This window comes from Reichenbachiella ulvae (assembly GCF_025833875.1).
Classification (GTDB): Bacteria; Bacteroidota; Bacteroidia; order Cytophagales; family Cyclobacteriaceae; genus Reichenbachiella; species Reichenbachiella ulvae.
This window is the reverse complement of sequence record NZ_JAOYOD010000001.1, coordinates 1,499,461-1,730,146: the sequence shown is the minus strand read 5'-3', so window position 1 is coordinate 1,730,146 and position 230,686 is coordinate 1,499,461. Positions and strand designations below refer to the sequence as shown.

Annotated in this window: 186 protein-coding genes, 1 tRNA gene, 1 pseudogene, 1 CRISPR repeat array and 1 riboswitch (2 of these 190 running past the window's edge); of the genes and pseudogenes, 118 read left to right on the top strand and 70 right to left on the bottom strand. The window is 41.8% G+C overall.

All coding sequences use genetic code 11. The features are described from left to right. Both N7U62_RS06990 and N7U62_RS06985 read right to left on the bottom strand, forming a co-directional pair. Positions 1 to 820 carry the 5' portion of a hypothetical protein gene (locus N7U62_RS06990; protein ID WP_264137191.1) on the bottom strand. The gene continues 32 nt to the left of window position 1, outside the view, so 820 of the gene's 852 nt are visible here — the first part of the coding sequence; the start codon lies at positions 818 to 820; the stop codon falls past the left edge of the window. 34 nt (positions 821 to 854) lie between these two features. Then, positions 855 to 1,733, bottom strand: coding sequence for a DUF58 domain-containing protein (locus N7U62_RS06985; RefSeq protein WP_264137190.1), 879 nt, complete (start codon positions 1,731 to 1,733; stop codon positions 855 to 857). A 47-nt stretch (positions 1,734 to 1,780) separates the two neighbouring features. On the opposite strand from N7U62_RS06985, the gene N7U62_RS06980 reads away from it, so the two are divergent. The 7 genes from N7U62_RS06980 (at position 1,781) to N7U62_RS06950 (ending at position 8,566) form a co-directional block, all read left to right on the top strand. After that, positions 1,781 to 2,344, top strand: a complete 564-nt coding sequence (locus N7U62_RS06980; RefSeq protein ID WP_264137189.1) for a DUF4296 domain-containing protein — start codon at positions 1,781 to 1,783, stop codon at positions 2,342 to 2,344. A 23-nt stretch (positions 2,345 to 2,367) separates the two neighbouring features. Then, positions 2,368 to 4,761, top strand: coding sequence for an endonuclease MutS2 (locus tag N7U62_RS06975; protein ID WP_264137188.1), 2,394 nt, complete (start codon positions 2,368 to 2,370; stop codon positions 4,759 to 4,761). Then, positions 4,754 to 4,984, top strand: coding sequence for a cytochrome b5 domain-containing protein (locus N7U62_RS06970; protein ID WP_264137187.1), 231 nt, complete (start codon positions 4,754 to 4,756; stop codon positions 4,982 to 4,984). The genes N7U62_RS06975 and N7U62_RS06970 overlap by 8 nt, the downstream gene beginning before the upstream one ends. Positions 4,985 to 5,067: 83 nt before the next feature. Further along, positions 5,068 to 5,913, top strand: coding sequence for an N-acetylglucosamine kinase (locus tag N7U62_RS06965; RefSeq protein ID WP_264137186.1), 846 nt, complete (start codon positions 5,068 to 5,070; stop codon positions 5,911 to 5,913). A 99-nt stretch (positions 5,914 to 6,012) separates the two neighbouring features. Beyond that, the gene (murQ, locus tag N7U62_RS06960) at positions 6,013 to 6,816 is read left to right on the top strand and encodes an N-acetylmuramic acid 6-phosphate etherase (RefSeq protein WP_264137185.1); all 804 of its coding nucleotides are present in this window, start codon (positions 6,013 to 6,015) and stop codon (positions 6,814 to 6,816) included. Positions 6,817 to 6,819: 3 nt separating this feature from the next. Continuing rightward, positions 6,820 to 7,389, top strand: coding sequence for a hypothetical protein (locus N7U62_RS06955; RefSeq protein WP_264137184.1), 570 nt, complete (start codon positions 6,820 to 6,822; stop codon positions 7,387 to 7,389). 286 nt (positions 7,390 to 7,675) lie between these two features. Beyond that, positions 7,676 to 8,566 (top strand): hypothetical protein, encoded by an 891-nt coding sequence (locus N7U62_RS06950; protein ID WP_264137183.1) that lies wholly within the window; start codon positions 7,676 to 7,678, stop codon positions 8,564 to 8,566. Positions 8,567 to 9,102: 536 nt separating this feature from the next. On the opposite strand, the gene N7U62_RS06945 is transcribed toward N7U62_RS06950, so the two are convergent. Then, on the bottom strand, positions 9,103 to 10,698 hold the full coding sequence (locus N7U62_RS06945; RefSeq protein WP_264137182.1) for an inorganic phosphate transporter: 1,596 nt from the start codon (positions 10,696 to 10,698) through the stop codon (positions 9,103 to 9,105). Between the two features lie 146 nt (positions 10,699 to 10,844). On the opposite strand from N7U62_RS06945, the gene N7U62_RS06940 reads away from it, so the two are divergent. Both N7U62_RS06940 and N7U62_RS06935 read left to right on the top strand, forming a co-directional pair. Beyond that, on the top strand, positions 10,845 to 11,738 hold the full coding sequence (locus tag N7U62_RS06940) for an RluA family pseudouridine synthase (RefSeq protein ID WP_264137181.1): 894 nt from the start codon (positions 10,845 to 10,847) through the stop codon (positions 11,736 to 11,738). Between the two features lie 217 nt (positions 11,739 to 11,955). After that, a complete protein-coding gene (locus N7U62_RS06935; protein WP_264137180.1) occupies positions 11,956 to 13,806 on the top strand; it encodes a T9SS type A sorting domain-containing protein in 1,851 nt (616 codons plus the stop codon). Between the two features lie 67 nt (positions 13,807 to 13,873). Here N7U62_RS06935 and N7U62_RS06930 read toward each other — a convergent pair whose 3' ends face one another. After that, positions 13,874 to 14,770 (bottom strand): NHL repeat-containing protein, encoded by an 897-nt coding sequence (locus N7U62_RS06930; protein WP_264137179.1) that lies wholly within the window; start codon positions 14,768 to 14,770, stop codon positions 13,874 to 13,876. Between the two features lie 159 nt (positions 14,771 to 14,929). On the opposite strand from N7U62_RS06930, the gene N7U62_RS06925 reads away from it, so the two are divergent. Both N7U62_RS06925 and N7U62_RS06920 read left to right on the top strand, forming a co-directional pair. Next, positions 14,930 to 19,201 (top strand): PAS domain S-box protein, encoded by a 4,272-nt coding sequence (locus N7U62_RS06925; protein WP_264137177.1) that lies wholly within the window; start codon positions 14,930 to 14,932, stop codon positions 19,199 to 19,201. 127 nt (positions 19,202 to 19,328) lie between these two features. Beyond that, entirely contained in the window at positions 19,329 to 20,327 is a 999-nt protein-coding gene (locus tag N7U62_RS06920) for a PAS domain-containing sensor histidine kinase family protein (protein ID WP_264137176.1), read from the top strand. Between the two features lie 5 nt (positions 20,328 to 20,332). Here the strand turns inward: N7U62_RS06920 and N7U62_RS06915 are convergent, their stop codons facing one another. Then, positions 20,333 to 20,968: a response regulator transcription factor gene (locus tag N7U62_RS06915; protein ID WP_264137175.1), complete on the bottom strand. Its 636-nt coding sequence runs from the start codon at positions 20,966 to 20,968 to the stop codon at positions 20,333 to 20,335. Positions 20,969 to 21,176: 208 nt separating this feature from the next. On the opposite strand from N7U62_RS06915, the gene N7U62_RS06910 reads away from it, so the two are divergent. The 12 genes from N7U62_RS06910 (at position 21,177) to N7U62_RS06855 (ending at position 31,581) form a co-directional block, all read left to right on the top strand. Then, the gene (locus N7U62_RS06910) at positions 21,177 to 21,554 is read left to right on the top strand and encodes a response regulator (protein WP_264137174.1); all 378 of its coding nucleotides are present in this window, start codon (positions 21,177 to 21,179) and stop codon (positions 21,552 to 21,554) included. Between the two features lie 149 nt (positions 21,555 to 21,703). After that, the gene (locus tag N7U62_RS06905) at positions 21,704 to 22,069 is read left to right on the top strand and encodes an STAS domain-containing protein (protein ID WP_264137173.1); all 366 of its coding nucleotides are present in this window, start codon (positions 21,704 to 21,706) and stop codon (positions 22,067 to 22,069) included. A 6-nt stretch (positions 22,070 to 22,075) separates the two neighbouring features. Then, complete coding sequence (locus N7U62_RS06900) at positions 22,076 to 22,450, top strand: response regulator (RefSeq protein WP_264137172.1); 375 nt, start codon at positions 22,076 to 22,078, stop codon at positions 22,448 to 22,450. Further along, positions 22,450 to 24,489, top strand: a complete 2,040-nt coding sequence (locus N7U62_RS06895; RefSeq protein WP_264137171.1) for a chemotaxis protein CheA — start codon at positions 22,450 to 22,452, stop codon at positions 24,487 to 24,489. Before N7U62_RS06900 ends, N7U62_RS06895 begins: the two co-directional genes overlap by 1 nt. Before the next feature lie 2 nt (positions 24,490 to 24,491). After that, complete coding sequence (locus tag N7U62_RS06890; RefSeq protein WP_264137170.1) at positions 24,492 to 25,022, top strand: chemotaxis protein CheW; 531 nt, start codon at positions 24,492 to 24,494, stop codon at positions 25,020 to 25,022. A gap of 3 nt (positions 25,023 to 25,025) precedes the next feature. Then, positions 25,026 to 25,586 (top strand): chemotaxis protein CheW, encoded by a 561-nt coding sequence (locus N7U62_RS06885; RefSeq protein WP_264137169.1) that lies wholly within the window; start codon positions 25,026 to 25,028, stop codon positions 25,584 to 25,586. Positions 25,587 to 25,621: 35 nt separating this feature from the next. Beyond that, complete coding sequence (locus tag N7U62_RS06880) at positions 25,622 to 27,649, top strand: methyl-accepting chemotaxis protein (RefSeq protein WP_264137168.1); 2,028 nt, start codon at positions 25,622 to 25,624, stop codon at positions 27,647 to 27,649. Positions 27,650 to 27,663: 14 nt separating this feature from the next. Then, positions 27,664 to 28,539, top strand: a complete 876-nt coding sequence (locus N7U62_RS06875) for a CheR family methyltransferase (protein ID WP_264137167.1) — start codon at positions 27,664 to 27,666, stop codon at positions 28,537 to 28,539. Next, on the top strand, positions 28,536 to 29,426 hold the full coding sequence (locus tag N7U62_RS06870; protein ID WP_264137166.1) for a sensor histidine kinase: 891 nt from the start codon (positions 28,536 to 28,538) through the stop codon (positions 29,424 to 29,426). Before N7U62_RS06875 ends, N7U62_RS06870 begins: the two co-directional genes overlap by 4 nt. A 137-nt stretch (positions 29,427 to 29,563) precedes the next feature. Then, on the top strand, positions 29,564 to 29,899 hold the full coding sequence (locus N7U62_RS06865) for a chemotaxis protein CheD (protein WP_264137165.1): 336 nt from the start codon (positions 29,564 to 29,566) through the stop codon (positions 29,897 to 29,899). Further along, on the top strand, positions 29,896 to 30,963 hold the full coding sequence (locus tag N7U62_RS06860) for a protein-glutamate methylesterase/protein-glutamine glutaminase (protein WP_264137164.1): 1,068 nt from the start codon (positions 29,896 to 29,898) through the stop codon (positions 30,961 to 30,963). The genes N7U62_RS06865 and N7U62_RS06860 overlap by 4 nt, the downstream gene beginning before the upstream one ends. A 12-nt stretch (positions 30,964 to 30,975) precedes the next feature. Then, complete coding sequence (locus N7U62_RS06855; protein ID WP_264137163.1) at positions 30,976 to 31,581, top strand: hypothetical protein; 606 nt, start codon at positions 30,976 to 30,978, stop codon at positions 31,579 to 31,581. 73 nt (positions 31,582 to 31,654) lie between these two features. On the opposite strand, the gene N7U62_RS06850 is transcribed toward N7U62_RS06855, so the two are convergent. After that, positions 31,655 to 34,147, bottom strand: a complete 2,493-nt coding sequence (locus N7U62_RS06850) for a DUF5686 and carboxypeptidase regulatory-like domain-containing protein (RefSeq protein ID WP_264137162.1) — start codon at positions 34,145 to 34,147, stop codon at positions 31,655 to 31,657. A 443-nt stretch (positions 34,148 to 34,590) separates the two neighbouring features. Here N7U62_RS06850 and N7U62_RS06845 point away from each other — a divergent pair, with 443 nt between their 5' ends. Together N7U62_RS06845 and N7U62_RS06840 are read left to right on the top strand one after the other, a co-directional pair. Further along, positions 34,591 to 35,208, top strand: coding sequence for an adenylate/guanylate cyclase domain-containing protein (locus N7U62_RS06845; protein WP_264137161.1), 618 nt, complete (start codon positions 34,591 to 34,593; stop codon positions 35,206 to 35,208). Between the two features lie 75 nt (positions 35,209 to 35,283). Next, complete coding sequence (locus tag N7U62_RS06840; RefSeq protein WP_264137159.1) at positions 35,284 to 36,924, top strand: tetratricopeptide repeat protein; 1,641 nt, start codon at positions 35,284 to 35,286, stop codon at positions 36,922 to 36,924. Between the two features lie 2 nt (positions 36,925 to 36,926). On the opposite strand, the gene N7U62_RS06835 is transcribed toward N7U62_RS06840, so the two are convergent. After that, positions 36,927 to 38,228, bottom strand: a complete 1,302-nt coding sequence (locus tag N7U62_RS06835) for a T9SS type A sorting domain-containing protein (RefSeq protein WP_264137158.1) — start codon at positions 38,226 to 38,228, stop codon at positions 36,927 to 36,929. A gap of 92 nt (positions 38,229 to 38,320) precedes the next feature. On the opposite strand from N7U62_RS06835, the gene N7U62_RS06830 reads away from it, so the two are divergent. After that, complete coding sequence (locus tag N7U62_RS06830; RefSeq protein ID WP_264137156.1) at positions 38,321 to 38,449, top strand: hypothetical protein; 129 nt, start codon at positions 38,321 to 38,323, stop codon at positions 38,447 to 38,449. Positions 38,450 to 38,873: 424 nt separating this feature from the next. After that, a CRISPR array of direct repeats spans positions 38,874 to 40,095; the repeat unit is 37 nt; unit sequence GTTGTGATTGGCTAACAGATTGGTATCTTGTACAGCC. 106 nt (positions 40,096 to 40,201) lie between these two features. Here N7U62_RS06830 and cas2 read toward each other — a convergent pair. The 10 genes from cas2 to N7U62_RS06780 all read right to left on the bottom strand — a co-directional run bounded on the left by cas2 (position 40,202) and on the right by N7U62_RS06780 (position 53,719). After that, a complete protein-coding gene (gene cas2 / locus N7U62_RS06825) occupies positions 40,202 to 40,540 on the bottom strand; it encodes a CRISPR-associated endonuclease Cas2 (RefSeq protein ID WP_264137155.1) in 339 nt (112 codons plus the stop codon). After that, on the bottom strand, positions 40,522 to 41,439 hold the full coding sequence (cas1, locus tag N7U62_RS06820; RefSeq protein WP_264137154.1) for a type II CRISPR-associated endonuclease Cas1: 918 nt from the start codon (positions 41,437 to 41,439) through the stop codon (positions 40,522 to 40,524). The genes cas2 and cas1 overlap by 19 nt, the downstream gene beginning before the upstream one ends. 69 nt (positions 41,440 to 41,508) lie before the next feature. Beyond that, a complete protein-coding gene (locus N7U62_RS06815) occupies positions 41,509 to 42,114 on the bottom strand; it encodes a hypothetical protein (RefSeq protein ID WP_264137153.1) in 606 nt (201 codons plus the stop codon). Between the two features lie 70 nt (positions 42,115 to 42,184). Then, entirely contained in the window at positions 42,185 to 46,888 is a 4,704-nt protein-coding gene (gene cas9, locus N7U62_RS06810; RefSeq protein WP_264137151.1) for a type II CRISPR RNA-guided endonuclease Cas9, read from the bottom strand. Between the two features lie 730 nt (positions 46,889 to 47,618). Continuing rightward, the gene (locus N7U62_RS06805) at positions 47,619 to 48,317 is read right to left on the bottom strand and encodes a DNA-binding domain-containing protein (RefSeq protein ID WP_264137150.1); all 699 of its coding nucleotides are present in this window, start codon (positions 48,315 to 48,317) and stop codon (positions 47,619 to 47,621) included. A gap of 269 nt (positions 48,318 to 48,586) precedes the next feature. Further along, complete coding sequence (locus N7U62_RS06800; protein ID WP_264137149.1) at positions 48,587 to 49,783, bottom strand: Nramp family divalent metal transporter; 1,197 nt, start codon at positions 49,781 to 49,783, stop codon at positions 48,587 to 48,589. 412 nt (positions 49,784 to 50,195) lie between these two features. Beyond that, positions 50,196 to 50,268: transfer RNA gene (locus N7U62_RS06795), tRNA-Thr, on the bottom strand. 132 nt (positions 50,269 to 50,400) lie between these two features. Further along, positions 50,401 to 52,515 (bottom strand): DUF349 domain-containing protein, encoded by a 2,115-nt coding sequence (locus tag N7U62_RS06790; protein WP_264137147.1) that lies wholly within the window; start codon positions 52,513 to 52,515, stop codon positions 50,401 to 50,403. Between the two features lie 39 nt (positions 52,516 to 52,554). Then, positions 52,555 to 53,133: a YqgE/AlgH family protein gene (locus N7U62_RS06785; protein ID WP_264137146.1), complete on the bottom strand. Its 579-nt coding sequence runs from the start codon at positions 53,131 to 53,133 to the stop codon at positions 52,555 to 52,557. A gap of 1 nt (position 53,134) precedes the next feature. Further along, positions 53,135 to 53,719, bottom strand: a complete 585-nt coding sequence (locus tag N7U62_RS06780) for a MiaE family protein (protein WP_264137145.1) — start codon at positions 53,717 to 53,719, stop codon at positions 53,135 to 53,137. Positions 53,720 to 53,826: 107 nt separating this feature from the next. On the opposite strand from N7U62_RS06780, the gene pdxH reads away from it, so the two are divergent. Then, positions 53,827 to 54,471 (top strand): pyridoxamine 5'-phosphate oxidase, encoded by a 645-nt coding sequence (gene pdxH, locus N7U62_RS06775; protein WP_264137144.1) that lies wholly within the window; start codon positions 53,827 to 53,829, stop codon positions 54,469 to 54,471. A 143-nt stretch (positions 54,472 to 54,614) separates the two neighbouring features. Then, on the top strand, positions 54,615 to 55,856 hold the full coding sequence (locus N7U62_RS06770; RefSeq protein ID WP_264137142.1) for a glycosyltransferase family 2 protein: 1,242 nt from the start codon (positions 54,615 to 54,617) through the stop codon (positions 55,854 to 55,856). A 158-nt stretch (positions 55,857 to 56,014) separates the two neighbouring features. Here N7U62_RS06770 and N7U62_RS06765 read toward each other — a convergent pair whose 3' ends face one another. Beyond that, positions 56,015 to 56,611, bottom strand: coding sequence for a tetratricopeptide repeat protein (locus tag N7U62_RS06765; RefSeq protein WP_264137141.1), 597 nt, complete (start codon positions 56,609 to 56,611; stop codon positions 56,015 to 56,017). 331 nt (positions 56,612 to 56,942) lie between these two features. Here N7U62_RS06765 and N7U62_RS06760 point away from each other — a divergent pair, with 331 nt between their 5' ends. From N7U62_RS06760 to N7U62_RS06730, 8 genes are all read left to right on the top strand, one after another. Further along, entirely contained in the window at positions 56,943 to 57,788 is an 846-nt protein-coding gene (locus N7U62_RS06760) for a prephenate dehydratase (RefSeq protein WP_264137140.1), read from the top strand. After that, positions 57,769 to 58,926, top strand: a complete 1,158-nt coding sequence (locus tag N7U62_RS06755) for a pyridoxal phosphate-dependent aminotransferase (protein WP_264137139.1) — start codon at positions 57,769 to 57,771, stop codon at positions 58,924 to 58,926. Before N7U62_RS06760 ends, N7U62_RS06755 begins: the two co-directional genes overlap by 20 nt. After that, a complete protein-coding gene (locus N7U62_RS23105) occupies positions 58,923 to 59,447 on the top strand; it encodes a prephenate dehydrogenase/arogenate dehydrogenase family protein (RefSeq protein ID WP_318840649.1) in 525 nt (174 codons plus the stop codon). The genes N7U62_RS06755 and N7U62_RS23105 overlap by 4 nt, the downstream gene beginning before the upstream one ends. Further along, entirely contained in the window at positions 59,422 to 59,817 is a 396-nt protein-coding gene (locus N7U62_RS23100; protein ID WP_318840648.1) for a prephenate dehydrogenase dimerization domain-containing protein, read from the top strand. The genes N7U62_RS23105 and N7U62_RS23100 overlap by 26 nt, the downstream gene beginning before the upstream one ends. Positions 59,818 to 59,861: 44 nt before the next feature. Then, on the top strand, positions 59,862 to 60,947 hold the full coding sequence (locus tag N7U62_RS06745) for a chorismate mutase (protein WP_318840647.1): 1,086 nt from the start codon (positions 59,862 to 59,864) through the stop codon (positions 60,945 to 60,947). 146 nt (positions 60,948 to 61,093) lie between these two features. Beyond that, on the top strand, positions 61,094 to 61,459 hold the full coding sequence (locus N7U62_RS06740; RefSeq protein WP_264140459.1) for a hypothetical protein: 366 nt from the start codon (positions 61,094 to 61,096) through the stop codon (positions 61,457 to 61,459). 93 nt (positions 61,460 to 61,552) lie between these two features. Beyond that, entirely contained in the window at positions 61,553 to 62,299 is a 747-nt protein-coding gene (locus N7U62_RS06735; protein WP_264137137.1) for an acyl-[acyl-carrier-protein] thioesterase, read from the top strand. 81 nt (positions 62,300 to 62,380) lie between these two features. Next, on the top strand, positions 62,381 to 62,899 hold the full coding sequence (locus tag N7U62_RS06730; RefSeq protein ID WP_264137135.1) for a hypothetical protein: 519 nt from the start codon (positions 62,381 to 62,383) through the stop codon (positions 62,897 to 62,899). On the opposite strand, the gene N7U62_RS06725 is transcribed toward N7U62_RS06730, so the two are convergent. Next, positions 62,896 to 65,196, bottom strand: a complete 2,301-nt coding sequence (locus N7U62_RS06725; protein ID WP_264137134.1) for a patatin-like phospholipase family protein — start codon at positions 65,194 to 65,196, stop codon at positions 62,896 to 62,898. The two genes, N7U62_RS06730 and N7U62_RS06725, sit on opposite strands and share 4 nt — an antisense overlap. Before the next feature lie 106 nt (positions 65,197 to 65,302). On the opposite strand from N7U62_RS06725, the gene N7U62_RS06720 reads away from it, so the two are divergent. The 7 genes from N7U62_RS06720 to ilvC all read left to right on the top strand — a co-directional run bounded on the left by N7U62_RS06720 (position 65,303) and on the right by ilvC (position 77,756). After that, positions 65,303 to 66,097, top strand: a complete 795-nt coding sequence (locus N7U62_RS06720; RefSeq protein WP_264137132.1) for an alpha/beta fold hydrolase — start codon at positions 65,303 to 65,305, stop codon at positions 66,095 to 66,097. Between the two features lie 70 nt (positions 66,098 to 66,167). Further along, on the top strand, positions 66,168 to 67,883 hold the full coding sequence (locus tag N7U62_RS06715) for a DEAD/DEAH box helicase (RefSeq protein ID WP_264137131.1): 1,716 nt from the start codon (positions 66,168 to 66,170) through the stop codon (positions 67,881 to 67,883). 211 nt (positions 67,884 to 68,094) lie between these two features. Further along, on the top strand, positions 68,095 to 71,349 hold the full coding sequence (locus N7U62_RS06710) for a tetratricopeptide repeat protein (protein ID WP_264137130.1): 3,255 nt from the start codon (positions 68,095 to 68,097) through the stop codon (positions 71,347 to 71,349). A 1-nt stretch (position 71,350) separates the two neighbouring features. Then, positions 71,351 to 73,303, top strand: a complete 1,953-nt coding sequence (locus tag N7U62_RS06705) for a transglutaminase-like domain-containing protein (protein ID WP_264137129.1) — start codon at positions 71,351 to 71,353, stop codon at positions 73,301 to 73,303. Positions 73,304 to 73,306: 3 nt separating this feature from the next. Further along, the gene (locus tag N7U62_RS06700; protein WP_264137128.1) at positions 73,307 to 75,247 is read left to right on the top strand and encodes a DUF3857 domain-containing protein; all 1,941 of its coding nucleotides are present in this window, start codon (positions 73,307 to 73,309) and stop codon (positions 75,245 to 75,247) included. A 52-nt stretch (positions 75,248 to 75,299) separates the two neighbouring features. Continuing rightward, positions 75,300 to 76,184 carry an AraC family transcriptional regulator gene (locus N7U62_RS06695; RefSeq protein ID WP_264137127.1) on the top strand — a complete coding sequence of 295 codons (885 nt, stop codon included), beginning with the start codon at positions 75,300 to 75,302 and terminating at the stop codon, positions 76,182 to 76,184. Between the two features lie 90 nt (positions 76,185 to 76,274). Next, positions 76,275 to 77,756, top strand: coding sequence for a ketol-acid reductoisomerase (gene ilvC / locus N7U62_RS06690; protein ID WP_264137126.1), 1,482 nt, complete (start codon positions 76,275 to 76,277; stop codon positions 77,754 to 77,756). A gap of 38 nt (positions 77,757 to 77,794) precedes the next feature. Here the strand turns inward: ilvC and N7U62_RS06685 are convergent, their stop codons facing one another. The 3 genes from N7U62_RS06685 to N7U62_RS06675 all read right to left on the bottom strand — a co-directional run bounded on the left by N7U62_RS06685 (position 77,795) and on the right by N7U62_RS06675 (position 82,157). Continuing rightward, the gene (locus tag N7U62_RS06685) at positions 77,795 to 78,862 is read right to left on the bottom strand and encodes a patatin-like phospholipase family protein (protein ID WP_264137125.1); all 1,068 of its coding nucleotides are present in this window, start codon (positions 78,860 to 78,862) and stop codon (positions 77,795 to 77,797) included. 84 nt (positions 78,863 to 78,946) lie between these two features. Beyond that, positions 78,947 to 80,542: a phytoene desaturase family protein gene (locus tag N7U62_RS06680; RefSeq protein ID WP_264137124.1), complete on the bottom strand. Its 1,596-nt coding sequence runs from the start codon at positions 80,540 to 80,542 to the stop codon at positions 78,947 to 78,949. Positions 80,543 to 80,660: 118 nt separating this feature from the next. Continuing rightward, a complete protein-coding gene (locus N7U62_RS06675) occupies positions 80,661 to 82,157 on the bottom strand; it encodes an SMP-30/gluconolactonase/LRE family protein (protein ID WP_264137123.1) in 1,497 nt (498 codons plus the stop codon). A gap of 168 nt (positions 82,158 to 82,325) precedes the next feature. Here N7U62_RS06675 and N7U62_RS06670 point away from each other — a divergent pair, with 168 nt between their 5' ends. Both N7U62_RS06670 and N7U62_RS06665 read left to right on the top strand, forming a co-directional pair. Further along, complete coding sequence (locus N7U62_RS06670) at positions 82,326 to 83,852, top strand: peptide MFS transporter (RefSeq protein WP_264137122.1); 1,527 nt, start codon at positions 82,326 to 82,328, stop codon at positions 83,850 to 83,852. Between the two features lie 54 nt (positions 83,853 to 83,906). Next, positions 83,907 to 85,097, top strand: coding sequence for a lipase family protein (locus tag N7U62_RS06665; RefSeq protein WP_264137121.1), 1,191 nt, complete (start codon positions 83,907 to 83,909; stop codon positions 85,095 to 85,097). A 2-nt stretch (positions 85,098 to 85,099) separates the two neighbouring features. On the opposite strand, the gene hrpB is transcribed toward N7U62_RS06665, so the two are convergent. The 4 genes from hrpB to N7U62_RS06645 form a co-directional block, all read right to left on the bottom strand. Continuing rightward, entirely contained in the window at positions 85,100 to 87,583 is a 2,484-nt protein-coding gene (hrpB, locus tag N7U62_RS06660) for an ATP-dependent helicase HrpB (protein ID WP_264137120.1), read from the bottom strand. Between the two features lie 99 nt (positions 87,584 to 87,682). Then, positions 87,683 to 89,536, bottom strand: coding sequence for a carboxypeptidase-like regulatory domain-containing protein (locus N7U62_RS06655; RefSeq protein WP_264137119.1), 1,854 nt, complete (start codon positions 89,534 to 89,536; stop codon positions 87,683 to 87,685). Next, positions 89,499 to 90,527 carry a FecR family protein gene (locus N7U62_RS06650; RefSeq protein WP_264137118.1) on the bottom strand — a complete coding sequence of 343 codons (1,029 nt, stop codon included), beginning with the start codon at positions 90,525 to 90,527 and terminating at the stop codon, positions 89,499 to 89,501. Before N7U62_RS06650 ends, N7U62_RS06655 begins: the two co-directional genes overlap by 38 nt. 27 nt (positions 90,528 to 90,554) lie before the next feature. Further along, positions 90,555 to 91,133 (bottom strand): RNA polymerase sigma-70 factor, encoded by a 579-nt coding sequence (locus N7U62_RS06645; protein WP_264137117.1) that lies wholly within the window; start codon positions 91,131 to 91,133, stop codon positions 90,555 to 90,557. Positions 91,134 to 91,434: 301 nt separating this feature from the next. On the opposite strand from N7U62_RS06645, the gene N7U62_RS06640 reads away from it, so the two are divergent. Continuing rightward, entirely contained in the window at positions 91,435 to 93,984 is a 2,550-nt protein-coding gene (locus tag N7U62_RS06640) for a DUF5686 and carboxypeptidase-like regulatory domain-containing protein (protein ID WP_264137116.1), read from the top strand. Here the strand turns inward: N7U62_RS06640 and N7U62_RS06635 are convergent. Continuing rightward, positions 93,981 to 94,685 (bottom strand): META domain-containing protein, encoded by a 705-nt coding sequence (locus N7U62_RS06635; protein ID WP_264137115.1) that lies wholly within the window; start codon positions 94,683 to 94,685, stop codon positions 93,981 to 93,983. The two genes, N7U62_RS06640 and N7U62_RS06635, sit on opposite strands and share 4 nt — an antisense overlap. Before the next feature lie 170 nt (positions 94,686 to 94,855). On the opposite strand from N7U62_RS06635, the gene N7U62_RS06630 reads away from it, so the two are divergent. The 5 genes from N7U62_RS06630 to N7U62_RS06610 are packed head-to-tail and all read left to right on the top strand — an operon-like array spanning position 94,856 to position 102,484. Next, positions 94,856 to 95,419 carry a copper resistance protein NlpE gene (locus N7U62_RS06630; protein ID WP_264137114.1) on the top strand — a complete coding sequence of 188 codons (564 nt, stop codon included), beginning with the start codon at positions 94,856 to 94,858 and terminating at the stop codon, positions 95,417 to 95,419. Between the two features lie 49 nt (positions 95,420 to 95,468). Then, entirely contained in the window at positions 95,469 to 98,741 is a 3,273-nt protein-coding gene (locus N7U62_RS06625; RefSeq protein WP_264137113.1) for a SusC/RagA family TonB-linked outer membrane protein, read from the top strand. Further along, complete coding sequence (locus N7U62_RS06620) at positions 98,738 to 100,231, top strand: RagB/SusD family nutrient uptake outer membrane protein (RefSeq protein WP_264137112.1); 1,494 nt, start codon at positions 98,738 to 98,740, stop codon at positions 100,229 to 100,231. The genes N7U62_RS06625 and N7U62_RS06620 overlap by 4 nt, the downstream gene beginning before the upstream one ends. Before the next feature lies 1 nt (position 100,232). After that, a complete protein-coding gene (locus N7U62_RS06615; RefSeq protein WP_264137111.1) occupies positions 100,233 to 101,093 on the top strand; it encodes a substrate import-associated zinc metallohydrolase lipoprotein in 861 nt (286 codons plus the stop codon). Next, on the top strand, positions 101,090 to 102,484 hold the full coding sequence (locus N7U62_RS06610) for a DUF4302 domain-containing protein (RefSeq protein WP_264137110.1): 1,395 nt from the start codon (positions 101,090 to 101,092) through the stop codon (positions 102,482 to 102,484). Before N7U62_RS06615 ends, N7U62_RS06610 begins: the two co-directional genes overlap by 4 nt. A 59-nt stretch (positions 102,485 to 102,543) precedes the next feature. On the opposite strand, the gene N7U62_RS06605 is transcribed toward N7U62_RS06610, so the two are convergent. From N7U62_RS06605 to alaS, 3 genes are read right to left on the bottom strand one after another with little or no spacing between them, the layout of a single operon-like run. Next, positions 102,544 to 103,644, bottom strand: coding sequence for a peroxiredoxin family protein (locus tag N7U62_RS06605; protein WP_264137109.1), 1,101 nt, complete (start codon positions 103,642 to 103,644; stop codon positions 102,544 to 102,546). Between the two features lie 40 nt (positions 103,645 to 103,684). Then, a complete protein-coding gene (gene gatB / locus N7U62_RS06600) occupies positions 103,685 to 105,139 on the bottom strand; it encodes an Asp-tRNA(Asn)/Glu-tRNA(Gln) amidotransferase subunit GatB (RefSeq protein WP_264137108.1) in 1,455 nt (484 codons plus the stop codon). Between the two features lie 3 nt (positions 105,140 to 105,142). Further along, positions 105,143 to 107,779 carry an alanine--tRNA ligase gene (gene alaS / locus N7U62_RS06595; protein ID WP_264137107.1) on the bottom strand — a complete coding sequence of 879 codons (2,637 nt, stop codon included), beginning with the start codon at positions 107,777 to 107,779 and terminating at the stop codon, positions 105,143 to 105,145. Positions 107,780 to 107,936: 157 nt separating this feature from the next. Between alaS and N7U62_RS06590 the strand changes: the two genes are divergently transcribed. From N7U62_RS06590 to dprA, 4 genes are all read left to right on the top strand, one after another. After that, on the top strand, positions 107,937 to 108,920 hold the full coding sequence (locus N7U62_RS06590; RefSeq protein ID WP_264137106.1) for a M23 family metallopeptidase: 984 nt from the start codon (positions 107,937 to 107,939) through the stop codon (positions 108,918 to 108,920). A 120-nt stretch (positions 108,921 to 109,040) separates the two neighbouring features. Beyond that, on the top strand, positions 109,041 to 110,231 hold the full coding sequence (locus N7U62_RS06585) for a CapA family protein (protein ID WP_264137105.1): 1,191 nt from the start codon (positions 109,041 to 109,043) through the stop codon (positions 110,229 to 110,231). Positions 110,232 to 110,236: 5 nt separating this feature from the next. Further along, positions 110,237 to 110,581: a MerR family transcriptional regulator gene (locus N7U62_RS06580; RefSeq protein ID WP_264137104.1), complete on the top strand. Its 345-nt coding sequence runs from the start codon at positions 110,237 to 110,239 to the stop codon at positions 110,579 to 110,581. Positions 110,582 to 110,633: 52 nt separating this feature from the next. After that, on the top strand, positions 110,634 to 111,767 hold the full coding sequence (gene dprA, locus N7U62_RS06575) for a DNA-processing protein DprA (RefSeq protein WP_264137103.1): 1,134 nt from the start codon (positions 110,634 to 110,636) through the stop codon (positions 111,765 to 111,767). On the opposite strand, the gene N7U62_RS06570 is transcribed toward dprA, so the two are convergent. The 5 genes from N7U62_RS06570 to N7U62_RS06550 form a co-directional block, all read right to left on the bottom strand. Then, positions 111,768 to 112,619: a hydroxymethylglutaryl-CoA lyase gene (locus N7U62_RS06570; protein WP_264137102.1), complete on the bottom strand. Its 852-nt coding sequence runs from the start codon at positions 112,617 to 112,619 to the stop codon at positions 111,768 to 111,770. A gap of 112 nt (positions 112,620 to 112,731) precedes the next feature. Continuing rightward, complete coding sequence (metF, locus tag N7U62_RS06565; RefSeq protein ID WP_264137101.1) at positions 112,732 to 113,688, bottom strand: methylenetetrahydrofolate reductase [NAD(P)H]; 957 nt, start codon at positions 113,686 to 113,688, stop codon at positions 112,732 to 112,734. A gap of 41 nt (positions 113,689 to 113,729) precedes the next feature. After that, positions 113,730 to 114,095 carry a four helix bundle protein gene (locus tag N7U62_RS06560; RefSeq protein ID WP_264137100.1) on the bottom strand — a complete coding sequence of 122 codons (366 nt, stop codon included), beginning with the start codon at positions 114,093 to 114,095 and terminating at the stop codon, positions 113,730 to 113,732. A 97-nt stretch (positions 114,096 to 114,192) separates the two neighbouring features. After that, complete coding sequence (gene metH / locus N7U62_RS06555; protein ID WP_404818014.1) at positions 114,193 to 116,919, bottom strand: methionine synthase; 2,727 nt, start codon at positions 116,917 to 116,919, stop codon at positions 114,193 to 114,195. Between the two features lie 85 nt (positions 116,920 to 117,004). Continuing rightward, the gene (locus tag N7U62_RS06550) at positions 117,005 to 118,024 is read right to left on the bottom strand and encodes a homocysteine S-methyltransferase family protein (protein ID WP_318840645.1); all 1,020 of its coding nucleotides are present in this window, start codon (positions 118,022 to 118,024) and stop codon (positions 117,005 to 117,007) included. 40 nt (positions 118,025 to 118,064) lie between these two features. Then, positions 118,065 to 118,186, bottom strand: a riboswitch (SAM riboswitch). A 337-nt stretch (positions 118,187 to 118,523) separates the two neighbouring features. Here N7U62_RS06550 and hemA point away from each other — a divergent pair. The 9 genes from hemA to N7U62_RS06505 all read left to right on the top strand — a co-directional run bounded on the left by hemA (position 118,524) and on the right by N7U62_RS06505 (position 127,997). Further along, on the top strand, positions 118,524 to 119,780 hold the full coding sequence (gene hemA, locus N7U62_RS06545; RefSeq protein WP_264137099.1) for a glutamyl-tRNA reductase: 1,257 nt from the start codon (positions 118,524 to 118,526) through the stop codon (positions 119,778 to 119,780). Positions 119,781 to 119,791: 11 nt separating this feature from the next. Next, positions 119,792 to 120,256 carry a globin family protein gene (locus N7U62_RS06540; protein WP_264137098.1) on the top strand — a complete coding sequence of 155 codons (465 nt, stop codon included), beginning with the start codon at positions 119,792 to 119,794 and terminating at the stop codon, positions 120,254 to 120,256. 49 nt (positions 120,257 to 120,305) lie between these two features. Next, entirely contained in the window at positions 120,306 to 121,136 is an 831-nt protein-coding gene (locus N7U62_RS06535) for a c-type heme family protein (protein WP_264137097.1), read from the top strand. A 62-nt stretch (positions 121,137 to 121,198) separates the two neighbouring features. Further along, positions 121,199 to 121,675, top strand: a complete 477-nt coding sequence (locus tag N7U62_RS06530; protein WP_264137096.1) for a hypothetical protein — start codon at positions 121,199 to 121,201, stop codon at positions 121,673 to 121,675. Positions 121,676 to 121,692: 17 nt separating this feature from the next. Beyond that, positions 121,693 to 122,751: a ferredoxin--NADP reductase gene (locus tag N7U62_RS06525; protein WP_264137095.1), complete on the top strand. Its 1,059-nt coding sequence runs from the start codon at positions 121,693 to 121,695 to the stop codon at positions 122,749 to 122,751. Further along, positions 122,751 to 125,336 (top strand): cytochrome c biogenesis protein CcsA, encoded by a 2,586-nt coding sequence (ccsA, locus tag N7U62_RS06520; protein WP_264137094.1) that lies wholly within the window; start codon positions 122,751 to 122,753, stop codon positions 125,334 to 125,336. The genes N7U62_RS06525 and ccsA overlap by 1 nt, the downstream gene beginning before the upstream one ends. Next, positions 125,333 to 126,043 (top strand): cytochrome c3 family protein, encoded by a 711-nt coding sequence (locus tag N7U62_RS06515; protein ID WP_264137093.1) that lies wholly within the window; start codon positions 125,333 to 125,335, stop codon positions 126,041 to 126,043. The genes ccsA and N7U62_RS06515 overlap by 4 nt, the downstream gene beginning before the upstream one ends. A 211-nt stretch (positions 126,044 to 126,254) precedes the next feature. Next, on the top strand, positions 126,255 to 126,719 hold the full coding sequence (locus tag N7U62_RS06510) for a globin family protein (RefSeq protein WP_264137092.1): 465 nt from the start codon (positions 126,255 to 126,257) through the stop codon (positions 126,717 to 126,719). Positions 126,720 to 126,935: 216 nt separating this feature from the next. Beyond that, on the top strand, positions 126,936 to 127,997 hold the full coding sequence (locus N7U62_RS06505; RefSeq protein ID WP_264137091.1) for a ferredoxin--NADP reductase: 1,062 nt from the start codon (positions 126,936 to 126,938) through the stop codon (positions 127,995 to 127,997). Here N7U62_RS06505 and N7U62_RS06500 read toward each other — a convergent pair. From N7U62_RS06500 to N7U62_RS06490, 3 genes are read right to left on the bottom strand one after another with little or no spacing between them, the layout of a single operon-like run. After that, positions 127,994 to 128,692: an SIMPL domain-containing protein gene (locus tag N7U62_RS06500; protein ID WP_264137090.1), complete on the bottom strand. Its 699-nt coding sequence runs from the start codon at positions 128,690 to 128,692 to the stop codon at positions 127,994 to 127,996. The two genes, N7U62_RS06505 and N7U62_RS06500, sit on opposite strands and share 4 nt — an antisense overlap. A 46-nt stretch (positions 128,693 to 128,738) precedes the next feature. Beyond that, positions 128,739 to 129,542: a DUF2705 family protein gene (locus N7U62_RS06495; protein ID WP_264137089.1), complete on the bottom strand. Its 804-nt coding sequence runs from the start codon at positions 129,540 to 129,542 to the stop codon at positions 128,739 to 128,741. Beyond that, entirely contained in the window at positions 129,535 to 130,428 is an 894-nt protein-coding gene (locus N7U62_RS06490; protein WP_264137088.1) for an ABC transporter ATP-binding protein, read from the bottom strand. The genes N7U62_RS06495 and N7U62_RS06490 overlap by 8 nt, the downstream gene beginning before the upstream one ends. A gap of 131 nt (positions 130,429 to 130,559) precedes the next feature. On the opposite strand from N7U62_RS06490, the gene N7U62_RS06485 reads away from it, so the two are divergent. The 4 genes from N7U62_RS06485 (at position 130,560) to N7U62_RS06470 (ending at position 135,492) form a co-directional block, all read left to right on the top strand. Beyond that, positions 130,560 to 132,269, top strand: a complete 1,710-nt coding sequence (locus tag N7U62_RS06485) for a DUF1800 domain-containing protein (protein WP_264137087.1) — start codon at positions 130,560 to 130,562, stop codon at positions 132,267 to 132,269. 4 nt (positions 132,270 to 132,273) lie between these two features. Then, positions 132,274 to 133,830, top strand: coding sequence for a DUF1501 domain-containing protein (locus tag N7U62_RS06480; RefSeq protein ID WP_264137086.1), 1,557 nt, complete (start codon positions 132,274 to 132,276; stop codon positions 133,828 to 133,830). 23 nt (positions 133,831 to 133,853) lie between these two features. Continuing rightward, on the top strand, positions 133,854 to 134,555 hold the full coding sequence (locus tag N7U62_RS06475) for a DsbA family protein (RefSeq protein ID WP_264137085.1): 702 nt from the start codon (positions 133,854 to 133,856) through the stop codon (positions 134,553 to 134,555). 91 nt (positions 134,556 to 134,646) lie between these two features. Beyond that, positions 134,647 to 135,492, top strand: a complete 846-nt coding sequence (locus N7U62_RS06470) for a mechanosensitive ion channel family protein (RefSeq protein WP_264137084.1) — start codon at positions 134,647 to 134,649, stop codon at positions 135,490 to 135,492. A gap of 138 nt (positions 135,493 to 135,630) precedes the next feature. On the opposite strand, the gene N7U62_RS06465 is transcribed toward N7U62_RS06470, so the two are convergent. Both N7U62_RS06465 and N7U62_RS23215 read right to left on the bottom strand, forming a co-directional pair. Then, complete coding sequence (locus N7U62_RS06465) at positions 135,631 to 135,960, bottom strand: hypothetical protein (protein WP_264137083.1); 330 nt, start codon at positions 135,958 to 135,960, stop codon at positions 135,631 to 135,633. A 223-nt stretch (positions 135,961 to 136,183) separates the two neighbouring features. After that, positions 136,184 to 137,277: pseudogene (locus N7U62_RS23215) on the bottom strand (ISAs1 family transposase). A 642-nt stretch (positions 137,278 to 137,919) separates the two neighbouring features. Between N7U62_RS23215 and N7U62_RS06450 the strand changes: the two are divergent. The 23 genes from N7U62_RS06450 (at position 137,920) to N7U62_RS06340 (ending at position 165,853) form a co-directional block, all read left to right on the top strand. Beyond that, positions 137,920 to 139,866: a phage tail family protein gene (locus tag N7U62_RS06450; RefSeq protein WP_264137082.1), complete on the top strand. Its 1,947-nt coding sequence runs from the start codon at positions 137,920 to 137,922 to the stop codon at positions 139,864 to 139,866. Then, positions 139,859 to 140,911 (top strand): hypothetical protein, encoded by a 1,053-nt coding sequence (locus tag N7U62_RS06445; protein ID WP_264137081.1) that lies wholly within the window; start codon positions 139,859 to 139,861, stop codon positions 140,909 to 140,911. The genes N7U62_RS06450 and N7U62_RS06445 overlap by 8 nt, the downstream gene beginning before the upstream one ends. Before the next feature lie 41 nt (positions 140,912 to 140,952). Next, on the top strand, positions 140,953 to 142,143 hold the full coding sequence (locus N7U62_RS06440; RefSeq protein WP_264137080.1) for a BamA/TamA family outer membrane protein: 1,191 nt from the start codon (positions 140,953 to 140,955) through the stop codon (positions 142,141 to 142,143). Positions 142,144 to 142,164: 21 nt separating this feature from the next. Then, a complete protein-coding gene (locus tag N7U62_RS06435; RefSeq protein ID WP_264137079.1) occupies positions 142,165 to 143,406 on the top strand; it encodes a BamA/TamA family outer membrane protein in 1,242 nt (413 codons plus the stop codon). 331 nt (positions 143,407 to 143,737) lie between these two features. Further along, a complete protein-coding gene (locus N7U62_RS06430) occupies positions 143,738 to 145,303 on the top strand; it encodes a M20 family peptidase (RefSeq protein WP_264137078.1) in 1,566 nt (521 codons plus the stop codon). Positions 145,304 to 145,465: 162 nt separating this feature from the next. Then, positions 145,466 to 146,542 carry a BamA/TamA family outer membrane protein gene (locus tag N7U62_RS06425; protein ID WP_264137077.1) on the top strand — a complete coding sequence of 359 codons (1,077 nt, stop codon included), beginning with the start codon at positions 145,466 to 145,468 and terminating at the stop codon, positions 146,540 to 146,542. A 20-nt stretch (positions 146,543 to 146,562) separates the two neighbouring features. Further along, positions 146,563 to 147,885: a metal-dependent hydrolase family protein gene (locus N7U62_RS06420; RefSeq protein WP_264137076.1), complete on the top strand. Its 1,323-nt coding sequence runs from the start codon at positions 146,563 to 146,565 to the stop codon at positions 147,883 to 147,885. 107 nt (positions 147,886 to 147,992) lie between these two features. Beyond that, complete coding sequence (locus N7U62_RS06415; protein WP_264137075.1) at positions 147,993 to 149,324, top strand: metal-dependent hydrolase family protein; 1,332 nt, start codon at positions 147,993 to 147,995, stop codon at positions 149,322 to 149,324. A 99-nt stretch (positions 149,325 to 149,423) separates the two neighbouring features. After that, positions 149,424 to 150,758, top strand: coding sequence for a metal-dependent hydrolase family protein (locus N7U62_RS06410; RefSeq protein WP_264137074.1), 1,335 nt, complete (start codon positions 149,424 to 149,426; stop codon positions 150,756 to 150,758). Positions 150,759 to 150,765: 7 nt separating this feature from the next. Further along, entirely contained in the window at positions 150,766 to 151,737 is a 972-nt protein-coding gene (gene bla, locus N7U62_RS06405) for a class A beta-lactamase (RefSeq protein ID WP_264137073.1), read from the top strand. Between the two features lie 55 nt (positions 151,738 to 151,792). After that, positions 151,793 to 153,433, top strand: coding sequence for an amidohydrolase family protein (locus N7U62_RS06400; RefSeq protein ID WP_264137072.1), 1,641 nt, complete (start codon positions 151,793 to 151,795; stop codon positions 153,431 to 153,433). Between the two features lie 23 nt (positions 153,434 to 153,456). Further along, positions 153,457 to 155,058 carry an amidohydrolase family protein gene (locus N7U62_RS06395; protein ID WP_264137071.1) on the top strand — a complete coding sequence of 534 codons (1,602 nt, stop codon included), beginning with the start codon at positions 153,457 to 153,459 and terminating at the stop codon, positions 155,056 to 155,058. A gap of 82 nt (positions 155,059 to 155,140) precedes the next feature. Next, positions 155,141 to 155,674 carry an HdeD family acid-resistance protein gene (locus N7U62_RS06390; protein ID WP_264137070.1) on the top strand — a complete coding sequence of 178 codons (534 nt, stop codon included), beginning with the start codon at positions 155,141 to 155,143 and terminating at the stop codon, positions 155,672 to 155,674. A 44-nt stretch (positions 155,675 to 155,718) separates the two neighbouring features. Next, positions 155,719 to 156,027: a DUF5335 family protein gene (locus N7U62_RS06385; RefSeq protein ID WP_264137069.1), complete on the top strand. Its 309-nt coding sequence runs from the start codon at positions 155,719 to 155,721 to the stop codon at positions 156,025 to 156,027. Positions 156,028 to 156,319: 292 nt separating this feature from the next. Continuing rightward, positions 156,320 to 157,579, top strand: a complete 1,260-nt coding sequence (locus N7U62_RS06380; RefSeq protein WP_264137068.1) for a DcaP family trimeric outer membrane transporter — start codon at positions 156,320 to 156,322, stop codon at positions 157,577 to 157,579. Positions 157,580 to 157,587: 8 nt separating this feature from the next. Further along, complete coding sequence (locus tag N7U62_RS06375) at positions 157,588 to 158,370, top strand: hypothetical protein (protein WP_264137067.1); 783 nt, start codon at positions 157,588 to 157,590, stop codon at positions 158,368 to 158,370. A 24-nt stretch (positions 158,371 to 158,394) separates the two neighbouring features. Continuing rightward, positions 158,395 to 159,243: a hypothetical protein gene (locus tag N7U62_RS06370; protein ID WP_264137066.1), complete on the top strand. Its 849-nt coding sequence runs from the start codon at positions 158,395 to 158,397 to the stop codon at positions 159,241 to 159,243. Positions 159,244 to 159,271: 28 nt separating this feature from the next. Then, positions 159,272 to 160,147, top strand: coding sequence for a hypothetical protein (locus N7U62_RS06365; RefSeq protein ID WP_264137065.1), 876 nt, complete (start codon positions 159,272 to 159,274; stop codon positions 160,145 to 160,147). A gap of 30 nt (positions 160,148 to 160,177) precedes the next feature. Beyond that, positions 160,178 to 161,410, top strand: coding sequence for a DcaP family trimeric outer membrane transporter (locus N7U62_RS06360; protein ID WP_264137064.1), 1,233 nt, complete (start codon positions 160,178 to 160,180; stop codon positions 161,408 to 161,410). 9 nt (positions 161,411 to 161,419) lie between these two features. Then, on the top strand, positions 161,420 to 162,196 hold the full coding sequence (locus N7U62_RS06355; protein WP_264137063.1) for a hypothetical protein: 777 nt from the start codon (positions 161,420 to 161,422) through the stop codon (positions 162,194 to 162,196). An 11-nt stretch (positions 162,197 to 162,207) separates the two neighbouring features. After that, entirely contained in the window at positions 162,208 to 163,287 is a 1,080-nt protein-coding gene (locus N7U62_RS06350; RefSeq protein WP_264137062.1) for a PCMD domain-containing protein, read from the top strand. Between the two features lie 11 nt (positions 163,288 to 163,298). Continuing rightward, a complete protein-coding gene (gene cls, locus N7U62_RS06345; protein ID WP_264137061.1) occupies positions 163,299 to 164,741 on the top strand; it encodes a cardiolipin synthase in 1,443 nt (480 codons plus the stop codon). 380 nt (positions 164,742 to 165,121) lie between these two features. Continuing rightward, the gene (locus N7U62_RS06340; RefSeq protein WP_264137060.1) at positions 165,122 to 165,853 is read left to right on the top strand and encodes an acetolactate decarboxylase; all 732 of its coding nucleotides are present in this window, start codon (positions 165,122 to 165,124) and stop codon (positions 165,851 to 165,853) included. A 1,105-nt stretch (positions 165,854 to 166,958) separates the two neighbouring features. On the opposite strand, the gene N7U62_RS06335 is transcribed toward N7U62_RS06340, so the two are convergent. Beyond that, a complete protein-coding gene (locus N7U62_RS06335) occupies positions 166,959 to 168,968 on the bottom strand; it encodes a dipeptidyl-peptidase 3 family protein (RefSeq protein ID WP_264137059.1) in 2,010 nt (669 codons plus the stop codon). A gap of 116 nt (positions 168,969 to 169,084) precedes the next feature. Continuing rightward, a complete protein-coding gene (locus tag N7U62_RS06330; RefSeq protein WP_264137058.1) occupies positions 169,085 to 169,708 on the bottom strand; it encodes a deoxynucleoside kinase in 624 nt (207 codons plus the stop codon). Between the two features lie 127 nt (positions 169,709 to 169,835). Here N7U62_RS06330 and N7U62_RS06325 point away from each other — a divergent pair, with 127 nt between their 5' ends. From N7U62_RS06325 to N7U62_RS06315, 3 genes are read left to right on the top strand one after another with little or no spacing between them, the layout of a single operon-like run. Continuing rightward, the gene (locus N7U62_RS06325; protein ID WP_264137057.1) at positions 169,836 to 170,477 is read left to right on the top strand and encodes an O-methyltransferase; all 642 of its coding nucleotides are present in this window, start codon (positions 169,836 to 169,838) and stop codon (positions 170,475 to 170,477) included. Further along, the gene (locus tag N7U62_RS06320; RefSeq protein ID WP_264137056.1) at positions 170,474 to 172,408 is read left to right on the top strand and encodes a LysM peptidoglycan-binding domain-containing protein; all 1,935 of its coding nucleotides are present in this window, start codon (positions 170,474 to 170,476) and stop codon (positions 172,406 to 172,408) included. Before N7U62_RS06325 ends, N7U62_RS06320 begins: the two co-directional genes overlap by 4 nt. 9 nt (positions 172,409 to 172,417) lie before the next feature. Continuing rightward, positions 172,418 to 172,816, top strand: a complete 399-nt coding sequence (locus N7U62_RS06315) for a response regulator (RefSeq protein WP_264137055.1) — start codon at positions 172,418 to 172,420, stop codon at positions 172,814 to 172,816. A gap of 185 nt (positions 172,817 to 173,001) precedes the next feature. Here N7U62_RS06315 and N7U62_RS06310 read toward each other — a convergent pair whose 3' ends face one another. Together N7U62_RS06310 and dnaX are read right to left on the bottom strand one after the other, a co-directional pair. Next, positions 173,002 to 173,277 (bottom strand): DUF8493 domain-containing protein, encoded by a 276-nt coding sequence (locus N7U62_RS06310; RefSeq protein WP_507173535.1) that lies wholly within the window; start codon positions 173,275 to 173,277, stop codon positions 173,002 to 173,004. 287 nt (positions 173,278 to 173,564) lie between these two features. After that, positions 173,565 to 174,683: a DNA polymerase III subunit gamma/tau gene (gene dnaX, locus N7U62_RS06305; protein WP_264137053.1), complete on the bottom strand. Its 1,119-nt coding sequence runs from the start codon at positions 174,681 to 174,683 to the stop codon at positions 173,565 to 173,567. Between the two features lie 203 nt (positions 174,684 to 174,886). On the opposite strand from dnaX, the gene N7U62_RS06300 reads away from it, so the two are divergent. From N7U62_RS06300 to lhgD, 4 genes are all read left to right on the top strand, one after another. Continuing rightward, the gene (locus N7U62_RS06300) at positions 174,887 to 175,177 is read left to right on the top strand and encodes a hypothetical protein (RefSeq protein ID WP_264137052.1); all 291 of its coding nucleotides are present in this window, start codon (positions 174,887 to 174,889) and stop codon (positions 175,175 to 175,177) included. Positions 175,178 to 175,348: 171 nt separating this feature from the next. Then, on the top strand, positions 175,349 to 176,353 hold the full coding sequence (locus N7U62_RS06295; RefSeq protein ID WP_264137051.1) for a hypothetical protein: 1,005 nt from the start codon (positions 175,349 to 175,351) through the stop codon (positions 176,351 to 176,353). A 58-nt stretch (positions 176,354 to 176,411) separates the two neighbouring features. Continuing rightward, positions 176,412 to 179,006 (top strand): CHAT domain-containing protein, encoded by a 2,595-nt coding sequence (locus N7U62_RS06290; RefSeq protein ID WP_264137050.1) that lies wholly within the window; start codon positions 176,412 to 176,414, stop codon positions 179,004 to 179,006. Positions 179,007 to 179,087: 81 nt separating this feature from the next. Continuing rightward, a complete protein-coding gene (lhgD, locus tag N7U62_RS06285; protein WP_264137049.1) occupies positions 179,088 to 180,284 on the top strand; it encodes an L-2-hydroxyglutarate dehydrogenase in 1,197 nt (398 codons plus the stop codon). Between the two features lie 5 nt (positions 180,285 to 180,289). On the opposite strand, the gene N7U62_RS06280 is transcribed toward lhgD, so the two are convergent. Further along, complete coding sequence (locus tag N7U62_RS06280) at positions 180,290 to 182,224, bottom strand: tetratricopeptide repeat-containing sensor histidine kinase (RefSeq protein ID WP_264137048.1); 1,935 nt, start codon at positions 182,222 to 182,224, stop codon at positions 180,290 to 180,292. Between the two features lie 189 nt (positions 182,225 to 182,413). Between N7U62_RS06280 and N7U62_RS06275 the strand changes: the two genes are divergently transcribed. Both N7U62_RS06275 and N7U62_RS06270 read left to right on the top strand, forming a co-directional pair. After that, positions 182,414 to 183,829: an aminotransferase class V-fold PLP-dependent enzyme gene (locus tag N7U62_RS06275; protein ID WP_264137047.1), complete on the top strand. Its 1,416-nt coding sequence runs from the start codon at positions 182,414 to 182,416 to the stop codon at positions 183,827 to 183,829. A 165-nt stretch (positions 183,830 to 183,994) separates the two neighbouring features. Continuing rightward, entirely contained in the window at positions 183,995 to 185,671 is a 1,677-nt protein-coding gene (locus N7U62_RS06270) for an OprO/OprP family phosphate-selective porin (RefSeq protein WP_264137046.1), read from the top strand. 11 nt (positions 185,672 to 185,682) lie between these two features. Here the strand turns inward: N7U62_RS06270 and N7U62_RS06265 are convergent, their stop codons facing one another. From N7U62_RS06265 to N7U62_RS06205, 12 genes are all read right to left on the bottom strand, one after another. After that, positions 185,683 to 186,387, bottom strand: a complete 705-nt coding sequence (locus N7U62_RS06265) for a sulfite exporter TauE/SafE family protein (RefSeq protein ID WP_264137045.1) — start codon at positions 186,385 to 186,387, stop codon at positions 185,683 to 185,685. Next, complete coding sequence (locus N7U62_RS06260; protein ID WP_264137044.1) at positions 186,387 to 186,815, bottom strand: FixH family protein; 429 nt, start codon at positions 186,813 to 186,815, stop codon at positions 186,387 to 186,389. The genes N7U62_RS06265 and N7U62_RS06260 overlap by 1 nt, the downstream gene beginning before the upstream one ends. A 63-nt stretch (positions 186,816 to 186,878) precedes the next feature. Next, the gene (ccoG, locus tag N7U62_RS06255; RefSeq protein ID WP_264137043.1) at positions 186,879 to 188,294 is read right to left on the bottom strand and encodes a cytochrome c oxidase accessory protein CcoG; all 1,416 of its coding nucleotides are present in this window, start codon (positions 188,292 to 188,294) and stop codon (positions 186,879 to 186,881) included. A gap of 4 nt (positions 188,295 to 188,298) precedes the next feature. Further along, the gene (locus N7U62_RS06250; RefSeq protein WP_264137042.1) at positions 188,299 to 189,219 is read right to left on the bottom strand and encodes a cbb3-type cytochrome c oxidase N-terminal domain-containing protein; all 921 of its coding nucleotides are present in this window, start codon (positions 189,217 to 189,219) and stop codon (positions 188,299 to 188,301) included. A 184-nt stretch (positions 189,220 to 189,403) separates the two neighbouring features. Beyond that, positions 189,404 to 191,521 carry a cytochrome-c oxidase, cbb3-type subunit I gene (gene ccoN, locus N7U62_RS06240; RefSeq protein ID WP_264137040.1) on the bottom strand — a complete coding sequence of 706 codons (2,118 nt, stop codon included), beginning with the start codon at positions 191,519 to 191,521 and terminating at the stop codon, positions 189,404 to 189,406. A gap of 178 nt (positions 191,522 to 191,699) precedes the next feature. After that, a complete protein-coding gene (locus N7U62_RS06235; protein ID WP_264137039.1) occupies positions 191,700 to 191,879 on the bottom strand; it encodes a PLD nuclease N-terminal domain-containing protein in 180 nt (59 codons plus the stop codon). 18 nt (positions 191,880 to 191,897) lie between these two features. Further along, entirely contained in the window at positions 191,898 to 192,728 is an 831-nt protein-coding gene (locus tag N7U62_RS06230; RefSeq protein WP_264137038.1) for a universal stress protein, read from the bottom strand. A gap of 34 nt (positions 192,729 to 192,762) precedes the next feature. Next, complete coding sequence (locus N7U62_RS06225; RefSeq protein WP_264137037.1) at positions 192,763 to 193,626, bottom strand: universal stress protein; 864 nt, start codon at positions 193,624 to 193,626, stop codon at positions 192,763 to 192,765. Between the two features lie 119 nt (positions 193,627 to 193,745). Further along, positions 193,746 to 195,104, bottom strand: a complete 1,359-nt coding sequence (gene hemN, locus N7U62_RS06220) for an oxygen-independent coproporphyrinogen III oxidase (RefSeq protein ID WP_264137036.1) — start codon at positions 195,102 to 195,104, stop codon at positions 193,746 to 193,748. 125 nt (positions 195,105 to 195,229) lie between these two features. After that, positions 195,230 to 195,385: a cbb3-type cytochrome oxidase assembly protein CcoS gene (ccoS, locus tag N7U62_RS06215; RefSeq protein WP_264137035.1), complete on the bottom strand. Its 156-nt coding sequence runs from the start codon at positions 195,383 to 195,385 to the stop codon at positions 195,230 to 195,232. Continuing rightward, entirely contained in the window at positions 195,382 to 197,757 is a 2,376-nt protein-coding gene (locus N7U62_RS06210; RefSeq protein ID WP_264137034.1) for a heavy metal translocating P-type ATPase, read from the bottom strand. The genes ccoS and N7U62_RS06210 overlap by 4 nt, the downstream gene beginning before the upstream one ends. A 38-nt stretch (positions 197,758 to 197,795) precedes the next feature. Beyond that, a complete protein-coding gene (locus tag N7U62_RS06205) occupies positions 197,796 to 198,422 on the bottom strand; it encodes a universal stress protein (protein WP_264137033.1) in 627 nt (208 codons plus the stop codon). 137 nt (positions 198,423 to 198,559) lie between these two features. Between N7U62_RS06205 and N7U62_RS06200 the strand changes: the two genes are divergently transcribed. The 3 genes from N7U62_RS06200 to bcp are packed head-to-tail and all read left to right on the top strand — an operon-like array spanning position 198,560 to position 201,320. After that, positions 198,560 to 199,807 carry a PAS domain-containing sensor histidine kinase gene (locus N7U62_RS06200; protein ID WP_264137032.1) on the top strand — a complete coding sequence of 416 codons (1,248 nt, stop codon included), beginning with the start codon at positions 198,560 to 198,562 and terminating at the stop codon, positions 199,805 to 199,807. Between the two features lie 3 nt (positions 199,808 to 199,810). Further along, positions 199,811 to 200,869: a response regulator gene (locus N7U62_RS06195; RefSeq protein ID WP_264137031.1), complete on the top strand. Its 1,059-nt coding sequence runs from the start codon at positions 199,811 to 199,813 to the stop codon at positions 200,867 to 200,869. A 1-nt stretch (position 200,870) separates the two neighbouring features. Continuing rightward, positions 200,871 to 201,320: a thioredoxin-dependent thiol peroxidase gene (gene bcp, locus N7U62_RS06190; RefSeq protein ID WP_264137030.1), complete on the top strand. Its 450-nt coding sequence runs from the start codon at positions 200,871 to 200,873 to the stop codon at positions 201,318 to 201,320. A 49-nt stretch (positions 201,321 to 201,369) separates the two neighbouring features. Here bcp and N7U62_RS06185 read toward each other — a convergent pair whose 3' ends face one another. Then, the gene (locus tag N7U62_RS06185) at positions 201,370 to 201,981 is read right to left on the bottom strand and encodes a DUF4136 domain-containing protein (protein ID WP_264137029.1); all 612 of its coding nucleotides are present in this window, start codon (positions 201,979 to 201,981) and stop codon (positions 201,370 to 201,372) included. Positions 201,982 to 202,132: 151 nt separating this feature from the next. Here N7U62_RS06185 and N7U62_RS06180 point away from each other — a divergent pair, with 151 nt between their 5' ends. Both N7U62_RS06180 and nspC read left to right on the top strand, forming a co-directional pair. Continuing rightward, complete coding sequence (locus N7U62_RS06180; protein ID WP_264137028.1) at positions 202,133 to 203,338, top strand: saccharopine dehydrogenase family protein; 1,206 nt, start codon at positions 202,133 to 202,135, stop codon at positions 203,336 to 203,338. Further along, the gene (nspC, locus tag N7U62_RS06175) at positions 203,338 to 204,471 is read left to right on the top strand and encodes a carboxynorspermidine decarboxylase (protein ID WP_264137027.1); all 1,134 of its coding nucleotides are present in this window, start codon (positions 203,338 to 203,340) and stop codon (positions 204,469 to 204,471) included. Before N7U62_RS06180 ends, nspC begins: the two co-directional genes overlap by 1 nt. On the opposite strand, the gene N7U62_RS06170 is transcribed toward nspC, so the two are convergent. Together N7U62_RS06170 and N7U62_RS06165 are read right to left on the bottom strand one after the other, a co-directional pair. After that, positions 204,472 to 206,307 (bottom strand): T9SS type A sorting domain-containing protein, encoded by a 1,836-nt coding sequence (locus N7U62_RS06170; RefSeq protein ID WP_264137026.1) that lies wholly within the window; start codon positions 206,305 to 206,307, stop codon positions 204,472 to 204,474. Between the two features lie 4 nt (positions 206,308 to 206,311). Then, positions 206,312 to 207,187, bottom strand: coding sequence for a PASTA domain-containing protein (locus N7U62_RS06165; RefSeq protein WP_264137025.1), 876 nt, complete (start codon positions 207,185 to 207,187; stop codon positions 206,312 to 206,314). 221 nt (positions 207,188 to 207,408) lie between these two features. On the opposite strand from N7U62_RS06165, the gene ddlA reads away from it, so the two are divergent. Beyond that, positions 207,409 to 208,497, top strand: a complete 1,089-nt coding sequence (ddlA, locus tag N7U62_RS06160) for a D-alanine--D-alanine ligase (protein WP_264137024.1) — start codon at positions 207,409 to 207,411, stop codon at positions 208,495 to 208,497. Here ddlA and N7U62_RS06155 read toward each other — a convergent pair. From N7U62_RS06155 to N7U62_RS06145, 3 genes are all read right to left on the bottom strand, one after another. Then, a complete protein-coding gene (locus N7U62_RS06155; RefSeq protein ID WP_264137023.1) occupies positions 208,490 to 211,495 on the bottom strand; it encodes a T9SS-dependent choice-of-anchor J family protein in 3,006 nt (1,001 codons plus the stop codon). The genes ddlA and N7U62_RS06155 overlap by 8 nt on opposite strands. 70 nt (positions 211,496 to 211,565) lie before the next feature. Further along, on the bottom strand, positions 211,566 to 211,829 hold the full coding sequence (locus N7U62_RS06150; RefSeq protein ID WP_264137022.1) for a NifU family protein: 264 nt from the start codon (positions 211,827 to 211,829) through the stop codon (positions 211,566 to 211,568). 22 nt (positions 211,830 to 211,851) lie between these two features. Next, entirely contained in the window at positions 211,852 to 212,940 is a 1,089-nt protein-coding gene (locus N7U62_RS06145; RefSeq protein WP_264137021.1) for an Mrp/NBP35 family ATP-binding protein, read from the bottom strand. Positions 212,941 to 213,066: 126 nt separating this feature from the next. Here N7U62_RS06145 and dnaG point away from each other — a divergent pair, with 126 nt between their 5' ends. From dnaG to N7U62_RS06130, 3 genes are read left to right on the top strand one after another with little or no spacing between them, the layout of a single operon-like run. Further along, positions 213,067 to 215,061, top strand: coding sequence for a DNA primase (gene dnaG / locus N7U62_RS06140; RefSeq protein WP_264137020.1), 1,995 nt, complete (start codon positions 213,067 to 213,069; stop codon positions 215,059 to 215,061). A gap of 2 nt (positions 215,062 to 215,063) precedes the next feature. Next, a complete protein-coding gene (locus N7U62_RS06135) occupies positions 215,064 to 216,266 on the top strand; it encodes a bifunctional 3,4-dihydroxy-2-butanone-4-phosphate synthase/GTP cyclohydrolase II (RefSeq protein WP_264137019.1) in 1,203 nt (400 codons plus the stop codon). Next, positions 216,263 to 216,871, top strand: coding sequence for a hypothetical protein (locus tag N7U62_RS06130; protein ID WP_264137018.1), 609 nt, complete (start codon positions 216,263 to 216,265; stop codon positions 216,869 to 216,871). The genes N7U62_RS06135 and N7U62_RS06130 overlap by 4 nt, the downstream gene beginning before the upstream one ends. A 297-nt stretch (positions 216,872 to 217,168) precedes the next feature. On the opposite strand, the gene N7U62_RS06125 is transcribed toward N7U62_RS06130, so the two are convergent. Genes N7U62_RS06125 through N7U62_RS06115 form a run of 3 tightly spaced genes read right to left on the bottom strand, consistent with a single transcriptional unit; the run spans position 217,169 to position 219,515 of the window. Beyond that, entirely contained in the window at positions 217,169 to 217,771 is a 603-nt protein-coding gene (locus N7U62_RS06125; RefSeq protein ID WP_264137017.1) for a bifunctional nuclease family protein, read from the bottom strand. A gap of 6 nt (positions 217,772 to 217,777) precedes the next feature. Next, positions 217,778 to 218,734: an electron transfer flavoprotein subunit alpha/FixB family protein gene (locus tag N7U62_RS06120; RefSeq protein ID WP_264137016.1), complete on the bottom strand. Its 957-nt coding sequence runs from the start codon at positions 218,732 to 218,734 to the stop codon at positions 217,778 to 217,780. Between the two features lie 43 nt (positions 218,735 to 218,777). Then, positions 218,778 to 219,515 (bottom strand): electron transfer flavoprotein subunit beta/FixA family protein, encoded by a 738-nt coding sequence (locus tag N7U62_RS06115; RefSeq protein WP_264137015.1) that lies wholly within the window; start codon positions 219,513 to 219,515, stop codon positions 218,778 to 218,780. Positions 219,516 to 219,839: 324 nt separating this feature from the next. Here N7U62_RS06115 and N7U62_RS06110 point away from each other — a divergent pair, with 324 nt between their 5' ends. After that, the gene (locus N7U62_RS06110; protein ID WP_264137014.1) at positions 219,840 to 221,093 is read left to right on the top strand and encodes a PAS domain-containing sensor histidine kinase; all 1,254 of its coding nucleotides are present in this window, start codon (positions 219,840 to 219,842) and stop codon (positions 221,091 to 221,093) included. Here the strand turns inward: N7U62_RS06110 and N7U62_RS06105 are convergent. Both N7U62_RS06105 and N7U62_RS06100 read right to left on the bottom strand, forming a co-directional pair. Further along, complete coding sequence (locus N7U62_RS06105) at positions 221,090 to 221,680, bottom strand: DinB family protein (RefSeq protein WP_264137013.1); 591 nt, start codon at positions 221,678 to 221,680, stop codon at positions 221,090 to 221,092. The genes N7U62_RS06110 and N7U62_RS06105 overlap by 4 nt on opposite strands. A gap of 87 nt (positions 221,681 to 221,767) precedes the next feature. Continuing rightward, on the bottom strand, positions 221,768 to 222,322 hold the full coding sequence (locus N7U62_RS06100) for a BLUF domain-containing protein (RefSeq protein ID WP_264137012.1): 555 nt from the start codon (positions 222,320 to 222,322) through the stop codon (positions 221,768 to 221,770). Positions 222,323 to 222,515: 193 nt separating this feature from the next. Here N7U62_RS06100 and N7U62_RS06095 point away from each other — a divergent pair, with 193 nt between their 5' ends. From N7U62_RS06095 to N7U62_RS06085, 3 genes are read left to right on the top strand one after another with little or no spacing between them, the layout of a single operon-like run. Continuing rightward, positions 222,516 to 223,118 carry an RNA polymerase sigma factor gene (locus N7U62_RS06095; RefSeq protein WP_264137011.1) on the top strand — a complete coding sequence of 201 codons (603 nt, stop codon included), beginning with the start codon at positions 222,516 to 222,518 and terminating at the stop codon, positions 223,116 to 223,118. Then, positions 223,108 to 223,932: an anti-sigma factor family protein gene (locus N7U62_RS06090; protein ID WP_264137010.1), complete on the top strand. Its 825-nt coding sequence runs from the start codon at positions 223,108 to 223,110 to the stop codon at positions 223,930 to 223,932. Before N7U62_RS06095 ends, N7U62_RS06090 begins: the two co-directional genes overlap by 11 nt. A gap of 2 nt (positions 223,933 to 223,934) precedes the next feature. Continuing rightward, positions 223,935 to 225,329 (top strand): hypothetical protein, encoded by a 1,395-nt coding sequence (locus N7U62_RS06085; RefSeq protein WP_264137009.1) that lies wholly within the window; start codon positions 223,935 to 223,937, stop codon positions 225,327 to 225,329. Positions 225,330 to 225,379: 50 nt separating this feature from the next. On the opposite strand, the gene N7U62_RS06080 is transcribed toward N7U62_RS06085, so the two are convergent. Continuing rightward, the gene (locus tag N7U62_RS06080) at positions 225,380 to 225,643 is read right to left on the bottom strand and encodes a hypothetical protein (RefSeq protein ID WP_264137008.1); all 264 of its coding nucleotides are present in this window, start codon (positions 225,641 to 225,643) and stop codon (positions 225,380 to 225,382) included. A gap of 236 nt (positions 225,644 to 225,879) precedes the next feature. On the opposite strand from N7U62_RS06080, the gene N7U62_RS06075 reads away from it, so the two are divergent. Then, positions 225,880 to 226,464 carry a DUF2911 domain-containing protein gene (locus N7U62_RS06075; RefSeq protein ID WP_264137007.1) on the top strand — a complete coding sequence of 195 codons (585 nt, stop codon included), beginning with the start codon at positions 225,880 to 225,882 and terminating at the stop codon, positions 226,462 to 226,464. Here N7U62_RS06075 and mtaB read toward each other — a convergent pair whose 3' ends face one another. Further along, the gene (mtaB, locus tag N7U62_RS06070) at positions 226,465 to 227,778 is read right to left on the bottom strand and encodes a tRNA (N(6)-L-threonylcarbamoyladenosine(37)-C(2))-methylthiotransferase MtaB (protein ID WP_264137006.1); all 1,314 of its coding nucleotides are present in this window, start codon (positions 227,776 to 227,778) and stop codon (positions 226,465 to 226,467) included. Positions 227,779 to 227,892: 114 nt separating this feature from the next. Here mtaB and N7U62_RS06065 point away from each other — a divergent pair, with 114 nt between their 5' ends. The 4 genes from N7U62_RS06065 to rpsF form a co-directional block, all read left to right on the top strand. After that, positions 227,893 to 228,579 carry a head GIN domain-containing protein gene (locus N7U62_RS06065; RefSeq protein ID WP_264137005.1) on the top strand — a complete coding sequence of 229 codons (687 nt, stop codon included), beginning with the start codon at positions 227,893 to 227,895 and terminating at the stop codon, positions 228,577 to 228,579. Positions 228,580 to 228,688: 109 nt separating this feature from the next. After that, complete coding sequence (surE, locus tag N7U62_RS06060) at positions 228,689 to 229,459, top strand: 5'/3'-nucleotidase SurE (protein WP_264137004.1); 771 nt, start codon at positions 228,689 to 228,691, stop codon at positions 229,457 to 229,459. Positions 229,460 to 229,569: 110 nt separating this feature from the next. Beyond that, complete coding sequence (locus tag N7U62_RS06055) at positions 229,570 to 230,373, top strand: hypothetical protein (protein WP_264137003.1); 804 nt, start codon at positions 229,570 to 229,572, stop codon at positions 230,371 to 230,373. Positions 230,374 to 230,576: 203 nt separating this feature from the next. After that, positions 230,577 to 230,686, top strand: the beginning of a protein-coding gene (gene rpsF / locus N7U62_RS06050) for a 30S ribosomal protein S6 (RefSeq protein WP_264137002.1). 247 nt of this gene lie beyond the right edge of the window; the window shows 110 of its 357 coding nt (coding positions 1-110); it begins with the start codon at positions 230,577 to 230,579; the stop codon falls past the right edge of the window.

Below are 230,686 nucleotides of genomic sequence, written 5' to 3'. Positions count from 1 at the left end.
CGAAACGCTCTGTTGTGAAATGACTCAAGGAATCAAGATTTCTATAAATATCCTCCACGGTCAAACGACCATAAATCGCTGAATCTATTTTTTGAAGTACGCCTTTTAGTCCATCACCATATCCTGCTGCTACGATTTCTTTGGAAGTATATTTAGTAAATGGCCTGTTTTCCATTCTTTCCATGAATTGCTTCCATAGTAAAACCATTGCCTCTATCGCATGGGTGTTGTCTTGATTGGCTTTTACTTTTTGAACACCTTCTTCGAACTGCATCATGAACTTCTTATAATCTCGGTTGAGCTGATACAGCTTGTATCTCGCAATGATTTGGGAGCCGAAGAAATAATACACAGCGACTAAAATGACAATGAGTAATGCTACTCCAATCGAGATATACCAGTAATTGATCGAGTATTCCAGCTCTTTGAATGCCAGGTTTTGTTTGAGGATGATACTGTCAGGAACGTTTTGGATTAATTCTTTAAAAATGATCGAATCCATATTGGATAGAATTTCAATGCTATCCTTTCCTTTGACCACATAGACCGGTAATTGCAATTTCTGAACAGGGTCGATTTCGAAACTACTCAAAGTGTAGGTGATACTGTCGATCGCCAAAGTGCTGTCGCTTCGAGTAGGTGCATAGCTTTTCCTACTAAACTCGAATGGGGAGTAATTAAAGTTGGAATCAGGCAATACTACTTGCCAGTCTTTGGGATAGGCGATACTGATAGTGTATTCGATTTCTTCACCCAATTTCATGCTGTCTTGCACAAAGAATCCCTTGGGTTGGATATTTTGTGCATGAAGTGATGCCATCAGGCATGATGATATGAGAATGAACAATGCTCTTTTAACCACTTTTTCTCGCTTTGTTTCTGACTTTAAATAGTTTGATGAGCTTTGGTACATAGTCTTCGTCTGTGCGCACTTTTAGGTAGTTAGCTTCATTCTTAATGCAGAATTGCTCCAATGCGCTTTGTTTTTCTCCATAGGTTTGATTGAGTACATTTCTGAATTCGCTCGAGGAGGTGTTCCTCCAGAGTGTCTTTCCAGACTCTTTGTCCTTGATAGGAATGATGCCCAAGTTAGGGAAAGTAGTTTCTCTGATGTCTGAAATATGAATCACCACCAAATCATGTTTTCTGGAGAGCCCTTTGAGGTCATGTTCGTAATTTTCATCGATAAAGTCGGAGATCAAAATCACAATACTTTTTCGCTTCAATAGATCTAAAGTGAAGCGAAAGGCTTTACCCAAATCTGTTTTCTTTGATTCAGGTTGAAGTCTAAATATTTCGTTGACCAGATTAAAGGAGTGCTTCATACCCTTGCCTGGCTTTACATATTTTTCCTTCTGATCCGAAAAACAAATCAATCCTACCTGACTGTTTTCCTTGATGGCTGACATGGAGAGCAATGCGCAGATTTCTTTGCTCACATCCATTTTTTGCTGGCCTTTGGCACCAATCTCCTGCGAGGCACTTACATCCAATATGAAGAAAATGTTCTGTTCCTTCTCTTCTTTAAAGGTTTTGACGAAGGTACCGTGACCTTTGGCCGAAACGTTCCAGTCGATCGTACGTACATCATCTCCATACTGGTAAGCGCGCACATCGTCGTATTCCAGTCCGGATCCTTTGAAGATGGAATGAAAGTCACCTTGCATATGGGAATTTAAGGCCTTCCTAATCCTGATCTCGTATTTCCTAAGCTTCTTGAGGATGTCCTTCATTCATTGTACTTTTGGGGGCTTAAAATTAGTAGAATCTGAAAATTTACATGAGACACAAAATTATTTTTTCGCTGGCAGTGCTAACATTAACATTTCTTAACGCTTGCAAGCGAGACAAGGGTGAAAATGTGATCTCAAAATCGACCATGTCGGAGATTTTGGTAGAGCAGCACGTACTGGAATCAAAGGTGCTTTTACTCAAATTGAGAACTGACTCCATGACCAAAGTCTATAATACCCTGGAAAAGGAGATATTTGATAAGCATGGAATCGATAAAGCTCAATACGAAGAGAGCTATCAATACTACATGACCCAACCTGAAGTGATGGACAAAATCTACGAGATCGTAGTGGATAGCCTGAATGTACTGGATCAGCAAGCGACACTTGACGAGGAGGAGGAGAAGCGACGTGAAAGAGAAGAAAAGGCGGCAAAGAAAAACAAGCCAGACAAAGTATTGGATTCATTGGGTCAAGAGTCTGACAAGGATTCGCTGCACTTGCAGTCCGCTATGGATTCGATCAAAATGTCTCGTGTTCGACCTCTGGACCGTAGGGATTCTTTGAGAAAAGAAGAGTTGAAAAAAATAGCGCCCGGTCCTACTAATTAATAACCCATCTAGAGCAAGTAATATTGAATCTATATCCACAAGAAATAGAGGTCAAACTCAGTTTTGACAAGGTTAAGGAAATTATCAGCGAAAACTGTCTGGGGCCTCTTGGAGAAGAGTTTGTTGACAAACTAAACTTCAGTACCAGAACAGATCGGGTCAACGAATGGTTGAGCCAGACGCGTGAGTTTATGTCCATTCTCACCAGTTCTGCGGGCTTTCCTGCAGCCTCTTACGAGGATGTTTCTCCCTTTCTGAAGCAGGCAGAAGTGCCCGGTAGCTTTTTGGATACTGAGCAACTTCATGAAATCAAGGCTGTGATACAGACCCTGGGCAATATCAATCTTTTCTTCAAAGAGAACGGTGACGACTACCCTGTGCTATTCTGGAGGTTGGGGCATATCGAGGTGGATGCACATCTGCTAAGGGCGCTGGAATCTAAGATAGACGAAAAGGGAGAACTTAGAGATGACGCCAGTCCTGAATTGATGCGTATTCGTTCGGCGATTTCTAAATGTCAGACTCGCGCCAGAACGGCAGTGAACAAGATATTGAAATCAGCTGGAGGGCATGGTTATACTCCTGAGGGTGCGACGCTGACCATACGTGACGGACGTTTGGTGATTCCTGTATTGGCTGAGCACAAGCGACATGTAAAGGGTTTCGTGCATGACGAATCTGCCACGGGCCAGACTGTCTACCTGGAACCTGCCGAGGCTTTGGAAATCAACAACGAACTGCGTGAGCTCAAATATGCAGAACGCAGGGAGATCATCAGAATCCTCACTGAGCTGACCGATTTGGTTCGGCTGAATCAGGAGGATATTGCTAGAGGGCTTAGAATGCTTGGGGTTTTGGACTTCATTCAGGCAAAGGCTCGATTTGGGATAGCGTTTGATTGCGTTTGCCCAGAGGTGGGGAAGAAGCAAAATATCGAATGGAAGCAGGCACGTCACCCAATACTAGAACAAGCACTGAAAGAGCAAGGACGACAGATCAAGGCGCTGGATATCTTGCTTACCCCATCTGATCATATCCTACTTGTGTCAGGACCTAATGCAGGAGGTAAATCGGTTTGTTTGAAGACCATTGGGTTGATCCAATATATGGTGCAGTGCGGTGTGCCGGTATCAGTGAGTGAGGAATCTAAGTTCGGTATGTTTCATTCCATCTTTATAGATATCGGGGATGAACAGTCGATCGAAAACGACCTGAGTACATACAGCTCGCATTTGACCAATATGAAATTTTTCCTCGAAAACACGAATGGCAAAACACTGTTCCTGATCGATGAATTTGGGACAGGTACCGAACCGCAGTTTGGTGGCGCGATTGCTGAGGTGGTATTGATGGAGCTGTGTCAGTCGAGAGCTTTTGGGGCGATTACCACTCACTATGGCAACTTGAAGAAGCTGGCAGATAAGACCAAAGGGATCGTCAATGCGGCCATGAAATATGATGTAAAGAAGTTGGAGCCTCTGTACGAACTGGAGATTGGAAAACCGGGTAGTTCATTTGCTTTGGAGATAGCAGGCAAGATTGGTCTGGACAAGCAGATGCTGGAAAGAGCCAAGAAAAAAGCTGGCGTTTCTCATGTGCAGTTTGACCGGATGCTGAGTGAATTGGAATCTGAGAAGAATCAAATTGACAAGCTGAAGAAGGAAGTAGAGGCCAAGGACAAGCGATTGAGTGATGCAATCAAAGACTATCAAGACCTGAAGAAGTTTCTGGACAAGAAGAAGAATGAGGTGCTGAAAGAAGCGAAGCAAGAAGCTGCTCGTGTGATCGAAGCGTCCAATAAGAAGGTAGAGTCTACTATCAAGCAAATCCAGGAAGCCAAAGCAGATAAAAAGCGAGTCCAGCAGGCACGTGAGCAACTAACGCAGCACAAGGAAAAGCTTTCTAAGGAAAGTGTAAAGCCGGAAGAAAAGCTTGTCAAAGCTGTTGATCAAAACATCGAAGTAGGAGATAAGGTGAAGATCCTTAGTTCGGGTGCTGCAGGAGAGGTGGTTTCTATCAAGGGAAATCAGGTAGAGCTGACTTTGGGTGGTTTGACCTCCCGTGTGAAGTTGAAAGACATCGAGAAGATTTCGAGCAAGCAATTTAAGAAGTCGACTGAAGATCGCGTAAAGCAGATGACCGGCATAGATTTGAATTCGAAAATGGCCAATTTTAATATGACGCTGGACATCAGAGGTGTGCGTGCCGAAGAGGCGATTGGGAAAGTAGAAAACTACATCGATGAGGCATTGCTTTTGGGCTATCCAGAAGTAAAGATCCTGCATGGTAAAGGGCATGGCGTGCTAAGAGATTTAGTGAGGAATGTCCTCAGGGAAAATCCAAAAGTGCTTCGGGCTACTGACGAACATATCGAAAGGGGCGGAGCAGGAATTACCGTGGTTAGTTTAGATGAATAAGCCGTACACCAAACAACAACTGGCACTACGAAATGGCCAGGACCGAGACGAAATATGGGTGGCTTATCAGGGCAAAATCTATGATGTAGGCAGCTCCCGTCTATGGAGAGATGGCAAGCACTACGAGCATTGGGCAGGTCAGGACCTAACAGAAGAATTGAGCGATGCTCCACATACCGCCAAGGTTTTTGACAAGTTTGAGGTGGTAGGAGAGTTGGTGTGAGTTGAAAGTCGAAAGTTTATTAAGTTGAAAGTTCCCAATAGATACTTCAGCCCTTATAAAATGATAATATCTACTTTTACCACATGAAACTAATAGCAGATAGTGGATCGACTAAAACCGCCTGGAGATTGATTGACGATACGGGTAAGATATTTCAGGCCAATTCCGTAGGTATCAATCCCTACTACATGAAGAAGGAAGAAATCCAAAAAGCCGTGTCTGATGGTTTGGTGGATTACAAAGATCACCCGATTACATCGATTCACTTTTACGGGTCAGGCTGCTCCTCTGACAACAACAAAACCTTGATTTCTGATGCTTTGCTGGGATTGTATCCAGAGGCCACTGTCGAAGTAGATCATGATCTAATGGCGGCCGCTCGGGCGCTTTGTGGTCACCAACCTGGGATCGCCTGCATCTTAGGTACTGGCTCCAATTCCTGCCAGTACGACGGCAACTCCATTACAGAAAATGTGACCTCACTGGGCTATCTTTTGGGTGATGAGGGGAGCGGGAATATGCTGGGACGGATGCTGATCAAACGCTATTTTAAACATCAACTGCCAGATGATTTGAAAGCAAAGTTTGATGAGAAATATCATCTCACTCGTAGCGAATTGCTTGAGAACATTTACCGAAGCGACATGCCTATCCGCTTCCTCTCGAGCTTTTCTAAATTCATTTTTGATCATATCAAGCACCCTTATTTTTATCAGATGGTGTACGATTGTTTTGAAGAATTCTTTGACGAGAATGTCTGTCAGTATAGCGAGCATCAGTCACTACCGATTCATTTTACGGGGTCTGTGGCTTTCTACTATGGACATATTTTGAGACAAGTAGCTATGGATAAGGGGCTGACAATGGGTTTGATAACAGAAGATCCTGTGGCTGGATTGGCGCTTTACCATAAAAATGACTGGTTGTAACCTTGAATGGGATCAAAAAATCGCAGGAATTCATGAGCAACTTTACCCTCCCAAACCCTAAGATTTATTAATCTTGTCGACTGAATTAAATTATTGCGCATGACGACCACCGAATCTAACTCTAACTATGACAATCTCCATACCATGGGGACCGAAGAACTTCTGACATCTATGAATGAGGAGGATCAAAGCGTTCCTTTAGCGGTGGCTCGTTCGATTGATCAAATAACCCCTCTGGTTGAAGAAATTACCGAAAGTATGAAGCAGTGTGGTCGATTGTTCTACATAGGAGCAGGGACCAGTGGACGTCTGGGTGTGGTAGACGCCTCCGAAATACCACCCACCTATGGATTGCCTCAAAATAGAGTGATAGGTATCATTGCAGGTGGAGATAGAGCCATTAGACAATCCGTGGAGCAGGCCGAAGATGACCCAAATCAAGCTTGGGAAGATATGAAGGTGTTCGGTGCCCGCGCGGGTGATACCGTCATTGGGATAGCGGCTTCAGGTCGTACCCCTTATGTTTTAGGAGGATTGAAAAAGGCCAATCAAAACGGCTTGAACACCGGATGCATCGTTTGCAATGAAGGCTCGATGATTGCAGCTGAAGCCACCTATCCTGTAGAAGTAGTCGTAGGACCCGAATTTGTGACAGGTAGTACGCGTATGAAAGCAGGTACGGCCACTAAACTTGTCTTGAATATGATATCGACCGCAGTAATGATCAAGCTGGGTCATGTCAAGGGCAACAAAATGGTGGATATGCAACTGAGCAATGCGAAACTCATAGATCGAGCCATTCGTATGTTGATGTCGGAGATACCTGTGGACAGGTCAGAGGCTGAGCAGATGATTCATCAATATGGATCTGTGCGAAACGCCATCGATCATTACAAAGCTTAGTTTATGCACGATATAGAGCCCTACTACGGTTGGCTGAAATATTACGATTCTTCTCGAGATGAATATTCACCCTTTCATGGCAAAGAGTACAATTATGATATGTATTCTGAGACCATATATGGCTACTACATAGCACCTAGCTGGGATTTTATCGGCTCAGAGACCCTCTACATCAAGATTCTTTTTTTAGACTATGACGCGGGCTATGCGGTGATTGAATTTCTGGGTGAATGGAATGATGCGATCAACAACGACGTGATGCATCTCAAAAGAAACATCATTGACGAATTGCTGGGAGTAGACATCAATAAGTTTATCCTGATAGGAGAGAATATCCTTAATTTTCACGGTTCGGACGATAGCTACTACGAGGAGTGGTTCGAAGATGTAGAGGAAGGCTGGGTCACGGCCCTGGGATTCCGGGATTTTGTGCTGGACGAAATGAATCAATACAACATTGATACCTATATCAACTCAGGAGGCAATCTAGAGGTCATCAACTGGAGAACCATGAAGCCCCAAATGTTTTGCCAGCTGGTGGATGGTCTGATTCAGAAGCGGTTGGGGATGTGAGATAAATAATTTGTAAGCTAGATGGCTTGTCGATCTAGTAATCAGGTTACTCAGAGTAACCTGATTACTTCTTAGAAGAATCAGCCCTGTGCTGGGATGTTTACTATTGATACATTAGTTTGGCTTTACCAAGCAGGTGAGCAGCCTGCTTCCCGCAGCAATCTATTTGAGAATGAGAAACGTTTTATTAAACGTTTAAAAACTCTTGCAAACGGGTATAAAGTGCACTAAACATAAGGTAAATAAAGTGCGTTGTTTATTTTCGGTTGTTGAACTAATTGACAGCATGAGAGCAAATTCACGAATAGATATTTTAGGGTCTCCGTTATTCCTCTTAGGACTAGCCATTCTTATACTGAACGATTTCGTTCTCAAGTACGAATATTCGAACGTGCTAACAGGAAAACTATCCGACTTTACAGGGCTTTTCATCTTTCCAATCTTCTTTTCTGCATTGTTTCCAAAATATGCCAGAATCATTTATGGATTGACTATTTTAATATTTGGTTATTGGAACTCTTCCATATCTCAGGGGCTAATAAACCTTCTTAACAACTCTGGAATTCACGTTGGTCGAACTGTGGATCCAACTGATTTCCTTGCTTTTTCAGTTTTACCATTCTCGTTCATATATTTCAAGAACCAAATCACTCACCTAGAAAGCAGAATTATAACTCCGATCGGAACTATAATTGGAGCAGTTGCCATTTTCTCATTTGTCGCGACAACTCTGCCTAAACAGGGAGCTGAACTGGAATTTGGCTCTAATAAGACATTTGCACTTGAAATGGATAAAACAGAGTTTTTCGGAAAACTTCGACCGGGATATCTATTAAGCGATACAATTGAACTCAATCTTGTCGATTCCATATTCTATTTGTACTACTATGTTCCTGATATCAGATCCGATATGTTGGTGCTTGCGAACATCACTGAGCAGGATGATAAAACGATAGTGCGACTAGACAGTTTTTTAACCAGTTCGGTAACAGGGAGCCTCTTTTATGGTGTGGAAGAAGACGATCTAAGAGCAGTTGAGAATGTTGATAAATCTGAACATGAAGAATTCTTCAAGAAGTATTTCATTGGTCAACTTTTGAAACCTACCAATGAATCGAGAGGACTTTACTATAACAACAAAAACATTTACGATGAAATCCAAAGGATGTACGAATAACTACTTCCCACAGGTACTAAAAATTTATAGGCTAATGAGCTACTTACAAAGTGCATTAGAAACAGATACTTTTAAGGACATTAATAAATGCTAAGCCTACGGATTTTAGCTAGGCTTTATAGAGAATGAAGAATCCCCGCTCTTTTAAGTCTTAGCGCAGCGTGACTTGAAAGTATCGATGAGAGCAAGTCTCCAGACTTGAATGAAAAAGGATATTACCCACGATAAAGAATGCAGCCTTCATTGGCATTGGTTGGTTCCAGATCAGACTTCTCGTCGCATGGGAAGATTGTCATCTTCCTCTGCTCTGTCGAAGTGACGAGGATTTTATTAATCCGCCCTGCCTTAGACTTCACGGTCACCGTGAATGGATTAACCCGTCCCACAATCTCGGCCATGGTAACGGCCCAATCATTCTCGTCCTCGTTTAGAGAGAACCCTGCGTGGATGTGCCTGTTATAGCGTTAGCAACGCGATTATCCATAAAGATCAAACCCCTATTATCATTGACTATTTCCTATTTACGATTAACTATCTCATCCATTAACTATTCCCTGTTCAGGCTCGTTTTCTACCTCTTGTTGCTGTCTGCTGTGGTGTCTGTACGACAGGAATAGGATCGCTGCTACCAGCAGGATCACGATCGTCAGTCCAGCCAGATCCCATGAGAAGATCAGGGTAGCAAAGAAAGCAGAGATCGAAAAGGCGATGATGGCAGTCATAAACCAACCTCCGATTACGTTCAGCACGCCTGCCACCCGATGAGCCGCGGTACCATTGCCCCAGGCTTTGTCGGCCAATGAAGTACCCATGGCCACCATAAAGGAAACATAAGTCGTAGATAGTGGCATCTTGTAGGAGGTGGCTATGGCAATGAGCATACTGGCGATGGTCAGATTGACCGAGGCGCGTACCATATCGAAAGAAGCGCCTTTGGCTTCATTCTTCAGGTTGTTGCGATCATAGTTCTTTTTGATCTTATGTTTCATCTTCTCTGGTAGCAGAGCAAATACATAGTTGATCAATTTTTGGTTCAGGTTCACGAAGGTTCTGGCCAGCCAGTTGGGTTTGAATCTCTCATTACCTTCTTCTTGTCTCGATAGGTTGATTTCGGTAGCAGTTACCGTTCTGGCTTTTTTAGATTTCCACAAGGTGATGATCATCACGGCAGCTGCCAGCACTAGTATGATCATAGGGGTAGGGACCTTGCCACCCAATGCATCCATCATGAAGCTGTCGGCCCCTATACCTGATCCTTTCCAGGCCATGAAAGATTGAAATCCTGCAATGGGTACACCGATGAAGTTGACCAGGTCGTTGGAGGCAAATGCCAGAGCCAGGGAGAATGTTCCCACGAATACCAGGACCTTTAGGATGTTAATTTTTGTATACTTCTGAAGGCCGAATGACAAGGCCGTCCAGAATATCAAGTTGGCAATGACCAACCAGTAGTTGTTGGCCTGTACCCAGTTGTTGAAATCGTTGTTGAAGAAAACTGAACCCTTCAATCCTTTGATGATGATGAAGTAGCTGAGTATCGTCATAGCGATGCCTGTCCACCAGGGACCTACGCTATTCAACCTTTCCTTGTATCTAAAGCTGAACATCAATCGGGAGATGAACTGCGCAATCACCCCTGCGCTGAAGGCTACAAATATGGAAAGGAAAATACCTGATATGATCAATATGGCCTTGCTGGTATTGATATAATTGACCAACTCGGAGAGTGACTCTCCTGTTTGGATCAAATGGAAGGTAGAAACAGCTACTGCTGCACCCAACAACTCGAATACTATCGAAACTGTAGTAGAGGTAGGCATGCCCAGGGTATTGAACAAATCCAGTAGCAGGATGTCGGTCAACATCACCGCCAAAAAGATGACCATGACATGTGCAAAGGTGAAGAGCTCGGGATTGAAAATACCTTTACGGGCGACTTCCATCATTCCGGACGAGAATAGTACACCAAATAAAATACCTAAGCTAGCGACTCCCATGATGAGCCACCTTTTGCCTACTTTGGAGCCTATGGCGGAGTTAAGAAAATTTACTGCATCGTTGCTTACGCCTACTACTAGATCGGATGCTGCCAGTGCAAATAGAATGACAACAAAAAGAAAATAAATGTCCATGATTCTTGCTGCTTAATAATGCAAAGGACGTCATCATTATTAGAATTTAAAGACTTTCAATAGTTATGTAATTGTTAAGTTTTTTACCTCAGCGTTAAGGCGATCAGCTATATTTGACTAGTTCAGAGTTTTATTAGTTTTGCGGCATGCAGGAATATTACGAGCTGGGTAAAAAGGAAAAGCCGCAATTCTTGAATCGTTTGGCACCTAAAGTCTTCGAATGGGTAGTCTCCAAGGCCAAAGCGAAAAAGGCTATAGCATCTGGTGCAATCCTGGTCAATGGCAAACCAGTGGCCTATGATGCAAAAGTGTATCCGGGAGACAAGATCAGCTTCAACCTCAATGACGGGGCTGTGATCAATAGAACCTCAGCTAAAGTATTCGAACAAAAGATAGAAGTCGCTTACGAGGATCAGCACCTCGCCGTACTCAACAAGCCGGGAGGCTTGTCAGTCAATGGCAACCAATACAAAACGCTGGAGAATACACTACCTTTCAATCTCCAACTAAGTAAGGAACCAGATGCCCTGGATCAGATGCGGCCCCTGCATCGTTTGGATGGGCCTACTTGTGGATTAGTTATGGTAGCCAAGACCGAACGAGCTCAGGTATTGATGGGTAGGCAGTTTCAGGAAAAGAAGATTCGAAAACGCTATCAGGCGGTCATTGTAGGGAAGCTAGAGCCCTCTAAAGGCACAGTTGATTTGCCTGTGGATGGTAAGAAAAGCCTGAGTGAATATGAAACTGTGAAAACAGGCAAGTCCTTGAAATATGGAGACTTAAGCTTGGTTCATCTCTATCCTGTGACAGGTCGAACGCACCAGTTGCGCATACACATGTCCGAAATGGGCTGTCCCATAGTAGGAGACAAGTTCTATTCCAAAGGTATTGAGGTGCTAAATGGAAAAGGTCTCATGCTGTGCTCAGATCAGCTGGTTTTTTCTCACCCTATCTCAAAAAAGCAGATCACAGTCCAGATCGATGTGCCTAATAAGTTCAATACCTATATGAAGCGAGAGGATAGGAGGGCTCTCGATTGATTGGGTTAATTCTATGGTGCTAAAGTTTTTTAGGAAGCGGCATGTTAAATTGATTAGGTTTATCATTGAAATTAAGGTAGTTCGGTCAATAAATATTAATATTGTATAAGAAATGAGGTTCGTTTCGTGATAGTTGTCATGTTAGGTCTCTTTCATCCAGCTTACCTAATAATCAACCCTTACAAGCCTACCTTCTTAACTTGGTGTGCCTAAACTTATGAAAAGAATTATCCCTACCGTTCTTGCGCTGATGATTGCGCATGTGTCTGTTTCTCAAACAACTATTAATGGATTTGCAAAAGTTACAGGTATTTCTGGTACGGTCGTGTCAGTATCTGATGTAGATGAGACTTCTGATTCCTTTGAAGTGGGGAATGAATTAATTTTGATGCAAATGCAGGATGATGTTATCGGATTAAATACTGCCGATGATGCATCTTTTGGGGATTTGGGTGATATTGGTAGTGCAGGTCTTTATGAATTAGCCACAATTTCTTCGGTGGACCGATCTTCTGGCTTAGTGTCAATAACCCTTGATGAGGCCCCAACCAATACTTATACGGTTTCATCTAATACCTCTGTTCAAGTTATTACTCTTCCGAGCTACGCAAATTTTTCAACCTCTTCAGATTTAACTACAAAAGCTTGGGACGGAAATGTAGGTGGCGTTTTTGCGATTGATGTAGAGAATACACTCACCCTTGCTCATAGCATAGATGTGAGTGAATTGGGATTTCGAGGTGGAGGACAAAATACTGTGGGTACAGATGGTACATGTAATTCGACAACTTATGCTACAAGTTCCACTGTAGATTTTAGCGAAAAAGGTGAAGGTATTTACAAGTCCACTAATTCCGCTTATAACAATGGTAGAGGGAAAATACTAAATGGTGGTGGTGGTGCCAATGTCCATAATGGCGGTGGTGGAGGCGGTGGTAACTACACTGCAGGAGGAAATGGTGGAGATGGAGTAGGTGCAAGCTGTGAAGCAGAAGGTTTAGGAGGTATTGATTTAAGTGATAATATAAGTTCTTCTCGCATCTTTATGGGAGGAGGTGGAGGAGGTGGCCATCAGAATGATACCAATGGAAGCGATGGTGCAAATGGTGGTGGAATCATTTTAATAAGAGCAGGTGAAATTTTGATCAATGCGAGTTGTGGAGGGTTAAGTATTAGTGCCAATGGGGGTAGTTCCTCTGATGCAGGAAATGATGGAGTTGGAGGTAGCGGGGCAGGAGGGGCTATTGTATTTTCAGTGGATACCTGGTCTTTAGGGTGTGATTTAACACTTCAAGCCAATGGTGGTAATGGTGGTAATGTTGGCTCAACCACTGCGCATGGTGGTGGTGGTGGTGGTGGAAAGGGTGTCATTTTCATGAATGGATCTGCTCCTGTATCCAATTTTACCACGGAAGTCAATCAAGGTACCGGGGGGTTAAATGATTCTGATTTTGAAGATGGAAGCGCCGATTCAGGGAATACTACACCAAGTAATGTAGATGCTGACCCAACAGGTATGGTTATGGTGAGTTCCAGCCCGTTACCGGTAGAATTGAAGTATTGGGATTTTGAATTGTCTGATGATAAGGTAATACTCAATTGGGCTACCTCAGTCGAGATAAATAATGAATATTTCACTTTGGAAAAATCCTTGGATGGAAAAAAATGGACGGTTTTGACAATGATAGCTGGAGCTGGAAACTCTAATGAATTAATTCGATATGATTACATTGATTTTAACCCTGGTTTGGAAAATTATTATAGATTGTCTCAAACAGATTACGATGGTGACACAGAGTCTTTTGAGGTATTAAAAGTGACTAATAGTTTGAATCATGAAAATGTAATAGTATATCCAAACCCTAGTAAGGGGGTATTGAAATTAGCTATACATCCACAGAATTACAGTTTGAGTTTAGTCGACCTTACAGGAAAATCATTTGAGATTACTTCTTATTGGAAAGGAAATGAGTTGATTGTAGATACTCATGAAGCCCCTAATGGGATTTATTTCCTTGAATTGGTATTGAATTCTGGAAAGCAGCGGTTCAAGCTTTTGATAGAATAATAGATATTGAAACAAAAGAATGGCTCAAAATAGATTTATATTCTGTTTTGAACCATTCCTTCTAGTATCATTTCAATTGATAGGCAACCACAGAATTAGCAAAAAAGGTAGGTACCAAGAGCATATTCTTATCTTCTAAATACCAAATATCCGCAGCACTGATATTATCAGCCTTTGTATCGGATAGCAATGTTTTGCTGCCATCTGAAGTCACGTAATAGACTTCACCAGGCCAGGACGAAACGAGAAAATCTTCTCCCACTGGCATCACTCCATCTCCACTCATGATTGAGTCTGTGAGAACGGTTAGTTCTTTGGTTAAATAATCTATCTCCATAAAATCGCCTCCACCAAAGGATGCCGTATAGATACTTCCATCACGGAATAATAGTCCATTAGGACCTTTTAGGTCCGCATTTTCCAGATAAGTAGAGGCTTCACCCTCTTTAATGGCGATGATCTTATTAGTACCCGAATCTGAGATCAGCACCGTGCTATCTTCAGCTATGGTGATATCATTGAGAAAGGCCGCACCTTCGACTGGATAGCGATTGATGATTTCGGCTGAAGTAATATCGATCTCAACCACCTCATTAATGTTACTCACAAATAGGCTGTTACCTAAAATACCCATTCCTTTTGGAGCAGATATTCCTTCTACCCATTTTAGGTTAATGATCTCACCGTTCACAGGAGAAATCTGAGAAATGAAGCCGTCATTGTCCAGACTATCCGGAGGCGTGCCATTGATGCATGATACAAATAGTATGTCTAATTCAGGGTGATAGATCACGGCTTCTGCAGTCGTTAAAACTGTGTCCGATTCCCATAGTTTACTAAGAGTAGGGGATTCGAATACTTCTTCTGCTTCAGTGTTTTCGATGGTTTCAGAATCGGCTTTCGGCTTTTGCTGACAAGCTATTCCTAAGAGCAAGATGATGCTCAGGTAGATTATGTTTTTCATAGTAATGGTTTTGATGTTTGTACTAAGGTATGAAATCGAAATTGAGAAAAAAAGTGCTTTTCATTGAGGCTTTGAGGTCTTGTCAGGATTTGAATTGTCGCAATGACTTTTATTTCTTCTAACTATGTACTACTTTAATAGACGGTCATATTTAGCAGCATGAAGGATCTTATCAAAACACAAACCTCACTTATTGATCTATTACCAGATATATGGTTTAGGATCAAGGATGGTGTGTTGATTGAAGCCAGTGACAAACTGGAAAGTGAGTTAGGAATTGTCTATTCCGGAATCGAAAACCCTAGTCTAGGAGATTTAATATCCAATAATCAGGATTATGAATTATTGATTCAAGAGGTGTTTGAAAAAGGGAAAGTGCCTGTTCGTCTGATTGAAGCCAGAGATGGTTTTGGGAATTTTAAAACATTTTCAGTCAGTGCATCAAGGGTAGCACCTGAGAATTCACCAAGTGGTGAAGTTGAAATAGTGGGTACGATCAGAGATGTTACTGAAGAATGGATTGAAATCAGGCAGGAAAAGAATGATTTCCTGAATTTTGTCGACGTAGTGAATTCCACTTTGGATGGAATGGCTATCATCAATATTGAAACTGGGAAGATTGTAGATGCCAACAAGGTGGCGCTTGATTTGGCTGGATATTCCTTAGGTGAGGTGAAAAGTATTCCCTTGACCATGCTGGTCTCAGCTGATAAAGAAGAAATGGATTTCTTTATCGATAACCTCAGGCAAAGAGGCGATTTACGTTTCAACAGACGTTTGCTACACAGGTCGGGAGATGTGGTAGACCTCGAAGTGTCTGCCCGAATGATGCAACTGGGAGATGGCCAGTTTTTTCAATGCAATATTCGGGATATCACTTTGAAGAAACGCCTATATAAACTAGGACAGTTGAGGGGTGAAGTACTGCGAATGAAGGAGACTGGGAAGGGGCCCGAACAGATCATCTCCAAGCTTTGTCAGCAATTAGAGAAAATATGTCACAGGGCGGGATTTGCCTATATTTCTTTTAACCCTGAATTGAAATGGACTTTTGCCAAGGAATCTAACATCCCTAAGGAGTTTCAGAAGAAACTAATCAAGCAAATCAAGAATCATCCAGAGCTTACGCTTTTGTTGAAAAAACAAGTGTTCAATGCAGATATCAAGTTCTTTCTAGAGAAAATGAAGCTCGAAAGTACTATGTCCTTTCAGGCTAGCAGGTGGAGCCTCTTTGCCGTATATAAGGGATCCATGCAAGATGGTACTTTGGTTGTTTTTGATCAATCCAGAAATGAAATATTAGATGAAGAAATAGAAAATCTGGGGCAGTTGGCTCATATTTTGGGCAATGCGTTTTATAAAATCGAGCAAGAGGAAAGGTTAATAACCAGCGAACATCGATATAGGGAATTGGTGGATCATTCGCCTATGGGGATTGGTGTCTATCAAAACAAGAAAATTGTTTTCGCTAATCATGAATTTTATAACCTACTCGGTTTCTCTCCTAGAATGGAAGTGGGTGCGTCGGAGCTGATGGATATAGTCGCTCATAGTGATTTTCAGGGGGTCATGGGGTTGGTCAATACAATAAATGATGCAGGGCAAATCCCGATCACGGAAGTAGTTTTATACAAATACAATACTGGTGAAGAAATCACTCTTATGATTCAGGGTACGATAGTTTCCTATCAGGATGAAGAAGCCATTCAGTTTGTGTTTTATGACATTACTCAGCGAAAAGAAGTAGAGAAACAGCTCAAAGAAAGCCAGGAGAAATTTGAATTGGCGGCAGAAGGTTCGGAGGCAGGTATCGTGGATCACTACGATCTCAAAAACGGCTATATGTGGTGGTCGCCTAAAGTTTATGAGCTATTGGGCTATGAAAACAACGAAATTCTTTCGAATGCCCATGTGATCCGAGAGTTAATGCACCCTGAAGATTTGCCAAAGCTCACAAAGGCATTGAATAAAAATATATTTGCTCATAAGCTTGAATACCGTTTAAGGACTAAATCTGGAAAGTATAAATGGTTTTTGGGGAGTGCAAAGGCTCAGGTCAATAAAGAAGGGCACCCTATCAGGTTGGTTGGGACTATAATAGATATTGACCAACGAAAGAGAGCCGAGCAAAAATTAAGAGATAGAGAACGCCTTTTGCATGCCACTGGTTTGGTGGCCAAAGTAGGAGGTTGGCAGTTGGAGAAGAAGCGAAAGAAATTGACATGGACGGATCAAACCTATTTCATTTATGGTATACCATCCAAGGAAAAAATCACCCTTCGAAAGCTTTTGGATTTTTATTCTGAGAATGATAGAAACAAAATCAATCAGGCCATTAAGAATTGTTTTAAAGGGGAGCCTTTTGAATTGACCTGTCGATTAAAATCCCGCTCCGGTAAGCTTCTATGGGTAGATTTTTCAGGAATGCCGGTGTATGAAAACGGGGAGATTGTCAAGTTGATCGGTGCGCAGAGAGATTTGACTCATTACATCCATCAGATTGAGGGAATTCGAGAGAATGAAAGAAAGTTACGTAATGCCAATCAATTAGCAGGATTAGGTAACTGGGAATGGAATTTGGAGACCGATACTTACTATTTGTCAGAGCAGCTCTATTCAATCATAGGATTGGAAAAAACACTCAGACCGACCATAGATATGATCAACGATGTGATGCATTCAGACTCCAAAGAGTCCTTTGCAGAATTGATTCAAAGTGCTTTGGCTGGTGAACCCTCTGAAAAAGCCGAGTTGATGATTATCCAAAAAAATACGGGTAAAGTAAAGCATATTTCAGTTCGTGCGATCACCGAACGTGATGAGAAGGGGAAGGTGATGAAGATGCTGGGTACAGTTTTAGATATCTCTGATCGCAAACGTATGGAGCTGGATAGAGAGAGAAGGAATCTTTATAGCAACGTGATTCTGGAGATGAATGCTGTCGGCTTAACTGCTAAGAATGATTGGCAGTTGACCAATGAATATTGTCAGGCCTTAGTCATGCAGATCGGTTTTGATTGGGTATGGATTGCAGACCAGGGCAATGTGAGCAAGGGAGAATTCAATCCTCTAGCGCATCAGTTCAGCTTAAAAGCTACAAGTTGTTTAGATATTGAAGTGGTGGTACAGGCAGAAGATGCTAGTGCTACCATGAAGGTGTTTGAGTCTGGAAAGATGTATACGCTTGAGAATATTTCATCGGCTAAAGGTTTGAAGGATTGGAAGGATAATATGTCTGCTTTTGGTTTTCAATCTTTTATTTCCATACCCTATGTACAAGATGGGAAATTGAAAGGAGCTGTGAATCTATATAGTTTGGATAAAGTCGAAATGGACGATTCTTTGAAAAGGTTCCTGAGTAACCTGATCCATGATTATGGTAATGGACTTTATGCACTTGAATTGAAGCGAAATCGAGATGAGTTGAATGAGTTTAACAAGCTATTGCTCGATTCACTAGAAGTAGTCTCAGTGAGCTATGATGCCTACAATGGTAAAACTGCCGTTTTTGGAGATACGAAAAATTTGATTGGATACGATGAAAGCACCTTTCAGGAAATGCTGCTGAAAGGCCAGGAACTGATCCACCCCAATGACTGGGAAAATGTAAAATACCAATTAGAAAAGACCAAAGATGGAGGAGGTACTTATGATATTGAATTTAGAATAAGAAGACCTGAAGACAATAAGATTATCTGGCTCAACTCCATTGGTCGTGTTTTTTGGCAGCAGAATTTTATCAGAAAGATCGTTGGAATTTTAATCAACACGAACGAACGTAAGCAGGCCGAATTAGATAACGTGAGAGCACAGATCACAGTCCGAGACAATGAAAGGATTAGAATTGCCAGGTCTATCCATGATAGTTTAGGTCAAACCTTGACGATTGCGAGTATGAGTTTGGATGCGTTATCTGCAGAGGTTCCTAAAATGTCAGAAGATCGCCAGGAGTTATACAAGGACGCCTATGACCAACTCAATGAGGCCATTGAAGAGGCTCGCTCCATTTCTCATAACCTTATGCCGTCTCTTTTGATGGACTTTGGTTTAGTTAAGTCAATCCGTTCTGATGTTACCAAGTTAAATAGATCAGGTAAGATCAAATTTGAATTCAATTATGATGATGAATGTCTGCGCAGGTATGAGCAAGATGTTGAGGTAAATATTTACAACATATTTCGTGAAGCTGTCACCAACATTTTGAAGCATTCTAAAGCTTCTGAAGTGAACATTCAATTAAATGAGGCAGATGGAGTTTTAGGCTTCTTCATAGGAGATAATGGTATCGGGTATGACAAGAGTAAAGTCAAAAGAAAGGATGGGTTAGGATTGGGAAGTATTGAAAGTAGGGCTATTGGCTTAGGTGCGGATATATATATGGATGGTTCTGATGGCAGTAGCATTCAGATCTTTCTAGATTTAGAACAGTGATTTTTTCGATTCACCTGAAAATCTCTTATTCGAAACTCAGTATTTCCGCCTATTGAACTGGAGTGATGGCTGCTCTAGTTTTGCATTATAGGTTTTGGGTTACCAATTAATCCATAACTATCTATATATGCAACGACCTAAAAACGATACTCAGTTACCTGAATGGATTGAGAAATCTACCCATTTAATGGCTTTGGTTTTTGACCAGGAGGGGAGAGTTATGCGGTTCAACAACAGTTGCAAAGACAACTACAGTTTATTAGAGTCTCCCGAATTAAAAAGAGTATTGGTATTCAGTCCTAACAGCAGAGAATTAAGACTGGATATTATAGCTCATTTATCTCCCGAAAATAGCCAGGAGTTGAGTTTTTGGATGGAGAGCACTGATGCTTGTCTTTCTTTAGGTAGGGGGTGGGAAGTGAGCCCATTGACTGATAGGTCTGAAGACAAATTTATTGCGATTAAAGCTTTGACTCAAGTTCAGACTGAATTGGACAATGAAGCTTCTTCAGTTCAGCTCCCAGTCCAAAAGATGAAGGGGTTTTTATTTGATTATACACTTGCACCAGACGGTGAAACAAGCTTTTCGATTATTTCCTTCGGTGCTGGCAGTATCTTAAAACGAAAGAATAATCAGGTAGACTTACCAGAATTACTCAACTGGATTCATCCAATGGATATTGAGGGAATGAAAGAATCATTCTTTGAGTCTGGCGTTTCTTTAAAACCCTGGGAATATACTTTTCGCTATTTTCTATCATCCACGGATTTGCAGTGGGCTCAAGGTTTCGCCTACCCTAGAAAGAAAAGGGATGGTGGTGTGCACTGGCATGGATTTATCTATGACGTAACCGAACGAGTAGAGTTTGAGTCCAGGCTGATCAAACAGCAAAAGGAATTAGAAGAAATAGCCTTTCTGCAAGCGCATGAGTTTCGAAGACCAGTAGCCAATATGCTTGGTTTGTTTGATTTGGTCGAAATGGAATTAAGAAAGGATAAACCTTGCTTCGATCAGTTCGAAAGCCTCCTGGGATTGATGAAAATTTCAGTAAAAGAGGCGGATGAAGTGATTGCCAAAATAGTTCAGAGAACTGCCCAATCCACAGGCTTAGAAAGACCTATTTAAAGGTCTTACACTAGATTCTTTTCGATCGCCATTTTTACCAACTGCGCACTGTTTGTCACATTCAGTTTTTTCATGATGTTCCTTCGGTGCGAGTCGATCGTTCTAATACTTAAAAACAATTTTTCGGCAATTTCCTTATTGGTGGCCCCTTCGACCAGCTCTTTGAGGATTTCTTTTTCTCTTTTAGTAAGCCAGGATTTTAAACTCTTACCCGGGCTTCTTTTCTTGATCAACGAAGCGCCTAGGATATCCACAACCTCAGGAGTATAGAACAATTCACCTCTTGAGATCTTTTCTATTGCAGCCACTAGCTGTTCGGCTTTGGTGTTTTTGGGTAAGTAACCCAGAGCGCCTTCCTCGAAAGACACCAATATATACTCTTCATCATTGTGAGTAGATAATACCAAAATATTCGTGTCTGGAAATTTCTTTTTGACCAATGGGATTAATTCCAAACCAGTAAGTCCAGGCATGGTTATATCAGTGACCAACACCTGCGGCCTCAATTCATTGATAAGCTCCAGTGCTTGATCTCCCGAATTGGCTTCTCCTACTACATCTATACTTCCACTTTCCTCCAACAGGAGCTTTAAACCTTTTCTGACCACACTGTGGTCGTCTGCGAGAACTACGCTTATCATGCCTATAATTTAGTGTAATGGTTAAGTTTTGATGATTGGAAATTAAATATAGTCTAAGCCCACCAAAGTGACAAAACAATCTTTAGGAGTCCTATGAGAACTTTCTAAGTCTTTTTGCTTAGAAATAAATGACAAAAACTCAGGATTGCCTCTGAGAGCTCCTCTCCCTACTTTTGAATTATAGTTTTTCGCACAAAATAACAGAACCATGAAGACCGTATTGATAGTAGATGATTCAGCGTACATGAGAGCCCTAATTAAAATGGCATTGACCGAGCAGGGATTTGACGTAGTAGGTGAGGCAGAGGAAGGTGCTAAGGCACTTGAGCTCGCAAGATCTTTAAAACCAGATTTAATCACATTGGACAATATCTTACCCGACATGTTCGGAATAGAGATTCTTCAAAAATTGGTTTCAGAAAAGAATGAAGCAAAAGTAATTATGATTAGTGCTGTAGGACAGGATAGAATCATCAACAAGGTGAAGAAAATGGGAGCATGCGGATATATCGTGAAGCCATTCGAACCTGAAGTATTGATTGAAACTGTTTCTCAAGTGAAGGAACAAGCGGCAATGAGCGCATAATTGATGCGCTCAACGGGCAAGTCCCATTAAAATCCAAACCATGTATAGCCTACCTACCAAAACCATAGGAGAAGTCCTTCTCCACCGACAGGTAAACTGGCTTTCATGGGATCATAAAGAAATATCATTTGATCAATAAAGAATTAGCCATGACAGCAAAGCTAGAAGCCATAGATACTCCTGATACGGACACTCAAAGCAACTTTAAAGTGCAATTAGAGCCATTAGGCAATGGACAGGAAGGTGTCCATATCTATTTGGAAGGCCTATTGACTATAGAAAATGTAGTTGACATCCATCGCAAAGCAGAGCTGGCTCTTACTGAATATACCAAAGTGAATATTGGTTTAAGAAATGTAGAGGAAATCGATTTGTCAGTGGTTCAGCTATTTTTCTACCTACAAATTCTAGCCGAAGAGGGCGGAAATCAATTGAGCTTTGAACACGATATGACAGATGGTGTAGATGAACTTGTTCATGTATCAGGACTATCTGTATACCCAACTAACGACTAAACACAGATGAAAAAAATTATTCTCATAGTAGACGATTCAGAGAGTATCAGAGAATTGGTTTCAGTTACACTGAAGGGAGAGGGATATGAGGTGTATAAAGGTGTAAATGGCCTGGATGGTCTGGAGCAACTTAAAAAAATCGAGGACAGGGTTTCTTTGATCATCACGGATCTATTCATGCCAGAGATGGATGGGGTAGGTCTGGTCAAGGAAGTGAGAAAGATGGATCAGTATAAGTACACGCCGATATTGATGCTGACCACAGAGTCCCATATCGAAAAGAAATTAGTGGCTAAGAAAGAAGGAGTGACCGGTTGGATTGAGAAGCCATTTGATCAAAATAGATTGTTGAAGATTGTACAAAAAGTGATCAGAAAGTAATGAAAGAGAAAGACCTAATACAACTGAGAAAAATCTTCATGGATGAAGCTACTGAGCTTTTTGAGAAGATCGAAAAAAATCTATTGGAGGCAGAGCAGGCACCCGAAGACGAGAATTTGATTGCTGCTTTGTTTCGTTCTATACACACGCTCAAAGGCAGTAGTGGTATGATCGGCTCCAAAAAAGTGACGGATTTCATCCATAATCTGGAAAACATCTTTGACAAAGTAAGGTCAGGGATGATGCCATTGACCGCAGAGATCATCGATTGTACTTTGAAGTGCATGGATCATGTCAAAGTGTTGATCATGAATCCTGACTTACCGGATCCAAAGGACAAAGAAAACGACAAGGTTTTGTCTGCGAAGATAGATGAGTTGCTAGTAGGTGGCTCTAAGTGGGGAAGTAATGCTCCGAAAAAAGCGAAAAAAGCCAAACCTGGACAACATACTTACCATGTATACTTTAAGCCAGGAGAAGAGTTTTTGAAGGATGGTTCTAATCCATTTTTACTGATAGAAGAGCTAACAGAAATAGGAGATACCGCGGTTTATGCTTATATTAACATAGACTCTCCTGACTCTTACGATCCTACCAAATGCTATACTTCTTGGCAGGTATTGTTGGCTACTGACGAACCCATGAGTAACATTCAAGAGGTGTTCATTTTTACTCAGCAAGAAGACGTCAAGGAGATCAAGCATGTTTGTGAAGGGAATATTCTTGAAAATGAAGCTTTTCAGGCTTTACTTCCAGCCATGCATAGTGGAGAAGACTTTAGCTATTCGAGAGTAATGGAACTGTTAGATGAACTACATGCAGAACCAACAGCCACCGCCAAAGCTGCACCAGCAGCTAAAGGAGAGAAGGGTGATGCCATTTCGAGCATCCGTGTTGCTTCCAACAAATTAGACGAATTGATGAACCATGTGAGTGAATTGATCACTACACAAGCGGCTCTTTCATTATACGCCAAAAACAATTTTGACCCAAATTTAGAGGCGATTTCGGACGAGATGGAAAAACTCGCTCGACAATTGAGGGATATAGCGTTTGACATGACTCTGTTGGAAATCGAGAATTTGTTTACTCGATTCCACAGATCTGTCAGAGATATTTCTGCTCAGCTTGACAAGTCTGTCAACTTCATCACCGAAGGTGGAGATACAGAGTTGGACAAAACTATAATCGAAAACCTGGCCGATCCATTGATGCATTTGATCCGAAACAGTTTGGATCATGGTATCGAAACCAAGGAAATCAGAGCACAACGAGGCAAACCTGAAAAGGGAACTATCAAACTGAGTTCATACTACTCAGGCACCAAGGTGTATGTGCAGATTGAGGACGATGGTAAAGGAATCGATACAGAAAAAATTCGTCAGAAGGCAATCAAGAATGGCTTGATAGACCAGGCAGACGAGTTGTCCCAAAAGGAATTATTGAATTTGATCTTCGTACCAGGATTCTCAATGGCTAAGGATGTAACGGATCTTTCGGGCAGAGGAGTAGGAATGGATGTGGTGAAAAAGAACGTGTTGGACTTGAGGGGAGACATCAGTGTGGAAAGCACCTTAGGAGAAGGTACGAAGATTATTATCGGTTTGCCGTTGACCCTGTCTGTGATAGATGGACTGCAGGTGAAGGTGGATGCTACTGATTATGTGATTCCACTTTCTAGTGTAGAGAAGTGTTTCGAAATGAAACGCAGCGAAGTGGTTAACGATTTCAACTCGGTGGTGTCTTTGGATGGGAAACAGTTCCCTTACATAGACCTGAGAAGGGAGTTTAAACTTTCGGAAGAAACTTCACCAGAAACCAACAGTGTGATACTTGTCAAAGATCATGACAAGGAAGTCGGATTTTGTGTAGATGAGATCGTAGGGGAGTACCAGGCTGTATTGAAGCCCGTCGGCAAGTATTACAGAAATCAGGAGTTTGTCTCAGGAGCGACGATTCTGGGAGATGGCAAGATTGCTTTGGTTCTGGATACCAACAATTTGATTTCGAAGAAAAACGGAAACCTAAAACTAGCTTAATCATGAGTAGTCTATTAGATGTTGAAGTAAAAGAAACGATTGATCAAAAGACATTTTTGACTTTCGATTTGGACAAAGAGACCTTTGCTGTAGAGGTAGAAAAGGTGGTTGAGATTCAGGAACTGACTAACATCACGCCCATACCTAATGCACCTAAGCATATGGCTGGAGTTCAAAACCTAAGAGGTAAAATCTTGCCATTGATCGATACTAAAGTGAAGTTCGGTTTAGATCCTATCAAAGAAACAGTTGATACCTGTATTGTGGTGATCGAGATGGAAGTAGAGGGTGAAAAAACCTTGGTAGGTACGCTGGTAGATGCAGTACAAGAGGTAGTCACGGTGCCTTCTGCTGAAATTCAAAGCTCTCCTAGTATTGACGCCAAGTTTGATTTGGACTTTGTCTCAGGGATGTTCAAAAAAGGTGATAAGTTCATCATGCTACTCAACCTTGATAAAACTTTTGCCCTTGACGAAGGGGATGCTGCCGATAACAAAGAGAATCAATCACACGCCAAATCTAAAAAGTCATAAAAGATGGAAACCAAGATAGATACACAGATACCAGAAAACGTACTGAGCTTTATCCTTGACAAAGAGCTTTTTGCTGTTAATGTGACTAAGGTGATAGAGATCATCGAAGTGCCCAAAATCTCTAAGATTCCAAGGTCTCCACTTTATATGACAGGAGTGATCAATGTGAGAAACCATATGGTGCCATTGGTAGATACCAGAGTAAAGCTAGGTATGAAGCCAACCGAATTTACTGTAGATACTTGCGTGATTGTGGTAGAGATCAATGCGGCTGGCCAGAGACTGGCAGTAGGAGTATTGGTAGATGAGGTGCAGGAAGTAATAGGGCTGAGAGCTGATGAAGTAAAGCCTGCTCCAAAATTTGAATCCAATGAATATGAAAAGTTCATACTTGGGATGTTCTCTTCTGACGAGCATTTCGCTATGATTTTGGATTTGGATCAAGTGTTCTCGCTCCATGAAATCATCGCACTGGAATCGGCCATTCATCCAGAAGACAAAACAAAAAAAGAAGAAACAACTAAAACTCAAGCTAAGCCTAAGAAATCGACTAAGAAGAAATAGTTGAAACTAAGCTGCAAACTAAAAAATAATAAATCATGAGATTGACCATAAAACTAAAACTGATAATCTATGCCGTCATGATGTTTTCCGTATTGGGAATCGTTTTGAGTCTGTTCTTTAGCTCAATATCGAAATACGAGGAATTGACTGATGTAAATGACCGAGTAAATGATATTTGGGTCAGTACTTTGGAGATGAGACGTGCAGAAAAGGATTTTTTACTCAGAGAGAGCAAAAATCCAGATTTCTACGAAAGTGGCCAAAGTAAAAATATCGATAAGTATCACAAAAAACTGGCAGAGGTAAAGTCTCTTTTGGATGGGTTAGAATCTAATGACGTCATTATTGAAAACGGCTATGTAGCTAAAATCAAAGATCTAAGAAGTTATTTCGGAGAATATGATTCAAAGTTTTCTGGATTAGTGAATGGAACTCGAGAAAGAGGTTTCCAGGACTGGGGTTTGATTGGTGATATGAGAAAAGCCATCAAAACAATGGAGGCCGAAATGTCAGATTGGAGAAACCTTACTAATATTTTGATGTTGAGACGTCATGAAAAGGATTATCTCCTCAGAGCTGATTTGAAATATCGAGACAAGTTGGTAAGTCTGGTTGATCAAATGATAGGAGAGGCTGAAGCACAGCATATAGAATACCTCGAAAACTACAAAAAGACTTTTTTGAATGTGATCGATATGGACAAACTTATTGGTTATAGCGAAAACGAAGGTTTAAGAGCAGAGCTTAGGGCTGCTGTTCACAAGGTAGAGCCAGCAGTTTCTTCCTTGATTGTAGACCTTTCCAAGGTAGTAGAGGCTGAAAAGGAACAGGCTATAAATTTGGTTTTAATAGTGGTGATCATTGGTCTATTTGCATCGGCTCTTACTGCATTAATTGTTATTAGAGCTATCAATAAATCTGTTCAAGTTGCTACTGATGCAATAGGCAAGGTGTCGCAAGGTGATCTCAATGTGAAAATCGAAAAATATTCGGATGACGAATTGGGAGACTTGCTTGATAATTTTGGTAAGATGACGACCAAATTGAAGCATATTATCGCCGCTGTTAAAGAAGGTACCAAATCCATGACTACTGCAAGTATGGAGGTGAATAAGACAACTCAGTTGATGGCCGAAGGCTCCTCTGAGCAGGCAGGTTCTGCAGAAGAGATTTCAGCATCAGTAGAAGAAATGGCTGCTAACATCGAACAGAGCACTAAGAATGCACAGGAGACAGAGCGAATGGCTGTATCAGGTGTAGAGAGACTGAATGAGAGCAATGAAGCTGTGAAGAAAACAGTTAACTCAATGAAAGTAATTACTGACAAGATTTCCATCATAGGAGAGATCTCTCGTCAGACTAACTTGTTGGCACTAAATGCTGCAGTAGAGGCTGCAAGAGCAGGTGAGCATGGTAAGGGCTTTGCAGTAGTGGCAGCTGAAATCAGACGCTTGGCCGAAAGAAGTCAATTGGCTGCCAATGAAATAGATCAGGTGTCTCTAGGTAGTGTAAATACCGCGACTGAGTCTGGTGAAATGCTGGAAAAAGTGTTGCCAGAGATTCAGGCCACAGCCAAACTGGTGCGTGAAATTGCTAATAGTAGTGTGGAACAAAATAACGGTGCAGAACAAATAAATAATGCTGTTCAAACACTAAATGATGTGGCTCAGCAAAACGCTTCTAGCATAGAGGAGCTAGCTGCCAATGCAGAGGAATTAAATAGCCTTGCAGATCAATTGACTGATATGATTTCTTTCTTTCAAGTAGATGAAGAGATAGATGGAGCTAGTACTGTAAGTTTTACAGCTGAGAATAAATCAGGCAAAAAAGACAACAGTGCTAAACTGGAGGATTGGGTCAAACACCAGGAAAGTAAAGTCGATAAGAAAGAGGCTCCTAAGACCGAACCTAAGGTAACTACAAAACCAGTGACTTCTACAGAGAAGAAGCCTACAGTAGCTCGTCCTGTTAGAGTCAATGAAGAAAAGAGGAAAATTAAAGGGATTGAATTGGATCTTGGAAGTACATCTGGTGCTTCAGATTCAGATTTTGAGAGTTTTTAAATCCTTAATAACCAATGAAATCACCTAATTTAAATACAGAAGTGAATCAATCTTTGATGCGTAAGGCGTTGAGCCAGTCGGAGTTTAAAAAATTGAGCTCATTCATTACTAGCAATTACGGAATCAAACTACCGGATCATAAGAAAGTGATGGTAGAAGGTAGATTGCAAAAGCGACTAAAGGAGTTGAATCTTAACACATTTGCCGAGTATATCGATATGGTGCTCTGCGATGAAGAGACAGACGAAGTAGTCAAAATGATCAATGCCGTCTCTACCAACAAAACGGATTTTTTCAGAGAGTCTGCTCACTTCGATTTTATGAATTTGCGCGTATTGCCTGAGTTGTTTGCTGAAAAAAGATCTACAGAGATTAAAATTTGGAGCTCGGCAGCCTCTACAGGAGAAGAAATTTATACCATCGCGATAGTGATGGAAGAATACATGAAAAAGCATGGGTTGAGTCACCGAAACTATACCGTATCCGGGACAGATATATCAGTAGATGCTTTGAGAACAGCAATTGATGGTGTTTATAACAATAGCCGTATCATCAATTTGCCGCAGCAAATGAAGAAAGACTATTTTCTTCGAAGCAAGGATCCCAAAAAGCCACTTGTAAGAGTTAAGCCAGAATTGAGAGCCAAAACAAAGTTTGGTAGACTTAATCTAATGGATGAGGACTACAAAATGGAAGACAGTTATGACATCATATTTTGTCGAAATGTCTTAATCTATTTTGATCGTCCCAATCAGGAAAAGGTAATCGCGAGATTAGTAAAGAAGTTGCGCCCTGGAGGATACCTCTTTGTCGGACACTCAGAATCGCTTTTTAGAAATCACGATGATCTTAAGTTAATCAAACCTACTATTTACCAAAAATCACTATGAGTCAGCTTACAGACGAACAACTGCTGGAGGAACTCCAGATCAGAATTGAAGAAAAGAATCGATTGCTTTCTGAGCAGAAACAATTCATGTCTGACCTAAAAACAGTCAATGATAAGCTATTGCAATCCGAAGAATTGAAATCTCATTTCCTATCCAATATTAAGAATGAGATCAATAACCCGATGACTTCTATCATAGGATTGTTGAGGGTAAACCTGGCTACTGATACTGAAATGGAATCCAGAATGAGGAATACTCAACTGGTATATAAAGAGGCTTCTGCCTTGAATTTTCAACTCCAAAACCTGTTCATGGCTGCTGAGTTGGAAGCTGGAGAGGCTAGAATGTCCAAGAGTAAGTTTACTTGTGTTGAGGTGATTGGTGAGGCTGTGTCGATGGTTCAAAGTCAGCTTGGCGATGTGAAAATTGCTTGCGTGGTTGATGCGGATATTAACGAATCGATGGTGTCGGATAGAGGTAAGCTTCTTGTAATTTTATCCAATCTGATATCCAATGCTCATAAATTTTGTGATGCTAACAATGGCCAGGTCAATGTTGATCTGACTAAGAATAGTGATGGACAGTTGGTTTTTAGTGTTTCGGACAATGGTGTAGGTATATCCGAAGAGGATCTGGGCGATATCTATGACAGATTTAATCAACTGGATGCCGGTACCACTAAGAATTACGGTGGACATGGCCTAGGCTTGTCAGTCGTTCATGCATTGGTTGATCTATTGGATGGATCACTCAAGATACATTCTCAACCTGGAAAGGGTACAGAGGTTACTGTGTCATTGCCCGCTGTTTTGGAATCTCAGGATGAAGAGATTTATGAAGAGGATGACTTTGAACTGTTTTTGGATTCTGACGAGCAGAGCTTTTGAATGCCGTAGATAAAATAGCGAAACACTTTTTGTATCCTTCCAATCTATTTGTGGCAGGGCAGCAGACCGAGGTTACCACAGTGTTAGGTTCATGTATTGCTGTTTGTCTGTATGATTCTAAAAGGCAGATAGGTGGCATGAATCATTACATGCTTCCCTTTTGGAATGGAAATGGTTTGGCTACAGCTAAGTTTGGCAATATCGCTATAGAGAAGCTCATCAAAGAAATGCACCGCAAAAACTGCAAGACTGAAAATATGGTAGCCAAGATTTTTGGAGGGGCAAATCAGGTGGACTTTACAGCTAGAATAGGAGATAGGAATACAGTAGTGGCCAAGGACCTTTTGAAGGAGCATGGCATCAGACTGGTAGCCGAGAGTACCGGAGGACAAAGAGGAAGAAAGATCATCTTTGATACCCAAAGTGGAATTGTCAAAATGCGCTTTGTAGGGCAAGATAAGGAGAAGAAGTGAGCAGCAAAATAAAGATATTAATCATAGATGATTCGCGCTCTGTGCAGAAGATGATGGAATTTGTCTTCTCACAAAGCAGCGATATCGAAGTGGTAGGTGCTGCACATGATGCCTATGAGGCAGTAGAGATATTGCGAGAGGTAAAGCCTAATGTGATATTGTTGGATGTTAGAATGCCTCGAATGGATGGGTTGACTTTTTTGAAGAAGTTGATGAATCAGCATCCTATTCCAACCATAGTATTTTCATCGCTCATAACGAAGAATCCAGAAATAGGCGTGAGAGCGCTTGAATATGGTGCAGTGGCAGTAATGGATAAACCTGTCATTGACTTTCAAAACTTGAAATCAACCATGCTTCAGGAAAAAGAATTGATCGATATGGTCAGGACTTTTGGAAATGAAAATCTGCCAAAGCGTTCAGAGTTGTTGGTTGATAGACCAAAGAAGTTGGTACCCATTGCAGTTGGTGCCAATGAGAAAATAGATACTGTCATTTGTATTGGGGCATCAGCAGGTGGGACTCAAGCCATGAAAGAAGTATTGCTTCAACTCCCGGTTAATTTCCCTCCCATATTGGTAGTTCAGCATATGCCAGTAGAATTTACGGGGCAGTATGCTCAGTACTTGAACGACACTTGTGCCATCCATGTAAAAGAGGCGGAGAACAATGAAATGGTAACTGCTGGTACAGTATACATCGCTCCAGGGGATCAACATCTGACGATGGTCAAGGCAGGAAATGGTTATAGAATCAAGTTGTTAGGAGGACCAAAGGTCTCTGGACATATTCCTTCAGTGGATGTTCTGTTCGACTCTGCCGCCAATCAGTTGGGGGAGAAAGCCATAGGCTTGATTATGACTGGAATGGGAAAAGATGGGGCGGAAGGGCTCTTAAAGATGAAAATAAACGGCGCCTATACCTTGGCCCAAAATGAGGCCAGTTGTGTCGTGTTTGGGATGCCTAAGGAGGCCATAGCATTAGGAGCAGCGGACAGGGTTTGTTCGTTGAAAGATATACCGCTGGTATTACATGATTTAGCAAAAAAGAAACACAGGAAATAAACAAGTAAGGTTATGATACTAGAATTAGAACAAAAGGAGCAGCTAGTGGCTGCAAAATTGATCAATGATGGGCTAAGCTGTGCCTCTGGTACATTGACGAGTCTATTGAAAACTCCAATTTCAATCAACAAAGTAGATTTTGGAGCAGATTCCATTCAGAAATCTCCTCGATTGAACTCGAGTGACAAAAATGCCCAACTGCATGTTTTGCGCACTGCCTTGATCGGTGAGTTGCAAGGCGTTTGTCATTTGATCTTTACTGAAGATGAGATTGAAAAAATCAATCAGGTATGCTTACCTCCCGGCCTGCAAAATGGTAGTGAAGAACAAAAGAAGATCTTAAGAGATGGTTTTTTAACCGAGTTGGATAACATAGTGTCTGCAGCAGTAGTGACGCAGTTTTCCAATTATCTGGACGTAGATCTTTTTGGACATGTGCCTAGCGTAGATGTCATGCCTCAAAATGAGATGAAAAGCTACTTGGAAAAGGAAGCCGCTGAGTTTGGAAATGTGGTTTATTTCAAAGCCAATTTTGAAGGGAAAGAATTAGATATTGCTCCTGATTTTACATGGATGTTTCAAGATCAGTTTTTAGATAAAATTAAAAGCACACTATAGGTTAGTATCATAACCTTGTTGTTTCTTGATGAGTATGGAATCGATGATTTGAGCTTTTCGATTCCATACCTTATCAAAACCCAAAGCCCAATCGTATGCCATGTGATTGGAAATTGCCTCTGTCAAATGAGGTGAAGTAGTCAGCGCGGAATAATTTGAATATATGCTCTATTCCGACTCCTAATTCTAGGTAGCTGTCTACCTTGTCTGTATGGAGATAATGTAGAGAAACTACCGATTGTACTTTTGATTTTCGAATCAAGGGCAGTTTATTGATGATGAACCCATTAAAGTGGTGAATGTAGTGTCCTTCCAGCCAATAGTCGTTGGTGCTATAATTGTAGTAATCCAGTAACTGGAAGTAATCATCATCAAAGTTGGCCAATATGGAGGCATTCGTGTTGAAGTGATTGAAATCCATGAATTTCAAATTTTTGTTATTCAGAAATGTCCCGCCCCCCATTATATATTCACTTCTACCGATCAACCCAAAGGGTAATTCATCCTCTATTTTTAATGATACTTTATCAAAATCAATGTCCGAACCTAGTATGTTCAAACCTTTACTGTATTTGATGTTCAGTTTTGGGTACTTGTTTTCTGCTATGATTTTCTTGTAAGGAGTAGTGATGTATTTCTGACCAAAACGAATGGAAGTGCTCAATTCAAAAAAAAGGGATTGATGACTCGTGAATGCGGTCGATCCATAGATGTTTTCGGGTACATTGGAACTGAACTCTCTCGTGTCTTGATAGAAGAAGGAGTAATCAATTTGATTGCTGAGTGGGCTTCTTTGAGAATAGACCAACTGTGGTCGAATAAAAAATCCATTGATGATTTCTTGCTGATATTCGAGTCCAACGAAAGTTCTTTCATAGGCCTTCATATAGTTCCTTCTATTCAATAAAGTTTCCATTGAGTTGATAAAAGGAGGGATTCCGTTTGAATTGAATTGTCGAATAAAATGCCCCGCTCCAATGGTGAAAGCCTGAAACTTTTGATGATTGAGCTTTTGCTCATAGAATGCTTGGCCGTAGAGTCGTTCGGAGGAGAAGCCATATCTAATCTCAGGAGTGAAATGGTTCTTCACGTTGTGGTCATCGTATCGGGTTAATCGGGTTCTTAAGTTGACCACCAATCCTTCTATTGTATTGTATTGCAAAGTTCGAATTAAGGATGGAAAGGAAAGGTAGAATTGAGATTGGCTATTTTCATATCTATATCCGGTGTAAAGCACCTTTCCTAAGGTCAACTCATTGGTAATTGCATCCATCGAATCTTTGTAAGCCTTGCTCTGTTTAAAAACCTCGATACTGTCCTTCTTTTGATAGTCTAGTCTCTCGATTTTTGTCAGAGGGACAGGTCTGACTTTGGACCAATATTCATCATCCCTTTCATTGGCTCCAACTTCAATTTTCAAGATTTCATTTTTAAAATCTCTAGGCTCAAGGTCGATGCTCTTAGCAGATTTTCGATCTGAGTAAGTCGATTTATTGTCATCCGCCTCCTTGCTCTGATCATTTTTAATTGCTTTGATGTATTTAGGGTTAAGTTCCACTTGATAGTCAGAGTAGTTGGCATTGAAATACCCAGAACCTTTGAAGCCAAAAGTGTTTAGATGAAATTGGAAATTCTGTGATAGCATCACCCAAACACTATCCCTGATCGGAGCATGAACTTGCTTGACGGTAAGAATGTCCAGAAACTCCAGTTGATGTTCTTTTGTTAAGGTCAATTCCAGTTTTGAAACGCGCCACAGATCCTCGATGATATAAAGGTAACCACTGAAAGTAGGGTCGTTGGCTCTTCGGGGAATGACTTTGATTTTATTTATCAAGAAATCTCCTTCCTGAACGACTCCCATTAGTTGGTAGTCATAAAAGAAAAAGGCGTTGTTGGCCAATGGAGAAACATATCCCCGCTCATTGATCTCCTCTACTTTGAATAAGTTGTCATAGATGGAAAAAAGTGTTTCTGAGGCCTGGTTGAAGCTGAATGATCCTTGATTGCCACTAACCTTTGAAGAAATCATCCGCTCTGATACATGATTGGGTTGGTGAAATTGTAATTCAGACACAGATTCTGAAAGGTAAACGATGCCTGTATCCAACGGGATATTTACACCTAATATGCGATTTGGCTTTGTGTCGAGTCTTTGAAGTCCCTTCATGTAGACTTGACACTTATAGGCTGTTATTTCTTCCTGAAACCGTTTTTTTGAGCGTATGGTGCTTCTGACTATTTCATAGGCGGGATTTTCGTTCTCTGCATTAACCACCACTTCTTCTAAGCGGAGGGTTTCTGGTTGCATGACAACATTAAGAATTGTTTCGGAATCCGTGATCTGAAGATTTCTTACTTCCTTTTTATAGCCTACATATTGAAATACAATGGTGTAATTACCAGGTTTCAACTGCAGGGTGTATTTCCCTTCTATATTACTGGTTGTCCCTATGGTAGTGCCTGCGATATAAAGGGAGGCGTAGGGGAGTGCTTCATCGTCCTGATTGGTAATAGTACCACTAATAGTTCCTGCTGAAGCAATCTGGCTAATGATTAATGCCACGAGAATAAACGGGATGCCTTTTTTTGCTAAATACAAGGAAATAGGAATAATTGAATTTTAAAGATTGAAGATAGGATTTTCTAATAGAATGGAGAATCAGGAGAGAGAAAAACTTTTATTGAACCCTTAATTGTGAATTACTCTAGGGATTAGAAAATAAATTTGTCTATTGAATCAGTACAGCTTGATTTTAAACTTCTTCAACAATCGGAGTAGAAGCGATCAGATGAATTCTTCAACACCAAGGTCAATGCCTTTAGAATACAGTTTAGAGCATTGACAAATAATGTATGATTCTTCCTGTTTGGACTATTCAAAATTTATGAGTGAATTTACCAATCCCCAGAAATACAGAATGGTCCTTAATAATCCCTCTCATCTTATTCGCTTTTTCAATCAAGACTTATATTTGAATAAGTTGAACCTGAACTAAGTAACAAAGAATGGATAAGTATATACAGCAAATCCTCCCGGAGAAATTCTACAAGAAATGGAAAGAAGGGAAGAGTGATCTGGTAGAGCGTCATGAAGAGCTGGCCATACTTTACGGTGATTTGGTGGGGTTTACTGTGCTGTCAAGAGAATTGGCACCTGGACATACGATGCAAATCCTGAATGACCTGATAGACTTGCTGGACGAAGCAGCTGAGCGGCATCAGATTGTCAGAGTTTCTACAGTGGGGCACCACTATATGGCCATGTCTTATGCAGAGTCCTCACATGAGAATGTCAAACGATTGCTGCAATTTGGTCTGGAGATACGGGAGATTGTAAGACGGTACGCCAAAGATCATAGTGTGGCTCTGGCTCAGGCATCTGCCGTTTGTGTTGGGGGAGCATTTGAAGGGGTCGTGGGACGAAAACAGATGAAATATGATGTCTGGGGAGAGGCGGTGAATACGGCCCATTTCATGAGCGAGTATGCTGAGTCAGGCGAATTGCTAATCAGTGCCTCAGTTACCGAAAGGGTGGGAGGAGACTACCTAATCGAGGAAAAAGCAGATGTCAAAGAACTAGCAGGCTTGAAGGTTTGGAACGTGCTCTCAAGCGTTTCAGAGTGATTTTGCCGGGTCAGGCTTTGACTCTTCGCCTCAAAATCCACTATCTTAGTTTTTCGATTATATGTAAGTAACCTAATGAACCTGACCAAACCAGCAATATCTCTTTTGACACTGGGCCTTTTGATTTGCTCCAGTACTTATGCCCAATTGTATGATTCTATCCAGTCGCTCTACCAGGCTGAGAAATATGAAGAGCTGATCCAACTCACAGATTCCCTGATAGCTGTACAGGAGGATTTCAATCATCGCCCTGAGATCTATGCTATGCGGGCGGATGCTTATTATTATATAGGAGAGTTGGAGTTGAGTTTGAAAGATTATCTCAATACGCTGCAATACGCCGACCAGTCGGATATTCAATATCAGTCTTTGGTTCAGGAGACCCATAGCTACATCGGGTTTTGCTATCGCGAGTTTCATTTTTACGAGCGGGCACTCCCGCACTTCCAGAGATCTCTCGAAATGGCTCAGGATCTAAATGACACGGTAGAGATAGCGACCAGTTATTATAATCTAGGATCAGTATTTCGCGATCTGGGACAGCTGGATCAATCGCTGACTATGCTCCAAAAAGCCTATCAGATCGATGTGGCTAGAAAAGATACCTCTGCCCTGGGCTTTGATCTGACGCTGATGACCAGTCTGGAGGTAGAGCTGGGTGATTTGGACAAGGCGCTGGCCTATGCCAAAGAATCACTGGAACTGCTGAGAGAAGAAGGAGGAAATGCCAACTCCAAAGCCATTCGGTACAAGTTGATCGGCCTGGTGTTTACTGAAAAGCAGCAATACGACAGTGCGCAGGCATACCTGGAGGAGGCCATGGTGCTCTTTCAGGATGCCAGAGATTCGCTGCGGCATATGGATACGCAACTGGCACTCGCTGAATTAGATCTGAAGCAGGGACGGTATGATCAGGCCAGTCAGACAATACAGCAATTGCAGCAAGAACTGGATATGAACCAATCGGCCGATCGACTGGCCAAATCCAATCTGATTTTGGCGGAAGCTTACATCAAGCAGAACTTTTATGTGCTGGCTCAAAACGTGTTGGAAAACAACCTAATCCTTTGCCAAGAGGCTGAGCTAATGGCTGAAGCCAGAGATAGCTACGAGCTATTGGCGGAGCTGTACGAGCAGCAGGGCAAGGAGCGCATGGTACTGATGACGAAGGAAAAGATGCTGGATCTGAGGGATTCGATTACGGCGATCAACAACCGAGAAGAACTCAGGAAAATGGAACTCATCTATCAGTTTGATCAGATGGAGCACGAGAATGAACTGTTGAAATTACAGAACGAAAAGGCTCAGCTAGAATTGGAGGCCCGGCAACAGCGCATCACGCTGCTTACGATTATTCTGGTACTGAGCATTTTGTCCTCCATAGCGATCATTGCAGGATTGATTTCTCGTTTCAGGATGAAAAAGAAACTGCTGCAGGCCGAAATCAACGAGCTGCGGATGCAAATCAGGGTGGTACTGAAAGGCGATACTTCAGCACTTGATCTGCAGGCCCTCAACGAAAAGCTCAATCGCTCCCTGTCCGAAAGGGAAATTGAAATACTACAACATGCCATCAGTGACCTGAGCAACACCGCGATTGCTGACAAGGTCTGTGTCTCTGTCAATACCGTGAAATATCACCTAAAAAACATCTACGATAAGCTAGGTGTGTCCAATCGCAAAGAGGCCATGGAGTTTGTGGTGAATACCAAATAAAGCTAATCCTTAATCAAGCGTAGCGTTTCTCCTGTCTGTGTCTGCAGGAGGTAAATGCCAGTCGGTAAATGAGCCAAAGAGAGACTGTTCTTTGGTTCTCTCACTGTCATCACTTTTTGTCCCAAAACTGAGGAGATAGTCACGGGGAAATCACTGTCTGTAGCGATCAGATTAATGGACTGCTGGGCAGGGTTGGGGTAGAGTTGGATTGAATGAGTTTCTGTTATTGGACTATTCAATACTGTCTTGCTTTTGGCCATCCAGGGGTCCGAATCGTAGTGATCGAAACTGCTGTTGGCGTTGGGATCTTCTGTCACCACGACAAAGCTGAGATCGCCCTGACGACTCAGAGTAGGCTCGCCGATACCTGCGGCGGTTCCTGAGCTGATCACCAACTCTGGTGTGGCCCAGCTGTCCCAGCCCTCTCCATTTTTGATAGATCGAAAGATCGCCAGTTTGCCATCGCTGTGGTAGGCGGCATAGTACAGATGCCAAGTGCTGCCTTGCTGGTGAAGGAAGGGCTGATGTTCGCGCTCGGCACTGTTGATGCTGCTGAGGTTGCTGGGGTCTGACCAGCTGCTGCCATTGTCTGTGCTCTGGCTGTACCAGATGTCTATGTCGCCTTCACCACCGGGTCGGTTGTCACTGTCGAAGAAAAGGATCAGCTCCTGGTCACTCAAGCGAATCAAGTGCGGATTGTCTTCGTTGTAGGTGCTGTTGATAGGTGAGGGGAGAGCTGTGCCGATTCCTGTAGGGTTGCTGTCGCTGGTTTCCATGATCCAGATGTCCTGATTGTTGCCCTCACTGTCGTTGCTGGTGAAGAGCATGTATTCTACCTGACCGCTGAGATCCACTGCAGGAGTGGGTGCTCCCTCGCTGTAGAAGTTGCGGGTCATATTAGACAAGGTCCAGCTCTCAAAGGGATCAGAAAGGGAGGCGCGTTCACTGATCAGTACATCAGAGTGCAGCCATTCGTTTGCCCCGATGGGATTCGTACTCAGGTCCATACCAAAGTCTGGCGCGCCACGATCATAATCTGCGCTGAAATCGTTGGGTAGGCTGCCATTGAGGGCAAAGGAGAGAAAGTCGAGCGGTACATAGGTGCAGTAGAGGGTCAATCCATCTGCCGATAGATGTAGACCATCCTCCCAACCCAAGGTCGCGAGAGGTAGCGCCTGCGGTGACTCAAAACTACTGGCATCCGCCACTACTGGTACTGCATTGGATTTGATGCTGGCCCAATCCTGAGCGGAGAGGCAAGTAGGTAAGAGAGAAATTAGGAGTAGGAAAGTGGATTTTTTCATCAGGTAAGCTTTCGAATGATATTGTGGAATAAGTTAGTGTTAAAAATGAGCTTTATATTAGGGATATCCAAATTAGAATTAGTTGTAAGTATATGAAACCAATAAAGAAACCCATCGCAAAGATCCCTGAAGATTTGAAGATCATAGGTGGACGTGTAAGAAAGCAAGACCTGAACCAGAGAAGGGTCAGAGCTTTCGAAAAGGCAGAAAGGGAAAGCTAGATTTTAGTACTTAGTATCTAGTAGTTAGAGGAGTTTCCAATAAGCGTTAGGTTCATCAACATTCAACCAGTCTACCAACAGGAAAGCTTTTAACTTTTCACTTTCAACTATCTAAGGTGGGCTAACAAATCGACGCAGGAGATTCGCGAGGGGATGTGCGGCATTCTTGAGAAGTACATAGTATAGAGTACAAAGTACCTGGTAGCTAGACGGCTTGGGTTTCTCATAAGTGATGGGCTCATGAACTTTCAACCAGACTAACGACAGGCAGGCTTTCAACTTTTCACTTTCAGACTTTTCACTATCTTAGGTGGGCTAACAAATCGACGCAGGAGATTCGCGAGGGGATGTGCGGCATGCTTGTGCGTATGAGCAAATTGGTATCTTGTACAGCTTATCAAGCTTCTTGATGATAATTGTTCGTGTTGTGATTGGCTAACAGATTGGTATCTTGTACAGCATGTGCCTTGATTTTCTTTTGTCCAAGTCAGTTGTGATTGGCTAACAGATTGGTATCTTGTACAGCAGACATCTTTCTACAGTACACCATCACTGAGTTGTGATTGGCTAACAGATTGGTATCTTGTACAGCAGACAAGAACAAGCACGAAGACTATGATCCGTTGTGATTGGCTAACAGATTGGTATCTTGTACAGCTGGGGCCAGCTGTATGTGCAGGTGCATAAGGTTGTGATTGGCTAACAGATTGGTATCTTGTACAGCAACATTCAGACACTTATCGAGAACCTTGATGTTGTGATTGGCTAACAGATTGGTATCTTGTACAGCCAGCCATTCCTTCTGGTTCATCAGGATAGAGTTGTGATTGGCTAACAGATTGGTATCTTGTACAGCCTGAAGGGGCAGACCTTCGGGAGGCAACCCGTTGTGATTGGCTAACAGATTGGTATCTTGTACAGCCTTAGGTAAGAATCGGATTATTTGACGGGTGTTGTGATTGGCTAACAGATTGGTATCTTGTACAGCCCTGTACCAGTATCTATAATCAATACATTAGTTGTGATTGGCTAACAGATTGGTATCTTGTACAGCCGTTTTCTACCTTCGCTATTACTGCATACTGTTGTGATTGGCTAACAGATTGGTATCTTGTACAGCCTTTGCTGATTTCTCTATTACAGATGCTCGTTGTGATTGGCTAACAGATTGGTATCTTGTACAGCCCAAATTGCACAATGTCTGCGTTCTCTCTCGTTGTGATTGGCTAACAGATTGGTATCTTGTACAGCTCTTGCCATTACTTGTAATCTGTGATTTTAGTTGTGATTGGCTAACAGATTGGTATCTTGTACAGCTCATAAAGATAAACAATATACAACCCATGGTTGTGATTGGCTAACAGATTGGTATCTTGTACAGCCAAAGTCTTTTCAAAAGATAGCGATCAACGGTTGTGATTGGCTAACAGATTGGTATCTTGTACAGCCTTTTAATGGAAACTATCACCTACATACGGTTGTGATTGGCTAACAGATTGGTATCTTGTACAGCCGCCCTAGCCAAAGGCACCGTAGCGCCTTAGTTGTGATTGGCTAACAGATTGGTATCTTGTACAGCCATTCAAAAAAACTATCCCTAGCATGGCCTGTTGTGATTGGCTAACAGATTGGTATCTTGTACAGCACAGGTAGGTTTAACTGCCTGTGCTGTTGTGTTTTAGAGGTTGTTTGTTCGGTGTAAAAGGAACGTAAAACCTGACAGGTTTCCGAAACCTGTCAGGTTTTTTTGTATCAAAACAAAGAGAGTTGCTGTGGTGTCTCGGGCAGTTCCTTTTCTTTTTTGCCATAGAAGAGCTCCATGTTACCAAACTGCTTGTCGGTAATGATCATGATGCCCACATAGCCATCCGGTGGTAGACTCTTCTTTACTCTTTTGATATGCAAAGCGGCATTTTCCCTGCTGGGGCAGTGCCTGAGATAGATCGAAAACTGAAACATGCGAAAGCCGTCTTTGAGCAAACGCTTGCGAAAGAGCGCCGCATTCCTACGGTCCTTTTTGGTATCCGTAGGCAAATCGAAAAACACCATGACCCACATGACTCGGTATTGGTTCAGGCGATAGGTTTGCATCGTTCGGGGAGTTTCAACTTGTCGCGATTGCCAAGTAGACATTCGGCCAGACTGGCTGTGGTATGTTGCATGGCGACCATCAGCGGTCTACGTTCTTTGCCTAGCATTACGTCTATGGTAGGGAGCTGTAGTAGGTGTTTTTTGAGCTCTGGTGAGAGGTCGTAGATGTCTATGTCCTCCATGTCCATGATGGAGAGCACCAGCTCGTCTACGAAGGGGCGGTAGGGCTCCATGATGTCATCGGCCAGGCAGTAGGCATTGTAGCGGTTGTGGTGATGGATGCCAAAGGTGGGGAGTAGGCCTGATCCCACCAGCGATCTGGCAGCAATGGCTCGTAGGATGGCATAGCCATAGTTGAGCATATTGTTGGGTTCGTCTTCGAACCTCCCTCTTTTGAAGTCGTCCGTATGGGCGGTAAAGAGCTTCTTCCAGTAAACCGCCGCAGCGCGGGCTTCCAGATTGTCCGGGTCACCGGACTTCACCTGTTTGGACCAGCGAAGCAAGGCTTCATGATCTTGATAGATGGCCTCAAGCAGGGCTGCCTGGTTTTTGATTTTGCTGCTAATCACTTGCTGCCAAAGTCGTTTTTTGGTGGGTTCAGTGGCCTGCAGTTGTGCGGTGAAGCGTTCTTGCTGCAGGGTATGACCCGATAGGTTCAGGTGTAGACCAGTGGGTAAGTGTCTGTCATCGCAGGTGATTAGTGCTACGTTGTTTTCCATCAGTCTGTGTATCAGCGCCTGGCTGATGGTGACCTGATAGTGGTCTAAAATGGTTACCCCTATATCTTCGATAGGGATGCTGACTTTTTCTTTTTCCTCCTCGGGAAAGGAGATGACCATCTGTTGGTCTTTGGTGCTGAGGTAGGCTGGATTGCCAAAGTATAGGGTTCGCTTGATCATGGTTGTTCAATTGTCGTGATTCTTTTAGACCTGACAGGTTTCTGAAACCTGTCAGGTTTAAATAGTATTTTATTCTAGTTTAATCTGTTCTGGATACTCAATATTTTGCTGATGAAACTTTGTGAATTCTTCTTTGCCCCCGAACCATTCTAATACCGCCCGTCGCTGAAGACGAGTGTGTTGATTACTTATCAATGCATGATAGGAGGAGTGGGGCCAGTCTTTGTAATGTTTGCAAAAGCGATGATGGACGGGGTTGTGATGGAGGTAATGGATTATTTTAGAAAGGTAGTCGTCGGTGGTGATTTCTTTTTGTTTGAAGTTGGACATGAAGAGGCTGCCTTTTCGACTGTACATCTTATTGTAAGCCTGAGTGTAGCTATTGAATAAATGAGAGAACTGTCGGCTGATGATAGCAGAAAACCCTCCAAGGGTTCCGAACCCTTGGAGGGCTGGTTGCTTTAATCTAAAAAACTGCAATACTTCATCCTCACTTCGAACCCTAACCAGTACATGAAAATGATTAGGCATCAGGCAATAGCAATAAGTCTCCGCTATGGGCTCTATATACTTACTCCACTGCTGCAAGAAGTAGCGATAATTCTCCTGAGACCGAAAGAGGTTTTCGGATCCATTCGCATGATTATAAATATGGTAGTAGGTTTCGGATTGCATGGTTGTTGGTTTATAGGTTTAGACCTGACAGGTTTCTAAAACCTGTCAGGTCTATTGGTTATTTATTGTATCAATATTCCCCCACCTGGACGATCTGGCCGAGGTGGTTAGTTACATGAGTGATGTTACCCAGGCGGTCAATGGTAAGTTTCCAACAGACTTCTTTGATTTGAGTTAGTCCATCCATGGTGTTTTGGTTTTTGTTATTACTACCCATTTCATTCTTGATAATTTCTTTTGCATAAAAATTGACCACACAATCTAATTTCCCCTGAGTAGTACTCACCATCTTATACACTCTGCCAGATTGATTAGTATCTAGCTGAGTGAAGTCTACCAAGTGTGGGCTGTCTATTTCCTCCTGAGTAGGTACATAGACCAGATCATAGGGGGAAAGGGTGAATAGCAGTCGGCCTTTTTCGGGATTGACCGGAATTGGTGTGCGTTCCGCTTTTGGTAGATGTGCGACTTGCTTCTGGTGTGCGATCACCGCATGTAAGGGGACCGTTTCGTAGCTGCGTGATTGACTCTCTTCGTCCCAGTAGATGGCGAAGAAAAGGTTGGTGCCTTCGGCAGCTTCCATTTTTTTATGAGATTTATCACTCTTTTTGCTGAGGTCAAATCGAGCTGAACTTGACTCAACAATTCTTATTCTGTAAACTGGTGCCAGTCCTTTTGCCTTCCTGTTCTCATTAAAGATTTCAATACCCTCAGGTGAAAAAGCATTCTTAGGATTTGTGAAGTCTTGGTTCAGGTGCATGACTAAATCTATTTGAAGACTATAATCAGCTACTTTATAGATTTTTTTTAAAACACCCTTATACTTATCATCGGCTAGATAATCTATGGCTTGACGTTTCCCGTATTTGTTGTTGCTTACCTTAAAGTGTGTTTTCCTTACAGGCAATCCAAGGTTGTCTAGGATTGGGTTTGATTTCAAATATTTGACAGTTTTTCCAGATGATGAATCGTTTTGGATAAAGACATCTTCAACTCTTGCTCTAATCTCTGGGTCTATGATGAGATGTCGTTTGGAAAGGCTTTTGTCGATATCAAGTACATCAAACCATAGATTTACCTTGCCATATGGCATGGGGTCATGCATTGGCTTTCTGATGGCCCAGTGGTCGCCTATGGTTTGGGGTACGAGTTCTTTTTTCTTGTGTCCGTTGCGCTCCACCCACTGCCAGGTTTTATTGCTGGCTTTGTTGATCACGCGTAGGTTTTGTTTGAAGCTGATGATGGTAGTTTCCAGCTTGTCTTTGGCCTGTGGTGCAAAACCTTTCCATGGCATTTGGAAGGTCTTGGTAAAGTGGCCCTTCTCGTTTTTGATCAAGAGGGTTGGCTGTAGTTCGTGCCTTGTCTTTTCGTTGTTTAGACTATTGAGATACTGGATGTGTTGACGGCTGGTGCAAGCGATCACGAGTGCATCGAGTGCGTGATGTCGGTGGTCGATACGTTTTTTGTTGAAGCCTCGGGCATGCTCCTCAGGGACTGTGGCTCTGAAGGCATTGATGTTGCTGTCCCATTCACCATATTCATTGGTATTGGTCAGTTCATTGAGTCGCTCGAAGCGGGGTGCTACGATCTCGTTCCACTTGTCGTGTAGTCCCCAGTCGTTTTTGAGCTGGTTGGTGATGGCTCCTGGCGTGCTCACAACTCTACGTGAGGTGGCTTCCGTTTCGTTTTCTTCCCGCACCATGTTGCTCAGTAGTCCTTTGACTAGCTTGCTGATATAACGGCTGTCGTTGAGCTGTCGGTTGATGAAGCCCTCTGGGATGTCTTCACTTAGCAGGTTGTTGAGCTTCGTTCTGTTCTTGGCAAAGTACTGTTTACAGTGCTTTTCGTACTGTTCAACTTTTAAGACTTTTACTGATCTATTTTGGCCAATTTCTATTCGCTCTCCTCCATGGTGAAGAATAAACTCCATTCCAGTTTTGTCACTTTTTAGGGAATTTACTTCTGACTCGCAAATAACCTTGTTGCTTAAAGAATTATCGAAGTACCTCTTCTGTGGAATCACATGCTCGATCTGATAGGCAGTGGTAAAGAGTTTGCTCAGTGGGATCATCTCGCCTGTATATGGAGAGGTATACCCTTGCCCCAGCCATAGCTTGTATCGCTGGATATCGTTTTTACTTGGGTCGTTCTTCTTTCTGATTTTGTCTATGTCGTCCTGACTCAGTTGATCAAACTTACTGTCAGGGTTTTGATAGATACCTTCTTCGTAGATTTTGAGCAAATCCTGATGGCTAGGCGAGTAGGGACGAATGTCACCATCTACGTTCGGGTCTTGCATCAGTTCAGTGAGGATTTCACGAATACGAATGTTGGTGTTTTCGTTTTCGGTGATTTGACGGGTCATGTTCTTCCGTTTCTCCGCTGGATTTTTCATCTCACGGCCCAACTCTACGTGTAGTTCATCGAATACCAGTGGGTAGTGTTTTTCTACCTTGCCAGTAAGAGTATTGGCCTTCTCCTCGTAGGGTGCGCCACTATTTCGAGCAGCCTGTATCCAGATGTCACGGACTGTACGCAGGGTCTCGGTGACCACTTGCTCGACGATTGGGTTACGCAGGCTGTGTTGTTTGAAATGGTGTAGGAACATGTCAATATCCTGAGGATGCCGCCAGGTTTGAGTCTCGCCAGCTTCGGCATGACGGTTGTAGATGGCATAGCACGCTTGGTAGGTATTGAGACCAGACATAGGACGGTCTTTTGTCTTGGCAAAGCTCCTGAGTACGGCACTAGTGATCTCATCATCTGCTACCCATTCGTCTATTTTCTTAGCATCATAGTCGATAGATGTCAGTCGGGCATGGATGTCATCTATGCGCTCTTTTGCCTCTGGCAGAATGTCTTCAATAGACCAATACGATCCTCTCCGCATAAGGGGAAGCAATTTTTTGATCGCTTTGAGCGAGTAGGCCGCATAGTCACCGTCAAAGGGAGGTGTCTTGCCAAAAGCAGTTTCCATTAACTCATCATTCAGACCATTTTTAACAGCAAAAGTCTTTAGTGCTTTTATAAACTGAATTTTGTCTGTGACCGAATAGATCATGTGCCAGAGGGTCAGCTCCCTATCGACGGTGAGAAATGCTTCAGGATCTTCAGTGACTTTTTTGAGACGAGTTAGGAGCATATGACGCGTTTCATTGGCTGGATACTTCTTGTCTTCTACATAGTTCCAGCGGTAGTTGTCCTTGTTCTGCTTATCGATCTTTTTGGAAGTGACCAGATACTGTATGATGTGTTTTTGCTCGACTTCTTTACGGCTATTCAGTATGTCATATAGTGCGATCCACTCGTCCTCTGTGCTGAAACATTGATCTGTGACGGAGTGATCCAATACGGTCTTACCTTCTTCGATATGTTCCTTTTTATAGATTCTAAGGTTGTGAACGAACTGCCACAAGCGGAACTCTTGAAACATAGGATGTGATTTCGGGCAAGCAGATAACGGACGGCTAACCTCCTTAGTTTCCATCGCGCCAGTAGCCTTATTTTTCTCCTCTATACGGTAGGATTTGGTTTCGTACTGGCAGCCTCCTATTGTGGACTTTTTGCTTTTGAGTGGACGCTGGTAGAATATGATATCCTTGACGAAAAGGTGCAAGAGCCCTTTTTCTTTGAGATTGGCAGCATGAGCATCGTTGTTGGGGTACAGTTCTTTGATGCAAGCTGCATAGAGGCGTTTCCCGTCATCATTGGATAGGTTGAGCTCTGGATGGTGATTGACTTGACATTGGATGATGGCTTCCAGTTCCTGTCGGTAGTATTTGCGCTCTATGGTGCGGATTAGTTTGCCACGTATTTTCTGCGTGGGGTTGGCTAGCAACTGCTCGAATATGTATTCTCCTACGTGCTCACCTGATCCATCGATATCTTGTTCGGTTTTCTTTTTGATGGCGATCCAGTCCTGTTCAGAATCAACGGCCTTGAATGTTCTCTTGGTATCTCCACTGGCTGTTTGCGAGGTAGTGACGATGAACTCTTTTGTTTTGCCTAGCCAATCGTCAGGTTTGGTAGTTTGTTTGTCATACTGCCATCCATTAGAGAAATATATATCGTAGAGTTTCTCACCAGATTTCTTGATGCTCTCTCCCGAGTCAACGACTCTACCCACTTCGAGAATTTCAAATGTTTTTACTTTGCCATCCGTTTCCTCTTCCTCTTCACCGCGCAGTTGGTAGTAGCCACGCTTTTGGTTGAAGTGAAGTAGGAGCCAGGCCAGTTCTTCTTTAGTGATTTTGTTGCGGAGGGCTTTTTTGCGCAGGTAGTAGATCGTCCAGTCGTATGGGATGTTTTGATGGTGACCAGCTGCTTTGAAGAGTTGAGCCATTTCTTGAAAGCTATCCATAAATAGGAATTGATGCTTCCCGTTTTCGGACTGTATATAATTGAGTTTGGTTTCTTTACCTTCTTTGAATTGACCTTTCCTTTCAACAAAGTCGATGGATGTTGCATAATGCTGAGGTAGAAAACCTAGCACATTCAATACTCTGTGCAGTCGGTCGCGTCGAAGATTATCACGTTGGTAAAGTTTTCTGATGGATCTGAAATCTGTTCTTTTACCAGCAGCAGTAAATGCCTGTCCTGCATTTGCTTTGGATAGGGCTTGTCCAGCTTTATATCTGTCCAGTACTTTTGCATCTGTTGGGATAATCCTACTTCCCAGTCCTTCGATATGTCCATCTTTATTTTCTAAATCATGCAGTATGTCGGCCCACCCAATCGAGTTGGTCCCCAAATCCAATCCTAATATTCTTTTCATATTCTAGTTAGTTTATCTATATTCGTCTTACCAATTTGTTAATCAATCACAATAAGGATTATTCCGTTGTGAAAACATTTAAAGCGGGGGCTGTCTTCAGTACCTCGCTTTTTCTTTTTAAATGTTTCGTGAACTCCATAATTCAATTATTTGCTGTGAACAAAACATTTAGCGCCTCGACTACCTTCGGGGCTTTTGTTTTTGTCTAAGTACAAGCATCACTGCTTGTAATTCCCATACCTTTTCTCGAATAGATGTGCCTGATGACCCTGTGCTGCTGGGTCGAGCCTCAAACTAATATTTAAAATGCTAATAAGAAAAGAATCTTTGCGTCAATCATGTAGATACATGAGCTAATGGTACTATTCGTAGATTTTATGGTTTTTGACTGTGTTTTGTAGAAGGGGGAGTCTATGGATATAACCCTCCAAGGGTTGGCAGGTTATTTAGGGTTGAAAGTATAGCTTGGTTCGTTTGGCGAAGAAACCCTTGGAGGGGTTTAGTAATATGTAAAAAAACAGCCCGAGTTGGGTACTTCCTACTGGGCTGTTTACTTGTTTTGGGCTACATGCTTTGTGCAGTTAGTAATGCATGGATCGTGCAGTTACTACTGCAGACATCGTGTAGTTAGTACTACAGACCTCGTGTAGTTACTACTACAGACACTGTGTACCTATAACTACACGGACTGTGTAGTTAGTACTACCGGTAGTCGGTAGTACTGTGGTTATTAGATAACCTGGAGAGCAAGGTCAAATACACCAGCTCTTAGCTGTACTGTGGATCTGAATACTGTGCGAACTTCCAGGGAATATTCACCAGCAGCCAATCCAGCTGGTATCATAAAGATCAGATTGCTCGGTTTGTTTCTAATGTACACCTCAGCTCGGGTTTCGGTACCATCGGCTGCTATCAGGAATACGCCCTGATTGCTGTCGGCGGGATCGATTTTCAATCGACTACCTCTCAGGTCACCTACGCCTCCGGGTGTCAGGGTCTCATTGAGTGTGTCAGTGGCTACATCCTTGCATGTAACGATGTTAGGCTTGGGTTTGCTGGCATCTACTTTTTCTACTTTGATATTAGGGGCGATCTCACCGATCCGAATACCAGGTGTTACATTAAGCTTGAGTAGGTGTTCGCCAGGGGTGAAGTTGTCCGACTCAGAATTGAACACTCCCTGAATCGAAGGAGATATCTTAAATAGCGGTGTGTTGATGCTATAGCCATCTTCTAATTCTTCCTGAACAGCCGCCTCGAACTCTTCTAGCACTGATAGTGCTTCCGCTTTAGTGACTGTACTGCCACGGCCTATCATCCTGTTGATGACATCCTCTCTGGTTCTGGATTCCTGATCTTGTACTACCGCCATCTTGTCGTTAGGGTCGCTAGTAAGGTGATTGTCGAATAGGGCATATTTAATTGCCATAAGTCTAAAAATTTAAAAGGTTAATAAAAAAGTTGTAACTCGAAATCCTGCTGCTTGTTATCGATGTTTCAACTTCTTCATCGTGAAGGCACAAGAGAATCAAATGTTCGAATAGAACAAGGGTGCCTTGGATTGAAATAAAAATTGAGTGTTTGAATTAATAGTAGGAATGGGGGATGATTGGTGTTTCATAAGCTGGTTTGTTTGGTTAGTGAATTTTAAATATAAGTACAAGTGTTGTTAAAATCAATACACTCGTCAATATTTTTTTAACCCAACACCCCAAAGGCCTTTAGACTGAGCAATACCAGCAGCAATAGAAATAATGCAGCGATGCTGTTTTGTATGGCTCCATTGCGATGATGGCCGAGGAGCCGGTGACTACTGGACAGCCAGAGGATCAGCGCTGCTGCGATGGGCAGCAGTAGGCCATTGGCTACCTGCGCAAAGCGAATGATCTCAATCGGTTGAAAGCCCAGAGAAGAGAAAATAACGCCCAAGAGGAGTATACTCATCCATGTCGCACGAAAAGGCCAAGACTGGGGGGACGCCTCTCTTTGAGTCAGGCCTGCCACCACATAGGCAGCAGCCAATGGCGCAGTGATGGCAGAGGTGATACCCGCCGCAAAGAGCCCGATAGCGATTAAGTATTTGGCCCCAGTGCCAAAGACGGGTTCAAGTCCTCCTGCAAGTGATAATGCATCTGTGATGTTTTGTCCCTCCAGAGAGGCCGAGCTGATCACGATGGCCATGGAGATCAATCCTCCGATGGCTATGGATAGCAGGGTGTTTTTTCGAGCCTGGGGGAGCTGAGCAGTTCCCGGCCATTTTGTCCTGGCTAGAGAGGCATGTAGAAAAAGGTTGTAAGGAACCAAGGTGGTACCAATGACACCAAGAATCAATAGCCAGCTGCCTTCAGGAAAGGAGGGGAGGAGAAGGCCCTGAAATAGGGCTGAAAGATCGGGCCGAGTCAGGATGGCGGTCAGTAAGAAGGCCAAACTCATCAATCCCACGAGCAGGGTTAGGCTTTTCTCCAATAGGGAGTAGTTGCCAGACCACAGGAGCCCGAAAGCGATGAGACCAATCAAGATCGGGCTGATCCGAAATCCTACATCCGGCAGCAAAACCTCCAGCCCGAGGGCACCTCCACTGATGTTGCCTGCTTCGTAGGCTCCATTGCCGATGACTACTGCAGAGAGCACTGTAGCGATGACCAGGATTTTCAGGATGGGGTTGGAAAGTTCTTTTTTGAGGAGGGAGGTCAGGTCCAGTCGCGTTACGATTCCCAGACGCGCAGACATGTCCTGAAAGAGAAAGGTCATGCCTGTAGATAGCAATACTGCCCAGAGCAATTGCAAGCCGTGAGTGGCACCTGCCAGCGTGCAAACCGTGACGGTACCAGGTCCAATGAAAGCAGCTGCGATCAACAAACCAGGCCCGTCAAAAGAAGAGGGCTTTTTGGGCATTCGTTTTTTTGTGAGGAAAGATAAGGGGGAGAGGGCAGAGTGGAAAGTTTGTATAGTTGAAAGTTTCTAAAGTTGAAAGTTTCTAAAGTGGAAAGTGAAAAGGGCTTTTGCTTGGGTAAGAGCGGAGTTGATAGTTGTTGGGTTATTGAGTTAATGGGGATGGTTCAATGTTTAAGGTTTAATGTTGGGTAAGAGGGGAGTTAAAAGTTATTAGGCTATTGAGTGATTAGGGTTAATGGAGCATGTTCAGATGAGCCTGTGGCGCTCGACTCCTGACTATCGACCATACAAGTCTTGTCTCTTGTCTCTTGAATCTTGGGTCTAAGATCTAGACTCTAGAATTTAAGATCTAGCATATAACGAAAAAAGCCTTTGCAAATCTAGGATTTACAAAGGCTTTTGAGTTTTCGAGAGCCCCCTGCCGGACTCGAACCAGCGACCGTCGCATTACAAGTGCGGTGCTCTACCAACTGAGCTAAGGAGGCAAGAAAATTTGCTGAAAACAGAAGCTTTTTTCTGTTTACCTGACCTGTATCGGTCAAATGCGAGTGCAAAAGTAAAGCAGATTTTTTCTCTTGCAAGTATCTCAAAGAAAAAATCTGCAATATTTTTTCTCGCTATTCAGCGTACTGAATCAGCTTCAATTCTTCTTTCAATTCTTCTAGTTGATTCTCAGCTTTTTGGATCTTTTCTTCGAAATCTTTTAGCATCTCATTGGCATTTTTTGAGTTGGCAAAAAATCCAATATTATTTTTCCAGGTAGAGATATCATTTTCCAGATTACTGATTTTTCTCTTCAGCGAATGTTCTTTTCTCTGAAGTTTTTGATCTCCGTGAGGGCCTGCTTTGATCTTGTGAATACTGATTAGCGATTTTAGCTCGTCCAGTTCTTCACTGTCAAAATGCTTGGCATTGTTGATCACTCCTCGCAGGGCAGTCTGGTATCTGTTTTGGATCGCTTTGATGGCTTTCTTGGGCACAAAACCGATCTCGTTGAAGGCATCCTGCAGCTCATATACAGCCTCAGGTTGAAAATCTTCTACTTCTGCCAGCGCTTCGAGTTTTTCACAAACTTCCTCTTTCTGCTTCAGGTTCACCTCATAGTCCGATTCTTTGGACTTGTTGTGCTCGCGTCTTCTTGTGAAGAACTCATCACAGGCAGCTTTGAACTTCTTATAGATGCTGTCGCGTTGTTTTTCTGGAACTGGCCCGATATTTTTCCATTCCTTCTGCAGGTCCTTTAGCTTGTTGGCAGTGCCTTCCCAATCGTCGCTTTTGGCAAGCTCTGCTGCTTTGGCTACCAACTCTTCTTTCACCTGCAGGTTTTCTTCTCTTTTAGAGTCCAAAGATTTGAAGAAAGCCGACTTGTTTTTGAAGAAGCCTTTGAAGGCACCCCAAAACATCTTGTTGATTTCCTTGGCATTTTCTTTTGGCATGCTGCCGATGGCATCCCATTGCTTTTGGATGGCTAGTAGTTCTTTGGTCTTTTCATTCCATTCGCCAATCTTGTCTGAATCGAAATCATTGTAAACCTGAATGCTTTCGGCTAGTGCCGTCTTTTTCTCCAGATTGTCTTTGAATTCTTCCTTGAGCTGGCCGTAGTATTCTTTTCGCTTTTGATAGATTTCGTCAGAAGCTGATTTGAATCTTTGCCAGGTTTCTTCCTGAACCTCTTTCGGTACGGGACCTATGTGTTTGTATTCCTCATGCAGCTCGTTGAGTCGCTTGATGGCTTCATTGAGATTGTCTGATTTGACCAGTTCTTCTGCCTGAACACAAAGCTCTTGCTTGGCTTCCAGGTTTTTCTTTTTGTCCAGCTCTTTGAGCTCGAAGTAGATACTGCGGTGATCATAGTATCGATCGAGTAGGGCATTGTAGTTGGCCCAGAGTGTTTTGTTGTGCTGCGGATGAACGGGCCCGATGGCTTTCCATTCTTCCTGCATGGCTCTGAGCTCGTTGATGCTGGCGGTATTTTCATCATTGTCGACAAACTCTCTTAGTTTTTCGAGTAGGTCGATTTTCAGTTTGAGATTGCGCTCCTTTTGTTTTTCTAGCTCTTTGGCATTGTGATAGCGTTTCTCTCTTAATATTTTGTGATAGGCGTAGAATTTCTCGCTGTCTTCGTCCAGATGATAATCGAAATCATCTTCCTCACCACCATCCTTGATGAATCTGGCCAAGGCATCGTCCTTTTCTTTTTCGAAGATGTTGTCAAATGAATCCTTGATAGCCGAGATGGTACGGCCTCTCTTGAAGCCTTCTTCGTCTTTGCTCAATTGAGCAATGTGCTCCAAAAGTTCAGACTTGGACATCTTAGAATAGTCTACCTCATCGTCATGCTGATCTGCGTGCAGTTCGTCGTGATCCTTGTGGTCGTCTTCGTCATCGCTGTCTTCTGTGTCGGCGGCCTCTGATTGTGGAGTCTCTGATTTTGGAGCCTCTGATTGAGGAGTTTCGGGTTCCTCGGCCTTTGGCTCAGGTGCTTCAGTTGCTGTGGTCTCCTCCGAAACGGGGTCTGCAGGTGCTTCTGTCACAGGAGCAGTCTCTGCCTCTGGAACTGGTTCTGGCTCTGCTACGACTTCCTTTTCGGGTTCGGGCGCAGGTGTAGCCTCAGCTTCAGGGGTGCTTTCCTGGTTGTTGTTTTCCTCGTTCAATTCAGCGTCTTGCTGAACGGCATCTGGCTTTAATACCTTTTCGGCATCATTGTCAGCTATTTCTTTTTTATCACTCATAGTTCTTATCTCTAATTGCAATTTAGCAAAAATTCAATTTTAGTTCATCCTTGGGTCGGTTGGGTATTTAGAGAACATCTCGAATTTGCCTCCCAGCTCACTCAGGGCAGTTTGCCAGAGCTGCGAAGGGTCTGTGTCAAATACTTGATTGGCCTTGGCGTTTTTGTAAACTATCCAGGATTTGGCCTCCAGTTCTTCGTCGAGCTGACCCACATCCCAGCCGGAATATCCTACAAAAAAGCGAAAGTCATTGACAGGCATTAACCCTAATTGGATTTTTTGTAACACGCGATCGAAATTGCCTCCCCAAAACAAGCCACCACCTATGTCTTGACCTCCGACCTCCGGATCGTCACAGCGATGAATGAAATGCAAGGTATCCTGCTGTACCGGCCCTCCTATGTATAGGTTTTCCGGGTATTCGCTGACCTCTTTGATCACATCGTCAAACTGAAGATTGGCCAGTTTGTTGAGAATGAAACCAAATGAACCTTCCTGTCCATGGGCACAAAGTAGTACCACTGTTCTTTCGAAGTTGGGGTCAGGCAAGTAGGGTTCGGAGATCAAAAAATCTCCTTTAGCCGGTGTGAAGGTTTGTTTCGAGTGAAAATAATCCATATTAATGCAATGCTGGGGTTAAAGGCATGTCTGACATAATCTTCCCTTCAATTTCATTAATTTCTCCTAGACGATCAAATACCTCGTCCTCTTTAAAGTAATTCAGTGCCATTTTTACGAAAACCTCGCCGTGTTTGGCCTCAGAAGCCCATAGATCCTGGTAGAATTCTTTCAGTTCTCCCGGTTCCAGATTTTCATATACCAATTTGAACCTTTCGGCCCCACGGTTTTCTACCACGGAGGCGAGTAGCAGCCTGTCCATGAATCTTTCTTCTCGTCCGCTTCGGCAGGACTGGATCAGTTTCTTCATGTATAGGTCTTCACGGATTTCGTGTTGCAGTTGGACGCCTCTTTTTTGCATGATCTCATAGACAGATCTGAAATGCTCCAACTCTTCCACGCCCGTATCGATCAACTCAGGGATGATTTCCAGTCTATCAGGAAACTTGGCTACAAAACTCATGGCCATAGAAGAAGCCTTTCGTTCGCAATCGGCATGATCCTGAAGGAACTCGTCGAAATTGTCCATCACTACTTTGATCCATTCTGGTGAACTTTCTGCTACTAAAGGGAGACGTAATTGCATTTTTTGAAATGTTTGTATTGTCAGATATATGGCAAACATATTGCCGCCAATTTCGGTACATAGTTAATGATTTAATTCATATTTGCGCAACACTTGAATTGGAAAGAATGAGTAAAGGAAACGTTCAGGGAATAAGGAAAGATTACGGAATAGACGAATTGAGTAAGGACAGTGTGTTAGACAATCCGGTCGATCAATTCGAGCTTTGGTTCAAAGATGCCATGAAGACAGAAGGCAGTGAAGTGAATGCCTGCACCTTGTCTACCTTAGACGAAAATCAATTTCCGGAGGGTAGAATCGTGCTGCTCAAATTCTTTGCTGAGGATGGATTTACCTTTTATACCAATTACGAAAGCAAGAAAGCCCAACAGCTAGAAAAGCACCCTTTGGCTTCCATGACTTTCTACTGGCGAACCAGAGAGAGACAGGTTCGGGTCAAAGGAAGAGTAGAAAAGGTGCCTGCAGAAATATCCGATGCTTACTATAGCGAGCGACCAGAAGGTAGCCGCCTGGGTGCCTGGGCATCTCCTCAAAGTCAGGAGATTCCTGATCGTCAGTTTTTGCGCGACAGGGTAGAAGAAGTCAAGAAGAAATTTGAGGGAAAGGAATTGTATCGACCTGAATTTTGGGGTGGTTATATTCTGATTCCTTCAGAGGTAGAGTTTTGGCAAGGCAGGCCCAGCCGACTGCATGACCGTATTGTCTTTACCCTTGAAGGAGACAAGTGGGTAACCAAAAGACTCGCACCTTGATATTAGTTAATAGCTTATACCATTCGAGGTAGAAAGTTCAATTTGTTGGTTTAGTCGTTGTTTATTAATAATCTACAATCTCGGTTTCGAAATCAGGTTAGCCATATTTTCCTATGATGTATTTCAGTTAAATAGAATTAGAATTGAATCTACCTGTATATCTAAAGCGCTACGCATACCCCAAAAGATACCTTACCGTAGATTGGAAGGAAGAAAATCCTGATCTGATCGTCGTATTGCCTGCTCATCACGAACCGGATTTAATCGTGGCATTGGAGTCTTTGGAGGCCTGCGCAGTTCCTGTGGGCTATCGAGTTTCTGTCATTACGGTAATCAATGCCTCTGCCCAATCATCGGAAGAGATCAAATCCTTTAATGAAGCTTCCTACACGCAAGCTTTGAAATGGTCGGAAGGAAAGCGGCTGAACTATCATTTTATTTTGGAGAACGAGTTGCCACCGAAACATGCCGGGGTAGGTCTGGCCAGGAAAATTGGTATGGATGAAGCGGCCAGAGCCTTCGTGGAGTTGGATAGGGATGGCGTGATCTTGTGCTACGATGCGGATAGCACCTGCTCGACCCATCTGATTCAGGAATGCATTCAGCTCTTCGAATCGGATAAGAATATTCCAGGTTGTTCTATTTATTACGAGCATCCATTGGAAGGTGAGCTACCGGCGGATCAGTATATAGGAATAGTCGGATACGAACTGCACCTGCGCTACTATATAGATGCACTGAAATGGGCGGGTTTTCCATATGCATTTCAGACGATAGGCTCCAGTATGGCCGTTCGAACTTCGGCGTACATGAAGCAAGGTGGAATGAATCGCCGCAAAGCAGGAGAGGACTTTTATTTCCTGCACCGCATCATTCCTTTGGGGAACTTCCGTGATTTAAATACAGCCTGCATTTATCCATCTGCCAGAGTTTCTGATCGAGTGCCTTTTGGGACAGGAAAAGCCATAGGAGATTGGATGGGGAGTAGTAGTGAGGTATACCCTAGCTATGATCCTCGCGTCTTTGAGGATTTGAAAGTCTTTATGGATGCCGTTGATGGAATGTACCAGTCAGATCAGTTGGCGGATATATATGCGCAACTGCCCGAGAGCTTTCAGCACTTTCTGCCACAGGATGAATTCTTAGACATACTCTATGAGATTAATAGTCAATCTACCAATCTTCAGACCTTTCAAAAACGATTTTACCAATGGTTCGATGGCTTCAAGGTGCTAAAGTATGTACACCATGCCCGTGATCATTTCTACCCGAATGTTTCCGTAGGGGAGGCTTGCGATTGGCTTTTGGGTAAGATAGGGCTGGAGCCAGCACGCTCAGATCGAGAAAAACTGATTCAATTGAGGAAGTGGGATAGAGGCTTTTAGGGAGTTGAAAGTGGAAAGTTTGTAAAGTTGAAAGTTGGTGATTATTGGCTGTTAGCCATTGGCTATTTGCGCTTGGCTGCTGACTTCCAATTCCTGACTCCCATCTCCCGACTTCTGACAATGATCTCAAATCTTGAATCTCAAATCTTGAATCTAATTTACTCCTCTCTCATTTCCATTCCTAATTCACCCATGAGGTACTGATTGTACTGCTCGCAAGTGAGCTGGCCGGACAATCCGGAGTAGGGGCAGGTCTGGTAGACTGCACCGAACTTTCCATTTTTGATCATCACACCACTGCCATGACAGATGGGGCAAAGAACCACATCTTTTGGGCAGTCATAATAGCCATCGGTAGTTAGTTTGTGCTCCGTTTCTATGATTTGCTGTTCTTTGATTTTCTTAAACGCGTCATTGGCTCGATCGAGATAGAGTTTCGCATCATCATAGTATTGGCCGGAGGTGCCTTTTAGCTCCACATACTTGGTTAGCCAGTTGATGGCCTGCTTGTATTTCTGTAGATGAAAGGAGTTTCTTCCAAAATAGTAAGCCATTTCGCTAGGGAGCTTGCTGAGCTGACTGAGAGCCTGTCGAAATAATTCGTCTGCTTCTTCGTAGTTGCCATCGTACATGGCTCTCGCTCCTTTATCCATGTTGGCCAGGCCGTCCCGGGTTACGATCGTTCCCTGTGTCTGCGCGGATGCCACTATAGACAGCAGGACGAAGGATATGCTTAAAAATGCTTTTCTTATCACTATATATGTCAATGATTTATTCAATCAGAAGGTTGCAAATAAAGGGATTGCTACGATAAAAGCTGAAATAATTGCAAAAATTCATAGTCTTTAATTAGAATATTGAAAATGTGTAAATATTTTCATGGATTTGCTTTGAATTTATTTAATCAATTTTCACCTTTGAAGCTCGAAAGAATACAAAAAGATGAAGAAAAGCGCATTCTGGAACTACTATTATTTTTATTTCTATGCAAAAGCATCAGGGGTGAAAGGCTAGTTCTTTTTTGCAAACAGAAAATATAAAAACCCCGACAATCTCGGGGTTTTTTTTTGATATAAACGTGAATAAATGGAAGTAGGGATTCAGGGTGTTTTGGGGTCGTTTCATGATCAGGCAGCTAGTAAATACTTTAAGGGTAAGGAGCTAGATATTAAGGCCTTTCATGATTTTAGATCACTGGCCAAAGCGATTGCCGAAAAACAATTGGATTATGGAGTGATGGCCATTGAAAATACCATTGCTGGAAGTATTCTTCCGAATTATTCTCTGATGAATGAGTTTGATCTCAAGGTCACTGGAGAGGTTTATATCAGAATAGAAATGAATCTGATAGGGCATGCAGGTAAGAAAGCAGAAGATCTAAATCAAGTGTTTTCGCATCCTATGGCGCTATTGCAGTGTGCGGATTTTTTGTCACAATATCCTAACATGAAGCTGACCGAATATGACGACACAGCGGATAGTGTAAGGATGATCAAAGAAGCCGGACTGACACAAGCAGGAGCCATAGCCAGTAAAAAGGCAGCAGAACTATTCGAAATGGATATTCTAGACGAGAATATCGAGACAAACAAGCTGAATTACACGCGATTCCTGATCATGAAGAGCAGGATGAATGGTCACAACAGCAAGCCCAAAAAAGCTTCGCTGAGGATAATGACCAAGCACGATCCAGGGCGTTTGTCAGATGTGTTGGTGGTGTTCAAAGAGCATAAAATCAACTTGACTAAGATACAGTCTATGCCTGTTTTGGGTCAGCCCTACAGGTATGCATTCAATATAGATGTGGTTTGGGAGGATTATTCCGCTTACCAGGCCGCAATGAAAGCAATAGAAAAAAGTACGGAATCAATAATCGTACATGGTGAATATGATAAAGGAGTAATGCCTGATTATGATAAAGGTAGCAGATAGAATAGCCGAAGTAAAAGAATACTATTTCTCCAAGAAGCTGGATGAAATTAGAGGGATGGTTGCAGATGGAAAGGATGTGATCAATCTGGGGATTGGTAGCCCGGACCTGCCTCCTGCCGATGAAGTGGCAGAAGAGCTGATTAGAAGCGCAAGTGATGCAACTAATCATGCCTATCAGTCCTATCGCTCGATTCCTGAATTGAGAGCAGCGATTGCGGATTTCTATCATACCCATTATCAGGTAGATTTAGATCCTGCCTCAGAGATTTTACCACTCCTTGGTTCTAAGGAGGGAGTCATGTATATCTCCATGGCATTTTTGAATCCGGGCGATACCGTATTGATCCCTAATCCTGGCTACCCTGCATACAAAACAGCGGCTGAAATGATGGGGGCGAAGGTGGTTTTTTACGACCTGAAAGAAGAAAATGGCTGGGTGCCGAGATTTGATCATATAGATGGTCAGGTCGTGAAGGATGCCAAGTTGATGTGGGTGAACTACCCCAATATGCCGACAGGTAAAAAAGCCAATCAGGAAATCTTGGAGAGTCTGGTTGAATTTGCAAACGAAAACGAGGTGTTGGTAATCAATGATAACCCATACAGCTTTATTCTGAATGACAATCCATTGAGTTTGCTGTCTGTAGAAGGTAGCAAGGAGAGTTGCCTGGAACTGAACTCCATGAGTAAGGCCTTTAATATGGCTGGCTGGAGAGTAGGGATGGTCAGTGGCCGTAGGGAGTACATCGATGCGATCCTGAGGGTGAAGTCCAACGTGGATTCTGGAATGTTCCGACCTGTACAGGACGCAGCAGTGAAAGCATTGAAATTGCCTAAGGATTGGTTTGATACCATCAATAAGGAATACCAGGAGAGAAGGCTGTTAGCAGAGAGACTTCTGGATACTCTGGGATGTAGCCATGACGAGGAGCAATCAGGTATGTTTCTATGGGCAAAAATCCCAGCTGGCAGAGGGAGTGAGGAGTTTGTCGATGAGATATTGCAAGACAAGCATGTGTTTATCACACCAGGAACTGTTTTTGGTTCCAACGGAGAAGGTTATATTCGTATATCCCTGTGTTCTACTCAGGAGGTATTGACAAAAGCATTAGGCAGATTAGAAGCAGTAAAAGCATGATCGTATCAATCATAGGTTTGGGTCTGATCGGAGGATCAGTAGGAAAGCGACTCAAAGAAGTAGGGTTTGCTGACCAGATACTTGGGGTAGACCTAAGTGACGAAAACTGCCAGAAGGCGGTAGAGCTTGGGCTGGTAGACGAGACAGTTGTGTTTCAGCAGGCTATCAAATTGGCTGACCTCATTATTTTGGCCATCCCAGTGGATGGAATGACCAAATTGCTTCCTGCTTTGCTCGATCAGATCGATGACAGGACTACCGTAATGGATTTGGGATCTACTAAGGAACAAATCTGTGAGGTGGTTCAGGGACACAGCAATCGCAAGAGTTTTGTGGCGGCTCACCCGATCGCAGGTACAGAAAATTCCGGTCCAGAAGCTGCCTTTTCGAGCCTGTTTGATGGTAAGACAGGGATCATTTGTGATGCAGAAGAGTCACAGGTTACTTCTTACGAATTAGCTAAGTCTTGTCTGGAAAGTTTGGGGATGCACATCATTGAGATGGATAGTAAGTCTCGATGATTTGCACATCGCATATGTGTCGCACATATCTCATATCAGTTCTTTTATATTGGGACAGACGGTATTGGAGATTGAAAAAGACGAGGTGAATATCTTTAACCTGGCGGGTAGTGGTTTCGCCTCAACGGTTCGTCTGGCGAAAAGTTCACCTCAGATGTGGGCGCCTATTTTTAAGCAGAATAAAAAGCACATCAGCAATGCGCTGGGTGCATATATAGATAATCTGACAGCTTTCAAGGCTTTGTTGGATCAGGGAGAAGAGGATGCCATGATAGGATGCATGGATAATGCCAATGAAATCCGTAGGGTTTTAGAAGGAATCGACAGTAAAAAGAAAAAAGACAGTCATATAAAGGAAGAAGTAGTTTAACTCATATTATTAAAGACATGAAAGTTAATTTGACATTATCGCCGATGGAAAACTGGATTGAAGGGCTTAACGCACCTTTGATCATTGGTGGACCATGTAGTGCAGAAAGTGAAGAGCAAGTATTAGAGACGGCTCGTCAAATCAAAGAGCACACCAACATCAAAGTGTTGCGTGCTGGGATTTGGAAGCCAAGAACCAGACCAGGTGCCTTCGAAGGTATCGGAGTAGTCGGTTTGAAATGGTTGGAAAAAGCAAAAGCTGAAACAGGTCTGTTGACAGCTGTAGAGGTGGCCAACGCGGAACACGTAGAGTTGGCGTTGAGGTTCAATGTAGATATCCTTTGGGTGGGAGCTAGAACTACAGTGAATCCATTCTCAGTGCAGGAAGTGGCTGACGCATTGAAAGGTCATGATGTACCTGTATTGGTGAAAAACCCAATCAACCCAGATCTACAATTGTGGATTGGTGCGTTGGAAAGAATCAATCAAGCTGGTATCACCAAGCTGGGTGGTATTCACCGTGGATTCTCTGCTAAGAGTGGATCACAATACCGCAATGATCCAACTTGGGAGATTCCGATCGAGTTGAAAAGGATTATTCCTAATCTGCCAATCATCTGTGATCCTAGCCATATCGCTGGTAACAGAGCCTTGATTGAGCCAGTATCTCAAAAAGCATTTGACCTTCAGATGGAAGGGGTGATGATCGAATCACACATCGATCCTGACAATGCATTGAGTGATGCAAAACAGCAAATTACACCAAAAACATTAGGAGGTATTCTGGATCGTTTGATCATAAGAGAACCTAATTCTGCAGATGTTGATTTCGAAATCAGATTGAAAAACCTGAGAGAGAAAATTGATAAGATCGATAACGAATTGCTAGAAGTGATGGCTCAGAGAATGCAAGTAGCAGAGGAAATTGCTTTGCATAAGAAAGAGCACAATATCACGATCCTACAGGTAGGTAGATATGAAGAGATCATGGAAAATCGAGTGAATAAAGGAAAGAGCTTGTTGCTACAAGAGCAGTTTGTTCATGATCTTTATGAAATGATCCATAACAACTCTATCAAGAGACAAACAGCCATCATGAATGGCGAGGATTCAAAGACTGAAAAAGCCTGATTTATCAGACAATTGGTTTAGGCCTCGGTTTCCAGTGGAAGTCGAGGCTTTTTTATTTCAATAAATGAGGTATTTCTTTAGGATAGATTTGAATAAACGTAATATTCTACTAGATTTGCACCTCCAAAAATAATTGATAGCGGAAAATGGCTGTAACTAGACTAAAAAGAAAAGGAAGAAGAAATAAAGTTGTTGCTAAACAAAAGGTAGCAGATATACAAAGATTGAACAGCAAGCCAGTGATCAAGTCAGTGGATGTTGAAGCGATCAAGGAGGAGTTTAAGAAAGCAGCTTCTAAGCCTGCAGCTAAAAAAGCTGAGAAGGCAGAAGAGGTGAAAGCTGAAGCAGCTCCAGCTGTAGAAGAGAAGCCTAAGAAAGCGGCCGCTAAAAAACCTGCTGCAAAGAAAACAGCTGAGAAAGCTGAGGGCGCTGAAGAAAAGCCAGCAGCAAAAAAGAAAGCTGCTCCTAAGAAGGCAGCTGCTAAAAAGTCTGAAGACAAAGAAGAAAAATAATTAAGCATTCAGCTTAACACTCATAAGAAGCCTTGACATTTTTTGTCGAGGCTTTTTTATTTTAGGCCTCTCGAACACTAACCGACTAATTATATGCCCGAATCAGATTATTATTGGGATGTAATCGTAAGATCTAATGATTGCTCCAACCAAAAGAAAATCAAGTTTCCAGTTTTGTTGGACTACTTGCAGGAAGCCGCCTGGCACAATGCTACCCAGCTAGGGTTCTCAACCCTGGATCTAATGAAGAATGACATTACTTGGGTGATGAATCGTATGCAGGTGCATGTTCATCAACTTCCCTTACATAATTCAGCTCTTAAGATAGAGACCTGGCCAGCCTCTATGAACAAGTATTATACAAAAAGAGACTTTAAAGTGTATGTAGACGAGGAACTGATAGTCGAGTCTGCTTCCAACTGGCTGGTGATGGACATGGCAACCCGGCGATTGATTGCCATTCCTGATTATATCAAAGATGCTGGTTTTGTAGTAGATAGAGGCAATCTGTCAGAAATCGATGGGAAAGTGACCTACGATGAAACCATGACGGAGAGAGAGTCGGATATTCAGGTGAGCTGGTTTGATCTGGATATTAACGATCATGTGAACAATACCAAGATCTATCAATGGGTCCTTGAGGGATTGGGGTCAGATTTTTTGAATGCCAATGAAATCAGATACATTGATATTTTGTTCAAACATGAAATCAAAAAGGATGATGTCCTTAAGTCGATGTGCTATTGGCATGAAGAAACAGGACGATGGAAACATGCCCTGATGAATGCGAAAACCAAACAATTGCATGCGCTTGCAGAATCTGAATTTATAGAAATGTAATCGTTGGAAGCAAGTATCCCTTTTTGCTTTTAGCAGGATTCGGTGTATGTTTATACTGTAAAAACCGAACATTTAACTAGCATGAATAGAATCACCTTACTTACAATTTTAGCCATTATACTCACGGTACCTTGTTTTGCTCAAGAGTCATCTATCGTGAAAACAGTTGATAGTCTTACGCTGATTTGGGACCGGGAAGCTGTGATATTGGAAACCTATGATGGGATGAAAGAATATTGCACCAATGGTCAACACAGACGCAATACCATCAATCTGGTAAAAGTTATCCATCATTATGATTCCGTTCTTTATAAGACTGTTTCCAGAAAATATGATGAGAGTCAGGATGAGGAAGCGCATGCCACACTCAAGGATATAGAAAAATTAGAAAAGGATTATACCACCAAAAACTTCCTTGATTTTATCCATACGGAATGTTCAGAATTCAATGAAATAGAGAAGAATTATGGGCGCTCAAAAGGGAAGAAATACGATAAGGAGGTAGAGAAGATGGAAAAGGAATTGGTGAAATATGTAGGAGCGATCACGGGTCAAATAGATATCATTGACGAACATGTTCATCATTTAGAAGGACTTTAGTATTCATAGCCTAGATGCTCAATCAATTGACGAATTGTTTGTTGATTGTTGTCTGAATCAATGTTTCTCATAATAGATTGTTTTTCTCGGGCTGTTAAGTGCCAATTGAGTGAGGGGCGTTTGGCTTTGGTGCTGTCCTCATTGGATATCCCTCTCAATTCATTTTGGACCCTGAAGTCTTCATACATGTCATATTCAATCACGAAATGATTGACTGGGCCTTCATACCACTCTTTTAGGTAGGCCATTTTGTATTCATTGTTGACATCCTGAAAATTGGCCAGATTGTTATAGACGCTACTGATTGGGTTGGCAATTTTGTCAAATATCGTTTGATAGGCCTGTGGTTTGATCGCTTGTACTCTTTTGGTGTCACGGATGGATATGATGGTGATTCCTGAGGTGTTTTCTTCAAACCAATCTCTGAAGGCATAAATGAAGCGAATGGCATCTGTCAATCCAAAATTATCTGTGACACCTGCATCCATGACTTTGATGGTCGGATTGCTGGGTAGTGAGATGCTGGGTGTGATATAAGGGAACGAGGCGTTCATTCTTAGTGCAGAAGTGTATTTAATATCTTTTGCATCCTGATCTTCGAAGAATCGCATAAAGTCAATGGCATCTACTACCGCTTCTTGTACTCCAATAGCTGCGTGCGTCTCAGTATTCATATATGCCGTATGATGAGAGGAGATGTATAGCTTGCGCCCATCATTCATGATCGTGGGGCCAAAGAGTATGAGCGGGACTTTACCTTCGCTTTCCAGTTGACCATACTCAATGAGTTTTTTGTCCAGAGCGTAGTTAGTATTGATGTTCAGTTGCCTCTCAAATGCATAGCCTCTATCCTTGGAGTATTCGCGCCCTTCATAGTTAAAAGTTGGGTTTCGCAAGAAAAGATCATTGACAACCATATTGAAAATCATGGGGTTGAGGTTGTCTCTGGATATGTTGTTGTAATATTTTAGATCGTCTGGGCTATCAATTCTTTTCTGCTTTGCCTGATAGGCCAATTCTCTATAGTATGAGGCACCCACCATGCCTCCAGAGGCACCTGTCATTAGCACCGTTCGATCGGTTAAAGATTGGTTTAGTTTTTTGTCGATGGCCGATAGTGAGGAGAAGGCCCAAAGTGCCGATCTGGATCCACCGCCACTTACACATACAAATACCGCTTGGGGCAAGCTGTCACTCTGTTTTTGTTTCCACTTTTCTAAAATGGACAGCATGTGTCGTTTGTCATGAGCGATGATGCTGTCAGTATTCATGCGTTGCAATTCAGGAATGGAGTAGGTGGCTTTGCTGCCCTCATAATTCATCCCAAATGCCTCATGATAGTCAAGAATGACACCAGACACAAAGAAGATATCCATCAACAAATAGATCACAATTACCGCAGTGACAACCCATTCTTTGGCCCAATAAGCCAGCGCACCAACGGCCATGGTCAGAATGGAAAAAAGAATAAAGACAGTGGCAGCCGCAGGGATTTGGAAGGCTTGATGATCCACACCCAGACCCATCAGCAAAATGAGGGTCAGCAAAATGGCTACCAGAATCACAGAGTTCAAATGGTTTTGGTCAAATACTTTAGTAATGACTTTTTTGTCAGGGATGTGAAGGATTTCACTTGTTTTTTTGAAGCGTAAATTGAGGTCTAGAAAGGAGTAGACTTTACGTTTTTTCTTAAGTGCCAATCGGTCCAGAATGTTAATTCTACTTAGGCTGATAAGTTTGAGTTTGGTGTTTAGTTTTCTGGTGATAAAGGCGTAAATGTCCTTGTTTGTAAATTTGAAATATCCATATAGTATGGAAATAATTGCCACAAGACCTAATAGGAAGGCCAAAACGAAAAGGGAAATCTTCAGCTTGGAACTTTCTTCGTATTGGTGCTGGAATACGACGATTGAGCTGAGGTAGATCAATAAGATGGAAAACGGTATAATACTGTTGTTGATGGAAAACTTACTAAAGGGTTTCTGTAGCATACCAACAAATCTGTATTTACCTCCGTGTAGAATGTAGCCAGTGATATGAAAGGCAGTCACCATAGTGCCAAAAGAAACTCCCATGATGAAAAAGGACCAAAAATTGACCTGGTGCATATATTCGGGATCAAGAAACAGGTAGGGGATCCCCATGACTCTACCCGCTGAATTCGTTACAAAGAGAAGAGTCAAAATCCACGGTAAAAGCAGGAGCTGATGAGATTTGAAATATTGGACCAGCAGCTGGACAGGGAAGGAAAAAATGAATCGTTCGAAAATGCTATGCTGGATGGTTTTTTTGGCCATTATGAAGTAAGAAACTGTTGAATATGCATTACATTATAAGTTATTCATTGATATCCAATTTTTCGATACATCTGAATGCTTTTTAGCCAAATGATTTGAACTATACATGCCTTACCTGGACATTAACAATACACGAGTCTATTATGAAGAATATGGGATTGGGCCAGATACTCTGTTGTTCTGTCATGGTATCTTTTTAAGTTCTATGGTTTTTAAAGCCCAAATGGACTACTTCAAGGCAAGGTATAGATGCATTGTCCTGGATCTACGAGGACAAGGACAAAGTGATGCGGTGGAGGAGGCTTTTGAACTAGAGCAATTGGTTTTGGATGTTGCGGAATTTATTAGAGGGTTACAAGCAGGTCCCTGCCATTTCATTGGCCTTTCGGTAGGAGCCAATATCGGCATGCAATTGGCCAAAGAGCATCGCGAATTGATTAAATCATTGGTGTTGATCAATGCCAATGCTGATGCAGAAAGAAGCAAATGGCGTTTAGGTTGGCAAAGTCTTTTGATCAAGCTTTTTGGTGTCAAACTAATAGTCAATCGTCTGATGAAGCAGCTTTTTTCAGCTCGCTTTCTTGTGGATGAATTGAGGAGCGAAGAGGTTCAGCATTTGAAGTCGGAAATCATAAAGTCGAAGAGACGGCCTGTTGAATTGCTTCGAGCATATATGAATAGGAGCAGTCTGCAACCTCTTTTGGGAGAGTTGGATATGCCGACTTTGATCATTGCGGGAGAGAGGGATCTAATCACTCCTTCTGATCAATCCAAAAACATTAAGTTGAAAATACCGCAAGCCAGATTGGCTGTGATTAAGGAAGCTGGGCACTGTGCACCGGTAGAGGAATCATGGCAAGTTGTGAATACCATGGAGGTCTTCCTTAATGGTGTTCATTGATTAAGTGACAGATAGTTAGATTGCTATAGTCAATATCCGTACCTTTGCGCCTCAAATTAATTAAGAAGTATTGAATACATTCAAAGAATTAGGTCTCGACGATCAGATCCTCAAGGCACTAGATGAACAGGGGATCACGAAACCTACTGATATCCAGAGAGAAGCCATACCTTTTTTGCTTTCCTCTCTGAAAGATTTTATAGGACTAGCCCAAACTGGCACAGGTAAAACTGCAGCTTTTGGCTTGCCTTTGATAGAGTTAATAGACGATGAAGCTAACATGTGCCAGGGGGTTGTATTGTCTCCAACCCGTGAGTTAGCGCAGCAGATTGCCGAAGGATTGAAGTCTTTCGCGAAATACAATAAGAAGATTAAGATTGAGTGCGTGTATGGTGGAGCTCCTATCACTACACAAATCAAGAAATTGAAAGCCAAACCACAAATTGTGGTTGCTACTCCTGGTCGATTGGTAGATTTGATCAATCGTAAGGTGATGGATATCAAGCAGCTTCGCTATCTCGTTCTGGATGAGGCAGACGAAATGTTGAATATGGGCTTTAAAGAGGAGCTTAATTTGATTCTGGCTTCAACTCCAGAAGACAAGTCAACCTGGCTCTTTTCTGCGACCATGCCGAAGGATATTCGTCATATAGTAAAGGAATACATGCATGAGCCGCATGAGATCTCAGTGAAAAGTGGGGTAGAGGTGAATACCAATATTTCGCATCAGTACATGTTGGTGAAGTTGTCTGACAAGATGGAAGCCATGAAAAGGCTGCTCAATACCGAGCCGGATCTTTTTGGGGTGATGTTTTGTAGAACCAAAATAGATACTCAAAACATTGCAGATGAGTTGGGCCGAGCAGGATATAAGGCTGAGGCGATCCATGGTGATCTGAGCCAGAGTCAACGTGACCTGGTTATGCGCAAGTTCAAGGATCGAGCGGTCAACCTGTTGGTAGCGACTGATGTGGCTGCAAGAGGAATAGACGTCAATGATGTGACGCACGTGATCCACCACAGATTACCTGACGAATTGGAATTCTATACTCACAGAAGTGGTAGAACTGCCAGAGCGGGTAAAAAGGGACTTTCTATTGCGCTGGTAACCAAAGGCGAAAAAAGAAGGTTGGAACAAATTCAAAAGGTGCTTGGTATCAATTTCGAGAGAAAGTTGGTTCCATCTGGTGATGAGATACTGAATGGACGTATTGATACCTGGATGCAGTCTATATTGGACCAGGATATGGGTCAAGGCTTACCTAATGAGATCAGAGCTAAAGTTCAAGAAGGTCTTGAATCTCTAAGCAAGGAAGAATTGATCGATAAGCTTCTGAAAAAGGAAATAGATAACATGGGGGCTGTAGACACTCGTGACCTCAATGTGAATAGTATGTCCAGATCCGAAGATGGTCCTGGAGCGGGTTCTAGAAACAGAAGAAGTGGATTTACCAATATGGCGATCAATATCGGTAAGATCGATGCGGTCTCTAAGGGTGATCTCAAAAGCATCATTCTCGAGGTGAGCGGAATGGATAATGCTGACCTGGGAACGATCGATATGCAGAAGAAACGCACGGTATTCGAACTGAAAGAAAGTGTGGCTAGAAAACTTCCCGATATGTTCAAAGGCTATCAATTCGATGATAGAGATATCAAAGTAGAGGAAGCAGGTCAAATAAGTAAACCTGAAGGAGACAGAGGTCGTCCAGCTAAAAAACGCTTTGGCGGTGGAGGCGGAGGAGGCGGAAAGCGCCGAGATCGCGATAGAAGGAAACGAAGATAAAATGGTATTAAAGGCCACATCAAGGTAAAAATGATGTGGCCTTTTTTTATCAGTTAATCACCTGGCTTGATTGATTATTGTACCATTCAGACTCTTATTAGAGTGACCATCCGATCAATAAAATGTGTGATTTGTACGGCTATGTCAGAAGATTCATTAAACTTGTAACAAGCACAAGGCTAATTAATCAACCAAATAGTACATTAATCGCATGTTGCAAACTTTATTACTGGCTTCCTTTCTACAAGTTCAAGTAGCTCAGGATAGTGTTCCTCTAATCGATTCTAATCAAGTTTTTGAATCTGTTTATCAGCTCAATGAAGAAGGAGAATATCAAGAATCTCTGGATCTTCTTCAGTCTATCCCATCTTCAGATAGCAACTATGTGGCCTCACAGGCCGAAGTATTGAGTTGCCTCATTCAACTGGATCTGGATAGCGCTTATCAATTTGGAGATAGTCTAATGTCTGCTCGGACAGACCTGACTAGTCTTTTTTATATCCGATTAGGCAATGCTTACCTGAACAATGAATCTCTTGAGAAGGCATTAGAGGTGTATGGAAAGGGGCGGCAATTCTACCCTTATGATCATTCTTTGATTTACAATACAGGTTTTGGTCTATATCGTCAAGGGAAATATGAGGAAGCCATTGGCAAATTTCAAGAAGTTTTGACATTGAATCCCTACTATTCAAGTGCCCATCAGGTTATGGGTAATATTCTATCTCAAAGCAACCAAAGAACAAAGGCCGTTATGAGTTTTTTGATCTATTTGGCGATCAACCCTGATCAGAATTGGGCATTGGTCAGGATCAATGATTTGGTGAGCGATGCGTATAGAGAAGAAAATAACCTTAGTTTATCCATCGATAATGAGCTTTTTCAATACTATGATGACTTGATGAAATCCAAGGCTGCTTTGGATGATCGTTATCAATCAAAGGTGGATTTTGAAGTTCCTGTGGCGCAGCAGTGTGAACTGCTTATCAATTCGCTGAAATATGTGTCAAGAACGGATGATTTTTGGATGAATTTCTACGTCCCCTTCCTTGAAAAAATAGCCAAGGAGGAGTTGACGGATGCTTATGTCTACTTCATGTTATCCTCTGCCAACAAAGATGAGATCGATCAATGGCTGGAAAAACATCAGAAAGAAAAAGATGCCTGGATCGAAATCGCTAACGAAAAACTGGATGCCAATCGAAAAGTTAATGTCCGTACAGTTCAGGACAGCACGGCTCAATATTCTCATTGGTATTACTCGGACAAGAGTCTTCAGGCTATCGGTAATGAGGATCAGGAAGGAAACAATGTGGGGCCTTTTGAGTTTTATCATCCCAATGGAAGGCTACAAGCCAAAGGTTGGTATCATAAACCCGGGTATAAATCTGGGGATTGGTTCTACTACTATGATGACGGACAGCTGAAGAAAGAGGAGCATTACAATATCGATGGTGAGTTAGTAGGAGAAGTAGTGAATTATTCGGAAGAAGGTGATGTAGTCTCAAAAGGAAGTTATGAGAAGGGGGATATCGTAGATTTCTGGAGATGGTACCATCCATGTGGTGCTTTGAGTGAAAAATATCCTTATGTGGATGGAGTCGGTACAGGTCAAGGTGAAGTCTATTACGAAACAGGAGAGCTAAAAGTCAAGTATCAGGTGGCAGATGGTGACTTGAATGGTCCATATATCAGGTATTACAAGAATGGTCAAATTGATCAAGAGTTCATCTATTCAGCAGATGTTGTAGAGGGAGCGTACAAGCGTTATTATCCGGATGGTAGTACCTATGAGATCGGACAATACAAAACAGATGAAATGAATGGTCCCTGGGAAATCTATTTTGATAATGGGCAGTTAAGTGCAAGGGGTGCCTACAAAGAGGGGCTGAAAGTAGGGCAATGGCTTTACTACTACAGAAATGGTGAGCTGTTGAAAGAGCAGCAGTACGATGAGGAAGGGGCGCTAGATGGACAAGAAGCCTGGTACGATATCGATGGCAAGCTGCATAGCAAAAGAAGGTTCGAAAAGGATGCGTTGGTTGAGTACGCTTTTTATGGAAAGGATGGTAGCCTTATTTATGAAGCCAGCGATCCAGAAGGAAATATGCCCTATGAAACCTATTATGCATCTGGAAAACTACTTGGAAAGGGGCGGTTGACACAAGGAGAGATCAATGGACCTTATACAGAATATTTTCCTAATGGTGTGATTGAGGAACAGGGTAACATGCTAGATGGCAAATGGCATGGAGCCTATCAGGAATTTGATGAGAATGGCAATAAGGTTACTGATGGATATTTTGAAGAAGGACAACTGAATGGATATTATCGAAACTACTACCCAAATGGAAATGTGAAGCAAGAAGGTTGGGTGAAAGATGGAAACATTCAGCAGTATTGGAGAGAGTTTTATTCAGACGGTACGATCAAGGCTCTGACTGCCTACGAAGGAGGAGTGGAATTGAATGGTGAATCCAAATATTACGGTCCACAGGGCAAGCTTTATTCCAAGGATATATATAAAGACGGTACACTCATAGGTTTTGTTAAATATGATAGCCTGGGAAAGGAAGTTCAAACTGAGACGATTCCAAGGTCAGGTAAAGCCTACAAAGAACTGCGAGCTTCGGGTAGTGTGTTTAAAAAGTCTGAAAAGAAGTGCGGGATAGATGTAAACGAAATCACCTACTATAATAATTCGGGTCGAAAATCTTCTGAATACAGCATGGAAGGAAGCCTACTCCAAAAATATACGCACTATGATTACAAAGGGCAGGTGGATGTAGAAGGCACTTATCTAGACGATGAACGACACGGTGATTGGAAATACTACTATGATAATGGTCAGCTCGAATCTGTGGATTCTTATCTCAATGGGAACAGACAGGGCAAAGGAGTGTCTTACTACCGATCAGGACAAGTTCATGTTGAAAGTGAGTATTATGCTGATGATTTGGTTGGGGCTAGAAAGTACTATGGGCCAAGCGGTGCATTGCAATTGGTTAAATATTACAATGTGGAATCTGAGCCTTATGCCTACCAGTATTTGACTGATCAAAATACGCTATGTGATTCTATATTTTTGGATCCTCAGAAAGATGAGGAAATAAAGGCCTTTTATGCCGATGGCCAGGTTTCTGTTGTGCAGCAATACAAAAAAGGTATTTATCACGGGGCTTCACAGCACTATTATGAGAACGGTCAATTGTATGCAGTTTATCGCTATGAAGAAGGACGTTCAGAAGGTTTAACTGAGAAATTTTGGCCATCTGGTAAGAAAATGCTCGAGGTTCCATATCATGAAGATTACAAAAATGGAACAGAAAAGATGTACCATGAGAATGGGCGTTTGAAAGAGGAGGTAAATTGGGTCAACGGAAACAAGCAAGGTTGGCATAAAGTGTATGATGGTCAGGGCAAGTTGGTTTATAAAACCTACTATTGGAATGATGTGGAGTATTAGTATGAGAAGAAGGATATTCATAGGCTTATGGTTGCTTTGTGGTTTTAGTGCTCAAGCCATAGATAGCTCAGCGGATTTTTATACATCCGAGGAAGAGTTGAATGACTACCGAACCCGATATCCTAATGAAAATGCAGTGGTGACCGAGATGTGGCGTGAACTGAGGGTGGTTAACTCTGGCGATTCGCTTTTGATAGAATCTACTGAGTTTCAAGAAATCATCATTCTCAATAATCCTGTAGCCTGGTCGAAGGATCGTGTGTATAGTCATTCTTTTTCCTATGTGGATGAGATTGAGGCCTATAGTCTCGTGCCATTCAAAAAGAAGTACAAGAAGTATGAAGTGGAGGAGTTTAAAAGATCCTTCGATAAAGATTCATATGTGTTTTATGACGATACAGAATGGATCAGCTTTAACTATCCCCAATTGGTCGAAGGTGCCAAGATAGTAAACAAATACACCCGTCAGATTTCAGATCCTCACTTGCTCAGCTCCTATTTCTTTATGTCTCATATGCCAATTGAGAAGATCAAGTTTACCATCGTAGCTGATAAGGGAATTGAGCTGCGACATGAGGTTTATGAAAACCCCGGTTTGAGTCCGGAATTTGAATACAACCTTAAAGAATATGTAAATGACGAGGGACAAAAGGTCATTGAGTACAGTGCCGAAAATCTGGACAAAATCAAAATGGATGAGGGCAGTCCATCATTCAGCTACTTATGTCCGATGATCCATGTCAACATTGCCTCTTATGCTGATAAGGATGGAAAGGTGACTCAGGTGCTTGCAGATTTAGATGACTTACATGCCTGGTATAGGACTTTTGTTGACACTCTCGAAGTAAGTGAGGCGGTAAAGACACTTTCAAATTCTCTGTTGGATGGGACTGAAAGCGATTACGAAAAAGTCCAAAAGATATTCGAATGGGTGCAGGGCAATGTTAGGTACATTGCTTTTGAGCAGGGAATGAGAGGTTTTATTCCTCATTCGTCAGATTATGTTTTGAGCAAGAGATATGGAGACTGCAAGGATATGTCCAGTCTACTGGTATCCATGCTAAGAAGTGTGGGATTAGAATCCTACTATACATGGATTGGTAGTAGAGACTTACCTTACAGGTATTCAGAACTTGCCAGCCCTTCGGTCGACAATCATATGATTGCCAGTGTGGAGCTAGGGGACGAGTTGGTCTACCTGGATGCCACAGGGGGATTTACTCCGCTCGGTTACCTTACGAGTATGATTCAAGGGAAGGAAGCCCTGGTGAGTAAAGGCAAAGAGGAATATGAAATTCTGGAAGTGCCAGTGATTCCCAAGGAGAAAAATTTGATGATTGATACGGTCTATGTGCGCTTGCAGGATGGTGTATTGTATGGTGAAGGCCGCCTTTCATTGACAGGCCTGGTTCAGGTCGCCAATTCGTATAAGCTCAATCAAAAGACTCAAAAAGGAGAGGAGAAGTATCTCCAACGCTTGTTGAGTAAAGGAAGTAATAAGTTTTTACTGGATAGTTATGAAATAGAGGGGCTTTCGGAATTGAGCAAGCCGATTACAATTGATTACGAATTCAATATTGCGGACTATACCAACTCATTGATGGGTGAGACCTATGTTAATTTGTGTCTGGACAAAAGTGCTTCTGCCGACTTTATACAAAACAGAAGTTCGGCACTAGAGAATGACTACCAGTATGTGAACCGTTCGGTCACAGTATTCGAAGTTCCTGAGGGCTATGAGGTGACTTATCTTCCAGAAAATTCTCAGCTTGAAACGGATGAGTTTGGTTATGATATCGGCTATGAATTGAAAGAGGGTGAAATAGTTTGTACCAAGACTTTTTATGTGAATACGCTCATTATATCACCAGATCGATTCGAAAGCTGGAACAATGCCATCTCAGCCTATGCCAACCAATTAAGAAATACTACAGTTTTGAAACTAACCAATTGATTTATGTTACAACGCTTTTCATTACTTATTATCCTGCTTTTTTCTTTTGTTTTGGTTCAAGCCCAAAGCGAATGGGAAAAGAATCGCAAGCCCTATGATCTAGCTGTAGACGAGCAAGAATACCCCTTGTATTACATGTATAGAGCGGTGCACTATGATTATAAGTATGATGACAAAGGAAGTTTTGTTTGTGATATCACCTACCACGAAATCGCCAAGGTGAACAATGAGGAGGCCTTGCAAAGCAAAAACAAAATTTACATCCCGATGACCAATGTGATTGATGTCCTGGATATTCAATCTAGAACCATCTCTGCCTCTGGTAAGACTACCAGTCTTGATCAAAATGATGTCAAGGAGGTGAAGGACGAAACGAAGGATAGCGGTTATCGAATATTTGCTGTGGAGGGGGCAGAAATCGGTAGTGAAATTGAATATAGATATGTCAAAAGAGTAAATGGTTCTGTATTTGAGAATTTAAACATTCAGTTTCCTTACCCTGTGAAGCAATTTGATTTTGGATTAAGATGTCCTGAAAATATGGAGTTCGAATTCCAAACGATCAATGATTCTCTAAGTGTACAGCAAGTGGATACTTCGGAAACGGTAAATGAGTATGAGCTCAGTATGGAGAGTATTCCTGAGTTTGTATCTGAGGAGTTTTCTGGTGGGGAGGCAATGGAAAAAAGAATTGATTTCAAATTGGCCTACAATAGCAATGCAGGTAGAAAGCGATTGAATACCTATCCAGATGCAGGAAAGAGGATTTACGAATCAGCCATTGATTATTCTAAGTCAGAGACAAAACTGCTTAAAAAGCTACTTGATGAGAATAATCCATCTAACCTTTCAGCTATCGACCGATTTAGACTGCTCGAACATGTAGTCAAGAACAAGTACTACGCAGACAAGAATGCACCAGCTGACCTGGAGTTTTTATTGACCAACGGAACAGCTCATGAGCGGGCTTTTCTCAAACTGTTTGTGGGTATAGCCAAACAGCTAGGGGTGGATTATGAGATTGTAGTGACATCCGACCGAACGCAAACTCGGTTCAATGAAGACTTTGATTCCTGGAGCTACCTGAATGATTTTTTGATGTATTTGCCAAAGACTAAGCAATACATGTCTCCCTCTGCAGTCAATTGTCGTTTGGGCTTGATACCAGGGGAATTAACGGCTACTTATGCCTTGTTCATTAAACCTACCAAGATTCAGGATTTTGTATATCCAGTCACGAGAGTGGATTATATCCCAGAGCAGAACTATCTCACCGATCAGAACAATTTGGATATCAAAGTACAAATTTCGGATGATTTTTCCAGTACGAAAGTGCAGGTTGATCAGGCTTTTGTAGGTAATCAGGCTGGCTTCTTGAAATCGGCGATAAGCTGGATGGATCAGGAAAGGAAAGATCAAATGCTGGATGAAATGGTTCGATATATTTCGCAAGAAGCCAAAATCGAAAAGGTAGAAGTGAGTGAGTTAAACGATAACTATGATGCCTGGATGGAGCCGTTTGTGATTAGTGCAGCGTTCGATACAGAAGGTTTTATCGAACGGGCCGGCCCGAATTTCATACTAAAAGTGGGCGAATTGATCGGGCCCCAATCTCAATTGTATCAGGAGAAGGAAAGAAAGTTTCCAGTAGAGAATGTGAGTAACAGAAGCTACTTTAGAGAGATCGTGGTGGACTTGCCCAAGGGCTATTCTATTCAGAATCTTGAAAGCATCAACATGAATGATGTGGTGAGGGAAGGAGATCGCGTCATCTACCAGTTTGTGTCTAGTTATGAAATCAAGGACAATCAGCTCTATATCGAGATATCAGAATATTACAATCAGATATACTTCCCTCTGAATCGGTTCGAGGAATTCAGAAAAGTGATCAATGCAGCTGCCGACTGGAACAAAGTGTCTTTGATCTTTAAGCGCAGTTCGTAATAAGAGTGCATGCATGATCGCCTTAAAATTCTTTTCTGGCTATTTTTGAGTCATGTCTGAATCGAAAGGAATACCGATCTATAGTCTGGATAAATTCAAGCCCATCGCGGGCTCGAAATTCCCATATCAAGTAGAGGTGTTTGATGCCAATCGACATTTCGAGGTGCAATACCCTCATAGGCATGATTTTTTCGAAGTATTGTTCCTGACACAGGGATCTGGGATTCATGTGATCGATAGCAATGAATATGTGGTCAAACCACCTTGTGTTTTCTTTTTGAGTCCAGGGCAGGCGCATAAGCTGGAGCTATCTAAGGACATAGCGGGTTACATTTTTCTTTTCACTGCAGAGTTTTATCTCCTCGATCGCAGCAATAAGAACAAGCTCCTAGAATACCCGTTTTTCTTCAATCTGAAGCAGGAAAATCCGCCTTTGTCCTTAACCAATTCAAGTGACGTTGATTTCCTTATTAGCTTGTTCAAAAAGGGCTGTGAGGTGATGGAACAGGAGGGGAGCCAAGAGTTTGCCAATTCGCTTTTGGATTTGATTTTGAACACTTGTGAGCGCTTGTATCCACATGAGCAACTGGCAGTAGAAAAAGGAAAGGGGCATCTGATGGTGAAGCGATTTCGTGAATTGATCGAGGAAAAATACCAATTGAATTTGAGCGTGAAGGAATATGCCGATATGCTCAATGTGACAGAGAATCATTTGACCCATACGGTGAAGTTATTGACGGGTAAAACCTCTAAGGAATTGGTTTTTGATAAGCAAGTGCTTGAAATTAAGCGTCTTTTGAAGCATACGGACTTGTCTGTCTCTCAAATATCCCTACAGCTGGGTTTTAAAGATCAGTCCTACTTTAGCAAGTTTTTCAAGAAATTTACTGGGCAGACTCCCAATGCCTATCGAGACGAATCGTTGAAAAGTACCTAAACTTTTCTCATTATCACCATAGTAGTATTGCGCTTAATGTTCACTTTTGTGTCATAGTTTATAATGGGACAATATAAAATCTTCAAATACATGGGAAATTATTTCAACACATTACCGCTAAGAGAGCAACTGAATCAGTTGGGCGTTTGTGAATTTATGGATAATTCAGAGTTCAACGATGGTGTTGAAGCTTTGAAAGGAAAGAAAATTGTAATTGTAGGTGCTGGTGCACAGGGATTGAATCAGGGTCTGAACATGAGAGATTCTGGTTTGGATATTTCTTACGCACTTCGTCAAGCAGCTATCGACGAAAAAAGAGCTTCATTCGTGAATGCTTCTGAAGCAGGATTTACAGTAGGTACTTATGAGGAGTTGATTCCTTCTGCTGATTTGGTGATCAACTTGACGCCAGACAAGCAGCACACTAATGTAGTAGAAACTGTAATGCCTTTAATGAAAAAAGGCGCTGCACTTTCTTACTCTCACGGTTTCAACATCGTGGAAGAAGGAATGCAAATCAGAGAGGATATCACTGTTATCATGGTGGCTCCTAAGTCTCCAGGATCAGAGGTGAGACACGAGTACCAAAGAGGGTTTGGTGTGCCTACATTGATCGCTGTTCACCCAGAAAACGATCCAGAAGGTAAGGGTTGGGCATATGCTAAGGCTTATGCAGCAGCAACTGGTGGACACAGAGCAGGTTGCTTGAAGTCTTCTTTCGTGGCAGAAGTAAAATCAGATTTGATGGGAGAGCAAACGATCCTTTGTGGATTGTTGCAGACTGGATCTATCCTTTGCTTTGACAAAATGATCGAGAAAGGTGTAGATGCGGGTTGGGCTGCCAAGTTCATCCAATATGGATGGGAAGTAATCACAGAGTCATTGAAGCATGGTGGTGTATCTGGTATGGTAGACAGATTGTCTAACCCAGCTAAGATCAAGTGTTTCGAGATTTCTGAAGAGTTGAAGGACATCATGAGACCCTTGTTCCAGAAGCATCAGGACGATATCATGTCAGGTGAATTTTCATCTACAATGATGAAGGATTGGGCTGAAGATGACAAGAACTTGTTGAACTGGAGAGCCTTGACGGGTGAAACGAACTTTGAGAAAACAGAAGCTGCTGATGTAGAAATCACTGAGCAGGAGTTTTATGACAAAGGTCTGTTGATGGTAGCTATGGTAAGAGCGGGTGTAGAGCTGGCTTACGAAACCATGACCGAAGCGGGTATCAAAGGAGAGTCTGCTTACTACGAGTCACTACACGAAACGCCATTGATCGCTAACACGATTGCAAGAAAGAAATTGTTCGAAATGAACCGTGTGATTTCTGATACTGCTGAGTACGGATGTTACCTTTTTGATCATGCATGTAAGCCATTATTGGCTGATTTCATGACCAAAGTAGAAACTGACATCATCGGCAAAGACTACAACGAAACAGTAGATGGACAAGTAGATAACGTGACTTTGATTCAAATCAACGACAAGTTGAGAACGCACGATATCGAAGTAGTTGGACAGAGATTGAGAAAAGCGATGACTTCCATGAAGCAAATTGCTTTAGGATAATATTCTAATTAGTTAAAACTAGCAAAGCCCACATCCATTTAGGTGTGGGCTTTTTCTGTTTTTAGCTCTTCTACCAATAGACCAATTAGTTGATCTAGTGCTGGTTTTTGCAGTTTCAGGGTTTGTTCAGCTGCAAGCTGCAATTTTCGGATGTTCTTGCTAGAGGCATCAGCCATATCCGAAGAGTAGCTATCTCTAAGCTCAACGGGTACGTCTACTCTGAGATACTGCTCTTTGAGTTCTTTCGATTCCAACGAGTTGAAGATACTTTGGATCTCATAGGCTACGGTGTCTGCACTTCCGTCCATCATGATATTTGGGATGTTTTCTGCCCATTTCAAAATGCCCCACTTTTGGCTGTCATTGACTCCTTTAATTTTGAGATTGCCACCACCGGTTCCGATGGATAGGATTTGCATGTTTTTAGCCGAGGGTTCTTTCAGAGATCCGAATTTCGAATCCCGAACTTCAGCATAGGCACACATCGTTGGGTTGTTGGCAAATACACCTCCATCCAGGTTGATCATTTGTTGGTTGGGATCCGCCAGATTCTTGATTTTGGCAGGAGGGAAATAAGTGGGGGCCGCTGAAGTGGATCTGGCTACATCTCTAAGGTAGAAATCCCTTTTTTTACTTTCTGGCTCTCGTGAAGAAAAGAAGAAGGTGCTTTCAGTTTTTAAATTGTAAGTGGTGATCAATGCAGGACGGAGTAGCTGACTTAGTCTCTTATCTCCAAAGCGTTCCTTTGCCAATTTCTCCAGAACTCTGGGTGAATACTGGGTCGCATCAAACATCATTTTCAGATCATACCATTTGACTTTGGACTTGTTAAAGATGTCATAGCCATATTTCACATAGAGGTCCAGGGCTTCTTCTGCTGTGAACTTAGATATAGGTCCCTCGGGATCTTCGCCAGGGCAGAGGTAGAGGCAGGTCAATATTCCTCCAGTACTTGTACCCGCCGAGAAATCAAATAAATCGGCTATTCGAAGGTTGGGATTGTCAGTGATCTCTTGTGCTTTTTTTTCGACATAGCACATGATCGTGGCAGGGATGATTCCGCGTATGCCACCGCCATCCAGGCTTAGGATTCTTACTTTTTTCATTGTTAGTACAGGTTGATAAATGGTTGATTCTCAGTATGCCGCTGTTCGAATCTAAGAAAATCCTAAGCTATTTCATAATTGGATTTAAGGGAGAGGCTCGTTAAAGGCCTTGAAAACCTTCCAAATTCTGAACTTGAGAATAGTGATGGCACAAAGCATGCCGGACAGCATAGCGCCTCCTACACCTACTAGCGTGATGTCTTGACCTACTAGTTTCAACCCTTTGATTTTGGTATATGGACGGAGAAAAGATAGGTTGAAGCGTTCAGGGCTATGTGCCAGACCGTATATCTCTCCATTCTTGTAATTGGTGAAGTGACGGGTGCTGAGAGGAGAAGAAACCTCGGTATATTGTACATGTCCTTTGATTTGAGGAACTAATTCGTACAAGCGATCCAACATGCTATTCTCAAAACTCTTTTTGATCTGCAGATAAGCTTCTTCTCGTTTAAGCCAGGGCTGTTCTTCATAGTCTTTGAACCAATCGTATCGCGCTGCTGTGATGGCCTGTATGGTGGCCTTGTCGGGATTTTCTTTTCTCCATTCCGGGTCTTTGGCAGAAGGGAAGGAGATGTACGAAAATTTGCTTGCAGCACTTTCTGCTGTGATATCAGTTAGGTTGGACGAGATGTGTTCGTTGGCGTAGCACCAGATATTATGTTTAGGCAGCTGCAATTCATGATCCCCTTTGTTCAGTCCTACGTACAAACAAAGATGAGCACTGGAGGGCTCAACTGACTGCAGATCGAAACCGCATTTTTTTCGTTGTGGTTCTGATAGCAAATAATTGAATGTGTTGTTGACACCAATATTGCTGATTACACTTTTGCAGGGAATGAAATGCTCCTTTACCTTGATTCCAAGTACACGGTTTTTTTCGACAACTATCTCAGATACCTCAGAACTAACAAAGATGTCTGCCCCCAGTTTTTCCAGAGTTTCCAGGGTTCTTTCAGCTATTTTAGGGCTGCCACCGTGAGGGTAGAAGCCCCCTTCCATAAAATGCCCAATGACCATGGCGTGTGCTGCGAAACTGCTCTCTCTAGGAGGTAGTCCATAGTTTCCACACTGTCCGCATAGTACGGCTATGAGTCGTGGGTTGCTGGTGATGTCGTTTAGTACCTCAAAGGTAGTTCGGTTGCTTATTTTTTGATAGGGTTTTCTAATGAGACCGCCTAGTAGCCAACTCAGCCAGGGTTCAAAGGATTTTTCCATGAAGAAAGCCGAACCTTTTCTATTTGTGCGATCAATGAGGTCCAGGTATTGATCGATGGCTTCAGAGTCGTCAGGGAAGTAGCCCTTCATCTGGGTTCTGAAATTCTCTTTTCCAGCCGGGAATTCATATTTGTCTCCCTCTATGTATACCACATCGTAGATGTCGCCCATGGGTTCCCATTCCAACCTATGGTTGGTTAAGAAATCCATGATCTTTCTTAAACCATCTTTTTTGGTCATGTTGCCCATGTAGTGCACTCCGACATCCCACTGGAATCCATTTTTCCTTTTGAATGCGTGAGTGAAACCACCCGGGACGTAATGACGCTCGAATATGGCCACTTTGCGGCCACAGCGAGCAAGCATGGTAGCCAGGGTGAGGCTGCCTATACCAGAGCCAATGATGATATGATCATAGGGTCCCTTGTCTAGGTTAGGAGAGAATTTAGAATAGTTTTTTGGCATGAAGCTGTTGATATCAAAATAGTTTTAGCTATTTGATTTCCTTCCTATTTTGATACAAAGTCGAAGATAATAGCTACTATTCTAAATCTTAAGCCATGACTGATAAAAGTCTTATTACTTAATTGTCAGTGTTAGTGACCAGTGCGATTTTTTTGCTGTCTGGTGACCAGTTAGGTACATTCATGCTTCCTTGCCCTCCATAAATATAGCCTATCACCTTGGGCTCACCTCCTTCATGTGGCATCAGACGTATCAAACAACGTTTGTAAAATGGATGATCATTAGGATTGATGTCCTTTGGGAATGAAATGAATACGATCCATTTCTTGTCAGGGCTGACATGAGGAAACCAGTCGTTGTACTCATCAAAGGTCAATTGTTTTGGGTTTTTGCCATTGGCATCCATTCTCCAAAGTTGCATGGTCCCAGTCCTGACCGAATTGAAGAAGATGTATTTGCCATCCGGACTGTATTCTGAGCCATCGTCCAGTGTTTTTTCGTTCGTCAGTTGGGTTTCTTTACCCGTCTTTACATCCACTTGATAGATGTCATATTGTCCTTTGCGGTGACCTGTAAATATCATTTTGCTTTCATCGGGTGACCAGCCGTGAAGGTAGGAGGCGCCCACTCCAGATTTTGTGACTTTAATAGGTTGATCGCTTCCTTCGATAGGTAGATAATAGATGCTCGAATTGCCTTCGTCATCTGCATTGTGATGACTGATACCCATTTTGGTTCCATCAAAGGTCAGGACATGGTCATTGTTGTTGTTGATGGCAAAGCCTGTGTTGAGCGATGATATATTTCCAGATTCTAAGTCATAGTTGTATAATCGACCTTTAGAGTTGTAGATCAGTGTCTGACCATCAGGTGTCCAATTAGGTGCTTGAATGGAATGTGCAGATTCTGTGAGCAATGTTCTATGCCCAGTTTCGATATCCAAAAGCTCTAATCGACTGCCTAAATAATCTTGATAAGGAACCAAATCTTCGGGAGCTGGACGAGAGATTCTGACATTTCTAAAAGTAACCGTCTCCGTAATGTCTGGATTGTGCGCACATACGTAGAGTCCGACATATACCTCAGTGTCCATTGGCATGCTGTCCAATTGCACTTCGGTAGGTTCTGAACCGAATTGAGCTGTAGACATGATGAATGTATCGCCCCGGCGTTCGAGCTGAATCATTTGAACTGATGAATCTTGAGACACCTTCTCTGATGTTTCTCCATTGGTCTCTTTGCGATGTTGCAATGACGTAAGTCCATCGCCGTGTGTACAGGCATTGACATGGGCAGTATTGCTTTCCAAATCGTTTTTTACCATCCATCCTGCCTTCCTGTGAGGATCTACGCCCTGACCGTGGAATTCCACTTCGGCCCTAAGAATGAAATCACCCTGAATAGTAGTCCATAAATAATGGAATTGATCATTGGTGCCCCAAACATTGACACCAGACCCCCCAAGTGTGTAGGTCTGATTAGAAGCATCATAAAAGGCAAATCCTTCGTTTTTGGAAGAGCCTATGTCTAAGTGATTGTCGAAGATTCCCAGAGATTGCTGGGCATGAATTTGGAGACTAGATAACAGAACTAGTAGTGTCAATAGTTTTTTCATAATCGGCTTTTGTTGAAGGGAAGTTAGTCAATATCCTATTAGTTTTTGCAGGGATAGTTGGTGAATAGGATGATATGTTTGGGAGCTCGGAATATCTACACAGGCGGTAAGTTGTAAACTCAGTTGTTTTGATATATTAGCGGATTGAAAAGTGTAGAAATTGGAAATATGAATCAGGAACTCGATACACCACAATTATTTGGTCACCCTAAAGGACTCTTCTATTTGTTTTTCGCTGAGCTGTGGGAGCGTTTTAGTTTCTATGGCATGAGAGCACTTTTGATGCTCTACATGACTGAAGAAGTGTATCGATCCTTAGTGGACAGAGATGATATTGCAGGGACTATATATGCGTCCTATGGTGGGCTTGCCTATGCTACGCCTGTTTTGGGAGGTATGCTGGCGGATCGGCTTTTAGGTTTTCGTCGAGCCATTACGATAGGAGGGATATTTATGGCATTGGGGCATTTTGTTTTGGCCTTCGAAAATGAGGTTTGCTTCTTTATGGCTCTTGCCCTATTGATTGTAGGTAATGGCTTGTTCAAACCCAATATTTCCTCATTTGTCGGAGCGCTATATCCTACCGGAGATAAACGCCGTGACTCTGGATTCACTTTGTTTTATATGGGAATAAACACAGGGGCTTTCGTAGCTCCCTTATTCTGCGGATGGCTAGGATTCAGCTATGGCTGGCATTATGGTTTCGGTGCGGCAGGTATAGGCATGGTTGCAGGGCTTATTGTTTTTAGACTGGGTATTGCTAATGGGATTTTTGGTCAGCATGGTTTCGCATCTGATGAAGAATACCTGAAGAATAAATTTGCGGGTATCAGCATTAAAAGATGGGTGCCTATTATCGCAATATGTATCGTTCCGCTTGTGGCTTTGATTATGTATTATGGTCAAATCTACATTCCCTTAATTGGTGAAGTGCATTATGAGGGGCAGGTTGTAGAGTATATTTTCTATATTATTTTGGCTGTAATTCTCGCCGTGATTGTGAGTACGATGATTCAGGTCAGCAAGGCTGAAAGGCAGCAATTACTCGTCATAGTATTGCTCACCATGTTTATGACTATGTTTTGGGGTGGTCAGGAGCTTTCCGGTAGTACATTGACGCTTTTTGCTTTCAGAAATGTGGATTTGGTTGGTATGAATGCCTCTCAAACTAATTCCATTACAGCCTTAGTAATTATTCTTTTGGCACTTCCGTTTTCGTGGATGTGGGTTCGCTTGTCTAAGCTGAGAACAAACCCTTATACTCCTTACAAGTTTGGTTATGGGTTACTGTTTCTAGGTGCATCTTATGCGATGTTCGCCTGGAGTGGGAGTTTTGCCAGTGAATTAGGCAAAGTGCCAATGTGGACTTTTGTTGCGGGATATTTTCTTATGTCCACAGGAGAGCTATTTATGTCACCAGTTGGTTTGTCTAAGGTCACAGAATTAGCACCTGCAAAGGTGGTTAGTTTCATGATGGGGGTTTGGTTTTTGAGTTCTTCTTTCGCTTTTAGGATTGTAGGTGCAGTGGGCAAATACCTGGCAGTAGAAGGTGCTGCAGAAGATGTGGATCCAATGGAGTCTTTGATGATTTATACCGAAGGATTCGAAAGCATTGCATTTTTAGTCGTGAGTGGTGCTGCTATGGTTTTCGTTTTGGCTCCATTGATGAAAAAGATGATGCATGGAATTCACTAGCGCTTACTTCTTTTTTGGTATGATATTTACTTAAGTTTGATTAAAGTTATAATCATGAAAAAGGTTTTTATCTTCCTGTTGTTTTTGTTTTTTTTTCAGGTCACTTATGCCCAGTTTAAGTCGGGACTTGTGTGGCATGAAGTGAAAGATATGATTCAGATATGTAACAGTTTTACATATTTAGAATTATATGATGATGATTCTGTCATCCTTCCTGATGGATATAAAAAGGAGTTTACCTCAGGCACGCTTGGAATGGATAATAAATTTCAGGTTTATATTAAGGGGGAGAATGAGGCTGCAGTATTGAATTTTAGGGGTTCCACTGATCAGGAACTAAGCTGGTTGGCTAATTTCAAGTCGGCTATGATTCCAGCCAAAGGTCAAATCAAGATTCAAAGTGAAGCCTATGACTATGATTTATCGGATGATTCGACTGCTGCAGTTCATTCAGGTTATCTGCTGGGATTAGCCTATCTACATCAGTCTGTGCTGATGCAGATCAAATATTTGAATGCTATTGGTATATATGATATATACATTACAGGACATAGTCAGGGAGGTTCTTTGGCTGCATTGATGATGGTTTATCTCGATAGGTTAGGGCCAGAGATGATTTCTGATAAGAACCAGTTTAAAATGTATGCTTTTGCCAATCCTATGATTGGAAATAAGAGCTTTGTAGATGAATACAACTTAGAGTATGCAAAGAAGGGCTGGAGTTTTAGTTTTATCATCCCTTCGGATATAGTGCCAAAACTGCCAATTAGTTATGAGGAAGGTACGCTCTCTTCTAAGGAGATACACGCCTTAGTAGATGGTGAAATTGATAGAATGGATTTTTTAAGTAATATCTTATTTAATTCACTTAATAGAAAAGTAACACGTTTTGTCGATACTATGAGTAGTCGTGCAGAGTCACGAATCGTCAATGAGCTTGGCTCTGTAGAAATGCCTAAACATCGAAATGAAATTAACTACTATCCAATTGGCAATAGGTTTGAGTTGCCTCCAGTGGAGTACCCCAAAGTCCTTAAAGATTCATCTATATTGAAAAGTGATTCTTTATTAAATAAAATTTCTATTGATCCGGCAACTGGCCATGTTGTAAACAAACATTTTTATAAGAAGGAGCCAATGTTTTTTCAACATAAACCTCATAATTACTACCTCAGTTTGATGAAGACCTATTTTAGGCAAGAGTATGATGTGATCAGGCCAGAAATTCTACCAGAGAATTTATAAGCCTACTTCTTCTTTTTCACACCTCGAATGGCTTGTTCCTTCCATGGATCTTCAGGCCACACGTGTTTAGGGTAGCGACCTTTCAAGTCCTTTTTAACCTCGAAATAGGCATTGTTCCAAAAGCTGTTGAGATCAGAGGTGATCTGTACTGGTTTGAATCCTGGGGATAGCAAATGCATTAAAACCGGAGTTTTACCGTCATTGATTCGAGGAGTCTCTGCCAATCCGAAAACCTCTTGCAAGCGAACAGCCAGAACCGGTGCAGCTCCATCAGAGGCATACTCCAATTGAATCTTTGATCCGCTAGGTACCTCGATTCTCTCAGGAGCCAACTCCTCGAGTTTGCCTTGTAAGGCATAATCAAGAGAATGGTGTAGGATGGATTTTAGGTCCAATTTCTTAAGGTCATCGGGTTTCTTTACACCATCCAGATAAGGAGAGAGCCAGGTACCGTTGGTCATCAGAAGCGTTGGGGTACTGACATCTGGCCAACCTTGTCCGGGGTTCCATTTGCGAAGGCTCAATATTCGGTTTTGCCATTTGATCACCTCTTTGTTGATGTCCAAAAGCCTTTCACCTTCCTTCTTGATGGCTTCACTGATTGCTTCGACCAGTCTAGATTCGTCTGGATCAGGAAGAGGTGTGGATTTCAGCGTGATGCTTCCGATACGCATATCCAATGAGGCAATCAGGCCTCCTTGTCTGGTGTCCCAGGTAATGATTTCCTTTTCCTTGACCATAGGCATCAGGTCCCTTGGATTGAGTGGGGAGGCCATGAATATCTTGCCCATGCCATCTCTTGCATCCATATGGGCAATGGCTAGCCAGGGTTCGTGAGCCAGATCATCTTTATGCCCTAGCATTGCATATTTCCCATTAGAGAGTTGAAATTGGGCATTGTTTCCCGGGCGAGCATAGGCAATTCGCTCAGGGTAAGCGTAAGAGAGCAGAATGCCGGTTTCGTATGGGTCGAAGCTGTCATTTTCTGCTTCTTCGTCAAATAGTTTGCGGTATTGGCCAGCTATTTTTTCTATTCGGCTGAAATGACGGTTCAATCGGTTTTCGCCCCGCTGTCTTCTTAGAACGATGATTCGCTCGTTGATGTCCGTACCTGCTTCTCGGCCCAATGGGTCTCTTTCTTCCAGTAAGGCGGCAATGTCGCAAGCCAAAGCCAGATTCGATTGATCTTCTGCCATGAGCAGCATGTGAGCAATACGCGGATGGCAAGGCAGTCGATGGAGTGCCTGTCCATGATCTGTAATCTTACCGTCCTCGAGTGCCTCTAGCTGATGAAGGAGCTCTTGAGCCTGGTAAATGGCCGCTTTGGGTGGGGGAGTGAGCCAGGTCATCTCATCGATATTGGTGATACCCCACTGGGCCATGTCCAATACCAGTGAAGCCAAGTCGGCCTCCAGTATCTCTGGTGTTAGATGTTTTTGCATCCGGTCCTGGGTCGCCCTTGACCACATGCGGTAGCACACGCCAGGACTCAATCGTCCTGCTCGTCCTGCACGTTGATCTGCCGCGTCCTGACTGATCTGAACGGTCTGAAGTCTTGAAAGCCCCGATTGAGGATCAAATTGAGAGCTACGTCCAAAGCCTGTATCTACTACAATTTTAATTCCTTCAATGGTCAAACTGGTCTCTGCGATCGAGGTAGCCAGTACGATTTTTCGTTTCCCATCTTTGTTGGGTCTAATGGCAGCCATTTGCTTGCCGTGCGGAAGTGATCCATACAAAGGATGAATAGCAAAGTCTTTGAGGTCTTTTCTGAGGATTTCTTCGCATCGAGATATTTCGCCCTGACCAGGGAAAAAGGCCAGTACATCGCCTTCATGTTTTTTAACAGCCTTACTGATCATGCGAGCGGCGATTTCGGACATCATCCATTCGTCCTGCTGATCTTCGTAGTGCACATCTACAGGGTATTGTCGCCCCTTACTTTCGACTAATGGTGATTGAAGGAGTTCTGTCAGCTCATTAGTATTGAGCGTAGCAGACATAATCATGATCTTGAGATCAGGTCTTAGTACTTGCTGAGCTTCTCGACATAGGGCTAGTGCCACATCTGCATGGATACTGCGCTCATGGAACTCGTCAAAAATCACCATCGCCACTTCTTCGATCGCATTGTCGCTATGGAGCATGCGAGTAAGAATACCTTCCGTTACCACTTCGATACGGGTTTTGTCAGATACCTTATTGTCGAAGCGAATTCGATAGCCAATGGTTTGCCCCACTTTTTCGCCTATCAGTTCTGCCATTCTGGTAGCAATAGATCGTGCAGCCAGTCTCCGTGGCTCCAGCATTATGATCTTCTTTCCATTCAACCATTCCTCTTCCAATAGCGCTAAAGGCAGCAGGGTGCTTTTGCCCGCTCCCGGAGGTGCATGTACAATCAAAGTGTTGTTGTCTTTCAGCTGTTGCTGAGTTGGCGCAATTACCTCAGTGATTGGAAGGTCTATTTGAAATGGATCGAATGGCATAAAATCCCTGGTTGTTTTTTTAGTCTGCGAAATTAGGGATTACTCTGCAGAGTCTTACCGAAATTATTAAGTGGAATGATGAGTTTGTCTAACAGCCTATTAAAAACGAATGGCAAATTGATATCCAAGCCATATTTGAACTCTGGTGTTTTCTTCTTCTACCTGATCATAAAAAGTGTTTTTCGCAATCTGCATTCCCAGGTCACCAGTTTGCGGATTCATATAATCGGTGACATAAATATTGAGTGCCGGACCACCTGTTATACTCAAGTGATTGAAAAACTGATAGCCCAAATTGAGATGCAGCTTGTTGAGTAGATTCAAAGATTCATGGTCAGAGTCGTTGTGCCACAGGAGGTTGTGGCAATTGATCTCTGGGTTGAAAAAGAATTTTTTAGTCATGAATAGTTTAGATCCAAAACCCAGTCCATAAGACCAAAGCGCCTCAGATTCGGTTCTTTCAGTAAATTGTGTGCCTGCCGAAATGGCCGTATAGAATTTGTTTGTTCCTGTTCTGAGACTGATCCTCCAGGGTATCACATCGCTATATTCTGTTCCAAATTCAAACAAGTGATTCTTTCTTCCCAGATTGATAAAACCAATTTGTAAGGCGTTTTCGCTAATAGAATCTGCGTAATTGATGATTCCTAATTGTACACCTTTCAGATTTTTGGTGGTGTTGAGAAGGGAGCTTATTTGCATACCATCAGTTGTTTCGGCGACATTGATGACCGCTGTTAATTGCACTCCATTGATCTTCCGAGCGGTGTTGATCACAGAAGAAAGCTGCATTCCTTCAATATCTCTGGCGTGATTGCTAAAACCTGCCAACTGGAAGCCATCGGTAGTAGAGGCAATATTGGTGAATCCAGATACTTGTGCGCCATTGAGTCCTTTAGAATAGTTGTTGAAACCAGCCAGTTGAAAACCCTTGACACTATCGCTGATCCAGTTGGTGACACCGGATATTTGTGTACCTTCTAATCGTTCTCGTCCAACATTAATTACACCACCTATTTGCACACCTTTGGTTTTTCCACCTACGGTATTGCCGATTCCACCGATCTGGCATCCTGATATGTCACTGCGATCGATATTATAAAGTCCACCAAGCTCGAATCCTTGGTCCAAGCCATAAGAGTAGCCTGCCAGCACATTAAAGGAATATTTGTGACGCACTTGACCACCCATACTCATATTGGTACCAATGGAGGGGACAAAGGAAACCTGAAAATAGCGATCCTGAATATTATCTACATTTTCGGTGTTCTTTCGATTATTGTAGCTGGTAAATAATTTGACCAGTTTTTTGGTCTCCAACCATAGGTCTCTTTCTTTATTTACTGGCTTTGCATCTTTGGAGGGTTGAAGGTAGATGTCCTGCTGAAGTTTAGGGGCATCCTGAACCTGAATTATTGTGTCCTGATAGTCCTTTCGGCTGATGGCAAAGGTGGCGATTTCATTTTTGCTTTTTACTTTGAGTTTAAATTGGCCTTCCTCATCTGATAGGGTAGAGTTCAAGGTGTTTACCTCGTATACCGTTACATTTTTAAGAGTCTTACCTGTTTTAGCATCCTTGATATCTCCGCTAATAGTAACGTTTTTCTTTTCCTTTTTTTCTTTTTTCTGGATGATTACATATCGACCAATATGTTTGATTTCGAAATCATCACCTAGCAAATCTTTTAATATCTCATCTATCGGTTGATTGACGTACTTCTTAGTGATATGAGATTTTTCAGGTAAAGTGCCTGGATTGTAGGATAGCGTAAAATCCGGCATGGCATCTAGGGACTGAAGCGCCTCCTGGAGAGTAGCGTCTTTCAAACTCAGGCTTACTAAATGCTGCGGGTTGAGTTCTTGACCTAAAGTCGTTAAGAAGGATGCTAATACAACAAAACTGGCTATCAGCCATCTATTGACAGCCATTTCCAGACAGGTGGTAGGTTTCATCGATCAGGGTAACTTCCAGGTTAAGCGTGGTGGATACAACTTCCAAAATATTCTCGAGCTTTTCATTTTCAAAGCTTACTGTCAGGGTACAGTCTGATAATTGAGGATTGTCCAGCTCGATGGAGATATCATACAGATTTTCTAGATCAGCAATGACTTCACTCAAGCGGTTGTTATCGAATATTAAACTCTTGGTTCTCCAGAAATTGGCTTCATTGCTTATCTCACTTATTGATTCAAATTGAGCTGTTTGGGTATTCAACTTTGCACTTTGACCTGCTGTCAGGATTTTTTCTTCACTGGCTGACATAAAGCTAACTTTACCTTCTTCTACGCTCACAGTGATTTCATTTGGATCGACAGAATTGACGTTGAATGCCGTACCCAAAACTTTTACGGTAGCTGAACCCAGATCGACAATAAAAGGCTTTTCTGGGTTTTTCGATACTTTGAAAAAAGCTTCCCCTTTTAGTCTCACTCGCCTTTCCTTTTCATCAAATGAGCTTAAGTAAGTAATTTCAGAATGACTATTAAGAGTTACATGACTACCGTCCTTAAGCTCCACTTCGTCTTGACTATTGTTAGAGGTGATTCGGTACTCATCATCTGATAAGGATGGGCCAAATAATACCCAGGAGATAATAATCAATACGCCTATGGCTGCAGCAATATTAAAATAGGGGAGGCGCAATTTGCTAATGGATTCTTCTTGCTGAGGTTCTTGAGTTGAAGGAGTCTTTGGTTTGAACTCCTTTTTTATTTTGAATTTTTCCCAGGATTTTTCGTCTTCCACATCGTTTTCGAACTTCTCGATAGAAGCCAGGGCTTTCATATCCAGATAAAAAACATGGGCCTCATCAAATTGTCTTTGATTTTCTTCGGATATAATCTTCCAGTCATCCACCAATGCTTCCTCTATTTCGCTTAATTCCTTTGCGAAATAGCGATAAAGCATTTCATCATTCACTATATGTCCGTTTTTATCACTCATCTACTATATCGACAACTCAATTTAATTTTACCCTGACAATGCTTTTTCGATTAACCAACTCACCCATAGTACCAAAACTGTAAGGTATTGCCCAAGCGCAGCTCTCATTACCTTGAGCGCTCTGCTCATTTGAGTTTCTACAGTTTTGATGGATAGGTCCAACTCTTCTGCAATATCCTTGTACTTCTTGTCCTCAAATCGACTCATTTCGAAAATCTGCCGGCACTTTTCCGGAAGACTATCCAAAGCAGAATCAATCCGTTGCTGCAATTCTTCCAACTCTAGAAAATCCTCGCCATTAGATTCTTCACCCTGAAAACGAACGGTCTCTTCATGAGCCTGGATGACTTTTTTATGTTTGAGTTGATTGAGGCAATTGTTTCGCACAGCGCCATAGAGATAAGATTTGACCGTAGTTCGAATTTCTATCTCCTCGGATTTTTGCCAGAGCGTACTGAAGATTTCCTGAATCGTTTCTTCTGCCTCTATAGAATCCTTCAAATACTGAAAAGCAAAAGCGGTCAATGGCTGGTAGAACTCTTTGAACAGGAGTTCGAATTGTTTTTCATCAGAAAAATCAAATATATGTACGCTGTTCTTTGCCACAGTTTAGTGTTGGTACTGCGAAGCTAAATAGATAAATTAAAAATGACAGACATCTACCACAGTAGATGAGAAATTCAGATTAATTGGTGCGAAATGTATAATGTCTCCGGAAATGAGAACTATTTTTTACAATCCTGTCTTATTTTTATACAAAAAGGAAACAATTTCGCGTCAAATGGGTCTTAGTAACGGTACTATTGGATTGATAGACTCATAGCAGATTATGTCAAAGGCCATATGATTAACAATTAATTGTTTTGGGCTGATCTTTGTCCAGTCTGAAACCTAACTGAATGCTAATTTGAAATTAACCAGTCTTCTACTTTTTATTTCCCTACTATTTGGTCTTGAAGCCATGGCTCAGGAATCAACCCGTATTCGCGGGGTTGTTTTGGATCAAGAGACTGGTGAGCCTCTGCCTTTTGTTAATATTTCATTTGACGGCACTACTACTGGTACTACCTCAGATATCGAAGGGAAGTACTATTTGCAAACTACCCAAGCCACTGAGCGCCTCAAGGCATCTTACATTGGATATGATCCAGTAATAAAATCAGTCAATATTGGAACTTCACAAGTCATTGATTTTCGATTGACTTCATCTAGTATGGAACTGGAGGAAGTCACCGTAAAAAGTAAAAAGCTGAGATATCGAAACAAGGATAACCCTGCGGTGACCATCATTCAGAAGGTAATTGACAACAAAGATCAAAACCAGATGGAAAGCATGGACTACTATGAATACAACAAGTATGAAAAAGTAGAGTTCGACTTCAATAATATTACCGAGAAATTCAAGCAAAAAAGGGTAATGAGGGATTTTCAGATGGTTTTCGATTACATGGATACCTCAGATATCAATGGCAAAACTTACCTTCCTATCTTTTTGAGGGAAACGAGTTCGCAAGTCTATTATCGAAAAGATCCTGAAAGGGAAGTGGAGTACCGTTTAGGTACGAAGTTGACAGGTTTTGAAGATTATTTTGACAATCAGGGGATCTCTTACATTCTGGATAAACTTTATCAGGATGTTGATATCTATGAAAACAATATGCCGATTTTGTCTCAGCGTTTTGTGAGTCCTATCTCTATTTTGGCTCCTTTGACTTACAAATACTATATCGCTGACACCTTAGAGTTTGAAGGTGAAAAGTATTTCAAATTGGCCTTTCAGCCGCGTAATGAAGGCGATTTGGCCTTTGTAGGAAATGTGTTCATAACCACGGATTCGGCTTATGCAGTGAAGAAGATCGACATGAGGATTGCAGATGGCATTAACCTGAACTTTGTTGAGGATATGTTTGTCAAGCAAGAATTCGAGAAGAACGAATATGGTGCCTATGAGTTGAAGACAGATGAGGTCAATATGGATTTCAACATTGTAGATGGCAATGGAGTAGGCATCTTTGGTAGGAGGACTGTTTCGTACAGCGATCTTCTTTATAATCAGCAGCGCTCAGACACCATCTATGCTGGTAACGAAAAAATCAAAGAATTGGCCTTGGTTGGGGAACAATCTGATGAGTTTTGGGAAGAGGCGAGGCATATGGAGTTGTCCAAATCTGAGCAAGGGGTTTACGCTCTGAATCAGGAAATCAAAGAATTGCCAGCATTCAAACGATTCATGGATATTTTGACTCTTGTGACCATTGGTTATCAAGATTTCAACAAAGTAGCCATGGGGCCAGTGGGAACTTTTGTGTCTTACAACCAGATCGAAGGTACTCGATTTCGATTCGGTGGTATGACTACTGAGAAGTTCAGTAGGTATTGGCAAATTCAAGCATATGGTGCCTACGGACTCATGGATGAGGAATGGAAATATGCAGGGAAGGTGTCACATTATTTCACTGAAAACCGATTGGATCATGCTTCGGTGTACTACGCAAAGGACTTGGTCAACCCTGGTGAAAGTCTACAATATGCGATGGAAGCAAATCTGTTTCACTCTTTCAGAAGAGGGGTCAATGATAAGATGATTTATTCGGATAAGTATGGTTTTAGCTATGGTAAAGTACTCGGAAGAGGCTTTTCTTATAACATAGGAGGGAGTGTAGAGGATTTACAGCCAGGTGGCGTACTCACTTTTCAGCCAGGCGTGATAGACACCAGTTTCAAAGACAAAGATCAACGTAGAGCGGAAGAAATTGAAGTTACTGAGCTGAAGTTAGGAATAAGATTTGCTCCCAATGAGCAGTATTATCAGGGGCGTACTGGAACATGGTCTATTCCTAATAAGTACCCAATAATCACCATTGATTATTGGCATGGGTTCAAAGATGTGTTTTATTCCGATTATAGTTATGATCGAATCCAGCTTAGAGTGTCCAAGCGCTTTTTTGTAGCTCCTTTTGGATATACAGATTTTGATGTGGCATACACCCAACTATGGGGACAGGTTCCCTATCCTTTGTTGACCTTGCCAAGAGGAAACCAATCCTATGCTTATTCTTCCAGGGCTTTTAACATGATGAACTATCTTGAGTTTGTCAGTGATCGCCAGGTCAACTTGCAATTGTCACATTACTTCAATGGCTATATCATGAACAAGATTCCTTTGGTCAATAAATTGAAGTTGAGATCTGTGGTGACCTATAAGGTGCTGTTCGGTACATTAAGTGATGTGAATAACCCTGACATGCATTCTGATTTACCGTCATTTCCTCACAATGTAGATGGAAGTCAAGCTACCTATGCTTTGACCAGTGATCCTTACATGGAGGCAAGTTTTGGTATCTCCAATATTTTTAAGTTTCTAAGAATTGATGCAGTGAAGCGAATTACCTATTTGGATAGACCCAATGTCCCTACAGGATGGGCAATCAGAGCCAAAGTACAAGTGGAATTCTAATATTCCGGAATTTTCTCAAAGGTCATGAGTACCTTTCCATTGTAATCTTGCAGCGCCAGTTTTTCATCTTTGATGATGAATTCATCTATTTGCTGAAATGCACCTAGCATATCCTGCTCGATTTGCATATCGGGACACATTCGACGTGTGCTTACCATTGATCCCAATTTTAGTTTGTTGATAAAGCTAAGATGAAAGGATCCCGAAAACTGATTGCAACCTGAGCTTCCTGAAACTATGCCAGATTCGGGAGAGAAATGAATGTTGGGAGCAATCTGTGTAGAATCAAAATCGGGAATAGAATCTCCGTCGATTGTCGTAAGGTTCCAACCACCGTTCAGATCAAGGGTGTAATCTTTTTGTTTCATTTCCTCTTCAATCAATGTATATCTAATGAAGTCAGGCTCGCTACTTGTCGAATCGGTAAACTCTACACGAACTTTAAGCTGATAGACATAGCCTGGTTCATAGCGAAAACCAATGATGTCATGATAAAAGGTCTTCCATCTTTCGGGTTGGTTGCCTCTGACTATATCTGCTTGATAACAAGAAGGCTTGCCTACGCTGGCACAGGGTGACTGTACACTGTTGATCCATAGATGATCGATTCTGTAGTCGAAGGTGTCAGAGCTTTCATTCTTGGATGCACTACAGCTCATTAGAATAGCGGATAGCAGTAAGATATTACTAAGACCTTTCATCTATTTTTTTATTGGAAAATTGTCAATTTTATTTGATAAAGTAGCAATTGGCTATATTTTACATTTTGATAAAGCTAAATAATCCTTGGCAATCTACGACAATTTTGGTCATTAGGTCTCGGTGTTTTTGGCGCCACAACCAATTGTTTAACTATTTTTAGATTCCTGTTATGAAAAGAATTTTTAATAATTTATTGATTGTCAGTCTTCTGGCTTTTTCGCTTGCTTGTAGTGAAAGTGAAGATCCTACTCCGCATATAGTTGGAACTTGGGAAATGCAGTCAGAAGCAGATTACAATGTGCCATCTGAGTATAATTGGTTTGCCTATGAGTATAGTTTGGCAGATTTAGGATATGAAAGTTACACTTTAGAGTTAGTTAAGAATGGAACATTTACAATTAAAATCGAAAGAATTGGACTTTCTACCATTGCAGATCAAGGTACATGGATTCATAATGAAGAAGAGGAGTCACTTACTTTAGATTTAGATGGTGATGAAATAGTATATTCTGTTGAGCAGAATGAATTGGATTTGTTAAAATTAAGTCAGCCTATTCAAGCATTAGCAATTTCAAATGCAGACCTACAAGCTCTACTCCCAGAACATAATAATAGTATAAGTGAAGTGATTGCTTATGTGAATTCATTGCCGCAAGAGGAAAGAGATCAAATAACCGCGGTTATTTCTTATGAAGTTCTCCAGTCATTTTCAAGAGCAGAAGAGGTAGAATAAATAATTGGCAACCTTAGAAAGAAAAATAATTGTATTAATACTGCTCCTAGTGAGCAGTTTTTTTGGTTTCGCTCAGAGTCTGGTTTCTGTCAATGGTCAGGTGCTCGATCAAAGTGGTGAACCACTCATAGGTGTTTCTGTTCAGGTAGAAAACACCTCAACTGGTGCTGTTACGGATATTGAAGGGAATTTCCGTTTTCAGGCTGAAAAGGGATCTGTTGTTGTAATCCGAATGGTGGGGATGAAAGAACAGCGACTTACAGTTGAAAATTCGGAACCGCTCTTCATCAAACTAGAAGAGGATTCTGAGGTTTTGGATGAAGTAGTCGTTAACGGATTTCAGGTTGTAGATCGAAAGTTGTTTACCGGAGCTGCCTCCCGACTCGAAATGCAGGATGTCAAGTTGGAAGGGGTAGCAGATGCCAGTAGGATGCTCGAAGGTCGAGTCGCGGGCGTCACAGTAGACAATGTCTCAGGTACTTTTGGGACTTCCCCTAAAATCCGAATCAGAGGTAATTCTTCCATCAATGGAAACAATCAGCCGCTCTATGTAGTGGATGGTGTGATTCTGGAGGATCTTTCTGAAGTGAACACAGATGATTTTATCTCGGGTAATGCCAATACTTTGATTAGCTCATCTATCGCTAATCTCAATCCCAGTGATATAGAAACCTATCAAATCTTAAAAGATGCATCTGCCACGGCGATCTATGGTGCAAGAGCCGCCAATGGGGTGATTGTGATTACAACAAAGAAGGGTAGAACAGGTGCCCTTCAAGTCAATTATAATAGCAATTATTCAGTAAAAGTCCGCCCAACTTACAATCAATTCAATTTGTTGAATTCAGAACAGGAGATGTCTATCTATCGCGAGATGCAAAACAAAGGATTGATAGATATAACTACATCGGCTCGGTCTCAGAACTATGGTGCGATGGGGAAAATGTATGTTTTGATCAATCAAAAGGAAATTCCATGGGGCACAGGTGGCGGTTTGAACGAAGATTTTTTGAATCAATATGAGAATACCAACACGGATTGGTTCGATGTTTTGTTCAACGATTTTGGATTACAACAACAGCATTCTTTGAGCTTTACCTCAGGGACAAAAAAATCAACCAGTTACTATTCACTCAGTTATTTGCATGACGATGGCCAGACGATAGCTGACCAAGTACAGAGGTTGACAGCTTCGGCTCGTAATATCTATAATGTGTCGGACAAATTCAGTTTTGGTTTGAAGCTGAGCGGTAGCTATAGAGATCAAGAAGCACCTGGGACGAGAAACCGTGAGTTTGATCCTATTACTGGGACTTATAGCAGGGATTTTGACATCAATCCTTTGAGCTTCGCATTGAATACCAGCCGATCCATGCGGCCTTATGACGAAAACGGTGATTTAGAATATTTCAGAAGAAATTATGCACCTTTCAATATCCTAGAGGAGCTGAAGTATAATTTCATTAATATCAATGTTTTGGATGTGTCTACACAGGCTAATTTTGATTACTCGCCCGTCAAAAATCTATCTATCAATGGGGTTTTTCAACTCCGATATGCAAGTACTAAAAGAGATCATACTGTTCATGAACGATCGAATCAGGCGGAAGCCTATCGAGCCAATGACACTCAATTCTTTCAGGATGCGAATAACTTACTATTTAGGGATCCAGACAATCCAGGTTTGAACCCAGTCGTGGTCCTGCCACAAGGAGGTTTCAATTATCTGGACCAAACGGATCTATTGAGCTATTTCGGCAGATTTAGTGCCAACTACACCAAAGAAATTGGACTTGATCATACCGTGAATGTTTTGGCGGGTGCTGAGATGAGATACTCTGATAGAGTCGAGAGAAGTGCGACAGCCATGGGGGTCATTTATGAAAGTGGTGGAGTCGTGGTGACTGACCCTAATATTGTAGAATTCTTCAATCTGCAGAATATAGATATCAATACCTTTGATGAGACTAGAGATCGCTTCATAGGTGCTTTTTTGAATGCTGGGTACGCTTATAAAGGAAAGTATATAGCCAACTTTACCGGCAGGTACGATGGCTCTAATCAATTAGGGAGAAGCAGAGAGGCTCGATATTTACCTACATGGAATGTGTCTGCAGCCTGGAATGCGGATCAGGAAGGCTTCATGAAGGGATTTGATTTTCTCGATGAGTTGAAAATAAGGGCTACCTATGGATTGTCAGGTAATTTACCACCTGGGGCTAGTGCCATTCTGAATTTGCAATCGGATGTGACCATACGACCAACTGATGTAGAACCCTATTTATACATTCAGGATTTGACCAACGAAGATTTGACCTGGGAAAAATTGACTGAATTCAATGTGGGTATGGATCTGGGGATTTGGAACAATCGCCTGACTACATCCATGGACTACTACTATAGACAATCATTTGATTTGATTGGAAGTGTGTTGACCAGCGGAGTGGGAGGGCAGTCACTCAAGTATGGGAATTTCGCGGATATGGAAGCCCATGGTTTTGAAATAGCATTCAATACCTTGAATATTCAAAAAAATGCATTTAGCTGGAGTACTAATTTCAACATTGGCTACACCTATGATCAGATTACTAAATTGGATTTCGGGCCTAGGTTGGCTGATGCATTAGACCAAAATGGGGCAGCAGTTTTAGGCGGTCCAAGGAGAGGGATTTTCTCTTCTCGCTTTGCCGGATTGTCACCCAATGGTATTCCGACTTTTTATGGAGAAGGAGATCAAATCGTAACGGAGGTGGACCTACAAGACAGAGAAAACCTGACAGGAGTTTTAAAATATGAGGGATCCGCTGAACCAAGGGGTGGAGGAGGTTTCTCCAATGTTTTCAGATACAAAGGCATTTCACTCAATGTATTGTTGACATACAAGTTCGATTACAAAATCAGGTTGAACAATGGCTTTAGATCTAGCTATAGTGACTTTGTGTCTTTGCCAGCCGAACTGCAAGATAGATGGATGGTACCTGGGGATGAAGAGGAAACCAATGTGCCAGTGATTCTAACGGATAGACAGGTAAGAGTAGGTGCTGATGTACAAGCTTATTCGCTTTATAATCAAAGTGATGTGAGAGTGGCCAATGGAGATTATGTGAGATTGAAAAGTGTACGCTTAGGATATCAGATACCTCCGAAATGGACAGAAAAAGCACGGTTAAGAACTGCAAGTGTAAGTTTGGAAGGACAAAATCTATGGTTGATCTATTCGGATAGTAGGCTGAATGGACAAGATCCTGAATTCTTTAATAGTGGAGGAGTAGCATTGCCTCAACCACGGATGATCACCTTTTCATTGAATTTAGGCTTATGATACGCAAGAAAATTACATATCTAAGTTTATGCTTCGCACTATCCATTGGGATTAGCAGTTGCGATGAATATTTGGATGTCAACCCTGACAATCGCGTGGAGCTAAATGATCTGGATAAGGCAGCTCAGCTTTTGACCAATGCCTATTCGGTGGCTAGTCCGGCATTCACGGATTGGATGACAGATGATTTCTTTTACACTTTTGGCACCAACATCAGACCTGCTCATGAAGACATGTTCAGATGGGAAGATGTGGTGGCAGGACCAGACGAGCAGGATTCACCAGATTTTTACTGGTATGAGTCATACAACGCCATAGCTCATGCCAATGAGGTTTTAACAGTGCTAGATGACTTGCCAGCGGATAGTGACGAGGAAAGGGCTCAAAAGAAGGCCATAGAGGCGGAGGCCCTGCTGACCAGAGCTTATGCCCATTTTATGCTTGTCAATATGTTTGGCGAACATTACAACATAAATGGAGCCTCTTCAGATGAAGGAGTGCCTTATATCAAAACACCAGAATCAGAATTTTTGGCCCAATATGAGAGAGCCTCAGTATCCAGAGTTTATAGTCTGGTAGAAGATGATTTGCTAGATGGTTTGGACAACCTGAATGAATCCTTCTTTAGTGGTTCAGGTAAATATCATTTTAACAGAAATGCTGCTTTGGCCTTTGCTAGCAGGTTCTACTTGTACAAGGGGGATTTTATTCGGTCCTTGCAATATAGTAATGAGCTCCTGGGGAGTAATCCTGAGGCCTATGTTCGGGACTTTACGTCAGATGAATATCAGGCAGCCAAGTCATCTATTACAGGCTATCCTCAATTGTTTTCCTCAGCAGAGGAGCCAGCTAATTTGTTGTTGATGAGGAAAATTTCATTAGTACAGCGTACAGATTTTGCATTCGGAGTAGACGAAAATTTTTATAGCAGCCTTTACGGGACTAATCCATTTGGGGCGACAGACGAAAGAGAAAATCCAGCCTTTGTAAAGGGCTTGAATGCTTTATATCCTGTGAGATACGAGAGTTTGTTCGAGAGAAGCAGTTTGAATTCAAATACCGGATTGCCCTATCATATTGGAGTTATGTTCAAGGGTGAAGAAGTCTTGTTCAATCGTATAGAGGCGAATGTTTACAGCGGTAATTTGTCAGCTGCTTTGGCCGATTTACAGATACTAACCGATAGGAGATACACAGGAGTAGCAGATGTTACCTTGACTTTGGATGTGTTGAGAAGTTTTTATGGAGCAGAGAATGAACCTAGTTTTACCGATCAGGATATATTATTGAATTATCTTCTTTTCGAAAGACGAAAGGAGTTTGTAGGTCAAGGTCTTAGATGGTTTGATATCAAAAGATATGGAATGACCGTTCAACATCAGTTCGCAGATGGTAGTACCGATGTGTTGAGCTCAGATGACCCAAGAAAAGTGTTGCAAATACCTCAATCTGCGCAGGACGTAGGTGGGTTAGAAGATAACCCGAGATGATATGAAAATAAGGATGAAAAATATTTGGGTGTTAGTTGGGTTGATTTCACTTTCTTCTTGTTTGAAGGAAGATGATCTCAATGTTGACAAGAAGAAGGAAGCTGAATTGACTTCTGATCTGGATATTTATATTGATGAGAATTTCATTCAGGAGTATAACGTCGCGGTACGATACAAATATGTCGATAACTATGTAGATCCTGGGCAAAATGTAGTTCCTCCTAAATTGGAAATAGTTCGTCCAATGTTGGATTTTGTAGAAGAGTATTGGTTTAATACCTATAAAGCGGTACCCAATGGTGAGGCTTTTTTTAGACGATACGTTCCTGCTGAGCTGATCTTTTTAGGTAGCCCTATTTACAACAATGATGGAACTGTCACTCTGGGTACTGCCGATGCGGGGGCCAGAATTACCTATACGGATGTGAATAGTTATGATTTAGCCGATCCAAACTGGGTGCAGCTGCAATTGCAAGTGACTTACCATGAGTTTGCTCATATTGTTCATCAGGAATTTAAGTTGCCTGCCAATTTTGAAAATATTTCACCTCAAGGATATACCAGTTCGGGTTCCTGGTTCAATCTAACCGAAGATGAAGCCCTGAAGCGCGGGTTTGTATCTCCCTATGCTACTAGCTCTGTCAATGAGGATTTTGCTGAGATTGTGGCTTTTTATGTGTTTGATGAAGATTTTCATGAGACTTATTTGACCTTGGAAGATTGCATTGATGCAGAATGTGAAGAACGAAATGAAGGTAGGTCCAGATTGCAAGAAAAGGTAACTTCAGTTAAAGATCACTACCTGAAGGTGACAGGAATTGATTTGGATGATCTAAGAAATGAATTGCAAAGTAAACTATGAGAATAGGACTTTACATAGCGTTGCTGGCTGGATTGGCCTTCGGTTGTACGCAGGAGTACGAACCTAAACTAGCACCTGCTGATGAACGCAGGGAAGCTGCCATCAATGATCTAAAGGATAAATTGATGGCTCCTGAGCATGGCTGGATGCTGGATTATCGACCTGTTCCAGAAGCAGGGACTTACTATATTCTCATGGATTTTGATGAAAATGAGGTTCGAATTCAATCGGATGTGGCTAACGAGGAGGGGAGTTTATTTGATCAGACCATTCCATATAGGGTAGACGTGCAATTGGATATTCAATTGACACTTGAAACCTACGCTGTGTTTCATTATTTGTTTGAGCAAGACCAATCTACTTTTGGAGCGGAGTTTGAGTTCTTTTATTTGGACGAAGTAGATGGTAACCTCAGGCTTTATAGCAAAACTGATCCAGCAGACGAAACGACGATCATAACTTTGGTGCCTGCACCGGCTAATGCCGCTGATGCTTTTTCCAGAGAGGAGGCTGATGCATTTGATTCTTATCGATTTTACTCACAGCCTTTTGGTGACCAAATCATCCAACAACTTTATCTAGCGAATGATGATGTGTCCATTTATTGGGAGGTTGATTTAGTGAAAAGGTTTATAACGCTAGATGGGGCTGCTCAGGGAAGTGATTTAACGGCGATTACTGCCGCTAATTGGGTGGACATTAATCTTACTACAGGTTTTTCCTTTTTGGATGGAGACATGGTTCTGGAGTCACCTATTGCATTTGAATATGGAGGTAAAAACTTTAGTATCTCAAGGGTATCTCTGGATTCATATAGTGAAACAGGCGAGGTGTATTGTGATGCAGAAACTAGACTGTCTCCGGTATATTCTACTTCGATAGCAGGATTAGGCGCAGGCGAATTGAGACATAGCTTATTTCAGTCTGGAGGGCTTTTGTTTACAGCTCAGCCAGATATTCCATATTCAGTTAATGTCTTCTTTGTAGGGGATAGTACAGGTTTGTCACTTACATCAGAGGATCTGATTATTGGATCAACTTATCCTGAGGCTACTGGCTTTATCTTTAATTATGGGAGAGATTCGGCAGAGATCGATTATTCTGTTGGGATTAGTTTTTCTGATGACAATGATGTGAACCAAACACACCTACGAGGCTTTGAAACTGTAGCTGTACAGGGTAACTATATTCAAGTTCTATTGAATGAAGAGTTTAACTATACGAATGCAGCTGATGTAGATGCGAGTGATGAGCAGAACCTAAGAACAGTAACTGACGAAATATTTGAAGGAGGACAATTTTATATTTCTGAATGGCCTGTTCAGGAGGGGCTGGTTATTTTCAGGGTGTTTAATCCTTGCAATGGCTATGAATTTGCCCTTGTTCAATGACAATAAAAAAGGTGATCAGTTACCTAATCACCTTTCATGTTTCTTTTCTTTTGGGCCTTTTATCCGAATATCTCTTCCAACTTCGCTTCAAGAACCGGACCTCTGAGATTCTTGCCAATAATTTTACCTTCTGGATCAATTAAATAGGTAGCAGGTATCGAGTTGATTTGGTACAATTGAGCTGCTTCTGAATTGAAGTACTGCAGGTCAGAAACATGGTTCCAATTGAGGCCATCCTGCTGAATGGCTTGTACCCACGATTCCTTTTTTCTATCCAGTGACACACCCAAAATATCAAATCCCTTGTCGTGATATTTTTCGTACATTTTTACCACATTTGGGTTTTCCATTCTACAGGGTCTGCACCAGGCTGCCCAAAAGTCAATCAATACATATTTTCCTCTCAAAGAACTCAGGGTGATGATTTCTCCATTGGGGTTAGGAAGGCTGATTTCAGGAGCCTCTGCGCCTATAGCCAGGTTTCTCATGCTATTTACCTTTTGAGTTAAATCAGCAGTGTAACTCGAGTTAGGTAATTGCTTTTCGTACTTCTGAGCAAGACTATCAAGAAAGCTAAATTCTTCTTCTTCGTTTAAGAATGAAGTAGAAAGGATGCCAGAGATAGAATTGTCCATTTTCCAGATTTCTTGCTTGATGGCATCATTGTTGATTTTTTGCATCGTAAGAAACTCTGACTTGATGTCTTCCAGAGCTGACATATCACCTGAGTTTCTTGCTTCCAGGAATTTATCATTGAGTTGCTGAACCTTTCCCTCAAAGTCCTTTTTCAGCTGTGAAACTTCGTAAATATAATCCGTGTGTTTAGAACCAGTGATTCGATAAGGCTGATCCAGGTTGTCTTCCGTTTTGACCAATTGTACATTGTCCTCATTGGTCAAAACCATATTGACGATATGTTTGTTGTAAAAATTGAGTCTCAAAAATGATGGCTCTGTCAATACAACCGAACGGTCAAAAGAACCGCTCTGATCTAAGTAGAAAGAATCGACTACAGTCAATTCGTTGTTTTTAACCAATTCAATTTTAACTAATTCGCTTTCTTGAGGATTTTCATAGCTACCTGCTATTTGCGCTCCTTCTGGTTTGGTGCTACATGACCAAAGCGCAATCCCAAGAATAAATAATACTGCGTTTCTCATATTTTAATTCTTTTGTATCCCTCAACGCTAGCTGAAGAGATTAGTTCCTTAACTTTTCTAAAGTTTCGTTAATCAATTTGGTTGCTATTTGAGGATTCGCTTTTCCTTTGGATTTTTGCATTACTTGTCCCATAAATAGGCCCGTTAATCCCTTCTTACCATTGTGATAAGCTTTTACTTTGTCAGGCATGCCTTCCAATACTTCATCGACAATTTTTTGAAGTCCTGATTCATCATTGTCTTGATATAGTGAAAGCTCCTTAGCGATTTCATTGGCACCTTTTTGAGGGCTGTCTATCATTGCCTGAAACACCTTAGTAGATGCAGTGTTGTAATTCAACTTTCCTGACTCTACCAGATCGATCAGCTCATGTAGACGCTCGGCTGTGATAGGGAAGGAGGTGAACAACTGGTCTCCCAGATAATTGTTAATAGGACCGATGATCCAGTTGGCAATTTTCTTGTAATGCTTGCAGATTTTGGCTGCATGATAAAAATAATCCGCACGATCCTCGCGCTCTGCAATGATTTCTGAATCATATTCAGTCAACCCAAACTGGTCTTGTAGATCTTGTGCAATCGCCGCTGGTAGTTTGGGCATCAAAGCTTTTAGTTCAGACAAATAACTATCTGAAATTTTGATTGGCAGGAGGTCTGGACATGGGAAGTATCGATAGTCATTGGCTTCTTCTTTGCTACGCTGAGCTGTAGTTTTGCCTGTAGCATCGTCAAACCCTCTGGTTTCCTGTTTGATGGTCTTTCCTTGATCTAGGAGGCTAGACTGTCTTTGGATTTCGTGCTGGATCGCTCTCTGTACATTTCTAATGGAGTTCATGTTTTTGATCTCCACTTTTTGTCCCAGTTTATCACTTCCCTTTTTTCTTAGAGAAATGTTGGCGTCACATCGAAGCGAGCCCTCTTCCATATTTCCATCACCGACACCCAGGAATCGTACGATTTTTCTGATTTCTGTCAATAGGTTCCCTGCCTCTTCTGCCGATCCGATTTCTGGTTCGGTTACCATCTCGATCAATGGAGTGCCCGCTCTGTTGAAATCTAAAAGAGAGCCTTTGTGTTCTCCATCATGCATAGATTTTCCGGCATCCTCTTCGATATGGATTCTATTCAGGTTGATGCGTTTGGTGCCCACTCCACTTTTCACATCCAGATAACCTCCAATACAAATCGGTTGATTGTCTTGGGTAGTTTGGTAGCCTTTGGGCAGATCTGGATAGAAATAATTCTTCCTGTCAAAGCTAGTCAGCTGTGAAATTTCACAGTTGCAAGCCAGCCCCATCTTGATGGCATATTCTATCGCTTTCGAATTGGGCATAGGTAGTGTCCCAGGATGTGCCAAAGTAATAGGACTCACATTACTGTTAGGAGTATCACCAAAGCTGTTTTTATCTGGAGCAAATAGTTTGCTTTCAGTAGCAAGCTGGACATGAACTTCCAGTCCTACTACCAATTCGTATTGAGATGTTTTTTCTTTCAAAACTTATGATTGCGTCACGTTTTTGATTAATTCTTTTGCCTGCTCTATCACTTGTGGTAGACCATTGATGTCTTTTCCACCCGCGGTAGCGAAGAATGGCTGTCCACCGCCACCACCTTTGATGGCTTTGGCCAACTCGCGGACCATATTGCCGGCATGCAAGCCTCTTTCCGATACTAAGTTGTCAGAAATCATGACTGCAATTTGTGGTTTTCCTGCGATATCTGCAGCCAATACAAGAATTAGATTCTCAACTTCATTTTTAAACTCAAAAGCCAGTTTTTTCAATGCGTCTGCGTTGGGTAGCGTAGTTTGCTCTATTAAGAGGTTGACGCCATCTTCTGCTACTAATTTTTGCTTTAAGTTTTCTTTTTGTTGCTTTCCTTGTTCCTGATGGAAGGCCTCAATTTCTTTCACTAATTCCTGCTTCTCTTTCACCAAAGATTCAATGGCCTTCAATGTATCTTTAGGGTTGTTAAGTAATGCATTGACCTGCTGAAGTAGCTCGCTTTGTTTTTGCTGATAGCTTTCAGCTGCATCTGCAGTGATGGCCTCAATTCTACGAACACCAGCAGCTACAGATCCTTCAGATACGATTTTTAGCTGACCGATTTGGCCAGTGGCTGGCACGTGAGTTCCTCCACATAGCTCGACTGAGTATTGCTTGTCAAAGGTGATAACTCTAACGAAATCGCCATATTTTTCACCAAACAGAGCCATCGCACCCATCTTTTTGGCCTCTTCGATAGGTACATTTCTTTGCTCGTCTAATGAGATGTTTTCTCGTATTTTCTTGTTTACAATCTGCTCTACCTCCAGGATTTCTTCATCCGTCATTTTAGAGAAGTGTGAGAAGTCAAAACGCAATAGCTTTTCGTTAACCAAAGAACCTTTTTGCTGAACATGCTCTCCCAATACTTGTCTCAAAGCTGCGTGGAGTAGGTGAGTAGCACTGTGGTTGTTTTCCGTCAATCGACGCTTTGAGACATTGACTACCGCCTCAAAATTAGCCTCTAGATTTTTTGGTAACTCCTTAGCAAAATGGATGATCAAGTTGTTCTCCTTCTTTGTATCAATGATGCTGTATTTGACATCACCATCAGCCAGGTATCCAGAGTCGCCGACTTGTCCACCACTCTCTGCATAGAAAGGAGTCTGATCCAAAACGATTTGGTATAGTTTTTTACCTTTCTCTTCCACTTCTCTGTAGCGAGCAATTTGTGCTATAGAGCTCACAGCATCATAACCCAGGAAGGTGACTTCATCTATGGCTTTTACTTCTATCCAATCCCCTTTAGCAGAGGCAGCGTCCTTTTTAGATCGCTGCTTTTGGATCTGCATTTCTTCTTGAAAACCTTTTTCGTCTACACTTAAGCCATTTTCTCTAGCGATCAGAGAAGTAAGGTCGTAAGGGAAGCCGTAGGTGTCATACAGTTCGAAAGCCGTTTTGCCATCGATCGTTTTGTTTCCGTTTTCTACCTGAGATTTGATGACTTCCAGTTTGCTCAATCCCTTATCCAAAGTTCTCAAGAAAGCTGTTTCTTCCTCTTTGATCACTTTAGCCACAAAATCAATCTGAGAAGTCAGTTCTGGGAATACCCCGTCAAATTGCCCAGCTAGTACTGGCAATAGTTCGTGCAAAAACGGTTCCTTGAAATCAAGGAATGTATAGCCATATCGCACGGCTCTTCTCAAAATTCTTCTGATTACATATCCTGCTTTATTGTTAGAAGGAAGTTGACCATCAGCTATGGTAAAAGCGATGGCTCTGATGTGATCCGAAATGACTCGAAGAGCAATGTCAGTCTTTTCATCTTCGCCATACTTTACGTTGGCCTTTTGGGAGATGAAATCGATAAGAGGAGTGAAGACATCTGTGTCGTAGTTAGAAGTCTTTTTCTGAATGGCCATAGCCAATCTTTCGAATCCCATGCCCGTATCTACGTGCTGAGCGGGTAGTTTTTTCAGAGAGCCATCAGCCAATCGGTTAAATTGCATAAATACCAGGTTCCAAACCTCTACCACCTGAGGGTGATCCATGTTGACTAGTTCTCTGCCTGGAGTTTTGACAACTTCCTCCTCTGGTCTTAAATCAATGTGTATTTCCGAGCAAGGGCCACATGGACCTGTCTCACCCATTTCCCAGAAGTTGTCTTTTTTGTTACCGTAGATGATACGGTCTTCAGGGATAATCTCTTTCCATAGATCCAGCGCTTCCTGATCCAAAGGCATGTTGTCACCTTCGTCTCCACCAAATACCGAAGCATACAGTCGGTCTTTTGGAAGTTTGAATTCCTCAGTCAGTAATTCCCATGCCCATTCAATGGCTTCTTTCTTGAAGTAATCGCCGAATGACCAGTTGCCCAGCATTTCGAACATAGTGTGGTGGTAAGTGTCCAAACCAACTTCTTCCAAATCGTTATGTTTTCCAGATACCCTCAAGCACTTTTGCGTGTCGGCTATTCTTTTGGAGCTTGGGTCTTCATTGCCAAGAAAGAAATCCTTGAACTGATTCATCCCTGCATTGGTAAACATGAGGGTCGGATCGTTATGGATGACAAGTGGAGCAGAAGGTACTATTTCGTGCTGTTTTCTTTCAAAAAAATCTAAAAAGCGTTTTCTTATCTCTCTGGAATTCATCTATTAAATGTTCTTTCAGCGTCCTTATGGGCTGATTTGCTATAAGTTTCTAAAATTGTAGTAAATTGCGTGTATATTTGAAAAATTTAAAGCCGTAAGCTGAAAATATTGACTACCACCCAAAATCGAAGCACAAAGTTAGATATTCTGATTTAATATGGCTAGAATAAAATACTATTACGACACAGAATCTTGTAAGTACGAGCGTGTCAAAGTCTCTACTTGGGACATTATCTTAAATGCCCTAGGTTTCCTTTCCCTTTCAGTAGTGTTAGCAGTTGGGATATTTGTTATTTCTAACAAGTATTTTAAATCTCCTGTGGTCGCTCAGCTGGAAAAAGAGAATGAGGAATTACTATTCTATTACAACCTTCTTGAAAAAGATATGGAGGCGGCTTCTGATATGCTCGCATCCTTGCAGGATAGGGATGACAATGTTTATCGCGTCATTTTCGAGGCAGAACCCATTTCTCCATCTATCAGAAATGCGGGTGTTGGGGGTACCAACCGATACAAAGATTTATTGGAGAAAGATTTAGAAAGAGAAGATCTAGTTTTAGAAGCCAGTAAGCAAATCGATAAACTCAAAAAGCAGATGTATATCCAAACCAAATCGTATGATGATTTGATGGAGTTAGCTAGCAATAAAGAGGAGTTTCTTCGCTCTATTCCGGCCATTCAACCAATTTCGAATGAAGAGTTAAAAAGACTGTCTTCTGGTTACGGTTATAGAATTCACCCAATTCTTAAAGTAAGAAAATTACATCCAGGGGTTGACTTTTCTGCTCCTAAAGGTACACCTATATATGCTACAGGTGATGGGGAAGTACAAAAGGTACACACAAGCTTTGGCGGGTATGGTAAGCAGGTGGAAATTGATCATGGATATGGTTATGTAACTAAATATGCCCATATGAGTAAGTTCAATGTAACCAAGGGACAAAAGGTGAAAAGAGGGGAGTGCATTGGGTATGTTGGTAACTCAGGTAGATCTACTGCTCCACATGTACACTATGAAGTGCATAAAGACGGAAAGAAAATTGATCCAGTACATTACTTTAGTCAAGATCTGGATGCAGCTGAATATGAAGAAATTTTAAGATTGTCGTCTATTGAGAATCAGGCCCTAGGAGAATTCTAAAGTACGATAAAAAATATTTTAAAACCCTGACCCTAACGGTCAGGGTTTTTTGTTGGAAGTTGTGGAAAACTCCCCCTGATCTATTTAGTTACTTATCCCATTCAGGTATAATTTTGACCCATGAAAAAACTTTGGGGCTTGTGCCTTCTTGTTTCATTTTTATATAGTTGTAAGACCCAGAAGTCGATCACACAAACGAGTACTCCTGTAGAAGCAGATACTTTGGCGATCGATACGCTTCCTCCGGCTCCTGTGTATTATATAACTGCCGATCAAGACACGTTAGAGTCTTTGGATGAAGAGGTGGACATTGCTATTCATCGAGTACTTAAGGATACACTCACTCTGATAGGCGTAGGGGATATCATGATGGGTACCAATTTCCCAGACAAAGGATATTTACCTCCTAATAATGGGCGCGACCTATGGAAAGAGGTAAAAGATACCTTGAGGCTGGCAGATGTGACCTTTGGGAATTTGGAAGGGGTAATCCTAAATGAAGGAGGGGAGCAAAAGAAATGCAATAATCCAGATGTTTGCTATTTGTTCAGGTCCCCTGAATCCATGCTCGAAAATCTGGTAGATGCGGGTTTTGATGTGCTAAGTCTAGCCAATAATCATGCTGGGGATTTTGGGAATACGGGAAGGAAGAGCACAATGAATGCGCTTGACTCATTGGGATTGAATTATGCAGGTTTAATCAGTGCACCAACTACCATTTTCAAAAGAGACGGGATGACCTATGGTATGGTGGCCTTTTCTCCCAACAGAGGTACAATTTTGATCCATGACGAAGAGCAGGCCATTAGGCTGGTCAGTAAACTGGATAGTCTGGTGGATGTGCTAATCGTATCATTTCATGCTGGGGCAGAAGGACATGATCATCAGCATGTGACCCGCAAAAGGGAGTTCTATTATGGTGAAGATAGGGGGAATGTGTATGAGTTTGCTAGATTGATGATTGATCATGGAGCGGACGTGATATTTGGTCATGGCCCTCATGTGTCTAGAGCAGTGGATTTGTACAAAGATCGATTTATTGTTTACAGTTTAGGCAACTTTTGTACCTATGGAAGGTTCAATCTAAGAGGAGTAAAAGGAATAGCCCCCATTGTAAAAGTGCAGACTGATTCTCAGGGTAAATTCTTGCAAGGCCAGATCATTCCGATCTATCAGCCCGGTGCAGGTGGACCAAGGTTCGATCTGAATAACCGAGCGATAAAGGTGATGAAAGAATTAACAGAAAAAGATTTCCCAGAGAGTCATTTGAAGATTGAAGATTCAGGGATAATTTCATATATTGACGATTGAAAACCGTGCCTTACAAAGAAAAAGAAATAGAGAAGCGATACTACACCATTGGAGAGGTGGCAGATGAATTGGGAGTAGCAACTTCCTTAATTCGCTTTTGGGAAACGGAATTTGATATCATTAGCCCTAAAAAGAATAGAAAGGGTAATCGTCAGTTTACGAAGGATGATATCAAGAAAATTAAGTTGATTTATCATTTGGTGAAAGTGAAGGGATATACGCTTCATGGAGCCAGAGATTTTATCAAGAGCGACATCAATGCAGCAACAACGAAGATCGAGATGATCGAGTCGCTTAAGAATATCCGACAGTTCTTGTCAGATATCAAAGACAGCATACAGAAAAGTTAATTGTATAGCTTTTCCTTTTGAGGAAAATAAGTTTGGAGACAATGCCTCGAAAATGAGGTTGAAACTTGCAATGCAAATGAATGATGACCGACTATATGTGCTGGCTTTAAAATATACCCATGGAATTGGAGATGTATTGGCCAAACAGCTGATCAGTTATTGTGGATCAGCTAAACGTGTGTTTGATTTACCGAAAGGTAAATTGCTAAAAATCCCCGGTATTGGTAAGAAGGCTGTTGAGCAGATACTAAAGCAGGAGGGGCTTTCAAAGGCCCGTGAGGTTCTGGCAAAGTGTCTGGACCTGGAAATTCAAGTGATCCCTTATTTTGATGAGGCTTATCCTGAAAAACTCAAGATCGTAAATGATTCGCCACTCTTGTTGTATTACAAAGGGATGAATCTCTATAACAACAGGAAAATAATAGGGATCGTAGGGACGAGAAATGCCACTGACTATGGTAAACACTGTACGAATCGAATTGTAGAAGATTTAGTTCCTCATCAACCTGTGATCATCAGTGGATTGGCCTATGGGATAGATATTCATGCTCACAAGGCAGCATTAAAACATAATCTGGATACAATAGCTGTGATTGCAGGTGGGATAGATATGATTTATCCAGCTGTTCATAAATCAATTGCTAAGGACATGCAGCGTGTGGGCGGAGTGTTTTCAGAGCATCCGCCAGGAACCAAACCTGATGCTCATCATTTTCCTGCCAGAAACAGAATCATTGCAGGTATGTGCGATGCATTGGTGGTGGTAGAAGCAGCTAGTAAAGGTGGAGCACTGATTTCGGCAAACATTGCTTATTCGTATAATAGAGAAGTTTTTGCAGTGCCTGGTGAATTGGATAGTAAGTATTCGGAAGGTTGTAATGCCTTGCTTAGAGCACAAAAAGCCTTGATCTATACGGATGTTCGTGATATTGAATACAACCTAAATTGGAAGGTAGGTGAAAAGGAAGAAAAGTCCACTCCTTTTGATTTGTCCATATTTTCAGAAGAGGAAAGGCAAGTCATCAATGTATTAAAGGATTTTAAGAAAGGGTTGCACTTGGATGAACTCTGTTGGAAGTGTCAACTCTCGATCAATCAGGTGGTCACGCTGTTGCTCAATTTGGAGTTTGCAGGCATGATAGAATCCATGCCTGGCAAACAGTATAAATTAACCAAAGGTCTCTAATTATCTACCTAGGAAAACCGTAGGAGCAATATTCATAGCTTTTTTTAATTCTCGCATATCAAAGTCTACCGGGATGCTAAACTCATCAAAGTAGGCCAGCATGTTTTCAGTGGCAATGTTGCCTACCAATTTGTCTTCAGCCATCGGGCAACCTCCAAATCCATTGATAGCACCATCAAATCTTCTACATCCTGCTTTGTATGCAGCCTCTACCTTATCAATTGCTGAATCCAGATCAGAGTGCAGATGAACGCCAAATTCAATTTCCGGAAACTGATTGACTACAGAACTGAATAAGGTCTTTATATTTTCGGGGTTCGATATGCCTACAGTATCGGCAAGAGAAATGATTTGAATATCAAGTTTTTTCAGTTTAGCTACAAAATCAAGAACATAATTCATTTCATAGGGGTCTCCATATGGGTTGCCAAATCCCATAGAAAGGTAGGTCACAAGTATTTTGTTGTGCTCTTTGCAAATGTCCTGAATGATCAATAGCTCTTCAAGGGCTTCTGCAATACTCTTGTTGGTGTTTTTACGCTGAAAGGTTTCAGATAATGAAAGAGGAAAGCCTAAGTAACTTATGTTTTCATACTCAGAAGCTTCATGTGCGCCTCTAGCATTGGCTACTATTGCGAGTAACTTGGACTTGCTACCCTTTAGATCCAGATGACTTAAAACCTCTTTGGTGTCTCTCATCTGCGGAATGGCTTTGGGAGAAACAAAACTGCCAAAGTCAATGGTGTCGAATCCAATTTTTAAAAGTTGGTTGATATATTCGATTTTTTGCTCTGTCGGAACAAATTCATGCAGTCCTTGCAAGGCATCTCTAGGGCACTCTATTATTTTCATTATCGGGATTTTAGTCAATGGCTAAGATAATTAGGATGGCTAATAATAATTATAGCCACTTCTAAATACTTGTCAAAAGATAATGAACTGTCAGCTAGGTTAATAAATAATTCTAAAAAACCGCTTCAGCTATCTTCTGCACACTTGTGGATTTTCCCATAGAGTAATAGTGCAATACAGGTACTCCGTATTCCATCAATTCCTTAGATTGTTTGATTCCCCATTCAATACCGATCTCCTTGGCCTCCTGATTGTTCTTGCACTTGTGCAAAGCTTCACCAAGCTCTACTGGTAAATCGATATGGAAGATACTCGGTAGGATGGTGGACTGCGACTTAGTAGATATGGGCTTTAACCCTGGGATGATTGGAATATTGATATCCATTTTTCTACACATCTCGACAAAGTCAAAATACTTTTGATTGTCGAAAAACATCTGTGTGACAATATATTCAGCCCCTGCTTCTACCTTTTGTTTCAGGTACATCAAGTCCATTTCCAGGTTCGGCGATTCAAAGTGCTTTTCAGGATAGCCGGCCACCCCAATACAAAAGTCTGTGGGAGCAGGGTCTTCCAGGCTGTCATCCAGGTATTGTCCATTATTCATTCTATTGACCTGATGTAGCAGATCGATGGCATAGTTGTTTCCGTCTTCCTGTGGTATGAATTTGCCCTCAGATTTGATCGCATCACCTCGAAGGACCAGTACATTGTCAATCCCAAGAAAGTCCAGATCAATCAAAGCATTTTCGGTTTCCTCTTTAGAAAAACCCCCACAGATGATGTGAGGCACAGGATCTACGTCATATCGATGACGAATCGCGGCACAGATTCCTACCGTGCCGGGGCGTTTTCTGGTGGTTTTCTTTTCTAGAAGACCATTGGGGTGTTTCTTGTAGATATATTCCTCTCGGTGATAAGTCACATCAATGAATGGAGGTTTGAATTCCATCAATGGATCTAAATGATCGAATATTTTCGAAATGTTCTCTCCTTTCTTCGGCGGAATGATTTCAAGTGAGAACAGTGTTTTTCCTTTTGCGTTCTTTATATGATCGGTAACCTTCATTTTTTTGTCTTCTTGTCGACTCGTTTTCTGGTCTGATTATGTTAGGATTTGTTATTTAAGTATCGAACCAGACCGTGTATGAGTTTCCTGATTTTGTCAATATCTGTTCGGTATGCCTTGGCAGTTTCTACTTCGATATATTCTAAATCTTCCAATACGTATAACATGCTTTTGCACTCTGAAGCTGACCCACTGGCAATGTTTAAAAACCTTACAAATTCCTTGTCTCCATTGCGGCCAAAGCCCTCTGCAATATTATTCATTATTGATAAGGTACAGCGTTTCATTTGACTCTTTGTGTCTCTATCGATGTCTTTTGATTGATTTAAAAATGAATAAATACTTCGTACAAGTTTTCTACTTTCTTTCCAGACATCTAAATCTTCAAATTGTTTGATAGTTGGCATTCTAAGTTAATTCGTTGTTAATTTGGACCAGCAGACCAGCAGACCAGCAGACCAGCAGACCAGCAGACCAGCAGACCAGCAGACCAGCAGACCAAAATTAAACATCATATGCTAAGTTAGGTGCTAACCACCGCTCAGCTTCTTCTAATGTCATGCCTTTGCGTTGAGCGTAATCTTCTACTTGATCTTTGCCGATTTTACCTAATCCAAAGTATTTAGACTTTTCATTAGCGAAATAAAATCCGCTAACTGAAGAAGCTGGGTACATAGCATTAGATTCTGTTAGATAAATGCCCGTTTCTTTTTCGACATGTAGCAAATCAAATAGTATTGGTTTTTCTGTATGATCTGGGCAAGCAGGGTATCCAGGTGCGGGTCTGATTCCCTTGTACTTTTCTGCGATCAATGCGTCATTTTCTAACTGCTCGTCTGCAGCATATCCCCAAAGCTCTTTCCTTACTTTCTCATGCATTAATTCCGCAAATGCCTCGGCTAGTCTATCTGCCAGTGCTTTAACCATGATAGACGAGTAATCGTCATGATCTTTTTCGTACTTCTCTAGTAATTTTTCAATTCCTATTCCAGTAGTCACAGCAAAGCCACCCAAGTAGTCTTGTTTGCCGCTATCCTTAGGGGCAACAAAATCTGCCAGAGAAAGGTTGGCAATGTTTTTTCCTTTTTTGCCTTGCTGGCGAAGGAAATGAAACTCAGTAAGTTTCTTGCCTTCTCGATCTGCGATTTCTATATCCTCTCCATTGGTGTTGTTGGCTTTGTAAATCCCAATAACTCCGTTGGCTTGTAGACTTCTTTTGGTAATGATGTCATCCAACATGCTGTTGGCATCATTATATAGTTTAGTTGCTTCATCGCCGATGACTTTGTCTTCTAGTATTCTAGGGAATTTACCCTTCAACATCCAGGTTTGGAAGAAAGGAGTCCAGTCAATGTATTTCCTGATTTCCTCCAGAGGGAAATTGTTAAAGGTTTTGTTTCCGATGAACTTAGGTTCAGCAATGTTAGTCTCTTGCCAGTCGATAGGGAAGGCGTTTTGTTTCGCTTCACTGAATTTGATATAATTCTTATCCTTGGTTCTCCCTGCATGATTTTCTCTAGCCTCTTTGTACTCCGATTTTACTTTGGATACAAAGGCTTCCTTCTTGCCGCTCAATAGATCTCCGGCAACTGGCACACTTCTAGAAGCATCCAGTACATGTACAACAGGTCCGCTGTAGCAGGGGTCTATTTTAACTGCAGTGTGGATGCGAGAAGTTGTTGCGCCACCGATCAGTAGGGGATACTCGCATTTTTCTTTTTCCAGAAGTTTTGCAAAATCTACCATTTCGTCCAGCGAAGGAGTGATCAAACCACTCAATCCAATCACATCAGCATTAATTTCTTTGGCTTTTTCTAGAATCTTTTCATTAGGCACCATAACGCCCATGTCGATGATCTCGTAGTTGTTGCAGGCCATCACTACGCCCACGATATTTTTCCCAATGTCGTGAACGTCACCTTTTACGGTTGCCAATAGCACTTTTCCAGCATTCTCGGCATCTCCTTCAACCTTTTCTTCTTCCAAATAAGGAGTCAGATAAGCCACAGCTTTCTTCATGACACGGGCACTTTTTACCACTTGAGGTAAAAACATTTTTCCTTCGCCAAACAAGTCTCCTACGACATTCATTCCGTCCATAAGTGGTCCCTCAATCACATGAAGAGGGCGACCTAGTTTTTGGCGGGCTTCTTCAGTATCCTCATCAATGAATTCAACAATGCCTTTTACCAGGGCATGTTCAATTCTTTTCTCCACTGGCTGCTGACGCCATTCGTCATTTTTCTTCTCAACTTTCCCTTCACCTTTGAAGTTTTCTGCGAAATCTAGAAGACGCTCGGTGGCGTCATCTCTACGATCCAACAGAACATCCTCTACATGTTCCAATAGGTCCTTAGGGATGTCGTCATAAACTTCAAGCATGGCAGGATTGACGATACCCATATCCATTCCCTGTCTGATGGCATGATAAAGGAAGGCTGAATGCATGGCCTCTCTAACCGGATTGTTGCCTCGGAAGGAGAAAGAAACATTACTAACTCCACCACTGACATGCGCAGCAGGTAGGTTTTCTCTTACCCATCTTGTGGCCATGAAAAAGTCCAAGGCATTTTTGCGATGCTCCTCCATGCCTGTGGCAACTGGGAAAATATTAAGGTCAAAAATGATGTCCTGAGGCTTAAAATTGATTTTTGGGCCAGTCATCAGTTCGTAGGACCTCTTGACTATCTCAATTCTACGGTCGTAGTTGTCAGCCTGTCCATCCTCGTCAAATGCCATTACAATCACCGCAGCGCCGTATTGTTTGATCAATTTGGCCTGACGGATAAATTCTTCTTCGCCTACTTTTAAGCTTATGGAGTTTACTACGGATTTCCCCTGTGTACACTTCAAGCCTGCTTCGATGATTTCCCATTTTGAGGAGTCGATCATCACAGGGATACGAGCGATATCTGGCTCAGATGCCATCAGATTAAGGAAATTGGTCATGGTTTCAGCACCATCTAGCATACCTTCATCCATGTTTACATCGATGATCTGAGCACCACCTTCCACTTGATTTCTTGCGATCTCCAGCGCCTCTTCAAATTGCTCTTCCTTGATCAAGCGCAAGAATTTCCTTGAACCAGTTACATTAGTTCTTTCCCCAACGTTGATGAAATTCAGATCTGGAGTGACTACCAATGGCTCCAACCCGCTGAGCTTCATGGGTTCATAGTCATGCCATTTGTACTCGTACTTCCCTGGGTAATCTGGATGTATGTTTTCCATGTTATATAAAGTAGACAGTATGTGGTTGGCTACCTACTGTTTCAATTTTTTGTTCTTATGAATTTAGCAAATGAGAATTTAATATTTAACCGTTGACAGTAGTCTGTTGACTCTTTATCGGCCTAGGCTCATACTTGGCGGCCAATTCTGCTATGGCTCTGATATGATCAGGAGTGGTTCCGCAACACCCACCAATGATATTGATGAGGTTTTCGTCTAGGAATTCCTTGATTTGATCCACCATATCCTCTGGTGTTTCGTCATATTGGCCAAATTCATTTGGTAACCCTGCGTTAGGGTGGGCGCTGATATTGAATTCTGACTTACTGGCTAAAGTATGAAGATAAGGTTTCAGCTCTCTGGCTCCTAATGCACAATTCAGTCCAATACTAAGCAGGTCCAAATGCGAAACTGAGATCAAAAATGCCTCTGTGTTTTGTCCGGATAGGATTCGGCCACTGGCATCAGTAATGGTGCCTGAAACCATGATTGGGATACGGATGCCTCTCTCTTCTGCAATTTGATCTATCGCCATCAAAGCTGCTTTGGAGTTGAGTGTGTCGGTGATAGTCTCCACCAGGAGAATGTCAGAACCACCATCTAGTAGTGCGTTGGCTTGTTCTTTGAATGCTTCAAGCAGCTGATCATAATTGATGGCACGGTATCCTGGGTTGTTTACATCAGGAGACATGCTGGCCAATCTGTTGGTTGGTCCCATAGAACCTGCCACAAACCTAGGTTTGTCCGGATCCTTTTGTGTGAACTCGTCCGCAACTTCCTTGGCAATTTTGGCTCCTTCGTAGTTGATTTTGTAAATCCAGTCTTCTAGTTTGTAATCCGCCTGAGCGATCCATGTGCCACCAAAGGTATTGGTCTCTATGATGTCTGCACCTGCTTCTAGATATTCTCTATAGATGTCTTTGATGATATCGGGTCGGGTGATGCAGAGTAAATCATTGTTGCCTTTGAGTGTAACCTCGTGGTCTTTCAATTCTTCATTTCTGAAGTCTTTTTCCTCTAATTGATGCCGCTGAATCATCGTGCCCATAGCACCGTCCAACACCAATATCCTTTGTTTTAGAATATCTCTAATGTCCATTTTCATAGTTTATTAAACTACTTACCAGAAAGAATAGTTCGTTGAATACCTATCTGTCAACCAGATTGAATATCTGGAATGGGAATTGGCACAACATCCAATATTGCGGCTATGGATATGTTGCCAAGACGTCATAGGGCCCAATCCCTCGGTCTTTCTTGATAAGTGGGGCAAAGATAGGCTTTTTTTATAGAGTTTCAATTTCTACATGCAATTGAAAAGGTAATCTTGTTTTCTGTGTTAGAGAGAGGTTTGTATAGGTGTCTTATCTGTCTTATTATCTAATACTTATGTGTATCAATAATTGATATTTGGTACTTACTAATCTGTAATATGTCTGCTATGATAAATGATAAAAAGCATGAATAGCTATGTAAATAGGTTTATGATGCTTTGAGTGCTTACTCTACTTTTGGAGGACACACACATGCTTATACCAATAATTCAAATTGAATTGGACTTGATCACGATGATCATAGTCCTAAACGTGGATTATTAGTATACAATGAAGAAATCATTTGGAGTTATTTCTCTTTCTCATGCTATAGCTGATATAGAGATTAGAGAGAAGTTTTCTTTGTCACAACAAGAGTTCGGGGATTGTTATGCTCAACTTTCGGATGTTCTGGGGATTTCAGAGGCACTGATTTTAGGCACATGCAACCGTGTCGAAATCTATTATTTTGATGCTCAAAATAAAGCAGAGGCTCTTGTTCAATTCTTATGCGCTTTCAAGGGATTGTCCTTTGATATCCACCACTCATTTTTTGAATCTAAGTATGGTCATGATGCCCTGACTCATCTGCATGAAGTTGCTATAGGTCTTCAGTCCATGGTTTTAGGAGATCTGGAGATTTTTGGACAGGTCAAAAGAGCGTATCAGATATCATGCGATGTACAGTCTGCATCTACCTATATGCATCGCTTGCTTCATAGGGTGTTTTACTGTCATAAAATAATCAATCAATCGACCAGGTTTAAAGAAGGAGCTTCATCCGTGTCCTACACTGCTGTAAAGTTAATCTCGGACAGAAACTTGATGAATCCTGAAGGTCGGGTGCTAGTCGTAGGAGCAGGAGACATGGGAAAGGATGTAGTAAAACACCTGCGAAATCTTGGTTACCTCAATGTAACTATCTGCAATCGTACCAATGAAAAAGCGCACCATCTAGCGCAGGAGTTAGGGGTGCATTTTATTCCCTACGAACAACATAAGGACTATTTAAACACTTGTTCTCTGCTGATGGTAGCGGTCAACGCCAAGGAAGCCCTCTATACGCTTACCGATTTCCAATATACCGCCATACGCGCTGTGATTGATATTTCATCTCCACGTGCAGTAGCTGATGAAATCCAGACCCTGGGTATTGATTTATACAACATTGACGATATGGGGCAGCGAATCCAAAGGGTGATGGAAAATAGAAGCGCCGAAATAGGCAGAGTGAGAGATATAGTCTCCGAATCTGTTGGAGAATACTTGCAATGGACCAAAGAACTGGAGTTCAATGATCATTTGGTGCAATTTAAATCTGCATTAGAGGACATACAAAAACAGGTGATCCTGGCAAACACAAAGGAATGGACGGTTTCGCAACAGCAACTAGCGAGCGAGGCGACTAGTCAATTGATCAATAAAATCATGAAGCTGCCAGCCATCGGCCTGCGCAATGCTTGCCAACGCGGTGAAGCTACTGAATTGAGTGAATCCCTATGTGAGCTATTCGATTTAGAAAGAAAAAGTAATATCAAATCACAATAAACTATATCAATATGAATTTTTTAAAATCAATTTTCGGAAAAAAGGAAGAAGGCCCAGTATCAGCTAAAGACAAACAGTTGGTGCAAGAAACTTTTGCTATGGTGGCACCCATCGCGGACAAAGCCGCTGAGATTTTTTATGCCAAATTATTTGAACTTGACCCAGACCTCAAGCCATTGTTCAAAGGTGATATCAGCGAGCAAGGCAAAAAGCTAATGGCCATGTTAGCTGCTGCAGTCAAAGGTCTGGATGATCTGGGAGCATTGGTGCCTGTAGTACAAGACTTAGGTAAAAGACATGTGGGCTATGGGGTCAAAGATGAGCACTACGATACAGTAGCAGCTGCGCTTTTGTCAACGTTAGAGGCTGGTCTGGGAGACGCATGGAACGATGATGTGAAAACAGCATGGACCAATGTATATGTGGTATTGGCTACCACTATGAAAGACGCAGCGGCTGAATCTACCGCAGCCTAACTGTCGGCCAGTATTTCGAGAAATTTTTACACTTTAATCAGACTACTAGATGAATTTATTTCAAACTAAGCATATCATTAAATCAACCTTGCTGGGCTTATCTGCCTTTGCTGTGTTTCAATCCTGCGAGCCTTTACCAGAAGAGACCAAGGCGGTCGCCTCTGACAAAGCTTACTCCATAGAAGAAGCATTTGAAATCGTGGCGAAGGAGAATGACGTCACGCGTACGCTGTATACCAAGGCTATCGTGGGAGCTGGAAAGAAAAACGGTCTCAAATTCGATGAGGATTGGGAAAAAGATCACGTAGAAGCAGGTCCGTTACCTGCCTTGTTCTTGAGAGGGATTGCCGGAGATATCCGCAAGAAAGGCGAAGTACCATTAGGCTTGTTTTTGGGATCAGATTTCCCGGTTCGCAAATCGAATAAGTTTACGGGTAAGCAGGCTGATCTCTTTGCGGAAATGAGAAAGGATAGCCTTCCGAAATATTTCTTTGACGAAGAAGCTCAGTTGTATACTGCCATGTTCCCTGATTTTGCGGTGGCGGCACCATGTGTCAATTGTCACAACGAGCACCCAGAGACCACTAAAACCGATTGGGTATTGGGAGATATTCAGGGAGCTACTACCTGGACTTATCCATCAGATTCCGTCTCGTTTGACGAATTGCAAGGTATCATCATGGCTTATAGAGAAGGTGCAGCAGCTACTTTCCAGTCTTATCTGGACAAAGCAGCGGGCTTCAAGGAAAATGAGGTGCCAATGGCTGGATCTACCTGGCCTGCAAAAGACGGCTATGCATTGCCAACTCCTGATGTGTTCCTGGATAGCGTCAACGTGCTGGCTGCAGATGAAACACTAAAATCTATCTTGAAAATATAATTTGAGGCATGGGTGAGATGGGGTGAGAGCCTCATCTCATACTTTGATAGTGCAGTATTATTATGAGTAAAAATCTTTATCTGATTCTGGGGTTATTGCTGTTCACACTTTTTGTATTGCAGGATGTGTTCGAATGGCGCTGGGAATATCTACAGCAATTGCAGGCTGATCAAATGTATCGTCGTTGGTCAGGTCTTGCTTTGTCCATGGTCATCTTGTTTCAATGGGTACTGAGTATCGTGCGAGCTACACCCAAATGGGAAGAAAAGAGCTTGCTGTTTTATAGTATCCACAATTGGATGGGGGCATTGACACCTTTACTCTTTTATATCCATTCTATGCAATTGGGCTTTGCCTATTTGTTCCTGCTCAGTATTACCTTTTTCGGCAACTTTTTGTTGGGGATGTTCAATCTCGATTTGTTAAAAAGCAAGTCTCAGGTTGTCTTTCAGGGCTGGATGATACTGCATGTGTCTATGTCATTATTTATCTCATTTATCACGATTTATCATATCTGGATCGTGTTTTACTACGAATAAAGAAATTTGAATATCCCATGGGAAAAGTCTCAAAACTGAAAATACTTAAAGTGGTGAAGGAAACGGAGGATGCCGTAAGTATTCATTTTAAGCAGCCTTTTTTTAGGAAAATCAAATATACCCCGGGTCAGTTTTTGACGCTATTGGTCAATATTGATGGAAGGGTCGAGCGCAGATGCTATTCGCTCAACAGTGCACCGAATGTCGACAAAGAAGTAAGTGTCACTGTCAAAAGAATCAAAGATGGAAGGGTGTCTAATTACCTTTTCGAGAATATTAAAGAAGGAGATAAAATCAAGGTACTCCATCCGATGGGGGAGTTCACCCTCTTACCCAACCCCGCAGAATGCCGACATGTAGTGCTTTTCGGAGCAGGGAGTGGAATTACCCCCTTGATGTCTATTCTTAAAACCGTTTTGAATTTTGAGGAAAGAAGCTACGTATCTCTTTTTTATGGAAACAGGGACAAGGAATCTATTATTTTCAATAATGACCTTAGGGCTTTGAAGGCCATTTATCCAGACCGGTTAAATCTGGTACATATCCTGGAAAATCCTGGGGATTTTGAAGATTGCTACAAGGGAAGAGTAGAGCGGTCGCAAGTACCCGGTTTACTCAATGATCTACCTGAACTAAGTACGGATAAAACGCTTTATTATATCTGCGGGCCATCTGGTATGATGACAGAAGCCGAAGAAGGTTTAAAGCTAGCAGGGGTAGATCCTAAATTCATTCATATTGAAAAGTTCAGTGCACCGCCACCGTCCGCTCAGGAAGCCAAAACGAGTGGCCCATTGCTCGAAAATCGAGAGGTTACGATCATTCACAAAGGCAAAGAACATCGCATACCAGTCAAAGCCAACCGAACGATTTTAGACTCGGCCTTAGATCATAAGTTGAAGCTTCCTTATGTCTGTATGGATGGGATTTGTGGCAGTTGCAAAGCGAGCTGCGAATCTGGAGAGGTCTACATGCGCAGTGGTCATGTGCTTTCTGCCAAAGAGGTGGAAGACGGTGTGGTGCTGCCTTGCCTTTGCAAACCACTTACTAATAATGTAGTTATCAAATACGCTTGATGATAGGGGATATTGGACATTTGATGGTAGTATCGGCGCTGGTGTCTGCATTGGTAGCAGCCTGGTGTTATTCAGCTTCTACTTTTGCTGATGGCGTGGATGCTTTTCAATGGAAGTCTCTGGCAAGAAAGGTTTTTTACTTTCATGTGGGTAGTGTAGTAGGAGCAGTAGCCATCCTGTTTGCGATACTCTATGGTCAGCACTACGAATATCAGTATGCCTATAAGCATTCCTCTTCCGAACTGCCCTTTTATTACATTCTATCCTGTTTTTGGGAAGGGCAGGAAGGGAGTTTTCTGATATGGATATTTTGGAATGCCTTGGTAGGTCTATTGCTTTTACACACAGCCAAAATACGAGAATCAAGTGCCATGATGGTATTGACTGCCGTGCAGTCATTCTTTCTCACTATGATTGTCGGAGTATATATCACTGGGGAACATAGATTAGGGAGTTCAGCCTTTTTGCTGCTCAAGGATACACTCAATGATCCGATCTATCAGATAGATGCGGGTTTTGTTCCGAAGGACGGCACAGGGCTGAATCCCTTATTGCAAAACATCTGGATGGTGATTCATCCGCCTTTTATTTTCCTGGGTTTTGCCATATGCTTGGTGCCTTTTTCCTATGGTGTAGGTGCATTGATAAGTGGTGAGCTCAAAGGCTGGGTTAGGATGGCACAAATATGGTCTATCGCGGCACTAGGTGTTTTAGGGCTGGGAATCATGATGGGGGCTTATTGGGCCTATGAAACCTTAAACTTTGGAGGATACTGGAATTGGGATCCGGTAGAAAATGCAGTGCTAATTCCATGGTTGGTCTTACTAGGGGCGGTTCATGGCCTGATGATTTATAGCAAGCGAAAGAAAGGGTTGTTCTTTTCAACAGTACTGGTATTGATGTCCTATATTCTGGTGGTCTACTCCACCTTTTTGACAAGAAGTGGCATATTAGGAGACAGCAGCGTGCACTCTTTTACCGATCTGGGATTGTCTGGGCAACTGGTTTTCTTTCTGCTCTTTGTCTTGCTTCTATCTGGAGGATTGCTGGTCTATCGCTGGCGAGATTTCCAAAGTATGGTGTCGAATGAAGGAGAGTTTTCTATACGGTCTTTTGACTATTGGACGATTGTAGGGATTGGGGTTTTCTGTCTTTCTGCCTTTCAGATCCTGCTACCCACCTCTATGCCGGTTTTTTCTGCGATTTCGGATGCTTTTGGTATGAATTTGTCTTTGGCACCTCCTGCAGATCCTGTGGCTTTTTATAGCAAGTTTCAGATTGGTTTTGCTATCCTCTTCGGATTGGTAATGGGAATGGCACAGCTGTTATATTGGAAACGAGCGGATAGGGATTTGGAGGATGTTTTTTTGTTTCCAGCAACGGTTAGTTTGGTGCTTTCAGCCTTTTTGATTTTTGTGGGGAGTATAGCAGATTGGAGGTATATCCTATTAGTCATTTCCACCTCTTTTATGCTTTGTGCTACTGGTGTTTCTTTCATTCAGGTCTTTCGCCTTCAGCGATGGCGAATTGGGAGCCCTTTGATGCATTTTGGTTTTGCAGTGATGCTTTTGGGGATTTTGTTTTCTTCCGGATATTCTAAAATCGTCTCAAAAAACATCACCATTTCATCGCCCAATTCTACACTTCCTGAACATACCGTTCAGGAGCATGCTTTGCTCAATCAGAATGTGCCCAAAGATCTAGGCGAGTACAAATTCACCTATCAGGGAGCATTGTTGAGCACGAAAGAGGGGGTGCATTTTAGCCCTGAGGATGCCTATCGTACCACGATGGAAGATGTAAGGGTTATAAAGAGAGGCGTGTGGCAAGAGGGGGTAAAAGTATTGTCTGCTGGAGATACAGTGCATATTGATGCTGAAAACACCTTCTATCAAATCAAAGTGGAAAAGGAAGGTAAAACTTACTATCTAAAACCAAGAATGCAGAACAACCCTAACATGGGATATGTAGCTTCTCCCGATACGCATTCCTTCTGGGGAGAAGATCTCTATGTGCATGTGAGCAATTTTCCTGATCCAGCAAAAAAGGAATGGAAAGAATCGATTCAAACTAAGCTCAAACGAACTGAAAGAGTCGATTTTATGGGATTGAGCATAAAGATGGATGGGCTTAAAGAAGTCAAGGACTTACCTGGATTGGCCCTGGGTTCTGATGATTTGGCTCTGGGTGCAGAGTTGTTGATCGATGATGGATATCAAATCTATTCGGCTACTCCGATATACCTGATCAAGCAGGGTAGGATTCGCTTGTATTCAGACGAAGTACAGGCCTTAGGCCTTAGGACTCGAATAGAAAGTATTGATCCTAAGACTGGAGAGATTGCCCTTCGTTTGGATGCTTCTCAAAGAGACTGGATCACTATCAAAGCCAAAGAATTTCCTCACATCCAACTGGTTTGGATTGGAACCTTGATTTTGTTCATAGGGGCTGTGCTGATGGTGGTATCCAAAATCAAAGAGGGTAAAGAAGCAAGCGAAGAGATCATGTCGATTAGTTATAAAAAGGAAAACAAAGAGGATTGGGAGGATCAAGCCGTCTCAAGATCCATTAATACGAGTATATGAGGATTAGTAGAAAAAGAAGAAGACAGTGGATAGGCTTTGGGGTAGGCCTGTTGATAACGGTGATAGCTTATGTGGTGCTTTCCGTTCCGTCAAATGAAGATTTTTTGTCCAAAGGTCCCATGAATAAAGGGCATGAGGATTTGAGCTGTGAATCTTGCCATACGCCCGCTCGGGGCAATGCCTTTCAGCAGATTCAAGCCAACCTGATGCACACAGTGGGGCTACGAAGTTCTGATGCGGATTTTGGGACGGAGAATGTGGATACTGAAAAGTGTCTGGATTGCCACGACAGGGCCAATGATCGACATCCGCTTCACCGTTTTACAGAGGCGAGATTTTCTGAAGTTCGCAAGAAACTGAATGTAACCGAATGTGAAGCATGTCACCTGGAGCACAATGGCGTGAGGTTGACGCAGATGGAGATTGGCTACTGCCAAAACTGCCATGGAGAGACTGTTATGAAAAACGATCCGCTGGAAATCTCACATAAAGAACTGATTGCGCAAGAGATGTGGACGACTTGTCTGCAGTGCCACGATTTTCATGGCAATCACATCTATCATACCGCAGAAAGTATGGCAGATACCATTCCTATTCAGGTCGTACAGGAGTACTTCGATGGAGGAGTGAGCCCCTATGCTGACAAGAAAAAATTCTATGCCCTATCCGAAGAAGAGTATTGGGAGATGATGGACAAAAAGAAGTAAGATGTTGTTATTCAAATGCTTAATTGCATGTTTGCTCGAATAGCTGACAAAAAGCAAATTTTGGTCTGTTTATAAATCTATTAATAGCGCTGGGTCCGAATTACTTTTGAATTACCCAATGATTAAACAACATAGCCTGATTGATGAAAGTGTTGAGGTCTAGGATAATTGGGCTTCATTGTGATCAAGCTTTAACTTAACTAAAAGCGCTATGAGTTTCTTTAAGTCATTATTTCAAAAAAAGTCTCCAGAGGCTCCACTGACCAGCAAAGAAATAGCTTTGGTTCAGGAATCCTTCGCTAAAGTGGCTCCAATAGCTGATACTGCAGCGGAGATTTTTTATTCCCGCTTGTTTGAGATCGATCCCGAATTGAAATCACTTTTCAAATCTGACATCAAAGAGCAAGGAAGGAAACTGATGACGATGTTGGCTGCAGCAGTCAACGGCTTGAAGGATCTGAATGCTTTGGTTCCCGTGGTACAAGATTTAGGCAAGCGCCACGTGGGATATGGAGTGAAAGATGATCATTATGACAAAGTAGCTGCTGCTTTGCTTTACACCTTGGAAAAGGGCCTGGGCGATGACTGGAACGAAGAAGTGAAATCCGCATGGGTTTCGGTCTATACGATTCTCGCTACTACGATGAAAAATGCTGCTGCTCAGGTAGCTGCATAAGAAATTTAACCTATCCACCTCTGTTAATTTATTACTAACCAATTAAAAAACGACAACCATGAACAGAGCAAAAACAAAAATTGTGATTATGTTGATAGCATATACCATCATGATGTTTGCATTTATGCAAGTGTGATTCTAAATTGATGTATCAACAGCTTTAAGGAAATTAACTAAGGTCTAAATGAATGGACCGAGTGGAAATATGAAGAATGAATGGAGCGAATAGCGAAGCTTAAGGTAATACGTATCGTCAGGGAAACACCGGATGCCATTACCCTTTTCTTCAAGCAACCCCTGCTATGGAAATTGAAATATTCTGCAGGACAGTATTTGACTGTTTTGGTGAATCTCGACGGTGGAGTCGAAAGGAGATGTTTTTCTCTGAATTCTGCCCCGGAGATTGAAAAGGAGCTGAGTATTACCGTAAAGAATACTCAGGATGGCCGTGTGTCTCATTACTTGTACAATTTTGTCAAAGAAGGGGACAAGGTCAAAGTCCTGCATCCTCAAGGGGAGTTTAAAATCACGCCTGATCCGTCGATGAAAAGGCATATCGTTCTTTTCGGTGGTGGCAGTGGTATAGCTCCATTGATGTCTATACTCAAGACCATTCTTTACTTTGAAGATAAAAGTATGGTTTCTCTCTTTTATGGCAATCGAGATGAAGAATCGATTATCTACAGTGAGGAACTGAAGGATATTAAATTCGATTACCAAAATCGATTGAATCTGATTCATATTCTGGAAGATCCAGGAGAGTCTAGAGACTGCTACAAAGGTAGAGTGCAAAGAACCCAGGTGCCGGAGTTGCTCCGTATGGTGCCCAAATTCCCCTTTGGTCATACCTACTGCTACATCTGTGGGCCTACGGGTATGATGATCGAGGCGATCGCGGGATTGAAACTGGCCGGAGTGCCTGATTCCAATGTCTTCGTAGAGCGATATGTCAACGCAGATTCTGCCAATGAAGCCAAAGCAGCGGGTGCCTTGTTACAGAACCGTGAACTAAAACTCATTCATCAGGGCAAGACTCACTCTGTGACAGTCAAGGCCAATCGCAGTATTCTCAATGCTGCTTTGGATAAAGGAATGGAGCTACCCTTTGTTTGCAAGGATGGTATCTGTGGGAGTTGCAAGGCACAATGTCAATCAGGAGAGGTCTTTATGAGAGAAGACAACATTCTGAGCGATGACGAAATTGCTCAGAACATTGTCTTGACTTGTATCAGTCACCCCGTCACCAACAATGTGGTCCTAAAGGTGATGGAGGATTAATTCCTTTCCAATAAGTAAACAACCGTCACCTGATCCGTGATACTCATGTCATTGGGCTGGTAGCTGCTGGCTACCTTGCTTTCAGACATAGCCATGTCAAACTCCATGGTACGTGCCAGTGGTCTGGACGGTGCACTGTGATGCATGATTTCTTTCACTCCTAAGATGCTGTAACCTTCCACACCAGAAAGAGTTTCTGCCTTCATTCGGGCGTCTTTCATAGCAGCTACCATCAAGGATTTTTCAGCTGCTTGTTTTTGTTCGTTGGATAGCTCGAAGGAGATGCTCAAATTAGCCGCGCTACTGCTAGAAGTAGTACCATTGAGTACTTTTAGTAGCTTCTTCATGTTGTAGTCGAATTTTACAACTAAAGATTGGCTGGCTACAAATTCCTCACCTTTGATCTGTCCACGGTCATAGATTTTGTCCTTTCGGATACTGAACTGCGAGGTTTTAATCGCTTCTGAATCAAACCCTGCTTTCTTCAAATCTGCACTCAGAGCATCCACTCTGCGATTCAGCTCATTCAGCGCCTCGTCGTAGGACTTAGATTGGGCGGTGATGTTGTAGTTGAATACCGCGATTTCTGGTAGTACAGAAACTTCGGCCTGACCATTGACCTGAATAGTAGAAGTCTGAGCAAAGGCTGACAAAGTAAAGATCGTCAGCACGGCAATTGTTAATATCTTTTTCATAGTTGTTGTCTTTTTTCTGAGGGTTAACAAGAACTGTTCCGAAGATTTAAACATCTCGATTTTTTAGCAGCAGATAGGACAGGAATATGAAGCCCGCTGTCCAACCCAAGGCGATACTCGGCTCGGTAATTTCCACAGTTTTTTGCACGGATTCTGGGTCTAGAAAATTCATGGGAATACGAATCAGGTTATCTAAAGCATTGATCGGCAATAGCTTAATCAGGAAGCCTTCGCTATCCAAAAATACCCAGCCAATGAAGTTTTCGAATAGAATGCTGTAGGCCAAAATGAACATGATACTTAAGCCAGATTTTTTTATCCAAAAAGTCACCATCATGGCAAAACAGAGATATCCAAATACCTCAATGAAGTAGGCGCCTATGAAATCCAGGTTTGAAAGAATGACCTCACTGGTCTTGCTAGGAGAGTACTGGAAACCAAAGTAAAGGGTGATGCCAATGAAGGCCAATGTAGCAACGGAAGACAAAGCAAATGCCCATATCAATTTAGAAGCGAGAAAATGTTCTTTGCTCAAGCCATCGATGATGTTTTGCCGAATGGTCCGAAAAGAGATTTCGTTACTGATATTGACTACCATGACAATGGCCAGCAAAATTCTAACAAAAGAACCAATGTAGCTTAGGTTGTGCCAGATGCCAGGAAAGTCATAAATAGTAATTTGAGGGATCTCCTGTATTTCCTGATTGGAAGTAAATTCATAGGTGGCATTCATCAAGATTTTTCCAGAGGAAAGAATCACGAAAACGGCTCCCAGATATACTAATAGCAATATCCAAAAGGTCAGATTGGATTTGTTCTTGATCCATTCGAGTTTGATAAGTCTATTCATGGTTAGCCAATATTTTTAAAAATTCTTGTTCGAGATTTCCTTGTTGTCTAGAGATGTGGGTCGGGATGATGCCGTCTGCCTGTACATGTTGCATCACATATTCTGTGGTCACTTCATGAGCGATTTCCAGTCGATAAAAAGCCCCGTCGCGATGGATGGCATGTACACCTTTTAGTTTTTCCAGGGAGCTTTTCAGCTTCTCCATGTCGGTGGCGCCTACTTCGATCGTTACTTTTTCTCCTTCTATGTCATGGATACTGCCCTGGTGCAGCAGCTGTCCTTCTTTTAGTATCCCGAAATGACTGCATACCTTCTGCACTTCGGATAGCAAGTGACTGGCCAGAATGATCGTTTTACCAGTGTCGGCGATAGACAGAATGATGTCTCGGATTTCTACGATTCCTGCGGGATCCAGACCGTTGGTTGGCTCGTCCAGTATGAGGACCTCAGGATCTGATAGAAGGGCCGATGCGATGGCCAAACGCTGTTTCATCCCTAAGGAGTAGGTCTGAAACTTGTCATGCTTTCGATCTGCAAGCTCTACGGTTTTTAGGACTTTGTCTATGGCATCATTTGGGACACCTTTGATCTGTGCGACAGCTTTCAGGTTGTCGACTGCTGATAGATAGGGGTAGAAGCTAGGAGTTTCCAGAATGGCTCCAATTTTTCTTCTGCTCTCTGCTGATCCGGGCTGGTCAAACCACTCATAGTCTCCAGAACTGGGATTCGTTACGCCTAGTACCATGCCGAGGGTGGTTGTTTTACCACTGCCATTAGGTCCTAGCAGGCCAAAGACCTGACCGGCTTCTATCTTTAGATTGAGCGCTTTGACCGCTGTTCGCGATCCATAGTGCTTGGTTAAATTGTTCGTCTTTAAAATGGACATGTGACTGGTTTATTTATGATTTGCATTTCCAATGTCATAGGACTTAGCAATATATGAATGATTCAGATGTTTACAGTATGTATTTGTTTTCGTAGCTTTATTACATCATCCGTGAAATTAATCAAAGGTTTATGAAAGACAGGGATATTGACGAATGGGTTCGCAAGTACCGCAAGGTAGACCCCGTCATTTTTACTGAAGACCCTCAAACGAGTGCGCGAAGCAGGGCTCGTACCAAAGCCACTACTGGATTGGAGGCCTACGCTGGTGAGTGGGGAGAGCAGCAGGCTTCTCATTTGCTCAAGCGAACCCTCTTCGGTTATCGCAAAACAGATCTGAAGCATTTTCAGGCATTGGGACTGACGGCCGCTATAGACGAACTGATCAGCACTTCTCCAATACCTACGGCCCCAGCTAATAACTACAACGATATGGGAGAGGGCGTAGAGGATCCGGATGTGCCTTTTGGAGAAAGCTTTGTAGATGCCCCTCGTCGCAATGAACTGGAAGGCCCCCGAATCACATCACTCAAAGGCTGGTTGGTTCAGAACCTGATAGATCAGGAAAATACGATCCACGAAAAAATGATTTTGTTCTGGAACAATCTGATCCCAGCTAAGATTTGGGATGTGTTTGTTTCTAAGACCAGTTACCGCTATTTCGAAACCCTGAGAACGCATGCGCTGGGTAATTTTAGAGAGTTGATCAAGGCGATTACCTTAGATCCCTCGATGTTGATCTTCCTGAATGGCGCATGGAATCACAAGTATGCGCCGGACGAAAACTATGCTCGGGAGCTGCAGGAGTTGTTCTGCATAGGGAAGGGACCCAATGCGAAATTTAGCGAATCAGATGTGCAGACAGCGGCTCGTTTGCTGACGGGCAATACCATCGATTGGGACAATCAAGTGAATGCTACAGGACCTGTGGAGTCATTCTTTAAGCCCGAATGGCACGACTCGGAGGACAAGACCTTTTCAGCCTTTTATGGCAACAGAGTGATTCAGGGCAGGCAGGGACTATCGGCAGAGGTTGAACTTGATGAGCTGATTTCTATGTTGATGGACAATGACGAAACCGCACTTTATCTCTGCAGAAGGTTGTATAACTTTTTCGTGCATCCGGAAATCGACGAAACAGTCGAGACGCAGATGATCGAGCCGATGGCGACTATGCTCAGAGACAATGATTATGAAATCATGCCAGTCATCAAAGCCATGTTTAGCTCCGCTCACTTTTATGATGAGAGCAACCTAGGCGCAATGATCAAGAGCCCAACTGATCATTTGATTGGCTTTTGGCGCACGATGAATGTCCAGTACCATAGCCAGGAGACTACAGCGATCTACAGAGCTCAGCGCAGTTTGCTATGGAGTATGGCGGAGATAGGGCAGGAGCTAGGTGATCCCCCCAATGTTGCAGGATGGCAGGCCTACTATCAGGTGCCGTCCTATGATAGATTGTGGATCACGACGGATAGCATTACCAAACGGGCCATTCGTATCGATTCACTCATTCACTGGGGCTTTTGGGTCAGCGAATCGGAGACCATCACGGCAGATCTGATTGCCTTTGCTGAAACCCTGGACAATCCGCAGAATCCCAATACACTGATCGAGGAGGCTGCCATGATACTGCTAGGCATACCGATCAGTCAGGAGACCAAAGACTATCTGAAGTCCATCTTGCTCAGTGGCCAACAAACGGACGGCTACTGGCTAGGGGCCTGGATAGATTATCAGGACTTTCCGGATAATATGGAGTTCAAACAAATTGTAGAGACCCGATTGAAGGCCACTATGCAGGCCATGTGTCAGTTGGGAGAATTTCAACTGATGTAGCGCTATGAAAAGAAGAGAATTTTTAAGACATGCCTGCCATACGATGGCCGTACCCGGGCTGATGAGTACCATTGGATTGAATCAGGTCAATGGCCAATCTTTGCAGCGCTTTTTGCAGTTGGCTGCCGAGACGGATCGCGTGCTGGTGATGATATTTCTGGAGGGAGGAAACGACGGCCTCAATACCGTAGTGCCACTCAACCACCTCTCAGAGCTGAACAGCGTTCGTCCTCATGTGATCCTACCTGACAATTCGCTCCACGAATTGGCTGGTGCTGAGGTCGGTTTACATCCTGCTTTGGATGGCCTGGCTTCTCTCTACAAGGAAAATCGATTACAGATCATACAGTCTGTAGGATATGAAAACCAGAACTACAGCCATTTTCGATCCACGGATATCTGGATGAGTGGCTCTGATTCTACGGAAGTCATTCCTTCTGGCTGGTCGGGTCGCTTTTTGGATCAGACTTTTCCCGGGTATCCCGAAGTGTATCCCACCGATACCATGAAGGATCCGCTCTCAGTGGAGATTGGTTTTGGGAGTTCATTGCTCTTCCAGGGACCTAATGCCAGCATGAGCATGACGATGAGCAATCCAGAATCCTTTTATAATCTGATAGAAAACCGCGACGATCCTGCACCTGATACGCCTGCTGGCGATCGCTTGCAATACGTACGACTAATCGCCAGACAATCGCAGCAATATGGCGAAGTAGTGAAATCCGCTGCTGAGAAAGTAAACAATCAACTGGCCTATCCAGAAACCGATCTGGCTAATCAACTCAAAATTGTTTCCCGACTGATTGCAGGAGGACTGAAGACGCCCATGTATATGGTCAGGTTGGGAGGCTTTGATACCCACGATGCCCAGGTGGAAGATGGCGATCATACCACGGGTGAGCACGCTACCTTGTTGAAGACCTTGAATGATGCCATTATGGCCTTTATGGCAGATATGGAGCATCTCCAAATCGCTGACCGTGTGCTGGGAATGACATTCTCTGAGTTTGGTCGCAGGATCGTGTCCAATGCCAGCTTGGGTACAGACCATGGCTCTGCTGCACCTATGTTCTTCTTTGGTAATCATCTCAACGGCGGGGTGCTGGGACAAAACCCAAACATACATACAGGCCAGACCTATGAGGATAACCTGGAGATGCAGTACGATTACCGTCAGCTCTATGCCTCTGTGTTGGATCAGTGGTTTGGGGCGGATAGTTCCGTGCTGAATGCCACGCTCTATCGGGGCTATGATACGCTGCCTATTATCTCAGATGGAGTGCTCAATGCCCCTCAAACGTCTGGATCCTTTGCCGAACCTCTACTTTTTCCTAATCCAGTCAAGGAATATGCAACTTTATCTTTTTCTGTGCGTCACAATCCGGTGAGTGTGTCAATGATGTCGATAGATGGACGACTGATCAGAAAAATGCATCGAGGAAGCTTTCCATTGGGAACGAATCGATTGTCCATAGATGTGAGAGGCCTGCGAACGGGGCAGTATCTGCTGGTCATGACTGATGGCAGAAACAAACAAGCCCTTAATTTGATCAAGAGTTAAAGAAAGAAACAACATTAAGAAGAATGAGTACAATGAATTGTGAAGATGGGGCTTGCGAAGTACCAGAATTGGAAAAGAAAGAAGAGTTGAAGTTGAAAGAGGATAACAAAGACAAGCTGATGTATTTCGGAGACCCGATGTGCTCGTGGTGCTATGGGATAGCCAATCACATCGATCGTATCAAAGACGAGATGTCCAGCGATTTGGATTTTGAATTGGTGATGGGGGGACTCAGACCTGGTGGAGGAGATGAATGGACCGAAGATTTCAGGAATATGATCAAGTCTCACTGGGAGCATGTAGAACAGGCTTCAGGTCAGCCCTTTGATTATGCTTTTTTCGATAAAGAAACCTTCGAGTACGACACAGAGCCACCTGCACGTGCCGTTAGGGTAGTTCGAGATATCGCGCCAGACAAAGAGTGGGCCTTTTACAAGGCGATACAGGCGGCTTTTTATGCAGAGAATAGAGACATCATGGATCTGAATGTAATCGAACAAATCTGTGAGGAGCTTGGCATCAACTATCAGCAGTTCGAACCGTTGTTCCTTTCAGAAGGCTACAAGCGCCTGGTGTATCAGGATTTCATTCGCTCCCAACAGTTGGGGATTAGGGGCTTTCCCTGCATCGTGCTCAAAAGAGGAGAAGAATACTATGCAGTAAGTCAGGGTTATTCTAGTTATGAGAATATGAAAGCAACAATTGGTCGGATATTGACGGCTTGATTTTGCTTTAAATTTCAAAATATCACAAATTACAGGACGCTATTTCGATCAGAGGTAGCGTCTTTTTTATGACTCTAAACATAATCTAACTATGGACATGGATATGAACATGAACCCCATCGAAAATGCCATTTCACAACTCTATACTCTCGGCATTGAGTATGCGCCCAAATTGGTAGGAGCCATTCTCGTATTGATCATAGGATCTTGGGTGATCAAAGCCATGAGCCGTGGTTTGGGGCATATAATGGACAAGCGAGAACTGGAGCCTTCTCTGCAATCTTTTATGAAGAGTTTGTCTGTAATGGTACTGCGCGTCTTACTGATCGTCTCAGTGTTGGGCATGGTAGGCGTAGAGATGACTTCCTTCATCGCACTATTGGGTGCTGCGGGACTGGCCATAGGTATGGCGCTGTCTGGTACGCTACAAAACTTTGCCGGTGGGGTGATGATTCTGCTCTTTCGTCCTTACAAGGTGGGAGATTTCATCGATGCACAAGGCTACATGGGTACGGTGCGTGAGATCCAGATCTTCAACACCATCCTGACTACCCCTGACAACAAACGCATCATCATTCCCAATGGGGGATTGGCTACTGGCTCGATGACCAACTTCTCTGCAGAGCCTAGAAGGAGAATCGATTTCACCTTCGGTATCGCCTATGGAGATGATGTGGATAAGGCCCGAGAAGTACTGCTCGGACTGGCCAATGCCGACGAAAGAATACTAAAAGAGGAAGGAATCGCTCCAGAAGTAATGGTCGATTCGCTAGGTGACAGCTCCGTAAATATGAAATTAAGAATCTGGCTCGAGTCAGGCAACTACTGGCCCGTACACTTCGCCATGACGGAGAGCGTCTACAAGACCTTCGCCAAAGAAGGCCTCAACATCCCATTCCCACAAATGGATGTGCACCTGCATAAGGAGGGGGCTTAATGAGAAGAAAGAGGAAACACGGATGATACCGATTACTGGATTCCACAGATTTGACTGCATGGCGCATGATGATTTGTGGAATCTTTTCATTTATATAGCACCTAAGCTTAATTCTACGCCTCTCAAATCATAAACCCACTACTCAAAGCGATGGTTTACTTCTTTCATCACGCGGTGGATGTCGGGATTGCGTTTGTAGAACTCCCTGATTTGTGCATTGTTGGTGAAGATCACCGACTCCCTACCAAAGCCATCGCTCCACCTCAGTTCGATTAAAGCGCTATTGACCGTACGGGTACGATTGATGAAGTAGACATCGTGTATGGAATAGTCCGCATGGTAGAAATTAGTCAGCTCACTAAATGGAATTTGTAGCTCGACCTTCTTTAGCTTGAAATACTCGATTAAATCCTCGTGCCATGGCCTGAAACTGCATGGAGTGGACTTTGATAGATGTTCTGACTTCATTTTGCCCCTTATTCGTTCAACATTCAAGTACAAAGTAAAACTAAAAATATTAGTTATTAGCTATTTATTTTAGTTTTAACTAAGGCGAAACCCAAGGATAGTCGGTCTCCTCGCCTGATATGAACAATCGCCATTGAGCCTCGTCTGCTGCATATCATAAGGATAGCAGCGCCACAATCTTACCATCTCAACCATTCCCTCCTTGAGGCAGGGCTGTTGCATTCTAATTGATTAGTTTGTTTAGAGTCTCAATATCATTGGCTACCAGTCTGGTGGCCTTTGCTATTTGATTCATGCCTTGTTTTCTAAATATATTCATTGCACCATTTTTAAGCGTGGATATAATTGATGGAGCGTTGCCTAATCTGATTTTAGAGGCATCTTCTTTCATCGTTACATCTTTGGTCCAGTGTAGACTGTTTTCAATGTGCCAATGATTCCTTATCCCATAGTTGTATAATAATGCACTTCCATTCTTTATGCTGCTTAAATAATATGCGTTTTCTTCCCTGTAGCGTCCATTGACTTTTACTTCTCTTCTAATTTTGATGCCGTGTTGTGCACCAGTCCATTGTTTTTTTATTTCCTCTGGCAAATTGAACACTGTTACATCTCTATTTTCTATTCTTCCTTTGTTTCTCTCTAGCTGAGAATAATAACCTATAGGCTTTTCTTGGGCACACTTTTCGATGCTCTGGTAGAGTGTCTTTTGATTTTTCTTCACTCCAATTACATAATTATTTCCACTAGCTATAATCACTTCTACCGTTTTTTTTGACAATGAAGAGCATCCATAGTAAAGACCACATCTTTGAGATCCAGCATCTCTATTAATTGACGAACTACAGGTATTTCACTCTCTTTTGAGTTAATGACTTCTCCATTGGCTAATACCATTTTCTGTCTGGAAACGAATACGGTCACTAGATTGATGAAATTCTGATACGACTTTGAATAATCACTCATTGTACCACCGATGGCCTTGCCATCTACACTAAGCCACTCTCCAGACTCTATCGAAACATAGGCTTTACTCCACTGATAGAATTGATGAGAAAAGGAATCAAAATCCAATCCCATCAACACTCTTCGAATAGTATAAAAAGTCGGTAATCTGTCTTGTTTGGGCTGAAAAGTAGACAATAAGTTCTCTCTATTTCTTTCTATAAAATCTCCAATAGCACGATAACCATAGTAGCCGCTCATTACCGACATCAGCACGATGACCAGTACCAATTCCAGAGAATGTCGCTGACCCGCACCACGCCTGTGATCCTTCACTTTTCCTAAATACCAAATGATACTTTCTGATGCCATTTTTAATTTTCAAGTTAATCCATTTTTTAGAATGCAACAGCCCTGCTTGAGGGGGGGCTAAAATGCTATTAAGTTAAGCCCTCTGCCCTAAAAGAATTCCGTCATTCCTCTTACTAATTATCCTGACGAAGCTCATTGAATAGACCTTACACATTATTGTTATTGAACAGTCTCGAACAGACTCATTACAGTTATAACTTTTACCATTACATACACCTGAGGGCTTTGTGCTGAGATTAGATTCCTTCTTGCATTCCCATATAGAGTATGGAGGGGTTGATGGAAATTGTGGATGGGAATATGTAAGTATTAGTGTTATGATATTATTCTTGATTTATATCATAACAATATCTGATCTTAATTAACCACGGCATTGGTCGCTCAGGCTACATTTGCTATAGCTTATTAAAGGCAGTTAACAAATAATTAAAGAATAAAATAGTTTGATTGGTCAATTTGTGTTTAACTTTTATGAATATAAGTTTGACTTTCTTAAGCCAATAGCCAATAACTAACCATTAACCTTAATGATAAGAATGATCGCTAGGTCTTCTTTACGTTATTTCCAACTAAATCTAAACCTATGATTACCTTTTTTACCTATGCTTATTTGTTCGAAACGCGAACATAACTTTTGAAATTATGATTCGACCTATCCTGCTTTTCTTCTCTATACAAATATTGTTTTTATTCTCTTGTGAGCAACCTCAAGACCAAGTAATAGAGGCAGTAAATCATACCAATGATGTATTAATTAAGAATACATGGTATTTGAATGAGTTTACTATTAATGTCAAGGAGCCTGATATTCCTCCCCCTATACTTTTTAACTCTTCTGATGCTTTAACCCGAGAGGGGGAATACAACTTGGAAGATATGGTATTGGATGTGTCTGATTTTCAACAGTATCAAGTTCAATTCACAAGTGATCGTAAGATTATCACTGGCAATTCTGAAATTGATATTCTTGGTGACAGTGTAGGTACTTATTTTGTATTCAATGAAAGGCAAATTCGAATAACAAGTGCAGAAGCACTTACCTATCGATACCATTACGATAATAGACAAAAAACACTGAAACTCTTATTGAATGATGAAGATGTTCAGGGTTTGGTAGACGATCTTAATGAAGAGCTAATAGATAAAATATCTGGTAATACTCCCGGCAAAATTGGGGATTTGGTAGCGAGCCTCCTTTTTAATAATGAATCTATTCAAAAATTGATCAATGACGTTCTAGTATCAGCGATATCAGGCAAACTTTCATTTATCAACAGGATCGATCCTGAAGATGCCGCCATGTTGTTGTCAAAGGAAATAATTGAGATAATAAAAGGGATCAACTGGGAGAGTGAACTTAAGACATTGTTGCAATTAGAATTAGAAAAAATCAATGATATTGATGCAGAAGCTTTGTCAGAAGTCATAAGTGCTGAAATAGCAGATTTCATTAATGGTAAAATTACAATAGAGGGGATTTACGATCTTGTTTTCCCTTATATAGAGGAAATACCGTCAAATTCTGATGAGGTAGCCAAAGCAATATCAACTCTAATGGTCAACCTTATATTGGAAATATTCGACGAAGACTTTTTAAAAACTAAGATCAGTGAATCCTGGGTGAAGTTTACTGAACTGAATAGTGAAAAAGTCGGGATAGTAGCCGATACTTTGACTGCTATAGTTGAGAATGTTTGGATTAATCAGGAAAATGTAAAAGCAGCCGTTTATCCTTTTATAGAAAAGATAGAAGGGACATCTATTCTTCAAATGGGTCAGCTGGCTGATGAGACAGTAGGAGCTATAAAAGTTATTGTTGATGATTTGAATTTGTTATTTCCTGATTTAAATCTTACACCTGATTATGAATCCATGCAAAGCATAATTAAGGCGCTATTTATAGCTGCTAAGCCTACTATCGGGCTAGCTGGAGGAGCTGATCAAGTAGCCAATGAATTATCACAACTGATCATAGATGATTTCCTGAATTCGGACAACATCAAGAAAGCTTTTACCACAGGAATCAATTTTCTTCAAGCCATAGATGCAGAACTTGCAGGAAGTACAATAGCAGGTTGGATTGTCAGTTTGGAAGGAGAGATTGCACCTGTTGTGATTGAATATCTAAGTAAAATTCTCAGTCCTATTCTAGATAATATTAACCCTGAACTTACAGCCTTCAAAATTGCCAGGGCTTTGAAAGGATTTGTTACTGATAATATTACTAAAGAAAATCTTCAGGCCTTGATTCAGCCTGTATTGCAAGCCATAACGAGTGTTAATGCGGAAGCTGTTGCCACATTTCTTGCTAAGAAGATATTAGCTCTAGACATAATAGGAGAGACCATTAACGAAGAAAATATTAACGCCATTCTTCTTCCTATCCTAGTTGATGTCCAGCAAAGTAATGTCGAAGAACTAGCACAAAACCTAATAACAGCTATATATCAAAGTGGATTGTTTGAGGACACAATTACAGAGAGTCGAGTCTCAACGATCATTTCCTTACTTATTTACAAGTCAGCGTGGGATCAGGTTCGAATTGCCAATAATTTTCAAGACGCCACTATAATATTAAGACATGAATAAATTCGCTACTCTTATTTTTATTGTCTGTATCCTTCAATTAAAAGCCTTTGGCCAAGGGCAAGTATCTAACGTGAGTTTTGGAGATGCGTATGAAGCCTATCGAGACAGTTTGAAAAACACACCCTACCCCTGGAGAATGCCTGTTATGGGGTCTAAGATTCGTAAATTGGGTTTTGACATACCTTATCCTAATGGTATTATGCTGAATGTGGCATATTCAAATCAACTACTTACATTAGATGATGTGAATGTAGGGTTCGATCCTAATAATATGACCAATGTAGATGGACTAGCGAGGTTCAGATCAATTTCATCTGATGTATTTGCCACCACAATCAGATATGATTTTTGGTTACTTCCATTCTTAAACTTCTCGGCAATTACTGGCCGTATCAATGCTACCACCAATGTGCATTTGGGTTTGCCATTTGACTTAAAATTTCAAACAGAGAGTGAAGGGACTATGGTTGGGTGGGGTGCAGTTATCGCAGGTGGTTTTGGACCTTTTGTTATGTCATCTGACATGACCATGGGATGGACTTATGTGGGGAATTTGAGTGCTCCTTCTCGTTCAATAATAGCGGGGATCAGAATTGGTCATATGATCAGGTTTAAGGAGAGACCTGATAGAAATCTAGTACTATTGGTTGGGGGACAATATTTGGGGCTGAATCCACAAAGCGACGGAAGGGCAGATTTGGAAAAGCTAGTTGGTATCACACCAGAAGGCAAAGAGGATGCGCTTCAGCAAATCAATGCCTGGTACGACAATTTATCAGAGTCTGAGCAAGATATTTTTGGAGATTTGTATGATGGTCTTTCTAATTGGTTGGGTAATGGTGAATCTACCTATATCTATTATGACTTTAAAAAGCGATTGTATTACCCATGGAGTATAAATGCGGGTTTTAATTTTCAGATTAATAAAAGATACGCGCTTACTGCTATGTATTCATTTCTCGGAAGTAGAACCCAAATTGTCGGAGGATTGAGTTATCGCTTTGGCTGGAAGGGGAAAAATATGTTATCAGGAGTAACTCTGTAATATTGGAAATAGAATATCTACTTAATTAAACCCACTAAACCTTGTTCAAACATACCCTCCACATATTGTCACTCGTTTTGATACTGAGTATCCACTTTGAAGTATCAGGACAATCTACAATTGATGAAAGTCAGGAAACAAGCGGCAAGTCAGAGAAAAGTAAGAAAATTAGTTTTAGACATCCTGAAGATGGGGCCCTAGATTTAAGTGAGTTTTTGGTGTCGCCAGTAGGGTTCTTTCCTGTACCGATCATAATAACCGAACCAGCGGTAGGTTATGGAGGAGGAGCGGCCTTAATATTCTTTCATCCGCAAAAGAAAAAGTACTCAAAACCAGTTCCTCCGAATATCAGTGGTGCAATAGGACTGGCTACACAAAATAAGACTTGGCTAGCTGGAGGGTTTCATAGTCATGTGTTTGGAGAGGACAGAGTCCGGACACTATCAGTTATAGCCAAACCCAATGTCCGAATAAAATATTATGGAAATAATAGTGAGATTCTTAGCGAATTCCCAATCACTTTAAAACTGGATTCTTGGTTATTCATGCAACGAGCCTTGGTTAGACTTGGATCTAGCAATTGGTTTGCCGGGGCTTCCTATATATATTTTTATTCCAAGGTTGGGGTCCAATTGGATAGAGAAATCCCTATTATCAGTCCTATCTTGGAAAGACTGCAAGGCAATTCTGTAATCAGCTCTATTAAACCGAGGATCAATTTTGACAATCGAAATAATACTATTTCTCCCACTAATGGATTCAATACGGGAGCTATATTTAATATCAATGCCAAATGGCTCGGTGCGGATGAAGATTATTATTCTATGAATGAATACCTGCTTGCCTATTATCCTGTGAGTGAAAAATTATTTTCATCCTATCGGTTTGATGCGAGCCAATTGATTGGTGATGCCCCACTTTATGCCTATCCATTTGTGGATTTGAGAGGAATACCTGCCCTTAGATATCAGAGCAATAATACTGCAATTATAGAAACGGAATGGAGATATGAACTTTTTAGAAGATGGTCTGTAATGGGGTTTACCGGTGCTGGAAAGGCCTATCAGTCATTGGAGAATTTCAATGATATAGATTGGGCTTATACTTTTGGAACAGGTGCCAGATACAATATTGCCAAGGCCTTGGGGCTACAAACTGGGGTTGATTTTGCCTGGGGCAATGGAAAGGATTTTACCTTTTATATAGTAGCAGGTACGTCATGGAGTAAATAAAATGTGTGACAAAATAGAGCAATGGCACGAATAATTCCTATATGTATATTACTGTGTTTAATACTTTATTCTAGCTCCTTAGTAGCTCAAGAGGTTGACACTACTTTGCCCACAGCTGAGGCAGGTAAGTTATATTTTATTCCACTGCCGGCCATAGGTTATAATCCTGTTACGGGTCTGTTGTATGGAGTAGCAGCTTCAGGCAATATTTTACTAGGTGACCCCAGCGATACTCGGTTGTCCTCCGCTTTTCTGACCACAACCTATACTACTAATAGTCAATTACTGATGACATTGAAATCCACCGTTTACTCTAAACATGATAAGTGGATATCAATGGGGGATTGGAGGCTGCTTTTGTCCTCTCAGCCTACTTATGGATTAGGTACTGGTAAACAGTCAGAATTATTGCTTTCGAATGAAGAAAACAATTTCGAATTAGGCAAATACAATGATGGAGTAGATAAAGGAGAACTGATGGAGTTTAACCTATTTAGATTCCACGAAACCGTTCTTCGTCAGGTTCATGAGGATTTTTATGCAGGCGTAGGGTTTCATTATGATGGTTATTGGAAAATTAATGACGTGCTGCTGAATCTTGATAGTGACCCACCATATGTCACTAATCATTATGCTTACAGTACCATTCATGGTTTCAGAACAAACGGATACACTACATCGGGACCCAGTATCAATGCAGTATATGATTCCCGTGACAATATTAATTCTCCCTATAAAGGGAGATATGCCTTTTTGCAGTTTAAAATGTTGCCAACCTGGCTTGGCAGTGATCGCAGTGCAACACAACTCTGGTTAGAATATAGAGATTACTTCAGTATGTCGAGAAGGGTAGAAAGGAATATTCTGGCCATTTGGTCTTATTTCAATCTTACTACCAGTGGTCGACTTCCCTATATGGGTCTACCTGCTTTGGGCTGGGATCAATTTGGTAAATCTGGAAGAGCCTATCCGCAAGGTAGGTATAGGGGAGAGCATCTCTTCTATTTTGAAGCGGAATATAGATTTAGAATTCCTATTCAGCCTAAACACCCAGAACGATTTGGGGGTGTGGTATTTGTCAACACGATCAGTGCATCCGCAGATGATTTAAAGTTGAATCTGTTTGATCATTTTAAGTCTGGGGCTGGAGTAGGTTTTAGGTTTATGCTAAAAGAAGCCACCAGATCTAATGTGACATTAGATTATGGGTATGGTATGGATAAGAAAGGGGCCTTTTATTTTAATATTAATGAATACTTCTAGTGTAATCTCTATTTAGACCCTAGTTAACAACTGCAGAATAACTTAAATTGTAGATTAAAACCAATAATTCAAGTACAACTAAATTTTATGATTACACATACATGCACTGATAGAAAGGTTTATCGGATTGCAATTGAATAGATTTCTGATCACAATCATAAATAGTCATGATTTACATGATAGAGTAATATTAATGGTTGATCTCCTTTTACAAGGATCTTTTAAGGAATTGTTAACAATTTCTTAATCTATTAGTACTATGAATCATAGAATTATGTTTAACTTATGGTTATAAAAATTCCACTAAACTAACTTATCTTAATAACAAAAAATGATACCTGTATTTAAATTTACCCTTCCTTTTCTTTTTTTTATTCTGATTTGGGGCTGTAAGGAGGCACCTAAAGAAAGTGAAACAACCACACAGACCTCTACAGAAGCGCCAATCATTCCAGAAGATTTTTCCTCCAAGCAAATGACAGGAGTAGAACAAGTCTCGATCGAGGTGGATATTGCTGGAGCAGTTGATCGATTGTCTAAAGCCGTTACTTATAAGACCATTTCCAATCAGGATAGAGAAGACTTTGATAAGGAGGCCTTCGCTAGCTATCACGAATTTTTGGAGGAGTCCTATCCACTGGTACATAAAACCTTGAAAAAGGAACTGCACGGAGATCCGAGACCCTATAGCTTGCTATATACCTGGGAGGGAAAAGACCCTAGTCTGCAACCCGCCTTGTTTTATGCCCATCAGGATGTAGTACCTGTTCCGGCAGAATCCCGAGACCAGTGGAAACAAGATCCTTTTTCGGGGGCCGTGGCAGATGGTTATATTTGGGGAAGAGGGGTTCTTGATGACAAGAACCAGATTCATGCCATTCTGGAAGCCGCTGAAATGAAAATTAAAGAAGGCTGGCAGCCGTCACGCACACTCTATTTTGTGTTTGGACAAGATGAAGAAGTCGGTGGTGCAGAAGGGGCAAAAAAAGTAGCTGATGCACTCGAAGAACGTGGTATCGAGCGATTTGCCTATGTAATGGATGAATCAGCACCCTTAACTCCAGGGATTTTCCCTGGTATTAAAAATAATACCGCCCTAATAGGAATTGCACAAAAAGGGTTTATCAGTTTGGAACTTGCAATCAATGGAGTAGGTGGACACTCATCTATGCCTGGAGAAGAATCAAACATTGGTATATTGGCTAAAGCTATCACAAAACTCGAAGCAGCACAATTTCCATACAAAATTCATCCAGCAGTCCGCTCACAATATCGATACATGGGACCTGAACTAGACGAAGCTATGCAGCCACTTTATGCTGCGGTAGCCTTTGGTAAGGATGATGAATTAACCGATATGGAACAGAAATTCATTGATGCCATGGCAGGCAATGAAGTGACTAGAGCCATGCTACATACTACGATCGCAGTGACCATGTTCAATGCTGGTATTAAAGATAATGTGCTGCCCCCATCGGCAACTGCTGTTGTAAACTTTCGGCCTATGCCAGGCGATACCCCAGAGGTCATTATTGAGCATGTGAAAAATGCGATTCAAGATGATCGAATCGAAATCAAAGATATTTCTGCTTCTACTCCTGCTACCAACATTGCAGAAGTTGGAAATGACGCATACAATATGCTTGAAAAAACCATACGCCAAATCTATGGCAATGATTTGATTGTGTCACCTTTTTTTGTGGTAGGTGGTTCGGATTCTAAACACTTCCAGGCAAGAGATTTTGCCCCGGATGTATATACCATTACCGCCATTCAGTTAGAAAACACCGAAGAGTTTAAAGGCTTCCATGGGGTGAATGAGCGTATTTTGGTAAAAGAGTATGAAAAATCTATAGGCTTCTTTTATCAGATATTTGATAATCTGGAATCATTATAAGTTGCCTTAAGAAGCGTTTTGTCCTGAGCTATTGAAGGAAATACACTTTGAATAATTGAAAGAATGAATAGGGTATTGACCGATTAGCTATCATTCTAAATTTGAAAAAAACCATTACCATTTCGGTTGCCGTATTGCCATTTAACTAACTAATCTACCTAAATGAGAGCGTATATTCTGACTATCTTGTTTACTATCTCCACTTACCTAAGTGTGCATGCGCTACCTGTCCTATATGATAGCGCATTGGATGAGCAGGTCAAGGTAAAAAGTGCTAATTTCAGCCTTATGCCATACCTCAGCTATAACAGGAATCTGAAATTCATGTTTGGGGTTGTGCCTATGGCTATGTATAAGCTGAATAAAGAGGACTCTATTTCACCTAAATCATTATCAGGTATTACAGGGGTTTACACCAGCAATAATTCGTATATCCTTGGTGTTTTCAATAAGTTCTATTTTTCCGAAGATAGATGGAGGTCAACCGTCTATGTGTTTAATGGAGACATTAGCTCTCAGTTTTTCTTGAACGATTTTAGTTCGGTGGCTTTTTATGACTATACCACCAATGTACTGATGGCCAGTGTGGGTATTCAAAGAAGGGTTATACCCGGTCTATATGGTGGGGTGACATATATCTATGCCCAATATGATACAGAGTATGAAAATAACATCTCCCCACCTACGTCCACAGAAACCAGTGGACTAGAAATCAACGCCCAGTACGATTATAGAAATGACGTGTATTATCCCTCTTCTGGGAGATTAATAGATGCCAAATGGATTCATTATAGCGAATGGTTGGGCAATGAAGCCCAGGCGAATCGAATCAATGCCTTTTATAATACTTATTTTCCTATCCGGGACAAAAAGGATGTACTGGCAGCCAGATTTTCAGGTTTTTTTGGATTGGGTAGTATCCCATTCGAACAGCAAACAATTGTAGGCGGCACAGACCTAAGAGGCTATGCCGAGGGAAAGTATCGGGGAGATATAGTTGTGGCTTTACAGGCGGAATATAGACTCAATCTTGCCCGACGATTTGGATTGGTAGGTTTTGCAGGGCTTGCCACTCTATATGGTTCAGACAACGAAGAATTCAATGGAGACTTGCTGCCTGGAGGGGGAGTAGGCCTTCGATACAGAGCTTTCAAGGATATAAAGTTCAATGTGGGTATAGATGCGGCATTGGGTAAAGATGACTGGAGCCTCAACTTTAGAATCGGAGAAGCATTTTAATAAATTAACATAAAGTAAATATGAAAAAATTAAACCTAATTCTAGTACTGCTTTTTAGCTTAGTACAGATGGTATTAGCCCAGTCACCACCTTCTATTGTAATCCAAAATGTAGATGTGTTCGATGGGGTTAACGAAAAATTGATACAAGGAACAGACATTTTGGTAGAAGGGAACCTAGTCAAGCAAATAGCCAAAGGAATCAAGGTGCCAGATGGGGCCGAAGTGATTGATGGCCAGGGCAAAACGGTGATTCCTGGTTTAATCGATGCACATTGGCATACCACCTATGCATATACACCAGCCTCCATTCTATTGGCTAATACTGGGGATATGGCTGAAGTGGCTATTATTAGTATGACTGGAGCCAAAGAGACTCTGCTTAGGGGCTTCACTACGGTAAGAGATCCGGGAGGGAACCCTTTTGCAATCAAGAAGTTAATTGATTCTGGAGAATACCCGGGACACCGCATTTTACCCTCTGGTCCATTCATGAGTCCAACGACAGGACATGCAGATCACTATGGTAGGTTGGAAACTCCAAGAGATAAGCGATACATTAATTATTGGGAGCAAAATATGATGTCTATGACTTCTGATGGAGTCAATGAAGTGCGTCTAAGAACTAGAGATATATTGAAAATGGGAGCTACGCAGATCAAGATATGTACTGGTGGTGGTGTATCCTCTGAGTTTGATCCATTGGATGTTAGTGAGTATTCTGTCGATGAGATAAAAGCTGTGGTGGAAGAAGCTAACAATTATAATACTTATGTACTTGCTCATGTGATGACAGACAAGGGAGTGCGTACTTCGGTAGAAGCAGGGATTAAGTGTATTGAGCACGGATTTTTTGCCTCTGATGAAACCTTAAAGTTGATGAAAGAAAAAGGGGCATGGCTGAGTGCACAAGCCATGAAGGAAGAAGATATGAATTGGTCTAACCCGCTTAGTGCGGCCAAATTCAAACAAGTGACAGATGCAGTTGATGAGTTGTATCCAAGAGCAAAAAAAATAGGAGTTAATATCGCATTTGGTACTGACCAGCTAATGGATGCATCTAAAGCCAAACAGCAAAGCACGTACCTTGTTCGCATGGGAGAATGGTTTACACCTTATGAAGTGTTAAAAATAGCAACTTCAGAAAATGCCAGGTTGTTGGAGTTGGCAGGCCCTAGACACCCTTACCAAGAAGGGCCATTAGGTGTAGTGAAAGTAGGAGCCTATGCAGACTTAATCATTGTTGATGGTAATCCTTTGAAGGAATTGGAATTAGTGGGGGATCCGGAGAAGAACTTTAAGGTCATCATGAAAGATGGAAAAATTTATAAAAACACTCTTTAAACTTTAATAATAATGAAGGACTCAGTAAAGAGTTCTTCTTTTTACTATTTGCCTTACAAAAAGGCCGCCAGCCAATTTTCTATGTTATAAATAATAATTATTGTCCTATGAAAAAGTTAATTCGTCTAATTTATGTAACAGTCATTTTGACATGTATCAGTTTTATATCCTATGGTCAGGATGAAGTTAAATACACTCTAATCACTAATGCAAAGGTGTTTGATGGTGTAAATGAAAAGTTGATTGATGGAGATGTACTGATCGAAAACAATTTAATAAAGCAAGTCGGTGGAAGCATTGAGGCTCCCAAAGGAGCAACTGTATTGGATGCTGCGGGTAAAACGATCATACCTGGATTGATAGATGCCCACTGGCATACCACCTATGCCTACACACCCGCAGCTGTTCTTTTTCTAAATCAGGGGGATATGCCAGAGGTTGCCATTCGAAGTATGACAGGAGCCGAGAAAACCCTGCTACGTGGTTTTACAACGGTTAGAGATCCAGGCGGAAATCCCTTCGCCATCAAAAAATTGATTGATGCAGGAGAATATCCGGGCCACCGAATTCTTCCTGCTGGGCCATTCATGAGCCCAACCTCAGGTCATGCAGATTACTACGGCAAACTGGAGATTCCACGAGATAAAGACTACATGAACTATTGGGAGCGAAATTGGATGGCAATGACCTCGGACGGAGTAGATGAAGTTAGGCTAAGAACTCGAGACATTTTAAAGATGGGTGCCACACAAATAAAGATCACAACCGGTGGTGGTGTGGCTTCAGAATTTGATCCCCTCGATGTAACCGAGTATTCTACTGATGAAATAAAAGCGGTGGTAGAAGAAGCTAAGAATTACAATACCTATGTAACGTCTCATGTATATACAGATGAGGGAGTACGAAAATCCATAGAAGCAGGTGTAATGTGTATTGAACACGGTTTTTTTGTAAGTGAAGAAACACTTAAATTAATGAAAGAAAAGGGTGCATGGCTATCTCTTCAGCCTGTTTTTGTGGAGGATATGACTTGGGATAACCCCTTAAGCCAGTCTAAGTTCGAAGGTATAGTTGAAGCCATTGATAAAGTGTTTCCGTTGGCTAAAAAAGTAGGGGTAAATATTGCGGTTGGTAAAGACCATCTTTTTGGTCCTGAAACTGCGCTACAGCAGAACGAATATGTTGTAAGGTTGGGGAAATGGTTTTCACCTTATGAGGCTTTGAAGATATATACTTCTGAAAATGCCAGATTATTGGAAATGAGTGGTCCCCGTCACCCCTACCAGGATGGCCCTCTTGGTGTTGTTAAAGAAGGAGCCTACGCCGATTTAATTATTGTGGATGGAAACCCTTTAGAGAACCTAAACCTAATAGCTGATCCTGAAAAGAACTTTAAGGTAATCATGAAGGACGGTGAGATTTATAAAAATACGCTATAAACAAAAGGAAGGAGAGCTCCTTTTTAGCTCTCCTTCACTTAGCTAGAGGCTACTAGATTTTCTTTTCTAATTCGAATATTACAATTAAAACTTAATCCTATGAAAAAGTTAATCCGCCTGATTTACATACCAGCCATTCTTATTTGCATAAGCTTTGTGTCTTATGCTCAGGAAGAAGTTGCTATAACCTTAATCACCAATGCGAAGATTTTTGATGGTGTCAACGAAAAGTTAATAGATGGTGATATACTCATCGAGAATAATTTGATTAAACAGGTTGGTGCGAGCATCAAAGCTCCACAAGGAGCGACTGTAATAGATGCTACTGGTAAAACCATCATTCCTGGTTTGATAGATGTGCACTGGCACATGGCCTTAGCAGAATTACCTATGACTTTTGTGCTTTCAGGAGACGCCTATGAAGTAGGTATTAGGAGTACGATTGCCTCTCCTAAAACCCTTATGAGAGGTTTTACAACCGTTCGAGACATGGGGGGCAACGTTTTTAGTCTAAAAAAGCTCATCGATGAGGGATTGGTAGTAGGGCCACGAATACTGCCTTCCGGTCCAATGATTAGTCAGACTGGAGGACATTTTGACTATAGGTTACCCAATCAAATACCTGACAGAACAGGCAATATGACTTACTGGGAGGAAGTAGGAATGACAGCCATAGCCGATGGGGTTCCGGATGTCCGTAAGCGTACCCGTGAAGCATTCATGTTAGGAGCATCTCAAATCAAAATTGCAGGTGGAGGGGGAGTCGCTTCTAGTTATGACCCAATCGATGTTCGACAGTATTCTTATGAAGAAATGAAAGCCATTGTAGATGTTGCTAATAGTTATAACAGTTATGTTGGGGCGCACATCTTTACAGATGATGCAGTACAAACGGCAGTAAAGGCAGGAATCAAAAGCATAGAACATGGTATGCTCATTGGACGGGAGACTCTTCAAATGATGAAGGACAATGATGTATGGTTAAGCACACAGCCTATTTTGAATGATGAAGATGCGGATAAGTTCCCGAATCCAGAGTCAAACAGAAAGTTTGAGGAGGTAACCAAGGGAACGGACGACGTCTATCAACTGGCAAAAAAGATAGGAGTGAATATGGCTTTTGGAACAGACTTGTTTATGGGTGCTGAAAATGCGGCTAAGCAAGGGAAATTGCTCGCTAAACTCACGCGTTGGTTAACTCCATATGAAGCACTAAAAATGGCAACATCAGAAAATGCAAGAATGATGGAGTTATCGGGTCCCAGACATCCCTATAAGGAAGGTCCGTTAGGAGTAGTTAAAGAAGGTGCTTATGCGGATTTAATTATCGTAGATGGTAACCCATTAGAAAATCTAGATTTAGTGGCTGACCCTGATAAAAACTTTCTGGTCATCATGAAGGATGGAAAAGTTTATAAAAACTTGCTCAACTAGAAATACCATGAAATTACGCTCCAGCATATTCATTATGGTGTTTATCCTAACCTCTGGCTTCACAGCCTTTGGTCAGGATACTCAAAGGGTATCTGAAGCCTTGGGAAATGTTTCTGAAGGACTGGTAGGTTATATCGGCGTGGCAGCACAAGATTTGAAGACTGGAAAACAGGTTTTTCTAAATGGAGACGATCCGTTTCCAATGGCCAGCACCTACAAAATAGCAATAGCGGTGACTTTATTAAGTAAAGTCGAATCAGGTGAATTGAGTCTCACAAAAATAATCGAGATCAAAGATGAAGAATGGGTGTTGTCTGACATTATTGCATCCAATTTCATTCACCAGGGAGTTGCCCTTTCGCTGGCCAATATTATGGAGGTAATGATTACACATAGTGACAATACTGCAACCAATGTAGCACTGAGACTAGCGGGCGGCCCTGCAGCTGTAAACGACCACATGAAGCAACTGGGCATTAAAGGCATGCATATGGACCGAACTACCAGTGACTATTCACGCGATTTCTATGGCCAGGAACCTGGTCGTGAAAATATGAAAGAGGCGATTAAAAACCTGAGTGCTGATCCCGCAATAGCAAATGATCCGCAATCTGAGTTTGAAGCGGATTCAAAGGATAAGTCTACTCCCAGGGCAATGTTAAACCTATTGACTATGATATATGAAGGTAAAGTAATCAATAATGAAAACACTGCTTTTCTTCTTGGCATTATGTCCCGAACCGTTACCGGACCAAATCGTCTCCGTGGATTACTCCCTGGGGAAACTCCGGTGGCACATAAAACGGGGACACTGGGAGGAATAGCTAACGACGTGGGATATATCACACTGCCGGATGGGCATCGGTTCGCAATTGTAGTTTTTACTCGTGGTAGTGCCACACCACAGTCTGATCGGGATCGTGCCATAGCCGAAGTGTCACGAACACTTTATGACTATTTTGTATTAATCTCAGAATAGTCAAATTGATGAGATTCTATCTTATTTATTAAGATAATCAAAGTATTAATATATTATGAAAACACACAAAAGAAGACAAATTACAAAAGGCATGACCTTTTTGAGCATATTATGTCTGATGTGTCTGATAGTTTTTACCAGATGTGAAGATAAACCCGCTAATACGACTGAAGAATCATCAGTCCCTGCAGCCTCTACTGATACTGAGTTTGATATAGTTATCTTAAATGGTCGTGTGATGGATCCCGAAACAAATTTCGACGGTCTCCGGAATGTCGGTGTTTTGGATGGAAAAATTGCCCTAATTACAGAGGAGTCTATTTCAGGCAAGGAAACAATTGATGCCACGGGACAAGTAGTAGCCCCGGGATTCATTGATTTCCATAATCATATAGCAAATACGCCGTTCGGTCAAAGGATAGCTCTACGTGATGGCGTCACAACTCCTTTGGAGATGGAAGCAGGCGGCTACCCGATTGACATGTGGTACAAACAATTGGAAGGACGTTCACAAACCAACTATGGCGCCACAGTTTCAACGGCAGGAATTCGAGAAAAGGTTGCACATCCAGATTATAATACCAATTCAGGTTCTTTTGTTATGGATATCACGAATGCCGATACAGAAAGTAACCCCGATCTTCAATTTGCGACCCTTTTGGCAACACCTGAACAGTTAGAAGAAATGAGGCAAATGTTTATAGAAGGGGTCGAACAGGGAGGCCTTGGTATTGGAGGTTTGCCGGGCTACATGACCAATGGAACGAAAAGTGAAGAGACAATCATGTGGCAACAAGTGGCTGGAAAGTATGGACTTGCGGTTTACATTCATGGTCGGTTCTCCAGCCAAATGCCTCCAACATCTGGTATTCTGGGGACTCAAGAGTTTCTAGCAAGTCTGGGTATCTATGGTGGAGGTTTATATGTTCATCATGTCCATCAACAAACCCTTGATCTCACACCCGCTGTACTGGATCTCATCGAAGATGCCCAAAATAAAGGAATGAAGGTGCTTGCAGAGATCTATCCTTATTATCAGGGTCAAACCATTGTTTCAGCTGATTATTTAAAGCCGGAAACCTATGTGCGCAATATGGGTCGTGACTATGGTGATTTATTGGAAATCTCGAACATGAATCCTTTGACGAAAGAACGTTATGAGGAAATGGTTAATACGACTCCACAAGCACAGGTTATTTTTGGGGGGATCTCAGAAAAAGGAATGCTTAGCGCATTAGCAGACCCCAGAACCGTAGTAGGTAGTGATGCGCCTCCATTGGTAATACCGGAAACAGGTAAATCAGCCATGGATTTTGATGTACCCTTTGAGTCAGTATCTGGTCACCCTAGAGCTGCTGGAACCCATGCCAAGGTGTTGAAACTTGTACGCGAAAAAGAGCTGATGCCACTGATGCTGGCCATTTCAAAAATGACCCTCATGCAGGCTAACTGGCTCGAAGAAAATGGAGCAAAAGTAATGTCCCAGAAAGGTAGGCTGCAAGTTGGAAAAGATGCAGATATCACAATCTTCAATCCGGAAACAGTGACAGATAACTCCACCTTTAAGCAAGGGGCTTTACCATCAACAGGAATACCCTATGTTGTGGTTAATGGTACTGTAGTGGTCAAAGATTCAAAAGTATTGGAGGGTGTTTATCCCGGCAAGGCCATTAAAAATGACCTTGTAAAACAATGATATATTATGAGACCATCAAAATCATGAAAAAGAACATCTTCATTTCCTTCTTGAGTCTACTGAGTCTGTCACTACTTATCGGATGTGGTGAAAAGGCCAGTGATGCGAATTCAGATTCAGCAGTTTCATCAGATACAAAGTTTGATTTAGTGATATTGAATGGCCGTGTGATGGATCCTGAAACGAATTTTGACGGTCTCCGGAATGTTGGTGTTTTGGATGGCAAAATAGCTCTGATTACAGAGGATTCTATTTCTGGAAAAGAAACCATTGATGCCAAGGGACATGTGGTGGCTCCTGGGTTTATCGATATTCATTCACATATTTCAGATTTCCCTTTTGGGCAAAAATTAAGCTTACGGGATGGGGTGACCACTCCACTGGATATGGAAGCGGGCGCTTATCCTGTAAATGATTGGTATGCCAAATTGGAGGGTAAGTCTCAAACGAATTATGGTGCCGCTGTATCAGCTGCCGCTGTGAGAGAAATACTATCAAACCCTGATTATCAATCTAACACAGCTTCCATTCTCCTTGATGCATTTGATCCCCATAACGAAAGTGGTTTCAATATGTCATTGACAGAGTTTCTGCCATCTCCTGAGCAGATCAATGAAATGGAAGCCATGCTTGAAGAAGGAGTTGAGCAAGGAGCGCTAGGTTTGGGTGCAGTACCCGGATATATGACTCGGGGTACAACCAGCCGCGAAACGATCATGTGGCAAAGGTTAATGGGAGAACATGGTCTTAGTACGGTGCTTCACGGCAGATTTTCCAGTCAAATGCCACCAACTACAGGTATCCTGGGGACCCAGGAAATGCTGGCAAGTGTGGCAGCCTATGGTGGTGGATTGTACGTAAGCCACCTTCACCAGCAGGCATTAAATTATACCCCTGCGGCACTCGACCTTGTGAAAGCCTGTAAAAATAATGGGCTGAATACTGTAGCTGCCATTTATCCTTATTGGCAAGGAGCAACTGTAGCTGGAGCGGATTACCTGGCTCCTGATAATTATCAGAGAAATATGGATCGTAGCTACGAGGATATTATTGAAGTGGCTACTATGAAACCCCTTACCAAAGAAAGATATGACGAGTTATTGAAAACGCAACCTGGAGCATCAGTCATCTTTGGAGGCGTCAAAGAAGAAATTATGCTACAGGCATTAGCTGACTCTAGCACAATGATAGAATCTGATGCTGCACCATTGTCGATTACCGAAACCGGAGAGCTAGCGCTTGAATGGTCGACTCCATATGAGTCTGCACAAGGGCATCCACGAGGGGCCGGATCTCATGCCAAAGCCTTACGTTTGGTTCGGGAGAAAAATTTAATGCCACTGATGTTAGCCATATCAAAAATGAGCTATATGCAAGCCCAGTTTTTACAGGATAATGGGGTGAAGCAAATGACAAGAAAAGGTCGACTTCAAGAAGGCGCAGATGCTGATATTACCATTTTTGATCCAGAAACTGTCACTGACAATGCTACCATGGCAAAAGGAGGTTTGCCTTCCACTGGCATTCCATATGTCATAGTCAATGGTACGGTAGTCGTAAGAGATTCTAAGGTGATGGAAGGGGTTTATCCTGGTCAACCAATACGAAACAAAACGAAAATATAATTGATAAAAAATGAACGAGGCTTTTAAACCTTCGATGCGTTTTAAGACGATTTAATTTTTAATCCTATTAAATAAAATAATCATGGAAAAGATACAAAAGTACTGGTGGTTGAATGTAGTAAGAGGTATTGTATTATTAATACTTGCTTTTTTTGTTTTCGGACACCCGGTCAGTGCCATCCTTGGACTGTCCCTTTACATTGGAATTAGCCTGTTGTTTATTGGTTTTTCTATCATCGCAGTATCCTTGATGGTGAGGAAGGAATTTGACAACTGGGGGTGGGGATTGGCTGGTGGAATATTAGAATTGATGTTTGCCTTGGTATTACTTTCTAATCCTGTTCTTACTGCTGCTTCATTGCCCATTATAGTTGGGTTTTGGATTATTGTAAATGGTGTGTTGACATTTGTTGATGTCTTTACCATAAAGCAAGGTAATAGTTCTAGTCGTTGGCTTGGTGGCCTTAGTGGTTTGTTTTCTGTCATGATTGGATTCATAATTACCAATGACGAATTGACGGGTATGCTAGCCATTACATATTGGATGAGCTTTGGGTTTCTTTTGTCAGGAATCAATAATATTAGTTTGGGCTTGAAGCTAAGACCAAAAAACTAAGTATACAGTTAGAAAATAATTTTTGAAATTGAAATCCATTAGTTATGAGTATTAGAAAACAATTAGACAATGCCAGTTGGCAAGATCGGCTTCAGTCAATTACATCAGGTAATTCTGGTCGAACAGCAGCCATAGCCGCAGAAGGCACCACTTTAGTGGAACAAAAAAACTTTATTTCTATTGGTTATGACCCGATTGGCAAGGGTAATGATATTTTTATCTCTCTAGCTGACTATGATCATAAAGTTTTCGCCCCGGTCGAATTATTTATTGAGGAAGATGAAAAAGGAAGACTTTTGACTGTAGAGATTATTGATCAAAATAGTCAATCGAATTACCTGAGATTTATGTAGGTATACTGGAGCCAGTTGATTCAATAAATTCAGAAAGAGGAAACAATCTTCTGGATAGAACGGTCATATGCGGGCTAATTGTGAGAATAGGATTGATACTTATTTTGTGTCAAATGCAATATGATCCTGTTCTGTTATTTCCTTTAATAAGACCATGGTGACTTACAATTAGATCAAAATTGAGAAGTAGGTAATGTTTTAGTTTGCTCTAGTTGACAAAGGAATACTGATGGGGGAATTTGTACTGAGAATTGAATGGCAATATTAAAAGTTCTATAGTTTATATGTGTATATGAAAAAAGCAGCATTTATTTCAATATGTATGATAGGGGTTATGTTCTCCACCTACCATGCTGTTGCACAGGCAATCATGAGAAGTGATTCTACTTCAAATCAACTGGCAACTCCCGAAAAAGACCTTAAGGAAGATGCCTTGTTTACGGCTAGTGAACAACTTGAGAACCCTAATTTTGAAGGGTCATGGCCAATGTTTGGTACAGATTTACGCATGAAAGTCGGAGGCTATTTGAAGGTTGATTTTGTCTATGATTTTGATGGGACTTTGGATAAGAATCAGTTTTTGATGTCTACTATTCCAGTAGAAGGTCAATCCACATATGGTAATGAGGGATATGTTTCATTTTTTGCTAAAGAGACCAGAGTAAATATTGATGTCAGAAGAGAGGCTTCTGAGAAAATTCCCTTGCAGGCTTTTGTTGAAGGGGACTTTTTCAGTTCAGGTAACCAGTTTCGTTTGAGACATGCTTATATAACAGCAGGTGATTTTATCATTGGTCAAACTTGGACGACTCTTTCATTTCTTGAGTCTATGGCTACTATGATGGATTTTGCAGCAGGGGATGCACTTTTTGGTGGTAGAAGTGTTCAGGTACGATACCAAAAACCATTGAGCAATTCGTTGAAGTTTTATCTGGGAGTAGAATACTTATCCTCACTAGGGATTGAAAACCCAAATAACATTTCAGGCCAAGCCAATATTCAACTCCCATTGCTAGCTTTTAGATTAGATAAACGTTGGGGCAATGGTGTTTTGTTTTTGGGAGCAAGTATTGCTCAGTTGCGATGGGATGGTGGTTCGGTAGGTGAGAGCGACCAAATTCCTCAGCTTTCCTTCGTAGTTGCTGGAAGACAATATATCGGTAAAAACAATTATCTCACTTTGAATGTTAGTCTTGGAGATGCTTATGGTGAAAACATTATAGCTTTTGCAGGAAGTGATGCAAATGCAGTTTTGAATCAGAATGGAAAACTGGAGTCGATTCAAGGGTTGTCAGCTATGGTAGGCTTTATGCATCGCTGGACATCAAAACTTGAATCTAATTTTAATTATGCCTATGGCTGGTTAGATGCACCCGTTGAAAGAGATGCTTTTGCGCTAAAAAGAGGAGGGATTGGTCACATAAATTTAATCAGGAAGTTTGATGGGAATTTTTCTTCAGGAATTGAATACATGTGGGGAGCTCAGAGAACAGCCAATGATGCTTTGGGTAGTGCGAGTAGAATTCAAGCCATGGCTAGATTTGATTTTTAACTAAGCGAATGAAAGATATATTCCGTATACCTAGATTTTTTATCCTATTTGTTTTGTTTGAAGCCATTGCTTTTGAAGCTGTCTCTCAACAATTCAACACTGATAACTACCTCTCCATGCCACATGGGACAGGTACTTTTGTCATTACAGCAGGACAGCGAAACACTGCTATTATCAGTTCATTTAGCCTGATCCCGAAATTTGAGATTTTTGTTCAGGGCAACATGTTTCGAGATTATAGAATTGAAGACTATCCGCAGAATTTTACTACTTCTCTCTATGCAAAGTATATGTACTGGGTGAATAAGCAGAACAATGGTGGTGGAGCCATCTTTCTGGGTGCGGGTCGATCTCCGGGGTATTTTAAGAATACTGTTTATACCGAATTACATAAAAACATCTGGGCAGCCTTTCCTGTTACTTTTCCATTCTTTAATAATGTCCTCAGCTGGGATTTGATGCCGGGGGTTTTAGTTGATTTCAATGCTGAGGATACTAACGATGTAGCCTGGGGATTTACCTGGTCCTCTAGAATGGCCATATATAAAATAATACCACAAACAGCTATTGTCCTGGAGGCCTATGGAACAGAGGGTGAAGCTTATTCGAAACCAGAATATAAGATAGGGCTTCGATGGGAGCCCAATGATTATATAGTGCCTGCAATCACCTACAGCTCACAGTTTTATGGAAGATATGGTGCAGGCTTTGAATTTGGGGTGATGATTTTTACCCCTCAATATTTGAAAAAGAGTTTCATTAAAAATAATCACATAGACTACTATGAGTAGAATTTTTTTAAACTCCATACTCCAATGATAAAAAAGAAACTGGATCAAAGCTTATTGGCGGGCTTGATAATATTACTAGGTCTACCAATTACGACCATTCAAGCTCAAAATGAAAATGACCTCATAGAAGATAGCATTATTCATGTCAATTCTTCTGCCGATGGAGTGATTTGGGACATGTCTTTTTCTTTCAAAACCATGAATGTCTTTAGAGGATTAGTGCCTTCAAGGGCACCAGTTTTTGCAACCCAGGCTGGAGTTAAGGTGAAAGATTTTATTCTAGGTTTTTATGGAGGAGCCTCTACTAATGGATACTATACAGAGACAGATTTGATTTTAATGTACTATAGACCTAAGTTCAATATCAGGGCCGATTGGTATTATAATTTTACTGAGGGGATTACCAATATTCCTAGCCCTTCTGGTTTTTTTGATTTGAACCCTGAGGTAACTAGAGGGTTATTGGATGTAATCATTAAAGTCAATTTACCTAAAAAATTAGAATGGGAATCTTCAACATTATTATACGGTAGAGATAGGCCTTCTCTACCTGAGGATGATCAGAATGGCATAGAGCTTAGACGTGGAAAACAGCGATATTCTCAATATTTCAAAATTAGCTACGTAGCAAAAATTAATGAAACAAAGTTATTGCCCTATATAGGCTATTCATATAGCTGGTCAGATTTTTCGGGCCCTTCTTTTTATGGAGATAGACCGGGCTTCAATGATATTGGAGTTTCTATATCAAGAAAGATATTCGATACAAAAACCATAAGTATTCCCTTTAAAGCAACTTTGAGCTATAACAATCTTTCGAATAATATTTATTTGGTTGGGACGCTTTCATTGATAGAATTATCGAAGATTTAAATAAATTGTTTACACAAAACCTGTTATTATGAGAAAACCTATTCTTATTATATGTGCCTTGATGATGTCGATTCATCTTTATGCACAAGAAGAAAGTTCAGCAGAACTTGCCAAGGAGTTGGCCAATCCTAATGCAACGTTAGGTCAAATGCTTTTTCCTATTGACTATGTCCGATATAATGGTGACATTAATGATGCTCAGCAAAACGGAATGGTCATTAGTTTTCAACCCTCATTACCCATATCAATTTCTGAGGGTATTAATCTTTACGTAAGACCATTGATTCCTATTTATATATCACAACCAGTGATAGGTGCTAATGGTTTTGAGAAAAAGGCGGCACTTGGGAATATAAGTGCAGATATTGCAGTTGGAAAGACTTGGCCTTCAAAATTGGTTACCTTGGCAGGAGTATTTGGTGGATTCCCTACTGCTACCAATGATGCCCTTAGGTCAAGTCAAGTCACTCTAGGGCCGGAGTTTTTGGTTGCCAAATTGACAAATTTTGGAGTGCTGGGTCTCATGGTTAGCCAAGCTTGGGGAGTAGGTAAAGCAAGTGATGCCGATGCTGCTTCTAGCACTGTTTTACCAGATGATTTTTGGGTTGCTGCTGATGGTTCCAAAAACATAAGTGTTACTGCTGGTCAATATTTTTATACCATCAATTTGCATGAAGGGTGGCAAATAACCGCTTCTCCTACCTATTCATACAATCATAATGGAACCAAGGGTAATAGGTTTACATTTCCCATTGGGACAGGGGTTCAAAAGGTATTGATAGCCGGAAAGATGCCTTTAAGACTAGGTCTACAGTATTGGTATTATTTGGCCACACCTGATGCTTTTGGACCACAACATCAATTGAGATTTACCATTGCGCCAGTGGTACCATTACCTTGGTAATAAAATATTGACTCTAATTCTTTATATAAAATGATAAAAGCACGAATCAAATTAATATTTATAATTTGTCTATTCACTGGGACATTTATTTCACCACAGCTTCTTCTGGCACAAAATCAATATTCTGTATTGCGAGGAAGTGCCGAGGACAGTTTGACAACAAAGGATTTTCCAGGTGCATGGAACTTGCCAGGAACCAATCTTTATATGAAGTTTGGGGGCTATTTTAGACTAGACGCAATCTATGATTTTAGTGGTGCAGGTAGCCGAAATCAATTACTAATAAATCAGGTGCCTGTGGAGGGCACTGCGGAGGCAGCCAATGCAAGCCCTTTTTTTAATATGCATGTGAGGGAAACGAGGTTTAATTTTGATCTAAGAAGGACGACTGATATGGGACGTCCATTAAAATTTTTCTTGGAATTTGATTTTTTTGATGAGTCTTTGTCTGCTGGTCAGCCTCGTTTACGACATGCGTTTGTCAAATACGGTAATTTGCTAATTGGTCAGACATGGACCAACCTCTCCGATCTAAGAGTTTTTCCATTTATCATGGATTTTAGCTCGGGAGACGCCTTATTTGGAGGTAGATCTATTCAGATCAGATGGGAACAGAACTTTGCTAAAAATATGCAATACGCCGTGTCTATTGAAAACCCTACTGTAAATGGGATCGCAAATCCTTTTAATCTAAATGGTAATTCTATGCCAACAATGCCTTTGTTATCTGCTAGATTAACGAATGATCGTCCAAGAGGCATGCTTATGTTTGGTGGACAGGTGCAGCAGCTAAGGTGGAACCAAGGGAGTAGTGGTTCTCCTTTTACTGGTGTAGGCTGGGGCGTGATTTTTAATGGTAGGCAGTCAATCACTGATAAACTATTTGCAACCTGGCATACCTCGTACAATTCAGGCATGACGAATCAAATTCTGATTTTTGGAGGTACAGATCAGGGAGCTGTATTGTTGTCAAATGGTGATATCCAAAATGAAGATGCTATAACATTGGCACTAGGCGCTGGGTATCAATTAACCAAAAAATTGTCAACTAATCTAGCTTATGCACATATGAACAGAGGAGAGTTAACCTATAGACCAGATGATACTATAGACAATGGAGGTATGGGGCACTTTAACTTCATGTATCAATTGGATACCTTTGCCATGACAGGGATTGAGTTTGCATGGAGTCATGTTGAAAATAAGGATAGAGCAAAGGGAGAGGCATATAGAATTCAAGCCATGATTAGGTACTCCTTTTAAAATTAGCGTATGAATAAAGCCATTCTTTTAAGTTTATTTTTGTTTTTAAGTCTCATCTCTAATGCCCAAAATAAGATGGAACTGGATAGCCTAGAAGATGGTTTTACACCCTATGAATTACTTTCTAGCTATTACGACGAATCATTCAAACCTTTCAAAAAAGGGAAAATCTATTTAGGATTTGCTTTTTCGCTTGAAAATAAAAAGTTAGAAAATACGAATTATTTAGTGCAGCAGGTGATAGATGGAGATCGTTCTGAGTTTGATTTATCCCTGAAAGGGGGCTACTATACGGGAGATTACGGTATGGTAGGACTCAATGTTTCCTATCACCATATGCAGTTCGAGGGAACAATATTTAGATCCCCTGATACTTTGCAATCTCAGTCCATTTCCAGAGGATTCGAAATCACTCCCAATTTTCGTTCCTCTGTACCTCTCACACCTAATGAACGCCTGAGTTTTTATACCTTGATAGGAGTGACTTTTGGTATGGACAATACTCTCTCGGAGGATTTGAAAAATGTAGATGAAATCAGTAGAGTCTACGAGACGGATTATAATTTGAGATTGGGTATCAGCCCGGGGATTACCTTCTTTGCTATGGAAAACTTTGCCTTTGAGGTGCAGTTAAATTTGCTGGGTTATGAACTGCAAGTCCATCAAACAAGGGTGGATAAAATGGATGAATCAAAAGAGATAAGGCAGAATGTGGACTTCAATATTAATATCTTATCCTTACAGCTGGGACTGGCCTACTACTTCGGAAAGGGAACCAAAAAGTAGCCTTTAGAATAATGAGAAAAAAACTTGCAATATCGATACAGATCATCCTTATGCTGTCTTCTTGTGTGACAGAAGATTACTTCGGTAAATCCCCATATGGCAACATCAAAAGTATTTCTGTCAGCAACCAAGCAAGTAATTCCATAATCTCGACGGAAGATTTGACAGTCTCCGTAGAGATACCTGCAGGAGTAGACTTGACCCATATAGCTATTCAATCCCTTGAAATCTCTACCTATGCTACGGCAGATAAGGCCGTTGGTGATATATTAGATCTGAATACACCTGGAGAAATCACTATCATAGCCGAAAATGGTGAAGAATTTGTCTGGCAGGTAAATGCATATGTAGCATCAGCAACCCCACAATTAAACAATTGGGATTTGAATCTATGGTACAAAACGCCATCTGATTATTATGAACCTGGTGAGTCTGCCAGTACTACGATCTGGGGAACCGGGAATCCCGGTACTCAAATTCTGAATAAGTTAGCCACCATACCTCATGATCTGGGAGATGGGAATTTGGCAGCCCACTTAGAAACACTTGACAATGGAAAACTAGCTGGTACATTTGGTGCCCCCATATCGGCAGGGTCCTTATATACCGGGGTGTTTAATCCTGACAAATTAGACCCTTCCGATCCTCAAGCAGCCATAGAGTTTGGAACGCCATTCACGGGACGACCTGGGCAAATAAGGTTTAAGTACAGCTATATAGCCGGGGAAGAAAATAAAGATAAAAACGGCAATGCATTGGAGTACCCTGATGCCTGTGACATTTACGCAATATTAGAGCTACGCCTGGGTGGAAGTACCGAGCGATTGGCTACAGCTTGGTTTAGAAGTACAGAGGATCAGGCTGAGCTCTCTAGCCAGACAGTAGACTTTGTATATGGAGCACTAGGAGACGAATATCCAGATTACATGAAACCTACCGATCATGGATATGTCAGTGCTGATTCGGCCACCTTTGTCCTGCCTACACATATTACTTTTGTGGCTTCCTCCAGTTTTGATGGAGCTAACTTTGCCGGGGCTATTGGAAGTACTTTGATTATCGATGATGTGGAAATGGTGTATGAGGAGTAATTTGAGGGAGTATGTGGATTATCACTGTTATTTATTCCTTGATCCTTATCTATTCCTGTATTAGAATACTGTTAGACACACATTCTACGCCTAAAACACTGGCCTATTTATTACTTGTTATTGCATTACCGGCAGTCGGTATCCTATTGTATTTTTCATTTGGTATTAACTATCGACATCTGAGTTCGACATTTAAGGGAATGCAGGATCAAAAAGAGCTAGACCGGATTTTTCCAGCGCTGGTTCAGGATAACACCTCTTTTATTCTTAAATCCAAAACCCCTCACCTGAACCAGTATGATGAGCTGGTAGTCTTCCTCAAGCGAATGGGAGGAGAATTCCTTAGTGAAAATCATTTTCAGCTACTTATTAATGGAGAACAAAAATTTTCTGAAGTTCTGGATACCCTGGAAATTGCTGAACATTTTGTTCATATGGAATACTATGATTGGGAAAATGATACCCGGGGAAACCAAATCAAGGAGGTGTTACTCAGGAAAGTAAAAAAGGGCGTGGCAGTAAGGGTCCTTTATGACGACTATGCAAGTCGTGCTATCAAGAATAATATTGTTAAGGAATTAAAAAATGCCGGAGTTCAAATTCAACCTAAAATCAGGGTAAAACTAAGAAAACTAGCTAATCGGATCAATCACAGAGATCATCGCAAGGTGATCATCGTAGATGGAAAATACGGATTTCTGGGAGGGATTAATATCTCCGACCGTTATGATAATTCCATCGATACGGGATTGTTTTGGAGAGATACCCATGTAAAGATTACTGGTCCCCTGGTACATAGCCTGCAACGACATTTTGTTGTGAGTTGGAATTCAAGTGGAAAAAATGAAATTGCTCCTACAAAAGAACTCTTTCCAACGTCTGTTGAAATGCCCGATATGGGTATAAAAGCGCTTGGTCAGGTAATAGCAGGTGGGCCCATCTACCCCATGTCCAATATCATGCTTACCTACTTTAGGATTTTCTCCCTGGCACGAACAAAATTATACATTACCAATCCTTATTTCATTCCTAATGCAAGTATTCTTGATGCCTTAAAGGAATCAGCCATTAGTGGAGTAGATGTCAGGCTCATGTTGCCCCATAACTCAGACTCTGCTCTGGTAGGAGCAGCATCAAGGTTTTACTTTGAGGAATTGCTTCAGGCGGGCGTGCGTATTTTTCTTTATAAAAAGGGATTTATTCATGCCAAAACAGTGGTGGCAGATGGAATGATAAGCGTAATCGGAACAGCCAATATGGACATAAGAAGTTTTGATCTAAACTTTGAAATTATGTCCATCATATACGGTAAAGAATTCGCACAACAATTGGAAAATGTTTTCTTCGATGACTTGAAGGAATGTGAGGAGATCGATAAAGAAAAATGGTTTGATAATGGGATTTTTTCACGGTTGAAATATGCAGTTGCCCGTTTAATATCTTCTTTTTTATAGTAGTAATGGTTTTAAAATCCCCGCTCTTTTAAGTCTTAGCGCAGCGTGACTTGAAAGTGTCGATGAGCGCAAGTCTCCAGACTAGAATGAAAATGGAAACTAATCTCGAGGAAGAATGCAGCATTCATTGGCCTTGGTTGGTTCCAGATCAGACTTCTCGTCGCAGAGCAAGATTGTCATCTTCCTCTGCTCTGTCGAAGTGACGAGGTGTTAAACTACCAATGACGTATTGATCAATCCAATCGGGCGCGATTGCAACGCGTTCGTCTATTTAGACAAGTAGAAATTGAGGCCTGAGTATAAACTGCACATAAGGTTAGATGAAGTGCATTGTTTATATTAGTTTGATTGCGGTAATTTGAGCAAAACGAAAAAGCTACATGAACATTAAACCAATAGGATTAGGCCTTTTGACAGTTGGGCTAATAGGTTGCAATTGGACGCCGAAAGAAAAAAACACGGACGAAGCAGAAACCTATCCTGACATTAAAATTGTAGGAGCAATGAAAAACGTGATGCGGAAAGGTGAATTAGGAAGCAGTATTGACCTTGACACTATTTCAGACAAAAATGGACTTTATGGCCTTGGACCTATAAGCTACTTGACAGGCGAATTGTTGATCAATAACGGAAAGAGCTACGTGTCAAAAGTGAATTCGGATTCAACAATGTCCGTTGAAAAAAACGTTAAATCATCAGCACCATTCTTTGTTTATGGAAACGTAACTGAATGGAATGAAATGGATTTGCCTTCTTACATTAAGACAATTCAGGATGTAGAAAAATTCATTGACGACAAAACGAGTGAACTCAAAAGACCTTTTGCCTTTAAATTAATCGGACAAGTTTCAAGTGCGATTATTCATATTCAGAATTTGCCTGAAGGAACAAAAGTATCTTCGCCTGATGAAGCACATCAAGGAAAGATCAATTACAATATCGCAAATGAAAACGCTGAAATAATTGGATTTTTCTCGACTGAACATAAAGGAGTTTTTACGCATCACGACTCATTTTTACATATGCACTTGATAACAAAAGACGAAAGTAGCATGGGACATTTAGACGAATTAGAAATCGGAGAAATGAAATTATATCTACCGAAAAAATAAAAGAGCTTCCTCTCGGTTGCACTTTCATATGCGGCTGAAACCTTAGATGACATTCCTGTCCGTCCCGCGGAAGGGGGTAATGCTTATATCTAAAAGCACGGAATGCCATTTCCTATCCCCAGATGTATCCGGTTGGGACTTCTCGTCGCAGAGTAAGATTGTCATCTTCCTTTGCTCTGTCGAAGTGACGAGGTGTTACTCCCGCACTTCGGGATTTGTAATTCCGAAGCATTATCGTAGGGTTTGCAACCCGACTTTTTGGACAGTTGGAAAATTCTACGGTAGTTTGTTCCTGATTGAAAATCTGAACAGCGGAGGATTTAAGAGAATTAAGTCAATGAAATCGATCTATAAATTTTACTTTAGAATTTTCTCAATAATTCATGCAAATGTGAAGCAGCATTATAAGCAGAAGAATACATCACATGCAATAAACCATGCGTTGGGAGCTTGTTTTTTATATACCTTCGGATTTTTGTCGGTATTAACTCTTCTTTTCCTGAAGTTCATCTACTCTACAATTGATTCATCTACTCTCAATGCATTATTGGTCTTACTCTTTTTGTTTATTGCGATATTTATAGTCGTTTTTAAGAACAATTTTGAAGGGGAGATGGTTGATCTAGAGGATCATCCTTTAACGCCAAAGTTAGGGGTGTTTGTATCTGATGTCTTGGGCTTGATTCTATTGATAGGCTTATACCATACTAATCTTCATCTTTACAAAATGTTAATCAACTTGAGCTAAGTATGAGCATTTAATTGAAGTCGATACTTAGCAACCCATGCAGGTGAGTACTGCTTTAGTCCTGCCTTTTCCTATCGTCAGATGTATCCGATTGGGACTTCTCGTCGCAGAGTAAGATTGTCATCTTCCTTTGCTCTGTCGAAGTGACGAGGTGTTAAACTACCAATGACGTATTGATCAATCAGTCGCTAGCGAAGTATTAATCTCGTCCTCGTTTAGCGATAGCAAGACTAGGATGTGCCTGGTAGAGCGTTTGCAGCGCGATGATCCATAAAGACAAAATCCCCGCCTGATCATTCAGCCGGGGATTTTTATTTCTTTTCTAACCTAAGCTAGCGATGTTCTAATAGCCCTTCTCTACAAGAAAGAATAGCGCTCGGCATAGTCCAGCATCTGCTCGCTAAAGTCGTCGGGATACTCCACCTTGATGTCGGTGATGTTGCCATCGGCATCTTCTACAGGCGACAGCACCGGGTTGATGAAGCCACCATAAGGCGCGATGTTCAGTTTTTCGGTTCTGGCCAGTACTTCGGCGTGTATCACAGGGTCTACCTTCACGCCATAGTTCTCGACCAGATTCTTAGCTGCTTCATAGTCGCCCTCAGATTTGATGCGCTGCGTCTCTCTCAGCAGTCTCCCAAATATCTCTCTTAGTTTCGGGTAGTCGTTGATCACGAAATAGGTCTTGCCGTCTTTGACTACCTTCTCGATCACATTGTATTCCAGCCCTTGTTCATAGGCCCAGTTAGACACCCAGGCACGGTTTCGCATGTGGGCTTCTTCTATGTCTTCGCCCGGTTGTAATCTGCGCAGCTGCATCAGCATGCCGTTGCGGATATAGGCATCATATTCCTGTTTGCCTACGTCCAGGCTTGGGATCAGTCCTAGTTCGATCAGTTTAGGATCCATCAGGAAGAATAGCCCCACTAGATCGGCTCTGCCTTCTTCCAGGGTAGAGGCGTAGTTTTTCAGGGTCTCCTTAGGTGTACCCACACCCGGATTCAGCTGTCCGGAGGCATGCCCGACCACCTCGTGTAGGGCGGTATGCATTTTGTCTCCCAATACGCCGTGCTCTTTAGCTCTTTTGATCTCCGCTTCGGAGTAGGCAAACTCTTCCGTCAATCCGCTGCTGCCGCCTTGCTTGTATGCATCGATGATGTTGCCCAGGCTCACAGATTTAGACCCATGCTTACTTCTGATCCAGTTGGAGTTGGGCAGGTTGACCCCAATCGGAGTGGATGGCGAAGCATCTCCCGATTCGCTGGCGACATTCACTACCTTGTAGCTCACACCTACTACATTTTTCTTTTTGTGCTCCTCCATGATAGGGGAGTTGTCCTCAAACCATTGCGCATTTTCCGAAAGCACCTTCATGCGCTCAGACGCTTCGAAATCCTTGATCTCCACGATCGACTCGAAGGAGCCACGGTAGCCCAGTGGGTCGTTGTACACCTCGATAAAGCTATTGATATAGTCGATATCGCCCTCGGTCGCTCCAGCCCATACGATGTTGTATTCGTCCCAGACCTTAAGGTCACCCGTCTTGTAGTATTCGATTAGCAGTTCTAGCCCTTTCTTTTGAGCTGGGTTTTCTGCTACTGTAGTGGCTTTCTCCAGCCAGAAGATGATCTCCTGGATTGCAGCACCATACATGCCGTCTGCTTTCCATACTTTTTCTTCCAGCTCGCCGGATTCATTTTTTACCAGCTTGGAGTTCAGACCGTATGAAATGGGCTCTTCTCCCTTGTCCTTCATCATTTCAGTGTAGAATGCCTCAGCTTCGTCCTTGGTGATGTCAGGATCATAAAAGTTGGTGGCAGAGCCAGCCAACAGGCCTTTTTCAGGGTCTAGATTTACCTTTTTGTTGTCCACCGCCGGATCAAATATGGCGTCCAGTATCTCTTCACTCAATTCCTGATCGGTAGCCTTGAGCAGACTATCGAAGTATTCCTTAGAAAACTCTGGAAGGATCTTGGCCATCGAATAGTGATGGTGGATGCCATTGGAGAACCAAACTCTTTTGACATAAGTGATAAAGCTGTCCCACTCAGGCTCGCTTCGATCCCCTTCGTAGTTTTTGACGATGGTGTCGAGTGTTTTTCTGATGCGGATATTGTGGCGATAGTTCTGATCGTAGATGATGTCACGACCACTCAGACCCGCCTGCGATAGGTAGTAGACCAGTTTTTTCTGATCCAGACTCAGTTGATCAAAACCGGGAACCTTGTAGCGGTAGATCTTAAGATCGGCAAACTGCTCGGTCCAGTATTTGAAGTCGTCTGTGGTTTCGGGTTCTTTGACGGACTCCTCCTGTTTACATCCCCAAAGGAGAAAAAACAGGGCCATCACATAAATGGATTGTTTCATGGGTAGTTAATTGATGTTGTCAAAATGGGAATAGCCGATGGGCCATTCCGCTTGTGTTTTACACGCCTAAGTTAAGGGATAGACAACAGATTCCATAGGGCAAGACCCCACAGATATCAACTAAACAGACCAAATAATTCGCGATCGATATTCGACACGATAGTGGCAAAATCCTCAGGTTCATTCACAAAGTCCAGATGGTTAACATCGATCACCAGCAGCTTACCTTCTTTGTATTGGGAGATCCACTCTTCGTAGTGCGATTTGAGTTCTTGCAGGTAGTCGATGCGGATGCTTTTTTCATAGTCACGGCCTCTCTTCTCGATGTTTTTGACCAGCTGGTCGATGTCTGATTTGAGATAGATCAGCAGGTCGGGTGCCTTGACATAGTCGACCATCGAGTGAAAAAGCGCCAGGTAGTTTTCGTAATCCCGCTGAGAGAAATTACCCTGATCATAAAGGCTCTTGGCAAAGATGTAGGCATCCTCATAGATCGTGCGATCCTGTATGATTGTTTTTTGGGCAGCCTCGATTTCTCTGACCTGCTTGAAGCGACTGTTCAGGAAAAAGATCTGGAGATGAAATGACCACCTCGACATATCCTGGTAAAAGTCCGCCAGATAGGGGTTGTTGTCGACCTCTTCCAGTTCGATGTCCCAGTTGTAGTGTTTGGCGAGCATTTTGCAGAGTGTGGTTTTGCCGGCTCCTATATTTCCGGCAATGGCTACATGTTTGATCATGGGCTGCTTTGTTTTGGGTGCAATGATAGAGGATTATCCTATTATTTCCTTACGTTGAATCCCGAACGCTAAGTTGTTAATTGCAGCGATTTGAACTAGAATTGTCACAATTTTAAGATTGATCGATTTGGATTTTTTAGACACTGAGATACAGAGATATTCTGATGCCCACTGCAGCCCCGAAGGTGAACTGCTGCATAGGATAGAAAGAGAGACCCATCTGGAAGTAATGAGGCCCAGGATGCTTTCTGGCCCGATGCAGGGACGTGTCTTGTCTATGTTCAGTGCCATGATCAAACCCCAATGCATTCTGGAGATTGGAACCTTCACGGGGTATTCTGCTTTGTGTCTGGCCGAAGGATTGGCCGAAGGGGGACGCCTCATCACCATGGATATCGACGAAGAGTTGGAAGATCGCGTCAGAGGCTATTTTTCAGAATCCAAATACGGCGATCAGATCGATTACAGAATAGGCAAGGGGCTGGATATCATTCCTCAGCTAGAGGAAAGCTTTGATCTGGTCTTCATCGATGCAGACAAGGTGAACTACAGGCAATACTACGAGCTACTGATCCCAAAGATGAACAAAGGCGGCATCATAATCGCCGACAATGTGCTCTGGAGTGGCAAAGTCGTAGAAGAGGTCAAAGACAATGACCTGGCTACCAAAGCGCTGCTGGATTTCAATGATTTTGTACAAAAGGATGATCGAGTGGAAAATGTATTGATGCCTTTGAGGGACGGTTTAATGATTGCAAGGGTACTATGAGATATTTGATTGCGTTATTTCTGCTGATGACCTCAGCTCAGCTTTGGGCGGATGACCCATACCGACCTAGAGTCCCTGCCACCATGGAGTTTGCAGGTATGAAGCTAAAAATCACCGATGGAGCCCGCAAGGAAATCCAGGACGATGTTGACATGCTGACCAAAAGCACCAAGTACTTCGAGCTGAAGGCGGATCGTGCGAGGCTTTATTTTCCGATCATCGAAAAAACACTCAAAGAGCAAAACGTACCCGACGATTTCAAATTTCTATCCGTTCAGGAGAGCGCGTTGATCTCTGATGCCGTATCATCTGCCAATGCGGTGGGCTTCTGGCAGTTCAAGGACTTTACGGGCCGGGAGGTAGGCCTGAGGATTGATCGCCACGTCGATGAACGACTCAATATCGTGTCCTCGACCATTGGCGCCTCCAAGTACTTCAAGCGACACAACTTCTACTTCGACAATTGGATATATACCTTGCTGGCGCACATGACAGGCAGAGGAGGAGCAGAAAAGTATGTGGATCACAAGCAATTCGGGGCGACTCGGATGACCATCGACCGCAAGACCCACTGGTATGTCAAGCGATGTCTGGCGCATAAGATTGCCTTTGAGGAGGCTGTCAAATCCAAGCACAGCGAGGGCATGAGTCTGATGATCTACGAGCGAGGAGGAGGAAAATCTCTGTCTAAGATAGCAGACGAGCTCAAGGTGAGCGAAACCGATCTGAAGCAATACAACAAATGGCTGAAGTCCAGCAAGATTCCCGAAGAAAAGACCTATTCGGTGATCGTGCCAGTTAAGGGACGCCAGAAGCCGATCAAGCGAATTGGGGGTGGAGCCTCTGAAACAGTCGCGCAAAAGGAGAAAGACAATCATGAAGTAACCAAGACCGAGGAGGAGAAGGTCATTCCCTCACTCAGCAAAGAACTGAATACAGATAAAACCATATTCATTCGAATCAACGGCCTGCCAACCATTCTGGCTAAGAAGGGGGATGATGTTCAGTCATTGGCTGCTAAAGCCCAATTGCACCCGCAGCGATTCGCCCGCTACAATGATCTGTCCCTGGACTCGCCTATCAAAGAAGGTGAAATTTACTATCTCAAAAATAAGCGCTGGCGAGCCAGGACTTACTACTATACCGCACAGCGAGGAGAGGATCTTTGGGATATCTCTCAAAAATTTGGGGTAAAGGAAAACCGCCTCGCTCGCCTCAACAGGATGTCGATCATTGATGATGTACAGCCCGGGCGTGTCATGTGGTTGAGAAAGCGCCGACCCAAGGACGTGGATGTCGAGATTCAGGAGGTGTCGATGGGTCCAGTAGACGAGACCATTCCTGTGAAGGAGCTGATCAAGGAAGTACGCAAAGAGGAGAAGGAATTAGAACGCGAAGAAAAAGAAGCAGAGAAAGCTCAAGAGGAAGAACGAGAAGAAGAAACAGTGCCAACTCCTGAGGAAACAAAGGTAGAGCCTGTCGTGGAAGTGGTCGAGGAAGAAGAGGAATTGCCGGAGTTTATGGATATGGAAGAGGAAAAGAAGGAAGTACCTCAACCTATTGTGCCGGTAGAAACCAGAGTGGAAGAAAGACCAGTTGACCAGGCTTCAAGTTATTTTACTCATACAGTGAAGAAAGGGGAGACGCTTTATGGAATCTCTAAGAAGTACGGAGTATCCGTGCAGGATATACTGGAGTGGAACGAGATGAATGCTACTGAATTGAAAATCGGGCAATCGTTGATCGTCCATGGAGAAGGTAGACCCTTTGAAATGAAAACTAAAACGGTGGACTTTCACGTGGTGGAACCAGGCGATACGATGTACAGCATATCGAAAAAATATAATATTGCGATAGATGAGTTGCTGAGAATCAACCAAAAGGATAACTTTGCACTCTCAGTAGGAGAGAGAATTCGTGTAAAGGAATAGCAGCATTTTATGGTTAAATACAAGTGTGAGCTGGCACTGTTGATAGACAACAACGCCACCGACAATTATGCTCACAAACTGGCGATTATTGAGTCGCAGTTAGCAAGAGAGGTGAAAGTCGTCACCAGTGGGAAGGATGCAATAGATTATCTCAGGCATGAGAATAACCCTGTGCCCCAAATCATATTGTTTGATGTGTTGATCCCAATCGTAGAAGGACAGGTCTTTCTGCATGAGTTTGCCTCCTTGTCACATCCCCATAAGAACGAAATGAAAATCGTCATTCTCACCTATCATGAACATGACACCCACGTCGAGAAGCTATTGGTCAATCAGGAGATCACTTGTGTGGAGTCAAAACCTCTGACAATGGATAGTTTTGACAGATTGGGTGCTATTATGTGTTGATTCTCTATTTAGAGTCAGGGGTGTAGGGGATTAAATCCATCGCCTGGATGACAATATTAGGTGGAGGAAATCGGTATCCTATTGTGAAACGATAGGAAAAACCATTGTTGTAGGTCGCAAAACTTGCAGATTGCTGGTGCTGTCTTTTCAGAGTTTTGATAATATTTAATGCCGCAAAAAAGCGATCAAAATTCAGAATCCAAGCCTAATTCATCTCTCAATTTGAGCAAATGAGGGTTCTTTTTAGCCATAACGGCGAAAATCTCTGTGCTGGTGTAGGGCCTTCTATCTTCTTGATTTTCGGAGAAGCTGTAGCCAATCTGAACCATAGAATTCTTCAATTCCTTTCTTAGAAAGTCCATGATTTCAACTTCCTTGCTTTGCACCATGGAAGTTTCGACTTTGTTGGAGATCGGGAATTCGATCGTGTCTCCCTTGAGCTCAAAGGGTTTCTTGAGAATGTTTTTGATCGAAACGCCAAGCCCTTCTTTATTAATTAAGGCCTGAAGAGCGGCAGCTACCTTTTCCTTTGTGACTGGCTCTTGCTGTTCCTGAATTACTGGGGTGGTAGCTTCTTGCTTTTTCTCTTCCTCTTCAGCCTTCGGTTTACTGAAGATGTTCTTTAGGCTGGGAGTCTCTTTGGCAGATGTCTGTGGTTTGGCCTTGACAGTAGTAAATGAAGCGGGTTTAGCCGGAGCTACTGACCCAACTTTAGGGCTAGTCTCTTTAGAGGAAGCTTGGCCTGAGCCTAAGTCGTCGCTAATTTTTTTTTTACCGGCGCATCCTGGCTGGCCGATAGTGTAAAGGCTTGTTTCAAGTAGCCTAGCTTCATCAGTGCAAGCTCTACATGGAGTCGCTGATTCTTACTGCTCTTGTATTGTAGATCCGTCTGATTCAGGATGTTTAGTCCCGACATCAAAAATGACAGGTTCACTTCCTTTGCCTGCTCAATGTATTTCTGCTCGATGTTCTTCGAAACATTCAGGAGTTTTACTGTTTCGGGATCTTTACAGACCATCAGGTTTCTGAAATGTTCAGATAGCCCCACTACGAAATTGTGCCCATCAAATCCATTGCGTAGGATTTCGTCATAGATCAGCAAAGAGGAAGACACCTCTTCATTGTAGAGGTGGTTGGTGATCTTAAAGAAATAGTCATAGTCCAGAATATGAAGGTTGTTGATGGTATCCTGGTAAGTGACTTTGTTTCCGGAAGAGAAGGTGCAGATAAGATCAAAAATAGAGAGAGCATCTCTCAATGCGCCGTCTGCCTTTTGAGATATCAGATGCAAAGCTTCTTCTTCAGCCTCAATTCCTTCGTTGCTGGCGATTTTTTTAAGTTGGTAGGTGATATCATCTATTTCGATTCTGTTAAAATCGAAGATTTGACACCTTGATAGGATGGTTGGGATGACTTTATGCTTCTCAGTTGTCGCCAAAATAAATATGGCGTAGGATGGAGGTTCTTCCAAAGTCTTCAAAAAAGCATTGAAGGCCTGGTTAGAAAGCATGTGAACCTCATCTATGATATAAACTTTGAAAGATCCTTGCTGAGGTGGGTATCGTACCTGATCGATCAGATTTCGGATGTCTTCTACCGAGTTGTTAGAAGCGGCATCCAGTTCATAGATGTTTAGCGAATTGACTGATTCGCCACTACCCTTGTCGTCGAATTTATTGACCATTTTGGCCAAAATTCTGGCGCAAGTGGTTTTACCTACTCCTCTAGGCCCACAAAAAAGCAACGCCTGAGCGAGGTGATTGTTGTCAATTGCATTTTTAAGAGTCGTCGTAATGTGGCCTTGTCCCACCACTTCGTCAAAGCCAAGAGGCCTGTACTTCCTTGCCGATACTACGAAATTCTCCATGGCTGCAATTTAAACATGTGCTTCCGATAAGCGCAAGAGCTCTACCAAATTCTTTTGCTTTAGGAGAATTTACTAAGCCTAAGAGAATCTCTTAAATATAGTATTATTCTAATTAATATTTGCACTATAATAATGAGGTTGTTTGCGTTTTTCTTATTTTTACATTGAAAATAATTCAACCAATAAGATCATTTTCAACAGCTATGTTTAAGAATATTCTATCCATTTCACTGATTCTGCTATCAGTGAGTTTTTCCAGCCTAGGATATGGAATGGGCGGAAAAAACAAAAAAGAAGAGAAGGCGACCCAAGAAAATAAGCAGGAGGTATATCAGGTTCGTCAGCATGTAATGGTGACGCTCAAAAGCGGTCAGGAAGTAGAAGCGGTCGTTTATGGCCATATAAGCAAAAATAAATATTGGGTGCGACAGATAGGTAGCAGCCGTCAGGGCAAGGTCAAAGTGAAATATATGAGACCCGTATCTGAAAAATAATTTTAGTCAGGATTTGAATGGAATTTGTGTAAAGCACCTTGCGTAAGCGAGGTGCTTTTTTGTTTATACAATAATTAGCTTGATACTTTAGGCAATAATTGGGTATACTCCGCGTAGAACTTTTTAATTTGCCTATTGAATAACTGAGTATCAATTATTAATCAAGCTAATTTGAGACGAGGAATATCACTTGTATTCTTGGGATGCTTGTTCTTAGCATCCAATACATCTAGATCGCAAGGCTGCAGTGATGCAGGGTTTTGCACGATGGGAGCCATGAGGCCCGATCAAAACTACAGTAAACGTGTAGACTTCAAATTGAGGGCAGTAGAGATCAATGCCTACAGAGGAAGTACAACGTTAACACCCATTATCTATGTCCTAACCGCGGACATGACATTTTCGATTACCGATAAGCTTTTTGTACAGGCTAAACTCCCTTATCAAATGGTTTCGGGCAGTTTAGGTGAAACAGGAGGGACAGGAGATATTTCACTGGCTCTAACCAGAAGTCTAATTGATACCAAAAGAGGTAGTTTAAGTGCTACTCTGGGTACAAAGATCCCGACAAATAAATCGAACCTGACTAAACAAACGAATGAGTTTGGGAACAAAGGGGTGGATTACCCGATGTATTATCAAACGAGCTTAGGTTCCTATGACTTTATAGCCGGGCTAGCCTGGGTAAATGAAAAGTGGTTGTTTGCCACAGGTATTCAAATCGCTCTGACGGAAAATGAAAACGATTTCAGATGGGGGCAATGGAATGGGTATCCCGATAATGAGGTAGATTTTGACGGAGATGGCAATCCAGTGAGAGACGAATACATCGATAAATATGATCTAGCTAATAATTTGCATAGAGGGACTGATATCATGCTTAGAGTGGAGAGAAATTTTAGATTCACGAATTTCAATTTCAACGTGGGACTTCTTCCTATTTATAGAATTACAAAAGATGAACGATATGACTTTTCTCCTGGCGTTGAGAAAAGAATCAAGGAAGAAGGTACAACGGGTCTGGCCCTCTCGGCTTTGATAGGAGCAGGATATCAATTCAATGTGAACAATGGCCTGAAATTGATTTTGGGACGCAAACTAGTAGATAGAGACGTCAATCCTGATGGACTTACCAGACATTTTGTTAGCAGCCTGAGTTATGTATATAGATTTTAAGAAAATTAGTTTTTTTGTTCTGCTTGCAGGATCCTTTTTAGGATTGAAAGGCCAGAACATGGCCGAAGCTGATTCACTATTTACTCATTCTCAATTTGATGAGGCATTCAAACTATTTGAATCTAATGCCGAAAGTTTTTATGGGAATGGCGATCAAGAGAACTACATCTATTGTCATCTACGGATGGCCGCTTGTGAAATAGGTAAAGGTGAAATAGATGCAGGAGTATTCAGGGCCGAACAGAGTTTGGAGCATATCAGGGAGTATCTGGAGGACACTACCAGCATCATTGCTCAAGCTCATATGGTTGTGGGAAGTGGATATTTGCATGTGGGTAGAAATGATCTGGCACTCGAAAACTTATTGTTGGCAGAACCTTATCTGGAAGAAAAAACATTGAACAAAGCGGAATGTTTGGAAGAAATAGGAGTGGCCTATTGGAATAATGGTAATCGAGACTTGGCCTTGCAGTTTCATGAGCGAGCCTTAGATATCCGAAGAAAAATAGATCAGATTCCGGCTAGTCTGATTGGAGACTCTAACAACAATATTGGTTTGGTGTATCTGAATGAGGAACCCCTTCAAAGTATTATATATTTCAATCGAGCCGTAGATTTGTATCAAGATAATCCTGAACAAAATCGTAGGAAAATAGCCCTGTGCTATGTCAACATTGCATACGCTAATGCAGAATTGGCCAATTACATGGAGGCGTTGGAGTATCTGGATCGAATGGATTCGATATGGGCAGATATCTATGACGGACCACATGGTAACAAGGCATTTGTCTTGAATAACAGAGGCAGAATCTATAAAATGAAGGGCGATTTTAATCAGGCGCTCGTCTACCAACAGGAGGCATTGAAGATGTATCTGAATATCCATGGTGAAAAACATCCTGATGTTGCGAATACTTTTTTGCTGATTGGCCAGATTTATCAACAAAAGGGGGATTACGAAAGAGCGGCTATCAACTATCAGCGGTCTGTATATTCCAATCTTTATGACCAGAGTTTTGCCGATTTGTATTCTAATCCAGAGATTAAGAATTTTTACAATGCCGATATATTATTGACTTCTCTGCAATCCAAGGCCAAGGCAATGGAGGCACTACATTTTGAGAAGTCGTTGAAAAAACGAGATATTGACGGTGCGCTTACCTCATATTTGCTTTGTGATGAGCTCATTTCTATCATTCGCCAAACGAGGATCAACGAGGCGGACAAATTGCGACTGGCGGGTATAGCGGCAGAGGTTTATGAAAATGGGATTTACATCGCTCAGTACCTAAGTGAGCATAGTTTTAAGAAAAAGGAGTACCTAAAGATTGCTTTTGAATTTGCTGAACGTAGCAAAGCGGCACTTCTGTTACAAGCGATTAACGATACCAATGCCAAGCATTTTGCTGGTATTCCTGATTCGGAGTTGGCGCTTGAAGACAGTTTGAAGGTAGAGATTGATTTGCTAGATCAGATGCTGATGCAGGATATCAGCGATGAGGAGAGAGAAAGGATCAAGGGGCAAGTTTTCGAATATCAAAGAGCTTTGAGAGATTTCGTGTCTGGACTAGAAGAAAAATACCCTTCCTATTATCAATTGAAATATGACACGAAATTGGCCAGTGTCTGGGATGTTCAGGCCTCACTGACTGATGAAGAGTGGTTGTTGTCATACTTCGTAGGCGAAAAGAAGATATTCGTCTTTTCCATCACATCAGACAAGTATCAATTGTTCGATGTGGACAAACCTGAAAAGTTCAATAGTCAGGTCATAGGAATGAGGAATACGATCAAATATCGGATGGAAGAGGAGAACCGATCCATTTCAAAACAACTGTATCAACTATTGATTCCCAAAATGGAAAAGGGTAAAAGCTCTCTGACCATTTTACCAGATGGATTGCTTTCAACCGTGACTTTTGAGAGTTTGATAGATGAAGAAGGTAGTTATCTGATTGAGCGTATTGCCATTAACTATGATTATTCGGCTACCTTGTATTTACAGAAACCTCTAGAGCAATTGCATGGAGATATGTCTGCACTTTTGGTCGCTCCAGTAGAGTTTGACGCCAATTCAGGAATGAGTGATTTACCCTCTACCGAAAAGGAAGTGAATGAAATAAGATATTTGCTCAGTGGGAATGGTTTGACTGTTGATGTGAGTTTACATGAGCAAGCCAGCGAAAGCAATGTGGTTCATAAGCTGGAAGAAGGATATAGATACTTGCATTTAGCGACTCATGGCATGGTAGATGAAGATCACCCGGGTCAATCTAGTATTTATCTAAATGCAGATCAGTCTGGAGATGGGAGACTTTATTGCAGCGAAATATATAGCACCAAGATCAATTCCAATTTAGTTTCACTATCGGCCTGCGAAACAGGTTTGGGTAAAATATCCCAGGGGGAAGGAGTGATAGGTTTAAGCCGTGCTCTGAAGTATTCGGGAGCTCAAAACCTGTTGGTATCACTTTGGCAGGTGAATGATCAATCTACCTCTGAGTTGATGATATCATTTTATAAAAACCACCTCTATCACTCTGATAAGGAGGGTTATAGAGACGATCTGAGAAAGGCGAAATTGGAAATGATTAGGTCAGAAAAATATTCGGATCCTTATTATTGGGCACCATTTATATTAATAGGCAGATAGATTGCCTTATTTCTGCTTTGATTTAGTTCATACATTGATCAATTTCGAGCCACAATTCATTATCACTTTGATCATTTGCAAATGAAAGATGTCATCGTCATCGGGGGTGGGATAGTAGGTCTGGCGAGTGCCTGGCAAATCCACCAAAAATCGCCTAATACTTCGATCACCATTATTGAAAAAGAATCCGGTCCGGCCAAACACCAGACGGGTAACAATAGTGGCGTTATTCATTCTGGATTGTATTACAAACCCGGTAGTTTGAAGGCTGTAAATTGTATAAATGGCTATCATCTTTTGTTAGATTTTTGTAATCAGGAAGGAATCAACTATGACCTATGCGGAAAGATCGTAGTAGCCACAGATGAAGCTGAGGTGCCCTATTTGACTACTCTACACGAACGTGGGGTTGCTAATGGGCTAGAAGGGATGAAATGGTTGAATGCCGATGAATTAAAGGAGTATGAGCCTCATGTGAATGGAGTCAAAGGAATTCATGTGCCGCAAACGGGGATTATAGACTATACAGCAGTCTGTAAAAAACTGGAGGAAAAGCTTTTGTCCGCTGGAGCGGAAATCTTCTATGAGCATAAGGTGGTTAAAATCCATAGCTCGGAGAGTGAGCAAACCGTAGTGACTAACAAAGGAGATTTTCAGTCTAAGATGGTAGTGAATTGTGCCGGTTTGTATTCTGACAAAGTTGCTAAGATGACACCTTTGAAGCCTGATTTGAAGATTGTGCCATTTAGGGGTGAATATTATCAACTCAAGGAAGAAAGCCAGCATCTGGTTAAGAATTTGATCTACCCAGTGCCTGACCCTAATTTCCCCTTTTTAGGTGTGCACTTTACGCGAATGATCAATGGTGGGGTCGAAGCTGGTCCTAATGCTGTATTGGCCTTTCAGAGAGAGGGGTATAAAAAATCAGACATCAATTTGGCTGAACTATTAGAGACTTTGGCATGGCCAGGATTTCAAAAGGTGGCAGCCAAATATTGGAAAACAGGATTTGGGGAGATGTATCGCTCTTTTTCTAAATCTGCTTTTACAACTGCCCTGCAGAAGCTTATACCGGAGATTAAGGAGTCAGATCTTGAAACCGGTGGAGCAGGAGTGAGGGCTCAGGCTTGTGACCGAAATGGTGGTTTACTAGATGATTTTCAGATTCTGGAGGATGATCATTTCATCAATGTATGCAATGCACCCTCTCCAGCAGCCACTTCTTCATTGGCCATAGGGGATGAGATATCTAAAAGGTATTTGGCCAGGAAAGGATAGGGGAGTTATCGGGTTTTTAGAAACTCTACAATGAAAGTTGAACCTTCTCCATAGGTGCTTTCTACCCATATTTTACCGTCCATCTGTTCGGTGTATTGCTTGACTATGGATAGTCCTAAACCAGTGCTCTCTTCATTACCTGTAGGTTTGGCACTGAGGGTTTGAAACTTGGTAAAGATTTTCCTTTTATCCTCTTCTGTAAGACCAGGTCCCTGATCTTTTATTCTGATTTGGACTCTGTTCTCTGCTACCAAATTGACGAGTTCGATATTGATTACAGTATTCTTTTGAGAGAACTTAATCGCGTTTGAGATCAGGTTCTCTAAGATTTGATAGATATGGATTTGGTCTCCAAGTATAAATACTCCATCCTTTACTAATTTGGAATGTATGCTAATTTCCTTGGCTTTCGCTGAAGATTGGTAGTTAGATATCACTTGTTCCGTTACATAGTTCAAGTTGATACGATCGGATTTGTAGTGCCTAGTTTCATCCTCGAGTGCTTCAACATTCAGAATTTTTGTAATCATATTGAGCAATCGGTCAGATTCATTGACGATATGGTCAAGCATCTGATTATCTGCTTCGTCAAACTGATGCGCACTCTGATGCACTTGTGTCAAACCTTTGATGTTATTGATAGGCGCACGTAGATCGTGAGATAGAATGCGGATTAGATTGTTCTTTTCATGATTGAGGTCTATCAGACTGTTATTGTGCTTGAAGGCATCTTCTTTCTGTTTCTCAATCTGATTGGTCATTTTTTTGCGATCAGAGGCAGCCTTGATGGAAACGATCGCAATACCAATAAATAACACCAGTCCGATAATGGTCAACCAAATGATGACTTTCTGACGCTGAATAATGATTTGATTCAATTCAGTCTGTTGTTTGAGGTATCGCGTTTCGGCTTCTTTCTTTTCAGCGGTATAGCTGGCGTGCAGAGACTCTATTTTCCTGGTGTTTTCTTCACTGAATATAGAGTCCTTTTTTTCTGTATGAAGGTGCAAGTAATGAAGCGCCTTTGAAAGATCATTGGCTTGCTCATAAATATTTGATTTTAGCAGCAGTAAGTCACTTTCTACTTTTTTGATGTTATTCGCGCTGCAGATTTCGAAACTGAGTTCGTTAAACTCCAGTGACTTGGCAATTTGATTTTTCTTAAGATAAGCCCTGGAATAAATCATGTACATATAAGCCAGCGTAGTGCTATGGCCTAATTTTCGCACATCAGCCATAGTGGCATCCAGTGTTTCTATGGCCTTGTCCATTTGATCGCTGAGTACATATAGATTGGCCAGGTCCACTTTACTAATGACCACTCCTTCAAGGTTGTTTTGTTCTTCTCTTAGAGCTATGGCTTTTTCTATATGGATTTCACCCTCTTCATATTTTTTCAGACCAGTATAGGATCTTCCCAGATTGATATGACAATAGGCTTTCAAGTCCAGGTCTTCTAGTTTGTTAGCATTGATCAGGGCTCTTTCGAAGTAGTCTATGGCCCCATCAAAGTTGGTTTGGAAGACATAGATGTTGCCAATATTGATTAAAGTATAACTGAGCTGTACCAAATTGCGGCTTTGCTCTGCATGTTTGAGTGCTTCGAAGAAGTTCTCTAGAGCACCTAAGAAATTACTGTGGTTTCGTTTGGCAACTCCAATGAAATTGAGGCTTTTACTAATGCCTAATTCATAGTCCATAGATTGGGCCAAATGATAGGCACGTTGAGCGTAAATCAGTGATGAATCAATACGGATGTTTCGGTAATTCCAACTTATCTCGTTGTAAATATCAACCAAATCCTTACCCTGAGCTTCATCCATTAGGCTCTGAAGGCTGTCTATTTTTTGAATAGGGCCTTGATTATCTGCTATGGAAGGGAATGAGAGGCAAAGGGCTAGAAGTAACCCAAGAATAAGGCAAGGTAAGTTGTGTTTCATTTAATCTAGAATCTCCCGATTATCACTGCTGCTCAATCGACAAAAATACCGAAGGGGCATCATATATTAATGATTTGACTCATGTTTTAATAAAAAAATATCAGGTGGGATTCATAGCAAGAAAATGAACCTTTTAGTGGTTCTTTCAGCCTGCTTTGCCAAATTTGCGACACAACAACATTAATGCAAATGAATTTCGACGAAATTAGGGAGAGGACCGTTGGATGGGACCAATCATTCGATACGCGTTTTGGAAAGCATCAAATGATATATGCCGATTGGGTGGCAGGAGGGCGTCTTTATGACCCAATAGAAAAGATTATGCGGGAACAGGTGGGACCCTGGCTGGCCAATACACATTCCTATTCTAATAAAACGGGCAGTACAATGACTGCTGCCTACAACAAGGCGCGCGAGATTATCAAGACCCATGTCAATGCCTCAGCATCCGATTTGCTTATAACTACCGGAAGTGGCATGACAGGTGCTTTGAATCGACTGATTCAAATCCTGAAATTAGATGAGAAGGCCGAGCAACCCGTAGTATTGATTTCTCATATGGAACATCACTCGCATCAGGTAGCATGGATAGATGCCGGTGCAGAAGTAGTACTAGTCAAGCCGAACAAAGACTATTTGATAGATTTAGATCAATGGGAGCAGCAACTGGCTAAATACCAAAATAGAAAAACCCTGATTGGTGCCTTTACCTCTGGCTCCAACGTCACAGGTATCATCAATCCTGTTAACGACCTGGCCAAACTAATCCATAAATATGGAGGAAAGTGTATGGTTGATTATGCAGCTACAGCGCCATATGTGGCAATCGATATGCATCCTGAAGAAGGTGCAGATTTGGATGCGATCTATTTCTCTCCACACAAATTTTTAGGGGGCCCTGGGTCTTGTGGAGTTTTAGTGTTGAATGAAGACTTATATGATGGTCGGTCAACGATTCCGGGTGGTGGCAACGTCACCTGGACCAAACCAGAAGGTGGATATGGGATCAATCAAAATCCGGAAACCAAAGAGGATGGTGGTACTCCTTCTTTCCTTCAAACCATAAGGGCATCCCTGGCCATACGGTTGAAGGAGCAAATGGGTGTAGCTAATATTGAAAAAAGAGAAAAGCAACTCCTTGAAAAGGCAATTAATGGTTTACAAGCCATTTCTGGAGTAGAGATTGTAGGCGAACTGAAATCGGATCGAATAGGAGTGGTTTCATTTAATCTAAAAGGGATCCATTACAATGCCGTAGTACGTATGCTTAATGATAGATTTGGTATACAGGTACGCGGGGGCTGGGCGTGTGCCAGTACTTATGTGCACTACCTGTTTGGACTGGATTCTGAGAAGTCAGATCAGCTGACAAAGGAAATAGACCAGAAGAATTTGACGCACAAACCTGGTTTTGTTCGGTTGTCGTTGCATCCATCCATGAGCGATGAAGAGCTTGAAAAAGTATTGGATGGAGTGGCTTACATCGATCAACATAAAATTGAATTGATTGAAGATTATATATACAATCCCGTTACCAATGATTTTGAACTCAAGAATGCAAATGCTGTGGATGAAGAACAAATTGAGGCCATGTTCAAACTTTAGACGGTAAATGAGGCCTCAGACATAAACAAAGTCAGAGCATAACTGTCTAAAAATGAATTGAATCACAGATTAATCTTTTTTAGTTTTTGGAGTTATTGTTGACATGAGGATTATTCCCTAATATTAGAAAAAGGAACAGAACTTCATTCCTTACCAACTTGAGATATGAAAACCTTAACTCCAAAATGTTGTCCTGGCTTGAGTATTCAGGCTTTAAGGCTATTCACGATTTGTGCATTTATTTTTATTAATCTGGTTGCAAATGCCCAGAATGTGACGGGCCATTCGCTAATTATTAGAAATGCCAATGTAATTACCAACAGTTCGGATACATCGCAATATTATGTCAATTTGTTGATCATAGATGATGTTCTTGAGTTGATATCCACTGAGGAGTTGTCCAAATCTGAGGATATTGAGGTTTGGGATGCTAATGGAGGCTACCTCTTAGGTAATCTTGTGATTAATGCCGCACCCAGGTTCATTATTCTTAACGAAGACCCAAGGAAGAATTTTGATATTTGGTTGAATATTGAGCCTTATACGGTGTTTGCAATGAATAATGGTGAGATCCATGTCAATCGATTGGAGGAGTCTACTCATCTTGAAAGCACGCAAAAAGATCCATACAGTAGGGTCAAGTGGTTTGCTTATACGCCACCGCCTTTTGCTCTTCCTATCAACTACAGCATGGGTAGCAAATGGAATCATTGGAACAAGGAAAATTTCAAAGGTTTGATTTTTGGTGCTTTGGCTATGGATCGGCTGTATTGGCTGTCTCAAAATGAAGCCAATGAAAGACAGGTGGGGAATCTGAAGTCGAATGCAGGAGGAGAAATCAGAGGTTTGCGTTTTGGGGTGATTGGTAGTGTCAAAGTAATGAAAAGGCCGTGGAGTTATACCTTTTTTATGGCCACCAATGCTTTCGAAAAAGGGTTTGAGGAAAATGACTTGAATAACTTAACGGTTTACGATTATCGGCTGGATATACCTATTAAAAATGTGACATTAAGTATTGGGAAGCAGAAAGAGCCTATTTCGTTCGAAAGGGTACCTTCCTCACTTTTCAATTCTATGCAGGAGCGCGTTTCTGATGCTTTTCAGCCTGGTAGAAATATTGGGATTCAAGCAAGCGGTAATTTGTTGAAGTCACGTGTTTCATGGGCTGGTGGGGTTTTTAATCCATGGGTAGAGAGAAAAGGCAGTTTTACTGAAAATGAAACCATATACGTGGGAAGGTTGACCGCTGTACCCTGGGCTTCTGAGACGGGTACCAATTTACTACACATTGGAGTTTCCAATCGATACTCTGACGGCCAGGTAGGGACCCAGTACCAGATTACTCCTGAATTCAATAAATCCATTAATTTCATGCAAACAGGGTTTATTGATACGGATCAAATGAATCTCAGCAGCTTTGAATTAGGCTATTTGAGTGGCCCTTATTGGTTTTACTCTGAATACACGCTCAACCAGATCAAAGCAGTGGGTGAGAGCTGGCAGAACCTGAGTTCGTTTCAAATGATGGCAACCTGGGTGATTAGTGGCGAACATCGAAAGTATCGTTTTCGAAATGGTACATTAAGTCCTATACCTATTGCCATAGGAGTGAATCAGGGTGGACGAGGAGCCTGGGAGCTGGCGGTTAGATACTCGAATTATAACCTCAATGCCAATACCATCAGAGCAGGATTAATGAATGTATACTCCGCAGGACTCAATTGGTGGCCAACTTCATACGCATGTGTGAGTTTTAATTACCGCCTCATTCAATTGGATCACCCGAATGAAAGAGGTATTACCTCTGGACTCAATACAAGAATATTGTTGCTGCTTAATTAACAGAGGTTTAATTATTCACAAACTGTAATTCCCGCATCTAATGGATACAAGAACCCAATGACTGGACTTAGATAGGGTATGCTTAATTCTAGACCTCTGATTATCAAAATAGATCCCAAAAGAAATACGAATACAGAGGAGAAGCGATGAACATTTGTGTTTAGACGTTTTCCCAGGAATTGGCCTGTCAAAGAGACTACCAACATGGCAGGAATAGTACCTAATCCAAAAATGATCATGTAGAGAGAGGCCTTGCCAATTTCTCCAATAGCCAGGGCGCCTACCAGCGAGGCATAGACTAGCCCGCATGGGAGAAAGCCATTCGCTAATCCTACCAAATAGGTGCTGAATAATCCAGGTTTTTTGATGACAGACGAAAATAGTGATCTGAAACTATTGCTAATTGTACTGAGTTGACGATTCAGAAAGGCAGTGTTGATTCTTTGGAACAAAAGAATGGAAAATAGAATCATCAATATCCCTAAGCCAATGGATAGCAGTTGCTGATAATTGGCCAGGATCAGACCTTGTCCCAGCAAGCCGAAAACCAGGCCCAAAAGTGCATAGGTAGATAATCTACCTAGGTTGTAAAGGAGTCTGGATATTACGAACCTGTTCAGGTTGTTTTGACTCTTCAGTGTGAGCGCGATTGGTCCACACATGACTACACAGTGCATGCTACCCAAAAAACCCAATATGAGTGCGCTCCAATACATCAGAGAATGATCGTGCTTTCGTTGAAATAGCTTTTGTTGCTATCCTTCCAGCTCAGTTTTGCTTTCCATAATCCACTCAAAAACTGATCTTGAGAGAATGTTTGTTGTCCGTTGCTGTCTAGCTCTATCGAGAACTTTTGGTCAAAATCTCCATGAGAAGGCCTGAAAAAATGGATTTCCCCTTCTACCAGCGCTACATTGTCCGGGAAGCTCAGAATCACTTTTCCGTCGATCTTATTCAGCTCTGGCTTGATCTCCAGTTGCTGAAAATTGTTCATTTTGTCAATCTGGTCCTGATAGGCCAGCTCTTCTTCGTAGTAGTCTGGTGCCACAAGGAAAAAATCTTGCCTGACACAGATTGTTACCAATGTAGCCACGAATAGGGCAAACAGGATGAATACGATTGTTATTTTATGTCCCCAGTTCATGAGCTGATGTGAGATTTGAAATTCAAAATTTGATATTGAAAAGTCATTTTCTTACTACTACTTTTACTTTTTCAGTTTTACCGGTCCCAGGAAGTTGACTTTGAAATTTGAAACCAGTTTTTCTCCGGCAAATATTCCTAGTTCAATTTTGGTTTTGGTGCCAGGCAAGTCCTCCTTCGGTATTTTAATAAAAAAGGTGCCTGAATACTTTTCGTTAGACTGCAGTTCGATCCTGTCTCCACCTACCTGTTCGATCGTGGCATTTTCATAATCCAGTATTTTGACATGCAGCGTCATCGGATCAAATGTCTTGTTGACGAACTGAATGTTGTATAGGTTGCTAATGATGTCGTTATCTAGCTTTTCGTACAGTGTACCGGGTACTTTCAGAGCAGTGACATCCACATCTGAACGAGAGATCAACATGAAAGACAAAAAGCCCATCAGCGCTACCAAGATTACGGAATAACCCGCCACTCTAGGTGTAAACAGTTTAGACTTTCCAGTCTCAATTGCCGTGTGTGAGCTGTATCTTATCAGCCCTTCTTCACGCCCCACTTTATTCATTACATCGTCGCAGGCATCCATACAAGCTGTGCAATTGACGCATTCGAGTTGCGTACCCTGTCGGATGTCAATTCCGGTCGGGCAGGCATGCACACAAAGTTTGCAGTCAATACAGTCGCCTGCGTCCTCATTGGTTTCTCCTTTCTTGATTTTCTCTCTGGGCTCGCCTCTCACCCAATCGTACATTACTGCTATAGAATCTTTGACCAGCAGTACGGATTGAAGACGTCCGTAGGGGCATACCGCCACACATGCTTGTTCACGGAAGTAGGCAAAAACGCCATAAAATATTCCAGTGAATACTACCAATCCTGCAAATCCCTCAATATTATGAGAAGGAGGCTGGCTTACGGTTTCGATCACTTGATCGATCCCTATCAGGTAGGCCATGACTGTATGAGAAATAAGAATAGAGATCAATAGAAAAATCAATTGCTTGCTTCCTTTTTTGATGATCTTTTCTAGATTCCATGGGGCCTGGTTCAGCTTTCGCTGTTTGTTTGCATCTCCTTCGATCCAATATTCGATCTTTCGGAATACCATCTCCATAAATAGTGTTTGAGGGCAAGCCCATCCGCACCAGATCCGTCCAAAGGCAACCGTAAACAGGATGATGAAAACAAAGAAGGTAACAAGCAGTATGGCCAGCAGAAAAAAGTCCTGCGGCCAAAATGCTTGTCCAAACACGATGAATTTTCGTTCGAATACATTGAGTAGGAGCAGAGGTTGACCTCCTATGGTTATAAAAGGACCACTAAAAAGTAAAGACAAAAGGATCACCGTTACCAGTATCCGGTAATTGTGATAGGTGCCTTTGGGTTTTTTAGGGTAAATCCAGACACGCTTACCACTTTCGTCTACAGTGGCAATCGTGTCTCTATACTCCTCCTCAAATTCGTAGTGGTTTTCCATGCTTCTATTCAGCTAATGCTGTGCTATCGCTTTCTACGCTTTCGGATTCTTCAGTGTTTTTTGTTTCAGCTTCATACACTTCTCCTTGTGGAGCCTTTGGATTGGCAGGGTTAGTGCCTCTCAGTGTATAGATGTAGGAGTTAACGGCATTGATATTGGAAGGAGAAAGTACCTCTTTCCAGGCGATCATGCCCTTTTCTACCACACCATTCGAGATTGTATTGTAGGTGTCTTGAATACTACCGCCGTGCAGCCAATATTTGTCTGCCAGGTTAGGACCTATTCCTCCTTCACCATTTTCTTTGTGACAAGCTACACAGTTTCGTACATAGATTGTCTTTCCTTTGGCTAGAAGCTCAGGGTCATCGTTGAAAACAATGTTAGATTCGTCGATGGACTCTTCTTCACCAGCTGATGAAGCTTTGGCTTCTTCGGCTTCCTTCATAGCGATTTCATATTCTTCTGCTGATAAAGGGCTGGATTCAAGCACGTGGTAATCGATCATGTAATACACGGCAAAAACGATACTGAGATAGAACAACCATTTCCACCAGGGTGGGAGGTGGTTATCCAATTCTTTGATACCATCATAGTCGTGATCCAACTCGATACTTTCTTCCTCTTCTAGTGGAACAGCATTGGTCAGATTTCTGTCCAGCTTTTGCCACCAGCTTGGCTCAGCCTCGGGGATTATGCCTTTGGCTTCCAACTCTTTGTCGAGTAGTGTCTGAATGAGTTTCAGAAGGAAAATAGCTACAACCAAGACTAATATTACGATCAGTAGTATCAGTCCGAGGGCTATTAGCGTAACGTCATCCGAGGATATGCTCATGCCAGTATCTTGTGCCTGAGAGGGCAAAGTGCCCGTGATCAGCAGCACAAAGGCCAGCAAGGATTTTATATATATAGAATTAAATATTTTCATCTTACTTGTAGTTCAAAGTTCGTCAATAGGTAAGTTTTTCATTTCGTCTATGTATTTGCGATCTGCTTTCACAACCCACCAAATGAGGCCAATGAAAAAGACGAAGAAAATGCTAAGGGAAATTATCGGCCAAATTTCCACATTGTGTATCTGTTCGAAATAATATTTAAACATGGCTCTTCCTTTATTCTTTTACACTAATATCTGTTCCTAAACGCTGCAAGTAAGCAATCAATGCTATGATTTCTTCCTCACCGGTCATTTCTATACCATCGGCCTTCAAGTTGGCCACTATGGTCTGCGCTTGCTTTTGCAATTCGTCATTGGCAATGCTTTCAAAGCCTTCTTCGTATGGGACTCCCAGTGTCCTCATAGCTGAAATCTTGTCTGCTGTGGACTCAGTATCTATCGCTTGCTCAAATAACCAGGGATAAGCAGGCATAATAGATCCAGCTGATACTGCATCTGGCTGTAACAAGTGATTGAAATGCCAGGTGTCTGATTTCTTCAGTTTTCCTACTCCTTCGCGAGCCAAGTCTGGACCTGTTCTTTTAGACCCCCATAGGAATGGGTGGTCATATACAAATTCTCCAGCCTTAGAGTATTCCCCATAGCGCTCAGTTTCCGAGCGGAAAGGTCTTACCATCTGTGAGTGACAGTTGTTACAGCCTTCTCGGATGTATATGTCTCTACCTTGCAGCTCCAGCGGCGTATAGGGTTTCACAGAAGCAATAGTAGGTATATTGGATTCGATCAGGAATGTTGGCACCATTTCGATGACACCTCCGATCAGAATGGCTACCAATGTCAGTGCAGTAAAGAAAACAGGTTTTCTTTCCCAAACTGAGTGCCAGTGGCCGCCTACGATTTTTTTCTTTTCTAGTGCAGGTGCTTCTGCCGCTTCATTAGCGATGAATGATCCTGATTTTGCAGTTTTGATCAGGTTGTAGATCATGATGAATACACCAATCAAATACATACTACCACCTACAGCTCTGAACATGTAGAGTGGTACGATTTCGATTACTGTTTCCAGGAAGTTTTTGTATACCAAAAAGCCTTCAGCATCGAATTGTTTCCACATCAAACTCTGAACCACACCAGCTACATACATAGGCAGTGCATAGAAGATGATACCTAGTGTACCGATCCAGAAGTGAACATTGGCTAGTTTGGTTGAGAACAATTTGGTGTCCCACATTTTTGGGAATAACCAGTAGAAGATACCAAAGATTAAGAATCCATTCCATCCCAGACCACCTACGTGAACGTGTGCTACGATCCAGTCGGTATAGTGCGCTATGGCGTTTACATTCTTAAGTGACAATAGTGGTCCTTCTAGTGTAGCCATACCGTATGCGGTTACAGCCACTACCATAAATTTCAATACGGGCTCCTCACGAACTCTGTCCCACGCACCACGAAGGGTTAACAACCCATTGAGCATACCACCCCATGATGGAGCGATCAGCATGATAGAGAATACAGTACCGAGAGATTGTGCCCAGTCAGGCAATGAAGTGTAAAGCAAGTGGTGTGGACCTGCCCATATATAAATGAAAATCAGTGACCAGAAGTGAATGATCGATAGTCGATAGGAGTATACGGGTCTGTTCGCTGCTTTTGGCAGGAAGTAATACATCAATCCCAAAAATGGAGTAGTGAGGAAGAATGCAACCGCATTGTGGCCGTACCACCACTGAACCAATGCATCCTGAACACCAGCATACCAGGAATAGCTTTTCATAGCACTAACTGGTAACTCTATGGAGTTGACGATATGTAAGACTGCTACAGTTACGAATGTGGCAATGAAGAACCAGACCGCCACATACATGTGACGCTCACGTCTTTTGAGTATCGTACCGATCATATTGATACCGAATACCACCCAAACGAGCGCGATGGCAATATCAATTGGCCATTCTAGCTCAGCATATTCCTTACTGGTGGTATAACCCAAAGGCAAGGAAATGGCTGCAGATAAGATGATCAATTGCCAACCCCAGAAGTGAATCCAGGACAGCGTATCGCTAAACAAGCGGGCTTTCAATAGACGCTGCAAAGCATAGTAGGTGCCGGCAAACATGGCATTCCCCACAAAAGCAAAAATCACCGCATTGGTATGAAGGGGGCGAACCCTACCAAAGGTGGTGTATTGCAGGTCAAAGTTGAAAACTGGATAAAATAATTGAATAGCGGCTGTCAATCCCGCTAGCATGGCAACAACACCAAAGATTATCGACGCAATGGTGAAGTACTTTACGATCTTATTGTCGTAACTAAATTTTTCAAGTTCCATATGTTAGAAATGAGTTTTAGAATGGTTGCTAAAGTAGCATAGGTGAATGTTGATTAGAATGATAAACTCGTAGGGGGGAGGTGATATTTATCATGTCCCAGAATTTGTATTGAATATAAAAAAAATGAGGCTCAATTAAAAGCTTCATTTAGAATGGAATGTGTTAAGCAATTATTAATTATTCTGAATCTTTTTGAATTTCAAAGAAGAAATAAACCAATGGCCCAATTATGGGCAACAGAATTACTATGGCGAACCAAAGCAATTTTCTGTTTTTGCGCATAGCACTTTTGGCTACTGATATAAGGGACCAAATAACCAAAGCTGCTGCTATTACGGTAATTGTGGTCTCAGTCATGATTTTTGGGGTTATGGCTTATTCATGTACAGATAACAATGGGATATCCACTTCCATAGCAATTTGCTTTGTGAGACTAGGTCTGAATATGCGATCCAATAATTTGTGATGTTTTGGATGCATATAGAGCATGTCTAATTGCAATTCGTCTACTAACTCCAGAATTTTCTTTCCGGATTTATCCATATGTTCTTTTACATTCACAAAGTTGTTGTTGATATCGCCGAAAAACTCGGCAAGTTTCACTTTGTTGTCATCGTAGATGTAGCGTTTTTCGCTCTCTGCGCCTATGAACATGATGTTGATTTCAGCTTCAAATAGTTTGGCAAACTCCCTCACCAGTTCAAGCTTGTCCAATTGGACCTCTTCTTCCAGGTTAAGTGCCAACCCAATTTTTCTCACCTCTAGGTGATTCACCTTTTCTGGAATGACAAGTACAGGAACTTTAGATATACTGATAAAGTCAACTGTGTGACCTCCCAAAATTTTCTCAAGGATGTCATGATTCTCTTTCGTGCCACTTACGACTAGTCCCACATCGCCCTGCTCGATGCAACTATAGATCGCATTCTGAACTGAGCTATTGAATTTTTTAGTTTCAAACTCAATTTCATTCAAGCCCTCTCTTTCGTATAAGTCTCTGTAGTTTTCATCAATTTGATGAGAATATTCTGATAGAATAGGTTGAACTACAGAGTCTGCTCCTACGGTCTGTGCATGCAAGTGAGGCATATGAATGGAGGTTACTAACTCTATTGGGCAATGGAGTTTTTTAGCCAACTCCTTTGCCACTCTCATAGCGTTGATAGCACATTGAGAGAAATCCATGGGGACTAGTATTTTTTTCATTTTGTCGGTGTTTGGTTTTAATCAATTTCTGTTTCTATGCGTGTTTGGGTACATGTTTTTGACTCATGGTCCAAACGGGGATATTGCTGTGGTTAACAATATCTTCTGCCACACTACCTACAAAGAGGTGTAATAGTCCCTTGTAACTGTGTGTGGCCAGTGCGATCATATCAGCTTTGATGTCTTGAGCAAAATTCAAAACAGCTTCATCTGTTTGAAATCCTTTAGTAGTATGGATTTGATAGTTGTTTAATTTATATTCCTCAGCCAGTCTTTCCATCGCTTCAATGGCCATCCCATCGGATATGGCAGAATGAGGAGTTTCTACATATACCAGATGTATTTTGGCATTGAAAAGCTGCTGAAATTCTTTGAATTTTTCTACAACATGACCTGCGGTGATGTCGAGATCGGTAGGAAATACAATGTTTCTGATTGCATTTACTTCCTGATCAGTGTGAACGGTGATCACCGGGCATTTAGCTGTTCTCACCACTTTCTCGGCATTAGACCCTACTAATATTTCTTTCAGCCCAGTAGCTCCCTTGGTTCCCATTACGATCAGATCTGGCTCGACCTCATCTATGTGACTGGTAATACCATCATAGACATTGCCCATCATCACTTTATAATGAAGATTATGGTTGCTGTATTCAGCTTTGTTGATCATATTTTCAAGATCTTTTTTTGCTTTCTTGATCAATTCAAGAGTAAAAAGTTTGTCCATATCATCATAAGGAGCAATCTCTCCTGTAACATTAAATGTAGTAGCCAATGGGTACTCTATGATATGCAACAATGTCACCTCACTGTCGGTTACATTGTTCAGCTCCAGTGCAAATTTCAATGCGGAATCCGCAAAGTGACTGAAATCGTAAGGGACGACTATCTTTTTCATTTTTTTAGGTTTTGTATTGAACAATTGATGTGTTGTCTATCTGATTCTTAATAAAGGTCTTCAATCCATAAGAGAATCAAAAAGATTCCACTCATGAATTGCTATGATTCTGATCATATTTATATCGTAGAGCTAAAAAGCGGTTTGTCAGAGTGCTGTTTCCAGTAGTGGCTGTCGAATGCCATGCTGATGTTTCTGACAAATGGTTTGCCTGCTTCCAGTACCTGAACGTGATCTTTTTGGACCTTAATCAAGTTGTCTTTTTCGAATTCAGACAGTTTGGGCAGTGCATCTATGAAAGTGCTTTTTAATAGACCTTCTGATTGATGTGTTTCGAACTGACACATGATTTGTGCTATGTGTGTTCGGATAGCCTTTTCTTCTTCGGTGAGAAAGTGCCCTCTGTAAAGCGGAAACTGGCCCTGTACTACCAGTGCCTTGTATTCTTCTACTTTCTTTACATTTTGAGCATAGCTATCTCCGGTATCTCCAATAGACGAAGCACCTAAGCCGATCACCAATGTGCTGCTCTCTGTGGTGTAACCCATGAAGTTGCGATGCAGTGTACCTTTCTGGCTAGCGATATACAGTTCGTCACTAGGCAGCGAAAAATGATCCATTCCGATCTCCTGATATTCCAATTTGGACAAGATGGCTTTGCCAAGTTCGTAAAGGGCTCTCTTTTCTTCATTGCTGGGGAGGTCTGCTTCGGTGAAGCTACGCTGACCAGGTTTGACCCAGGGTACGTGTGCATAGCTGTAGTAGGCGATACGATCTGGTTTGAGTAGCGATACTTTTTCAAAGGTATCTCTGATGGTTTCTTTGGTTTGCAGTGGTAGGCCGTAGATCAGGTCAAAGTTGATAGAGGTATAGCCTATGGTTCTGGCCTGATTGACCACTTTTTCTACAGTTTCGAAAGTTTGTACCCGGTTTACGATTTTCTGCACCTTTAGGTCGAAATCCTGAATACCCAGACTCAGCCTTCTAAATCCCAGATCATATAAGGTTTGCAAATGTGCCTCACTGGTACTATTGGGGTGTGCCTCAAAACTGAAAGCTGCCTCTTCTTTGATGATGGCTTTTTGTGTAATTCCATCTATGAGTTTTTTTAGATTTTCTGGACTAAAAAAAGTCGGAGTACCGCCCCCGAGATGGATTTCGGCGATCATCGGCTTTTCATCAAAAGTCTCCAGGTAGAGCTGCCATTCGGCTAATAGCGTATCGATGTAGGGCAGCTCTACCTTGTGGTTGATAGTGATCCGTGTGTTACAACCGCAGTAGGTACATAGGCTTTCGCAATAGGGTAGGTGGAGATATAAACTAATGCCTTCCGATTGATTGGTGGTTTTAAAACAAGCTTTGAGTTTTTCTTTCCACAGTTCGATGTCCAAAGGGTCGGCCGTCCATTCGGGAACCGTAGGGTAGCTGGTGTACCTGGGTCCAGGTACGTTGTATTTTCTAATGAGTGATTCGTTCATGCTACAAATCAATAGCATGATAACAAAAATCCGTCAGGACTCCATCAGTCCAAACAATGATCTAAATCAGTCAGTGGGGCTGAGAAGAATGAAGTTAAAAGTGCTGTGTAACCCATATCAACTTTTCACTTTCCACTCTTTTTTTTCTCATCCATGAGCATGCGGATGGCAGGGGAGTCTGTGTCCTCGTACTGACCTGATTTAACAGACCAGACAAATAGCCATAGGAATACTAATGCAACGATCAGGCTAATTAATATGAGTAAGATGATGATTTTCATGATAGATTTCGTGCGCTCCAGCGTACCGCTAAGGTAACAAATAATACGACAGAGATACTACTGATCGGCATCAGTAGAGCGGCAAATACAGGGGTGACCCAGCCCATAACAGCAAAGGCTAAGCCGACAGCATTGTACAAAAAGGAAATGATAAATGCTGTGATGATAATGGTTTTGGATCTGAAGATGATGTCAAAGTACTCTGGCAGTTTAGATAGTTTGGTGCCTAGTAAGATCGCGTCGCTGGCAGGGGTAAAACTAGATAGGTTGTCCGAGATGGAGATGCCCACGCTGCTGGCTTTGAGCGCGCCTGCGTCGTTTAGGCCATCGCCTATCATGATGCTTGGTGTGTTTGCTTCGATCGAACGGATTTCCTCAAGTTTGTCCATGGGGGATTGATGGAAGTGCATTTTCGTTTCAGCTGGAAATATTTTCAACAGTCTACTTCTCTCTGCATCATTGTCGCCAGATAGGAGGGTGAAGGCAAAGCGTTTTTTTAGCTTGCCAATCGCTTGATCTAGTCCCTTACGGTAGCCACTCCTGATGAGGAAATGTCCTTTATAGCTGCCATTGATCTGAAGATGAACAGCTGATCCGTTCAATTTGCCTTCTGATTCTTTTCCTACAAATTTTCCCGAACCTAGTTTTATATTGATGCTCGCATTGGTTCCTGTTAAGCCCTTGCCTTTCAGTTCTTTAAAATTGGCTATATCAACTAATTCTCCAGAATTCAAATGATCGTATACTGCTTGACTCATTGGGTGAGTAGATTGATGGCAAAGGGAAGCTAAGGCTAGCTTTTCTTTTTCATCTAGTGCTATACCATGATATTCTACCGCATGATTTTTACTTTGGGTGATGGTACCGGTTTTATCAAATACGAGATGCTGGGTAGACCAGATTTTTTCTAGTATATCCGTGTTCTTGATGTAAAATTTTTTGCTCGAAAGTACATTGAGTAATGCCCCGAGGGTAAAGGGGGAGGCCAATGCCAGCGCACAGGGGCAAGCTATTATTAGAACAGACGAGAAGACGTTCCAGGCCTTATCTGCATCTATGTAAAACCAAACTGAGGCAGCTACGATGGCTATGGCCAAAATAGTAGGAGTAAAGTAGGTACTGACCTTATTGATCAGCTGCTGCTGACTTTCAATTCTTGGTTTTGAGAAGACTTCATTGTTCCAGAGCTGAGTCAGGTAGCTATTGGATACGGCTTGGATGATGTTGAGCGTGACGGCTGTTCCCTTGACCCGTCCACCAGCAAAAACTTTTTCGCCTTCCTTTACTTCCACCGCTTTCGATTCACCAGTGACAAAGCTATAGTCAATAGATGCTACGGGGGAGTTCAAGATCGCATCGCAAGGTACGATTTCTTCATTTCTGATTTCAATCTTGTCTCCAGCTTCTAGTTCTTCAACAAGCGTGCTCTTTTTTACTCCATTCTTGATTTGATAGACAGCTAGAGGGAAGTAGGATTTATAGTTTCGTTCGAAGGATAGTTCTCGGTAAGTTTTGTCCTGAAACCATCGTCCGATGAGTAACAGAAATACCAAGGCAGACATGGAGTCGAAATACCCAGCCCCCGTTTGTGTCAATACCTCTATGCTGCTGCGAATGAACAGTGCCAATATACCTATGGCGATAGGAAAGTCAATATTGAGTAGTTTCTTTCTAAGTCCTTTGTAGGCGGAGATGAAAAACTCCTGCGCACAATAGAACAACACTGGTAAGGATAATATCAGATTGAGATATCCAAAGTACTCTACAAATTCGGATTCCAGCGAAATTCCCAGATACTCAGGGAAGGAAAATAGCATGGTATTGCCAAAGACAAAACCGGCTATTCCCAGTTTGATTATTCTTTCTCTGTTCCAGCTTTTGTCCTTTGATTGCTGTGTGTCTAGTGTGATCTCAGGTTCATAGCCGAGTTGGCAGAGTAGTTCAACTATGGATTTGAGTTGTGTTTCTGCAGGACGATAGTCTAATGATAATTTTTTAGCGCTAAACTGAATTCTGGATTGGATGATGCCCGAATCGAAGCGTTGTAGGTTTTCCAACAACCAAATGCAGGAGCTGCAATGGATGGAAGGAATATCCAGGGTGATTTTATGAAATTCGGGAGATTCAAAATCTAGGAGTTTACTAACAATTTCTTCATTTTCCAGAAAGTTGTATTTGTTGGCGTAGAAATTCTGAAGCGTATTGCCTGGAGTAGACTGGAAGTCGTAATACTCGCAGAGATCGTTTTCCTGTAGCAGTTCATAGACTGTTTTGCAGCCTAAACAGCAAAAGGATTTTTCTTCACTGATATGCTGAGAATCTTCACAATCCTCCCCACAGTGGTAACACTTTACCTCTTCGAGTAATTCCATTAATTGATATTACTTTTCTATTCAGATAAAATTAACGATTATGCAAACACAGGTTGAAAATGTTCGATGATTTCTTTTGGTGACTGCATTTCTGAATGTATAAATAGTAGATTGTTATGGGCACGTTCTATTTTACGTGTTTGATGTTCAGGGTTATCTATGAACTTGGTATTAGTGCAAAAGATGCTTCTTTTTTCTAAACAACCCATTGTTTCGGCCTCTTCAGAATTGTATGCCTCGTTTACCAAAGCTATGGTTGTTGAATTGTCTTTTACGATCTTAAGCAAGTTGTCATAGCTATGAGGCATTCTTTCAGGTTTGGTGCCATATAATACCAGACTAGGTTTATATTCTTTTGAAAGATTTTTGATGCTATTATTGATGAAGCCCAGTTCTAACCTGAAGCTATATTCATAGGCCTTTGAAAAGTCAATTTCTTGTTGCAGTACTTCAAATTTTTGTCTGCATCTTGATTCAACTTGTGCTTTGAGTTCTCGCGGGTCCAGATTTTGAGAACCTTGGTTGTCTTTTATCAGTCTATAGGCATGTACGATGGTTACTTTAGCCTTTAGATCGGCTGACCATTTGATGGCCAAACGCACAGCAGTTTTCGAAGCTTCCGAAAAATCCGTGGGCACCAATATGTTAAGCAAGTTCGGTTTCATGAGTCTAGTATTTATTATAGTTCAAAGATAGATGGCCGTATTCTGTTGGCTAAGGACTCCCATCATTGGAAATAATGATAAAAATCATTTGACCCAAAGTGCATTTCTTTAGATTTGTCAAGGATAATTTTGATATAGTGGAAAATAAAGCAGATGCCTACAGAGAGATATTTTATTCCTGTGTAGAAGGAATAATACTAGTTCAGCACGGCAAGGTCGTATTGGCGAATCCTCAGTGCGAGGATTTGTTTGGCTATGGCGTGGATGAGATGCTTGGTATGAAGGTAGAAGAGTTTGTACCTATCAACAAGCGTGGATATCATCATGAGGTGAGATCTGAGTATACCAAACACCCCGTGACCAAGCAAATGGGAGTAGGGCGTGATCTGATAGCCTTGCGAAAAGATGGTACTACTTTTCCTGTTGAAATTAGCCTGAATCCAGCCGATATCAATGGAGAAGAAGCAGTCATTGCTCATATAATAGATATCTCTATAAGGAAGAAAGTAGAGATGGATCTGAAGAAAAGTGAGGAGCAATTGATCCAATATGCAGCTGAGTTGGAACAACGCGTAGATGAACGTACCAAGGAACTGGCGGATGTAGTGACAGATCTGAAAAAGACGAACATTCACCTTGAGGCTGAGATCATAGAAAGGATCAAAGCGGAAAATGAAGCCAAAAAGGCATTGAATAAAGAAAAGGAGTTGAACGAAATGAAGAGCCGTTTTGTATCTATGGCCTCTCATGAGTTCAGAACGCCATTAAGTACCATTTTGTCTTCGGCTTCTTTAATCGCCCGCTATACCAATACTGAAGACCAGGAGAAGAGAGATAAGCACATCAAGAGGATTAAAACCAATGTGTCTGAGTTGACCAGTATTCTGAATGAGTTTCTTTCTCTTGAGAAAATCGATGCTGGGAAAATGCATGTTGAAATCAAAGAGTTGGCTCTGAATGAATATCTGAAGGAGATGGTTTCTGATTTAGAAACAATAACCAAAGATGGTCAAACCATAAAATCTCAGTTACCTGATAGTGAGGTCATGATCAAAAGTGATCCACAGTTACTCAAACAAATTATCACCAACTTGATGTCTAATGCCATCAAGTATTCTGATATCGGATCGGAAATTCAAATGAACGTATCTCATAATGGTGAGAAAATATACCTCGCCATTAAGGATCAGGGAATGGGGATTCCTGAAGGAGATCAAAAACATTTGTTTGACAAGTTTTTTAGGGCTCACAATTCCCACCATATTCAAGGAACAGGTCTTGGATTAAATATTGTGAAAAAATATCTTGAATTATTAGATGGAGATATCACCTTCGAAAGTGTAGAAGGTAAAGGGTCTACATTTACAATCATACTTAACAAATAGTCGATGCAAAAAATATTATTGATCGAAGACAATGATAGCGTCCGTGAGAATACAGCGGAAATACTAGAACTGGCCGGTTATGAAGTCGGGACAGCATGCAATGGGAAAGAAGGAATTGAGGCCTTGAGAAAGGATATCCCTGATCTGATCATCTGTGATATCATGATGCCAGGATTGGATGGGTATGGAGTGCTTCATATAGTGATGAAGAATCCGGAAACTTCCCACATTCCATTCATCTTCCTAACAGCCAAAGCAGAAAAAGCTGATATGAGAAAGGGGATGAATCTGGGAGCTGATGACTATTTGACCAAACCATATGACGATATTGAGTTGCTGGATGCTGTGGAGGCCAGAATCAATAGGAGTCGTCAGATTCAAAAAGACTATGAGACCAGCGTTTCTGGGCTGGATGATTTCTTCAATGATGCCAAACAGGTAGAGAGTTTGAAAGAGCTTTCGAAAGAGAAGAAGATCCGTGCTTATAAGAAGAAAATGAATCTTTATCATCAAGGTGACTACCCTAACCATTTGATCTATATCAAATCAGGAAAGGTAAAGACCTATAAAACCAACTCGGATGGAAAGGAGTTGATTACTGGATTGTTTGGTCCAGAATCCTTTTTAGGGTTCAACGATTTGATTACCCAATCTGACCATAGCGAAGGTGCTATGTCGATAGAAGATGTCGAAGCTTATTTTATTCCAAAAGATGATTTTCTTCAATTGATTTACAAGGACCGTTCGGTTGCAAGTAGTTTTATCAAGATCTTGTCTAATAACATCAAAGAGATAGAAGAGAAGATGCTGCATCTCGCTTACAATTCTGTAAGGCAGAGAGTGGCAGAAGCACTTTTGTCGGTTAAGAAGAATTTTGGGGAACAAACCGTGTCTTTTTCTATCTCGAGGGAGGATTTGTCTAATATTGTAGGGACCTCACCTGAGTCTGTGATTCGTACATTGTCGGACTTTAAGAACGAGGGATTAATAGAAATTCAGCACAACAAAATCAAGTTGTTGAATGCTGAAGAATTAAGTACCATCATTTCAAGAGGATTTTAATATGAGTTTAGAAGTAGGAGCAGATGCTCCCCAATTCGAAGGAGTAAACCAAAAAGGAGAGACCGTTAAACTTTCAGATTTCGCTGGGAAAAAGCTGGTTTTGTATTTTTACCCAAAGGATAACACACCGGGCTGCACAGCAGAGTCCTGTGATCTCAGGGATAATTATAAGGCGTTGTTAGATCAGGGCTATGAGGTCTTGGGAGTGAGTACTGATAGTGAAAAATCACATCAGAAGTTTATTGATAAGTATGAATTGCCATTTGACCTGATCGCAGATACAGATAAGAAGGTTCATGAAATGTTCGGAACATGGGGAGAAAAGCAGATGTATGGTAGAAAGTACATGGGAACTTTTCGAACTACATTTGTAATCGATGAAAATGGGAAGATAGAAGAGATTATCTCAAAGGTGAAAACCAAAGAGCATAGTGCTCAGATACTGAAATAAAAAAGCCTCCAGTTCTGGAGGCTTTTTTTATTGCGTTTATGGACAGAAATTAAACGTCTTTTTTGATTATGTAGCCATTAGCTACAATTCTAAATTCTCTGAATATCTTAGCGGTTGCAATCTTTACGCTTCTTTCAGAAGTGTCATCGCCCTGAGCAAAAACTCCTGACGCATAGCCTTGCCATACTGTTCTTCTTCTTTTTCTGTCAAAAAAGGAAACCAACATAGTACCATCATACATAGCGAATTTTTGATCGTTGTATTCAGCTGTGATGTCTGCGGAACCATCATTGACCAATTTGTCATCTACCAGTAGTTTTTCACTCCAGTTCTCTGCTACCCATCTATCAAAACTGGGTTGTGAGTAACCTTTCATATCAAAATTCTCAACGAAGATCTTATAGGTTATAAGCAGATCAGGTTTGTCAGTGCTGTAGCGATAGCCTTGGGCGTGCATTCTAGACGCGATGGTTTCTTCAATTAATTGCTTGTGTACCAATGAGTCATTTTCTGACATGGCAATGAAGTCAAAGGTTTTGTATTTTTTGAATCGACCGTTGTAGCTATAATCCGATTCGATGACAAAGTCTCTTTGGCTGGAACAAGAAAAAAACAAGGTGATACATACAAGAAGGGTTGCGAAGAATGAGTGTTTGTACATAGTTTTCCAGATTAAGATCTTGATTATTAGTTTAAGTTAACTAAATCCTAGACAACATTCAATAGTTGGTAGTCATGTGAAATAAAAAAGATTTGAGTTTTGTTATTCAAGACATCCATTCAGTAGCTTTGTTTAAAATTAAATAACCAAAATGTCCAAAGTATTAATCATAGGTGCAGGAGGTGTAGGCCGAGTGGTGGCTTACAAATGTGCACAAAACAACGAAGTGTTTTCTGAGATTTGTCTCGCGAGTCGTACCCAGTCCAAATGTGATGTTATCGCTAAGGATATCAAAGACCAGTTGGGATTTGAAATGACTACCGCTCAAGTGGATGCGGACAATGTTCCAGAACTTGTTGCCTTGATCAACAAAGTGAAACCAGAGATGGTCATCAATGTAGCGTTGCCTTATCAGGATCTTACCATCATGGATGCCTGTTTAGAAACGGGTGTTCATTATTTAGACACCGCCAACTATGAGCCGCTGGACGAGGCGAAATTTGAATATAGCTGGCAATGGGCCTATCAAGACAAATTCAAAGAAGCTGGATTGACTGCTGTTTTGGGTTGTGGGTTTGATCCTGGAGTAACTAGTATTTATACTGCTTATGCAGCTAAGCATCACTTTGATGAGATTCACTATTTGGATATCGTGGATTGCAATGGAGGAGATCATGGTAAAGCATTTGCGACCAATTTCAATCCAGAAATCAACATAAGAGAAGTAACTCAAAAGGGGCGCTACTGGGAAAATGGTGATTGGGTAGAAACTGCGCCACACGAAATAAGAAAGGATCTTAACTATCCTAATATTGGAGCCAGAGCGAGTTATGTGATCTATCACGAAGAACTAGAGTCTTTGGTGAAAAATTTCCCATCCTTGAAAAGAGCGCGTTTCTGGATGACTTTTGGTGATGAATACCTGACTCATTTAAGAGTAATTCAAAACATTGGTATGGCGAGTATCGAGCCGATTGATTTTGAGGGTAAGCAGATCGTTCCTTTGCAGTTTTTGAAGGCTGTATTGCCAGACCCAGGAAGTCTGGGGGACAACTACGTGGGTGAAACCTCTATTGGTTGTAGAATCAAAGGGTTGAAAGACGGAAAGGAAAAAACCTATTATGTCTACAACAACTGCAAACATCAGGATGCATTTGACGAAACGGGCGCACAGGGTGTTTCTTATACGACGGGTGTACCAGCTATGATTGGTGCTATGATGCTATTAACAAAGAAATGGACTGGTGCTGGCGTATTCAATGTGGAAGAGTTCAATCCAGACCCATTCATGGAGCAATTGATGACTCAAGGGCTGCCATGGGTTGAGCAACATGACATTGATTTGGAATTGAATTAATGAGTGAAAAAACAAATATGCCTTCTCCATGTTTTGTCCTGGAGGAGGCCAAGCTTCGCCAAAATCTGGAATTGATCTCTAAGGTAAGCCGCGAATCAGGCGCAGAGATTATTCTCGCCTTCAAAGGGTTCGCCATGTGGAAGGCCTTTCCGATTATCAGAGAATACATTCATGGGGCTACAGCGAGTTCCTTACACGAACTTCAGCTCTGTAATGAGCACATGAATGCAAAAGCTCATACCTACTGTGTGGCTTATAAGGAGGGTGAACTGAACCAGATCATTGCAGGCTCCTCTCATCTTACTTTCAACTCACTAAGCCAATTATCAAAGTACAAAGATCAAGTGGCAAAGCAGGGTGTGTCTGTGGGCCTTAGGATCAACCCTGAACAGTCAGATGTAGAAACTGCCTTATACAATCCAGCGTCTCCGCACTCAAGACTTGGGGTGGGAGTCGAAGAGCTAAAGGAGGGCTTGCCTGATGGCGTAGAAGGGTTTCACTCGCATGTGCTTTGTGAGAGTGATTCTTATGCCTTAGAAGAAGTGCTGAAGGCCATAGAAGAGAAGTTTGGGCAATGGCTCCCACAAATCAAATGGTTGAACCTGGGAGGGGGACATTTGATGACTCGAAGTGGTTATGATGTCGAGCACCTGATTCAAGTATTAAAGGCCTTTAAAGAGAAACATGATCTTCATATCATTCTGGAACCAGGTAGTGCCTTTGCCTGGCAAACGGGTTATCTGAAAACGACAGTTCTGGACGTGGTAGATCGCAAAGGACAAAAGACGGCAATCATTGATGCTTCCTTTACTTGTCACATGCCAGATTGCCTGGAGATGCCCTATAGACCCAAAATCGAAGAGGGAAATGAGAAGTTAGAAGAAGGGCAGATTGCTTACCGCATGGGAGGTGTAAGCTGCCTTGCTGGTGATTTTATGGAGTCTTATGGGTTTGATCAAGAACTGAAACCGGGCGACTCAATTACCTTTCTGGATATGATGCATTATACGATGGTGAAGACCTCAACTTTCAATGGGATCGGTCATCCAGGCATAGGTGTCATCCAATTAGATGGGAGCTTTGAGCTTTGGCGAGAGTTTGGTTACGAGGACTTTAAAAATCGATTGTCCTGATCAATGATTGATCACCAATTTTTGGGTGATCACTTTCCCTTTGCTGTTGATCTTAAGAAGATAAATGCCGTTCCTTAGTTGACTCACGTTGATTTGGGAATCGGTACTTTCTATCAATATTTGACCCGATAAGTCTATCAATAGAAGGTGATCAAAATCCCCTTTGATGTTAATGATTTGATTGGCAGGATTTGGATAAATGTGAATTGACTCATCAAGTGAGCTGGAAGCTAGCACTTCATAATCATTGTCTGCAAAAATCGCGCGGATCATAAATGAGCCAGAAACTTGTTCCGCTGTATTTTGTATCCATGTTTCATCAGGCTTGAAAAATATGCGGTCCCAGTTATTAGTATTCTTATCTAACCCATAAGGAATGTAGTCATTGGTGGCTTGTTTTAAAGAAATGAAAAAGTCTCCCTGAGGAAGAACAACAGGTCGACTGAGTTCATACCTTGTGAATCTATTGATCGCATCGCTCGAAGACATGAATATTTCTGTTCGCCTAAGTGTAGATCCTGTTTCACCTGATAGATTATCATAGATGATCAAATCCAAAGTTTTATTTGTTGGTACCGGAAGGAACCGAGGGAAGTAAATGTCAACGTGTGTCAGGGTGTCTTGGGTTGGTAAGGTGTACTGGATGGCAATTTCTCCGCCGCTTTGATTAAGTCCACCTGCATACTCTGCTGAGCCATCGTCGTAGGAGAGGGTTTCGTGGATATTAAGATACATTCGTGACGTGTCATTAATTAGGTATGGTGGTTGGTTATTACTTGATAAATAGGAGATTTTTGACTCTAAGAACAAAGAATCCCTATTCTCTAAACCTGAAAATAATCCCATATTTAGTCCTTTGATAGAGTATGATTTGTAATCATTAATTCCTTCCAAAGGCAACTGGTTTGGGTTTTGAGGAACTTCAAATAACTGCGAATTCATTAATGTGTCTGTTACAGATAATAGATAAGTAACATTGTTTTGACCAGAGAAAAGAGAATATAAAACGAATTCTGGGTTGGTAAAAATACTATCAGAATAGCTGAAAAATTGATCAAAGGGAATGTTGGTGTATCTCTTGAAAATGGAGGTAGGTTGTCTGGAAATCGCATGGTCTGTTATGGATTCCCAATCAGTAATGTTCAAATCATATGTGTCCACCAGGATATAGTCCAGATGCCAGGTGTCAAAGCCACCAGTTGGGTTGCCATAGTTTTCGAATCGTAGTTGAAAGCCTTCGTGAAGCAAGTCAGGGTGGGTGATAGGGAAATTGATCCTTTGAAAAGGCTCTATGTCTCTGGATCCTGTACCTGTTAGTACCAGGTCGTCGTTTCTTACCCATTCATCATTTATACTCTTCAAAAGGACCCTCAGAGAGTCTTTGGCTTCAGGCTTTTCTCCATACCCTGTCCTTTGGAAGTAGAAACTGAAAACGGCAGTTTCACCAGAAGGAATTTGACTCAAATCTATGGCTTGAGATTCTAAAATATCAAGCAGACGAATGGTTGATTCACTATCATATGGTGTGCCATTGCTATCCAATCCATCAAAACTGATCACATTGAAACTAGGAGGATTTTGAGCCATGTTGCCATTGACATAAACTCCATCCGAAAGATTCCATTTAGCTGGGTTGGGTGCTATTGAGGAAGTAGAAAAATCATCCCAAAAAGGAAGAACCGTCGTGTCGGCCAATTGAGCCAATGTTCTTCCCTGAATTTGTGATGAATTAGAATATGAAACGGGAGAGATGGGTTTGACTATTATTTGTGCCCGGGTAGCTTGAATTCCTACCAGAGTCACGAAAATTATAGTTAACCAAACCTTCAATCTCATAAACCTACTGTTCCTCATCTACTACATCCAGACTTGGGATGTTTTTAATCTTTGCAGAGTCAATTTCAACTACCCATAGATCCACTGACTGACCAATTCTTGCGCTGGATTCTGAATTTGGGTTTTGCTTGAATACCAAACCACCCATCACTTTTTCTTTTTTGGTGATGATTTCTCCATCAGGCTTTTCCTTTTCTGTTACGATATAGCCTTCTTTTTCATAGTAAATATCGCCAACTTTTAATCCATATCCTCGCATCACGAAGATGGCCTCATCCAAACTCAAATTCTTAAGATTGAGCATCTGGAAATTCTGATTGCCTAATCCATCACCCACTTCGAAATCAATGGTCGAGCCTTTGGCTATTTCGTCTCCTTCTTTGATCAAATCGCCTTCATGATACTGAGCCAAAATCGTATTTAGCGCAAAATCTGGCTTGTATCTAATTTCTCCCATGGCTAGACCCAAGCTACGTAGTTCTAGCTGTGCATTTTTGAGAGACCTGCCTTTCAGTGATGGCAACTTGACCATAGGAGGGTTTACTGCATTTAGCGTCACATAGATCTTTCTGTTTTCTTTCACCTTGGCATTGGGTAGAGGGAATTGCTTCAGTACCGCTAGCGGAGGGTATTTGGCAGAATAGCCAGAGTCTGGTTCCACTTCATATCGTAGGTCACGGTCTTCTAAAAACTCCTCCAAATCCTCCAGCTGTTTGCCTTCCAGGTTAGGAACGGTTAGGCTCTCTCCATGATTGGTGATATAAGGGAAATATATGTTGAAGGTAGCATATACCAAAAAGATGATCGTGACGATCGCTAGTCCCAGATGAATGAGGAACTGGTTTCTGCTGGTCTTTTTCTTTTCTACGATTTCTTCCATTGACAGGGTGATTGATTCCTGATGTTAGTTCAGGGGCAAATTAATATCTATTTCGGATGGATGGGAAATATTTCATAGCGAATTAATATTTCTTAACGCTTTAATCCAAAATCAGTAACCACCAAAAGTAAAAGAAAGTACCGGCTAAACTGAGGGAAGAAGCTTTATTATCTTAATTGCCATGTAAAATAACTAACAAAAAGAATATAGATTTGCCGCCTATGGCACAGGATAAAATTAACGTTGGAATCTTATTTGGAGGCAAGTCTGCCGAACATGAAATCTCACTTCGCTCTGCTAAAAATGTGATAGACGCACTTGATAAAACGCGTTTTAATCCCGTTTTGATAGGAATAAGCAAAGAAGGGAAGTGGCTTTTTGATGAAGCGGCTGATTTGATTCTGGGCGAAGGAGAAAATCTGACGCTAAAAGGAGATGCTGATCATGTGTCTCTGGTGCCGCAGAGTGCAGGCCAACTAAATTCTCTAAACAATAGTGCTTTCTCTGAAAAAATTGATGTGGTATTCCCCATACTGCATGGTCCGATGGGCGAGGATGGAGCAGTACAGGGCTTGTTGAAATTGGCGGATGTGCCATTCGTGGGAGGCGATGTTCTGGGTTCTGCTGTAGGTATGGACAAGGATGTGATGAAGAGATTGCTGCGTGATGCGGGATTGCCAATTGGGAAGTACGTGGCTCTGCGCTCTCATGAAGAGCGCCCAACCTTTGAAGCAATCACTGCTGAACTTGGGTTGCCTTTGTTTGTGAAGCCTGCTAACCTGGGTTCCTCTGTGGGGATCAATAGAGTTGATGATGAGGGGACTTATCAAAAGGCTTTGGATGAAGCGTTTGCCTATGACAGGAAAATTGTAATAGAAGAGTTCATCGATGGGAGAGAGATAGAATGTGCCATATTAGGAAATGAGGAACCAAAAGCCTCCATTCCAGGCGAGATTTCATTCAGTCATAACTTTTACTCCTACGAAGCTAAATATCTGGATGATAAGGGCTACACTATCAATATCCCGGCGAAAATTACAGAAGATCAAATCAAGAATATACAAGAGATCGCTATCAAAACCTTTCAGGTCTTAGAATGCGAAGGTTTTTCTCGTGTAGATGTGTTTTTGACTAAGGAGGGTGAAATATTGGTCAATGAAATCAATACCATCCCAGGTTTTACCAAAATCAGTATGTACCCGAAACTATGGGAGGCCAGTGGAATCGCCTATACAGATTTGATTTCTGAGCTCATCGACCTTGCGATAGATAGACATCAAAAGCTGTCTCAACTTAGAACGTCTATCTAGTAATCATGATTCGTTTGCTGATCTGATCAGTATCACCAAGAAATTGGAGGATGTAGATGCCGGGGCTTGCTTCTATGTTCCTTATTAGTATTTCTTGATTCAGGGCATTGTTTACGGGCATGTCCAGTATGACTTCTCCTCTAAGACTTACCAGTCTGATTCGGGCTTGTTGTTTAACCTTTAGGTTTAGTTTGACTGTAAACTGATCTTCGGCTGGGTTAGGGAAGGTTCGTATTTTTTCTTCTAGATCAGGGATTTCAATAGGTTCTGCCAAATCAAAAAACTCGATATTATCTATAAATAGGTTGTTGCCATTTTGGTTGGTGAAAGCGAATGCCACCCGAATATCCGACCTGCCCGCATATTCACTCAAGTCGATTTTAGCTGTTTTCCATTGACTTTCTTCCGTTGGGTACCATTCTGAGCTTGTTTCTTCTACGGCTAATCCAATTCCATTTTGATCGAACAAGACTTCATCAAAGGATCTTCCACAATTTCTGGAAAGAAGCACTTGCAGTCTGTCATTTCTCCCGTCTCTATATGCGTAGGAGTAGTCGAATTGTAAGGAGGCCTCATTGAGTCCCCTTAGATTGAGAACTGGGCTTACGTATAAGTTTTCTATCCCAAGGTTGATGTTAGTGAATGCGTTGTAAAACAAAGATCGATTCATGTAGTCCCTGTCATCTACATATATCTCCCAAAACTGAAAGGCATCCTGGCTGTAGTATTCCCAATTGCTGAATGCAGCTTGTTCTAAGAAGTCTATCTTAATTGGGATATCTTCTTCACTTTCATTAATGGTGAACCGTGGATTGGCGTAGTTGTTTTCTGGGTTGTCATCGATTTCTCCATTGGGTTCAGAGACAGTTACTGATAAAACTTTTTCTCCTTCACTAATGCCAGAAAAACTTAGTGAGATAGAAGTGGTTTCGCCAGGAATCAAATTGATTCCCGTATCAAAAATCTGATCATAGCTTTGATCGTCGATGTTAGCTTGCAGACGAAAGGAGTTCAAGTCCATAAAACCATTATTTCTAACCACTATGTCAGCAGTGAATTGGTCTATACAACTAACCACCGGGACTTGATTTACATCCTCAATGAGAACATCATAATTGTTAGTTATGCTAGAGTAAAGTAGAATATCGTCCAGGTATATATTGTTACCGTTTCCGTTGTAGCCAATGAAGGCGATTGTTAAAGATTCTGCATTGACAAAGGGACTCAAATTGATAGATACTTCTTCCCAATCACCAGCTCCGCTAGGAATGAATGATGCGTCCGATACAGAGGTTGTACCAAGATTAGGTGCCCATCTCAAGAAGACTGAATTTTCGATAGGAAAGGTTTCCCCACAATCAGTAGAAATCCGAACCTCTAAACCGTCGGATTTGCTCGTGGAATTTGAAGCGTAGGCATATTTAAAATTCAGATCAAGAGATGCTATACCAATCATGCTCATACTATTGCTAATCAAATAATCAGCATTGCCATAATCAGAAGAAGGGGCAGTGGCATAGTTGAGAACAGCGGCTTCATTATTAGCATCAGCATCAGGTGCAACTGCATAGGTCCAACTAGAACTCTCATCAATGAAGTAAGTAGAGTTTTGGGGTGTTGTACTATTAGAAAAGTCCTCTGCCTGAGGCAAGGTTTCTGTTTCAGGGAAATAAGCAAACACATCTTTAATGTTGTTTTCAGGGTTTCCATCAGTTGTGTTGTTGACACTCTCAATAATGAAACTGTATTTACTTGATTTTAAATTAGAAATGGACTCGGAAAACGTGACTGTTGTAGTCTCGAGAAGGTCCAGATTTGTAACTGTATTAAACTGCTCTACCTCAACATCATCTATATACAATGCCACTTCAAAATCACTGATGCTGTTGGTGCCATAATTCCTTACCACAATTTCAGGGATAAATGTGTTCTCACAATTCGCTTGAAGCGGACTAACTACCTCAAAAATTCCTAAATCATTGGCGACTTGAATGGGTTCTAATTTGGCAGGGCTATTGAGTAAGCTTTTTCGTCGCGGGCTATTTTCTAGAACTACCCTCATCCGATTTCTTTGATCCTGGGTGAAAAGGTTCATGCAGGCATCAGCAGTATAGTCCATATAGTTTTGAACCATATCGACCGATCCACAAGAAATTGACATAGAGGCTTCATCGCAAGTTAAATCAAAATCTGTACTACCGCTTTGTTCAGGTGTATCATCACAATAATCATCCTGGCTACAGCTTGGACTATCTCCCCATATGTGTCGAAGACCTAGCCAGTGACCTGCCTCGTGTGTTACAGTTCGTCCTTTCGAAAAGTCATCAGCATTGTAGCCAGTCCCGAAGTATCTATAGTCGATGAAAATGCCATCGATCGTAGGGTCGATGTTTCTTTCAATTTCCAGTCCATTCAGATTGGACATGGGTAACATGGCATAGCCTATATAATCGGCACTCAGGGCAGCGACCCAGATGTTGAAATACTCATCTGAACTCCAATAGCTTTCCGAGGAAAGTGTTTCTATTTCAGAAATAGAGTAGGTGTTTTGGCTTCCTTTTACACGGTTAATACCATTAGTAGGCAGACCTTCTGGGTCTCTTTTGGCTAGTTCGAATTCTATCTGTATATCAGCGGCTACCGGTTCGAATTCTAAGGGAGTATTGCTAGCATCTGCATTTAACCGCCTGAAATCTTCGTTGAGGGTTTGAATCTGAGATTCAATCTGCTCCAGAGGAATATTGGATTGCATGCCTTCTGCCTCCCCCTTGTGAATGATATGAACCACGACGGGAATGGTATAAACCTCATCGGCTTTTTGCGCTCCCATACGCAAGGTTCTTTTCTCACGGATTTTGTTTTGCATCCATTCTTCAAAGTGGGTTTGCTCTGTATCACCAAAACGAGTCTCGTTGAATGGGACAGTCCCACATCGGTCTTGAGACCAGGAAATTAATGGAAGAAAGAGAAGGCTAGTATAAAGGAGTAAATTTCGCACAGTCATTAAAAAACCTTGAAACTAATGAAAGTTTCAAGGTTCAGAAAATGTTTCTTTAAGAAAGGATGAATTATTCGGCAGGCTGGATATTGACAGCCTTGATTGCAGTGACCTCAGGAGCTACTCTTTTGATGGCTTCTTCTATTCCTGCTTTCATAGTCATGGGGGACATGGGACATGCTTCGCACGCTCCTAACAATTCCACACTCACCACATAGTCTTCATCAATATCAAGGACCTTGACATCTCCACCGTCTGCTTCCAGATAGGGTCTGATGTTGGTTATCGCCTGATTAATTTTGGCTAAAAGCTCTTCTTTTTTTGTGATATCCATAATCGTATTCGAATATTCAAAGTTAATTCATTTGAACCACCTTTGTTTTCTCTTTGCTAGCATTTCTAATGGCCACTTGTCTGGCTACAGACTTGGCAAGGTTCATAAAGGCATCTTCGGTTACACCTTCTTTCATTACTGCTGGGAACCCGCTATCTCCGCTTTCTCTGATTGATTGTACAATAGGGATTTCGCCAAGGAAAGGTACATCTTCTTTTTCGGCCAATTCTCTACCTCCGTCTTGACCAAAGATGTAATACTTATTGTCAGGTAATTCTTCTGGAGTAAAGTAAGCCATATTTTCTACGACTCCAAGTACAGGTACATTGATCTGTGGGAGCTTGAACATTGAAAGTCCTTTTTTAGCATCGGCAATCGCTACTTTCTGTGGTGAGGTAACAATCACTGCGCCTGTAACCGGAACCGACTGCACCAGTGTCAAATGAATATCGCTAGTTCCTGGAGGGAGATCAATCAAAAGGTAATCTAATTCACCCCATTTTACATCCGAGATGAATTGTTTCAATGCGGAGCTGGCCATCGGTCCTCTCCATACGATGGCATTGTCTTTAGGTGTCAATAGACCAATCGATACCAGCTTCACTCCATATTGCATAATCGGAACGATCAGGTTTTTGCCATCTTCCTGAACCATCTCTGGTTGCTCATATTCGCAGTTGAACATAGTGGGGATGGATGGACCAAAAATATCTGCATCTATTACGCCTACTTCTGCACCACTTTTCGCCAATGCAACTGCCAGGTTAGCAGTAACGGTAGATTTACCCACACCTCCTTTGCCAGATGAAATAGCAATGATGTTTTTCACTTTTGGAAGTGTGAAAGATTGCCCTCGAACTGAGGTGACTTGAGCGGTCATCTCTATTTTAATTTCTAGATCACCCGAAATGGCTTCTACTGCCTCCAGACAATCATTTTTTATTTTCTCTTTGAGAGGACAAGCAGGAGTCGTCAACTCAACAGTGAAACTTATTTGGCTGTCATCTACTTTTAAATCCTTGATCATTTCAAGGGTTACAAGATCTTTTTTGAGGTCTGGATCCTGAACGGTAGACAGGGCCTTGAGTACGTCTTTTTCTGTTACTTTCAAATCTGAAAAATGTCTATGGCTTCAATTTTGATGCAAGTTAGTGGATAACGACTTTTTGAATCATATAATGAGTTAAATTCGTGCTAGATTTGTATCCCTAGAGACCCAAAAACTATTAGACTATAAGTGATCAGTAATCATACCATAGAGGAAATCAAGAGCCGTATGGACATCTATGAAGTGATTAGTGATTTTGTGCAGCTCAAAAAGTCGGGTTCTAGTTACAAGGCGCTGAGTCCTTTTACGGACGAAAAGACGCCTTCTTTCATGGTCTCTCCGGCCAAAAACATCTTCAAATGCTTTAGTACAGGAAAGGGAGGAGATCCTATTACCTTCCTCATGGAGATTGATGGCTTAAGCTATATGGAGGCTTTGCGCTATCTGGCTCAGAAATATAACATAGAACTGGAAGAGGAAGTCCAGACCGATGACCAAAAGCAGGCTCAAAACGAGCGAGAAAGCCTTTTCATTACACTCAATTTTGCCAAAGATCATTTCGTTGAGAATCTTTGGGAGGTAGAGGAAGGTAAAAATATTGGGCTGACCTATTTCAAAGAAAGAGGATTCAGCGAAGAAACGATCAAAAGCTTTGAGCTAGGGTATGCACTCGATCAATGGCAAGGCTTGATGGATGCGGCTGCCAAGAATGGCTACAATGAGGAGTTTCTAGAAAAGGCCGGTCTAAAAATCGTTAAGGAAGACAAGGCATATGATCGATTCAGGGGTAGAGTCACTTTTCCTATCCATAATGTAACGGGAAAGGTGATTGCTTTTGGTGCCAGAACACTCAAGAGCAACGAGAAAGGTCCAAAATACATCAATAGTCCTGAAACAGAGCTTTACACTAAAAGTAAAATCCTTTATGGAATCTATCAGGCCAAAAATGAAATTAGGAATACCTCTAATTGTTATTTGGTCGAGGGCTATACTGATGTGATCTCCCTTTATCAGGCTGGGATCAAAAATGTGGTAGCTTCCTCTGGTACTTCATTGACCGAAGACCAGATCAAATTAATTAAAAGATATTCTGAGAATGTGACTGCCCTTTTCGATGGGGACAAAGCGGGTATCAAGGCCTCAATGAGGGGGATTGATATGATGTTGGCTGGTGGATTGAATGTAAAAGCCGTTCGTTTTCCTGAAGGTGAAGATCCAGATAGCTATTCCAGACAATTGGGCGGAACTGCCTTCAAGGAATATTTGGATGATCATTCGCAGGACTTTATGTCCTTCAAGACGGACTTTTACACCTCAGAGTCCAATGATCCGATCAAAAGAGCCGAGTCGATACGCGAGATAGTTCAGAGTATATCTTTAATTCCTGATCCGATCAAGCGCAGTGTTTATACTCAGCAGTGCAGTAATATGCTGGGTATAGACGAGGGGACCTTGATAGTAGAGCTAAACAAGCTCTTAATTAAAGAGAATAAATCGAAATACTCATCAAAGCCTCCGAGTGCGAGTCCTTCATCTGGAGGTAACTTTCCGCCAGATTTTGGTGGTGGTATGCCATATGGTATGCCGATGGAGCCACCTCCTGATTTGTTTGCAGATCCTGAAGATTTAGTTGAGGAAAAGGTTCGACCTGATGACATCATCAAGAATCAAGAACGTGAAAGCATCCGTATGTTAATTAATTATGGAGCGGAGATGATTGAAGGGTTCGAAGGGGAAGAAACACATCTGGCACAATATATCCTGACAGAGTGTGAGGATATTGAGTTTACTTCGCCTGTTTGTCAAAGAGTTTTGGAGCTGTACAAGGAGCAATTGGAGCAGGGAAAGGTATTGACTTTACAAGCCTTGCTGGATCATGACGATGCTGAGATTAGAAAAGAGGCAGTTGATTTATCTACCGAGCGCTATGAGTTGAGTCCTAATTGGTCTGATAAATTTCAGATTTCTGTGGCTCATGAAAGAGATGCCTTGAGATTGTCGGCTTACAGGAGTGTGCTTCGGTTGAAGTTTAGAATAATACAAAAAATGATAGTTGACAACATGGATAAAATGAAGTCGGCTGCAGATGAAAATGAAATAAATGGTTATTTGTCCATTCAGCAGGGATTGAAACAAATGGAGATGGATATAGCCAATGAACTTGGAAACGTTACCGTTAAATAGATATGTTAGACAAAATATCAGATGCCATTGAGGCCATCAAAAGGGGAGAAGTGATCATCGTAGTAGATGATGAAGACAGAGAGAATGAAGGGGATTTTGTGTGTGCGGCAGAGAGTGTCACACCAGAAATCATCAACTTCATGGCCACTCATGGACGAGGATTGATCTGTGCTCCTTTGATCGAGGATAGATGTGATGAATTGGAGTTGGAATTGATGGTAGGTAAGAATACCGCTCTACATGAAACTCCATTTACGGTTTCCATCGATTTGATAGGTCATGGTTGTACGACGGGTATTTCGGCTAGCGATAGAGCCAAAACAATACAGGCATTGGTTAACCCAGATACCAAACCTGAAGAACTAGGCAAGCCGGGTCATATTTTTCCTCTCAAGGCCAAAAAAGGAGGGGTACTAAGAAGAGCAGGCCATACCGAGGCTGCCATTGATCTGGCACGTCTGGCAGGCATGCAACCGGCAGGTGTGCTGGTTGAAATCATGAATGAAGATGGTACCATGGCGAGACTACCAGATTTGGAATTGGTGGCTGAAAAGTTTGACCTGAAGTTAATTTCTATAAAAGACCTGATCAGCTATCGAATGGAGCAGGAGTCTCTGATCGAAAAACAAATCACTGTCAATATGCCTACTGATCATGGTGATTTTGAATTGACTTCATACAAACAGTTGAGCACGGGAGAGACGCATTTGGCTTTAACAAAAGGGGATTGGAAGGACAAAGAACCTGTTTTGGTTCGTGTTCATAGTAGCTGTGTGACAGGAGATATTTTTGGTTCGTGTAGATGTGACTGTGGTACACAGCTTCACAATGCCATGAAGATGGTCGAAAATGAAGGCAAGGGCGTGGTGCTTTATATGAACCAGGAAGGAAGAGGAATCGGACTTTATAATAAGTTGAGAGCTTATAAGCTTCAGGAAGAGGGGCTAGATACCGTAGAGGCCAACGAGAAATTGGGTTTCAAAGGAGATCATAGAGATTATGGAGTAGGAGCTCAGATTCTTCATGATTTAGGTATTAGTAAAATTCGTTTGATCACTAACAATCCGACAAAAAGAGTAGGATTGATGGGATATGGCCTGGAAATTGTGGAGAATGTACCAATTGAAGTGTCTCCAAATGAGCATAATAAAAAGTATCTGGAGACCAAAAGAGATAAAATGGGACACAGTATATTGAAAAAATGAGATTGATTTTAGCTTCCATATTGTATTTGGCATTTTTATCACCTCTGGTAGCGCAGGACTTTTCTACACGTCTTTGGCACAAAGGGTGGGCAGTAACCATGGATGGAGATACCCTTCGTGGGGATATCAAATACGATATGGAAGTAAATACTATTCAGATATTAAGTGACGATAAAGTATATACTTACAATAGCAAGAAAGTAATGTATGTAGAGTTTTTTGACTCATTACTTAAGAGTTATCGTCAGTTTTATTCTATTCCATACAATGTAACTGGTGATTTTAGGGCTCCAATATTATTTGAGGTTTTATATGAAGGGCCTACCACTTTGCTAGCCAGAGAGAAGATTGTCTTAGAGACAGATCCCTATAGCCAGTCTTATTACTATACCGGACCAGGAACAACGCGAGAAAGACTTTCTCTAACCTTTTTCTTTGCCTTTAAGGATGGTAGCATTGAAAGGTATTCAGGTAAAAAAGGAGAGCTATACGCCATATTAGATGATCACCCAGGTCAATTGAAAGATTACATCAAAAAGAACAAGCTGGATGTAAATGAGGTCAGAGATTTGGTTCGAATCATGGCGTTTTACAATTCTATTTGATCTACTAACCTTATCTTGAAATATACCCAAATTTAGGGATTGTGTTTAGGACTGTATGTGCTGATCTTTACATCAGTAAAATGTCGCATATCCCTAAACCGGACCTCTATTACTGATTATCAGAAATAGATTGGACTCAACCCCTAGACTTCATTTTGCCAACATAGTGGGCTGGTCATTGCCCTTGATCAGTCCACTGCCAACCCCCTGAAATGATATTGTGTGTTTCTAAAATGTTAGAAAATCAAAAAAGCCATCGATCAATGATCAATGGCTTTTTTTCTGTCCAATTTCCTATTAATTTCTTTTGTTCAGCTCGTCTCTGATCTTAGCGGCTCTTTCATAATCTTCTTCACTGAGCGCTTGATCCAATAATTGCTGGAGACCATCAACTGATTGATTCTTCAGGTATTCAGGTGAGCCAATAGGTGCATCTTCTTCCTCTTCTTCATTGGCCACTATGGTGTCCAGTTCCTCTTCGAATTCGTCGGTTACGACTATACCTGCTTCGTCTAGTACTGTGACATTGGTGTAGATATCCGCATTGAACCGAATGCCAATGGCTATGGCGTCCGAAGGTCTGGAGTCTATTTCGACTACATTGCCATTGGCATCCTCGCAGATGATTCTGGCAAAGAAAACCCCTTCCTTAAGGTCCGAAATAAGAATTTCTTTGATGTTGATATTAAAATTGCCTGCAAATGATTTGAACAGGTCATGTGTCATGGGACGATTAGGAGATATTTTCTCTATTTCGATGGCGATCGCTTGCGCCTCAAACATCCCAATGATAATAGGTAATCTTCTTTTTCCATGGCTCTCACCGAGCACTAGCGCAAACGATCCTGATTGCGCGTGACTCGACGAGAGACCTATGATATCTAGTTTTATTTTATCCAAACTAACTTATCCGTTTATCGCTTTAATTGCTTCTGTTAACTTAGGTACGACCTCAAAAGCATCTCCAACTATCCCGTAGTCTGCCGCCTTAAAAAACGGCGCTTCCTCATCCTTGTTGATCACAACAATACACTTCGAAGCATTGACACCCGCCAGGTGTTGGATGGCCCCTGAAATTCCGACCGCAATGTACAAAGAAGGCGCCACTTTAATACCTGTTTGTCCAACATGTTCGTGATGGGGTCGCCAATCCATGTCAGATACTGGCTTGCTACAAGCTGTTGCTGCTCCTAAGGTCTTGGCTAGCTCTTCGATCATTCCCCAGTTTTCAGGTCCTTTAAGTCCACGACCTCCTGATACTACGATCTCTGCCTCTGGCAAAAGTACATCGCCTGAAGCTTTTTCCTGAGATAAAACTTTTACTTTAAAGTCGTCTGCATTTTCGTCTGGAGAGAAGGTTTCAATACTTGGATCTCCTCCATCTTCTTTGATCGTCGCTGCATTTTTCTTGATGCCGATGATGCGTTTTCCTTCCGTCAAATCTACATTGGCGAATGCTTTGCCCGTGTAGATGCTTCTTTTAACTACGAAACCATTGGAAGTATCTGGAGCAGCTACGACATTGCTGGCTAGGGATGCGCCCATTTTGATAGAAAGCCTCGCAGCAACAGGGTCGCCCAATGATGAATTGGCTAATACGATAGTTTCTGCACCTTCGCTTTCGGCCGCTTTGGCTATGGCGGATGCATAAGCCTGAATATTGGCTTCATTGTATTTATCGTCACTTACATGCAAGACTTTACTAGCTCCGGCTTTTCCAGCCACCTTTAGGTTCTCTTCGCTTGCCTCTCCGAATGCTATTGCTGTCACGCCAGACTCAATGTTGCTCGCATAGCTGATGGCCTCTAGAGAGGTTTTTTTTATTTCTCCTTCTGATATTTCTATGAATACTAATATTGACATTTTCTTTTGGTTCAATGTTTAACAATGGATTATGCTGTTTAGACTAGATGACTTTTGCTTCATTTTTGAGCAAATTGACAAGCTCTGATACATTGTCAGCATCTACCATTTTTACAGCACCTTTTTCTGCAGGCATTTCATAATTGTTCAGTTGAGTTCGAACTGAATTATCTGAAGGTTCTACTACATTCAAAGGTTTGGATCTGGCAGTCATGATCCCTCTCATATTCGGGATTTTCCACTCCGCAATCGGCTCCTGGCATCCCAGAACTAATGGTAGTTCTGCTTCCAGTGATTCTTTACCTCCTTCAATCTCTCGTGTCATCTTGGCGGTAGTGCCTTCGATATCCAAAGTCATAACAGGTGAAAGACCAGGGATGCCCAAAATCTCTGCAACCATACCATGCACTACTCCATTGTTGAAATCGATAGACTCACGTCCCATCATGATGAGGTCGTAGTTTCCTTCCTTGGCAATATTGGCAATCTGATTGGCTACAAAAAATGAATCTACTGGATCTGCATTGACACGAATGGCGTCATCCGCACCAATAGCCAAAGCCTTTCTTAAAGTAGGCTCTGTTTCTGCCTCTCCTACATTCAGGACCGTGATACTGCCACTGCTTTGTTCTTTTAATTCCACAGCTCGAGCAAGGGCATAGTCATCGTAAGGTCCGATTATATATTGTACTCCAGTTTTGTCAAACTTGGTATTGTTATCCGTAAAGGAAATCTTTGAAGTCGTATCAGGTACGTGTGTTATACAAACCAGTATCTTCATGCTTTCTATTTTTGTTAACGTTGTTAATAATTTAGTTCTATCAGATGAAAAGTCACTTTTTAAGCTGCCAATTCACCTCTTCTTGTTGCCTCTAATATAGTAAGTTTGGAAAATAAATTAGGTCTTGATTCAGTCATTACCAAAAGTATTCATGCATAACATTTTACATTCGCTGGATTTGCTAAAAATCTTGTGTGATGAGTGAGATATTAGCAATTGTTGTTGGGTGCTAGGGTAGAGCTGAGTATGTGTGAATAAAAATTGGTAACTCATCCAATTTCGTAGTAAATTATCTGATCATGTCTTTTTCTAATCTTTATTTTAATGTCTGAGGTTGATCAACAGGAATCTGAATTGTCCAAAATGAAGGAACAGAATGATTTTCTACAAAAGGAGAATCAAGCCCTTAAAAAGCGGCTTTTGTTGCAGTCTCAGATAGAGGAAAAGTTGAGAAAAAGTGACCAGAGATTTAAAATCTTATTGGATCATTTGCCTGGAGTTGCCTACCTCTGTCTCAATGACGATCGCTACTCTATGTTACTCGTCAACGATGCGGTGGAAGTAGTTACCGGGTATACGCGGCAGGATTTTTTGGATGATCGCATCAGTTTTGTGGAACTCTATCATCCTGGAGATGAAAAGAAAATTGGCCCAATAGTAGAGAAGGCCATTGAGAACAAGGAAGTTTTCAATATTGTTTATCGCATTAAACACAAGGATGGTCATTGGAGGTGGATTGAGGAATCGGGATCGGGAATATTTAATGGAGATAATCTAGAAATGCTCGAAGGATATCTTACGGATATTACGGATCGAGTACTGGCTGAAGAAGCCATGAAAAAGAATAATTATGAACTGAAGATAGCCAAAGAACGGGCCGAGGAAAGTGATAGACTCAAAACCAAATTCCTGAACAATATGTCCCATGAAGTCCGAACTCCTATGAATGCAATCGTGGGCTTTTCAGATTTGTTGTTGAATGAGGACTTGACTCATCAGGATAGAGAAAAATATGTGGGTTTTATTCATAAAAGTTGCAGGAAGCTATTGACTGTGATTAATGATATCATGGATATTTCTCAATTAGAAACGAAACAAGTCGTTTTGAAAAACACACATTTTTCTCTCTACAAGTTGATGTGCGAATTGCATGACAAACATTTATTGGAGGCCAAGGCAAAGGGGCTGCATTTGATTTTGAATAATAGTCATCCGGATCAATCCGAACTGGTAACAGACCGAGGGTTGCTGTCTCGAATAATGAGTAGCCTTATTGAAAATGCAGTAAAATTTACCAAATCAGGAGAGGTAAAGATTGGGTATGAAATAACCGAAACCCATTACCAAATATATGTAGCAGATACGGGCCTGGGTATCAAAATGGAAATGCAGGAAAAGATTTTCGATCGTTTTTTGCAAGACGTTAGCGAAGGTGGGGTGGCCGATGGTTTGGGACTCGGACTTAGTCTAGCAAGAGAATATGGACAGCTATTAGGAGCCTCCCTTACGGTTGATTCTGAACCGGGTAAGGGAAGCGTTTTTACCTTGATTTTTCCTTTGGGAAATGGGATTGCCTAGTTCGTCTTTATTTTTCCTGTCATCATACTTGCGTTGGGATTGATGGGGTTGCCCGAACTGCGTCTGAAAGAAGCCAACTGACCCGCATGCCAAATTGCATCTGCAATGGGTCCATTGATTCCATTCCAGAAGGGATAGGACTTGATTCCCTCTCCGGTTGAGAAGTTCAAGTCATACTTAGCCAAATCTTGATCTTTGCTTTGTTTCAAAATCAAACTTGCTATTCTGATATTTTCCAAAGTGCTTATTCTTTTCTCTTCGAAGGTTGAAGGACCTTCGATTTTACTAAAGTCAGTAACTTTTTGCTGTGCCGCATTTCTGATAATTACACTCAGTCCCCATACGTGATCGATGGTTTCTCCAGTGCTACGAGCCTCATCGTTTGGTTGGAAGCTATAATCATCCTCTGTCAAACCAGCGGTGGCCCAATAATACCGATAACCGAGTCCATCGAGTAGCCGGGAAGCAACGGAGCCTGCGGTATAGCTGTCTGCTGGTTCAGGTAGTTCATAATAATAGTCTGAGGAATCCTGTGCCCAACTTTTCAAACTAATTGATACCAGCACTAAAAGCAATATTTGTTTCATTCTATTGGTTTTGATTTGAAGGTCTAACGGCCATCTATGGACTTAGGTTAGGGGAGTAGCTTTGAGTTGTTAGTAGTGATAGCCATATTATGTCAATATCATGAACGTTTTGAGCGCCTTCATGCTTTCGTCCTTGTAGGCGCTTCTATCTCCCTCCAGCATGGCCTGATAAATTTCGTTTTCTTCAGCGGCAATCTGCGTGTCAAATTCTAAGCTGTCCTTTTCGATGTTTTTGGATCCCATGTGCCAGTCTGAAAAATAGCGCTCGTCTACAGGTTCAAAATATTTGATTTCAGAATCTCTATGTCTGGGGTCTTCCTGGATTCTATTGTAAACATCCAAAACTGTGTTTTTACTTCCTTCTAGTATTTGAAGAAAGCGCATTTCAGTATGTACCAATAGGCCCGTGATGCCCAAAGGTTTGTTGTTTCTTCTTGAAGCTTCCAGTATTTGTTCAATGGCTTCTTCATTACAATTTGGCGCTCTTGAGCTGGTATAGACCATGCGGTGTAGTTGGCTGTTTTCTTCTTCCTTTTTGGTTTCCTCCAGATAGACCTTGGCAGAAGCGTACAATATTTTCAGTAACTTGACGTCCGCATGTCTTATTATTTTAGCTAATTCCTGCTGTAATTTTTCTCTCATAACCTGTTTGATTTATTTCTCGAATCATGAAACAATAACGCAGGGCATTAATTAGTGTTTCAAACTCCGAATCTGGAATTGGAGGTATAAGAATAAATTTTATTTATAAATTTCGATTCTTTTAAAACTATTTGAATCAGTTGATCATCCTATAGGTACAAAGATAGAATCATGATCAAAATCGAAACTATTAATGAGCTTACCTGACCTGGATATGGATCGATCAGAAAGTGTGCTAGTCCGCGCAAGGTTGGGGGACAAGCTGGCCTTCAACTCACTTGTATCTATTTGGTACAAAAGGATTTATAATTTTTCATACAAGTACTTTGTAGATCATGATCTGGCCAGTGAGGCAGCGCAAAGGACTTTTATCAAGGTGTATGATAGTCTGGAGCAATTGGTGGACAATGCCAAATTTAAATCCTGGCTATACATCATAGCACTTAACATCTGCAGAGAAGAGGGCAGGAAGAAAAGTAGAGTAACCAAGATGTTTGTGGTCGAAGAGGAGGGGCAGGAGTACACAAAAGGTGAACATGTCGAACCTGCTGACAAAGGCTATGAGCAGAAGGAGTTGTCCAATATGGTAATCGAAGCGCTGGACATGCTGGGAGAGGAGCAAAAAGAAGTGATCCTGATGAAGGAATACGAGGGGTTGAAGTTTAGGGAAATAGCTGAGGTACTGGGAGTGTCAGAGAATACAGTTAAGTCAAGACTCTATTATGGCTTGAATAACATGAAGAAATTATTAGAAAAGAATCGCGCATTTAAAGAATCATACGACTATGGAAAATAAGAATGATGAACTGTTGATCATCGACTATCTGTATGGTGAGATGAGCAAAGAAGAAAAGCTAAGGTTCGAGGAGCGTCTGCAATCCGATCAGGAGTTGAGAAATCATCTAGATCAAATGTCGACTACTTCTGATCACCTGCAGCAGGTGATGGAGGAAGAAGTAGTGATTCCACCTTTCCTGATACATGAAACAAGAAGTGAGGACAGAATAGGCTTTTGGCATTCATCGGCTGTTCGCTGGACTGGATCTGTAGCGGCTGCTGGATTGATTTTACTGGTTGCGGCATTTGCTCTTGATCTAAGAGTGACTCAGAATGAAGGGGGCGTATTACTCAGCTTTGGAGAGGTGAAAACTACCAGAGATGATGTGTCCAGAGATGAAGTACAACAATGGATATCTGAGGCGGTGGACGAACAGAACCAAAGAACGAAAGAAGAATTGGCTTCACTTGAATCCTCTGTTATGGATCGAGTGGACAGCAGTGAGCAAAATCAAAAGTTAGCCCTGAACAAAGCCATGAAAAAGCAAAAGGCCAACAATGATGAGATGCTGAAACTATATGTTGCACAGCTGAATGATGGAAATAAAAAGATGATTGAAAACTTCTTTTTGGTATCTAATAAGACCCAAAAAGAATATATGAACAAGGTACTGGCGGATTACAATGAGTTCTATCAAAATCAAAGAGCTTATGACCTGGAGATGATCCAGTCTAACCTCGGAATGATGGAGAATAACTACAGTACCCGTCAGATGGAGCAGGAAAACTTGCTAGCCAACCTCTACGATTTAGTCAAAACTCAAAGTAAATAAATATGAATAAGTGGATAGCAGTGCTAATGCTGGTGACGGTCAATCACCTGATGGCACAGGAAGTAGACTCCAAAAGGATGGAGCGGGATCTTCGGATCTCTGAGGATGTGATAGCTTCATTAATCAAATCGGAAGCTGATGAAGGGGATTTTTTCGGAGTAAAGGTCAAATCGAACTATGTACCTGGTTTTGGTCTCATGATCAATTTGAACAGAGGAGGCTCTTTTAGTCTAGAGAGTTTTAATTCTGACTTTGATTTTCATTGGGAAATGAACGACTCAGAATGGGAGTTTAAGATCGCAGAGGTGCAGGCCATGGCCGAGCAGATCGCTGCAGAAGCGGAAGTGCATGCAAGGGAAGCTGAGATGATAGCTAGAGAAAATGAGTATGTCATGAAGCTGAACGAAGAAGAAATGAAGGAACGTGAAGAAGAGAAAAAAGAACTGGAGGAAGAAATAAAATACCTGGAAGAGGAGCTGGGTAGAAAGGGGTTGAGTGAGGAAGAAAAACAAGAAATCAAAAGAGAAATAAGAGACCATCAAAGAGCCATACATAGCGGTAATCGTGAAGATGTAGATGTGAGAGTCAGAGCTATGGTTGCTCCACCTGAGCCTCCAGAAGTGATAGTCGTTCGTAATTCTACTCGTAAAAGTTCCCAAGAGGATGAAGACAAATACTATGATTTGTTTCATCGCGTGTCAGAGCTTTATTTTAGCGATTATGCCAGGCTTTTTGGACAGCTCAGGGACAGCGATAAAATCATGCTAACCACCAAGATCCAGCCAACAGAAGAGGATGAATCTGGACTGAAGTTAAATGCTCATATCGTGATGAGCGATATCAAAGCCCTAGATGCAGGTAAAATTTCAAGGGATGATTTAATTGAGAAGATAGTTTATTCACAATCCGAAATTGAGAATGAACGTCCGGCAGATTTAGAATTGTTGGCGAGTATTTTTCAAAGACTCTATAAATCAGATCTGGCTACTACCTACTATACATCCAATAAGATCACCTATGAGAAGTTGGAGCATTACGGGGTGGTGTACAAGATGAAGATGTATTCTTCTATCCAGTACAGCCATGACAATTACAAAATCGTGACACAAGGAAAATCAGGTTTGACTGAGGTTGAAAGAAATAAGATAGTGGATGAAATGTATCCGCAGTTTGAACAAGAACTCAAGGCCAATATGCTGGATTACGGGAAAACAGTCAAATCATTGAATGCGGGAGAGAGTCTCATGATTCAGGTGAAGTTGACTCAATGTATAGATTGCAATATGCCTTCAAGCTTAGAAGCCAGTATTCCATTTGACATCCTACAGGACTACAATGATGGAAAGCTAAGTAGGGAGAATGCATTGAAAAAGATCAATATCACAACCAAAAGCTAAAAAAAGCCCGCTGCTGTAACGGGAGCGGGCTTTGACTTGATTGACTTTTATTAAGAGTTTCGTTTCTTTTTGAAAGTAATGGGGACATAGGTGTCATTAGGGATACCGATATGTGCCAATTGCCAGCTTTCGTCGTAGTTGGCGATCAGTTGTTTGATGCATTCGGCTCTATCATCTGTAGGAAAAGGACAATCATCCCAATAAAACAGTTCTACCCTATATTTGTACTGCTTTTCGATTCCATTGACTTTTATATCCACTACAATGTCCTGGCCTTCGTTGAGTTCAGGAACTTCTATACCTATGATGCCCATATTATTGTTGTTTAGATATTAAACAATCTCTAAAACTGTGCCTAAAACATAAAATATTGAAATACAGTAGGTTAAATATTTCTTAAAAAGCCCTTTTTGAACGTTATTGAACATAGTTGTGCTAAAACGGTCACTTTCATTCACAATATTTTATTAAGTCTTTGTGTGTTTAAACATATTATCTTAATCTTCGTAAGTTGGAATAGTCACAACATATAACACACAAGATAGATTTGATGAAGAACGGGAAGATTGGTTGGGCAGTAGCTGCGGGCTTACTGGTCCTTGTAGTAGGTTGTCATAGGGCGGAATACTCGCAGAATTATGTATCTGCAGATTCTTCGGATTTTGAACAGTATAGAAAGGAAGCCAGCAATAGGCCTTCTCCACCGGCACGAGCCACTCAAAATATCAATGGTACTCAGGTTTATATTACTTATAGTCAGCCAGGGGTGAAGGATAGAACCATTTGGGGTGATTTGGTGAAATATGATAAGATCTGGAGAACAGGTGCCAATGAAGCTACTGTTTTTTCTGCTGATAAGGATATCGTAGTTGCAGGAACGTCTATTCCGGCTGGTAATTATGCCTTATATACCATTCCGTCTGAAACTGAGGATTGGACAGTTATTCTGAATAAGAAATATGACGTATGGGGTGCATATGACTATGACGAAACTCAGGACGTTGTTCGGTTCAAGGTACCAGTCATGCAAGCCAAAGAATCTCAAGAAAGAATGGTATTCAAAATCTCAGATAAAGGAGTCGTAAGTTTTGCCTGGGATTATCTTAGATTCGAATTTCCTGTCAAATCAAAATAATTAAGCGTTAATCTCTTTTAATTCCTTAACTGCCATTGTCAGGTTTTCAGTGGTTGTTTCCAGTTTGACTGGCAACAACTGATTGACCAAATCCTCATCATGAGGAAATTCCACTTTGATATAATTGGCAGTGAAGCCATGCATCAATCCATCTTTGATATCACCTTCCATCAAAGCTTCCATTGTTGTTCCTTCTTGTGACAGATAGAATGCTCGTTTTTTCTTTTCAGAAAGGATTCTGAGCATTTTGCTTCTTTCTTGTCTTTCGGTATATGGTACCGGGTTTTCCATCTCTATAGCCTGGGTATTGTCTCTTTCGGAATAGGTGAAAACGTGCAGATAGGACACATCTAATTCGTTGATGAAATTGTAAGTGTCCAGAAAATCTTCATGACTCTCTCCAGGAAAACCGGTAATCACATCTACACCTATACATGCATCAGGCATGAGAGATTTGATTTTTTCTACGCGTTCCACATACAGACCGCTCAGGTATCGTCGATTCATCAATTTCAAAATCTTGTCGCTTCCTGATTGTAGAGGGATATGAAAGTGAGGAACAAACTTTTTGCTTTGAGCTACAAATTCGATGATCGAATTGCTCAATAAGTTCGGTTCAATGGATGAGATTCTGAATCTTTCGATTCCTTCGATCTCATCTAGCGCTTTTATCAAATCTAGAAACTTCTCCTTTCGTCTACCTTCCTGAATACCAAAATCACCAATATTGACTCCAGTCAAAACCACTTCCTTCACACCAGAGGCTGCTATTTCTTTGGCAGAGGCTATGATGTTTTCGATTGCATCGCTGCGGCTTTTGCCACGGGCCAGTGGAATGGTGCAAAAAGCACAACCATAGTTACAGCCATCCTGAACTTTGAGAAAAGTCCTGGTTCTGTCTGCTTTTGAGTAAGCATTGTTGAATTCGGTAGCATTTGAAATCTCAGAAGCACAAACGATCGTTTCTTTGGTCTTTTCGAAAGCTTTAAGGTGTTCCAGAAGTTTGAACTTTTCGGCAGCTCCTAAAACAGCATCGACTCCTTTAATTTCGGAAATTTCTTTAGGCTTGAGCTGCGCAAAACATCCAATGATCACCACGAAAGATTCCGGAGAAATCTTCTTGGCACTTTTTACGATTTGCTTACATTTTTTATCTGCATTTTCAGTCACCGAGCAAGTGTTGATCACAAAGATGTCCGGTGTTTCTTCGAACTGCACCTTCTCATAGCCCTCTTCTTCGAAAAGACGACTGATAGCAGATGTTTCTGAAAAGTTGAGCTTGCAGCCCAGAGTATAAAATGCAACCTTTTTCATTTCCTAAAAAATCAAGCTGCAAAGCTAAACAAATATCCTTGAGCGTGTAATATTTTGAAGGGATGTGCAACCATTAGATATATCCGCTGTCTAATAGAAAACAAATAACTAATCATGAAAACAAAATATAGCTTTATAATGGTACTTGGGATGTTCATTTCCACTCTGGCAATGGCCCAAGAAGAAGAAACTAGAAGTCTTGATGCATTTACTGAAGTGAGCGTAGGCGAATCTATTAAGGTCACTTTGGTCAAAGGAAGTAAAAATGAGGCAAAAATTTCGACTACTAATACAGAGACCGAAAATGTGTTGACGGAAGTGTTCGGAGACAATTTGAAAATCCATATGGAAAGTGGTAATTACAGAAACAATGAAGTAACGGTTGTTGTCACTTATTCCGGAGAAATAGAAGAAGTTAAGGTGAGTTCATCTGCGAGGTTGAATACCAAAGGTGTGGTGAAATCCGAGGAACTTGCTATCAAGGTGAGTAGTTCGGGTCGATTAGAAATGGAGTTGGATGTGGATAGATTAAAAGTGGATGTATCGAGCAGTGGTAGGGCCTCATTGTCGGGCAATGCCAATACTCAGGTGATAGAGGTAAGCTCATCAGGTAGATACGAAGGTTTCGGTTTAGAATCTAAAGGGGTCAAAGCTGATGTGAGCTCATCAGGCCGAATAGAGGTTTCAGTAAGTGAGGAGCTCATGGCCAAAGCTAGCTCTAGTGGCCGGGTAGTATATAAAGGTGCACCGGAAAAAGTAGATGCTGATACTTCCAGCAGTGGAAGTGTGAAGAAAGACTAACGAAAAAGAAGTCAAAGAAAACCCTGGCAACATTTTGTCAGGGTTTTTTGTTTAAAGCTTGGACTATGAGTTAGGCCTGACTTAGCTTTAAACCAAAAAAGAAATACGTATGTCTAAGCCTTTGATTTTAGTCTCTAATGATGATGGTATTACTTCTAATGGAATCAGAAAGCTGGTAGAGCTGATGGCTCAAATGGGTGAAGTAGTAGTGGTAGCGCCAGACAAACCTCAGTCTGGTATGGGGCATGCCATCACGGTTGGAGATACTTTGCGATTGGTTAAATCAGATCTTTTTGGAGACATTCTGGCCTATGAATGTTCGGGGACGCCTGCTGATTGTATCAAATTGGCGAAAAGAGAAGTGCTCAAGGATCGAAAGGTTGATCTTGTGGTTTCAGGAATTAATCATGGATCCAATACCAGTATCAGTGTGCTGTACTCCGGCACCATGTCTGCAGCCATAGAAGGTGCGATCGAAGGAGGACCAGCCATTGGTTTTTCCTTATGTGATTTTAGTGCAGATGCGGATTTTTCACATGTGGATGAGTATGTAACTAAAATCACCAAAAATGTATTGGAGCATGGCTTACCTACTGGGATAGCTTTGAATGTGAATTTTCCTCCTAAGCAGAAGCAAGCTTTGAAGGGAATAAAGATTTGTAGACAAGCCAATGCCAGATGGGAGGAGGAGTTTGACAAGCGAAGAGATCCACACGGTAGAAACTATTATTGGATGGTTGGAAATTTTATCAATCACGACAAAGGAGAAGACAATGACGAGTGGGCTATCTCAGATAACTATGTGTCCGTAGTTCCCTGCCAGTTCGATTTGACTGGCTACCATGCCATCACCATACTCAATGAGCAATGGGATATATAGCCTGGCAATAAAATAATTCATTTGAAGATTCAGTTTACTATTGAGAGACTTGGCACTGTCTTTGGACTCTCATGGGTATGAATAAAATTTTGAAATTTAAACTGAGTCTTATGAAACGTTTAATTGCATGGGTATTGATACCCTTAGTTATGTTAAGTGCATGTAGTGAAGAAGGTGATGGGGATTTGCAAGGAGCAGAACCGGTTTTACCACCAACTTCAAGTATGGCTCCTGAATTTGGTTCCTTTTCTAGTTCTTCCGAATCGGGTCGACAAGCAGCCGTAATATCCAATTGGGGATATGCAGCGGTGAATGTAGCGGTCTATTCTTCTATATTATATCAGCATTTGGTAGTTCCAGTCACTGCATTTAAAGCAACAGTAGGAACGCAAGCCCAATTTGATGTGGAAAGCGGTTTATGGATTTGGGAAAGATCTTTTAACGTTCCGAATAAAGGAGAATATCAAGTGAAACTTACTGCAAGTGTAGATGGAACAGATGTTTCGTGGATAGGATATATCTCTCTGGGTAGCACGATAGAAGAATTTGTATGGTTCGATGGAGCTTCGCAACTAGACGGTAGTGCAGGTAGTTGGACACTTTACGAAAGTCCTGAGAACCCTAGCGCATGGTTAAGCAGCGAGTGGTCTAGAATAGACGATAGCGAGCAAGCCAATGTCACTTTTACTGTTGAGAAAGAAGGAGATAATCTGGGAAGTTCTGTCAGTTACTCGGTTGATTTAAATGCCGATTTGGACAGGTCTGTCATGATAACAGATGTTTCTGCCTCTAATGAAATATATGTCGATTGGAATCATGAAGCGGGATATGGCCAGGTAAAGAGCCATGCTTACTTTCAAGATGAATTGTATCACTGCTGGGATGCCCAATTGATGGATGCTACTTGTGAATAATCTTCAAATAGGTGTATAAATGAAGCCAGTGCTGAAAAGTACTGGCTTTTTTGTGTCTGATCCAATCTCAAAATGGTAATTTTGCTTCTCTATTTGAGAATACATTCAAGAGAATTGATGAATTCTAAGCCTAAAAACACTTGGATGTAACAAATGGAATATCTAATTTTGCCCCTCGATTTTTAAAACTTAATATTTTCACAATGAAAAATTACGAGACGGTATTCATTTTAACTCCCGTTTTGTCTGATGATCAGATGAAGGATGCTGTCGGAAAGTTTAAAAAAGTTCTTACTGATAACGGTGCTAAAAT

Bases quoted from the DNA above. Each gene is read 5' to 3' on its own strand.
- N7U62_RS06365 (WP_264137065.1), top strand. From the start codon at position 159,272: ATGAGAAAACCTATTCTTATTATATGTGCCTTGATGATGTCGATTCAT.
- dnaX (WP_264137053.1), bottom strand. From the start codon at position 174,683: ATGGAGAATTTCGTAGTATCGGCAAGGAAGTACAGGCCTCTTGGCTTT.
- N7U62_RS06940 (WP_264137181.1), top strand. From the start codon at position 10,845: ATGCAGGAATATTACGAGCTGGGTAAAAAGGAAAAGCCGCAATTCTTG.
- N7U62_RS06740 (WP_264140459.1), top strand. From the start codon at position 61,094: ATGGCTGTAACTAGACTAAAAAGAAAAGGAAGAAGAAATAAAGTTGTT.
- N7U62_RS06165 (WP_264137025.1), bottom strand. From the start codon at position 207,187: ATGGAAGAAATCGTAGAAAAGAAAAAGACCAGCAGAAACCAGTTCCTC.
- N7U62_RS06970 (WP_264137187.1), top strand. From the start codon at position 4,754: ATGAATAAGCCGTACACCAAACAACAACTGGCACTACGAAATGGCCAG.
- N7U62_RS06210 (WP_264137034.1), bottom strand. From the start codon at position 197,757: ATGGAATTACTCGAAGAGGTAAAGTGTTACCACTGTGGGGAGGATTGT.
- N7U62_RS06610 (WP_264137110.1), top strand. From the start codon at position 101,090: ATGAGAATAGGACTTTACATAGCGTTGCTGGCTGGATTGGCCTTCGGT.
- N7U62_RS06105 (WP_264137013.1), bottom strand. From the start codon at position 221,680: ATGAAACAAATATTGCTTTTAGTGCTGGTATCAATTAGTTTGAAAAGT.
- N7U62_RS06780 (WP_264137145.1), bottom strand. From the start codon at position 53,719: ATGCAATTACGTCTCCCTTTAGTAGCAGAAAGTTCACCAGAATGGATC.
- N7U62_RS06225 (WP_264137037.1), bottom strand. From the start codon at position 193,626: ATGAAAAAGATAGTCGTCCCTTACGATTTCAGTCACTTTGCGGATTCC.
- N7U62_RS06615 (WP_264137111.1), top strand. From the start codon at position 100,233: ATGAAAATAAGGATGAAAAATATTTGGGTGTTAGTTGGGTTGATTTCA.
- N7U62_RS06335 (WP_264137059.1), bottom strand. From the start codon at position 168,968: ATGAAACAATCCATTTATGTGATGGCCCTGTTTTTTCTCCTTTGGGGA.
- N7U62_RS06805 (WP_264137150.1), bottom strand. From the start codon at position 48,317: ATGGCAATTAAATATGCCCTATTCGACAATCACCTTACTAGCGACCCT.
- N7U62_RS06065 (WP_264137005.1), top strand. From the start codon at position 227,893: ATGAAAACAAAATATAGCTTTATAATGGTACTTGGGATGTTCATTTCC.
- N7U62_RS06755 (WP_264137139.1), top strand. From the start codon at position 57,769: ATGATAAAGGTAGCAGATAGAATAGCCGAAGTAAAAGAATACTATTTC.
- N7U62_RS06700 (WP_264137128.1), top strand. From the start codon at position 73,307: ATGTTACAACGCTTTTCATTACTTATTATCCTGCTTTTTTCTTTTGTT.
- N7U62_RS06300 (WP_264137052.1), top strand. From the start codon at position 174,887: ATGTTTAAGAATATTCTATCCATTTCACTGATTCTGCTATCAGTGAGT.
- metH (WP_404818014.1), bottom strand. From the start codon at position 116,919: ATGGAAAACATACATCCAGATTACCCAGGGAAGTACGAGTACAAATGG.
- N7U62_RS06680 (WP_264137124.1), bottom strand. From the start codon at position 80,542: ATGCCAAAAAACTATTCTAAATTCTCTCCTAACCTAGACAAGGGACCC.
- N7U62_RS06730 (WP_264137135.1), top strand. From the start codon at position 62,381: ATGAATAGAATCACCTTACTTACAATTTTAGCCATTATACTCACGGTA.
- N7U62_RS06230 (WP_264137038.1), bottom strand. From the start codon at position 192,728: ATGAAAAAAATACTAGTCCCCATGGATTTCTCTCAATGTGCTATCAAC.
- dprA (WP_264137103.1), top strand. From the start codon at position 110,634: ATGAGGTTGAAACTTGCAATGCAAATGAATGATGACCGACTATATGTG.
- N7U62_RS06735 (WP_264137137.1), top strand. From the start codon at position 61,553: ATGCCCGAATCAGATTATTATTGGGATGTAATCGTAAGATCTAATGAT.
- N7U62_RS06910 (WP_264137174.1), top strand. From the start codon at position 21,177: ATGAAGACCGTATTGATAGTAGATGATTCAGCGTACATGAGAGCCCTA.
- N7U62_RS06055 (WP_264137003.1), top strand. From the start codon at position 229,570: ATGAAACGTTTAATTGCATGGGTATTGATACCCTTAGTTATGTTAAGT.
- N7U62_RS06855 (WP_264137163.1), top strand. From the start codon at position 30,976: ATGATACTAGAATTAGAACAAAAGGAGCAGCTAGTGGCTGCAAAATTG.
- N7U62_RS06505 (WP_264137091.1), top strand. From the start codon at position 126,936: ATGGAGCGAATAGCGAAGCTTAAGGTAATACGTATCGTCAGGGAAACA.
- N7U62_RS06375 (WP_264137067.1), top strand. From the start codon at position 157,588: ATGAAAGATATATTCCGTATACCTAGATTTTTTATCCTATTTGTTTTG.
- N7U62_RS06480 (WP_264137086.1), top strand. From the start codon at position 132,274: ATGAAAAGAAGAGAATTTTTAAGACATGCCTGCCATACGATGGCCGTA.
- N7U62_RS06390 (WP_264137070.1), top strand. From the start codon at position 155,141: ATGGAAAAGATACAAAAGTACTGGTGGTTGAATGTAGTAAGAGGTATT.
- lhgD (WP_264137049.1), top strand. From the start codon at position 179,088: ATGAAAGATGTCATCGTCATCGGGGGTGGGATAGTAGGTCTGGCGAGT.
- N7U62_RS06605 (WP_264137109.1), bottom strand. From the start codon at position 103,644: ATGAGAAACGCAGTATTATTTATTCTTGGGATTGCGCTTTGGTCATGT.
- N7U62_RS06725 (WP_264137134.1), bottom strand. From the start codon at position 65,196: ATGGCCAAAAAAACCATCCAGCATAGCATTTTCGAACGATTCATTTTT.
- N7U62_RS06465 (WP_264137083.1), bottom strand. From the start codon at position 135,960: ATGAAGTCAGAACATCTATCAAAGTCCACTCCATGCAGTTTCAGGCCA.
- N7U62_RS06205 (WP_264137033.1), bottom strand. From the start codon at position 198,422: ATGAAACCGAACTTGCTTAACATATTGGTGCCCACGGATTTTTCGGAA.
- N7U62_RS06370 (WP_264137066.1), top strand. From the start codon at position 158,395: ATGATAAAAAAGAAACTGGATCAAAGCTTATTGGCGGGCTTGATAATA.
- N7U62_RS06430 (WP_264137078.1), top strand. From the start codon at position 143,738: ATGATACCTGTATTTAAATTTACCCTTCCTTTTCTTTTTTTTATTCTG.
- N7U62_RS06470 (WP_264137084.1), top strand. From the start codon at position 134,647: ATGGACATGGATATGAACATGAACCCCATCGAAAATGCCATTTCACAA.
- N7U62_RS06330 (WP_264137058.1), bottom strand. From the start codon at position 169,708: ATGATCAAACATGTAGCCATTGCCGGAAATATAGGAGCCGGCAAAACC.
- hrpB (WP_264137120.1), bottom strand. From the start codon at position 87,583: ATGCCATTCGATCCATTTCAAATAGACCTTCCAATCACTGAGGTAATT.
- N7U62_RS06120 (WP_264137016.1), bottom strand. From the start codon at position 218,734: ATGTCAATATTAGTATTCATAGAAATATCAGAAGGAGAAATAAAAAAA.
- N7U62_RS06880 (WP_264137168.1), top strand. From the start codon at position 25,622: ATGAGATTGACCATAAAACTAAAACTGATAATCTATGCCGTCATGATG.
- N7U62_RS06485 (WP_264137087.1), top strand. From the start codon at position 130,560: ATGAAAGACAGGGATATTGACGAATGGGTTCGCAAGTACCGCAAGGTA.
- N7U62_RS06130 (WP_264137018.1), top strand. From the start codon at position 216,263: ATGAGATTGATTTTAGCTTCCATATTGTATTTGGCATTTTTATCACCT.
- N7U62_RS06265 (WP_264137045.1), bottom strand. From the start codon at position 186,387: ATGTATTGGAGCGCACTCATATTGGGTTTTTTGGGTAGCATGCACTGT.
- N7U62_RS06655 (WP_264137119.1), bottom strand. From the start codon at position 89,536: ATGAAACCTACCACCTGTCTGGAAATGGCTGTCAATAGATGGCTGATA.
- N7U62_RS06420 (WP_264137076.1), top strand. From the start codon at position 146,563: ATGAAAAAATTAAACCTAATTCTAGTACTGCTTTTTAGCTTAGTACAG.
- surE (WP_264137004.1), top strand. From the start codon at position 228,689: ATGTCTAAGCCTTTGATTTTAGTCTCTAATGATGATGGTATTACTTCT.
- N7U62_RS06840 (WP_264137159.1), top strand. From the start codon at position 35,284: ATGAACCTGACCAAACCAGCAATATCTCTTTTGACACTGGGCCTTTTG.
- N7U62_RS06585 (WP_264137105.1), top strand. From the start codon at position 109,041: ATGAAAAAACTTTGGGGCTTGTGCCTTCTTGTTTCATTTTTATATAGT.
- N7U62_RS06450 (WP_264137082.1), top strand. From the start codon at position 137,920: ATGATTCGACCTATCCTGCTTTTCTTCTCTATACAAATATTGTTTTTA.
- N7U62_RS06495 (WP_264137089.1), bottom strand. From the start codon at position 129,542: ATGAATAGACTTATCAAACTCGAATGGATCAAGAACAAATCCAATCTG.
- N7U62_RS06920 (WP_264137176.1), top strand. From the start codon at position 19,329: ATGCAACGACCTAAAAACGATACTCAGTTACCTGAATGGATTGAGAAA.
- N7U62_RS06950 (WP_264137183.1), top strand. From the start codon at position 7,676: ATGAGAGCAAATTCACGAATAGATATTTTAGGGTCTCCGTTATTCCTC.
- N7U62_RS06525 (WP_264137095.1), top strand. From the start codon at position 121,693: ATGGGAAAAGTCTCAAAACTGAAAATACTTAAAGTGGTGAAGGAAACG.
- N7U62_RS06530 (WP_264137096.1), top strand. From the start codon at position 121,199: ATGAGTAAAAATCTTTATCTGATTCTGGGGTTATTGCTGTTCACACTT.
- N7U62_RS06415 (WP_264137075.1), top strand. From the start codon at position 147,993: ATGAAAAAGTTAATTCGTCTAATTTATGTAACAGTCATTTTGACATGT.
- N7U62_RS06720 (WP_264137132.1), top strand. From the start codon at position 65,303: ATGCCTTACCTGGACATTAACAATACACGAGTCTATTATGAAGAATAT.
- N7U62_RS06340 (WP_264137060.1), top strand. From the start codon at position 165,122: ATGAACATTAAACCAATAGGATTAGGCCTTTTGACAGTTGGGCTAATA.
- N7U62_RS06095 (WP_264137011.1), top strand. From the start codon at position 222,516: ATGAGCTTACCTGACCTGGATATGGATCGATCAGAAAGTGTGCTAGTC.
- nspC (WP_264137027.1), top strand. From the start codon at position 203,338: ATGAGTGAAAAAACAAATATGCCTTCTCCATGTTTTGTCCTGGAGGAG.
- mtaB (WP_264137006.1), bottom strand. From the start codon at position 227,778: ATGAAAAAGGTTGCATTTTATACTCTGGGCTGCAAGCTCAACTTTTCA.
- N7U62_RS06620 (WP_264137112.1), top strand. From the start codon at position 98,738: ATGATACGCAAGAAAATTACATATCTAAGTTTATGCTTCGCACTATCC.
- N7U62_RS06180 (WP_264137028.1), top strand. From the start codon at position 202,133: ATGTCCAAAGTATTAATCATAGGTGCAGGAGGTGTAGGCCGAGTGGTG.
- N7U62_RS06650 (WP_264137118.1), bottom strand. From the start codon at position 90,527: ATGAGTGATAAAAACGGACATATAGTGAATGATGAAATGCTTTATCGC.
- N7U62_RS06435 (WP_264137079.1), top strand. From the start codon at position 142,165: ATGGCACGAATAATTCCTATATGTATATTACTGTGTTTAATACTTTAT.
- N7U62_RS06360 (WP_264137064.1), top strand. From the start codon at position 160,178: ATGATAAAAGCACGAATCAAATTAATATTTATAATTTGTCTATTCACT.
- N7U62_RS06475 (WP_264137085.1), top strand. From the start codon at position 133,854: ATGAGTACAATGAATTGTGAAGATGGGGCTTGCGAAGTACCAGAATTG.
- N7U62_RS06535 (WP_264137097.1), top strand. From the start codon at position 120,306: ATGAATTTATTTCAAACTAAGCATATCATTAAATCAACCTTGCTGGGC.
- N7U62_RS06380 (WP_264137068.1), top strand. From the start codon at position 156,320: ATGAAAAAAGCAGCATTTATTTCAATATGTATGATAGGGGTTATGTTC.
- N7U62_RS06890 (WP_264137170.1), top strand. From the start codon at position 24,492: ATGAGTAGTCTATTAGATGTTGAAGTAAAAGAAACGATTGATCAAAAG.
- N7U62_RS06895 (WP_264137171.1), top strand. From the start codon at position 22,450: ATGAAAGAGAAAGACCTAATACAACTGAGAAAAATCTTCATGGATGAA.
- cas2 (WP_264137155.1), bottom strand. From the start codon at position 40,540: ATGCAAACCTATCGCCTGAACCAATACCGAGTCATGTGGGTCATGGTG.
- N7U62_RS06965 (WP_264137186.1), top strand. From the start codon at position 5,068: ATGAAACTAATAGCAGATAGTGGATCGACTAAAACCGCCTGGAGATTG.
- N7U62_RS06845 (WP_264137161.1), top strand. From the start codon at position 34,591: ATGGATAAGTATATACAGCAAATCCTCCCGGAGAAATTCTACAAGAAA.
- N7U62_RS06905 (WP_264137173.1), top strand. From the start codon at position 21,704: ATGACAGCAAAGCTAGAAGCCATAGATACTCCTGATACGGACACTCAA.
- N7U62_RS06870 (WP_264137166.1), top strand. From the start codon at position 28,536: ATGAGTCAGCTTACAGACGAACAACTGCTGGAGGAACTCCAGATCAGA.
- N7U62_RS06630 (WP_264137114.1), top strand. From the start codon at position 94,856: ATGAAAAGAATTTTTAATAATTTATTGATTGTCAGTCTTCTGGCTTTT.
- N7U62_RS06815 (WP_264137153.1), bottom strand. From the start codon at position 42,114: ATGCAATCCGAAACCTACTACCATATTTATAATCATGCGAATGGATCC.
- N7U62_RS06865 (WP_264137165.1), top strand. From the start codon at position 29,564: ATGAATCATTACATGCTTCCCTTTTGGAATGGAAATGGTTTGGCTACA.
- hemA (WP_264137099.1), top strand. From the start codon at position 118,524: ATGAAGAAATCATTTGGAGTTATTTCTCTTTCTCATGCTATAGCTGAT.
- N7U62_RS06490 (WP_264137088.1), bottom strand. From the start codon at position 130,428: ATGTCCATTTTAAAGACGAACAATTTAACCAAGCACTATGGATCGCGA.
- N7U62_RS06800 (WP_264137149.1), bottom strand. From the start codon at position 49,783: ATGCCCAAAAAGCCCTCTTCTTTTGACGGGCCTGGTTTGTTGATCGCA.
- N7U62_RS06875 (WP_264137167.1), top strand. From the start codon at position 27,664: ATGAAATCACCTAATTTAAATACAGAAGTGAATCAATCTTTGATGCGT.
- N7U62_RS06930 (WP_264137179.1), bottom strand. From the start codon at position 14,770: ATGAAAAACATAATCTACCTGAGCATCATCTTGCTCTTAGGAATAGCT.
- N7U62_RS06195 (WP_264137031.1), top strand. From the start codon at position 199,811: ATGCAAAAAATATTATTGATCGAAGACAATGATAGCGTCCGTGAGAAT.
- N7U62_RS06260 (WP_264137044.1), bottom strand. From the start codon at position 186,815: ATGAACTGGGGACATAAAATAACAATCGTATTCATCCTGTTTGCCCTA.
- N7U62_RS06395 (WP_264137071.1), top strand. From the start codon at position 153,457: ATGAAAAAGAACATCTTCATTTCCTTCTTGAGTCTACTGAGTCTGTCA.
- N7U62_RS06500 (WP_264137090.1), bottom strand. From the start codon at position 128,692: ATGAAAAAGATATTAACAATTGCCGTGCTGACGATCTTTACTTTGTCA.
- N7U62_RS06150 (WP_264137022.1), bottom strand. From the start codon at position 211,829: ATGGATATCACAAAAAAAGAAGAGCTTTTAGCCAAAATTAATCAGGCG.
- N7U62_RS06400 (WP_264137072.1), top strand. From the start codon at position 151,793: ATGAAAACACACAAAAGAAGACAAATTACAAAAGGCATGACCTTTTTG.
- N7U62_RS06885 (WP_264137169.1), top strand. From the start codon at position 25,026: ATGGAAACCAAGATAGATACACAGATACCAGAAAACGTACTGAGCTTT.
- N7U62_RS06110 (WP_264137014.1), top strand. From the start codon at position 219,840: ATGTCTGAGGTTGATCAACAGGAATCTGAATTGTCCAAAATGAAGGAA.
- N7U62_RS06425 (WP_264137077.1), top strand. From the start codon at position 145,466: ATGAGAGCGTATATTCTGACTATCTTGTTTACTATCTCCACTTACCTA.
- N7U62_RS06270 (WP_264137046.1), top strand. From the start codon at position 183,995: ATGAAAACCTTAACTCCAAAATGTTGTCCTGGCTTGAGTATTCAGGCT.
- N7U62_RS06590 (WP_264137106.1), top strand. From the start codon at position 107,937: ATGGCTAGAATAAAATACTATTACGACACAGAATCTTGTAAGTACGAG.
- N7U62_RS06320 (WP_264137056.1), top strand. From the start codon at position 170,474: ATGAGATATTTGATTGCGTTATTTCTGCTGATGACCTCAGCTCAGCTT.
- N7U62_RS06560 (WP_264137100.1), bottom strand. From the start codon at position 114,095: ATGCCAACTATCAAACAATTTGAAGATTTAGATGTCTGGAAAGAAAGT.
- N7U62_RS06090 (WP_264137010.1), top strand. From the start codon at position 223,108: ATGGAAAATAAGAATGATGAACTGTTGATCATCGACTATCTGTATGGT.
- N7U62_RS06075 (WP_264137007.1), top strand. From the start codon at position 225,880: ATGAAGAACGGGAAGATTGGTTGGGCAGTAGCTGCGGGCTTACTGGTC.
- N7U62_RS06080 (WP_264137008.1), bottom strand. From the start codon at position 225,643: ATGGGCATCATAGGTATAGAAGTTCCTGAACTCAACGAAGGCCAGGAC.
- murQ (WP_264137185.1), top strand. From the start codon at position 6,013: ATGACGACCACCGAATCTAACTCTAACTATGACAATCTCCATACCATG.
- N7U62_RS06710 (WP_264137130.1), top strand. From the start codon at position 68,095: ATGTTGCAAACTTTATTACTGGCTTCCTTTCTACAAGTTCAAGTAGCT.
- N7U62_RS06925 (WP_264137177.1), top strand. From the start codon at position 14,930: ATGAAGGATCTTATCAAAACACAAACCTCACTTATTGATCTATTACCA.
- N7U62_RS06135 (WP_264137019.1), top strand. From the start codon at position 215,064: ATGTTAGACAAAATATCAGATGCCATTGAGGCCATCAAAAGGGGAGAA.
- N7U62_RS06170 (WP_264137026.1), bottom strand. From the start codon at position 206,307: ATGAGATTGAAGGTTTGGTTAACTATAATTTTCGTGACTCTGGTAGGA.
- N7U62_RS06385 (WP_264137069.1), top strand. From the start codon at position 155,719: ATGAGTATTAGAAAACAATTAGACAATGCCAGTTGGCAAGATCGGCTT.
- N7U62_RS06250 (WP_264137042.1), bottom strand. From the start codon at position 189,219: ATGAAAATATTTAATTCTATATATATAAAATCCTTGCTGGCCTTTGTG.
- N7U62_RS06185 (WP_264137029.1), bottom strand. From the start codon at position 201,981: ATGTACAAACACTCATTCTTCGCAACCCTTCTTGTATGTATCACCTTG.
- N7U62_RS06510 (WP_264137092.1), top strand. From the start codon at position 126,255: ATGAGTTTCTTTAAGTCATTATTTCAAAAAAAGTCTCCAGAGGCTCCA.
- N7U62_RS06760 (WP_264137140.1), top strand. From the start codon at position 56,943: ATGGAAGTAGGGATTCAGGGTGTTTTGGGGTCGTTTCATGATCAGGCA.
- N7U62_RS06785 (WP_264137146.1), bottom strand. From the start codon at position 53,133: ATGGATTATTTTCACTCGAAACAAACCTTCACACCGGCTAAAGGAGAT.
- N7U62_RS06675 (WP_264137123.1), bottom strand. From the start codon at position 82,157: ATGAAAAAACTATTGACACTACTAGTTCTGTTATCTAGTCTCCAAATT.
- N7U62_RS06355 (WP_264137063.1), top strand. From the start codon at position 161,420: ATGAATAAAGCCATTCTTTTAAGTTTATTTTTGTTTTTAAGTCTCATC.
- N7U62_RS06635 (WP_264137115.1), bottom strand. From the start codon at position 94,685: ATGAAAGGTCTTAGTAATATCTTACTGCTATCCGCTATTCTAATGAGC.
- N7U62_RS06685 (WP_264137125.1), bottom strand. From the start codon at position 78,862: ATGAAAAAAGTAAGAATCCTAAGCCTGGATGGCGGTGGCATACGCGGA.
- N7U62_RS06745 (WP_318840647.1), top strand. From the start codon at position 59,862: ATGGAAAACTGGATTGAAGGGCTTAACGCACCTTTGATCATTGGTGGA.
- N7U62_RS06835 (WP_264137158.1), bottom strand. From the start codon at position 38,228: ATGAAAAAATCCACTTTCCTACTCCTAATTTCTCTCTTACCTACTTGC.
- N7U62_RS06085 (WP_264137009.1), top strand. From the start codon at position 223,935: ATGAATAAGTGGATAGCAGTGCTAATGCTGGTGACGGTCAATCACCTG.
- N7U62_RS06935 (WP_264137180.1), top strand. From the start codon at position 11,956: ATGAAAAGAATTATCCCTACCGTTCTTGCGCTGATGATTGCGCATGTG.
- ccoN (WP_264137040.1), bottom strand. From the start codon at position 191,521: ATGGAACTTGAAAAATTTAGTTACGACAATAAGATCGTAAAGTACTTC.
- N7U62_RS23105 (WP_318840649.1), top strand. From the start codon at position 58,923: ATGATCGTATCAATCATAGGTTTGGGTCTGATCGGAGGATCAGTAGGA.
- N7U62_RS06900 (WP_264137172.1), top strand. From the start codon at position 22,076: ATGAAAAAAATTATTCTCATAGTAGACGATTCAGAGAGTATCAGAGAA.
- N7U62_RS06955 (WP_264137184.1), top strand. From the start codon at position 6,820: ATGCACGATATAGAGCCCTACTACGGTTGGCTGAAATATTACGATTCT.
- N7U62_RS06540 (WP_264137098.1), top strand. From the start codon at position 119,792: ATGAATTTTTTAAAATCAATTTTCGGAAAAAAGGAAGAAGGCCCAGTA.
- ddlA (WP_264137024.1), top strand. From the start codon at position 207,409: ATGGCACAGGATAAAATTAACGTTGGAATCTTATTTGGAGGCAAGTCT.
- alaS (WP_264137107.1), bottom strand. From the start codon at position 107,779: ATGAATTCCAGAGAGATAAGAAAACGCTTTTTAGATTTTTTTGAAAGA.
- N7U62_RS06445 (WP_264137081.1), top strand. From the start codon at position 139,859: ATGAATAAATTCGCTACTCTTATTTTTATTGTCTGTATCCTTCAATTA.
- N7U62_RS06280 (WP_264137048.1), bottom strand. From the start codon at position 182,224: ATGAAACACAACTTACCTTGCCTTATTCTTGGGTTACTTCTAGCCCTT.
- N7U62_RS06100 (WP_264137012.1), bottom strand. From the start codon at position 222,322: ATGAGAGAAAAATTACAGCAGGAATTAGCTAAAATAATAAGACATGCG.
- N7U62_RS06410 (WP_264137074.1), top strand. From the start codon at position 149,424: ATGAAAAAGTTAATCCGCCTGATTTACATACCAGCCATTCTTATTTGC.
- N7U62_RS06790 (WP_264137147.1), bottom strand. From the start codon at position 52,515: ATGAGTGATAAAAAAGAAATAGCTGACAATGATGCCGAAAAGGTATTA.
- N7U62_RS06115 (WP_264137015.1), bottom strand. From the start codon at position 219,515: ATGAAGATACTGGTTTGTATAACACACGTACCTGATACGACTTCAAAG.
- N7U62_RS06665 (WP_264137121.1), top strand. From the start codon at position 83,907: ATGAAAAAGGTTTTTATCTTCCTGTTGTTTTTGTTTTTTTTTCAGGTC.
- cls (WP_264137061.1), top strand. From the start codon at position 163,299: ATGTGGATTATCACTGTTATTTATTCCTTGATCCTTATCTATTCCTGT.
- N7U62_RS06670 (WP_264137122.1), top strand. From the start codon at position 82,326: ATGAATCAGGAACTCGATACACCACAATTATTTGGTCACCCTAAAGGA.
- N7U62_RS06350 (WP_264137062.1), top strand. From the start codon at position 162,208: ATGAGAAAAAAACTTGCAATATCGATACAGATCATCCTTATGCTGTCT.
- N7U62_RS06290 (WP_264137050.1), top strand. From the start codon at position 176,412: ATGGCCGAAGCTGATTCACTATTTACTCATTCTCAATTTGATGAGGCA.
- ccsA (WP_264137094.1), top strand. From the start codon at position 122,751: ATGATAGGGGATATTGGACATTTGATGGTAGTATCGGCGCTGGTGTCT.
- N7U62_RS06570 (WP_264137102.1), bottom strand. From the start codon at position 112,619: ATGAAAATAATAGAGTGCCCTAGAGATGCCTTGCAAGGACTGCATGAA.
- ccoG (WP_264137043.1), bottom strand. From the start codon at position 188,294: ATGGAAAACCACTACGAATTTGAGGAGGAGTATAGAGACACGATTGCC.
- metF (WP_264137101.1), bottom strand. From the start codon at position 113,688: ATGAAGGTTACCGATCATATAAAGAACGCAAAAGGAAAAACACTGTTC.
- hemN (WP_264137036.1), bottom strand. From the start codon at position 195,104: ATGAACGAATCACTCATTAGAAAATACAACGTACCTGGACCCAGGTAC.
- bcp (WP_264137030.1), top strand. From the start codon at position 200,871: ATGAGTTTAGAAGTAGGAGCAGATGCTCCCCAATTCGAAGGAGTAAAC.
- N7U62_RS06515 (WP_264137093.1), top strand. From the start codon at position 125,333: ATGAGGATTAGTAGAAAAAGAAGAAGACAGTGGATAGGCTTTGGGGTA.
- N7U62_RS06980 (WP_264137189.1), top strand. From the start codon at position 1,781: ATGAGACACAAAATTATTTTTTCGCTGGCAGTGCTAACATTAACATTT.
- N7U62_RS06830 (WP_264137156.1), top strand. From the start codon at position 38,321: ATGAAACCAATAAAGAAACCCATCGCAAAGATCCCTGAAGATTTGAAG.
- N7U62_RS06315 (WP_264137055.1), top strand. From the start codon at position 172,418: ATGGTTAAATACAAGTGTGAGCTGGCACTGTTGATAGACAACAACGCC.
- N7U62_RS06235 (WP_264137039.1), bottom strand. From the start codon at position 191,879: ATGACTGAGACCACAATTACCGTAATAGCAGCAGCTTTGGTTATTTGG.
- N7U62_RS06550 (WP_318840645.1), bottom strand. From the start codon at position 118,024: ATGAAAATGGACATTAGAGATATTCTAAAACAAAGGATATTGGTGTTG.
- N7U62_RS06945 (WP_264137182.1), bottom strand. From the start codon at position 10,698: ATGGACATTTATTTTCTTTTTGTTGTCATTCTATTTGCACTGGCAGCA.
- cas1 (WP_264137154.1), bottom strand. From the start codon at position 41,439: ATGATCAAGCGAACCCTATACTTTGGCAATCCAGCCTACCTCAGCACC.
- bla (WP_264137073.1), top strand. From the start codon at position 150,766: ATGAAATTACGCTCCAGCATATTCATTATGGTGTTTATCCTAACCTCT.
- N7U62_RS06915 (WP_264137175.1), bottom strand. From the start codon at position 20,968: ATGATAAGCGTAGTTCTCGCAGACGACCACAGTGTGGTCAGAAAAGGT.
- pdxH (WP_264137144.1), top strand. From the start codon at position 53,827: ATGAGTAAAGGAAACGTTCAGGGAATAAGGAAAGATTACGGAATAGAC.
- N7U62_RS06695 (WP_264137127.1), top strand. From the start codon at position 75,300: ATGTCTGAATCGAAAGGAATACCGATCTATAGTCTGGATAAATTCAAG.
- N7U62_RS06275 (WP_264137047.1), top strand. From the start codon at position 182,414: ATGAATTTCGACGAAATTAGGGAGAGGACCGTTGGATGGGACCAATCA.
- N7U62_RS06985 (WP_264137190.1), bottom strand. From the start codon at position 1,733: ATGAAGGACATCCTCAAGAAGCTTAGGAAATACGAGATCAGGATTAGG.
- cas9 (WP_264137151.1), bottom strand. From the start codon at position 46,888: ATGAAAAGAATATTAGGATTGGATTTGGGGACCAACTCGATTGGGTGG.
- ilvC (WP_264137126.1), top strand. From the start codon at position 76,275: ATGGGAAATTATTTCAACACATTACCGCTAAGAGAGCAACTGAATCAG.
- N7U62_RS06705 (WP_264137129.1), top strand. From the start codon at position 71,351: ATGAGAAGAAGGATATTCATAGGCTTATGGTTGCTTTGTGGTTTTAGT.
- ccoS (WP_264137035.1), bottom strand. From the start codon at position 195,385: ATGAAAATCATCATCTTACTCATATTAATTAGCCTGATCGTTGCATTA.